This is a genomic window from Enterobacter sp. PL_is379 (genome assembly GCF_055817355.1).
The window spans coordinates 1-230,686 of sequence record NZ_JBVPGT010000025.1 but is presented as its reverse complement, the minus strand read 5'-3'; the positions used below and the strand labels follow the sequence as shown (position 1 = coordinate 230,686).

The 230,686-nt window shown below is 56.5% G+C and carries 207 protein-coding genes, 6 tRNA genes, 3 pseudogenes and 1 other annotated feature (1 of these 217 cut by a window edge); of the genes and pseudogenes, 118 read left to right on the top strand and 98 right to left on the bottom strand.

Going from position 1 to position 230,686, the window contains the following annotated elements:
• From AC0TOY_RS07795 to phoU, 8 genes are all read left to right on the top strand, one after another.
• On the top strand, positions 1-188 hold the 3' portion of the coding sequence (locus AC0TOY_RS07795; protein WP_003862360.1) for a F0F1 ATP synthase subunit epsilon. 232 nt of this gene lie to the left of the window's left edge; 188 of the gene's 420 nt are visible here — the last part of the coding sequence; the start codon falls outside the window, past its left edge; its stop codon occupies positions 186-188.
• Positions 189-326: 138 nt separating this feature from the next.
• Positions 327-1,697, top strand: coding sequence for a bifunctional UDP-N-acetylglucosamine diphosphorylase/glucosamine-1-phosphate N-acetyltransferase GlmU (gene glmU, locus AC0TOY_RS07790; RefSeq protein WP_473721683.1), 1,371 nt, complete (start codon positions 327-329; stop codon positions 1,695-1,697).
• Between the two features lie 224 nt (positions 1,698-1,921).
• A complete protein-coding gene (gene glmS / locus AC0TOY_RS07785; RefSeq protein ID WP_473721682.1) occupies positions 1,922-3,751 on the top strand; it encodes a glutamine--fructose-6-phosphate transaminase (isomerizing) in 1,830 nt (609 codons plus the stop codon).
• A gap of 321 nt (positions 3,752-4,072) precedes the next feature.
• Positions 4,073-5,113 carry a phosphate ABC transporter substrate-binding protein PstS gene (gene pstS / locus AC0TOY_RS07780; RefSeq protein WP_032675678.1) on the top strand — a complete coding sequence of 347 codons (1,041 nt, stop codon included), beginning with the start codon at positions 4,073-4,075 and terminating at the stop codon, positions 5,111-5,113.
• Positions 5,114-5,239: 126 nt separating this feature from the next.
• The gene (gene pstC / locus AC0TOY_RS07775) at positions 5,240-6,199 is read left to right on the top strand and encodes a phosphate ABC transporter permease PstC (RefSeq protein WP_233396164.1); all 960 of its coding nucleotides are present in this window, start codon (positions 5,240-5,242) and stop codon (positions 6,197-6,199) included.
• The gene (gene pstA / locus AC0TOY_RS07770) at positions 6,199-7,089 is read left to right on the top strand and encodes a phosphate ABC transporter permease PstA (protein WP_024907882.1); all 891 of its coding nucleotides are present in this window, start codon (positions 6,199-6,201) and stop codon (positions 7,087-7,089) included. Before pstC ends, pstA begins: the two co-directional genes overlap by 1 nt.
• A 47-nt stretch (positions 7,090-7,136) precedes the next feature.
• Complete coding sequence (gene pstB / locus AC0TOY_RS07765) at positions 7,137-7,910, top strand: phosphate ABC transporter ATP-binding protein PstB (protein ID WP_008500183.1); 774 nt, start codon at positions 7,137-7,139, stop codon at positions 7,908-7,910.
• Positions 7,911-7,936: 26 nt separating this feature from the next.
• Complete coding sequence (gene phoU, locus AC0TOY_RS07760; RefSeq protein ID WP_008500182.1) at positions 7,937-8,662, top strand: phosphate signaling complex protein PhoU; 726 nt, start codon at positions 7,937-7,939, stop codon at positions 8,660-8,662.
• An 85-nt stretch (positions 8,663-8,747) separates the two neighbouring features.
• On the opposite strand, the gene yieH is transcribed toward phoU, so the two are convergent.
• A complete protein-coding gene (gene yieH / locus AC0TOY_RS07755; RefSeq protein WP_267215342.1) occupies positions 8,748-9,413 on the bottom strand; it encodes a 6-phosphogluconate phosphatase in 666 nt (221 codons plus the stop codon).
• A gap of 165 nt (positions 9,414-9,578) precedes the next feature.
• Between yieH and adeP the strand changes: the two genes are divergently transcribed.
• Positions 9,579-10,916: an adenine permease AdeP gene (gene adeP / locus AC0TOY_RS07750; RefSeq protein WP_024907880.1), complete on the top strand. Its 1,338-nt coding sequence runs from the start codon at positions 9,579-9,581 to the stop codon at positions 10,914-10,916.
• A 92-nt stretch (positions 10,917-11,008) separates the two neighbouring features.
• Here the strand turns inward: adeP and AC0TOY_RS07745 are convergent, their stop codons facing one another.
• From AC0TOY_RS07745 to rpmH, 9 genes are all read right to left on the bottom strand, one after another.
• Complete coding sequence (locus tag AC0TOY_RS07745; protein WP_032648582.1) at positions 11,009-11,575, bottom strand: NADPH-dependent FMN reductase; 567 nt, start codon at positions 11,573-11,575, stop codon at positions 11,009-11,011.
• A gap of 36 nt (positions 11,576-11,611) precedes the next feature.
• Positions 11,612-12,358, bottom strand: a complete 747-nt coding sequence (locus tag AC0TOY_RS07740) for a 4'-phosphopantetheinyl transferase family protein (RefSeq protein ID WP_024907878.1) — start codon at positions 12,356-12,358, stop codon at positions 11,612-11,614.
• A gap of 122 nt (positions 12,359-12,480) precedes the next feature.
• The gene (gene yidZ, locus AC0TOY_RS07735; RefSeq protein WP_473721681.1) at positions 12,481-13,452 is read right to left on the bottom strand and encodes an HTH-type transcriptional regulator YidZ; all 972 of its coding nucleotides are present in this window, start codon (positions 13,450-13,452) and stop codon (positions 12,481-12,483) included.
• Positions 13,421-14,596, bottom strand: coding sequence for an MFS transporter (locus AC0TOY_RS07730; protein ID WP_032648577.1), 1,176 nt, complete (start codon positions 14,594-14,596; stop codon positions 13,421-13,423). The genes yidZ and AC0TOY_RS07730 overlap by 32 nt, the downstream gene beginning before the upstream one ends.
• Before the next feature lie 111 nt (positions 14,597-14,707).
• On the bottom strand, positions 14,708-16,072 hold the full coding sequence (mnmE, locus tag AC0TOY_RS07725; protein WP_021242672.1) for a tRNA uridine-5-carboxymethylaminomethyl(34) synthesis GTPase MnmE: 1,365 nt from the start codon (positions 16,070-16,072) through the stop codon (positions 14,708-14,710).
• Positions 16,073-16,144: 72 nt separating this feature from the next.
• Positions 16,145-17,788: a membrane protein insertase YidC gene (yidC, locus tag AC0TOY_RS07720; protein WP_473721680.1), complete on the bottom strand. Its 1,644-nt coding sequence runs from the start codon at positions 17,786-17,788 to the stop codon at positions 16,145-16,147.
• A 2-nt stretch (positions 17,789-17,790) separates the two neighbouring features.
• On the bottom strand, positions 17,791-18,048 hold the full coding sequence (yidD, locus tag AC0TOY_RS07715; protein WP_001307474.1) for a membrane protein insertion efficiency factor YidD: 258 nt from the start codon (positions 18,046-18,048) through the stop codon (positions 17,791-17,793).
• Positions 18,012-18,371: a ribonuclease P protein component gene (rnpA, locus tag AC0TOY_RS07710; RefSeq protein WP_032640303.1), complete on the bottom strand. Its 360-nt coding sequence runs from the start codon at positions 18,369-18,371 to the stop codon at positions 18,012-18,014. Before rnpA ends, yidD begins: the two co-directional genes overlap by 37 nt.
• Before the next feature lie 16 nt (positions 18,372-18,387).
• A complete protein-coding gene (gene rpmH, locus AC0TOY_RS07705) occupies positions 18,388-18,528 on the bottom strand; it encodes a 50S ribosomal protein L34 (RefSeq protein ID WP_000831330.1) in 141 nt (46 codons plus the stop codon).
• 599 nt (positions 18,529-19,127) lie between these two features.
• Here rpmH and dnaA point away from each other — a divergent pair.
• The 4 genes from dnaA to gyrB are packed head-to-tail and all read left to right on the top strand — an operon-like array spanning position 19,128 to position 25,140.
• Positions 19,128-20,522 carry a chromosomal replication initiator protein DnaA gene (gene dnaA, locus AC0TOY_RS07700; RefSeq protein ID WP_010426558.1) on the top strand — a complete coding sequence of 465 codons (1,395 nt, stop codon included), beginning with the start codon at positions 19,128-19,130 and terminating at the stop codon, positions 20,520-20,522.
• Between the two features lie 4 nt (positions 20,523-20,526).
• Positions 20,527-21,627, top strand: coding sequence for a DNA polymerase III subunit beta (gene dnaN, locus AC0TOY_RS07695; protein ID WP_008500170.1), 1,101 nt, complete (start codon positions 20,527-20,529; stop codon positions 21,625-21,627).
• Positions 21,627-22,700, top strand: coding sequence for a DNA replication/repair protein RecF (gene recF, locus AC0TOY_RS07690; RefSeq protein ID WP_032648574.1), 1,074 nt, complete (start codon positions 21,627-21,629; stop codon positions 22,698-22,700). The genes dnaN and recF overlap by 1 nt, the downstream gene beginning before the upstream one ends.
• 28 nt (positions 22,701-22,728) lie before the next feature.
• Complete coding sequence (gene gyrB / locus AC0TOY_RS07685) at positions 22,729-25,140, top strand: DNA topoisomerase (ATP-hydrolyzing) subunit B (RefSeq protein WP_208763370.1); 2,412 nt, start codon at positions 22,729-22,731, stop codon at positions 25,138-25,140.
• Positions 25,141-25,174: 34 nt separating this feature from the next.
• On the opposite strand, the gene AC0TOY_RS07680 is transcribed toward gyrB, so the two are convergent.
• Positions 25,175-26,110 carry a LysR family transcriptional regulator gene (locus AC0TOY_RS07680; RefSeq protein ID WP_290094215.1) on the bottom strand — a complete coding sequence of 312 codons (936 nt, stop codon included), beginning with the start codon at positions 26,108-26,110 and terminating at the stop codon, positions 25,175-25,177.
• Between the two features lie 110 nt (positions 26,111-26,220).
• Here AC0TOY_RS07680 and AC0TOY_RS07675 point away from each other — a divergent pair, with 110 nt between their 5' ends.
• The 8 genes from AC0TOY_RS07675 to AC0TOY_RS07640 all read left to right on the top strand — a co-directional run bounded on the left by AC0TOY_RS07675 (position 26,221) and on the right by AC0TOY_RS07640 (position 34,403).
• Entirely contained in the window at positions 26,221-27,246 is a 1,026-nt protein-coding gene (locus AC0TOY_RS07675; protein WP_473721678.1) for a zinc-dependent alcohol dehydrogenase family protein, read from the top strand.
• A gap of 114 nt (positions 27,247-27,360) precedes the next feature.
• A complete protein-coding gene (gene yidA / locus AC0TOY_RS07670; RefSeq protein ID WP_032648569.1) occupies positions 27,361-28,173 on the top strand; it encodes a sugar-phosphatase in 813 nt (270 codons plus the stop codon).
• A 226-nt stretch (positions 28,174-28,399) separates the two neighbouring features.
• Positions 28,400-29,089, top strand: a complete 690-nt coding sequence (gene dgoR / locus AC0TOY_RS07665; protein WP_003861109.1) for a D-galactonate utilization transcriptional regulator DgoR — start codon at positions 28,400-28,402, stop codon at positions 29,087-29,089.
• Positions 29,086-29,964, top strand: coding sequence for a 2-dehydro-3-deoxygalactonokinase (locus tag AC0TOY_RS07660; RefSeq protein WP_473721677.1), 879 nt, complete (start codon positions 29,086-29,088; stop codon positions 29,962-29,964). The genes dgoR and AC0TOY_RS07660 overlap by 4 nt, the downstream gene beginning before the upstream one ends.
• Positions 29,948-30,565, top strand: a complete 618-nt coding sequence (locus tag AC0TOY_RS07655; protein ID WP_032648565.1) for a 2-dehydro-3-deoxy-6-phosphogalactonate aldolase — start codon at positions 29,948-29,950, stop codon at positions 30,563-30,565. Before AC0TOY_RS07660 ends, AC0TOY_RS07655 begins: the two co-directional genes overlap by 17 nt.
• Positions 30,562-31,710 carry a galactonate dehydratase gene (gene dgoD, locus AC0TOY_RS07650; protein ID WP_473721676.1) on the top strand — a complete coding sequence of 383 codons (1,149 nt, stop codon included), beginning with the start codon at positions 30,562-30,564 and terminating at the stop codon, positions 31,708-31,710. The genes AC0TOY_RS07655 and dgoD overlap by 4 nt, the downstream gene beginning before the upstream one ends.
• A gap of 74 nt (positions 31,711-31,784) precedes the next feature.
• On the top strand, positions 31,785-33,122 hold the full coding sequence (locus tag AC0TOY_RS07645) for an MFS transporter (RefSeq protein ID WP_080350511.1): 1,338 nt from the start codon (positions 31,785-31,787) through the stop codon (positions 33,120-33,122).
• Between the two features lie 51 nt (positions 33,123-33,173).
• Complete coding sequence (locus AC0TOY_RS07640) at positions 33,174-34,403, top strand: DUF3748 domain-containing protein (protein WP_473721675.1); 1,230 nt, start codon at positions 33,174-33,176, stop codon at positions 34,401-34,403.
• On the opposite strand, the gene AC0TOY_RS07635 is transcribed toward AC0TOY_RS07640, so the two are convergent.
• A complete protein-coding gene (locus tag AC0TOY_RS07635; protein ID WP_024907391.1) occupies positions 34,400-34,732 on the bottom strand; it encodes a YceK/YidQ family lipoprotein in 333 nt (110 codons plus the stop codon). The two genes, AC0TOY_RS07640 and AC0TOY_RS07635, sit on opposite strands and share 4 nt — an antisense overlap.
• Before the next feature lie 249 nt (positions 34,733-34,981).
• Positions 34,982-35,053, top strand: a sequence feature (ROSE (Repression Of Heat Shock gene Expression) occurs in the 5'-region of heat shock genes and acts as an RNA thermometer to modulate expression.).
• Here AC0TOY_RS07635 and ibpA point away from each other — a divergent pair.
• The 3 genes from ibpA to AC0TOY_RS07620 all read left to right on the top strand — a co-directional run bounded on the left by ibpA (position 35,047) and on the right by AC0TOY_RS07620 (position 37,849).
• Positions 35,047-35,457: a small heat shock chaperone IbpA gene (ibpA, locus tag AC0TOY_RS07630; protein WP_008500162.1), complete on the top strand. Its 411-nt coding sequence runs from the start codon at positions 35,047-35,049 to the stop codon at positions 35,455-35,457. Its footprint overlaps the feature before it by 7 nt.
• Before the next feature lie 136 nt (positions 35,458-35,593).
• The gene (ibpB, locus tag AC0TOY_RS07625) at positions 35,594-36,022 is read left to right on the top strand and encodes a small heat shock chaperone IbpB (protein ID WP_024907389.1); all 429 of its coding nucleotides are present in this window, start codon (positions 35,594-35,596) and stop codon (positions 36,020-36,022) included.
• Between the two features lie 165 nt (positions 36,023-36,187).
• Positions 36,188-37,849, top strand: a complete 1,662-nt coding sequence (locus tag AC0TOY_RS07620) for a putative transporter (protein ID WP_024907388.1) — start codon at positions 36,188-36,190, stop codon at positions 37,847-37,849.
• On the opposite strand, the gene AC0TOY_RS07615 is transcribed toward AC0TOY_RS07620, so the two are convergent.
• On the bottom strand, positions 37,817-38,563 hold the full coding sequence (locus AC0TOY_RS07615) for a GntR family transcriptional regulator (RefSeq protein WP_024907387.1): 747 nt from the start codon (positions 38,561-38,563) through the stop codon (positions 37,817-37,819). The two genes, AC0TOY_RS07620 and AC0TOY_RS07615, sit on opposite strands and share 33 nt — an antisense overlap.
• A 221-nt stretch (positions 38,564-38,784) precedes the next feature.
• Between AC0TOY_RS07615 and AC0TOY_RS07610 the strand changes: the two genes are divergently transcribed.
• The 4 genes from AC0TOY_RS07610 to AC0TOY_RS07595 all read left to right on the top strand — a co-directional run bounded on the left by AC0TOY_RS07610 (position 38,785) and on the right by AC0TOY_RS07595 (position 42,503).
• Positions 38,785-40,407 carry an alpha-glucoside-specific PTS transporter subunit IIBC gene (locus AC0TOY_RS07610; RefSeq protein WP_473721674.1) on the top strand — a complete coding sequence of 541 codons (1,623 nt, stop codon included), beginning with the start codon at positions 38,785-38,787 and terminating at the stop codon, positions 40,405-40,407.
• The gene (locus AC0TOY_RS07605; RefSeq protein ID WP_473721673.1) at positions 40,404-41,726 is read left to right on the top strand and encodes a 6-phospho-alpha-glucosidase; all 1,323 of its coding nucleotides are present in this window, start codon (positions 40,404-40,406) and stop codon (positions 41,724-41,726) included. Before AC0TOY_RS07610 ends, AC0TOY_RS07605 begins: the two co-directional genes overlap by 4 nt.
• Positions 41,727-41,818: 92 nt before the next feature.
• Positions 41,819-42,166 (top strand): YidH family protein, encoded by a 348-nt coding sequence (locus tag AC0TOY_RS07600; RefSeq protein ID WP_024907384.1) that lies wholly within the window; start codon positions 41,819-41,821, stop codon positions 42,164-42,166.
• Positions 42,156-42,503, top strand: coding sequence for a DUF202 domain-containing protein (locus AC0TOY_RS07595; RefSeq protein WP_473721672.1), 348 nt, complete (start codon positions 42,156-42,158; stop codon positions 42,501-42,503). The genes AC0TOY_RS07600 and AC0TOY_RS07595 overlap by 11 nt, the downstream gene beginning before the upstream one ends.
• An 82-nt stretch (positions 42,504-42,585) precedes the next feature.
• Here the strand turns inward: AC0TOY_RS07595 and dsdA are convergent, their stop codons facing one another.
• Both dsdA and dsdX read right to left on the bottom strand, forming a co-directional pair.
• On the bottom strand, positions 42,586-43,872 hold the full coding sequence (gene dsdA, locus AC0TOY_RS07590) for a D-serine ammonia-lyase (protein ID WP_473721671.1): 1,287 nt from the start codon (positions 43,870-43,872) through the stop codon (positions 42,586-42,588).
• Between the two features lie 17 nt (positions 43,873-43,889).
• A complete protein-coding gene (gene dsdX / locus AC0TOY_RS07585) occupies positions 43,890-45,227 on the bottom strand; it encodes a D-serine transporter DsdX (RefSeq protein ID WP_148769886.1) in 1,338 nt (445 codons plus the stop codon).
• 204 nt (positions 45,228-45,431) lie between these two features.
• Between dsdX and dsdC the strand changes: the two genes are divergently transcribed.
• Positions 45,432-46,358: a DNA-binding transcriptional regulator DsdC gene (dsdC, locus tag AC0TOY_RS07580; RefSeq protein ID WP_024907380.1), complete on the top strand. Its 927-nt coding sequence runs from the start codon at positions 45,432-45,434 to the stop codon at positions 46,356-46,358.
• 84 nt (positions 46,359-46,442) lie between these two features.
• Positions 46,443-47,531, top strand: a complete 1,089-nt coding sequence (locus AC0TOY_RS07575) for a cellulase family glycosylhydrolase (RefSeq protein ID WP_024907379.1) — start codon at positions 46,443-46,445, stop codon at positions 47,529-47,531.
• Here the strand turns inward: AC0TOY_RS07575 and emrD are convergent.
• The 4 genes from emrD to tisB all read right to left on the bottom strand — a co-directional run bounded on the left by emrD (position 47,434) and on the right by tisB (position 50,290).
• A complete protein-coding gene (gene emrD, locus AC0TOY_RS07570; protein WP_061716278.1) occupies positions 47,434-48,618 on the bottom strand; it encodes a multidrug efflux MFS transporter EmrD in 1,185 nt (394 codons plus the stop codon). The genes AC0TOY_RS07575 and emrD overlap by 98 nt on opposite strands.
• 175 nt (positions 48,619-48,793) lie before the next feature.
• Positions 48,794-49,627, bottom strand: coding sequence for an EamA family transporter (locus AC0TOY_RS07565; protein ID WP_473721670.1), 834 nt, complete (start codon positions 49,625-49,627; stop codon positions 48,794-48,796).
• Between the two features lie 62 nt (positions 49,628-49,689).
• A complete protein-coding gene (locus AC0TOY_RS07560) occupies positions 49,690-50,136 on the bottom strand; it encodes a GNAT family N-acetyltransferase (RefSeq protein ID WP_473721669.1) in 447 nt (148 codons plus the stop codon).
• Positions 50,137-50,200: 64 nt separating this feature from the next.
• Positions 50,201-50,290 carry a type I toxin-antitoxin system toxin TisB gene (gene tisB, locus AC0TOY_RS07555; RefSeq protein ID WP_473721668.1) on the bottom strand — a complete coding sequence of 30 codons (90 nt, stop codon included), beginning with the start codon at positions 50,288-50,290 and terminating at the stop codon, positions 50,201-50,203.
• 488 nt (positions 50,291-50,778) lie between these two features.
• Here tisB and AC0TOY_RS07550 point away from each other — a divergent pair, with 488 nt between their 5' ends.
• The 9 genes from AC0TOY_RS07550 to uhpT all read left to right on the top strand — a co-directional run bounded on the left by AC0TOY_RS07550 (position 50,779) and on the right by uhpT (position 58,846).
• Complete coding sequence (locus AC0TOY_RS07550) at positions 50,779-51,093, top strand: type II toxin-antitoxin system HigB family toxin (RefSeq protein ID WP_024907375.1); 315 nt, start codon at positions 50,779-50,781, stop codon at positions 51,091-51,093.
• A complete protein-coding gene (locus AC0TOY_RS07545) occupies positions 51,090-51,509 on the top strand; it encodes a helix-turn-helix domain-containing protein (RefSeq protein ID WP_148769206.1) in 420 nt (139 codons plus the stop codon). Before AC0TOY_RS07550 ends, AC0TOY_RS07545 begins: the two co-directional genes overlap by 4 nt.
• A 147-nt stretch (positions 51,510-51,656) precedes the next feature.
• Positions 51,657-51,755 (top strand): ilvB operon leader peptide IvbL, encoded by a 99-nt coding sequence (gene ivbL / locus AC0TOY_RS07540; protein ID WP_057979964.1) that lies wholly within the window; start codon positions 51,657-51,659, stop codon positions 51,753-51,755.
• A 106-nt stretch (positions 51,756-51,861) separates the two neighbouring features.
• Positions 51,862-53,550 carry an acetolactate synthase large subunit gene (ilvB, locus tag AC0TOY_RS07535; protein WP_090420310.1) on the top strand — a complete coding sequence of 563 codons (1,689 nt, stop codon included), beginning with the start codon at positions 51,862-51,864 and terminating at the stop codon, positions 53,548-53,550.
• Positions 53,551-53,553: 3 nt separating this feature from the next.
• Positions 53,554-53,841: an acetolactate synthase small subunit gene (gene ilvN, locus AC0TOY_RS07530; RefSeq protein WP_008500144.1), complete on the top strand. Its 288-nt coding sequence runs from the start codon at positions 53,554-53,556 to the stop codon at positions 53,839-53,841.
• 82 nt (positions 53,842-53,923) lie between these two features.
• A complete protein-coding gene (gene uhpA, locus AC0TOY_RS07525; protein ID WP_024907372.1) occupies positions 53,924-54,517 on the top strand; it encodes a transcriptional regulator UhpA in 594 nt (197 codons plus the stop codon).
• Complete coding sequence (gene uhpB, locus AC0TOY_RS07520; RefSeq protein ID WP_061716250.1) at positions 54,514-56,019, top strand: signal transduction histidine-protein kinase/phosphatase UhpB; 1,506 nt, start codon at positions 54,514-54,516, stop codon at positions 56,017-56,019. The genes uhpA and uhpB overlap by 4 nt, the downstream gene beginning before the upstream one ends.
• Positions 56,012-57,322: an MFS transporter gene (gene uhpC / locus AC0TOY_RS07515; protein ID WP_248166099.1), complete on the top strand. Its 1,311-nt coding sequence runs from the start codon at positions 56,012-56,014 to the stop codon at positions 57,320-57,322. The genes uhpB and uhpC overlap by 8 nt, the downstream gene beginning before the upstream one ends.
• A gap of 132 nt (positions 57,323-57,454) precedes the next feature.
• Positions 57,455-58,846, top strand: coding sequence for a hexose-6-phosphate:phosphate antiporter (uhpT, locus tag AC0TOY_RS07510; protein ID WP_473721667.1), 1,392 nt, complete (start codon positions 57,455-57,457; stop codon positions 58,844-58,846).
• A 63-nt stretch (positions 58,847-58,909) separates the two neighbouring features.
• Here the strand turns inward: uhpT and AC0TOY_RS07505 are convergent, their stop codons facing one another.
• Positions 58,910-59,710: an MBL fold metallo-hydrolase gene (locus AC0TOY_RS07505; RefSeq protein WP_407820905.1), complete on the bottom strand. Its 801-nt coding sequence runs from the start codon at positions 59,708-59,710 to the stop codon at positions 58,910-58,912.
• Between the two features lie 197 nt (positions 59,711-59,907).
• Here AC0TOY_RS07505 and AC0TOY_RS07500 point away from each other — a divergent pair, with 197 nt between their 5' ends.
• A complete protein-coding gene (locus AC0TOY_RS07500; RefSeq protein WP_024907368.1) occupies positions 59,908-60,360 on the top strand; it encodes a DUF1198 domain-containing protein in 453 nt (150 codons plus the stop codon).
• Between the two features lie 102 nt (positions 60,361-60,462).
• The gene (nepI, locus tag AC0TOY_RS07495; RefSeq protein WP_048992754.1) at positions 60,463-61,653 is read left to right on the top strand and encodes a purine ribonucleoside efflux pump NepI; all 1,191 of its coding nucleotides are present in this window, start codon (positions 60,463-60,465) and stop codon (positions 61,651-61,653) included.
• A 111-nt stretch (positions 61,654-61,764) separates the two neighbouring features.
• On the opposite strand, the gene AC0TOY_RS07490 is transcribed toward nepI, so the two are convergent.
• From AC0TOY_RS07490 to AC0TOY_RS07465, 6 genes are all read right to left on the bottom strand, one after another.
• A complete protein-coding gene (locus AC0TOY_RS07490; RefSeq protein ID WP_473721666.1) occupies positions 61,765-62,670 on the bottom strand; it encodes a DMT family transporter in 906 nt (301 codons plus the stop codon).
• 134 nt (positions 62,671-62,804) lie between these two features.
• Positions 62,805-64,184 (bottom strand): carbohydrate porin, encoded by a 1,380-nt coding sequence (locus AC0TOY_RS07485; RefSeq protein WP_023326394.1) that lies wholly within the window; start codon positions 64,182-64,184, stop codon positions 62,805-62,807.
• Positions 64,185-64,322: 138 nt separating this feature from the next.
• On the bottom strand, positions 64,323-64,625 hold the full coding sequence (locus tag AC0TOY_RS07480; protein ID WP_008500136.1) for a PTS lactose/cellobiose transporter subunit IIA: 303 nt from the start codon (positions 64,623-64,625) through the stop codon (positions 64,323-64,325).
• 5 nt (positions 64,626-64,630) lie between these two features.
• Positions 64,631-66,007: a glycoside hydrolase family 1 protein gene (locus tag AC0TOY_RS07475; RefSeq protein ID WP_032654357.1), complete on the bottom strand. Its 1,377-nt coding sequence runs from the start codon at positions 66,005-66,007 to the stop codon at positions 64,631-64,633.
• Between the two features lie 17 nt (positions 66,008-66,024).
• Positions 66,025-67,353, bottom strand: a complete 1,329-nt coding sequence (locus AC0TOY_RS07470) for a PTS sugar transporter subunit IIC (RefSeq protein WP_031275290.1) — start codon at positions 67,351-67,353, stop codon at positions 66,025-66,027.
• An 11-nt stretch (positions 67,354-67,364) separates the two neighbouring features.
• A complete protein-coding gene (locus tag AC0TOY_RS07465; RefSeq protein ID WP_021242703.1) occupies positions 67,365-67,679 on the bottom strand; it encodes a PTS sugar transporter subunit IIB in 315 nt (104 codons plus the stop codon).
• A gap of 293 nt (positions 67,680-67,972) precedes the next feature.
• On the opposite strand from AC0TOY_RS07465, the gene AC0TOY_RS07460 reads away from it, so the two are divergent.
• Positions 67,973-68,923 (top strand): LacI family DNA-binding transcriptional regulator, encoded by a 951-nt coding sequence (locus AC0TOY_RS07460; RefSeq protein WP_023293714.1) that lies wholly within the window; start codon positions 67,973-67,975, stop codon positions 68,921-68,923.
• A 61-nt stretch (positions 68,924-68,984) separates the two neighbouring features.
• Here AC0TOY_RS07460 and AC0TOY_RS07455 read toward each other — a convergent pair whose 3' ends face one another.
• Entirely contained in the window at positions 68,985-69,281 is a 297-nt protein-coding gene (locus AC0TOY_RS07455) for a YicS family protein (RefSeq protein ID WP_061716244.1), read from the bottom strand.
• A gap of 140 nt (positions 69,282-69,421) precedes the next feature.
• Here AC0TOY_RS07455 and AC0TOY_RS07450 point away from each other — a divergent pair, with 140 nt between their 5' ends.
• The 11 genes from AC0TOY_RS07450 to AC0TOY_RS07400 all read left to right on the top strand — a co-directional run bounded on the left by AC0TOY_RS07450 (position 69,422) and on the right by AC0TOY_RS07400 (position 89,978).
• Positions 69,422-69,841, top strand: coding sequence for a GNAT family N-acetyltransferase (locus tag AC0TOY_RS07450; protein WP_473721665.1), 420 nt, complete (start codon positions 69,422-69,424; stop codon positions 69,839-69,841).
• Positions 69,842-69,988: 147 nt separating this feature from the next.
• Positions 69,989-70,789 (top strand): lipoprotein NlpA, encoded by an 801-nt coding sequence (nlpA, locus tag AC0TOY_RS07445; protein WP_370884579.1) that lies wholly within the window; start codon positions 69,989-69,991, stop codon positions 70,787-70,789.
• A gap of 122 nt (positions 70,790-70,911) precedes the next feature.
• A complete protein-coding gene (locus AC0TOY_RS07440; RefSeq protein ID WP_248166103.1) occupies positions 70,912-71,691 on the top strand; it encodes an MBL fold metallo-hydrolase in 780 nt (259 codons plus the stop codon).
• A gap of 26 nt (positions 71,692-71,717) precedes the next feature.
• Positions 71,718-72,671 (top strand): helix-turn-helix domain-containing protein, encoded by a 954-nt coding sequence (locus AC0TOY_RS07435; RefSeq protein WP_248166104.1) that lies wholly within the window; start codon positions 71,718-71,720, stop codon positions 72,669-72,671.
• Between the two features lie 182 nt (positions 72,672-72,853).
• Complete coding sequence (locus AC0TOY_RS07430) at positions 72,854-74,551, top strand: ShlB/FhaC/HecB family hemolysin secretion/activation protein (RefSeq protein ID WP_473721690.1); 1,698 nt, start codon at positions 72,854-72,856, stop codon at positions 74,549-74,551.
• A 14-nt stretch (positions 74,552-74,565) separates the two neighbouring features.
• The gene (locus AC0TOY_RS07425) at positions 74,566-86,721 is read left to right on the top strand and encodes a hemagglutinin repeat-containing protein (protein WP_473721664.1); all 12,156 of its coding nucleotides are present in this window, start codon (positions 74,566-74,568) and stop codon (positions 86,719-86,721) included.
• A complete protein-coding gene (locus AC0TOY_RS07420) occupies positions 86,714-87,091 on the top strand; it encodes a DUF6911 family protein (protein ID WP_021242388.1) in 378 nt (125 codons plus the stop codon). The genes AC0TOY_RS07425 and AC0TOY_RS07420 overlap by 8 nt, the downstream gene beginning before the upstream one ends.
• 197 nt (positions 87,092-87,288) lie before the next feature.
• Positions 87,289-87,972 (top strand): hypothetical protein, encoded by a 684-nt coding sequence (locus AC0TOY_RS07415; RefSeq protein WP_148770300.1) that lies wholly within the window; start codon positions 87,289-87,291, stop codon positions 87,970-87,972.
• Positions 87,969-88,202 carry a hypothetical protein gene (locus AC0TOY_RS07410; RefSeq protein ID WP_032654403.1) on the top strand — a complete coding sequence of 78 codons (234 nt, stop codon included), beginning with the start codon at positions 87,969-87,971 and terminating at the stop codon, positions 88,200-88,202. The genes AC0TOY_RS07415 and AC0TOY_RS07410 overlap by 4 nt, the downstream gene beginning before the upstream one ends.
• A gap of 346 nt (positions 88,203-88,548) precedes the next feature.
• On the top strand, positions 88,549-88,917 hold the full coding sequence (locus tag AC0TOY_RS07405) for a CDI toxin immunity protein (protein WP_148770302.1): 369 nt from the start codon (positions 88,549-88,551) through the stop codon (positions 88,915-88,917).
• Positions 88,918-89,522: 605 nt separating this feature from the next.
• Entirely contained in the window at positions 89,523-89,978 is a 456-nt protein-coding gene (locus tag AC0TOY_RS07400) for a hypothetical protein (protein ID WP_008500120.1), read from the top strand.
• Positions 89,979-90,016: 38 nt separating this feature from the next.
• On the opposite strand, the gene AC0TOY_RS07395 is transcribed toward AC0TOY_RS07400, so the two are convergent.
• From AC0TOY_RS07395 to AC0TOY_RS07380, 4 genes are all read right to left on the bottom strand, one after another.
• Positions 90,017-91,105, bottom strand: coding sequence for an AAA family ATPase (locus AC0TOY_RS07395; RefSeq protein WP_100122868.1), 1,089 nt, complete (start codon positions 91,103-91,105; stop codon positions 90,017-90,019).
• 145 nt (positions 91,106-91,250) lie between these two features.
• Positions 91,251-92,210, bottom strand: coding sequence for a YbgA family protein (locus AC0TOY_RS07390; protein ID WP_048030819.1), 960 nt, complete (start codon positions 92,208-92,210; stop codon positions 91,251-91,253).
• Between the two features lie 102 nt (positions 92,211-92,312).
• Complete coding sequence (gene uraH / locus AC0TOY_RS07385; RefSeq protein ID WP_024906656.1) at positions 92,313-92,723, bottom strand: hydroxyisourate hydrolase; 411 nt, start codon at positions 92,721-92,723, stop codon at positions 92,313-92,315.
• Between the two features lie 99 nt (positions 92,724-92,822).
• On the bottom strand, positions 92,823-93,548 hold the full coding sequence (locus AC0TOY_RS07380; RefSeq protein WP_024906655.1) for a MerR family transcriptional regulator: 726 nt from the start codon (positions 93,546-93,548) through the stop codon (positions 92,823-92,825).
• 117 nt (positions 93,549-93,665) lie between these two features.
• Between AC0TOY_RS07380 and AC0TOY_RS07375 the strand changes: the two genes are divergently transcribed.
• From AC0TOY_RS07375 to AC0TOY_RS07350, 6 genes and pseudogenes are all read left to right on the top strand, one after another.
• Entirely contained in the window at positions 93,666-94,190 is a 525-nt protein-coding gene (locus AC0TOY_RS07375; RefSeq protein WP_473721663.1) for a lipocalin family protein, read from the top strand.
• Positions 94,191-94,268: 78 nt separating this feature from the next.
• Positions 94,269-95,315 (top strand): class I SAM-dependent methyltransferase, encoded by a 1,047-nt coding sequence (locus AC0TOY_RS07370; protein ID WP_061716228.1) that lies wholly within the window; start codon positions 94,269-94,271, stop codon positions 95,313-95,315.
• Between the two features lie 66 nt (positions 95,316-95,381).
• Complete coding sequence (locus tag AC0TOY_RS07365) at positions 95,382-95,825, top strand: acetyltransferase (protein WP_024906652.1); 444 nt, start codon at positions 95,382-95,384, stop codon at positions 95,823-95,825.
• Positions 95,826-96,064: 239 nt separating this feature from the next.
• Positions 96,065-97,129 carry a hypothetical protein gene (locus tag AC0TOY_RS07360; RefSeq protein WP_208763382.1) on the top strand — a complete coding sequence of 355 codons (1,065 nt, stop codon included), beginning with the start codon at positions 96,065-96,067 and terminating at the stop codon, positions 97,127-97,129.
• Positions 97,126-97,413, top strand: coding sequence for a DUF6966 domain-containing protein (locus tag AC0TOY_RS07355; protein ID WP_248166109.1), 288 nt, complete (start codon positions 97,126-97,128; stop codon positions 97,411-97,413). Before AC0TOY_RS07360 ends, AC0TOY_RS07355 begins: the two co-directional genes overlap by 4 nt.
• A 91-nt stretch (positions 97,414-97,504) precedes the next feature.
• Positions 97,505-97,602: pseudogene (locus tag AC0TOY_RS07350) on the top strand (GNAT family N-acetyltransferase); the annotation flags it as partial.
• Here AC0TOY_RS07350 and rhuM read toward each other — a convergent pair.
• Positions 97,601-97,812 (bottom strand): annotated as a pseudogene (gene rhuM, locus AC0TOY_RS07345) (RhuM family protein); the annotation flags it as partial. The pseudogenes AC0TOY_RS07350 and rhuM sit on opposite strands and share 2 nt — an antisense overlap.
• A gap of 134 nt (positions 97,813-97,946) precedes the next feature.
• Between rhuM and AC0TOY_RS07340 the strand changes: the two are divergent.
• Entirely contained in the window at positions 97,947-98,366 is a 420-nt protein-coding gene (locus tag AC0TOY_RS07340; protein ID WP_473721662.1) for a toll/interleukin-1 receptor domain-containing protein, read from the top strand.
• A 3-nt stretch (positions 98,367-98,369) separates the two neighbouring features.
• Here AC0TOY_RS07340 and AC0TOY_RS07335 read toward each other — a convergent pair.
• A tRNA-Sec gene (locus tag AC0TOY_RS07335) sits at positions 98,370-98,464 on the bottom strand.
• A 289-nt stretch (positions 98,465-98,753) separates the two neighbouring features.
• Here AC0TOY_RS07335 and AC0TOY_RS07330 point away from each other — a divergent pair.
• Both AC0TOY_RS07330 and yicI read left to right on the top strand, forming a co-directional pair.
• The gene (locus AC0TOY_RS07330; protein WP_473721661.1) at positions 98,754-100,145 is read left to right on the top strand and encodes a glycoside-pentoside-hexuronide family transporter; all 1,392 of its coding nucleotides are present in this window, start codon (positions 98,754-98,756) and stop codon (positions 100,143-100,145) included.
• A 12-nt stretch (positions 100,146-100,157) separates the two neighbouring features.
• Complete coding sequence (gene yicI / locus AC0TOY_RS07325) at positions 100,158-102,476, top strand: alpha-xylosidase (RefSeq protein WP_473721660.1); 2,319 nt, start codon at positions 100,158-100,160, stop codon at positions 102,474-102,476.
• Between the two features lie 48 nt (positions 102,477-102,524).
• Here the strand turns inward: yicI and AC0TOY_RS07320 are convergent, their stop codons facing one another.
• A complete protein-coding gene (locus AC0TOY_RS07320) occupies positions 102,525-104,228 on the bottom strand; it encodes an AsmA family protein (protein WP_090420354.1) in 1,704 nt (567 codons plus the stop codon).
• A 119-nt stretch (positions 104,229-104,347) separates the two neighbouring features.
• Positions 104,348-105,739: a xanthine/proton symporter XanP gene (gene xanP / locus AC0TOY_RS07315; protein WP_014881972.1), complete on the bottom strand. Its 1,392-nt coding sequence runs from the start codon at positions 105,737-105,739 to the stop codon at positions 104,348-104,350.
• A 226-nt stretch (positions 105,740-105,965) separates the two neighbouring features.
• Here xanP and gltS point away from each other — a divergent pair, with 226 nt between their 5' ends.
• Positions 105,966-107,168, top strand: coding sequence for a sodium/glutamate symporter (gltS, locus tag AC0TOY_RS07310; protein ID WP_157188419.1), 1,203 nt, complete (start codon positions 105,966-105,968; stop codon positions 107,166-107,168).
• A gap of 1 nt (position 107,169) precedes the next feature.
• Here the strand turns inward: gltS and recG are convergent, their stop codons facing one another.
• From recG to gmk, 5 genes are read right to left on the bottom strand one after another with little or no spacing between them, the layout of a single operon-like run.
• The gene (gene recG / locus AC0TOY_RS07305) at positions 107,170-109,251 is read right to left on the bottom strand and encodes an ATP-dependent DNA helicase RecG (protein WP_252074037.1); all 2,082 of its coding nucleotides are present in this window, start codon (positions 109,249-109,251) and stop codon (positions 107,170-107,172) included.
• Between the two features lie 3 nt (positions 109,252-109,254).
• Entirely contained in the window at positions 109,255-109,944 is a 690-nt protein-coding gene (gene trmH / locus AC0TOY_RS07300; protein WP_473721659.1) for a tRNA (guanosine(18)-2'-O)-methyltransferase TrmH, read from the bottom strand.
• A 4-nt stretch (positions 109,945-109,948) separates the two neighbouring features.
• Positions 109,949-112,063: a bifunctional GTP diphosphokinase/guanosine-3',5'-bis pyrophosphate 3'-pyrophosphohydrolase gene (spoT, locus tag AC0TOY_RS07295; protein ID WP_024906643.1), complete on the bottom strand. Its 2,115-nt coding sequence runs from the start codon at positions 112,061-112,063 to the stop codon at positions 109,949-109,951.
• Positions 112,064-112,082: 19 nt separating this feature from the next.
• On the bottom strand, positions 112,083-112,358 hold the full coding sequence (gene rpoZ, locus AC0TOY_RS07290; protein ID WP_000135058.1) for a DNA-directed RNA polymerase subunit omega: 276 nt from the start codon (positions 112,356-112,358) through the stop codon (positions 112,083-112,085).
• A 54-nt stretch (positions 112,359-112,412) separates the two neighbouring features.
• On the bottom strand, positions 112,413-113,036 hold the full coding sequence (gene gmk / locus AC0TOY_RS07285) for a guanylate kinase (protein WP_420251565.1): 624 nt from the start codon (positions 113,034-113,036) through the stop codon (positions 112,413-112,415).
• Positions 113,037-113,287: 251 nt separating this feature from the next.
• On the opposite strand from gmk, the gene ligB reads away from it, so the two are divergent.
• Complete coding sequence (gene ligB, locus AC0TOY_RS07280) at positions 113,288-114,958, top strand: NAD-dependent DNA ligase LigB (protein WP_148770322.1); 1,671 nt, start codon at positions 113,288-113,290, stop codon at positions 114,956-114,958.
• A 2-nt stretch (positions 114,959-114,960) separates the two neighbouring features.
• Here ligB and AC0TOY_RS07275 read toward each other — a convergent pair whose 3' ends face one another.
• Together AC0TOY_RS07275 and AC0TOY_RS07270 are read right to left on the bottom strand one after the other, a co-directional pair.
• Positions 114,961-115,578, bottom strand: coding sequence for a trimeric intracellular cation channel family protein (locus AC0TOY_RS07275; protein WP_023334014.1), 618 nt, complete (start codon positions 115,576-115,578; stop codon positions 114,961-114,963).
• A 204-nt stretch (positions 115,579-115,782) separates the two neighbouring features.
• Positions 115,783-116,646 (bottom strand): YicC/YloC family endoribonuclease, encoded by an 864-nt coding sequence (locus tag AC0TOY_RS07270; protein ID WP_061716219.1) that lies wholly within the window; start codon positions 116,644-116,646, stop codon positions 115,783-115,785.
• Positions 116,647-116,771: 125 nt separating this feature from the next.
• Between AC0TOY_RS07270 and rph the strand changes: the two genes are divergently transcribed.
• Positions 116,772-117,488 carry a ribonuclease PH gene (gene rph / locus AC0TOY_RS07265; RefSeq protein WP_024906632.1) on the top strand — a complete coding sequence of 239 codons (717 nt, stop codon included), beginning with the start codon at positions 116,772-116,774 and terminating at the stop codon, positions 117,486-117,488.
• Positions 117,489-117,555: 67 nt separating this feature from the next.
• On the top strand, positions 117,556-118,197 hold the full coding sequence (gene pyrE / locus AC0TOY_RS07260) for an orotate phosphoribosyltransferase (protein WP_061716218.1): 642 nt from the start codon (positions 117,556-117,558) through the stop codon (positions 118,195-118,197).
• Between the two features lie 83 nt (positions 118,198-118,280).
• On the opposite strand, the gene slmA is transcribed toward pyrE, so the two are convergent.
• From slmA to coaBC, 3 genes are all read right to left on the bottom strand, one after another.
• Positions 118,281-118,877: a nucleoid occlusion factor SlmA gene (slmA, locus tag AC0TOY_RS07255; RefSeq protein WP_024906630.1), complete on the bottom strand. Its 597-nt coding sequence runs from the start codon at positions 118,875-118,877 to the stop codon at positions 118,281-118,283.
• A gap of 120 nt (positions 118,878-118,997) precedes the next feature.
• Positions 118,998-119,456, bottom strand: coding sequence for a dUTP diphosphatase (gene dut / locus AC0TOY_RS07250; protein ID WP_008502691.1), 459 nt, complete (start codon positions 119,454-119,456; stop codon positions 118,998-119,000).
• A complete protein-coding gene (gene coaBC / locus AC0TOY_RS07245) occupies positions 119,434-120,645 on the bottom strand; it encodes a bifunctional phosphopantothenoylcysteine decarboxylase/phosphopantothenate--cysteine ligase CoaBC (protein ID WP_024906629.1) in 1,212 nt (403 codons plus the stop codon). The genes dut and coaBC overlap by 23 nt, the downstream gene beginning before the upstream one ends.
• A gap of 172 nt (positions 120,646-120,817) precedes the next feature.
• On the opposite strand from coaBC, the gene radC reads away from it, so the two are divergent.
• The 4 genes from radC to mutM all read left to right on the top strand — a co-directional run bounded on the left by radC (position 120,818) and on the right by mutM (position 123,013).
• Entirely contained in the window at positions 120,818-121,486 is a 669-nt protein-coding gene (gene radC / locus AC0TOY_RS07240; protein ID WP_417927989.1) for a RadC family protein, read from the top strand.
• 218 nt (positions 121,487-121,704) lie between these two features.
• Positions 121,705-121,941 (top strand): 50S ribosomal protein L28, encoded by a 237-nt coding sequence (gene rpmB / locus AC0TOY_RS07235; protein ID WP_002436699.1) that lies wholly within the window; start codon positions 121,705-121,707, stop codon positions 121,939-121,941.
• 22 nt (positions 121,942-121,963) lie between these two features.
• On the top strand, positions 121,964-122,131 hold the full coding sequence (gene rpmG / locus AC0TOY_RS07230) for a 50S ribosomal protein L33 (RefSeq protein WP_003024094.1): 168 nt from the start codon (positions 121,964-121,966) through the stop codon (positions 122,129-122,131).
• A gap of 72 nt (positions 122,132-122,203) precedes the next feature.
• Positions 122,204-123,013 (top strand): bifunctional DNA-formamidopyrimidine glycosylase/DNA-(apurinic or apyrimidinic site) lyase, encoded by an 810-nt coding sequence (gene mutM, locus AC0TOY_RS07225; RefSeq protein WP_032643723.1) that lies wholly within the window; start codon positions 122,204-122,206, stop codon positions 123,011-123,013.
• A gap of 2 nt (positions 123,014-123,015) precedes the next feature.
• Here the strand turns inward: mutM and coaD are convergent, their stop codons facing one another.
• The 4 genes from coaD to AC0TOY_RS07205 all read right to left on the bottom strand — a co-directional run bounded on the left by coaD (position 123,016) and on the right by AC0TOY_RS07205 (position 126,593).
• Entirely contained in the window at positions 123,016-123,495 is a 480-nt protein-coding gene (gene coaD / locus AC0TOY_RS07220) for a pantetheine-phosphate adenylyltransferase (protein ID WP_008502695.1), read from the bottom strand.
• A gap of 3 nt (positions 123,496-123,498) precedes the next feature.
• Entirely contained in the window at positions 123,499-124,269 is a 771-nt protein-coding gene (locus AC0TOY_RS07215; protein ID WP_473721658.1) for a glycosyltransferase family 2 protein, read from the bottom strand.
• Positions 124,269-125,543 (bottom strand): lipid IV(A) 3-deoxy-D-manno-octulosonic acid transferase, encoded by a 1,275-nt coding sequence (gene waaA / locus AC0TOY_RS07210; RefSeq protein ID WP_473721657.1) that lies wholly within the window; start codon positions 125,541-125,543, stop codon positions 124,269-124,271. Before waaA ends, AC0TOY_RS07215 begins: the two co-directional genes overlap by 1 nt.
• Before the next feature lie 66 nt (positions 125,544-125,609).
• A complete protein-coding gene (locus AC0TOY_RS07205) occupies positions 125,610-126,593 on the bottom strand; it encodes a glycosyltransferase (RefSeq protein ID WP_024906624.1) in 984 nt (327 codons plus the stop codon).
• Positions 126,594-126,750: 157 nt separating this feature from the next.
• On the opposite strand from AC0TOY_RS07205, the gene AC0TOY_RS07200 reads away from it, so the two are divergent.
• Positions 126,751-127,854, top strand: a complete 1,104-nt coding sequence (locus AC0TOY_RS07200) for a glycosyltransferase family 4 protein (protein ID WP_024906623.1) — start codon at positions 126,751-126,753, stop codon at positions 127,852-127,854.
• Here AC0TOY_RS07200 and AC0TOY_RS07195 read toward each other — a convergent pair.
• Genes AC0TOY_RS07195 through rfaD form a run of 5 tightly spaced genes read right to left on the bottom strand, consistent with a single transcriptional unit; the run spans position 127,833 to position 133,006 of the window.
• Positions 127,833-128,942: a glycosyltransferase family 4 protein gene (locus AC0TOY_RS07195; protein WP_090420366.1), complete on the bottom strand. Its 1,110-nt coding sequence runs from the start codon at positions 128,940-128,942 to the stop codon at positions 127,833-127,835. The two genes, AC0TOY_RS07200 and AC0TOY_RS07195, sit on opposite strands and share 22 nt — an antisense overlap.
• A complete protein-coding gene (gene rfaQ / locus AC0TOY_RS07190; protein WP_473721656.1) occupies positions 128,939-130,042 on the bottom strand; it encodes a putative lipopolysaccharide heptosyltransferase III in 1,104 nt (367 codons plus the stop codon). Before rfaQ ends, AC0TOY_RS07195 begins: the two co-directional genes overlap by 4 nt.
• Positions 130,035-131,021 (bottom strand): lipopolysaccharide heptosyltransferase RfaC, encoded by a 987-nt coding sequence (rfaC, locus tag AC0TOY_RS07185; protein WP_024906620.1) that lies wholly within the window; start codon positions 131,019-131,021, stop codon positions 130,035-130,037. Before rfaC ends, rfaQ begins: the two co-directional genes overlap by 8 nt.
• Positions 131,022-131,024: 3 nt before the next feature.
• The gene (gene rfaF / locus AC0TOY_RS07180) at positions 131,025-132,071 is read right to left on the bottom strand and encodes an ADP-heptose--LPS heptosyltransferase RfaF (protein ID WP_473721655.1); all 1,047 of its coding nucleotides are present in this window, start codon (positions 132,069-132,071) and stop codon (positions 131,025-131,027) included.
• A gap of 2 nt (positions 132,072-132,073) precedes the next feature.
• Positions 132,074-133,006, bottom strand: coding sequence for an ADP-glyceromanno-heptose 6-epimerase (rfaD, locus tag AC0TOY_RS07175; protein ID WP_024906618.1), 933 nt, complete (start codon positions 133,004-133,006; stop codon positions 132,074-132,076).
• A gap of 215 nt (positions 133,007-133,221) precedes the next feature.
• Here rfaD and kbl point away from each other — a divergent pair, with 215 nt between their 5' ends.
• From kbl to AC0TOY_RS07145, 6 genes are all read left to right on the top strand, one after another.
• On the top strand, positions 133,222-134,418 hold the full coding sequence (kbl, locus tag AC0TOY_RS07170; protein ID WP_024906617.1) for a glycine C-acetyltransferase: 1,197 nt from the start codon (positions 133,222-133,224) through the stop codon (positions 134,416-134,418).
• Between the two features lie 9 nt (positions 134,419-134,427).
• The gene (tdh, locus tag AC0TOY_RS07165; protein WP_024906616.1) at positions 134,428-135,453 is read left to right on the top strand and encodes an L-threonine 3-dehydrogenase; all 1,026 of its coding nucleotides are present in this window, start codon (positions 134,428-134,430) and stop codon (positions 135,451-135,453) included.
• A 176-nt stretch (positions 135,454-135,629) separates the two neighbouring features.
• Positions 135,630-137,210 carry a phosphoethanolamine transferase family protein gene (locus tag AC0TOY_RS07160; RefSeq protein ID WP_024906615.1) on the top strand — a complete coding sequence of 527 codons (1,581 nt, stop codon included), beginning with the start codon at positions 135,630-135,632 and terminating at the stop codon, positions 137,208-137,210.
• Positions 137,211-137,279: 69 nt separating this feature from the next.
• Positions 137,280-138,536 (top strand): O-antigen ligase family protein, encoded by a 1,257-nt coding sequence (locus AC0TOY_RS07155; RefSeq protein ID WP_048992820.1) that lies wholly within the window; start codon positions 137,280-137,282, stop codon positions 138,534-138,536.
• A 71-nt stretch (positions 138,537-138,607) separates the two neighbouring features.
• Positions 138,608-139,456, top strand: coding sequence for a glycosyltransferase (locus AC0TOY_RS07150; RefSeq protein ID WP_473721654.1), 849 nt, complete (start codon positions 138,608-138,610; stop codon positions 139,454-139,456).
• Positions 139,457-139,474: 18 nt separating this feature from the next.
• On the top strand, positions 139,475-140,392 hold the full coding sequence (locus AC0TOY_RS07145) for a capsular polysaccharide synthesis protein (protein WP_473721653.1): 918 nt from the start codon (positions 139,475-139,477) through the stop codon (positions 140,390-140,392).
• Between the two features lie 34 nt (positions 140,393-140,426).
• On the opposite strand, the gene AC0TOY_RS07140 is transcribed toward AC0TOY_RS07145, so the two are convergent.
• Genes AC0TOY_RS07140 through gpmM form a run of 3 tightly spaced genes read right to left on the bottom strand, consistent with a single transcriptional unit; the run spans position 140,427 to position 144,200 of the window.
• Positions 140,427-141,359, bottom strand: coding sequence for a divergent polysaccharide deacetylase family protein (locus AC0TOY_RS07140; protein ID WP_473721652.1), 933 nt, complete (start codon positions 141,357-141,359; stop codon positions 140,427-140,429).
• Between the two features lie 3 nt (positions 141,360-141,362).
• Positions 141,363-142,622, bottom strand: coding sequence for a murein hydrolase activator EnvC (gene envC / locus AC0TOY_RS07135; protein ID WP_024906610.1), 1,260 nt, complete (start codon positions 142,620-142,622; stop codon positions 141,363-141,365).
• Between the two features lie 33 nt (positions 142,623-142,655).
• Complete coding sequence (gene gpmM, locus AC0TOY_RS07130) at positions 142,656-144,200, bottom strand: 2,3-bisphosphoglycerate-independent phosphoglycerate mutase (protein ID WP_090420381.1); 1,545 nt, start codon at positions 144,198-144,200, stop codon at positions 142,656-142,658.
• Positions 144,201-144,447: 247 nt separating this feature from the next.
• Between gpmM and AC0TOY_RS07125 the strand changes: the two genes are divergently transcribed.
• From AC0TOY_RS07125 to cysE, 5 genes are all read left to right on the top strand, one after another.
• Positions 144,448-144,879: a rhodanese-like domain-containing protein gene (locus AC0TOY_RS07125; protein WP_023309913.1), complete on the top strand. Its 432-nt coding sequence runs from the start codon at positions 144,448-144,450 to the stop codon at positions 144,877-144,879.
• A gap of 11 nt (positions 144,880-144,890) precedes the next feature.
• Positions 144,891-145,142, top strand: coding sequence for a glutaredoxin 3 (grxC, locus tag AC0TOY_RS07120; RefSeq protein ID WP_008502715.1), 252 nt, complete (start codon positions 144,891-144,893; stop codon positions 145,140-145,142).
• A 32-nt stretch (positions 145,143-145,174) separates the two neighbouring features.
• A complete protein-coding gene (gene secB, locus AC0TOY_RS07115; protein WP_003860835.1) occupies positions 145,175-145,642 on the top strand; it encodes a protein-export chaperone SecB in 468 nt (155 codons plus the stop codon).
• Positions 145,642-146,661 (top strand): NAD(P)H-dependent glycerol-3-phosphate dehydrogenase, encoded by a 1,020-nt coding sequence (gene gpsA / locus AC0TOY_RS07110; protein WP_032650747.1) that lies wholly within the window; start codon positions 145,642-145,644, stop codon positions 146,659-146,661. Before secB ends, gpsA begins: the two co-directional genes overlap by 1 nt.
• A gap of 74 nt (positions 146,662-146,735) precedes the next feature.
• Positions 146,736-147,557: a serine O-acetyltransferase gene (gene cysE, locus AC0TOY_RS07105; protein ID WP_008502718.1), complete on the top strand. Its 822-nt coding sequence runs from the start codon at positions 146,736-146,738 to the stop codon at positions 147,555-147,557.
• Here cysE and trmL read toward each other — a convergent pair.
• The 9 genes from trmL to AC0TOY_RS07060 all read right to left on the bottom strand — a co-directional run bounded on the left by trmL (position 147,554) and on the right by AC0TOY_RS07060 (position 157,647).
• On the bottom strand, positions 147,554-148,027 hold the full coding sequence (gene trmL / locus AC0TOY_RS07100) for a tRNA (uridine(34)/cytosine(34)/5-carboxymethylaminomethyluridine(34)-2'-O)-methyltransferase TrmL (RefSeq protein WP_109845874.1): 474 nt from the start codon (positions 148,025-148,027) through the stop codon (positions 147,554-147,556). The two genes, cysE and trmL, sit on opposite strands and share 4 nt — an antisense overlap.
• Before the next feature lie 45 nt (positions 148,028-148,072).
• Positions 148,073-149,413, bottom strand: a complete 1,341-nt coding sequence (locus tag AC0TOY_RS07095; RefSeq protein WP_473721651.1) for an MFS transporter — start codon at positions 149,411-149,413, stop codon at positions 148,073-148,075.
• A 182-nt stretch (positions 149,414-149,595) separates the two neighbouring features.
• Positions 149,596-150,783 carry a quinone-dependent L-lactate dehydrogenase gene (gene lldD, locus AC0TOY_RS07090; protein WP_473721650.1) on the bottom strand — a complete coding sequence of 396 codons (1,188 nt, stop codon included), beginning with the start codon at positions 150,781-150,783 and terminating at the stop codon, positions 149,596-149,598.
• Positions 150,780-151,553, bottom strand: a complete 774-nt coding sequence (gene lldR, locus AC0TOY_RS07085) for a transcriptional regulator LldR (protein ID WP_061716210.1) — start codon at positions 151,551-151,553, stop codon at positions 150,780-150,782. The genes lldD and lldR overlap by 4 nt, the downstream gene beginning before the upstream one ends.
• The gene (lldP, locus tag AC0TOY_RS07080) at positions 151,550-153,205 is read right to left on the bottom strand and encodes an L-lactate permease (protein WP_023309919.1); all 1,656 of its coding nucleotides are present in this window, start codon (positions 153,203-153,205) and stop codon (positions 151,550-151,552) included. Before lldP ends, lldR begins: the two co-directional genes overlap by 4 nt.
• 279 nt (positions 153,206-153,484) lie before the next feature.
• Complete coding sequence (locus AC0TOY_RS07075) at positions 153,485-153,847, bottom strand: YibL family ribosome-associated protein (protein ID WP_024906604.1); 363 nt, start codon at positions 153,845-153,847, stop codon at positions 153,485-153,487.
• 58 nt (positions 153,848-153,905) lie between these two features.
• A complete protein-coding gene (mtlR, locus tag AC0TOY_RS07070; RefSeq protein ID WP_032645094.1) occupies positions 153,906-154,496 on the bottom strand; it encodes a mannitol operon repressor MtlR in 591 nt (196 codons plus the stop codon).
• Complete coding sequence (gene mtlD, locus AC0TOY_RS07065; RefSeq protein WP_473721649.1) at positions 154,493-155,641, bottom strand: mannitol-1-phosphate 5-dehydrogenase; 1,149 nt, start codon at positions 155,639-155,641, stop codon at positions 154,493-154,495. The genes mtlR and mtlD overlap by 4 nt, the downstream gene beginning before the upstream one ends.
• Before the next feature lie 98 nt (positions 155,642-155,739).
• Positions 155,740-157,647 (bottom strand): PTS mannitol transporter subunit IICBA, encoded by a 1,908-nt coding sequence (locus tag AC0TOY_RS07060; RefSeq protein ID WP_473721648.1) that lies wholly within the window; start codon positions 157,645-157,647, stop codon positions 155,740-155,742.
• 657 nt (positions 157,648-158,304) lie between these two features.
• On the opposite strand from AC0TOY_RS07060, the gene AC0TOY_RS07055 reads away from it, so the two are divergent.
• The 6 genes from AC0TOY_RS07055 to aldB all read left to right on the top strand — a co-directional run bounded on the left by AC0TOY_RS07055 (position 158,305) and on the right by aldB (position 165,457).
• Complete coding sequence (locus AC0TOY_RS07055) at positions 158,305-158,661, top strand: DUF3302 domain-containing protein (protein ID WP_024906600.1); 357 nt, start codon at positions 158,305-158,307, stop codon at positions 158,659-158,661.
• 2 nt (positions 158,662-158,663) lie between these two features.
• Positions 158,664-159,800 (top strand): HlyD family secretion protein, encoded by a 1,137-nt coding sequence (locus AC0TOY_RS07050; RefSeq protein ID WP_024906599.1) that lies wholly within the window; start codon positions 158,664-158,666, stop codon positions 159,798-159,800.
• Between the two features lie 90 nt (positions 159,801-159,890).
• Entirely contained in the window at positions 159,891-160,499 is a 609-nt protein-coding gene (locus AC0TOY_RS07045) for a glutathione S-transferase (protein WP_157188431.1), read from the top strand.
• 103 nt (positions 160,500-160,602) lie between these two features.
• Positions 160,603-161,988 (top strand): L-seryl-tRNA(Sec) selenium transferase, encoded by a 1,386-nt coding sequence (gene selA, locus AC0TOY_RS07040; RefSeq protein ID WP_148770349.1) that lies wholly within the window; start codon positions 160,603-160,605, stop codon positions 161,986-161,988.
• Positions 161,985-163,832, top strand: coding sequence for a selenocysteine-specific translation elongation factor (selB, locus tag AC0TOY_RS07035; protein WP_048992840.1), 1,848 nt, complete (start codon positions 161,985-161,987; stop codon positions 163,830-163,832). The genes selA and selB overlap by 4 nt, the downstream gene beginning before the upstream one ends.
• Positions 163,833-163,918: 86 nt before the next feature.
• Complete coding sequence (gene aldB, locus AC0TOY_RS07030; protein WP_024906595.1) at positions 163,919-165,457, top strand: aldehyde dehydrogenase AldB; 1,539 nt, start codon at positions 163,919-163,921, stop codon at positions 165,455-165,457.
• Here the strand turns inward: aldB and AC0TOY_RS07025 are convergent.
• Positions 165,454-166,419 (bottom strand): LysR family transcriptional regulator, encoded by a 966-nt coding sequence (locus AC0TOY_RS07025; protein WP_061716202.1) that lies wholly within the window; start codon positions 166,417-166,419, stop codon positions 165,454-165,456. The two genes, aldB and AC0TOY_RS07025, sit on opposite strands and share 4 nt — an antisense overlap.
• A gap of 117 nt (positions 166,420-166,536) precedes the next feature.
• On the opposite strand from AC0TOY_RS07025, the gene AC0TOY_RS07020 reads away from it, so the two are divergent.
• On the top strand, positions 166,537-167,277 hold the full coding sequence (locus tag AC0TOY_RS07020) for a MipA/OmpV family protein (protein ID WP_024906593.1): 741 nt from the start codon (positions 166,537-166,539) through the stop codon (positions 167,275-167,277).
• A 69-nt stretch (positions 167,278-167,346) separates the two neighbouring features.
• On the opposite strand, the gene AC0TOY_RS07015 is transcribed toward AC0TOY_RS07020, so the two are convergent.
• Together AC0TOY_RS07015 and AC0TOY_RS07010 are read right to left on the bottom strand one after the other, a co-directional pair.
• Positions 167,347-169,296 (bottom strand): glycoside hydrolase family 127 protein, encoded by a 1,950-nt coding sequence (locus AC0TOY_RS07015; protein ID WP_473721647.1) that lies wholly within the window; start codon positions 169,294-169,296, stop codon positions 167,347-167,349.
• A 10-nt stretch (positions 169,297-169,306) separates the two neighbouring features.
• Positions 169,307-170,707 (bottom strand): MFS transporter, encoded by a 1,401-nt coding sequence (locus tag AC0TOY_RS07010; protein WP_473721646.1) that lies wholly within the window; start codon positions 170,705-170,707, stop codon positions 169,307-169,309.
• 225 nt (positions 170,708-170,932) lie between these two features.
• Between AC0TOY_RS07010 and AC0TOY_RS07005 the strand changes: the two genes are divergently transcribed.
• Positions 170,933-171,742, top strand: coding sequence for an AraC family transcriptional regulator (locus tag AC0TOY_RS07005; protein ID WP_267215383.1), 810 nt, complete (start codon positions 170,933-170,935; stop codon positions 171,740-171,742).
• Here AC0TOY_RS07005 and araD read toward each other — a convergent pair whose 3' ends face one another.
• The 8 genes from araD to yiaK all read right to left on the bottom strand — a co-directional run bounded on the left by araD (position 171,743) and on the right by yiaK (position 179,464).
• A complete protein-coding gene (araD, locus tag AC0TOY_RS07000; protein WP_090420411.1) occupies positions 171,743-172,438 on the bottom strand; it encodes an L-ribulose-5-phosphate 4-epimerase in 696 nt (231 codons plus the stop codon).
• Complete coding sequence (locus tag AC0TOY_RS06995; protein WP_473721645.1) at positions 172,432-173,292, bottom strand: L-ribulose-5-phosphate 3-epimerase; 861 nt, start codon at positions 173,290-173,292, stop codon at positions 172,432-172,434. The genes araD and AC0TOY_RS06995 overlap by 7 nt, the downstream gene beginning before the upstream one ends.
• A 2-nt stretch (positions 173,293-173,294) precedes the next feature.
• On the bottom strand, positions 173,295-173,948 hold the full coding sequence (gene ulaD / locus AC0TOY_RS06990; RefSeq protein WP_473721644.1) for a 3-keto-L-gulonate-6-phosphate decarboxylase UlaD: 654 nt from the start codon (positions 173,946-173,948) through the stop codon (positions 173,295-173,297).
• Complete coding sequence (locus AC0TOY_RS06985; protein WP_473721643.1) at positions 173,945-175,450, bottom strand: FGGY-family carbohydrate kinase; 1,506 nt, start codon at positions 175,448-175,450, stop codon at positions 173,945-173,947. The genes ulaD and AC0TOY_RS06985 overlap by 4 nt, the downstream gene beginning before the upstream one ends.
• 95 nt (positions 175,451-175,545) lie before the next feature.
• Positions 175,546-176,865: an MFS transporter gene (locus AC0TOY_RS06980; protein WP_473721642.1), complete on the bottom strand. Its 1,320-nt coding sequence runs from the start codon at positions 176,863-176,865 to the stop codon at positions 175,546-175,548.
• A 44-nt stretch (positions 176,866-176,909) separates the two neighbouring features.
• Positions 176,910-177,836 carry a DUF4862 family protein gene (locus tag AC0TOY_RS06975; RefSeq protein WP_473721641.1) on the bottom strand — a complete coding sequence of 309 codons (927 nt, stop codon included), beginning with the start codon at positions 177,834-177,836 and terminating at the stop codon, positions 176,910-176,912.
• A gap of 151 nt (positions 177,837-177,987) precedes the next feature.
• Positions 177,988-178,455: a YhcH/YjgK/YiaL family protein gene (locus tag AC0TOY_RS06970; RefSeq protein ID WP_024909054.1), complete on the bottom strand. Its 468-nt coding sequence runs from the start codon at positions 178,453-178,455 to the stop codon at positions 177,988-177,990.
• 10 nt (positions 178,456-178,465) lie between these two features.
• Positions 178,466-179,464, bottom strand: a complete 999-nt coding sequence (gene yiaK / locus AC0TOY_RS06965; RefSeq protein WP_061716193.1) for a 3-dehydro-L-gulonate 2-dehydrogenase — start codon at positions 179,462-179,464, stop codon at positions 178,466-178,468.
• Positions 179,465-179,688: 224 nt separating this feature from the next.
• On the opposite strand from yiaK, the gene yiaJ reads away from it, so the two are divergent.
• Both yiaJ and AC0TOY_RS06955 read left to right on the top strand, forming a co-directional pair.
• A complete protein-coding gene (gene yiaJ / locus AC0TOY_RS06960) occupies positions 179,689-180,507 on the top strand; it encodes an IclR family transcriptional regulator YiaJ (protein WP_021242452.1) in 819 nt (272 codons plus the stop codon).
• Positions 180,508-180,510: 3 nt separating this feature from the next.
• Entirely contained in the window at positions 180,511-180,966 is a 456-nt protein-coding gene (locus AC0TOY_RS06955) for a 4Fe-4S dicluster domain-containing protein (RefSeq protein WP_473721640.1), read from the top strand.
• On the opposite strand, the gene AC0TOY_RS06950 is transcribed toward AC0TOY_RS06955, so the two are convergent.
• The 4 genes from AC0TOY_RS06950 to AC0TOY_RS06935 form a co-directional block, all read right to left on the bottom strand.
• Positions 180,950-182,668, bottom strand: a complete 1,719-nt coding sequence (locus AC0TOY_RS06950; protein ID WP_473721639.1) for a ShlB/FhaC/HecB family hemolysin secretion/activation protein — start codon at positions 182,666-182,668, stop codon at positions 180,950-180,952. The two genes, AC0TOY_RS06955 and AC0TOY_RS06950, sit on opposite strands and share 17 nt — an antisense overlap.
• Before the next feature lie 108 nt (positions 182,669-182,776).
• Positions 182,777-183,895: a collagen-like triple helix repeat-containing protein gene (locus tag AC0TOY_RS06945; protein ID WP_473721638.1), complete on the bottom strand. Its 1,119-nt coding sequence runs from the start codon at positions 183,893-183,895 to the stop codon at positions 182,777-182,779.
• A gap of 305 nt (positions 183,896-184,200) precedes the next feature.
• Complete coding sequence (gene avtA, locus AC0TOY_RS06940) at positions 184,201-185,457, bottom strand: valine--pyruvate transaminase (RefSeq protein ID WP_048992863.1); 1,257 nt, start codon at positions 185,455-185,457, stop codon at positions 184,201-184,203.
• A gap of 242 nt (positions 185,458-185,699) precedes the next feature.
• Complete coding sequence (locus AC0TOY_RS06935; RefSeq protein ID WP_473721637.1) at positions 185,700-187,730, bottom strand: alpha-amylase; 2,031 nt, start codon at positions 187,728-187,730, stop codon at positions 185,700-185,702.
• A gap of 314 nt (positions 187,731-188,044) precedes the next feature.
• Here AC0TOY_RS06935 and AC0TOY_RS06930 point away from each other — a divergent pair, with 314 nt between their 5' ends.
• A complete protein-coding gene (locus AC0TOY_RS06930) occupies positions 188,045-188,869 on the top strand; it encodes a protein bax (protein ID WP_032645431.1) in 825 nt (274 codons plus the stop codon).
• A gap of 39 nt (positions 188,870-188,908) precedes the next feature.
• Here AC0TOY_RS06930 and xylR read toward each other — a convergent pair whose 3' ends face one another.
• The 4 genes from xylR to xylF form a co-directional block, all read right to left on the bottom strand.
• Positions 188,909-190,087 (bottom strand): D-xylose utilization transcriptional activator XylR, encoded by a 1,179-nt coding sequence (xylR, locus tag AC0TOY_RS06925; RefSeq protein WP_021242460.1) that lies wholly within the window; start codon positions 190,085-190,087, stop codon positions 188,909-188,911.
• Between the two features lie 33 nt (positions 190,088-190,120).
• Positions 190,121-191,302, bottom strand: a complete 1,182-nt coding sequence (xylH, locus tag AC0TOY_RS06920; protein ID WP_024909063.1) for a xylose ABC transporter permease XylH — start codon at positions 191,300-191,302, stop codon at positions 190,121-190,123.
• Positions 191,280-192,821 carry a xylose ABC transporter ATP-binding protein gene (locus AC0TOY_RS06915; protein ID WP_473721636.1) on the bottom strand — a complete coding sequence of 514 codons (1,542 nt, stop codon included), beginning with the start codon at positions 192,819-192,821 and terminating at the stop codon, positions 191,280-191,282. Before AC0TOY_RS06915 ends, xylH begins: the two co-directional genes overlap by 23 nt.
• Before the next feature lie 72 nt (positions 192,822-192,893).
• Positions 192,894-193,886: a D-xylose ABC transporter substrate-binding protein gene (xylF, locus tag AC0TOY_RS06910; protein ID WP_061716185.1), complete on the bottom strand. Its 993-nt coding sequence runs from the start codon at positions 193,884-193,886 to the stop codon at positions 192,894-192,896.
• Positions 193,887-194,257: 371 nt separating this feature from the next.
• On the opposite strand from xylF, the gene xylA reads away from it, so the two are divergent.
• The 4 genes from xylA (at position 194,258) to AC0TOY_RS06890 (ending at position 198,658) form a co-directional block, all read left to right on the top strand.
• Positions 194,258-195,580, top strand: coding sequence for a xylose isomerase (gene xylA, locus AC0TOY_RS06905; RefSeq protein WP_148243912.1), 1,323 nt, complete (start codon positions 194,258-194,260; stop codon positions 195,578-195,580).
• Between the two features lie 60 nt (positions 195,581-195,640).
• Positions 195,641-197,095, top strand: a complete 1,455-nt coding sequence (gene xylB / locus AC0TOY_RS06900) for a xylulokinase (RefSeq protein WP_473721635.1) — start codon at positions 195,641-195,643, stop codon at positions 197,093-197,095.
• A gap of 103 nt (positions 197,096-197,198) precedes the next feature.
• On the top strand, positions 197,199-197,738 hold the full coding sequence (locus AC0TOY_RS06895) for an isochorismatase family protein (protein WP_048992879.1): 540 nt from the start codon (positions 197,199-197,201) through the stop codon (positions 197,736-197,738).
• Positions 197,738-198,658: a GlxA family transcriptional regulator gene (locus tag AC0TOY_RS06890; protein ID WP_048992881.1), complete on the top strand. Its 921-nt coding sequence runs from the start codon at positions 197,738-197,740 to the stop codon at positions 198,656-198,658. The genes AC0TOY_RS06895 and AC0TOY_RS06890 overlap by 1 nt, the downstream gene beginning before the upstream one ends.
• Here AC0TOY_RS06890 and AC0TOY_RS06885 read toward each other — a convergent pair.
• The gene (locus AC0TOY_RS06885; RefSeq protein WP_248166148.1) at positions 198,651-199,646 is read right to left on the bottom strand and encodes an acyltransferase; all 996 of its coding nucleotides are present in this window, start codon (positions 199,644-199,646) and stop codon (positions 198,651-198,653) included. The genes AC0TOY_RS06890 and AC0TOY_RS06885 overlap by 8 nt on opposite strands.
• Before the next feature lie 183 nt (positions 199,647-199,829).
• Between AC0TOY_RS06885 and AC0TOY_RS06880 the strand changes: the two genes are divergently transcribed.
• From AC0TOY_RS06880 to glyS, 3 genes are all read left to right on the top strand, one after another.
• Positions 199,830-200,135: a YsaB family lipoprotein gene (locus AC0TOY_RS06880; protein WP_024909071.1), complete on the top strand. Its 306-nt coding sequence runs from the start codon at positions 199,830-199,832 to the stop codon at positions 200,133-200,135.
• Between the two features lie 160 nt (positions 200,136-200,295).
• Entirely contained in the window at positions 200,296-201,207 is a 912-nt protein-coding gene (gene glyQ / locus AC0TOY_RS06875; protein WP_003860141.1) for a glycine--tRNA ligase subunit alpha, read from the top strand.
• A gap of 9 nt (positions 201,208-201,216) precedes the next feature.
• Complete coding sequence (glyS, locus tag AC0TOY_RS06870) at positions 201,217-203,286, top strand: glycine--tRNA ligase subunit beta (RefSeq protein WP_473721634.1); 2,070 nt, start codon at positions 201,217-201,219, stop codon at positions 203,284-203,286.
• 93 nt (positions 203,287-203,379) lie between these two features.
• Here glyS and AC0TOY_RS06865 read toward each other — a convergent pair whose 3' ends face one another.
• Positions 203,380-203,757 carry a hypothetical protein gene (locus AC0TOY_RS06865; protein ID WP_338010673.1) on the bottom strand — a complete coding sequence of 126 codons (378 nt, stop codon included), beginning with the start codon at positions 203,755-203,757 and terminating at the stop codon, positions 203,380-203,382.
• Positions 203,718-203,897: pseudogene (locus AC0TOY_RS06860) on the bottom strand (hypothetical protein); the annotation flags it as partial. The gene AC0TOY_RS06865 and the pseudogene AC0TOY_RS06860, both read right to left, overlap by 40 nt.
• Before the next feature lie 841 nt (positions 203,898-204,738).
• Between AC0TOY_RS06860 and AC0TOY_RS06855 the strand changes: the two are divergent.
• Positions 204,739-206,358 (top strand): ABC-F family ATP-binding cassette domain-containing protein, encoded by a 1,620-nt coding sequence (locus AC0TOY_RS06855; protein WP_473721633.1) that lies wholly within the window; start codon positions 204,739-204,741, stop codon positions 206,356-206,358.
• A 39-nt stretch (positions 206,359-206,397) separates the two neighbouring features.
• On the opposite strand, the gene AC0TOY_RS06850 is transcribed toward AC0TOY_RS06855, so the two are convergent.
• Entirely contained in the window at positions 206,398-206,685 is a 288-nt protein-coding gene (locus AC0TOY_RS06850; protein WP_008502755.1) for an HTH-type transcriptional regulator, read from the bottom strand.
• A gap of 331 nt (positions 206,686-207,016) precedes the next feature.
• Here AC0TOY_RS06850 and AC0TOY_RS06845 point away from each other — a divergent pair, with 331 nt between their 5' ends.
• Both AC0TOY_RS06845 and cspE read left to right on the top strand, forming a co-directional pair.
• The gene (locus tag AC0TOY_RS06845; protein ID WP_024909075.1) at positions 207,017-207,727 is read left to right on the top strand and encodes a DUF3053 domain-containing protein; all 711 of its coding nucleotides are present in this window, start codon (positions 207,017-207,019) and stop codon (positions 207,725-207,727) included.
• Between the two features lie 245 nt (positions 207,728-207,972).
• Positions 207,973-208,185 carry a transcription antiterminator/RNA stability regulator CspE gene (cspE, locus tag AC0TOY_RS06840; protein ID WP_003860775.1) on the top strand — a complete coding sequence of 71 codons (213 nt, stop codon included), beginning with the start codon at positions 207,973-207,975 and terminating at the stop codon, positions 208,183-208,185.
• A gap of 58 nt (positions 208,186-208,243) precedes the next feature.
• On the opposite strand, the gene ghrB is transcribed toward cspE, so the two are convergent.
• From ghrB to AC0TOY_RS06810, 6 genes are all read right to left on the bottom strand, one after another.
• On the bottom strand, positions 208,244-209,218 hold the full coding sequence (ghrB, locus tag AC0TOY_RS06835) for a glyoxylate/hydroxypyruvate reductase GhrB (RefSeq protein ID WP_090420459.1): 975 nt from the start codon (positions 209,216-209,218) through the stop codon (positions 208,244-208,246).
• Positions 209,219-209,244: 26 nt separating this feature from the next.
• Positions 209,245-210,525 carry an MFS transporter gene (locus AC0TOY_RS06830; RefSeq protein WP_024909077.1) on the bottom strand — a complete coding sequence of 427 codons (1,281 nt, stop codon included), beginning with the start codon at positions 210,523-210,525 and terminating at the stop codon, positions 209,245-209,247.
• 117 nt (positions 210,526-210,642) lie between these two features.
• A complete protein-coding gene (locus tag AC0TOY_RS06825; RefSeq protein WP_032650801.1) occupies positions 210,643-211,581 on the bottom strand; it encodes a sugar kinase in 939 nt (312 codons plus the stop codon).
• A gap of 3 nt (positions 211,582-211,584) precedes the next feature.
• Positions 211,585-212,334, bottom strand: coding sequence for a sugar phosphate isomerase/epimerase family protein (locus AC0TOY_RS06820; RefSeq protein WP_248166154.1), 750 nt, complete (start codon positions 212,332-212,334; stop codon positions 211,585-211,587).
• A 103-nt stretch (positions 212,335-212,437) separates the two neighbouring features.
• The gene (locus AC0TOY_RS06815) at positions 212,438-213,454 is read right to left on the bottom strand and encodes a LacI family DNA-binding transcriptional regulator (protein WP_008502761.1); all 1,017 of its coding nucleotides are present in this window, start codon (positions 213,452-213,454) and stop codon (positions 212,438-212,440) included.
• Positions 213,455-213,599: 145 nt separating this feature from the next.
• Positions 213,600-214,262 (bottom strand): OmpA family lipoprotein, encoded by a 663-nt coding sequence (locus AC0TOY_RS06810; protein ID WP_024909080.1) that lies wholly within the window; start codon positions 214,260-214,262, stop codon positions 213,600-213,602.
• A 212-nt stretch (positions 214,263-214,474) separates the two neighbouring features.
• On the opposite strand from AC0TOY_RS06810, the gene AC0TOY_RS06805 reads away from it, so the two are divergent.
• Complete coding sequence (locus tag AC0TOY_RS06805) at positions 214,475-216,754, top strand: molybdopterin guanine dinucleotide-containing S/N-oxide reductase (protein ID WP_473721689.1); 2,280 nt, start codon at positions 214,475-214,477, stop codon at positions 216,752-216,754.
• Here AC0TOY_RS06805 and AC0TOY_RS06800 read toward each other — a convergent pair.
• Positions 216,717-217,163 (bottom strand): N-acetyltransferase, encoded by a 447-nt coding sequence (locus AC0TOY_RS06800; RefSeq protein WP_024909082.1) that lies wholly within the window; start codon positions 217,161-217,163, stop codon positions 216,717-216,719. The two genes, AC0TOY_RS06805 and AC0TOY_RS06800, sit on opposite strands and share 38 nt — an antisense overlap.
• Positions 217,141-217,722 (bottom strand): DNA-3-methyladenine glycosylase I, encoded by a 582-nt coding sequence (gene tag / locus AC0TOY_RS06795; RefSeq protein WP_473721632.1) that lies wholly within the window; start codon positions 217,720-217,722, stop codon positions 217,141-217,143. The genes AC0TOY_RS06800 and tag overlap by 23 nt, the downstream gene beginning before the upstream one ends.
• A 162-nt stretch (positions 217,723-217,884) precedes the next feature.
• On the opposite strand from tag, the gene AC0TOY_RS06790 reads away from it, so the two are divergent.
• The 9 genes from AC0TOY_RS06790 to dppF all read left to right on the top strand — a co-directional run bounded on the left by AC0TOY_RS06790 (position 217,885) and on the right by dppF (position 228,463).
• A complete protein-coding gene (locus AC0TOY_RS06790; RefSeq protein ID WP_473721631.1) occupies positions 217,885-218,583 on the top strand; it encodes an autotransporter domain-containing protein in 699 nt (232 codons plus the stop codon).
• 238 nt (positions 218,584-218,821) lie between these two features.
• The gene (locus tag AC0TOY_RS06785; protein ID WP_048991769.1) at positions 218,822-220,024 is read left to right on the top strand and encodes an L-lactate MFS transporter; all 1,203 of its coding nucleotides are present in this window, start codon (positions 218,822-218,824) and stop codon (positions 220,022-220,024) included.
• Positions 220,025-220,278: 254 nt separating this feature from the next.
• Entirely contained in the window at positions 220,279-221,970 is a 1,692-nt protein-coding gene (gene eptB, locus AC0TOY_RS06780; protein WP_024909086.1) for a kdo(2)-lipid A phosphoethanolamine 7''-transferase, read from the top strand.
• A 91-nt stretch (positions 221,971-222,061) separates the two neighbouring features.
• Positions 222,062-222,138 (top strand) — tRNA-Pro (locus tag AC0TOY_RS06775).
• Positions 222,139-222,758: 620 nt separating this feature from the next.
• Positions 222,759-224,366, top strand: a complete 1,608-nt coding sequence (gene dppA, locus AC0TOY_RS06770; protein ID WP_023334096.1) for a dipeptide ABC transporter periplasmic-binding protein DppA — start codon at positions 222,759-222,761, stop codon at positions 224,364-224,366.
• A 161-nt stretch (positions 224,367-224,527) separates the two neighbouring features.
• Complete coding sequence (dppB, locus tag AC0TOY_RS06765; RefSeq protein WP_008502770.1) at positions 224,528-225,547, top strand: dipeptide ABC transporter permease DppB; 1,020 nt, start codon at positions 224,528-224,530, stop codon at positions 225,545-225,547.
• Between the two features lie 9 nt (positions 225,548-225,556).
• Entirely contained in the window at positions 225,557-226,459 is a 903-nt protein-coding gene (gene dppC / locus AC0TOY_RS06760; protein WP_048028029.1) for a dipeptide ABC transporter permease DppC, read from the top strand.
• A 10-nt stretch (positions 226,460-226,469) separates the two neighbouring features.
• Positions 226,470-227,453, top strand: a complete 984-nt coding sequence (gene dppD, locus AC0TOY_RS06755; RefSeq protein WP_008502772.1) for a dipeptide ABC transporter ATP-binding protein — start codon at positions 226,470-226,472, stop codon at positions 227,451-227,453.
• Positions 227,450-228,463: a dipeptide ABC transporter ATP-binding subunit DppF gene (gene dppF, locus AC0TOY_RS06750; protein ID WP_032644494.1), complete on the top strand. Its 1,014-nt coding sequence runs from the start codon at positions 227,450-227,452 to the stop codon at positions 228,461-228,463. Before dppD ends, dppF begins: the two co-directional genes overlap by 4 nt.
• A 43-nt stretch (positions 228,464-228,506) precedes the next feature.
• Here dppF and coaA read toward each other — a convergent pair whose 3' ends face one another.
• Positions 228,507-229,457 (bottom strand): type I pantothenate kinase, encoded by a 951-nt coding sequence (gene coaA, locus AC0TOY_RS06745; protein ID WP_021242480.1) that lies wholly within the window; start codon positions 229,455-229,457, stop codon positions 228,507-228,509.
• A 317-nt stretch (positions 229,458-229,774) separates the two neighbouring features.
• Between coaA and AC0TOY_RS06740 the strand changes: the two genes are divergently transcribed.
• The 5 genes from AC0TOY_RS06740 to AC0TOY_RS06720 form a co-directional block, all read left to right on the top strand.
• Positions 229,775-229,850: transfer RNA gene (locus AC0TOY_RS06740), tRNA-Thr, on the top strand.
• 8 nt (positions 229,851-229,858) lie between these two features.
• Positions 229,859-229,943: transfer RNA gene (locus AC0TOY_RS06735), tRNA-Tyr, on the top strand.
• 117 nt (positions 229,944-230,060) lie between these two features.
• Positions 230,061-230,135: transfer RNA gene (locus tag AC0TOY_RS06730), tRNA-Gly, on the top strand.
• A 6-nt stretch (positions 230,136-230,141) separates the two neighbouring features.
• Positions 230,142-230,217: transfer RNA gene (locus tag AC0TOY_RS06725), tRNA-Thr, on the top strand.
• 118 nt (positions 230,218-230,335) lie between these two features.
• On the top strand, positions 230,336-230,686 hold a 351-nt coding region (locus tag AC0TOY_RS06720), incomplete at its 3' end, for a GTP-binding protein (RefSeq protein ID WP_171048787.1).

Sequence of the window (230,686 nt, the reverse complement as noted above, 5' to 3'; positions counted from 1 at the left end):
CCGTTCTGGCCGATACCGCTATTCGTGGCCAGGATCTCGACGAAGCGCGAGCCCTGGAGTCGAAGCGTAAGGCTGAAGAGCACATTAACAGCTCTCATGGTGACGTGGATTACGCTCAGGCGTCTGCGGAGCTGGCCAAAGCGATCGCGAAACTGCGCGTTATCGAGTTGACCAAAAAAGCGATGTAACACCGGCTTGAAAAGCACAAAAGCCAGTCTGGATACCAGGCTGGCTTTTTTTTTCGGCCTTAATTCATGCTGAAAAAGATGTAGAATTTTAAGCATCAAACGTTTTTACTTCTCACTCAAACTACCGTCAGGATGCGTATGTCAAACAGTGCGATGAGCGTGGTGATCCTTGCCGCAGGCAAAGGGACCCGCATGTATTCCGACCTGCCTAAAGTGCTTCACACGCTTGCAGGAAAGCCAATGGTGCAGCATGTCATTGATGCAGCGAATGAACTGGGTGCTAATCAGGTTCACCTGGTCTACGGCCACGGCGGCGATCTGCTTAAAAAGACGCTGAGCGACGACAAGCTCAACTGGGTGCTTCAGGCTGAACAGTTGGGTACAGGCCATGCCATGCAGCAGGCAGCGCCCTTCTTTGCGGATGACGAAGACATTTTGATGCTCTACGGCGATGTCCCGCTGATCTCTGTTGAAACACTGACTCGCCTGCGTGAAGCCAAACCGCAGGGCGGCCTCGGTTTATTAACCGTCGTGCTGGACGATCCAACCGGTTATGGTCGTATCACCCGTGAAAACGGCAACGTTACGGGTATTGTTGAGCATAAAGATGCCAGTGAGGCGCAGCGTCAGATTCAGGAGATCAACACCGGTATCCTGATTGCCAATGGCGCGGATATGAAGCGCTGGCTGTCGAAGCTCAACAACAACAATGCGCAGGGTGAATACTACATCACCGACATTATTGCGATGGCGTACCACGAAGGGCGCGAGATTGCGGCTGTCCATCCGGCACGCATCAGCGAAACCGAAGGGGTGAATAACCGTCTTCAACTTTCTCGCCTTGAGCGTGTTTATCAGTCCGAACAGGCTGAAAAACTGCTGCTGGCAGGCGTGATGCTGCGCGATCCGGCGCGTTTCGATCTGCGTGGCACGTTATCTCACGGGCGTGACGTTGAAATTGATACTAACGTTATCCTCGAGGGTAACGTGACGCTGGGCAACCGCGTCAAAATTGGCGCAGGCTGCGTGATCAAAAACAGCATCATCGGTGACGACTGCGAAATCAGCCCGTACAGCGTGGTGGAAGATGCCCGTCTGGACGTGGCCTGTACTATCGGCCCGTTTGCGCGCCTGCGCCCGGGTGCTGAGCTGCTGGAAGGCGCTCACGTGGGTAACTTCGTGGAGATGAAAAAAGCGCGTCTGGGTAAAGGCTCTAAAGCCGGTCATCTGACCTATCTGGGCGACGCGGAAATTGGCAATAACGTGAATATTGGTGCAGGGACGATTACCTGTAACTATGACGGCGCCAATAAGTTTAAAACGATCATTGGTGATGACGTGTTCGTTGGCTCCGATACGCAGTTGGTGGCACCGGTTACCGTGGGTAACGGGGTGACTATTGCCGCTGGAACAACCGTAACGCGCGATGTGGCCGAGAACGAGCTGGTATTAAGCCGCGTTCCGCAGGTCAGCAAGCAGGGCTGGAAACGCCCGGTGAAGAAAAAGTAACAACAAGGCGGGTGGCGCTACGCTTACCCGCCCTACGATTGAGTAGGCCTGATAAGGCGTAGCCGTCATCAGGCAAACCCGGGAGAGGAGATAAATATATATCTCCCCCCACAAGCAGTACCCATAAAAATAACCCCACTCTCTACAAGGCTCGGGGCGCCCGGAAAGGGCAAATACAGGTCAGCGACAACGCAGGCATAATGCCTAAATTCGGAATATAAATTATGTGTGGAATTGTTGGCGCAGTTGCGCAGCGTGATATTGCTGAAATCCTTCTCGAAGGTTTACGTCGTCTGGAATACCGTGGTTACGACTCTGCCGGTCTGGCTGTCGTCGATGCAGAAGGTCACATGACCCGTCTGCGTCGTCTCGGTAAAGTGCAGATGCTGGCCCAGGCCGCGGAAGAACATCCGCTGCACGGGGGAACCGGTATTGCGCATACCCGCTGGGCGACGCACGGCGAACCGTCTGAAGGCAACGCGCACCCGCATGTGTCTGAACACATCGTGGTTGTGCACAACGGCATTATCGAAAACCACGAACCACTGCGCGAAGCACTGAAAGCGCGCGGCTACACCTTCGTCTCTGAAACCGACACCGAAGTGATTGCTCACCTGGTGCACTGGGAGCTGGAGCAGGGCGGTACACTGCGTGATGCGGTGCTGCGTGCTATCCCTCAGCTGCGCGGTGCGTACGGTACGGTGATCATGGATTCCCGCGATCCGTCCACGCTGCTGGCCGCGCGTTCCGGTAGCCCAATGGTTATCGGTCTGGGCATGGGTGAAAACTTTATCGCCTCTGACCAGCTGGCGCTCCTGCCGGTCACCCGCCGCTTTATCTTCCTGGAAGAGGGGGATATCGCCGAAGTGACTCGCCGCAGCGTGACCGTGTTCGATACCAAAGGCGAGCAGGTGAAGCGCCAGGAGATCGAATCTAACCTGCAGTACGACGCGGGCGACAAAGGCGCTTACCGTCACTACATGCAGAAAGAGATTTACGAGCAGCCAAACGCCATCAAAAACACCCTGACCGGGCGCATCAGCCACGGTGAAGTGGATCTGAGCGAGCTGGGTGCAAACGCGAACGAACTGCTCGGCAAGGTTGAGCACATTCAGATCGTGGCCTGCGGCACCTCCTACAACTCCGGTATGGTCTCTCGCTACTGGTTTGAATCCCTGGCGGGCGTGCCGTGTGATGTGGAAATTGCCTCTGAATTCCGCTATCGCAAATCTGCGGTGCGTCGTAACAGCCTGATGATCACCCTTTCCCAGTCTGGTGAAACGGCGGATACCCTGGCTGCGCTGCGACTGTCTAAAGAGCTGGGTTACCTGGGCTCTCTGGCCATCTGTAACGTCCCGGGCTCTTCCCTGGTGCGTGAATCCGATCTGGCGCTAATGACCAAAGCGGGTACCGAAATCGGCGTGGCCTCCACTAAAGCGTTTACCACTCAGCTGACCGTTCTGCTGATGCTGGTGGCGAAGCTGGCGCGTCTGAAAGGCGAAGATGCTTCCGTTGAGCATGACATCGTTCATGGTCTGCAGGCGCTGCCGAGCCGTATTGAGCAGATGCTGTCTCAGGACAAACGCATTGAAGCCCTGGCGGAAGATTTCTCTGACAAGCATCACGCCCTGTTCCTGGGTCGTGGCGATCAGTATCCGATTGCGCTGGAAGGCGCGCTGAAGCTGAAAGAGATCTCCTATATTCACGCTGAAGCCTATGCGGCAGGCGAACTGAAACACGGCCCGCTGGCGCTGATTGACGCCGATATGCCGGTCATCGTTGTGGCACCCAACAACGAACTGCTGGAAAAACTGAAATCTAACATCGAAGAAGTGCGCGCCCGCGGCGGTGTCCTGTACGTCTTCGCCGACAAAGATGCCGGTTTCGCCAGCAGCGACAACATGCACATCATCGAGATGCCGCATGTGGAAGAGGTGATTGCACCGATCTTCTACACCGTTCCGCTGCAGCTGCTGGCTTACCACGTGGCGCTGATCAAAGGCACCGACGTCGACCAGCCGCGTAACCTGGCGAAATCGGTCACTGTAGAATAAACCCTTCAGGCTCCACCTTCGGGTGGAGCTTTTTTATCCTGCCTGGTTTGTTTTTCATCAATCCTTTCTCATTTTTAATAATGACAATTTGTCATCTTCAGCTACTTTTTTCAGTGTCACATAAAGAAAATATTTCTGAAAACAACCTGTCATAAAAGTGGCTAACTCGATGAAAATTAAGCTTTGTTTTGTTTAATTTTAAGTTAAATTTTCATTGTCATAAAACTGTCATAATTCGTACATTTATCTGTCACCTGTTTGTCCTATTTTGCTCATCGTAGCCACTAAACAACGATTTACGAAAATCTTGCAGGAGACATTATGAAAGTTATGCGTACCACTGTCGCAACTGTTGTCGCCGCGACCTTATCTCTGAGCGCGTTCTCTGTATTTGCAGAAGCAAGCCTGACTGGCGCTGGTGCAACCTTCCCTGCGCCGGTGTATGCCAAATGGGCGGATACCTACCAGAAAGAAACCGGTAACAAGGTTAACTATCAGGGTATCGGCTCCTCCGGTGGCGTGAAACAAATTACCGCGAACACGGTTGATTTCGGCGCGTCTGACGCTCCGCTGTCAGATGACAAACTGGCTCAGGAAGGCCTGTTCCAGTTCCCTACCGTGATCGGTGGCGTGGTTCTGGCCATCAACCTGCCGGGCGTGAAGTCGGGCGAGCTGGTGCTGGACGGCAAAACGCTGGGTGACATCTACCTGGGCAACATCAAAAAATGGGATGACGAAGCGATCGCTAAGCTCAACCCAGGCCTGAAGCTGCCTTCTCAGAACATCGCCGTGGTTCGCCGCGCGGATGGTTCCGGTACCTCTTTCGTGTTCACCAGCTACCTGGCGAAAGTGAACGAAGAGTGGAAATCTAAAGTCGGCTCCGGTTCTACCGTTAACTGGCCTACCGGTCTGGGCGGTAAAGGTAACGACGGTATCGCCGCGTTCGTACAGCGTCTGCCTGGCTCCATCGGCTACGTAGAGTATGCGTACGCGAAGCAGAACAACCTGTCTTACACCAAACTGGTTTCTGCCGACGGCAAGCCGGTTAGCCCGACCGAAGAGAACTTTGCTAACGCTGCCAAAGGCGCTGACTGGAGCAAATCCTTCGCGCAGGATCTGACTAACCAGAAGGGCGAAGGTGCATGGCCAATCACCTCTACCACCTTCATCCTGGTGCACAAAGAGCAGAAGAAACCTGAGCAGGGCGCTGAAGTGCTGAAGTTCTTCGACTGGGCATACAAAAACGGCGGCAAACAGGCTAACGCTCTGGATTACGCCACCCTGCCAGACAACGTGGTTGAGCAGATTCGCGCTGCATGGAAAACCAACGTAAAAGACAGCAGCGGTAAAGCATTGTATTAATTTAGCATTCTGACGAAAATGGCGGGTGGCGCTTGCGCTTACCCGCCCTACGGTTCCGACTGTAGGCCGGGTAAGCGCAAGCGCCACCCGGCGATTTCGTAAACGCGTTTAACAGAAGAGTAATTTATGGCTGCAACCAAGCCTGTATTTAACCCTCCGGGTAAAAAAGGTGACATGATTTTCAGCGCGCTGGTCAAACTGGCTGCGCTGATTGTGCTATTGCTGCTGGGCGGCATTATCGTGTCTCTGATTTTCTCCTCCTGGCCGAGCATCCAGAAATTCGGTTTCTCCTTCCTGTGGACCAAAGAGTGGGACGCGCCGAACGACATCTACGGTGCCCTGGTGCCAATTTACGGCACGCTGGTGACCTCGTTCATCGCCCTGCTGATTGCGGTTCCGGTAAGCTTTGGTATTGCCCTGTTCCTGACGGAGCTGGCGCCGGGCTGGCTGCGTCGTCCGCTGGGGATCGCCATCGAACTGCTGGCAGCTATTCCGAGTATCGTCTACGGCATGTGGGGCCTGTTCATCTTTGCGCCGCTGTTTGCCACGTACTTCCAGGAACCGGTGGGTAATGTCCTCTCTGCCATTCCGTTTGTGGGGGCCCTGTTCTCTGGCCCGGCTTTCGGTATCGGCATTCTGGCGGCTGGCGTGATCCTCGCCATCATGATTATTCCGTACATTGCGGCGGTTATGCGCGATGTCTTCGAACAAACGCCGGTGATGATGAAAGAGTCGGCCTACGGTATCGGCTGCACCACCTGGGAAGTGATCTGGCGCATCGTCCTTCCGTTCACCAAAAATGGGGTGATCGGGGGCGTGATGCTGGGCTTAGGTCGTGCGCTGGGTGAAACCATGGCGGTCACCTTTATCATCGGTAACACCTACCAGCTCGACAGCGCGTCGCTCTATATGCCGGGTAACAGTATTACCTCTGCGCTGGCGAATGAATTTGCGGAAGCGGAATCGGGTCTGCACGTCGCGGCGCTGATGGAGCTGGGTCTGATTCTGTTCGTTATTACCTTCATTGTTCTGGCGATTTCCAAGCTGATGATTATGCGTCTCGCTAAAAATGAGGGAGCACGCTAATGGCCACTCTCGAAATGCAAGCAACTGCTGAACTGGCGGAATCCCGCCGCAAAATGCAGGCCAGACGCCGCATGAAAAACCGCATTGCCCTGACGCTCTCTATGGCGACGATGGCATTCGGCCTGTTCTGGCTGGTCTGGATCCTCTTCTCGACGGTCGTTCGCGGGATTGACGGAATGTCACTGTCGCTGTTCACCGAAATGACGCCGCCGCCGAACACGGCGGGTGGTGGCCTGGCGAATGCCCTGGCGGGCAGCGGATTGCTGATCCTCTGGGCGACGGTCTTCGGCACGCCGCTGGGCATCATGGCGGGCATCTACCTGGCAGAATACGGCCGTAAATCCTGGCTAGCGGAAGTGATTCGCTTCATTAACGACATTTTGCTGTCAGCCCCGTCTATCGTCGTGGGTCTGTTCGTTTACACCGTGGTGGTGGCGCAGATGGAACACTTCTCCGGCTGGGCGGGCGTCATTGCGCTGGCGCTGCTGCAGGTGCCGATTGTGATTCGAACCACCGAGAACATGCTGAAACTGGTGCCGGACAGCCTGCGTGAAGCGGCTTACGCGCTGGGTACGCCGAAATGGAAGATGATCTCTGCGATTACGCTGAAGGCGTCGGTCTCCGGGATCATGACCGGTATCCTGCTGGCGGTGGCGCGTATCGCGGGTGAAACGGCACCGCTGCTGTTTACGTCCCTCTCCAACCAGTTCTGGAGCACGGACATGATGCAGCCGATCGCCAACCTGCCGGTGACGATCTTTAAATTTGCGATGAGCCCCTTCGCGGAATGGCAGCAGCTGGCCTGGGCCGGGGTGCTGATCATTACCCTTTGCGTACTGTTGCTGAACATTCTGGCGCGCGTCATTTTCGCGAAGAAGAAACACGGTTAATTTTTTACGGCGCGGCAGATCGCGGCGCCGAATGAGGAAATGAGTCAATGAGTATGGTTGATACTGCCCCGGGTAAGATTCAGGTTCGTGATTTGAACTTCTACTACGGCAAATTCCATGCCCTGAAGAACATCAACCTGGATATCGCAAAGAACCAGGTCACGGCATTTATCGGTCCGTCCGGCTGTGGGAAATCCACGCTGCTGCGTACCTTTAACAAAATGTATTCGCTCTATCCGGAGCAGCGCGCTGAAGGGGAAATCATCCTCGATGGTGAAAACATTCTGACCCAGGCTCAGGATATTGCCCTGCTGCGTGCGAAAGTGGGGATGGTGTTCCAGAAACCCACGCCGTTCCCGATGTCTATTTATGACAACATTGCGTTTGGTGTGCGTCTGTTTGAAAAGCTCTCCCGTGCCGATATGGACGAGCGCGTGCAGTGGGCTTTGACCAAGGCCGCATTATGGAACGAAACCAAAGATAAGTTGCACCAGAGCGGTTACTCTCTCTCCGGTGGTCAGCAGCAGCGTCTGTGCATTGCGCGCGGTATTGCGATTCGCCCTGAAGTGTTGCTGCTGGATGAGCCGTGTTCAGCGCTGGACCCGATCTCAACCGGCCGCATTGAAGAGCTGATCACCGAACTGAAGCAGGATTACACCGTGGTTATCGTGACCCATAACATGCAGCAGGCTGCACGTTGCTCCGATCACACGGCGTTTATGTACCTGGGTGAATTGATTGAGTTCAGCAACACGGACGATCTGTTCACTAAGCCCGCGAAGAAACAAACCGAAGATTATATTACTGGCCGCTACGGTTGATTTGCCTTAGTGCATGTGGAGAAACCATGGACAACCTCAATCTTAATAAACATATTTCAGGCCAGTTCAACGCAGAGCTGGAAAGCATCCGCACGCAGGTGATGACCATGGGTGGCATGGTTGAGCAGCAGCTTTCTGATGCAATTACGGCAATGCACAACCAGGACAGCGAGCTGGCGAAGCGCGTCATTGAAGGCGACAAAAACGTCAACATGATGGAAGTCGCTATCGACGAGGCCTGCGTGCGCATTATCGCGAAACGTCAGCCGACGGCGAGCGACCTGCGTCTGGTGATGGCGATCATCAAAACCATCGCCGAGCTGGAGCGTATTGGTGACGTGGCGGATAAAATCTGCCGCACCGCGCTGGAGAAGTTCTCTCAGCAGCACCAGCCGCTGCTGGTGAGCCTGGAGTCGCTGGGCCGCCACACCGTGCAGATGCTGCACGACGTGCTGGATGCCTTTGCGCGTATGGATCTGGACGAAGCGGTGCGTATCTACCGTGAAGACAAGAAGGTCGACCAGGAGTATGAAGGCATCGTGCGTCAGCTGATGACCTATATGATGGAAGATTCCCGTACGATCCCAAGCGTACTGACTGCCCTGTTCTGCGCGCGCTCCATCGAGCGTATCGGCGACCGCTGCCAGAACATTTGCGAATACATTTTCTACTTCGTGAAGGGTCAGGACTTCCGTCACGTGGGCGGCGACGAGCTGGATAAGCTGCTGGCGGGTAAAGATCCGAAAGAGTAATGTTTGTGGCGGGTGGCACTAGCGCTTACCCGCCCTACTAGCCCTGTAGGCCGGATAAGCGTTAGCGCCATCCGGCTTTGTTTTTTCAGCGAGTAATATCCCATCCGCGCGCCTTCCACAGCGCGGGCAACTGCGCCAGATCGGTGAAGGTCGTGACTTTTGGATGATCGATCGGCTTGTTGTGCGGGTCGGCGCAGAAGTAAAACACCTCCATTCCCGCATCAATCCCCGACTGCGCGCCAGCAGATGAGTCATCCACCAGAATGCAGTTCTCTACGTTGACGCCCATCGCTTTCGCCGCATGGAACATCAGTGCCGGGTCCGGCTTCCAGCGTTGGATATCGTAGCCACTGAACAGTTTTTCCGGGAAATGGTGCAGCATCTCAAGCTTGCCCAGCGAGTGCTGCATTTTGCTGACCGGGCCGTTGGAGACCACGCAGATCGGCACCGTCATGGCATCCAGCAGCGCGTTTGCGCCCGGAATCACCTCCAGCTCCGAATCGAACAGGCGTGCAACCTCGGCGCGGTACACCGGTTCCAGAGCCGCTTTCTCCAGAACGACGCCGTGTTCTTCGTTAATGATGTCGATGATCTCGTAGAGCTTCACGCCCTTAAAGCGTTTAAACACCTCTTCGAGTTCCAGCGTAATGCCAAATTCCTGGAACATGGCCACATACGCGCGGGAACAAATGACCTCACTGTCGACCAGCGTACCGTCGCAGTCGAAAAATACCGCTTCAATTCCGGACATGCCTTTCCCTTTTAGCCAGTTTAACGTTTACGTACGGCAGTTCGCCGAAACGCAATCGTTGCCGTATAAGCAAATTCAATGAAAAAAGTATCACGTAACCGCCACTATTGTCGCATTTTGGTATAGGATAGCGACGAATTTTCCCTCCTTGTTCGGAAATTGATGATGAGTCAACAACACACTACCCAGACGTCTGGTCAGGGTCTGCTTGAGCGCGTTTTCAAACTGCGCGAGCATGGCACAACGGCACGCACCGAAGTGATCGCGGGTTTCACCACCTTCCTGACGATGGTCTATATCGTTTTTGTGAACCCTCAAATTCTGGGCGTTGCTGGCATGGATACCAGCGCCGTCTTTGTAACCACCTGCCTGATCGCCGCCCTTGGCAGCATTCTGATGGGTGTGTTCGCTAACCTGCCGGTTGCGCTGGCACCGGCGATGGGCCTGAATGCGTTCTTCGCATTCGTGGTCGTGCAGGCGATGGGTCTGCCGTGGCAGGTTGGCATGGGCGCCATCTTCTGGGGTGCGGTTGGTCTGCTGCTGCTGACCATTTTCCGCGTGCGTTACTGGATGATTGCGAACATTCCTGTGAGCCTGCGCGTGGGCATCACCAGCGGTATCGGTCTGTTCATCGGTATGATGGGGCTGAAAAACGCCGGCGTTATCGTGGCGAACCCGGATACGCTGGTGAGCATCGGCCACCTGACCTCTCATAACGTGCTGCTGGGCGTACTGGGCTTCTTTATCATCGCGATCCTGGCTTCCCGCAATATTCACGCGGCGGTGCTGGTGTCTATCGTGGTCACCACCCTGCTGGGCTGGATGCTGGGCGACGTTCACTATAACGGCATCGTTTCCGCGCCACCGAGCATCTCTACCGTTGTTGGTCACGTCGATCTGGCTGGCTCCCTGAACCTGGGCCTGGCGGGCGTGATTTTCTCCTTCATGCTGGTGAACCTGTTCGACTCCTCCGGCACGCTGATTGGCGTGACCGATAAAGCGGGTCTGGCGGATGAAAAAGGGAAATTCCCGCGCATGAAGCAGGCGCTGTTTGTGGACAGCGTCTCCTCTGTGACCGGTGCGTTTATCGGAACCTCGTCTGTTACCGCGTACATTGAATCTTCTTCCGGCGTATCCGTGGGCGGCCGTACCGGCCTGACGGCGGTGGTCGTGGGTATTCTGTTCCTGCTGGTGATCTTCCTCTCTCCGCTGGCGGGCATGGTGCCTCCGTACGCGGCGGCGGGTGCGCTTATCTACGTGGGGGTGCTGATGACCTCCAGCCTGTCACGCGTGAAGTGGGATGATTTAACCGAAGCGGTGCCGGCGTTTATTACCGCCGTGATGATGCCGTTCAGCTTCTCGATTACCGAAGGTATCGCGCTGGGCTTTATCTCTTACTGCGTAATGAAGATCGGTACCGGCCGCTTCCGCGACCTCAGCCCGTGCGTCATCGTTGTGGCGCTGCTGTTTGTGCTGAAGATTGTGTTTATTGACGCCAAATAAACAGTAAGCCCTTTTCTTCGAAAAGGGCTTTAGTGTTTGTTCCCTCTCCCCGTGGGAGAGGGTCAGGGTGAGGGCATCAGGCCGCAATGATCTTACGCCTTCACTCGCTTAATATAATCCCCGAACGCCGTCAGCTGGCCAGAGAGATGGTCGCGCGTGCTCTGATCGACCACCTCACCCGTTTGCGGGTCGACCTTGTTCTGAATCACTCCGCCCATAAATTCCGGCTTGTTCATCACCATCGCATCGAGGAATACCAGGATCTGGCGCAGGTGATACTGGCAGCGCGCGCCGCCAATCGCGCCCATGGAGCTGGTCTGGATCAGCACCGGTTTGCCTGACAGCGGCTGCTCAGGTAAACGGGACAGCCAGTCGATGGCATTCTTCAGGCCACCCGGAACCGAGTAGTTATACTCTGGCGTGACGATGACCACGCCGTCGGCCTGGCGGATCTGCTCTGCCAGCACCTCAACGCTCTGCGGGAACCCTTCTTCCTGCTGGACATCCGCATCATACAGCGGAATATCGCCAATAGACGGCAGGGCGCTAATTTCCATACCTGCAGGCGCCAGCTGTGGCAGCGTGCGGGCTACCATCCCGTTAAATGAACCTTTGCGCAGGCTTCCCAGTAAAGTAACGACTTTCAACGTATCAGACATGATTACTCCTGTTTCATCATGATGACCCTGATTGGATCAGCTAAGGGTGAATGCTTTTTCTGCCGGTAAACTGGTTAAACGCATCAGGCGTGCGGCGGGCTCGTTGGCGCGCTCGGGCACATCAGGAAGGCTACGCCATCCCTGTTGGCTGTCAAATTCCCAGATTTTCATGCGTTCGATGGCGGGGGTAACCGCAATGGACCAAATAAGCACATCTTCTGCGTCACTGAGCGCCTCTACCAGCGTGGCCTGAGTGGCACGAAGACGTCCGGAGCCTGGCAGCAGCTGCAGCAGGCTGGCGTCGTCTGAGGCGCATCCACAGAGCTTGCGAATGCTCTGGCGTAAGGTAATGAGCTGGGCTCTGGCTTCGACAGGATCGTTCTGGTTGCGGACCCATAGCTTCTCATTGCTGGAGAGCGGATAGTCTTCATGCGCATTACCGCCATGGAAGCTGCGCGTCGCGCGCTGAAGTTCCATATCGAGCCCACAATCCCCTTCGGTGGTCAGTGCGACGCCAATGATATTGCCCGCGTAGGCAATCGAAAAACGAGGGAGATCCGGGTCGGCAAAGACCGGACGGCCTTCGGGTTGGGTAATGATATCCGGCAGCTCGCTGGTGCCGTACAGCATAAACAGCAGTTCTGCGAGAAGCGCTCTGGACGCTAAAAACCGCGTCCTGCGGTGTTCCGGGAGAGTGAGTGCTTCAGTGTGACAGGCTGAAGAAATTCTTGCCGATACGAGACGTCCTTCCGTAAGTATCCCTCTTGCAAAGTGCGTAGCCATTTTTCGCTCCTTGATAATGGTCGTAATCGGTTAAACGGTTACATGATTATCGCTTAACTTGACTCCTGTTTTAATCAGTAAATGGGAGTAAGAGAAGCCTTAGGACCGAACTTTACATTTTCTTAGGCAAAAATTGGATCGCTCGCACCGTACAGCGCCTTGATGGTCTCCCGCAGCCACAGGATTTTCGGATTATGACTGTTCCGTTTATGCCAGATCAGCGTGAAGGGAACGGTAAGCTTTTCAGCCTGCGCTTCATCAATGGGAATAGGAAGCGCGATCAGCTTCCGCTGGTGGAGTTCATTGTAGTGATGGCAGTAGTGCGGAGCCGTGGCGATATAGTTATGGTTGGGCTGCGCCGCCATAAACATCGCCTGTTCAAAGCCCGGCAGGCTCATGGCGATCGTGCGCTCGCGTCCCATCTCCTTTAGCACCTCATCAAGCGCCCAGGTGTCGCTGCGTTCCCAGAAGATGCTGATATGGGGATAGCGCAGGAAGGTCTCCAGATTCCACTCTTGCTGAAGCGCCGGATGATCCTCGCGCAGATAGACGCAGGGGTGATCGCTGAACAGAATTTCGTAGTCGATAAACCACGGCATCAGCTTAAGCAGTTCGCGGGATCGCGGATGCGTTTCACGCCCGGTGAAGCCCAAATCAACCTCGCCACGCGTAATCGCGTCCAGCGAGTCGTAATCCCACTGACGCATTTTCACCGTAGCCTGCGGATAGCGCTGGTTCACCTGCTCCAGCAGAGTATTGAAGCGGATCAGCATCAGCGGCGTTTCCGCGGCCAGCACGAACGTCAGCCCGCCCGGAGAGTCATGGTGGAATTTATCGAGGATTTGGTTGCCGATTTGCATCCAGTCAGCCAGATCCTGCTCAAGACTTACCGTCAGTGGTGTCGGCAGCAGCCCTAGCGGCGTTTTGACAAACAGCGGGTCGTCAAACCAGTCGCGCAGCTTGGCCAGCGATTTGCTCACCGCCGACGGCGTCACGTTCATCCGCTTCGCCGCTTTGGTGACGCTGCGCTCCTGCAGCAAAAGCTGCAGGCACAGCAACAGGTTAAGATCGAGACTGCTGATGGGCTTCTTCATAGTGCGCCGCGGGCCGGATGACCATAAGTAAGGTAATGCACAGTATGCTACAGCCAATCAGAACCCCGATCAGCATATTCAGCGCGTTGAGCCCGATGACCGCCGCCAGCCAAATCCACAGCGACGAGCCGCAGACCTGCGCGATCCCCAGCACCGAGCTTGCCACGCCTGCCCGCAGCGAGAAGGGGCCAAGCGCCTGGCTCATCGCCACGCCAAAGCCAACCGAGAACCCGGCGCAAATAAGGGTAATACCCACCAGCATCACCGCATGTGAGCTGGTGGTCGCCAGGATCGCGCCTGCCGTGAGGAATAAAACCTGTGAGGTCAGCATCAGCGTGCGCTGGCTGAAAACATTTAGCGCAAACGGGGTGGAGAACGAGACCGCCATACTGACCATGGCGGTTAATGCCATCACCGTTGAATACTCACCGCGATCGAAGCCCATGGTTTCCATCAGTAAAACCGGGGAAACGTTTACATAGGTCAGGATCACCGCCACGCTTAACGTGGTCACGGCCAGACGGCTGAGGAAAAAGCGGTTGAGAAGCTTCTCTGCCGGGTGAATGGTGGCGGTATGGCCGGTATTCTGCGAGCCCGGGTGGGTCTCTTTCAGCACGGCGATGGATAAGGTAAACACCAGCGCGCCCATGGCCGCCATGGTCCAGAACAGGCTCTGCCACGGGAATTTCAGCATGATCAGATATCCCACGACCGGGGCCAGCACCGGGATGATGCAGGTAATACCGTTCAGCATCGAGAGCACCTTAGCGCGACGCTGGGCGCTTAGGGTGTCGCGCAAAATGGCAAACGCCACCACGTAGCAACCGCCAGCGCCAATACCCTGGATAAACCGTCCGGTCAGGAACACGGTGCTGTTTTGCGCCTGTGAGCAGAGCAGAGAGGCCAGGGCAAAAATGATGGCACCGGTTATCGCGACTGGCTGACGGCCTGCCTTATCCGCGATCTTCCCGGCAAAGACCATCGACGACGCCATCCCCGCGAGGTAGGCCGAAAACGCGATGTGCAGCTGCGCTTCGCTGGCACCCAGATCGCGGGCGATGTGCGGTAATCCCACCAGATACATATCAATACCAGACGGATAAAGCAGAACTAATGCGAAACTACAAAACAGAAAACGCGCCATAAACCCCCCATAGATGCAGGCATGCAGGATAGGGGGTGAAAAGGGATTAGGCGAGTTGCCATTTGGACAATGGTGATTTCCCAGGAGGAAATCACCATTAATTAGCGGGCATTACTTACCAATACAGAAGCTCGAGAAGATCCTTCCCAGCAGATCGTCCGACGTAAACTCCCCGGTGATCTCGCTCAGATTCTGCTGCGCCAGGCGCAGCTCTTCCGCCAGCAGTTCACCCGCCCACGCGCCGATCAGCTGTGCTTTACCCTGAACAAGGTGATTTGCCGCCTCTTCCAGCGCCTGCAGGTGACGACGACGCGCCAGGAAGCCGCCTTCCATGCTGGTGTCAAAGCCCATGCTCTGCTTGAGATGGTTACGCAGGTCGTCCACGCCCTCACCGGTCCGCGCCGACAGGCGAATCAGTGAGTGACCGTTCACATCGCTGATACCCAGCGTTTCGCCGGTGACGTCCGCTTTGTTACGCACTACGGTGATTGGCAGTTTCGCCGGCAGACGGGCGATAAAGTCTGGCCAGATCTCAGCCGGGTCAACGGCGTCGGTGGTGGTGCCGTCCACCATAAACAGCACGCGGTCGGCCTGCTCGATCTCCTGCCAGGCGCGCTCGATACCGATGCGCTCCACTTCGTCGCTGGCATCGCGCAGACCGGCGGTATCAATGATGTGCAGCGGCATCCCGTCGATATGGATATGCTCGCGCAGCACGTCGCGGGTGGTCCCGGCAATGTCGGTTACGATCGCCGCTTCACGGCCCGCCAGGGCATTCAGCAGGCTCGATTTCCCGGCGTTAGGGCGTCCGGCAATCACCACCTTCATCCCTTCGCGCAGCAGGCTGCCCTGGCGCGCTTCGGCACGGACGGCGTCGAGATCGGCCATCACCTGGTTGAGCTGGGCTTCGATTTTGCCGTCAGAGAGGAAGTCGATCTCCTCATCCGGGAAGTCGATAGCCGCTTCCACGTAGATGCGCAGGTGAGTAAGTGCTTCCACAAGGTGATTCACACGCGCGGAGAATGCCCCCTGCAGCGAGTTCAGGGCGGAGCGGGCCGCCTGTTCGGAACTGGCATCGATCAGGTCTGCAATGGCCTCCGCTTGCGCCAGGTCGAGCTTGTCGTTGAGGAAGGCACGCTCGGAGAACTCGCCCGGCTTCGCAATGCGCAGGCCCGGCAGGGTCAGAATACGTTTTAACAGCAGGTCGAGGATAACCGGCCCGCCGTGGCCCTGAAGCTCCAGCACGTCTTCACCGGTAAAGGAGTTCGGGCCGGGGAACCACAGCGCAATGCCCTGGTCCAGCGGCGTGCCGTCGGTGTCCTTAAACGGCAGGTAATCAGCGTAGCGCGGCTTTGGCAGTTTACCCAGCACCGCTTCGGCCACCTCGCGCGCCTTCAGGCCGGAGATACGCAGAATGCCTACACCACCGCGTCCCGGTGGGGTTGCCTGGGCGACGATAGTGTCGTTATGGCTCATGGTTGCTCTCGTTCAATACAAATAAAAAAGGCGGTCAATCGACCGCCCTTATTTTAGCGTTAACTTACCGAATCAGGACTTTTTCTTTTCGCGGCTATGCAGGCCACGTTTTTCCAGACCACGGTAAATCAGCTGCTGCTGGATGATGGTCACCAGGTTGCTGACGATATAGTACAGCACCAGACCTGACGGGAACCACAGGAAGAACACGGTGAAGATGACCGGCATAAAGGTCATGATCTTCTGCTGCATCGGGTCGGTCACGGTGGTCGGCGACATCTTCTGGATGAAGAACATCGTCACGCCCATCAGGATCGGCAGGATGTAGTACGGGTCCTGTGCGGACAGGTCATGGATCCACAGGGCGAACGGCGCGTGACGCAGCTCAACGGAACCCATCAGCATGTAGTACAGCGCAAGGAAGATTGGCATCTGAATCAGCAGCGGGAAGCAACCACCCAGTGGGTTCACTTTCTCTGCTTTGTACAGGGCCATCATTTCCTGGCTCTGACGCTGTTTGTCATCGCCCAGACGCTCACGCATTGCCTGAATCTTCGGCTGCAGCATGCGCATCTTCGCCATGGAGGTGTACTGCGCTTTAGTCAGCGGGTACATGATGCCACGAACGATGAAGGTGATAACGATGATGGAGAAGCCCCAGTTACCCAGGAAGCTGTGGATGAACTTCAGCAGCTTAAACAGCGGCTGAGAGATGAACCACAACCAGCCGTAATCCACGGTCAGATCCAGGTGCGGCGCAACAGCGGCCATTTTGTCCTGAATTTCCGGGCCGACCCACAGGGTGCTTGCCAGCTTACCGGTTTGACCCGGCTGAACCAGAACCGGCTGAGATTTGTAGCCGATGGCTGCAAGACCGTTACCCAGGTTCGCGGTATAGAAGTTGTTGGTACCGTCGTTATTTGGCACCCACGCAGTAGCGAAATACTGCTGCAGCATTGCCACCCAACCGCCTTTAGCGCTGATGTTCAGGTTTTCATTATCGGCAATGGTGTCGAATTTGTATTTCTCATACTTCGCGTCTGGCGTGGAGTACGCCGCGCCACGGAAGGTATGCAGCGCAAAGTTGCTGCTTCCGGTGTCTCGGTGAGACGGCAGATTGATGGACTGCTTCAGCTGGCCAAAGGTCGACAGCTCCAGCGGTTTCGCACTGGCGTTCTGTACGCTGTAGCCTACGTTCACCGCATATTCACCGCGTTTCAGGGTGAAGGTTTTGGTGAAGGTGTTGCCTGCGGCGTCGGTGTACGTCATCGGGATCGCGAGTTCGTTCTGACCATCAGCCAGCACAAAGGTGTCGTTCTCGACGGTATACAGTGGACGCGCACCGTTAGCCGGGTTATCCGGGCCGTCACGACCGGTCAGGCCGCTCTGCGCCTGGTAGATAAACTCAGGCGTGGTTTCCAGTAACTGGAACGGTTCGTTAGACTTCAGCTCTTTCGGGTAGGTTAACAGCAGCGCCTGCTCAACATCACCACCACGGGTGTTGATAGTCAGCTCAAGCACATCGGTCTTAACCGTAATCTGTTTCCCCTGGCCACTGGCCGGTACGCCCTGGTCGGCGGCGCTACCCGCTGCGGTGGTCGTTGTCTGCGTGACCTGCTGTTGTGGTTGAGGATTTTTATCCTGCTCCCACGCCTGCCAGATCATGAAAGACACGAACAACAAAGCGATGATAAGAAGATTGCGTTGCGAATCCATCGTTAGTGTTCTCTGGTATCAAAGGGTCCTGGGGGGACGGGGTCGTCTCCACCTGGGTGTAAAGGGTGGCATTTTAATACGCGTTTCACCGTCAACCAACTGCCTTTTATCACTCCAAACCTGCGCAATGCCTCAATTCCGTAGCTTGAGCATGTTGGTGTGAAACGGCAGTGCGGCCCGAGTAGCGGACTAATCAGGCGTTGATAGACCCGAATGAGGGCTATCAGGACCCGTGAGCCAGGCGACAGTGGCGGCGCCATAATTTTTCCAACGCTTCCGAGAGAGCACGGTTATCGAGGTCGGCAACCCCTTTCTTCGCCACCACCACGAAATCCATTGAAGGCAGTTCGTGCTGACGTAAACGGAAGCTTTCACGCGTCAGACGTTTAATCCGATTGCGTTCATGCGCACGCTTAACATTTTTCTTGGCGACTGTGAGACCGATACGGGGATGCCCCAGCGAATTTTGGCGGCCGAGGATGGTGATTTGCGGCGTGCCAGCCCGTAGTGGCTGCTGGAAGACGAAAGTGAAATGAGCGGGAGTTAACAAACGTAACTCCCTGGGAAATGCTAGCTTAACCACTCAGGGGTTAGCTTTATTACTTGGAAACGGTCAGACGAGCGCGGCCTTTAGCACGACGACGTGCCAGAACCTGACGACCATTTTTAGTAGCCATACGAGCACGGAAGCCGTGAGAACGGTTGCGCTTCAGTACAGACGGTTGAAAAGTGCGTTTCATGGCGATTTCTACCTAAACTTGAATAAATTCACTGACTTTTGCGTATACCCGAACGAGTTTCGAACGACTAACGCCTCAGCGTGGGTGATTAAAGAGGCCGGATTGTAATAATTGTACACTCCGGAGTCAATTCTCTTTCCTTATTTCCCGCGTATTTCCGCACGTTTTCGCGTGGAAAATGAGCAACGGACGACGCAGGAAGATGAGCATCACGCGCCGGGTCGAGGATTATACGGGCTCAACGATAAAGCGCAAGGATCGTCCCGGATCTTCGTTAGATCATTTAAGCAAAAAATTGTCTGTGCTCATTAATTTTTCCAATATGCGGACTAAATCGTGGGGCACTCCCGTCAGGATCGTTTACACTTACCCGGTTTCGGATCTTCCTGTGGATAAATCGGGAAGAATCTGTGAGAAACAGAAGATCTCTGGCTCAGTTTAGGCTATGATCCGCGGTCCCGATCGGGATCCCAGGATCCTGGTCAGGATAAATTGCAGATAGCAATTCGCACGTCCCCCTTTACACAGGGTCATGCCGATGTGCGCCAACAATCATGAATATTCAATAGTTTTCTTTTATTGTTCGAGTGGAGTCCGCCGTGTCACTTTCGCTTTGGCAGCAGTGTCTTGCCCGATTGCAGGATGAGTTACCAGCCACAGAATTCAGTATGTGGATCCGCCCGTTGCAGGCGGAACTGAGCGATAACACGCTGGCTTTGTATGCGCCAAACCGTTTTGTGCTCGATTGGGTAAGGGACAAGTACCTTAATAACATCAATGGACTGCTGAACGATTTCTGCGGGTCAGATGCCCCACAGCTGCGCTTTGAAGTGGGTACAAAGCCGGTCACCCAAACCGTTCGTGAAACCGTGAACGTCGCAGCGCCTGCTCAGGCCGCTCCTGCTCCGGCCCCTCGCGTCGCCCCCGCTCGTCAGGGCTGGGATAATGTTCCCGCACCGGCTGAGCCAACCTACCGCTCTAACGTTAACGTGAAACACACGTTCGATAACTTCGTTGAAGGTAAGTCGAACCAGCTGGCGCGCGCGGCGGCTCGCCAGGTTGCTGATAACCCCGGTGGAGCCTACAACCCGCTGTTCCTGTATGGCGGCACGGGTCTGGGTAAAACGCACCTGCTGCATGCGGTGGGCAACGGCATTATGGCGCGCAAGCCCAATGCCAAAGTGGTTTATATGCACTCTGAGCGCTTCGTTCAGGACATGGTAAAAGCCCTGCAAAACAATGCGATCGAAGAGTTTAAACGCTACTATCGATCTGTTGACGCGCTGCTGATCGATGACATTCAGTTCTTTGCCAATAAAGAACGATCGCAGGAAGAATTTTTCCATACCTTCAATGCCCTGCTGGAAGGTAATCAGCAGATCATTTTGACCTCGGATCGCTATCCAAAAGAGATCAACGGCGTTGAAGATCGTCTGAAATCCCGCTTCGGCTGGGGCCTGACCGTGGCGATCGAGCCACCGGAGCTGGAAACCCGCGTCGCGATCCTGATGAAGAAAGCCGATGAAAACGACATTCGCCTGCCGGGCGAAGTGGCGTTCTTCATTGCCAAGCGTCTGCGCTCCAACGTGCGTGAGCTGGAGGGGGCACTGAACCGCGTTATCGCCAATGCCAACTTCACCGGTCGTGCGATCACCATCGATTTTGTGCGTGAAGCGCTGCGCGATTTGCTGGCATTGCAGGAAAAACTGGTCACTATCGACAATATTCAAAAGACGGTGGCTGAGTACTACAAGATCAAAGTGGCAGATTTACTGTCTAAACGTCGTTCCCGCTCGGTGGCGCGTCCGCGTCAGATGGCGATGGCGCTGGCAAAGGAGTTAACCAACCACAGTCTGCCGGAAATCGGGGATGCGTTTGGTGGCCGTGACCATACGACCGTGCTGCACGCTTGTCGCAAGATTGAGCAGTTACGCGAAGAAAGCCACGACATAAAAGAAGATTTTTCCAATCTAATCAGAACATTATCATCGTGACGCTATGAAATTTACCGTTGAACGTGAACATTTATTAAAACCGCTGCAACAGGTGAGTGGCCCATTAGGTGGCCGCCCAACGCTGCCTATTCTCGGAAACCTGCTGCTTCAGGTCGCGGACGGTACGCTGTCGCTGACCGGCACAGATCTGGAAATGGAAATGATCGCGCGCGTTACGCTGACGCAGCCGCACGACGCGGGCGCGACCACGGTTCCGGCACGTAAATTCTTTGATATCTGCCGCGGGCTGCCGGAAGGCGCTGAAATCGCCGTGCAGCTGGAAGGCGACCGTATGCTGGTGCGCTCTGGCCGCAGCCGTTTCTCGCTCTCCACGCTGCCTGCTGCGGACTTCCCGAACCTGGACGACTGGCAGAGCGAAGTTGAATTCACCCTGCCACAGGCGACGATGAAGCGTCTGATTGAAGCCACGCAGTTCTCCATGGCGCATCAGGACGTTCGTTACTACTTAAACGGCATGCTGTTCGAAACCGAAGGTGAAGAGCTGCGTACCGTGGCCACCGACGGCCACCGTCTGGCGGTCTGTTCTATGCCGATTGGCGACTCACTACCAAACCATTCGGTGATCGTGCCGCGTAAAGGGGTGATTGAGCTGATGCGTATGCTCGACGGTGGCGACACGCCGCTGCGCGTGCAGATCGGCAGCAATAACATCCGCGCCCACGTGGGCGATTTTGTCTTCACATCGAAGCTGGTTGACGGTCGTTTCCCGGATTATCGCCGCGTATTGCCGAAGAACCCGGACAAAACGCTGGAAGCAGGCTGCGACAGCCTCAAGCAGGCCTTTGCCCGTGCCGCGATCCTCTCTAACGAGAAATTCCGCGGCGTGCGACTGTACGTGAGTGAAAACCAGATCAAAATCACCGCTAACAACCCGGAGCAGGAAGAGGCAGAAGAGATTCTGGACGTCACCTACGCCGGGGCTGAGATGGAAATCGGCTTCAACGTCAGCTACGTGCTGGATGTGCTGAACGCGCTGAAATGCGAGAACGTGCGCATCCTGCTGACCGACTCCGTTTCGAGCGTACAGATTGAAGATGCCGCATCACAGTCGGCTGCCTATGTTGTCATGCCAATGAGACTGTAATGTCGCTCACCCGTCTGTTGATCCGCGACTTTCGCAATATCGAAAGCGCGGATCTCGCTTTATCCCCTGGCTTTAACTTCCTGGTTGGCGCTAACGGCAGCGGCAAAACCAGCGTGCTTGAGGCCATCTATACGCTCGGCCACGGCCGGGCGTTTCGCAGTTTGCAGATTGGTCGCGTCATCCGCCACGAACAGGAATCTTTTGTTCTGCACGGGCGTTTGCAGGGGGCAGAGCGGGAGACCGCCATCGGCCTGACCAAAGACAAGCAGGGCGACAGCAAGGTGCGCATCGACGGTACCGACGGCCACAAGGTGGCGGAGCTGGCGCTGCTGATGCCGATGCAGCTGATAACGCCGGAGGGGTTTACTTTACTCAACGGCGGCCCCAAATACAGAAGAGCGTTCCTCGACTGGGGATGCTTTCACAACGAAGCCGGATTTTTTAACGCCTGGAGCAACCTGAAGCGTCTGCTCAAGCAGCGTAACGCCGCGCTGCGCCAGGTGACGCGCTACGCTCAGCTGCGTCCGTGGGACATGGAGTTAATTCCTCTTGCGGAACAGATCAGCCGCTGGCGTGCCGAATACAGCGCAGGTATCGCCGAAGACATGGCCGACACCTGCAAACAGTTTTTACCCGAATTCTCTCTCACCTTCTCCTTCCAGCGCGGCTGGGAGAAAGAGACGGATTATGCCGAGGTGTTAGAGAGAAACTTCGAGCGCGACCGCATGTTGACCTACACCGCGCACGGCCCGCACAAGGCGGATTTCCGCATTCGTGCCGACGGCGCGCCGGTGGAAGACACGCTGTCGCGCGGGCAGCTCAAGCTCCTGATGTGTGCGCTACGTCTGGCACAGGGGGAGTTTCTCACCCGCGAGAGCGGGCGGCGTTGCCTGTACCTGATAGATGATTTTGCCTCGGAACTTGACGACGCGCGGCGCGGGCTGCTTGCCAGCCGCTTAAAAGCCACGCAGTCGCAGGTTTTCGTCAGCGCCATTAGCGCTGAACACGTTATAGACATGTCGGACGAAAATTCGAAGATGTTTACCGTGGAAAAGGGTAAAATAACGGATTAACCCAAGTTGAAATGAGCGAGAAACGTTGATGTCGAATTCTTATGACTCCTCCAGTATCAAAGTCCTGAAAGGGCTGGATGCGGTGCGTAAGCGCCCGGGTATGTATATCGGCGACACGGATGACGGCACCGGTCTGCACCACATGGTATTCGAGGTGGTAGATAACGCTATCGACGAAGCGCTCGCGGGTCACTGTAAAGACATCGTGGTCACCATCCATGCGGATAACTCCGTCTCCGTCACCGATGACGGTCGTGGCATCCCAACCGGTATTCACCCGGAAGAGGGCGTCTCTGCGGCGGAAGTGATCATGACCGTCCTGCACGCAGGCGGTAAGTTCGACGATAACTCCTATAAAGTTTCCGGCGGCCTGCACGGCGTAGGTGTTTCGGTAGTAAACGCCCTGTCGCAGAAGCTGGAGCTGGTTATCCAGCGCGAAGGCAAAATCCACCGTCAGCTCTATACGCACGGCGTGCCGCAGGCACCGCTGGCCGTTACAGGCGACACCGACAAAACCGGTACCATGGTGCGTTTCTGGCCGAGCCTCGAAACCTTCACCAACGTCACCGAGTTCGAGTACGACATCCTGGCGAAACGCCTGCGTGAACTGTCGTTCCTGAACTCCGGCGTCTCGATTCGCCTGCGCGACAAGCGTGACAACAAAGAAGACCACTTCCACTACGAAGGCGGTATCAAGGCGTTTGTTGAGTATCTGAACAAGAACAAAACGCCAATTCACCCGAATATCTTCTACTTCTCCACCGAAAAAGACGGTATCGGCGTGGAAGTGGCGCTGCAGTGGAACGACGGTTTCCAGGAAAACATCTACTGCTTCACCAACAACATTCCACAGCGTGACGGTGGTACTCACCTTGCAGGCTTCCGTGCGGCGATGACCCGTACCCTGAACGCTTACATGGACAAAGAAGGCTACAGCAAGAAAGCGAAAGTCAGCGCCACCGGTGACGATGCCCGTGAAGGCCTGATTGCCGTTGTCTCTGTGAAGGTGCCGGATCCGAAGTTCTCCTCACAGACCAAAGACAAGCTGGTCTCTTCTGAGGTGAAATCAGCGGTTGAGCAGCAGATGAATGAACTGCTGAGCGAATACCTGCTGGAAAACCCGTCCGACGCGAAAATCGTGGTGGGTAAAATTATCGATGCGGCGCGTGCCCGTGAAGCGGCGCGTAAAGCCCGTGAAATGACCCGTCGTAAAGGCGCGCTGGACTTAGCTGGCCTGCCGGGCAAGCTGGCTGACTGCCAGGAACGCGACCCGGCGCTGTCCGAACTGTACCTCGTGGAAGGGGACTCCGCGGGCGGCTCTGCGAAGCAGGGCCGTAACCGTAAGAACCAGGCTATCCTGCCGCTGAAGGGTAAAATCCTCAACGTTGAGAAAGCCCGCTTCGACAAGATGCTCTCTTCTCAGGAAGTGGCGACGCTCATCACCGCGCTGGGCTGCGGCATCGGCCGTGACGAGTACAACCCGGACAAACTGCGCTATCACAGCATCATCATCATGACCGATGCGGACGTCGACGGCTCGCACATTCGTACGCTGCTGTTGACCTTCTTCTATCGTCAGATGCCTGAAATCGTTGAACGTGGCCACGTCTATATTGCCCAGCCGCCGCTGTACAAAGTGAAGAAAGGCAAGCAGGAACAGTACATCAAAGATGACGAAGCGATGGATCAGTACCAAATCGCGATCGCACTTGATGGTGCAACCCTGCACGCGAACTCGCACGCTCCTGCACTGGCCGGTGAGCCGCTGGAGCGTCTGGTGTCCGAGTTCAACGCCACGCAGAAAATGATTACGCGTATGGAACGCCGTTATCCGAAAACGCTGCTGAAGGAGCTGGTTTATCAGCCAACCCTGACCGAAGCCGATCTGAGCGACGAGCAGACCGTCACCCGCTGGGTGAACGCCCTGGTGACCGATCTGAACGAGAAAGAGCAGCACGGCAGCCAGTGGAAATGCGATGTTCAGCAGAACGCCGATAAGCAGTTCGAGCCTATTATTCGCGTGCGCACCCACGGCGTTGATACCGACTACCCGCTGGAGCACGAGTTTGTCACCGGTCCGGAATACCGTCGTATCTGCACGCTCGGCGAGACGCTGCGCGGCCTGATCGAAGACGATGCGTTCATCGAACGTGGCGAACGTCGTCAGCCGGTAGCCAGCTTCGAGCAGGCGCTGGACTGGCTGGTGAAAGAGTCCCGTCGTGGCCTCGCGATCCAGCGCTATAAAGGTCTGGGCGAAATGAACCCGGAGCAGCTGTGGGAAACCACCATGGATCCGGAAAGCCGCCGCATGCTGCGCGTTACCGTTAAAGACGCGATTGCTGCAGACCAGCTGTTCACGACCCTGATGGGTGATGCGGTTGAACCACGTCGTGCCTTCATCGAAGAGAACGCCCTGAAAGCGGCAAATATCGATATTTAATCGGTTTGAAACCGCACGATAACTGGCCGCGCTTTTAGCGCGGCTTTTTTATGGGCGCAGGCATATCCAGCGACATTGCGGACGGTAAACGGCTCGCCAGCGTATCTATCGCAATTCTGACCCTCAGCGGCAGGTGCGGCGTCTGCTGCCACACCGCATGAACGTCGAAATGCACATCCGGTGCCTGCTTCAGGAGCGGGACGAGTTTACCCTTGTGAATATCTTTAACGACCATCCAGCAGGGCAGCCATGCAATGCCGTGTCCGGCCAGCGCAGCGTCGCAGATCGCCTGCAAATCATCCATATTAAGTGATGACCGGGGAGTAAAGGTGTGCGACGTTCCTTCGTTATCCATCAGCTGCCAGGACAGCACTCTGCCTGCGCGCAGATAGTTAATCGCCGTATGCTGGGGTAAATCAGCCACGCTTTGCGGTTGGCCTTTCTTCTGCAGATAATCCGGCGCGGCGCATAGCACCATGCGGTGTTCTCCCAGCCTTCTGGCGACCAGCACGCTGCTGTCCTGAAGCGTGCCGTTACGCACCGCCATATCAAACCCTTCCTCGACGAGATCCACCACCCGGTCACTGAATGACATTTCCAGTTCAAGCCCGGGGTGTTCCTGCGCCAGCGCTATCAGCAGCGGGGCGACGCACTGGCGACCAAACAGCACCGGCATGGCAACGCGCAGGCGGCCACTGACCTGCTGTTTCCCTGTTTCAAGCAGCGATTCCGCGCCCCGAATCTCCTCCAGCGCGCGCAGGCAGCGTTCATAAAAAAGAGCGCCGTTATCGGTCAGCCTCTGGCTACGGGTGGTGCGGTGAAAAAGACGTACCCCCAGCCGCTCTTCAAGGCGAGCGATGCTTTTCCCTACCGCCGAGCGTGACAAATGCAGGCGAATTGCGGCCTGAGCGAAACTTCCCGCCTCAACGGCGGCCACAAAAACAGGAATATCCTTCAGCGTATCGGTCATGGATTGTATCGATTATGGCGTCAATAAAGAGAAAACTTATCGCCACTGGTGACCTTAAGTCAACGGTAGACTGTCAGGACTAAAGCTCATCTGATGGCAGGAGAAATAAAATGACAGAGACAATGCAACGCTGGTCCATGGACGCCCTCGGGCGCGAGAACCTCAAGCTGACTCAGGCACCCGTTCCACAGCCCGGCCCGGGTGAAGTGCGCGTACGGGTGAAGGCCGTTGCGCTCAACTATCGCGATAAAATGGTTGTTGAAGGCACAATGCCAATCCCACTTTCCTTCCCGTTTACCCCGGCGTCTGACATGGCGGGCGTCGTAGACAGCGTGGGTGAAGGCGTCACGCGCTTCCAGCCCGGCGCTCGCGTTATCTCAACCTTCTTCCCGGAGTGGATCGACGGTAAACCGCAGGCGGACGCGCGCAATTTGCCCTATAAAACGTCCGGTGGATACTTCCAGGGGATGCTGGCCGAGTATGTGATTGTGAAGGAAGACGCGCTGGTGGCCTCCCCGGAGACCCTGGATGACGCCGAGGCCAGTACCTTACCCTGCGCAGGGCTTACCGCCTGGTTTGCGCTGGTGGAACGCGGACAGCTGCGCGCCGGGCAATCGGTGCTGGTGCAGGGCACGGGCGGGGTGGCGATTTTCGCCCTGCAAATTGCAAAAGCGCACGGTGCAGAGGTATTTGTCACGTCCGGGAGCGATGAAAAGCTGGCGCTGGCCAAAAAACTGGGGGCCAGCCAGGGCATCAACCGCCTGAAAGGCGACTGGGCTGAAAATACGCTGGCGCTCACGCAGGATCGCGGCATCGACCATATTATTGAAACCGTGGGGGGCGAGAACCTGAAGCACTCCCTGCGCGCCGTTGCCGTTCATGGACGTATCTCGGTCATTGGCGTGCTGGCCGGGTCTGACATTTCGCTCTCGGCTGGCGAACTGTTGCTGAAATCTCCCGTCATTCAGGGGATCGGCGTGGGGCACCGCCGGGCGCTGGAAGATTTCGTCCGCGCTGTTGATGTCACCGGCCTGAAACCCATGATTGAGCATCGCTACCGTTTTAACGAGCTTGAACAGGCTCTTGAGCATCTGGATCGCGGTGCGTTTGGTAAAATCGTTCTCACTCGCGAGTAGGTCTTTATTCCCCGGGAGAAGCGTAAAAGGGGGCTTTTGTTGCGCAATATAGCTCTATTTTTGTGTGCTTAATCGCGTTAGCATGAGGCAGCACTCATTTATCCCGGGGAACTCATGGCTATCAAACTTATTGCAATCGATATGGACGGCACGCTGTTGCTGCCAGACCACACTATTTCTCCAGCCGTTAAGAACGCGATCGCCGCGGCACGCGCAAAGGGCGTGAATGTGGTCCTGACCACGGGGCGTCCGTATGCGGGCGTGCACAGTTACCTGAAAGAGCTGCACATGAATCAGCCTGGCGACTACTGCATCACCTATAACGGCGCGCTGGTGCAGAAAGCCGCGGATGGCAGTACGGTTGCGCAAACCGCGCTGAGCTACGATGACTACCGGTTCCTGGAAAAACTGTCCCGGGAAGTGGGATCCCACTTCCACGCCCTCGATCGCAATACGCTTTACACCGCCAACCGTGATATCAGCTACTACACGGTGCATGAATCCTACGTTGCGACCATTCCGCTGGTGTTCTGTGAAGCGGAGAAAATGGACCCTGCCACCCAGTTCCTGAAAGTGATGATGATCGACGAGCCGGAGATCCTGGATAAAGCGATTGCACGCATTCCGGCCGAGGTGAAAGAGAAATACACCGTGCTGAAAAGTGCGCCGTACTTCCTCGAAATCCTTGATAAACGCGTCAATAAAGGCACCGGTGTGAAATCGCTCGCTGATGCGCTGGGGATTAAACAGGAAGAGATCATGGCGCTGGGCGACCAGGAAAACGACATCGCGATGATTGAATTCGCGGGCATGGGCGTGGCGATGGATAACGCCATTCCGTCGGTGAAAGAAGTGGCCAACTTCGTGACCAAATCCAACCTGGAAGACGGCGTTGCCTACGCGATCGAGAAGTTTGTGCTGCAGTAACGCTTATTTCTAATCATCGGCCTCGGTTATCAACCGGGGCTTTTTTTTGCGCTGAATTTATCGAATTGTTCTTTTTGTGATCTTGATTGTAGTACAACATTTATTGATTGTACTACATTGTCACCACAGCAAAGTCGAACGCCCTCACGTTTGTACTGCAAAAGTGAGGTGAAATTCAGCGGTCGCGGTAAAGTAGTGATGGACATACAGAGCACAAGGACTCTCCATGACTCTCAATAAAACCGATCGCATCGTCATTACGCTGGGCACCCAGATTGTGGGTGGCAAATACGTTCCCGGTTCGCCGCTGCCTGCAGAGGCCGAACTGTGTGAGGAGTTTGAAACCTCGCGCAACATCATCCGGGAAGTCTTCCGCTCGCTGATGGCGAAGCGGCTGATTGAAATGAAGCGCTATCGCGGCGCGTTTGTTGCCCCGCGCAACCAGTGGAACTACCTCGATACTGACGTACTGCAGTGGGTGCTGGAAAACGATTACGACCCGCGGCTTATCGGCGCGATGAGCGAAGTCCGAAACCTGGTGGAACCGGCTATCGCCCGCTGGGCGGCGGAGCGCGCAACCTCCGGCGATTTGGCGCAGATTGAGTCGGCTTTAAACGACATGATCGCCAATAACCAGAACCGGGAGGCGTTTAACGAGGCGGATATTCGCTACCACGAAGCGGTGCTGCAGTCGGTGCATAACCCGGTATTACAGCAGCTTAGCGTGGCGATCAGCTCGCTACAGCGAGCAGTATTTGAACGTACCTGGATGGGCGATGAGGCCAACATGCCGAAAACGCTCCAGGAACATAAAGCGCTGTTCGATGCGATACGGCATCAGGACGGCGATGCGGCAGAGCAGGCGGCGCTTACCATGATTGCCAGCTCGACACGAAGGCTGAAGGAAATCACATGACATCTCGCTACATCGCAATTGACTGGGGATCGACCAATCTGCGCGCCTGGCTGTACCAGGGCGAACAGTGCCTGGAGAGCAGGCAATCAGAAGCAGGCGTGACGCGCCTGAACGGTAAATCCCCCGAGGCGGTGTTAGCAGAGGTCACACAAAACTGGCGCGACAGCGCCACGCCGGTGGTCATGGCGGGAATGGTCGGCAGCAACGTTGGCTGGAAGATGGCGCCTTATCTACCGGTTCCTGCCCATTTCTCCGCGATTGGCGAGCAGTTAACGTCCGTTGGCGACAATATCTGGATAATTCCCGGTTTGTGCATCTCTCGCGGCGATAACCACAACGTGATGCGCGGCGAAGAGACGCAGCTGCTTGGCGCGCGCACGCTTTCTCCTTCTTCTGTCTACGTCATGCCCGGAACGCACTGCAAGTGGGTCCAGGCCGACGCTGAGCAAATCCACGATTTTCGCACCGTGATGACCGGCGAGCTGCACCATTTGCTGCTCAATCATTCACTGGTGGGAGCCGGTTTGCCGGAGCAGGAAGCCTCGTCAGAGGCGTTTGCTGCCGGGCTTGAACGTGGGATCGCTTCTCCTGATGTTTTGCCGCAGCTTTTTGAGGTTCGCGCCTCGCACGTGCTGGGAAATCTCCCGCGCGAGCTGGTCAGCGAATTTCTCTCCGGCCTGCTGATTGGCGCAGAGGTCGCCAGCATGCGTGATTTCGTCGCGCACGAGCAGGCCATCACCCTTGTCGCTGGCACATCGCTAACGTCGCGCTATGAGCAGGCGTTTCGCGCCGTTGGACGTAACGTTTCAACGGTATCCGGCGACACGGCATTTCAGGCAGGAATAAGGAGCATCGCTCATGCAGTGGCAAACTGATCTTCCCCTTATCGCGATTTTGCGCGGCATCACGCCCGACGAGGCGTTAGCCCACGTCGGCGCGGTTATCGACGCCGGGTTCGACGCGGTGGAAATCCCGCTTAACTCTCCGGAGTGGGAAAAAAGCATTCCGGCCGTGGTGGAGGCCTTCGGCGATAGGGCGCTGATTGGCGCAGGCACCGTGTTACGGCCTGAGCAGGTAGATCGGCTGGCAAAGATGGGCTGTAAGCTTATCGTCACGCCCAACATTCAGCCTGAGGTGATCCGCCGCGCGGTGGGTTACGGCATGACCGTCTGCCCTGGATGCGCCACCGCCACGGAAGCCTTTACTGCTCTGGACGCGGGCGCACAGTCGCTCAAAATTTTCCCGTCATCAGCTTTTGGACCGGACTACATCAAAGCGCTGAAAGCGGTATTACCTGCCAGCGTGCCGGTCTTTGCTGTGGGCGGCGTAACGCCAGAAAACCTGGGCCAGTGGATGAGCGCGGGCTGTGTGGGCGCGGGGCTGGGCAGCGATCTGTATCGCGCCGGTCAGTCCGTGGAACGTACCGCACAGCAGGCGGCAGCATTTGTGAAAGCGTATCGAGAGGCAGTGAAATGAAAATAACCAAACTCACCACGTACCGTTTACCCCCGCGCTGGATGTTCCTGAAAATCGAAACCGATGAAGGGGTCGTGGGCTGGGGCGAACCGGTAATTGAAGGACGTGCGCGCACCGTAGAAGCGGCGGTGCACGAGCTGGGGGAATACCTGATTGGCCAGGATCCGGCTCGCATCAACGACCTGTGGCAGGTGATGTACCGCGCGGGCTTCTACCGCGGGGGGCCGATCCTGATGAGCGCCATCGCCGGTATCGACCAGGCGCTGTGGGATATCAAAGGCAAAGTGCTGAACGCGCCGGTCTGGCAGCTGATGGGCGGCCTGGTGCGCGACAAAATTAAAGCCTACAGCTGGGTCGGCGGCGACCGTCCTGCGGAAGTGATCGATGGCATTACGCAGCTGCGCAACATCGGTTTTGACACCTTCAAACTCAACGGCTGCGAAGAGATGGGCGTTATCGACAACTCGCGCGCGGTGGATCGCGCGGTGAATACTGTCGCGCAAATCCGTGAAGCCTTCGGCAACGAGATCGAATTTGGCCTGGACTTTCATGGCCGCGTTAGCGCGCCGATGGCCAAAGTACTGATCAAAGAGCTGGAGCCGTATCGTCCGCTGTTTATCGAAGAGCCGGTACTGGCCGAACAGGCCGAGTACTATCCGAAACTGGCTGAACAGACGCACATTCCCATCGCGGCGGGTGAACGCATGTTCTCGCGCTTCGAGTTTAAACGCGTGCTGGAAGCGAGCGGCATTGCCATCCTGCAGCCGGACCTCTCTCACGCGGGCGGCATCACCGAATGCTACAAAATTGCCGGGATGGCCGAAGCCTACGATGTGGCGCTGGCGCCGCACTGCCCGCTCGGACCGATCGCGCTGGCGGCCTGTCTGCATGTCGACTTTGTCTCCCGCAACGCGGTGTTCCAGGAACAGAGCATGGGGATTCACTATAACAAGGGCGCGGAACTGCTCGATTTTGTGAAAAATAAAGAAGACTTCAGCATGGAAGGCGGTTTCTTTAAACCGTTAACGAAGCCGGGCCTTGGCGTAGAGATTGACGAAGCCAAAGTCATTGAGCTAAGTAAACAAGCGCCGGACTGGCGTAATCCACTGTGGCGTCATGAAGACGGTTCCGTAGCCGAGTGGTAAATCGCCGGTAAGCGCAGCGCCATCGGCCAAAAAAACGTACCTACAAAAATATAACCCTCTGTAAATTACAGGGCATGGTGAGCGGCTTCGCTATGCCCAAAATCTGGAGACAGATTGCGATGGATATTCCAGTTACCGCTACAAAAACCGGGCGTCGCCGCTACCTGACGCTGATTATGATCTTTATTACCGTGGTCATTTGCTATGTCGACCGCGCCAACCTTGCCGTGGCATCGGCCCATATTCAGGAAGAGTTTGGCATCACCAAAGCGGAAATGGGTTACGTCTTCTCGGCGTTTGCCTGGCTGTATACGCTCTGCCAGATCCCCGGCGGCTGGTTCCTTGACCGCGTGGGTTCACGTCTGACCTACTTTATCGCCATTTTCGGCTGGTCCGTGGCGACCCTTTTCCAGGGCTTCGCGACCGGGCTGATGTCGCTGATTGGCCTGCGTGCCATTACCGGAGTTTTCGAAGCGCCCGCGTTTCCGACCAATAACCGCATGGTGACCAGCTGGTTCCCGGAACATGAACGCGCTTCCGCCGTTGGCTTTTACACCTCCGGGCAGTTTGTCGGCCTGGCGTTCCTGACGCCGCTGCTGATTTGGATTCAGGAGCTGTTGAGCTGGCACTGGGTGTTCATCGTCACAGGGGGGATTGGCATTATCTGGTCGCTGATCTGGTTCAAGGTCTACCAGCCGCCGCGTCTGACCAAAAGCATCACCAAAGCCGAGCTGGACTACATCCGCGACGGCGGTGGCCTGGTGGACGGTGATGCGCCGGTGAAAAAAGAGGCGCGCCAGCCGCTGACCAAAGCGGACTGGAAGCTGGTCTTCCACCGTAAGCTGGTGGGCGTTTATCTGGGCCAGTTCGCGGTGACCTCCACGCTGTGGTTCTTCCTGACCTGGTTCCCGAACTATCTGACCCAGGAAAAGGGCATCACGGCACTAAAGGCGGGCTTTATGACCACCGTGCCGTTCCTCGCGGCGTTTTTCGGCGTACTGCTCTCCGGCTGGCTGGCCGATAAGCTGGTGAAAAAAGGCTATTCGCTGGGTGTGGCGCGTAAAACGCCGATTATCTGCGGCTTGCTGATCTCCACCTGCATCATGGGCGCCAACTACACCAACGATCCGGTGTGGATTATGGCCCTGATGGCGGTGGCGTTCTTCGGTAACGGTTTCGCCTCTATCACCTGGTCGCTGGTGTCGTCTCTCGCGCCGATGCGGCTGATTGGCCTGACCGGCGGCGTGTTCAACTTTGTCGGCGGGCTTGGCGGGATCACCGTACCGCTGGTCATCGGCTACCTGGCGCAGGACTACGGCTTCGGCCCGGCGCTGGTGTACATCTCCGCCGTGGCGCTGATCGGTGCGCTCTCCTACATCCTGCTGGTGGGTGATGTGAAACGAGTAGGCTAATCCCTGCGGATGTTTTACCCTGATGCACTCACCGTGCATCAGGGTATCCTCATGAAACAAATCACCTTCGCTTCCCGCAACCACCAGCTGACCAACATCAATACCTGGACGCCGGACAGCCAGTGGCTGGTCTATGACGTGCGCCCTTCCGGTGCATCGTTCACCGGTGAAACCATTGAGCGGGTCAATGTCGCTACGGGTGAGGTGGAGGTGATCTATCGTGCAACTGACGGCGCGCACGTCGGCGTGGTGACCGTTCATCCCGCGCAGGAGAAATACGTCTTTATCCACGGCCCGAGAAACCCGGATGCAGACTGGCACTACGATTTTCATCATCGTCAGGGGGTGATCGCGCAAAACGGTCAGGTGAGCAACCTGGACGCGATGGATATCACTTCGCCGTACACCCCGGGCGCGCTGCGCGGCGGCAGCCACGTCCATGTCTTCAGCCCGAACGGCCAGCTCGTCAGCTTTACCTATAACGACCACGTGCTGCACGTGCGCGATCCTAAACGTGATTTACGCAACGTCGGGGTGGCTGCGCCTTACGGCCCGGTGAACCCGCAGGGGAATCATCCCCGTGAATATTCGGGAACCTTCTGGAGCGTGCTGGTCAGCCGCACGACGCCCAACCCGCAGCCGGGCAGCGACGAGATTAACCGCGCCTATGAAGAGGGCTGGGTGGGCAACACCAGGCTGGCGTTTATCGGCGATACCCTCTCTGCGCAGGGCGAAAAAGTCCCGGAACTGTTTATCGTCGACCTGCCGGAAGACGAGCAGGGCTGGAAGCGTGCGGGCGATGCGCCGCTGCAGGGCACGGCAGAGACCCTGCCGGCCCCGCCTGCCGGGGTAATGCAGCGTCGTCTGACCTTTACGCATCAGAGGGCCTATCCGGGCCTGGTGAACGTGCCGCGCCACTGGGTTCGCAGCAACCCGCAGGGGACGCAGATCGCGTTTCTGATGCGCGACGATAACGGCATTGTGCAGCTGTGGCTGATCTCGCCTGAGGGCGGCGAGCCGCGCCAGCTGACGCGTAACGGGAGCGGTATTCAGTCTGCGTTTAACTGGCATCCGGCGGGTGACCGACTGGGGTTTGTGCTCGAAAACCGGATCGCCTGCTGCGACGCGCAGACCGGAGAGGTGACGTTTTTGACGTCCGATCACGGCAATCCGCCGTCTGCTGATGCCGTCGTGTTTTCCCCGGACGGGCGCTTTATTGCGTGGATGGAAGAGACAGGGGGTTTCCGTCAACTTTGGTTAACGGAAACCGCGCAGAACTAGCGTGGAGGCATCTCTGCGGGCGGGATAACGGCGTTTGTTGCCAGATTCTCCTGCTCGCTTTTTTCTACCCGTGAGCGCACGGAGTTGTCCTTACGAAACATATCCCACGGCAGCAAAAGCGTATCCGCCACAGCCGTAAACGGCATATCCAGGATAACCAGGGATTTGGTGCCCCAGTTTGTATCGTCATCGGAGATCATCGCCGCGCTGGCGCGCGTCCCCGGATATGTTCCTTCTTTACCGCCGGTGTGAGACATTACGCTCGAACACCCGCAAAGTAAAACTACCCCGCTGAACGTCGTCAGCTTTATCAGAACATTTTTCATCATCACTCAGTCATCGTTAATGGCACTGCATAGACCTGCAACTCAGGGTTATAACGAGCCTTAACCAAAATGGATAGCCCGATAACCCCGCACTGTGGCAGCCATCGCAATTTAACCCTTTGTGCTGTTGTCCCAGTCTAAGCGAGATGCAGGAAAGTGCAAAAAAAAGTGCAGTCGTCGCGCTTGAAAAGCCCGGTTGTAGACCCATTTTAAGAATACGACCCGATAACGAACTCGCCTGATGGGTGTTCGGGGGGCGCAAAGGCCTGTCCATGGTGGAAGGCTACATTTTCTCGCTGATTTCAGGAGTTTTATTTATGCGTAACTTCGATCTTTCTCCGCTATACCGTTCTGCAATTGGTTTTGACCGCCTGTTTAACCATTTAGAAAATAACCAAAGCCAGAGCAACGGCTACCCTCCATACAATGTTGAGCTGGTTGACGAAAACCACTACCGCATTGCCATTGCCGTCGCCGGTTTTGCAGAAAACGAACTGGAGATCACCGCGCAGGACAACCTGCTGGTGGTGAAAGGTTCCCATACGGCCGAGCAGAAAGAGCGTACTTACCTTTACCAGGGCATCGCCGAGCGCAACTTTGAACGCAAGTTCCAGTTAGCCGAGAACATTCACGTTAAAGGCGCGAACCTGGTCAACGGCCTGCTGTTTATTGAACTGGAACGTGTGATTCCGGAAGAGAAAAAACCGCGTCGTATCGAAATTAACTAATTATGCGGGTCGCGCGAGCGGCCCACCCAGAATTGCTTGCCGTAACGGGAGCATATGCGAATCCATCAGGATTTGCAGGAACAACTGCGCACAAAATTAAACTGTGCCGAACTCGCTTCTCAGAAGGAGATTTAGTATGCGTAACTACGATTTATCCCCCCTGCTGCGTCAGTGGATTGGTTTTGACAAACTGGCTAATGCCCTGCAAAACACCGCTGAGCAACAGACGTTTCCGCCGTACAACATCGAAAAAAGCGACGATAACCACTATCGCATCACCCTGGCGCTGGCCGGCTTCCGTCAGGAGGATCTGGATATCCAGCTTGAAGGCACGCGTCTGACCGTGAAAGGTACGCCGGAGAAACAAGAGACCGAGACCAAATGGTTGCATCAGGGGCTGGTTAATCAGCCGTTTAGCCTGAGCTTTACCCTGGCAGACCATATGGAGGTGTCCGGCGCCACGTTTACCAACGGGCTGCTGCATATTGACCTGACCCGCAACGTGCCGGAAACCATTCCGCCGCAGCGTATCGCCATTAGCGACCGGCCGGCGTTAAACAGTTAACAGTGTGCGGGCTGGTGCCCTCACCCCGGCCCTCTCCCACAGGGAGAGGGTGAAAAGATAAAGCCCTGCCCCGTCAGGGCTTTTTTGTGCGCCATCGCCCATACAACCGCCCACGGCTCTGAGAGAATCCTTAGCATAACTAAGGTTATGCCAAGGAAGTGGATCATGAGTGATATCGCGTTAACCGTCAGCGTGTTGGCCCTGGTCGCTGTTGTTGGCCTGTGGATAGGGAATATCAAAATCCGCGGCGTCGGGTTTGGGATAGGCGGGGTGCTGTTTGGCGGCATTTTTGTCGGCCACTTTGCAGACCAGCTCGGGCTGGTCCTCAGCGCCGAGATGCTCCACTTTACTCAGGAGTTCGGCCTGATCCTCTTCGTCTATACCATCGGGATTCAGGTGGGGCCGGGGTTTTTCGCCTCACTTCGGGTTTCCGGATTGCGGCTCAACCTGTTTGCCCTCGGCATTGTGGTGATGGGCGGGCTGGTCACCGCCATTCTGCATAAAATCTTTGCTATCCCGCTGCCCGTGGTGCTGGGCATTTTCTCCGGAGCGGTCACCAACACGCCCGCGCTCGGTGCCGGACAGCAAATCCTGCGCGATTTGGGCATCGAACCCGGCATCGTCGACCAGATGGGGATGAGCTACGCCATGGCCTATCCGTTTGGCATTTGCGGCATTCTGCTCTCCATGTGGCTGGTCCGCGTCCTGTTTCGCATTAACGTTGATAAAGAGGCGAAAGACCACGAAACCACGCTCACCAACGGCCATATGCCGATTAAAACCATCAACATTCGGGTTGATAACCCCAACCTGAACAATATGGCGATTCAGGACGTACCGATCCTGAACAGCGCCAATATCATCTGCTCGCGCCTTAAGCGCGACGATATGCTGATGGTGCCCGCGCCTGGCACCATCATTCAGCAGGGCGATCTGCTGCATCTGGTCGGCCAGCCCGGCGATTTAAACAACGCGCGGCTGGTGATTGGTCAGGAAGTGGATACCTCTCTCTCAACCCGTGGCACCGATATGCGCGTGGAACGCGTTGTGGTGACTAACGAGCATGTTCTTGGCAAAAAAATACGCGATCTGCAGGTAAAAGAACGCTATGACGTGGTGATCTCCCGCCTCAACCGTGCGGGCGTTGAACTGGTCGCCAGCCCGGAGGCCAGCCTGCAGTTCGGGGATATCCTCAACCTGGTTGGGCGACCGTCGTCCATCGACGCCGTGGCGGATATGGTGGGTAACGCCCAGCAAAAACTGCAGCAGGTGCAGATGCTGCCGGTGTTCATCGGTATCGGGCTTGGCGTACTCCTTGGCTCGATCCCGCTGTACGTGCCGGGCTTCCCGGTGGCGCTCAAGCTGGGCCTGGCGGGCGGGCCGCTGATTATGGCGCTGATCCTCGGGCGTATCGGCTGCATCGGTAAGCTCTACTGGTTTATGCCGCCGAGCGCCAACCTGGCGCTGCGCGAGCTGGGCATCGTGCTGTTCCTGGCGGTGGTCGGGCTGAAGTCCGGCGGGGATTTTGTCGATACGCTGATCAAGGGCGAAGGGATGAGCTGGGTCGGCTACGGCATCTTTATCACGGCTATTCCTCTGCTGACGGTGGGCATACTGGCGCGGATGTTCGCCAAAATGAACTACCTGACGCTGTGCGGCATGCTGGCGGGCTCCATGACCGATCCGCCCGCGCTGGCCTTTGCCAACAACCTGCACGCCACCAGCGGCGCGGCCGCGCTCTCCTATGCCACCGTCTACCCGCTGGTGATGTTCCTGCGCATCATTACGCCGCAGCTACTGGCGGTGCTGTTCTGGGGGATGGGCTAGCAGGTCGTCCGGGTGGATGCGCCGCAGATGGTAGTCCACCTGGTAATCGCTGGTATTTCGGAACATCACGGAATAATTGAGAAACTCGCCGCTGTCGCTGTAGGAAAGGGACGTAATGCGCAGCAGCGGCGTCTGTTCCGGGAGGTTCATATAGCCGGCCAGCGTTTTATCTGCCAGCACCGGCGTCAGGCTCTCGTAGTTCCCGCTGATGGTGATCCCGCACTCCTTCTCGATGTAATCAAACTTAGACCCCTCAAGATGCGCCAGCGACAGATTGCGGAACAGCTTCACCGGCATAAAGCTGTCCTCCAGCATCAGCGGCTTCCCGTCCACGTAGCGCACCCGTCGGGAAAAGTAGATCCGCTCATCCACCTGAATCCGCAGCTGGCTGGCGATGGCGGGTGGGGCGGGCATCACTTCGAACTGCAGCACCTTGCTCTGCACCTCTTTTCCCTGCTGGCGCAGCACCTCCACCAGCCCGGTCAGGTTGGTGGTTTCGTGGTGAACGTCTTTACGCGACACAAACGTGCCGCTGCCGTGCCGCCGCTCAACCAGCCCCCAGCTCACCAGCAGATCCAGCGCCTTGCGGATGGTCATTCGCGCCACACCGAACTCCTGCGCCAGCGCTTTTTCGCCGGGCAGCGGGCTGCCGATGTTGTAGTCCGACGAATTCAGCCGCAGCCGCAATCTGTCGGCAATAGATTTGTAGATCACCAGTAGACCTCTCTGCCCTTATCAGGGCGTGGATGGCGTCCTGACATGTCCATATTTACCGCAAAAAGTAGACCTGATTGGTCAAAATAAAACCATGAATGCGATCACGAATCGCAGCGGCACGCCATGTTCGCGCATCAGTAAGTTCTTATGCTCACCTCAGGCCAGCAAAAAATCATAAAGGCCTCTACCCCTACAGGTTGTTTCATGAGGATTTAAAAATGCTCAGTCAAATACAACGTTTTGGCGGTGCCATGTTTACCCCGGTGTTGCTGTTTCCGTTCGCCGGGATCGTGGTGGGAATCGCCATCATGCTTCGCAACCCGTTGTTTGTCGGCGAAGCCTTAACCGCCCCCGATCATCTTTTCGCGCAGATTGTTCACATCATTGAAGAGGGCGGCTGGGCGGTGTTTCGCAATATGCCGCTGATTTTTGCCGTCGGCCTGCCGATTGGCCTGGCGAAGCAGGCCCAGGGCCGCGCCTGTCTGGCGGTGCTGATTAGCTTCCTGACCTGGAACTACTTCATCAACGCGATGGGGATGACCTGGGGCCACTTCTTCGGCGTCGACTTCTCCGCCGAACCGACGGCGGGAAGCGGGCTGGCGATGATTGCCGGCATCAAAACGCTCGATACCAGCATCATCGGCGCTATCGTGATTTCAGGCATCGTCACCGCCATCCACAACCGCTATTTTGACAAGCCGCTGCCGGTATTTCTGGGGATTTTCCAGGGCAGCTCGTTTGTCGTTATCCTCGCATTCTTCGTCATGATCCCCTGCGCCTGGCTGACGCTGCTGGGCTGGCCGAAAGTGCAGATGGGCATTGAGTCCCTACAGGCGTTCCTGCGCTCTGCCGGGGCGCTGGGCGTGTGGGTCTATACCTTCCTGGAACGCATTCTGATCCCAACCGGATTGCACCACTTCGTCTACGGTCCGTTTATCTTCGGCCCGGCGGCGGTTGAGGGGGGGATTCAGGTCTACTGGGCGCAGCACCTGCAGGAATTCAGTCAGAGCACCCTGCCGCTGAAAACTCTCTTCCCGGAAGGCGGCTTCGCCCTGCACGGTAACTCAAAAGTGTTTGGTTCGGTCGGGATTGCGCTGGCGATCTGGTACACCGCGTCGCCGGAAAACCGCGTCAAGGTCGTGGGGCTGCTGGTCCCGGCCACGCTTACCGCGGTGCTGGTGGGCATTACCGAACCGCTCGAATTCACCTTCCTGTTTATCTCGCCGCTGCTGTTTGCCGTTCACGCCGTGCTGGCGGCGACCATGGCGACGGTGATGTACACCTTTGGCGTGGTCGGGAACATGGGGGGCGGCCTGCTGGACCAGTTTCTGCCGCAAAACTGGATCCCGATGTTCCATAACCACGCCGCGACGGTCTTCACCCAGATCGGCATTGGCGTCTGCTTCACCGGAATTTACTTCGTGGTCTTCAAAACGCTGATTGCACGTCTGAACCTGAAAACCCCGGGCCGGGAGGAGAGCGAAATCAAGCTCTACAGCAAGGCCGACTATAAGGCGGCGCGTGGGCAAACTACAGCTCCGGCTGCGGCCAGCCAGCAGGTCGGGCAGGCCGCCGGATTCCTGCAGGCGCTGGGCGGTGCGGCCAACATCGAAAGCATCAACAACTGCGCCACCCGCCTGCGCATCGCCCTGGTCGATATGGCGAAAACGCAAAGCGATGACGTCTTCAAAGCCCTCGGCGCCCACGGCGTGGTGCGACGCGGCAACGGCATTCAGGTGATTGTCGGCCTGCACGTTCCTCAGGTGCGCGACCAGCTGGAATCGCTGATGAAAACCCCCTTAACGAATGAACAAACCACCCTGACAGAGGCTATATCATGAAAAAATTCTCAGTTGTCATTGCAGGCGGCGGCAGCACCTTTACGCCTGGTATCGTCCTGATGCTGTTAGCCAACCGTGACCGTTTCCCGCTGCGCGCCCTGAAGTTCTATGACAACGACGGCGCGCGTCAGGAGACCATCGCTGAAGCGTGCAAAATTATCCTTAAGGAACAGGCTCCGGAGATTGAGTTCAGCTACACCACCGACCCGAAAGCAGCCTTTAGCGATGTCGATTTCGTGATGGCACATATCCGCGTGGGTAAATACCCGATGCGCGAAAAAGATGAAAAAATCCCGCTGCGCCACGGCGTGCTGGGTCAGGAAACCTGCGGCCCGGGTGGGATTTCCTACGGCATGCGCTCTATCGGCGGCGTGCTGGAGCTGGTGGATTATATGGAGCAGTACTCTCCGAACGCGTGGATGCTGAACTACTCCAACCCGGCGGCGATTGTCGCGGAAGCCACGCGGCGCCTGCGTCCGAACGCCAAAATCCTCAACATCTGCGATATGCCGATCGGGATCGAAGGGCGCATGGCGCAGATCGTCGGCCTGAAGGACCGCAAAGAGATGCGCGTGCGCTACTACGGCCTGAACCACTTCGGCTGGTGGACGTCGATTGAAGATCTGAACGGCAACGATTTGATGCCGAAACTGCGCGAATACGTGGCGAAAAAGGGCTATGTTCCGCCTTCAGAAGATGCGCATACCGAAGCGAGCTGGAACGATACGTTCGCTAAAGCAAAAGACGTGCAGGCGCTGGATCCGGACACCATGCCGAACACCTACCTGAAGTATTACCTGTTCCCGGACTACGTGGTCGCGCATTCCAACCCGGAACGCACCCGCGCCAATGAGGTCATGGATCACCGTGAGAAGCACGTGTTCAGTTCCTGCCGGGCGATTATCGAGGCGGGAAAATCCTCTGCCGGTGAATTGGAAATCGACGAACATGCGTCGTACATTGTCGATCTGGCGACCGCCATTGCCTTTAACACCCAGGAGCGGATGCTGCTGATTGTGCCAAACAACGGGGCCATCCATAACTTTGATGCCGACGCGATGGTGGAGATCCCGTGCCTGGTGGGCCATAACGGGCCGGAGCCGCTCACGGTGGGCGATATTCCGCACTTCCAGAAAGGGCTGATGAGCCAGCAGGTGGCGGTGGAAAAACTGGTGGTGGATGCCTGGGAGCAGCGCTCGTACCAGAAACTCTGGCAGGCGATCACCCTGTCGAAAACCGTGCCGAGCGCGTCCGTCGCGAAGGCGATTCTGGATGACCTGATCGAGGCCAACAAGGATTACTGGCCAGAGCTGCACTGATCGTCCTGACCGGCATCGCCCGATGCCGGTCTCCTTGTCCTTGTCGATTTACGCTATGCTGAAGCCTGCCCGTAGCACGACAAGGAACCTTCATGAAAATTTCCCGCCTCGGCGAAGCGCCGGACTACCGCTTCTCGCTGGCTAATGAACGCACGTTTTTAGCGTGGATCCGCACCGCGCTGGGATTCCTTGCCGCCGGGGTGGGGCTCGATCAGCTCGCGCCCGATTTCGCCACGCCGCTGATCCGCGAGGTGCTGGCGCTGCTGCTGTGCCTGTTCGCGGGCGTGCTGGCGATTTACGGCTACCTGCGCTGGCTGCGCAATGAGAAGGCGATGCGTCTGAAGCAGGATCTGCCCTATACCCGCGGGCTGCTTATCATCAGCGCGATTCTGCTGGCGGTGGCGGGCGTAGTGATGGTGCTGGTGTTCTATGGCGGATAGCCGCAAAGCGCGACGCGAAGCGGACCCCGGCCTGCAGCCGGAGCGGACGTCACTCGCCTGGCTGCGCACGCTTCTGGGGTATGGCGCGCTGATTGCCCTCGCGATTAAGCACAACTGGCACCGCACCGGGGTGCCGTTCTGGATCTCGCTTGTCGTGCTGGCGCTGGTGGCGATTATTTTATGGCGCTATACCCGCAGTCGAAACCTGATGGACGTGGCGCAGAACGATTTTGTGCAGCCGAAGGCGGTGAGGGATAAGTTCCTGATCGCCCTGGCCGTGCTGTCTCTGTCTTTACTCTTCGCAGTGACTCACATTCAGCAAATTGTGAGCTTATAAGCCCGGTGGCGGCTACGCCTTACCGGGCCTACAACTGCCGCGAACCGTAGGCCGGGTAAGGCGCAGCCGCCACCCGGCATAATTACTTCCCTTTCGCCAGATACTTCGCCATCTCGTCTTCCGGCACCATGCCGCCGCCGGTCGCCCACACCAGGTGGGTAACGCTGGCATCTGAAGGCACGCGCAGCGGTCCGGCCATGCCCGCCAGCGCGGACGGTTCCAGCCGAATGCCTTCCTCCTGCGCCAGCCAGCCGAGCATGTCGTACATGCTTTGATCGGAAAGCGTATAGAACCCGTCAAGCAGGCGCTCCATGGCGCGGCCCACGAAGCCAGACGCGCGTCCTACCGCCAGCCCGTCCGCTGCCGTTACGTTATCAATGCCCAGGTCCTGTACGGCAATCTCGTCGTGCAGGCCGGTGTAGACGCCCAGCAGCATGCACGGGGAGTGCGTGGGCTCCGCGAAGAAGCAGTGGACGTTGTCACCAAAGGCCAGCTTCAGGCCAAACGCCACGCCGCCAGGGCCGCCGCCGACGCCGCACGGCAGATAGACGAACAGCGGATGATCCGCATCCACCACGCGGCCCTGTGCGGCAAACTGCGCCTTTAGCCGCTCGCCTGCCACCGCGTAGCCCAGGAACAGGGTGCGGGAGTTTTCATCGTCAATGAAGAAACAGTTAGGATCGCTTTCTGCCGCCTTGCGTCCCTGCTCCACCGCCACGCCGTAATCCTGCTCATATTCCACGACGATCACGCCGTGGCTGCGTAGTTTGGCTTTCTTCCACTCGCGGGCGTCGGCAGACATATGCACCGTCACCTTAAAGCCGATGCGGGCGCTCATAATGCCGATGGACATCCCGAGGTTGCCGGTTGAGCCGACCGCAATGCTGTACTGGCTGAAGAAGTCCTTAAAGCGCGGCTCCAGCAGAACGCTGTAGTCGTCTTCAACGCTCAGCAATCCGGCCTCCAGCGCCAGTTTTTCCGCGTGGGTCAGCACCTCATAGATACCGCCGCGCGCTTTAATCGAGCCGGAAATCGGTAGATGGCTGTCTTTTTTTAGCAGCAGCGTGCCGGGAACGGATTTGCCAGACTCTTTCTCCAGCCGCGCCTGCATTGCCGGAATGGCGACCAGCTCGGATTCGATAATTCCGCCCGTTGCCGCCGTCTCCGGGAAGGCTTTCGCCAGATACGGCGCGAAGCGTTTCAGGCGAGCGTGCGCGTCGTCCACATCGGCTTTGGTCAGCCCGACATAGGGCAGCCCTTCCGCCAGCGTGGTGGTACGCGGGTTAAGCCAGGTGGTTTCTTTCAGGGCAATCAGATCCTCAACCAGAGGAAACTGTGCGGTTAAAGTAGTGATAGTTGCGTTTTCCATAATACGTCTCTTCGCGCTCAGATAATGAAGGAAAGCAGGAATGTGCCGCCAAGTGCAAGCACCGAGGCGATAAACGTCGCCGTCGTATAGTATTTGAAGGTCTCATTCAGGGTCGCGCCGCAGTACTGCTTCACCAGCCAGAAGAGGGAATCGGTCACGATCGTGCAGCCAATGGCGCCGGAACCGATGGCAATGGTGATGATCTCCGGGCTGACGTTCGGGTAGAGCGGCAGCATCGGCGCGACGATCGCCGTCGCCCCCATCATCGCCACCGTCGCGGAGCCAACGGCGGCATGCAGCACCAGCGCCACCAGCCAGGCGAGCAGGATAGGGTGCATGTGCAGGTTCGAGAGAATATGCGCCAGTGAGTCCGCCAGTCCGCTGGTTTTCAGGATGGCGTTGAACGCGCCGCCCGCGCCGATAATCAGCAAAATGTTGGCGATAGAGCCGAAGCCGTGCTCGGTGTGCGTCAGCATCGCGCCCATGCCCATGTGCTGGCGGATCCCCAGCAGGTAATAAGCGACAAACACGGCGATAAACATGGCGGTGATCGGGTTGCCGATAAACTCCAGCAGCGTATACAGCGTGCCTTCTTTTGCCATATTCAGTTCGGCGATGGTCTTCACCAGCATCAGGGCAATCGGCAGCAGCACCGTGAACAGCGTGGCGCCCAGCGACGGCAGGGTGTGCTCTTCCCGTACCTTCAGGTCTGAAAATTCTGCCGGAACCGGTTTAAACGGCAGACGATTGCCGAGCAGTTTCAGGAACAGCGGGCCGCCGACCAGCGAGGCCATCAGGCCTACCATCAAACCGTAGACAATGACCGTCCCGACGTCCGCACCTAATTTATTGGTCACAAACAGGGCAGCAGGATGCGGCGGCACCACGCAGTGCACCGCCATCAGCGCGGTACAGAGCGGAATAGCCAGCTTGAGCAGCGACGTGTGGGTCTTTTTGGCGATGGAAAACGCCAGCGGGATGAGCAGGACCACGCCCACTTCCACGAACAGCGTGATACCGCAGATCAGGCCCACCAGCACCATAATCACGTCTGCTGACAGCCAGCGGCAGCGCTGCAGTGCGATCCCGATGCGCTCGGCCGCGCCGGAGACTTCCATCATCTTGCCGAGAATGGTGCCCAGACCGATCACCGCCGCCAGGAAGCCCAGCGTGCCGCCAATCCCGCTCTCAATGGCGTTCACCATATCCAGCGGGCTCATCCCCATCATCGCGCCGACGAAAAAGCTCGCCAACAGCAGCGCGAGGAACGGGTGAAACTTCAGTTTTACGATGGTTAAAACAATCAACACAATGCTGACCAGCAGCGTTGCCACAACCCAGACCTGAGATCCCATATCTCACCTCACCCTTATGTCATCTGAGGGTATTGGACGAAAAATCGGCGTGGGCTGACAAACGATATAAATTGGCGTTCAGATGAGCCAGATTGGATCAACTGAGTGACTGCGCTCTAAAAAGCGCACTTAATTCGTATTAGGTTCACATAAATTCACCCTTAAACGGTATGCTGAGCGCAGAAACCACGCGTGAGAATTGTGATGACCGATGCAAATGAAGCCAGAAACCGGCTGTTAAACGGCTGGCAGCTGTCGAAAATGTACACTTTTGAAGTGGCCGCCCGGCATGAGTCCTTCGCTCTGGCGGCGGAGGAACTGTCGCTTAGCCCCAGCGCGGTGAGCCACCGCATCAACCTGCTGGAAGAAGAGTTGGGCATTCAGCTGTTCGTCCGCTCGCACCGTAAAGTTGAGCTGACGCAGGAGGGAAAGCGCGTCTACTGGACGCTAAAATCATCCCTCGACACCCTGAATCAGGAGATCCTGGATATCAAAAACCAGGCGCTCTCCGGCACGCTGACGGTCTACTCCCGGCCGTCGATCGCCCAGTGCTGGCTGGTACCCATGCTGGGTGATTTTACCCGCCGCTATCCATCGATTTCGCTCACCATCCTGACCGGCAATGATTACGTCAATATGCAGCGAACGGGTATCGATCTGGCGCTTTATTTCGACGATACGCCGCCTAACCACCTTTCTCATCACTTCCTGATGGACGAGGAAATTTTGCCCGTCTGTTCACCACAATATGCCCGTGAGCATGAACTGTTGAAAAACCCCGATAACCTCAGCCACTGCACGCTGCTGCATGACCGTCAGGCCTGGAGCAATGATTCCGGTACGGATGAGTGGCTGAGCTGGGCGCAGCACTTTGCGGTGAACATGCCGCCATCGTCTGGTATTGGTTTCGATCGTTCTGATTTGGCGATTATTGCGGCCATCAACCACGTCGGCGTCGCGATGGGGAGAAAGCGGCTTGTGCAGAAACGGCTGGAACGAGGCGAGCTGATCGCCCCGTTTGGCGAAAAGACCCTGAAATGCCATCAGCACTACTATATTTCGACGCTTTCTGGCCGTCAGTGGCCGAAAATTGACGCCTTTATCGGCTGGCTGAGAGAACTGGCAGGTTGAAGAATTATTACGCTTTCGCTCTACACCAAATATGAAAAAGCGTGCTAAATACAGGTAATGCTTTCGATTTATCCAGGGTAAACCGTGTTAAAGCCTTTTATTGTCTCTGCATTACTGATCTCTTCCGGCTGGGCGATTGCCGCTGAGCCGCCGCTGACGGCTGCCCATTATGCGCAGCAGCTTGGCGTCGGGATGGATGTGGACTGGGCGCGAACCGAGCGCGGCATACGCGAATTCGACCCGCTGGTGGTCCGCGATTTTCGTGCAAAAGGCATTACTCACGTGCGCATCCGCGTGGCCGATGAGCCGACGGAAGCGCGGCTGATTCACCTGCGCAAGCTGGTGGAAGCCTGCGAGCAGTATGGCGTGATCCCGATAATCGCTTATCAGGCTGATGAATATAAAAACGACCCAAAAGCCGATAACGAAATAGAGACGATCAACTGGTGGATTGCCGTTGCGCACTATTTCGGTCAGAGCTACCCGCTGCTGGGTTTTGATCTCATTTATGAGCCAGCCGACAAGCTTAACCACAACCTCGCGTCGCTAAACCGCGTGTATGAAAAAACCATTAAAGCGATCCACGACATGGACCCGCAGCGCATGATCTTTATTGCGCCGCGCCTGCGTGCCGCGCCGGAGGATTTATCCAGCCTGAAGCTGCCTGCGCACAGCCAGAACTACCTGCTGGCGGAGTGGCATATTTTCCCGTGGGGGCCGCTGAAAAATAGCGGTAAATACCCGTGGACGTCCGGCACGGCGGCGGAGAAAGCGGCTATCCATAACCGCATCAACGCCGCGCTGCACTGGCAGCAAAAAACCGGGCACGTTAGCTGGGTCGGGGGCTGGGGCGTGGGAGAATCAAGCCGCTTTACGCCAACCGCTTCGCAGCTGGCCTTCGCCACCTTTATGGCCTGCGAGCTGCAAAAGGCGAAAATCCCGTATGCGCTTAACGCGGATTTCCAGTTTTACGACGGAGAAGAGGGCGCCTGGCGGCCAGCGCCAGAGCCGTTATTGCAGGCGATGATCGCCCCTGTCTGTGAAAAGCCCGGCGAGAAGCCGGGCCATCATGCGGTTAAACCGGCTGCTCGTGATGCGGGACACGCGACGCCAGCGGCAGCCAGCACAGTAAAATCAGCAGCCCCATCAGCGTCATCAGCAGGCCCAAACTAGCCTGCCCGGTCTGCGGCATCATCGCCGAGAGCCAGGCCAGCGCGCCGGAGCCGATATTCTGCAAGCCGCCCACCAGTGCGCCAGCCGTACCTGCAAGGAATGGGAACGGCTCCATCGCGCCGCTGGTGGCGAGCGGGAACAGCATCCCCGCGCCGAAGAAGAACAGCGCTGCCGGGATGAGCAGCGTCCAGACCGACATCACGTCAAACAGCCCCGGGATCCACATCATCAGACCCGCCAGCAGACAGCTGATCACCGACTGCCACATCAGGGTGGAGAAGCGCTTGTTTGGTCGCCCGGCAAACCACGCGCCGAAGAACGCCGCCGGGATCGGCAGAATAAACAGAATACTCACCACCATGCTGCTCAGGCCCAGCCCCGCGCCCAGCAGCACGCCGGAGCAGGCTTCGAACACCGCAATGCCCGCCAGGCCGCCGATCAGCATCAGCAGATAGCAGGTAAACGCGCCGTTGCCGAACAGCGTTTTATAGCTGGTGATAAGCTTCGTGCGCGGCGCGTCCTGCGGGCGCGTTTCTGGCATCCAGCGCGCCATGCTGAAGGTGACAATCACGCAGAGCACCAGCAGGAAGGCGTAGCAGGCGCGCCAGGACCACACCGTGTCCAGCAGGCCGCCGATCAGCGGGGCCAGCAGCGGGCTGACCAGAATACCCATGTTCAACAGGCTGTTGGCATGACGAAGCTGGGTGCCCTGATACATATCGCGCGGTAAGGTACGCGCCATTACCCCGCCGACGCCGGTCCCGACGCCCTGCAGGGCGCTGGCGGCAATCAATACGGTCAGGCTGTGGGTGGTAATGGCAATTACCGTCGCCACCATGAAAATGCTCATGCCCACCAGGATCACCGGGCGACGCCCGACGCGGTCGGACAGCGGGCCATAGAAGAGCTGCGAAACGCCATAGGTCAGCAGGTAGGCTGCCATTACGCTCTGTACCGCGCCCTCGCGGACGTTTAATTCCTTTGCCATGTCGGCAATCGCCGGAATGTAGATGGTTTGCGCCATCTGACCGACGGCCACCAGTAACACCAGCATCAACAATAAGTTAACGTTCCGTTGCTTTTTCATGTCGCTGAATACTTTTGCCAAAAGAGAAAAATGAAGAATAAGTGACTGCGCATTCCCATAAATGCGCGAGGAATCTACCACAGAGAGATGACAATTTAAGCATTGTCTTGGTGAATGAAAAAACCGGCAAAGGCAGGATTTGTAAACAAGAACGGCAACTAATGTTGCCAGTGCTTTACGCCAGGCGCAGCAGAATGGCGCCGCCGGCAATGCCCAGCGCCGCCGCGATGCGCAGGCCCGCAACCTTCTCTTTTAAAAGCAAAAAAGCGATCAGCGCGCCAAAGAGTATGGAGGTTTCCCGCAGAGCCGCGACCACCGCCAGCGGTGCCTGCGTCATTGCCCACAGCGCCAGACCATATGAGCCCATCGTGCCAACGCCGCCGAGCAACCCCTTTTTCCAGTGCAGACGCAGGTAGCCGGACGCCTCGCGCCGACGCGCGACCATCGCCCAGCACAGCAGGCAGAAGCCGTTCATAAAGAAGGTCCATAGCGTATAGCCCAGCGCGGTGTCCGACAGCCGCACGCCGGTGCCGTCCACCAGCGTATATCCGGCAATAAAACAGGCGTTCAGCAGCGCCAGCCAGATCCCTTTGCGTGACTGCATGCGCCCGTTCATCGCCATCGCCAGAATCGACAGGCAAATTACTCCGATCCCGGACCAGGCGAGCCACGAAAGGCTATCGCCGAGCGCCAGCACGCTGATCAGCGCCACCAGCAGCGGGGCGGTGCCGCGCATCAGCGGGTAGGTCTGGCTCATGTCGGAGACCTGATAGGTTTTCGCTACCAGCACGGTGTACACCACCTGTAAGGCGCAGGAAACAATCAAAAACGGCCAGCTTGCGGCAGAGGGCTGCGGGGAAAACGGCAGTAAGACCAGAGCGATAACCGTGGCGGAGCCGCTGACGCTTATGGCGGAATAGAGCTTGTCCGTTCCGGCTTTGACGATGGCGTTCCAGCTGGCATGCAGCAGCGCGGCGAAGAGCAAAATGCAAAAAACGGTTATGGTCATGGCGTATCGGGTGATGAATTGTCACTCAACTGTAACATTCACATCCTGATGCTGCCAGCCGGTTACACCGCACAAAAAAGGCGATGCGTCACCCGCGGTTCGTCTGAGACCATCGTAAAACCCGCCCGATTATAAAACCCGCAGGCACTGTCCGGCGCGTGGGTATTCAGGAAATCAAACCAGATGCTGGCATCGGCCATGACCACGGTCAAAAGCTGTTTGCCAATGCCCAGCCCGCGGCACTTCTCGCTGACGTAAAGATGGCGAATACGTCCGGCGCGCGGCTGCTGGCTGAACGGATCGCGATTGAGACCACACACACCCACCAGCTTGCCGTTGAGAAACGCACCCAGCAGCTTTTCACCCGGTGCGTTAAAGCGGTTCTCACCGCGCTGCCAGTTCTCTTCCAGCCTGCGCAGCATGTTGAAATTCAATGCGAGACTTTCCGCCTTCAGGGCGATGTACCCCGGCTCATCCGGTGTGACAGGCTCAATTAACAGACGCGACATAGCATTCCCTCGTTATTAAAGAGGGGCGGTTGCCCGCCCCTCTCAGGTGCGACTTGAACCTGAATCAGCGAGTGAATTTCAGGACAGCATCAAGCAGTTGCAGTACAGCAACAATGAGTTTAAGGATAAGTATCACCATATCCACTACGCTCATACGCGTCTCCTTTTGGTTAAAAGGAGCACGATGCTGGCGTACCTTTCCGCCGCCTGTTGCCAGCACCTGGATTGACGTAACACAGTGTGCTCACTTCAGGGGTTAAGGCACTGACGGCACCACCCGTTTCAGCCAGGACTTCGTTGCGCCGGTAGAACTGCGGCCCCCTCGCTCACTGCGAACACCCTCAGTATAGATAAATACTGTATGTATGAACAGTGTTTTTTGGACAAAAATCGAAAGGCGATCCATACTCAAAAACGTCAAAATCCGTGCCGGAATTGCGCGTTCGTCTTCGATCGCGTATACTTTTTGCGTTGACGTAACACAGTGTGTTCTGCGGCAACCAACCGCAAAACCCTGATAAAAACCTCGCTCCGGCGGGGTTTTTTGTTTTCAGATGTTAGATGGCGCAACGATGTTTGTTGACACATTGGCAATGCATGGTATTGTTGCCATAATGGCAACGGACGCGGCAGGCATGCAGTATGCATTTAATCTCTATGAAGGCAATTTATGATGCGGTAACTCAGTTTCCGCAGCACAAGGAAGAGCTCCTGTTTTTAGGCCGCACCATCGAAAAGAGCCATTGCCCGACACCTGCTGCGCTGAAAAAACTGTTTCCGACGCTGGATAACTTTAAGTATCTGGATAAGCATTATGTTATTGATATTGCAAACAACAATCTCAGAGTAGTGGCTCTCATCTTCTTTGAAAGCCAAAAGTTTTATGTGCGCCATGTTTTTACTCATAAGGAATATGACCGTTTTACGGAGAAACATCGCACTAAGGGGAAGAAATGATGATCGTCGCTGATGCAATGAAAGCTACGCATGCCCTTGTTGCGGCTGTTCCTTTACTGGGTGAACAGCCGAGCGAGAAAGATTATAAAGATGCGCTTGAGCTGGTTGAGTATCTGCTCATGAACGAGCCCGATAGCCCCTTGCTGGATATTGTGTGCGCCAGGATTAGCCGTTACGAAGCCAACCGGCCAGAGATAGTCGCATTACGCAAGGAGATGGAGTCCGTTCCCGTCGGTGTTGCGGTTTTAAGAACCTTAATGGATCAGTACAACCTGACGATATCGGATTTTCAGGATGAAATTGGCAGTAAATCGATGGTTTCACGGGTTCTGAATGGTCAGAGACAGCTTACGCTGAACCATATTAAAAAGCTGGCGGCCAGATTTGGGGTATCACCTGCGCTGTTTATTGAGTGAGTCAAAGTCGACTTTTTGAGTGTCACCACCCAACAAACGAAACGTGATCCCTGACGCATTTTTGCGCAGATGAAAATTTTTCCATTGTCACGCCCGAAAACCTGTGTTTGTATAAATTCAATTAATGATTCCAAACACAGGTCCCCAATGACTTCATCCATCTTCACTTCGACTCTACTAAAAACTGCGCAACCAGCCGCAGTGGTCGTCGTGCGTGTGGTGGTCGTCGTCGGCAATGCGCCGTAGGGACTGGATCAACACACGAATCCAAAACCCCGCCGGCGCAAACCGGGCGGGGTTTTTCGTTTAAGAGCCTCCCCGGAAAGTCGGCCCAGAAGAAAAGGACTGGAGCATGGCAAGTTCGGGCACAACATCCAACAAGACGCGTTTTACTGGCGCGCAGCTGATCGTTCATCTGCTGGAGCGACAGGGCATCACCACGGTTGCGGGCATCCCCGGCGGCACGGTGCTGCCGCTGTACGATGCGTTAAGCCAAAGCACGCAGATCCGCCACGTCCTGGCACGCCACGAGCAGGGGGCAGGCTTTATCGCTCAGGGCATGGCGCGTACCCAGGGTAAACCGGCGGTCTGTATGGCCTGCAGCGGGCCGGGCGCAACCAACCTGGTGACCGCCATCGCCGACGCGCGCCTCGACTCCATTCCGCTGATCTGCATTACTGGCCAGGTGCCGTCCTCGATGATCGGCACCGATGCGTTCCAGGAAGTGGATACCTACGGCATCTCTATCCCCATCACCAAACATAACTATTTAGTTCGCGATATCAGCGAACTTCCTCAGGTTATCAGTGATGCGTTCCGCATTGCCCAGTCCGGCCGCCCGGGCCCGGTGTGGATAGACATTCCTAAGGATGTCCAGACCGCAGAGATCGAGATCGACGTGCTGCCGGAGCCGGGCGACCGTGCCCCCGCGCCAGCATTCAGCGCTGAGAGCGTGCGCGATGCCGCAGCCATGATCAACGCCGCCAAACGTCCGGTGCTCTATCTGGGCGGCGGGGCGATTAATGCTGCGGATGAAATCCGTGAGTTTGCGGAAAAAGCCAACCTGCCGACCACCATGACCCTGATGGCGCTGGGCATGCTGCCAAAAGCGCACCCGCTGTCCCTGGGGATGCTGGGCATGCACGGCGCGCGCAGCACCAACTACATCCTGCAAGAGGCTGATTTGCTGATTGTTATGGGCGCGCGTTTTGATGACCGGGCGATCGGCAAAACCGAGCAGTTCTGCCCGAACGCGAAGATCATTCACGTGGATATCGACCGCGCCGAGCTGGGTAAAATCAAGCAGCCGCACGTGGCGATTCAGGGCGATGTTGCCGAAGTGCTGGCGGAGCTGATCCCGCAGACGGACGCAACCGACCGCGCCGACTGGCGTAAGCTGGTGGCCGATCTGCAGCGCGAGTTCCCGGGCGCCATCCCAACCGAAGGCGACCCGCTGAGCCACTATGGTCTTATCAACGCCGTTGCTGCCTGCGTGGACGACAGCGCGATTATCACCACCGACGTGGGCCAGCATCAGATGTGGACCGCTCAGGCCTACCCGCTGAACCGTCCGCGCCAGTGGCTGACCTCCGGCGGTCTGGGCACTATGGGCTTTGGTCTGCCTGCAGCAGTTGGTGCAGCGCTCGCCAACCCGGACCGCAAGGTCATCTGCTTCTCCGGCGACGGCAGCCTGATGATGAACATTCAGGAGATGGCGACCGCGGCCGAAAACCAGTTAGACGTGAAAATCATCCTGATGAACAACGAGGCGCTGGGGCTGGTGCATCAGCAGCAGAGCCTGTTCTACAAGCAGGGCGTATTTGCGGCGACCTACCCGGGAATGATTAACTTTATGCAGATTGCCGCCGGTTTTGGCCTGCACACCTGCGATCTGAACGCCGAAGAAGACGCGCAGGCGGCGCTGCAGGCGGCGATTTCTCGTCCCGGCCCGGCGCTGATCCACGTGCGTATCGACCCTGAACAAAAAGTGTATCCGATGGTGCCGCCGGGTGCGGCAAATACTGAGATGGTGGGAGAATAAGCCATGCAGAAACAACATGATAACGTCATTCTGGAACTCACCGTCCGCAACCACCCTGGCGTCATGACCCACGTCTGCGGGCTGTTTGCCCGCCGGGCGTTTAACGTGGAAGGCATTCTCTGTCTGCCGATTCAGGGCAGCGAGCACAGCCGCATCTGGCTACTGGTCAACGATGACCAGCGTCTGGAGCAGATGATGGCGCAGATCGACAAGCTGGAAGATGTCACCAACGTGGCGCGTAACCAGTCCGATCCCACCATGTTTAACAAAATTGCGGTGTTTTTCGAATAGATCGCTTAAGGTAAGCGTCTTTCGCTCTTGTAGGCCGGATAAGCGCAGCGCCATCCGGCGTTTTCAGACCGCAGGAAGACACATGACCACCATCGCCCTTATCGACGACCACCTTATCGTCCGCTCTGGCTTTGCCCAGCTTCTCAACCTCGAACCAGATTTCCAGGTCGTGGCCGAGTTTGGCTCCGGTCGCGAGGCGCTGGCGGGCCTGCCGGGGCGCGGGGTGCAGGTCTGTATCTGCGACATTTCGATGCCGGATCTCTCCGGGCTGGAGCTGTTAAGCCAGCTGCCGAAAGGGATGTCGACGATTATGCTCTCGGTCCACGACAGCCCGGCGCTGGTCGAGCAGGCGCTCAACGCGGGGGCGCGCGGGTTTCTCTCCAAACGCTGTAGCCCGGACGAACTGATCGCCGCGGTGCGCACCGTCTCCACCGGCGGCTGCTATTTAACGCCGGATATCGCCATCAAGCTGGCGGCCGGACGTCAGGATCCGCTCACCAGACGCGAACGTCAGGTGGCTGAGAAGCTCGCGCAGGGGATGTCGGTAAAAGAGATTGCCGCCGAGCTGGAACTGTCCCCGAAAACCGTACACGTTCACCGCGCCAACCTGATGGAAAAACTTAACGTCAGCAACGACGTCGAGCTGGCGCGCCGCATGTTCGACAGCTGGCAATGAGTCCCGTCTTTTCGCGGCTGATCGCCGTCGTTGCCAGCTTCTTTATCTTCTCCGCCGCGTGGTTCTGCTTATGGAGCATCAGCCTGCACCTGGTGGAACGCCCCGAGCTGGCGGTGCTGCTGTTTCCCTTCGGCCTGCGACTGGGGCTCATGCTCCAGTGCCCGCGCGGATACTGGCCGGTTTTGCTGGGCGCAGAGTGGCTGCTGCTGGTCTGGCTGGCGCAGGAAGTCGCTCTGGTGCACCTGCCATTATTGATGACCGGAAGCCTGCTCACGCTGCTCCCTGTTGCCCTCATTTCCCGCTACCGTCACCAGCGCGACTGGCGCACGTTGCTGCGGCAGGGGGCGGCGCTGATTGCCGCCGCGCTGCTGCAGTCCCTGCCGTGGGCGGGTGATAAGGAGATGCTCAACGCGCTGCTGCTGACCCTCACCGGCGGCCTGACCCTCGCGCCGACCTGCCTCGTCATCTGGCATTACCTCACCAGTACCGTCTGGCAGCCGCTCGGCCCGGCGCTGGTTTCCCAACCGGTGAACTGGCGCGCCCGGCACCTCATCTGGTATCTGCTGCTGTTCGTGGTGAGCCTGTGGCTTCAGCTGGGTCTACCTGCCGAGCTTTCACGCTTTACCCCGTTTTGCCTTGCGCTGCCGATTATTGCCCTGGCCTGGCACTACGGTTGGCAGGGAGCGCTGATCGCCACCCTAATGAACGCCATCGCGCTGATCGCCAGCCAGACCTGGCACGACCATCCTGTGGACCTGCTGCTTTCCCTGCTGGCCCAGAGCCTGACCGGGCTGCTGCTCGGGGCGGGTATCCAGCGTCTGCGCGAGCTGAACCAGTCCCTGCAAACCGAGCTGGCGCGCAACCGGCGTCTGGCTGAACGCCTGCTGGAGACCGAAGAGAGCGTGCGGCAGGAGGTCGCCCGCGAGCTGCACGATGATATCGGCCAGACGATTACCGCCATCCGCACCCAGGCGGGCATTGTCCAGCGTCTGGCGGCGGAAAACGCGGGCGTGAAGCAGGGCGGAGCGCATATCGAGCAGCTTTCGCTGGGCGTGTATGACTCGGTGCGACGCCTCCTCGGCAGGCTGCGTCCGCGCCAGCTCGACGACCTGTCGCTGGAGCAGGCGGTGCGTTCCCTGATGCGCGAGATGGAGCTGGAAAGCCGCGGCATTGTCAGCCATCTCGACTGGCGAATTAACGAATCTGTCCTGAGCGAAGGCCAGCGCGTGACGCTGTTCCGCGTCTGTCAGGAGGGGCTGAACAATATCGTCAAACACGCCAGTGCCAGCGCGGTCACGATCCAGGGCTGGGAGCAGGACGAACGCCTGATGCTGGTAATTGAAGACGACGGCTGCGGCCTGCCGCCGGGCTCCGGCCAGCAGGGCTTTGGCCTGGCGGGCATGCGCGAGCGCGTGAAGGCGCTCGGCGGCACGCTGAACCTCTCCTGCACCCACGGGACGCGCGTCAGCGTCAGCCTGCCGCTAAGGAGCCACCATGTTTAAGACCCCCGCGAACGCCGCACCGATAGGTAACAAAGCGGAAATCGACGCCCGCTACCGCTACTGGCGTCGCCATATTCTGATCGCTATCTGGCTCGGCTACGCGCTTTTCTACTTTACCCGCAAAAGCTTCAACGCCGCCGCGCCGGAGATCCTCGCCAGCGGCGTGATGACGCGCACCGATATCGGCCTGCTGGCGACGCTGTTTTACATCACCTACGGCCTGTCGAAGTTCTTCTCCGGCATCGTCAGCGACCGCTCTAACGCGCGCTATTTTATGGGCGTTGGGCTGATCGCCACCGGCGTGGTCAACATTCTGTTTGGCTTCTCCACTTCGCTCTGGGCCTTCGCCCTGCTGTGGGCACTGAACGCCTTTTTCCAGGGCTGGGGCGCGCCGGTCTGCGCCCGCCTGCTCACCGCCTGGTATTCGCGCAACGAGCGCGGCGGCTGGTGGGCAATCTGGAACACCGCGCATAATGTCGGCGGGGCGCTGATCCCGATGGTGGTGGGTGCCGCAGCGCTGCACTACGGCTGGCGCGCGGGGATGATGATTGCCGGCGGCCTCGCGATTGTCGCCGGGCTGTTCCTCTGCTGGCGCCTGCGCGACAGGCCGCAAACCGTTGGCTTGCCCGCGGTGGGCGACTGGCGGCACGACGAGATGGAAATGGCGCAACAGCAGGAGGGGGCGGGGCTGACGCGCAAAGAGATCCTCACCAAATATGTGCTGAAAAACCCGTATATCTGGCTGCTGTCGCTCTGCTACGTACTGGTGTACGTGGTGCGTGCGGCCATCAACGACTGGGGCAATCTGTACATGTCCGAGACGCTCGGCGTGGACCTGGTGACCGCCAACTCGGCGGTGACGATGTTCGAACTGGGCGGGTTTATCGGCGCGCTGGTGGCGGGCTGGGGCTCGGACAAGCTGTTCAACGGCAACCGCGGCCCGATGAACCTGATATTCGCCGCCGGGATTTTGCTCTCCGTTGGCTCGCTGTGGCTGATGCCGTTTGCCAGCTACGTGATGCAGGCGGCGTGCTTCTTCACCACCGGCTTCTTCGTGTTCGGCCCGCAGATGCTGATCGGCATGGCGGCGGCAGAGTGCTCGCACAAAGAGGCGGCAGGCGCGGCGACGGGCTTTGTCGGGCTGTTTGCTTACCTTGGCGCATCGCTCTCCGGCTGGCCGCTGGCGCGGGTGATCGACATCTGGCACTGGAGCGGATTCTTCGCGGTGATCGCCATCGCGGCGGGGATCTCCGCCCTGCTGCTGCTGCCGTTTTTGAACGCGCAGGCGCCGCGCGAAGCGTGACGCGCCTCACCTTTTGCTGCCGAGTGGCGCAAAACTAAGAAATTTTCCCGGTTTCACCTGGACGCTGTCTCAGGCATCTCTCCCGGCTGGTTTTTACAATGCTGCAAAAATCAGCTCAGGAGTAACTCAGTCATGCTGGCCTTCTTAAATCAGGTGCGCAAGCCGACCCTGGATCTGCCGCTCGACGTGCGGCGCAAAATGTGGTTCAAACCGTTCATGCAGTCTTATCTGGTGGTCTTCATCGGCTACCTGACCATGTACCTGATCCGCAAAAACTTTAACATCGCGCAGAACGACATGATCTCCACCTACGGACTGAGCATGACGCAGCTGGGGATGATTGGCCTGGGCTTCTCCATCACCTACGGCGTGGGTAAAACCGTCGTGTCCTACTACGCGGATGGCAAAAACACCAAGCAGTTCCTGCCGTTTATGCTGATCCTCTCCGCCATCTGTATGCTTGGCTTCAGCGCCAGCATGGGCGCAGGGTCCGTTAGCCTGTTCCTGATGATCGCCTTCTACGCCCTGAGCGGTTTCTTCCAGAGTACCGGCGGGTCGTGCAGCTACTCCACCATCACCAAATGGACCCCGCGCCGCAAGCGTGGTTCGTACCTCGGCATGTGGAACATCTCCCACAACCTCGGCGGTGCCGGTGCGGCTGGCGTGGCGCTGTTTGGCGCGAACTACCTGTTCGACGGCCACGTGATCGGCATGTTTATCTTCCCGTCGATTATCGCCCTGATTGTCGGCTTTATCGGCCTGCGCTACGGTAGTGACTCCCCGGAATCGTACGGCCTCGGCAAAGCCGAAGAGCTGTTTGGCGAGGAGATCAGCGAAGAGGACAAAGAGACCGAAGAAAACGAGATGTCCAAATGGCAGATCTTTGTTGAGTATGTGCTGAAAAACAAAGTGATCTGGCTGCTGTGCTTCTCGAACATCTTCCTCTACGTGGTGCGCATCGGCATCGACCAGTGGTCCACCGTGTACGCCTTCCAGGAGCTGAAGCTCTCTAAAGAGGCGGCGATTCAGGGCTTCACCCTGTTCGAAGTGGGCGCGCTGGTTGGTACCCTGCTGTGGGGCTGGCTCTCCGACCTCGCCAACGGCCGTCGCGCGCTGGTGGCCTGCGTCGCGCTGGCACTGATTATCGCCACGCTCGGCGTCTACCAGCACGCCAGCAACCAGTACGTTTACCTGGCGTCACTGTTCGCGCTCGGCTTCCTGGTGTTTGGTCCGCAGCTGCTGATTGGCGTGGCAGCAGTGGGCTTCGTCCCGAAAAAAGCGATCGGCGCCGCCGATGGGATTAAGGGCACCTTCGCCTACCTGATCGGCGACAGCTTCGCCAAGCTGGGTCTGGGGATGATTGCTGACGGCACGCCGATTTTCGGCCTCACCGGCTGGGCGGGCACCTTCGCGGCGCTGGATGCAGCAGCGATTGGCTGTATCGTCCTGATGGCGATGGTCGCGGTGCTGGAAGAACGTAAAATTCGCCGTGAGAATCGTGCGCAGAAATTAAAAACAGCCTGAGTGTGCAGGTAACTTCTTTGCCCGGTGTGTGATGCCGGGCTTTTTTATTAGCTGAGTTAAGACCTACCCCAGAACAAAAATATCCCCTGTTGCCGGGGTAACCGCGTCCGGCAACCACAAATTGCCCCATTTACCCGTACAATGGCAGCCCATTATTTTGTCGGGTTGTAGGCCGTGCAGAAACTGCCTGAGTGCCCAGAGCTTACGCGGTGACGCACAGCGAAGATGGAAACCACCGAAAATTGCATGAATATGGTTGATGCCGGTTATTCTCTGACAGTGACGCACAATATCGATCAGACCTCGGTGCCCACAGCCGATAAAAATGACCAGGCCACGGTCAGATTTATAAATTAGAACCCCTTCATCTTTCACATAATCCACATCCGCATTTTTACTACCGATAACACCGTATGCGTGCGGTTTGGCGACAGGGATCTCCCCTGACCATATAAAGCGCTTCCCAATCTGGAGCGGGGTGCTGCTGTATTCCATGCGATAGTGTGAATAATCATTTTTCAGCGACAACTTTTTTAATCTGGCGGTATACCCTGAAAACTGTATTGCCGAGTAGCGCTCGCAGGCCACGTGGGGATGGCAGACGATCCGGCAATTATCCGGTAACCACGGAACGCCGCCGCAATGGTCATAGTGCCCGTGAGAAAGTACAGCTGCGGTCAGGCAGGTCAAATCGACTCCCATCAGAGCTGCGTTATGTATGAAGCTATCATCCGGACCGGTATCAAACAGAATGGAATCATTTTCATCCTGTATAAACAGGCTGAGTCCTGCTTTAGCTCGCAGTAAATTTTTAGCGCCGGGATTAGGTCTGTTCTCCAGCAGGACACTGATTGTTATGGACATGTTCGCTCTTTCCCTGAAGTGAAGATTCGTTACCGCCAGGCATTGACCATACACCGTGTATATATAATCGTCCCCATAAAAACTAAAACGACTTTCCTGCCGTTTTTCCAGCACTTTTCCATTCACTATTATGCTTCTACCCGCTGTCGACGCCGTGCGTTTCCCGCTATGATGAGCGGCTAGTCTAAGGAGAACGCATGGTCTGGATAATGCTGGCAACGCTTGCCGTGGTGTTTGTGGTGGGATTTCGCGTCCTGACCTCAGATTCCCGCCGCGCCATCAAACGTTTAAGCGAGCGTCTGGGCATCACCCCGATGCCGGTCGAGTCGATGATCGATCAGTTTGGTAAAACGTCGGGCAATGAGTTTATCCGCTACCTTGAGCGCCCGGACGAAGCGCATCTGCAAAACGCGGCGCAGGTGCTGCTCATCTGGCAGGTCTGCATTGTCGACGGTAGTGAAGAGAACCTGCACACGTGGCACCGCCTGCTGCGTAAAGCCCGCCTGGCTGCGCCTATCACCGATGCACAAATTCGTCTCGCGCTTGGCTTTATGCGCGAGATGGAACCCGATCCGCAGGAGCTGAACGCCTTCCAGCTGCGCTATAACCAGCTCTTCCTGCCGGAAGAGGGCGTGTTTTATCTGCACTGATCCCCTGTAAAAACGACAAAAGTTGTCTAAACGTTAAATTCGTCACACTTTTGATGATAAACTGCGCGACTTTTCCGCACGTTTTTATCTTCAGGTGATGCCATGACAGAACATATCCAGCCCACGACCAGACCGCAGACCAACGAGGTTTCACGCCCCAACTGGTCGGCCGTCTTCGCCGTGGCGTTCTGCGTCGCCTGCCTGATTACCGTTGAGTTTCTGCCGGTCAGCCTCCTGACGCCGATGGCGCAGGATCTGGGCATTTCCGAGGGCGTGGCGGGTCAGTCCGTTACCGTCACCGCCTTCGTGGCGATGTTCGCCAGCCTGTTTATCACCCAGGTGATTGGCACCATCGACCGCCGTAAAGTGGTCATCCTGTTCAGCGTGCTACTGACGCTCTCCTGCCTGCTGGTCTCCTTCGCGGAAAGCTTCACCCTGCTGCTGCTCGGGCGCGCCTGTCTGGGGCTGGGATTAGGCGGCTTCTGGGCGATGTCGGCCTCGCTCACCATGCGCCTGGTGCCCGCGCGTACGGTGCCAAAAGCGCTTTCCGTTATCTTCGGTGCGGTTTCTATCGCGCTGGTGATTGCCGCGCCGCTGGGCAGTTTCCTGGGCGGGATTATCGGCTGGCGTAACGTCTTCAACGCGGCGGCAGTGATGGGCCTGCTCTGCATTATCTGGGTGTGGAAGGCGCTGCCGTCCCTGCCGGGCGAAGCGGCGCATCATAAGCAGAACATGTTCAGCCTGCTGAAGCGCCCCGGCGTGCTGGCAGGGATGACCGCGATCTTTATGTCCTTTGCCGGGCAGTTTGCCTTCTTCACCTATATACGCCCGGTGTATATGACCATGGCGGGCTTTGACGTCGACGGCCTGACGCTGGTGCTCCTGAGCTTCGGTATCGCCAGCTTTGTCGGCACGTCGCTGTCGTCACAGTTCCTGAAGCGCTCACTGAAGGTGGCGCTGGCGGGTGCGCCGCTGGTGCTGGCAGTGAGCGCCACGGTGCTGGTGCTGTGGGGCAGCGATAAGTGGGTTGCGTCAGCCATTGCGATTATCTGGGGCTTTGCCTTTGCGCTGGTGCCGGTGGGATGGTCGACGTGGATCACCCGCTCGCTTGCCGATCAGGCGGAAAAAGCCGGGTCGATTCAGGTGGCGGTGATCCAGCTGGCGAACACCTGCGGCGCGGCCATTGGCGGCGTGGCGCTCGACCATCTGGGGCTGACGTCACCGCTGGTGATTTCCGGCACGCTGATGCTGCTGACGGCACTGCTGGTGGCGGGGAAGGTGAAGGCGAAGTAGTCAATTTTCCCCTCACCCTAACACTCTCCCCATAGGGGAGAGGGGACTACTCGGTGCGGTATTTTCACCCTCGCCCCTTTGGGGAGAGGGCCGGGGTGAGGGGACTTCAGGCTACGCCGATGTCCTCACCCGTCTTCTTGAATCCATCGAAATCAGCACCACCGACGACACAATCAGCAGCGTTCCCAGCCAGTCCGGCAGGGTGAACGCCACGCCCAGCAACATCACCGACAGCAACGCGCTGCTCAGCGGTTCGGCGCAGCTCAGAATGCTCGCCTTCGGCCCGCCGATCATCTGTGCGCCTTTCAGGTACAGACTGAACGTCAGCGCCGTGCCAATCACCACCAGGTAGAAAAACGCCAGCAGCAGGCTGCCGTCAATTACGAAGGTTGTCCCGCGTCCGGCGTAGAACGGCGTCAGCATTAACCCGGCAATTAACATACTCCAGCCGACAATCGGCAATGTGCCGTAGCGGGCAATCAGCGTTGACGGATAGGTGGTGTAAAACGCGGCGGCAAACGCCGAGGCGATGCCGAAGAACAGTGCGGCAGGCGAGATGGAGAGCGAGGTTGGGTCGCCGTGGGTCACCAACAGGAAGGTGCCAACAAGCGACGTCATGATGGCCGACAGCACAAACACGCCGGGACGCTTTTTCCGCGCCAGGGCAAACCACGCCACAATGATGGTCGGTGACAGAAACTGCAGCACGGTAGCGGTCGCTGCGTTGGATTTTTCAATCGTCAGCAGGAAGGTGAGCTGCACGGTGAGCGCGCCGACAAGTGAAAATATCAGCAGGCTGAGGGCGTCTTTGCGATGTTTGATGACCGAGAAAATCTTGTCGCCGTGAACGAAGGAGAGCGTCAGCAGGATCACGCCGGTAAACAGCAGGCGAACCATGGTCAGGTAAGGCGAAGAAATGTGGCTTTTCTCCATGATGTACTGCGCGCAAACGCCGGAACTGCCCCATAAAACGGCGGCGATCAGAACGTTCAGCATCCCTTTACGTGTGGAACCCATTTTCTCCCCTGTTATGTTGGTTTTTTTGTAGCATAACATGGGATCTTGCCGGGTGGCGCTACGCTTACCCGGCCTACAAAACCTTGTAGGCCCGTGCAAGCGCAGCGCCGCCGGGCGAAACAAACGGCGCTCTACTAGAACCACGCCTCCCACATCGCGCCGACGTTGAAGTCGTCGAGCGTCTCGTCTTTGGTGTTATTCACGCGCGCGGTGCGTGCGTTATCCACCTTGCCGCCGGTCACGTAGAAGCGCAGCATCGGACGGAACTCTGGCCCCATGGCGATAGACATGTTCTGCGACAGGGTCAGCTTCCAGCCCTTATTATCGCCGCCGTTGTCGTAATCCACGTGCTGCCAGCCCGCTTCCAGCCAGGTGGAGTGAACGTCGTTCCACCAGTGCATCGGACGCACGATGGCGTTGTAGTTCTTACGGTTGTCGGTCTTATCACGGCTGTTGTCGTAGTCGTGGAAGGCGAGGATGTACTCCACCTGCGTGGCCTGGGTGAATTTGTACAGCCCTTCGAAGCTGGCGTAGACCGTGGTCAGGTCTTCGGTTTTATTGAACACGCTGTTGTCCGAGTTATCGGAGTAGCGGGCAATCACCTTGTTCACGCCGCTGTCGTTGGTGTGGCTCAGCACCACGCCGCCCTGCCAGGCGTTCAGACGCTCATCGCTCTCCACCGCTTTTGAATCAAAGCCGTAGTTGGCGTACAGCTCCAGATCCAGCGGACCGAGCTTCATACCGTGGATTTTAGAGGTGGCCGCGTAGTTACCTTTGTCGCCCGTGCCGGACCCGCCGGTACAGGTGATGCGTGACGGGTTCGCTTCGTCTTCCATCACTTCCGGGCTACAGGATTCCACTGCCGCCACGGCAGCGACGTCAAACTGCACGCCGCCGATATCGAAGTTCTTCACCCCGGCGCCCTGGCCGTCGTGGTTCATCCAGAAGTAATCGTTGATGCCCTGCTGCGGACGCTGGTGGAAGTCGCGACCGGCCCAGAAATAGGCATTCGGGTTGGAGGCCATAATATTGGTCACCCCCGCGTAGGCCTTTTTCAGGTTAACTTCGTCGCCCCAGTGGTCGATCATCACGTTGATGTCCCAGATGGCGCCGTTTTCGCCCTTGAAGGCTTTAGAGAGCTGGAACTCGCCGCCGTTGCCTTCGTTACCCAGACGACCAATTGCGGACGCGCCGTTGTAGGAGCCATCGACCGCCACATATTTCTGATCGGCGGCCTGGAAGTGCGCGCCATAGCGGGCGTAGCCGGTAAATTTAATCCCGAACGGAATCGCCATGTCCGGGGATTGCGCCGCGCTCTGCGGCTCGGTCACCACGTCCGCTTTTTTCGCGACGGCGGCATCCATTTTGGCCTGACGTTCGGCCAGGGCTTTATCCACCGCTTTCGCCACAATGGCGTCGATTTGCTCCTGCGTGAATTCCTGGGCGAGCACGGAAATTGGGCAAAGCGCGGCGATAACCGCCATAGTTAATGGAAGTTTTTTAATCGTATTCATGGTTATCTCAATATAGTTTAATTTTATTCAGACAATAACCATCCCGCTCCGATCTGACAGAATATGTCGCTATCATCAGAACAAGTGGATTTCTAGTTTTAGGTACAGAGGTATTACAGTAATTTATTTCGCCATAGACTATCTCTGATATAAATGAATAATTTCTTCGGATAATTCACGCGCTAATAAGGAGTTCATTAAATGATCCTGCGCGTGCACCATAATTAAGGTCATCGGCTGGCGGGCTTCGCCCGCGTCCTGCTCAATCAGTTTGGTCTGCATCTTGTGCGCCTGACGCGCGTAGCCGTCGGCTTCGCGCAGCAGGCTTTTGGCTTCGTCAATGTTGCCCTGGCGCGCCGCGTGCAGCGCTTCAAAGCACAGGCTGCGGGACTGCCCGGCGTTGACGATAATTTCCATTACGGCTTCTTCTAGTGCGATCATCATCATTACTCTTTATCAAAGCTATTATTTAAGGCGGTGGCGGCAAACCACTCCCCGCTTTTCTTAATGGTGCGCTGCTGCGTCTCCAAATCGAGCTGGATAAATCCGTAGCGATTTTTATAGGCATTACACCACGACCAGTTATCAATAAATGTCCACATATGGTAGCCAAGACAATTACACTCTTCGCTTATGCCTTTATGCAGCCACGTTAAATGCTCAGATATAAAATCAATGCGGTATTGATCGTTAATCTGGCCATTTTCAATAAAACGTTGCTCGTTTTCGACGCCCATGCCGTTTTCAGAAATAAAGCAGCGGGGGTTGCCGTAATTGTCGCGCAGGTTAATCAGAATATCGTAAATACCCGGCGCGTAGATTTCCCAGCCGCGGTAGGGGTTCATCTTGCGGCCCGGCATCTCGTAGCTATCAAAGAACCATTCCGGCATAAACGGCGACTGCGGGTTCACCGCGCTGTCGCGACACTTCACGCGACGCGGCTGATAGTAGTTAATGCCGAGCAGGTCGATTTTCCCTTCCGCAATCAGGAAACCGTCTTCCGGCTTGCAGGCGGGCAGCTGGTCGTAAGATTTCAGCAGCGCCACCAGATCGGCCGGGTATTCGCCGCGCAGGACCGGATCCAGGAAGCTGCGGTTAAACATCAGATCCGCAACGTGCGCCGCCTTCACGTCTGCCGGGTTCTGCGAACGCGGATACGACGGCGTCAGGTTCAACACGATGCCGATCTCCCCCGCGTAGTGCCCGGCGCGGTAGGCCTGAACCGCCTTCGCATGGGCCAGCACCGTGTGATAAGCCACGGTGGCCGCCCGGCGGAAATCCACTACGTTGGGGTAGTGGAAGTCGTACAGATAACCGCCTTCCACCGGCACGATCGGCTCGTTGAAGGTAAACCAGTGCAGCACGCGGTCGCCGAACAGCTCGAAGCAAATCTGCGCATAGCGGGCGTACGCGTCCACTACGTCACGGTTTTCCCAGCCGCCAATTTCCTGCATCGCCATCGGCATGTCGAAATGGAACAGGGTGATAAACGGCGTGATGCCCTGTTCATTCAGCTCATCAATGACCTGATTATAAAAATCGACCGCGTCCGGGTTCACTTCACCGATACCGTCGGGGATCAGGCGCGCCCAGCTAATCGAGGTACGAAAGCTGTTGTGGTTCAGCTGTTTTAACAGCTGAATGTCCGTTTTCCAGTGCTGATAAAACGTGGAGGTGTGCTGCGGCCCCACGCCGTTGTGAAAACGGTTCGGCTCGCGGGCAAACCAGTAGTCCCACGTGGTTTCACCCTCTCGTGTCCCTTCCGTCTGGAGAGCGGAGCTTGCGCTGCCCCACCAGAAGTTATCGGGAAATGCGTATTTCATGACCCTTCCTCTTTGACTTAATTACTTGTGGCTTCAGCGGCACCCACGGCTGCAGCCTGGGCTTTCTGCTCTTCGTTTTTAATCAGCGTACGCTCATAGGCGCGCAGGAACGGCAGGTACATCAGCGCCGACATCACCATGCAGACGAGGCACATCACCACCGGGCTCAGCGCCCAGTTCGCCGCCCACGAGGCGCCAATCGGCGCGGGCGTAGTCCACGGGGTTAACGAGACCACCTGTGCCAGCCAGCCGAGCTTCGTGGCGCCGTACGCCAGGCAGGCGTTGACCAGCGGAACGAACACGAACGGGATAAACAGCATCGGGTTCATGATGATCGGCGCGCCGAACAGAATCGGCTCGTTGATGTTAAAGAAGCTTGGCACCACGCCCATTTTGCCGATGGTGCGCAGGTGGGTAACGCGGCTGCGCAGCAGCAGGAAGGCCAGCGGCAGGGTGGAACCGACGCCGCCAATCAGCAGGTAGTGATCCCAGAAACCTTGCAGATAAACGTGCGGCAGCGCCGCGCCTGCGGCCAGTGCCGCCTGGTTTGCCGAGAGGTTCGCCATCCAGAACGGGTTCATGATGCCGGTAACAATCAGCGAGCCGTGGATACCCGCGAACCAGAAGATCTGGCACAGCAGCACGGAGAGCAGAATGGCAGGCAGGGAGTCAGACGCGGACACCAGCGGCTCCAGCAGGTGCATGATCGCCTGCGGGATAATCATCCCGGTCTGCGCTTCAATGAACAGGTTCAGCGGGTGCAGCGTGCCGATCACCACCATCACCGGGATCAGGATCTCAAACGAACGCGCCACGCCGGTGGGCACTTCCTTTGGCAGGCGGATGGTGACGTTGTTCTGCTTCAGCCAGGCGTACACGCGGGTTGAGTAAATGGCGGCGATCAGCGCGGTGAAGATGCCCTGGCCGGAGAGGTACTGGGTTGAGATTTTGCCGTCGGCATACGGCGCGGCGACTAGCAGGAAGGCCATAAAGGCCAGCAGGCCGGACATCACCGGGTCGAGGTTAAACTGACGCCCCAGGCTCGCCCCAATCCCTACCGAGATGAAGAAGGTCATCACGCCCATGCTGAGGTTAAACGGCAGCATCAGCTGTTCGCGGTAGGTTTGGGAAAAATCCAGCCAGCCGCGGGCGAAGCTGTTAGTGGTATCCGCCGAGAACGGCGGGAAGATGAACACCAGCATAAACGAGCCGATGATCATAAACGGCAGCGCGGCGGTAAAGCCGTCGCGGATGGCAATCACGTACTTTTGCTGACCGAGCTTCGCGGCCAGCGGGGTAATTGACTGCTCAATCACCGCAACCATGGATTGATATAACGAACTCATGTGAACACCTTTTAGTGTGCCGCTTCGATGAGCGACAGAGCAAAGTCCAGTACTTTATCGCCACGCTGCATGCCGTAGTCCATCATGTCGATGGGCTGCACCGGAATGCCATGCGTCGCCGCCTTGTCTGAGAGTGTCTGTAACATGTATTTCACTTGCGGTCCGAGAAGTACCACCTGGTATTGCGGAAACTGCGTATCAAATTCGGAAACACCGTACGCATCAATCTTCACCGACAAACCACGTTCTTTCGCGACATCGACCATTTTGCTGACCAACAGGCTGGTGGACATCCCGGCAGAGCAGCACAGCATAATCTTGAACATCGACAACCATCCTCTAAATGTAAAAAGTTATTGCGAGGATGATTGGACATGATACGGAAACCGGTTTCCATTCATAAAAGACAGAACTGTGACAACCATCAAGATCCAATACTTATGAGGCTAATTAACCGGATGCAGGTCACATAATTTGGCTGTTTTGACATCATTTGGAGTGGAAACGGAAAATCGGTTTCCATAGAAAACGGAAACGGATATACTCCGCTCTGGCTATAATGTGAGCCGAAGCGGTCATGGAATTTGCAGGCGCGAGGTAAGCCTGCCAGGGGAAAGAGATGTCGACAATCAATGATGTATCACGTCTTGCCGGGGTGTCTAAAGCCACGGTATCGCGAGTGTTGAGTGGGTCGCGTGGCGTCAAGGAAGCCAGCCGTCAGGCCGTTCTGAAGGCAGTGGATGAGCTTAACTACCGGCCTAATGTGATTGCCCAGTCGCTGCTGAGCCAGTCTACGGGCTGTATCGGGGTGATTTGCGCCCAGGAAAACATTAACCAGACCACCGGTTATCTCTACGCGCTGGAAAAACAGCTCAGCCAGCATCAAAAACACCTGCTGCTGCGTTTCGCGCACAGCAAAGCGGAAGTGATGCACGCTCTTGAGGAACTCTCCTGCGGGCTTTGCGATGACATCCTGGTGATTGGCGCGCGTTTCCCGCTGGACGTCGACATGGACAACGTCATTCTGGTGGACTGCATGGAGTCTGATAATTCCAACAGCATCCAGTTCGATCACGCCTTTGCCGCCGAAACCGCCTGTAACTACCTGACCAGCCAGGGGCGACGCCAGATTGCCCTGATCCATCCGCACGGCAGCGGTTTTGCTGACCAGGTGCTGCTCGGCTACAAGCACGCGCTGGAGAAAAATTTCCTGCCCTTTAATCGCAACCTTGTGTTCATGGACGCGACCTCGTCGTCCGTTGCGCTACAGGAGCTGCTGAATAACGCCAGCACGCTGAACTTCAACGCTCTGCTGGTGGCGGACGAGCAGGAAGCCCAGCGGGTGATCCCGCAGCTGCAGGCGTTTAATAAATCCGTGCCGGACGACATTATGGTCTTTAGCCTGGCCGGATCGCTGCACCTGCCGGGTATTCCGGTGATCCCGGCGATTGAATATTCTATGGATGCCATGGCGGCGCGTATCGTGAGCTGGCTGACGGAGAAAACGCAGATGCTGGGTTCGTATGTGCTGCGCGGGGATTTGATCATTCCAGACGTGCGTAAGCGTTAAACATGTTGTGTAGGCCGGGAAAGGCGCAGCCGCCACCCGGCGAGAAGCACGTTTCCAGCCCTCAGTAATCTTCCATACAATCCACCTGACCAACCGCCGCCCAGTAGGCATCCAGGTTGTCGCGCTTCACGGCGGTAACGGCATTTTTGATCAGCAACTGATTGGCCTCGGAGGACAAAATCATCGCCTGCCAGGCCTTATCGCTCTGCTTTTTCTGTGGCGTACAGGTTTTCTTAATATCTTTCAGGACCTGTTGCTTAATCTGCGCCTCTTTCGCCGGATCGTCCTTTTCCTGAGCATGGACAAACGCGGCGAACAGCAGACAAACCAGCAGGCAGACCAGGTGCGCAGCTTTCATCAATAACCCCCTTTAGAAGTCACAGGCTTCCCATGAAATATATCGTTACATTCAGTGTAGCGACTCCAGTCGAAAGTATGAATTTTCTCCACGATGCGTGTGTGAGATAGTGAAACGGCACAGATAACAAGGAGAAAAATATGCACCTGAGTATTACTCATGCGGTTACGGCGCCCGAAAAAGAAGAGTTGCTCGTCGGCCTGAGAGCGTATAACGGACAGTTTCTCGATCTGACAAACTTTAGCGGCGACATTGGCGTTTACGTGCGCGACGATAAAGGCGTCATGCTTGGCGGGCTCATTGGGGTGCGCAAAGGCGACTGGCTGAATATCGACTTTCTCTGGGTGAGCGACACCGTACGGGGAACTGGCGTCGGCAGCCAGCTCATCAAAACGGCCGAAGAAGAAGCCAGGCGCAAAGGCTGCAAGCACGCGCTGGTCGATACCGCCAGCTTCCAGGCGCGTCCGTTCTATGAAAAGCAGGGGTATCAGCTGCAGATGTCTTTGCAGGATTATCCGTACCCGGGCATGCAGCGGCATTATCTGGCGAAAGCCCTTTAAGCCCTGAATCCGTAGGCCGGGTAAGCGCAGCGCCACCCGGCCATACCCGCATATAACCGATCCTTCTTATTGATTCTTTTTCGGTTTTTATTTCCCCGCCTCGTTGTCGATATAGTCACTAAAACATTCAGCAAAAGGAACTGTCTTGTGAAACGTCGATTGGGTGCTCTGGTACTGGCTGGCCTGCTGCTGGCAGGGTGCGATCAAAGTGGCAGCGATGCCAAACACATTAAAGTCGGCGTCATCAACGGCGCTGAACAGGACGTGGCGGAAGTCGCCAAAAAGGTGGCAAAAGAGAAATATGGCCTGGACGTGGAGCTGGTGGGCTTCAGCGGCTCGCTGTTGCCTAACGATGCCACCAACCAGGGGGAACTGGATGCCAACGTCTTCCAGCATCGCCCGTTCCTTGAAGAAGATAACAAGGCGCATGGCTATAAGCTGGTGGCCGTGGCGAACACCTTTGTTTTCCCGATGGCCGGCTATTCCCGCAAAATCAAATCCGTGTCTGACCTGAAGGACGGGGCAACCATTGCCATTCCAAACGACCCGACCAACCTTGGCCGTGCGCTGTTGCTGTTGCAAAAAGAGAAACTTATTACCCTGAAGCCGGACACCGGGCTGCTGCCCACGGCGCTGGATATTACCGCCAACCCTAAGCAGCTGAAAATCATGGAGCTGGAAGGGGCGCAGCTGCCGCGCGTGCTGGACGACCCGAAAGTGGATGTCGCCATCATCAGTACCACCTATATCCAGCAAACCGGGCTGTCACCGGTGCATGACAGCGTCTTTATTGAAGACAAAAACTCGCCGTACGTGAACATCGTGGTGACGCGCGAAGACAACAAGGACGCGGAGAATGTGAAGGCGTTTATCGAGTCGTATCAGTCACCTGAAGTGGCAAAAGCGGCTGAGACGATCTTTAACGGCGGGGCAGTGCCGGGCTGGTAAACGATGTGACAGAAAACAGGTTGCTTCTCTTGGCCCGATTCCATCGGTAATCGCCCTTTAGCCCACAGCGTCAATTGCGACGGCTGGCTATCCTCCTTATCACCCCAACAGGAGGATAGCCCATGAACATTACCCACATTCGCAACGCCACCCAGCTTATTTCCTACGCCGGAAAACGTCTTTTAATCGACCCGATGCTGGCCCAAAAGGGCGCTTATCCGGGCTTCCCCGGCACGGCGTATGCCGAACGCCGTAACCCGACGGTCGAACTCCCCGTTGACGTCAACACGCTGCTGGACGCCGACGCAGTGATCGTCACCCATACCCATGACGATCACTGGGATCGCGCCGCGGCGGAGCTGATCGCCAAAGACAAACCGATCTACGTGCAAAACGACCGTGACGCCGCGCTGCTACGCAGTCAGGGATTTAACAACCTGACGGTCATGACCGACGCGACCACCTTCGGCGATATTCAGATTACGAAAACCCGCGGCGGCCAGCACGGGACCGATCGCGCTTATGCCGTGCCGGAGCTGGCAGAACGGCTGGGCGAGGCCTGTGGCGTGGTGCTGCGTCATCCTGATGAGAAGACGCTCTATCTTGCAGGGGATACCGTCTGGCGTGACGAGGTAGCGGCCGATCTGCAAAAACACCAGCCGGACGTGGTGGTACTGAACGCCGGCTATGCCCACGTCATTGGTTTTGGGCCCATTATTATGGGGCAGGAGGACGTGCTCAACGTTCATTTCCTGCTGCCGCAGGCCAACATTGTGGCGAGCCATATGGAGGCCATTAACCACTGCCTGTTGACCCGCAGCGCGCTGCGTGAGTACGTTGAAGCTAATCAGGTGAGTGACGCAGTGAGCATTCCCCAGGATGGCGAAACCGTTATATTCTGAGTGCGTTAAAGGGAAAGGAGAGACAGATGTCGCTAATCAACGTCGCGATTGTCGCGGTAGACGGGTTCAGCCCGTTTCACTACTCCGTTCCCTGCATTCTGTTTGGCGATTCGGTCTCCGGCGAAAAGCGCTTTAACGTGACGATTTGCGCCGAAACGCCGGGGTTACTTACCTCAAAAGACGGATTTGCTCTCAACGCCACGCAGGATTTTACCGCCATTGGGCAGGCCGATATTGTTGTCGTTCCCTACTGGCAGCACGTTCTGGAACGCCCGCCGCAGGTGCTGCTCGACAGCCTGGTGCAGGCGAGAGACCACGGTGCAGAAATCGTCGGGCTGTGTCTGGGATCGTTTGTGCTGGCCTGGGCGGGGATCCTCGACGGCAAACGTGCGGCCACCCACTGGGAGTTCGAACGTCAGTTTCAGTCGCTCTTCCCGCACGTTCAGCTGGATATTAATGCCCTTTACGTGGATGACGGCAATATCATCACCTCCGCCGGTACTGCCGCTGCCCTCGACTGCTGCCTGTATATCATTCGCCAGCGCTTTGGCAGCGTGGTCGCCAACCAGATTGCCCGCCGGATGATTGTTCCGCCCCACCGCGAGGGCGGGCAGGCGCAGTTCATCGCCCAGCCGGTACCCAAAGATACCCGCGACGGACGCATTAACTGCCTGATTGACTACCTGCAGCAGCACATCACCGAACCGCATAGCCTGGACTCCCTGGCGGAGGTGGTTTCGATGAGCCGCCGCACCCTGACCCGTCATTTTATTAAAGCCACGGGATTGAGCGTCGCCGACTGGCTTACCGCCGAGCGCCTGCGGCGCAGCCAGATCCTGCTTGAAGCCGGAAATATGCCGATTGAACGCGTGGCTGAGCTGGTGGGATTTAATTCCGCCGTCACCTGGCGACAACAGTTTAAAGCACGTTTTGGGGTGAGCCCCGCAGAATGGCGAAAAACGTTTCGGCTTCATGCCTAGTGTATTACGACTAACTCAAGATTTAAGGGTGAGTTAAACAATTTCTTATTTTCTCTTAATATCCTTTTCACTTTTCTGAAAGAACTATTAATTTTAGGTGCCCTAATGCAAATTAGATATACTCGCCTTAAGAATGCTCTTATATTACAAAAATAATCATTGCGGACGTTTTTGTGGCATGGATGAATAGCTCCAAAATAAAAAATAGAATAATTTCATTAGTAAATTATGCTGCTGCTATCTTATTGGCTGTCTTTTTTTTAGCGCGCGCCAATGCTGCGCCGCTGTCGCCAGCCGATCGCGATTCCATTCAACAGCAACAGCAGCAGCTTTTATTACAGAACCAGCAACAGCGTGAAGAGCTGGAGCGGAGTATTCCTCGCCCTGCGCCCGCCAGACCGCTGCCTGTTACCGGCTCCGGGCCCTGTTTCACTATTCATACCATTACCCTTTCCGGTGCGACCTTAATCTCCCCGAAAAATCGGCAGGCCCTTGTCGCGCCGTGGCAGGGCCGCTGTCTGGATATGGCGAAAATAACGGAGCTTCTCGCCCATATTTCTGACTGGTATATCAGCCGGGGATATATCACCAGCCGCGCTTTTCTTACCGAGCAGGATCTCTCCGGCGGTCAGCTGAATATTGTTGTGCTGGAAGGCAGACTGGAAGCGATCCGTCTGGAAGGCGAAACGCCGCGTATGCTGAAAATGGCGTTTCCGGGACGGGTGGGCGGCATCCTTAATTTACGCGATATTGAACAGGGCATGGAGCAAATTAACCGTTTGCGTACCGACCCGGTTCAGATTGAAATTCTTCCGGGAACGCAGGCCGGATATTCCATCGTTAATCTCACGGCAAAACCGGAATTTCCCTTAAGTGTATCCGTAAGCCTGGATAATAGCGGGCAGAAGAGTACCGGCGAAGATCAGCTGAGTGGCGTGCTCACCGCCAATAATATGCTGGGGCTGGCGGATAAATGGTTTGTCAGCGGCGGGCGCAGCAGCGATTTTGCCAGCGCGTACGATGCGCAGAATTTCCAGGCGGGCGTCAGCGTGCCGTTTGGCTACGGATTACTGGACTACAGCTACGCCTGGAGTAACTACCGGACCACCATCAATAACCAGGGATTCAACTGGCTCTCCACGGGCGATACCAAAACCCACCGCGTTAACGCGTCCTGGGTGGTCTTCCGCAACGGGGAGGTGAAAACCGGCATTGCGGCTGGCGTGGTTCAGCGCTCCAGTCGCAACTGGCTCAACGACGCGCCGCTTCAGAGCAGCACGCGCAACCTCTCCAGCCTGATTCTGGGCATTACGCACACGCAAAAAATGCTGGGCGGCGTGGCGACCTTCAACCCGACCTGGAGCCACGGCATGCCTTGGTTCAATGCCGAAACCGACGAAGATAAGTCCGGGGATATGCCGCGCGCGGAATTCCGCAAATGGAGTCTGAACGCCAGCTTCCAGCGGCCGATTACCCGTAATGCCTGGTGGCTGACCAGCGCCTATGGCCAGTGGTCGCCCGATCGGCTGTACGGTTCCGAGCGCCTGACGCTCGGCGGCGAAAGCTCCGTGCGCGGTTTTAAAGAGCAGTACCTGTCCGGGGATAACGGCGGCTACTGGCGTAACGAGCTGGGGTACTCCCTCTTCACCCTTCCGGTGATTGGCGCGGTGAGCGCAACGGTCGCCGTTGACGGCGGCTGGCTGGAAAAAGACCGTCAGGACCGCTTTGCCTCCGGCACGTTATGGGGTGGCGCGGTGGGGCTGAGCAGCGCAGGGCGCTGGTACAGCAGCCAGATTTCGGTCGGTACGCCTTTGCACTACCCCGACTGGCTCGGCCCGGATCATGTGAGCGTTAACTGGCGCATTGCCTTCATGCTTTAAGAGACTCTACGACTATGGATACCCGTCACCCACCCGTTCGTTTCTCGCAGCGTCTGATCAGCTGGATTGTCTGCGGCTTAATGGTCTGGCAGCCGATGGCACCTGCCGTCGCGGCGGCGCTGACGCCGACCGGGCAGACCACGGTCGATCGGGCGGGGAACGGGGTGCCGGTCGTCAACATCGCCACGCCCAACGGGGCGGGTATCTCGCATAACCAGTTCGGTGAGTATAACGTCGGCAAAGAGGGGCTTATCCTCAATAACGGCACGGACCGTTTAACCCGGACCCAGCTGGGCGGGCTTATCCAGAACAACCCCAACCTGCAGGCCGGGCGGGAAGCGAAAGGCATTATCAACGAAGTCACGGGCGCCAACCGCTCGCAGCTGCAGGGCTACACGGAAGTCGCCGGTAAAGCAGCAAACGTTATGGTGGCCAACCCGTACGGCATTACCTGTAACGGGTGCGGATTTATCAACACCCCGAACGTCACCCTGACCACGGGGAAACCGCAGTTCGACGCCAGCGGTAACCTGCAGGCGCTGGAGGTGACGAAAGGCGCCATCACGGTTGAAGGCCAGGGGCTGGATGCCAGCAAGAGCGACGCGCTGTCGATCATTGCGCGCGCGACGGAAGTGAACGCCGCGATACATGCGAACGACCTGACGGTAACGGCAGGGGCGAACCGCGTGGGCGCAGACGGCAGCGTCAGGCCGATTGCCGGTGAGGGCGCCGCGCCCGTGGTGGCCGTGGATACCGGCGCGCTCGGCGGGATGTATGCCAACCGTATCCGCCTGGTCTCCAGCGAGACGGGCGTGGGGGTGAACCTCGGCAACCTCACCGCGCGCCAGGGCGATATTCAGCTGGATGCGGGCGGGAAACTGACGGTCACGAACAGCCTGGCCAGCGGCTCGATTACCGCGAATGGCGCGGGAGTGGTCCTCAACGGCAGCCATCAGGCCGGGGGCGCGCTGAATGTGACCAGCTCGCAGGATGTGGAACTCAATAACAGCACGCTCGCCAGCCAGGGCGATATGCGCCTTTCCGCTGCGGGGAAAGTGCAGACGACGGGTGGCGGGACAAACAGCGCGGGGGCGCTTGCGGTGAGCAGCGGGCAGGGGATGACGCTCAGCAATACCTCCCTGGTCTCCCGCGGCGCGGCGACGCTGGACAGTAAAGATACCCTGACCGTCAGCGGCGGCGGCGTGTCGGCACAGGGCGGGGCGCTGACCGTCACGAGCAGTCAGGGAATGGCGCTTGCGGATGCGACGCTGACGGGTCAGGCCGACACCACGCTGTCCACCGGTGGCAGCCTGACGCAGCGCGGCGGCAGCGTCACCAGCAAGGGCGCGCTCAGCGTGGCGGCCGGAAAAGATATCACGCTGACGAATACCCGCAGCGGTAGCGATGCCCGCGCGACCCTCAGCAGCGGCGGTACGCTGACATCCACGGGCAGTGCGGTCTCGGCAGGGGAGAGTCTGGCCCTGAGCGGCGGGCAGCTGGTGCTGGACGGCCAGAGCCGGGCCGATGCCACGGGCGATATCCGCCTGACGGGCAGCACCGTCAGTAACCAGGGCCAGGTGAATGCGGGGCGCGACGTTGCGCTCTCCGGCGACAGGGTGTCCAACGGTGGTCAGCTGGCGGCGAAAGGCCACCTTGACGTGAACGCAGGAGACCTGACGAACGGCGGCACGGCGCAGGGCAGCGACGTCACCCTCAGGGGGCAGACGGTGACCAATAACGGCACCCTGCAGAGCGCCGGTAACCTGGCGTTAAGCGCCGGTACCCTGGAGCAGCGGGGCACGCTGAGCGCGAAGGGCAATGCAAACGTCACGGCGCAGCAGACCCTGCGTAACGGCGGCAGCCTGCTGGCTGACGGCGCGATGAGCGTGACCGCAGGCTCGCTTGAGCAGAACGGCACCCTGTCCGGCGCGACGGCGCTGACGGCGCAGGCCGGCACCCTGACCAGCGGTCAGGCGTCCCGCACCACCAGCCAGGGCAATGTACAGCTTACCGCGACCCGCAGCGCCAGCCTGAACGGGCAGACGGACGCGGCGGGGGCCTTAACCGTCAGCACCGGCGACCTGACCACCGGCCAGGATGCGCATCTGCAGAGCGGGCAGGGGCTCTCTCTGCAGGCGCAGAATGCCGCGCTGAACGGCACGCAGGCGGCGAAGGGGGCCCTGTCGGTGACGGCGGGCACGATTGCGCACGCCGGGAAATCCACCGGTGACACGCTGAGTTTTAACGCGACCGGCGACCTGACCAGCGGCGGAGAGCTTACCGCCAGCGCCATCGCGCTCGGCGGACAGAACATCCTCCAGTCCGGCGTCGCAAAAGCGGACCGCATGACCCTGACGGCCCCCGGGCGCATCACCAGCAGCGGTACGCTGGTTGCCGGTACGCTGGCGCTGGACGCTGCCTCGGTGGAGAACAGCGGACTGCTGCAGGGGACCACCCTGCTCGGCCTGAAGACCGGGTCACTCACGAACCTCGCGGGCGGGTCGGTCTACAGCACGCAGGATTTAACGCTGAACGTTCCGGTACTGTCTAACAGCGGGCTTATCACCACCGACGGCACGCTGCGCATGAAAGGCGACACGCTGACAAACCTGGGCGAAATCAACGGCGTCAGCCTGAGCAGCGACTATCTCAGCCTGACCAACACCGATACCGGACGCCTGCTGGCGGACGACCGGCTCACCCTGAACGGCACTGCGTTTTCTAACGCGGGCAATATAGCGGCCAGCGACCTGCACATCACGGCGGACAGCCTGCAGAACCAGGGCACCGTTGAGGGGGACTCGGCGCTGACGCTCGGCGTGGCAGACCTCACTAACCGTGGCGCGCTGCGCAGCAGCGGAACGCTGACGCTTAACGGCGACACGCTGGCCAACAGCGGCGAGCTCAGCGCCACCGCGCTGCTGCTGAACCTGACCCGCCAGGCCAGCAACGATGCCGGCGGGCGGGTGATTGCCCGGAACGGCCTGACGCTGACCGCCGCCAGCCTGACGAACAGCGGGCTGATGGCCGGTACCGACGCGCAGTTTAACAGCGCGTCGGTGACCAACGGCGGCACGCTGCAGGGGACACATTCCCTCACGGCGACCGGGGCACAGCTCAGCAACCAGCAGGCGGGCATGCTGCTCTCCGGCGGCGCGCTCGACCTGCACCACACCACCCTGAACAACGCCGGGCTGCTGCAGGGCAACACCCTGAACCTGGCCACCGGCGAGTGGATCAACACCGGCAATGCGCTGGGTGAAGCGGGTATCACTGCGGCGGTGACGGGCGCGTTGACCAACAGCGGCAAGGTGCTCAGCCAGCAGGCGGCGGACGTCCAGGCCGGCAGGACCGATAACCGGGGCCAGCTGCTGGCAAAAGTGCTGACCCTGCGGGGTGACCTGCAGAACAGCGGCCTGCTTCAGGGGAGCAGCACGCTGGCCTGGTCCGGGAACACCTTCACGAACCAGCCTCAGGGCCAGGTGACGGGCGGCGAGACCCTGACCCTGAGCGGACAAACCCTCAGCAACGCGGGCAGCCTTCAGGGGCGCAGCGCGACGCTTGAGGCCGGGAGCCTGAATAACCAGGGCAGCGTTCAGGCGCTGGACGGCCTGACCCTTTCCACGACCGGCAGGCTGGATAACACGGGCGCCCTGCTCAGCCAGAACCTGTTCACGCTGACGGCGGCGCAGCTGTTCAACGACGGCCAGCTGGCCGGGAAAGCGCTCACGGTGAAGGCCGCGCAGCTGAACAACACCGGGATTCTTCAGGGCAACGACACGCTGGCGCTGACCACCCGCGCGCTGAGCAACGGCGCCACCGGGCAGCTGGTGAGCGGCAGTTCTCTGGACGTATCCCTCGACACGCTCGATAACGCCGGTCTGCTGCTGGTGAACGGCGGGTTCACCCTGCGGGGCAGCGACCTGACGAACCGGGGCGATATTCAGGCGCAGAGCCTGGATTTGGGCCTGAGCAATGCCCTGACCAGTACGGGGAACATCGTTGCCACCGGCGATGCCACGCTTAACGCGACGACGCTGACCAGCAGCGGCACGGTGGCGGGCAAAACGCTGACCGCAGGCGGTACTGAGCTGCGCAACAGCGGCCTGATGCAGGGCAGCAACGCGGTTAACGCCACCGCCGACCGCTTTATCAACGAGCTGAACGGTAAATGGCTCTCCGGCGGCGGCTTCACGCTGACGGGCGGACAGCTGACCAACGCCGGTACGCTGCAGGGCGCCATGCTGGGCATGACCGGCACCGCCCTCACCAACAGCGGCACGGTGAACGGGCAGACGGGACTCGGCGGCACGCTCAGCGGGACGTTAACGAATACCGGACTATTGCAGAGCGGCGGCGCGACCGCCTTCACCGCGGATACCCTGGAGAACCCGGGGCGCATCACGGGCGGTACGCTGTCCCTCACTGCCCGCGATATGAACAACGGCGGGCTGATGCAGGGAACGAACGGCCTGGCGCTCACCGGCACCACGCTGACCACGGGCGCGACCTCGCGCACCCTCTCCGGCGGCATGCTGACGCTGGATGCAGGCCAGCTGACCACGCAGGGCACGCTGCAGGGGAACGGCGCGGACATCCGCGCCAGCGACTGGACGCACGGCGGGTCTCTGCTCAGCCAGGGAACGCTGACGGCCACGACCGGCGGCACGCTGACCTCAACCGGCTCGCTGATGAGTCAGGGCCGGGCGGATATCACCGCACAGACGCTGGATAACCGCGGGCAGCTCCTCAGCGAGGGCGATGTGACGCTCGGCGGCAGCACGCTTAAAAACAGCGGCACCGTGCAGGGGAACACCCTCGCGCTGCATCAGAACAGCATTAACAACCAGGGCACCTTAACCGGTCTGCAGAGCCTGACCGTTCAGGGGCAGCAGCGGCTGATGGCGCGCATGGCGATGGCCGTGCCGCAGCAGGAGCTGATTAACGGCGCAGGCGGCAAGCTTCTCACCCAGGGCGCGCTGACGATAGCGTCCGGCGCGGTGACCAACGCCGGCAGCTGGCAGGCACAGAACATCCTGCTTAACGCCCGGTCGCTCACCAACAGCGGCGCGGTGCAGAGCGCCGGTGCGCTGCAGATGACGCTGGCCGACACGCTCACCGGGACTACGGGCAGTAAGATTACCGCGCTGGGTGCGGCAACGCTGCAGGCCGCCACGCTGACGAACCAGGGCCAGTGGGCGGCGAAAAACCTGACGCTGACCGGCGGCACGCTCAGCAACAGCGGCGCCATCAGCGGCGTGAATGGCCTGACCCTTAGCCAGACCGGCGCGGTCAGCCAGCAGTCTGGCGGCACCCTGCTGTCCGGCGGGGCGCTGAACATCACGGCGGCCTCCGTCACCAGCGACGGCAAAGTGCAGGGGGGCACGCTCGGCATCACCACCGGGGCGCTCACCAACAACGGACGTCTGCAGGGCGATAACGGCGCGACGCTGGCCCTCAGCGGGACGCTGACCAACAACAGCGGAGGCGAAATCGTCAGCCGCGATGCGCTGACGCTGACCACGCCCGCGCTGTTTAACTACGGCCTTATCCAGGGCGGCGGCGAGACGCGCGTGACCGCCTCCTCGCAGGCGCGTAACGACGGCAGGCTGCTTTCCGGCGCGCGCCTGACGCTCGGCACGCCGCAGTTCACGGGCACCGGCTGGCTGCAGGCCACCGACCTGATCCTGAATGCGGCAAACTCTACCAACGGCGGCACGTGGGTGGCCGATCGCGCCACCCTGACCGGCACCAATTTCGCCAGCCAGGGCACCACCCAGGCGGGACAGCTAACGGTTAACTACAGCCAGCTGAACAACAGCGGCACGCTGCTCGGCAACACGCAGCTGAATATTGGCGCGGACCAGGTAACCCAGAGCGCGGGCGGCAAGCTGCTGAGCGGCGGCAACCTGTGGCTGCAGAGCCGGGGGCTGGACCTTACCGGCCAGCTGGTGTCCCTGGGGGACTTAACGCTGCAGCTGACGAACGCGTTTACCAGCCGGACCGCCGTGGCGGCAGGCAGAACCCTGACCATCAACAGCGGCGGCGATATCGATAACCGCAGCGTGTTGCAGGGGCAGGCGGTCAACCTGAATGCGGGCGGGCAGCTCAGCAACAACGGACAAATCACCACTGGCGGCGGCGCGAGTACACTCTCCGGCAGCAGCGTGGCGCTGAACGCCGCGGGCTCGGTGCAGGGCGGAGGTGACATCACCGTGGCCAGCCGGAGCAATATTACCGTGGACGGCTTCACCGGCACGCGCGGCTCGCTGACCCTGAGCGCGCCGGGCGCCATCGTCAACACCGCGCTGCTGTACGCGGCGAATAATCTGGCGCTGTTTGCCGACAGCATCACCAACCAGCGCGGCGACATCATGGCGGGGAATAACCTGTGGATGCAGCGAGATGCGGCAGGGAATGCGAACAGCCAGGTGGTGAATACGTCTGGGAATATTGAGACGCAGAATGGCGATATTACAATTAAAACTAATCGTTTTTTTAATCATTACGAAGTTTTTGATGTAAAAACAGAAAGCAGTAGTCCGACTAATTCAGGGGACTTAAATAAACAATTACCTTCCAATGCCCATTTCGGGGAGGACAGTAAAGGTCCTTACATTGAAGTTAAGATGCATATTGATCTTATACCCGATGAAGTTGTACTCAGTAACGGACCGGAAGAAAATGTAACTATACACACGCAAGGTACCGCAGGGAGACTTTCTGCAGGAAAAGATTTGAATATTTCCAGCAATGAGCTTATTAATCAGGCCAGTAATATGCTAGCAACTGGCAATATCAATATTTCCGGAAATCAGTTAAATAATCAAAGTTACCAGTCTGGTAAAAGCTCCAGTGAAATTGTTTACCAATTATCCACTATGTCAGGCTCCGATGGTGATTTCCCTACGGTTGTTTACAGGCCTAAGAGTTCTTCAGGTTCTATTCCTGATGGCCCTGTTTACCGCGCTGTTATACAAGCCGGCGGTAACGTTAATGCAAACTTTACCAGCAATATCAGCAACACTAATACCACCGCCAATGCAGGTGGCGTCAGCAACGTTATCTCCACACCGTCGCTGAACACCCTCAGCAACCAGAGCGTCGGCAGCGGCGTACAAAAACAGGGGCTGAGCAATACCGGCACCGTGGCGGTGAACTCGCCGCAGTGGAACGATCAGCTCCAGGGTGCGCTGCAGCAGCTTAACGGCGGCGGCGCGCTGGAAAACGGCGGCGCGTCCGGCACGCCTCTCAGCAACATTGGCACCACGCAGAAAGGCAACGCGAACCTCGGCCAGCTGGGCGCACTGGCGAACGCCGGGGTCACCACCGCCGATCTCAGAACCGCTCAGGGCGGCGCCGTCGGGCATTATCAGGGCCAGCGCGTCGATACCAGCGCTTACCCGCTTCCCTCGGGCAACAACGGCTATTTCGTCTTCTCCGATAACCCGAAAAGCCCGTACCTGATCAGCATCAACCCGAAACTGAACGGTCTCGGACAGCTTGATCCCGCCCTGTTTGCCGACCTGAACGCAATGCTCGGGGTCAAACCGTCGTCCACGGTGCCACAGGAGACGCGGCTGGCGTTTACCGACGAGAAGCAGTTCCTCGGCTCGTCTTACATGCTCGGCCGTCTCAACCTGAACCCGGATTACGATTACCGCTTCCTCGGTGATGCGGCGTTCGATACTCGCTATGTCTCCAACGTGGTGCTCAACCAGACCGGTAACCGCTACCTGAACGGCATCGGTTCCGATCTGGATCAGATGCGCTATCTGATGGATAACGCGGCGGCGGCGCAGCAGTCGCTGGGCCTGCAGTTTGGCGTCTCGCTGACCGCCGATCAGATTGCCGCGCTCGACCACAGCCTGCTGTGGTGGGAGAAAGCCACCGTCAACGGCGAAACCGTGATGGTGCCGAAACTCTACCTGTCGCCGAAGGACGTTACCGTCAATAACGGCAGCGTAATCGCGGGCAACAACGTCACCCTGAAGGGCGGCGACATCACCAACAGCGGCAGCTCGCTGCTGGCGAAAAACAGCCTGACGCTCGACAGCCAGAACAGCATCAGCAACCTCAACAACGGCCTGATGAAAGCGGGCGGCGACCTGAACCTGAGCGCCATCGGCGATATCAATAACATCAGCTCCACCATCAGCGGCAAAACGGTCGCGCTGGAGAGCCTGGACGGCAGCATCAACAACCTGACCCAGGTTGAACAGATTGATATCAACGCCGGAGGGAAGTACGGCACGATCGGCCTGAAAGACACCCAGCTGGGCAACACGGCGTCCATTACCGCACAGGATAGCCTGTCGCTTGAGGCGTGGAAAAACATCACCGTTACCGGGGCAAACCTGACCTCCGGCGGCGATATGCTGCTGAACGCGGGCAACGATCTCAATATGAACGCGGTACAGATCAGCGAAAGCAGCCGTAAAGGGAAAAGCGAATCCCACAGCACCAGACTCGCTCGCACCACGATTTCCGCAGGCGATAACCTGGTGCTGAAGGCCGGGCAGGATATCAACGCGCAGGCCGCCGCGCTGGCGGCGGAGAAAAGCGTCGGGCTGCAGGCGGGTCGCGACGTGAATCTGGCTGCGGAAGAGACCACGCAGGGCGATAGCTATAAGTCAGGCAAGAAAACCGTCATCAACGAATCGGTACGCCAGCAGGGAACCGAGATCGCCAGCGGGGCGAATACCCAGATCCTCGCGGGGCGCGATGTCACCACCGAAGCCGCGCAGGTGACGGCGAAGGGCGATATCGGCGTGGCGGCGGGCCGCGACGTCACTCTCAATACCGCAACCGAAAGCGATTATCACTACAAAGAGCAGGCCAAAACCAAAAAAGGTTTCCTCAGCAAGAAAACCACCCACACCATCGAGGAGAACAGCGCGACGCGTGAATCCGGCTCATTGCTGAGCGGCGATAACGTGCAGGTCGTTGCGGGCAATAACCTGCTGGTGAACGGATCCGCCGTGGCGGGCGATGGCGACGTGAAGCTTAAGGCGGGCAACAACGTCGATATTGTGGCGGCCACGAACAGCGATACCTCCTGGCGCTTTAAGGAAGAGAAAAAATCCGGCCTGATGGGCTCGGGCGGGATTGGTTTCACCATCGGCAGCAGCAAAAGCACGCACGATCTCCGTGAGAAGGGCACCACCCAGAGTCAGAGCTTCAGTACGGTGGGCTCGACGGGGGGTAACGTCGCGATTTCTGCAGGAAACCAGGCCCACATCGGCGGCGCGGATCTTATCGCCGGGAAAGATTTAAGCCTCAGCGGCGACAGCGTCATCATCGAGCCGGGGCACGACAAGCGCACCCGGGATGAAACCTTCGAGCAGAAGAAAAGCGGACTCACCGTGGCGCTCTCCGGCACCGTCGGTAGCGCTATTAACAATGCCGTGAGCGCGGCGCAGGAGACCAAAGAGCAAAGTGATGGCCGTCTGAAAGCCCTTCAGGCCACCAAAACGGTGCTGTCCGGCGTGCAGGCCGGGCAGGCAGCGGATATGGCGGCAACCACCGGTGACCCGAACGCAATGGGTGTGAGCCTCTCGCTGACGACCCAGAAGTCGAAATCACAGCAGCATGCTGAGAGTGATGCGGTGGCAGGCAGCACGCTGAACGCAGGCAACAATCTTGCCATCACCGCGAACGGTAAAAACAAAGGCGCGAACAGCGGCGACATCGTGATTGCGGGCAGCCAGCTGAAAGCCGGGGGCGACACCACGCTGGATGCACAGAACGACATTCTGCTGTCCGGCGCGGCGAATACCCAAAAAACCAGCGGCAAGAACAGCAGCAGCGGTGGCGGCATTGGCGTGAGCATCGGTGCCGGCGGCAACGGTGCGGGTATCAGCGTGTTTGCCAACGTCAACGCCGCGCACGGCAAGGATAAAGGTAACGGTACCGACTGGACCGAAACCACCATCGACAGCGGCAAAAACGTCATCCTAAAAAGCGGGCACGACACCGTGCTTGATGGCGCTCAGGTTAACGGCAATAAAATCGTGGCAGATGTTGGTCACGACCTGCTGATGCGCAGCCAGCAGAACAACAGCGACTACGACAGCAAGCAGACCAGCGTTGCTGCGGGGGGCAGCTTCACCTTCGGCACCATGTCCGGTTCAGGCTATATCAACGCCAGCCAGGACAAGATGAAGAGCCGCTTTGATTCCGTGGCCGAACAAACCGGGCTGTATGCCGGGGACGGCGGCTTCGATATCACCGTGGGGCATCACACCCAGCTTGATGGCGCGGTTATCGCCTCTACCGCCACACCGGACAAAAACAGCGTCGATACCGGGACGCTGGGCTTCAGCGATATCCACAACGAAGCGGACTTTAAAACCTCGCACTCCGGTATCAGCCTGAGCGGCGGCGGCAGCTTCGGGGATAAATTCCAGGGCAACCTGCCGGGCGGCATGATCTCCGCTGCGGGTAATAAAGGCCATAAGGAGGGCACCACGCAGGCCGCTGTGGCGGAGGGCTCCCTCACCATCCGCGACAAGGCAAACCAGAAGCAGGACGTGGCCGATCTGAGCCGCGACACCGAACATGCCAACGACAGCATCAGCCCGATCTTCGACAAGGAGAAAGAGCAGAACCGCCTGAACGCAGTTGGAATGATCAGCGAAATTGGCAGCCAGGTGGCGGATATTGCCAGGACGCAGGGTGATCTTAACGGGCTGAAGGCGGCCCAGAAAGAAACCGGCGCAACACTCCCCGCAAATGCGACAGAAAAAGAGCGCCAGAACTATCTTGCGAAACTGCGTGATACCCAGGCATACAAAAACGTGATGGTGACCTACGGAACCGGCAGCGCCATGCAGCGCGGCATCCAGGCGGCCACAGCAGCGCTGCAGGGACTGGCGGGCGGCAATATTGCGGGTGCGCTGGCGGGGGCATCAGCGCCGGAGTTGGCGAACATCATCGGCCATCATGCAGGCATTGATGACGATACGGCGGCAAAAGCGATTGCCCATGCCATCCTCGGCGGCGTAACCGCAGCCCTTCAGGGCAACAGTGCCGCAGCGGGCGCTGTGGGAGCCGCATCCGGCGAACTGATTGCGACAGCTATCGCCAGACAGTTCTATCCGGACACAGACCCGTCGAAGCTGACGGAAGAGCAGAAGCAGACCGTGAGTACGCTGGCATCTGTTTCAGCGGGCATAGCTGGCGGGATTGCCGGGGGAAATACGGCTGGTGCGGCGACAGGGGCCAGTGCAGGGAAGAATGCGGTGGAGAATAACTATCTTAGCGTGTCTGAAAAGACAGAGCTTGAGATAGCAAAACAGACGCTTAAAAACAGTAAAGATCCGGCAGAGCGCGAAAAGGCGCAGCAGAAATATGATGCGTTGATTGAAAAAGATATTTCCAGCGATAAAGACGTTATTGATGCCTGCGGTAATGGTAATGCGGGTAGCTCAGCGTGTGCAGGTGCAAGACTAAAAGTCATTGCGACAAAAGAGGGATATGAAGATGGCCCTTATAACTCGAAATATAGCCAACAGTACGCTGATGCGTATGGGCAGATAGTCAATCTCCTTGATATCACTAGTGTTGATGCACAGAATCAGCAGCAGGTGAAAGATGCCATGATTAACTATTTCATGGTCACCAAAGGGGTTGATCGTCAGACCGCAGAAAGCTACACCGAAACGAAGCAGGGTCTGGAGATCATTGCGGCTTCGGTAACACCAATTTTGGGTTCTGCTGCGGCAAAACAATTAAGTAAAGTTGTTGATGCCAATCTAAAAGTCGTAGCCAGGGGAAATGTGGATGGAGTGAAGTTTTCTGACACCAACCAAGGTATAAGACCTTCACAGTTAGCTGATTTCAATAAACCGACGCTTATCAATGATGTTGTGCAGGCCAAGATAGACAAGCGGCCGGATAAAAACCTTCCCAATGGGAATATGGGAACAGCTCATGCAGAGGTAGGTGTAATTCAGCAAGCTTATGAAAAAGGAATGACTAACGGCAAAGATATGCTTATGTCGGTAAGTGGGGAGAAAGTTTGCTCATACTGTCTTAGCGATATAAAAATTATGGCTGAAAGATCAGGGCTTAAGTCGTTAACATTATTTGAAGAAACTACTGGTAGGACCTTATATTGGCAGTCAGGAACAAAGGGCTTCCGCGTAAAAGGAGCTAATGATGAATAGGTTGCTTGTTTCATGGTCGATATCACAAAAAGGTGGTACGAAGAAGCCTGATTGCTGGGAAGATATTGTTAACTTATTAGCCAAAGTTCGTTTATTTAGTGGTTGTGTAACCGTCGACAGATTAGACTGCGAAGGTTATTTAATCTCAGAAGTACAAGTAAGAATGGAAAAAGGTTTCTATCTGGTTACGTTTTTGAACGAAGATGATGAGGTTATGTCAATTACTGATTTAACACAACCAGATGAAAAAGTGTTAATTTTCGGAGATTACTGGCCAGCAAGTCAGCTTACAAAAAATTATGATCTTGTTGTCAGGATCTTTAGGGAGTTCTTCGATACTGGCAATGTATCAAAGGAACTTCTTAATTGAAATATAAATCCAAGATTTCGGCGTCCGTAGTGATGCTGTAGTTTGCTTATATGATGGTGGCGCGATAGACCTTGTGTCACGGCAGGGCGGTAGCGTCTGTGGCCCCAAAACGCTTAACAGCGCAAAAATCCTGGACATAAAATACAACAGGGAAAAGTAGTTGTAACCAACTGAAAGAAAAAGGAAAAGTGGTTGCGGTGGCTGAGTTCGCACCGGAAAGAGTTGTTGTTGAGAATAACAACCTTGCCAGCGTTCTGGCAGCTGCAAATGCTGTAAAACCGGGAACGAAAGAAAAATGGCAGGCAGAGCAGCAGGCCGCGATTAAAGAAGCCGGCAGCGGAGGCACACCGGTATCCTGCCAGATGGCGATAGCGGCTATGGGAACAGTGTTGTACGGAGGCATTCTTCCTGAAGCAATAGTGATTTCTGGTGTAATCAGCGCCGGAGCTGTGTGTGGTGTTGATTATGCAATGAATGGTTCCGTTGATCCTAAAAACGTTATTGCTGCCTACTGGAGCGGTGCTTTAACCCGTTATACTGGATTTGAATCAACAGTTCTTATCAATACTGGTAGCAGCGCCATCGTAAGCTACCTGGATGGAAAAAATCCATTCCTTTACGGAACTATCGGTGGTTTGGGTGGAGCAATTGGTTATGGAGTAGGTAATAAATTAATAGAACAGATATTGGGTGAGGTTGTTAACCCCATGTGGAAATCTTTACAGTGGGAGGATATGGGATATGGTATATCTCAGCCTTATCGATTGAGTCCAGTGCCTGGGATTGTTGGAGCTGCAGGCGGCGGCGTTGCAGATGAAGTATTTAATGTGGTGGTAGACCCATCTACTCCTGCTAATAACAAGAATGGAGCAGCAAAATGAACGAAAAAAGATGGCTAATATCTTTTATTTTGATTTTGCTGACGCTGATCTTAACAATGGATATTATTGCTTTGCTAACTTATTTTTTTGCAAAAGCCTATCTCTATTTCATTCGTAATATCCCTGTTGAGATAAGTCTTTTTGAGTTAGTGAGGATTATTAAGGGCGCATCGTTGGGTGGGGTTATTGTTGGTGTAGGTTGCTGGTATATTTCTTTTAAAAAATATTAGTTGTTGCTGAGAGTAAGTTTTTAAGCTGAAATGAGGAAAAAACTTTCGATAAAGAAATGGCAGTCTGTCTTGAATCTGGCGAGGGATAGTCGCGGTATCCAGTGCTTATAATCGGCTAAAATTACATATTAATGTTAGCGCGAATCTTCTGAAGAACTCTGTCCGAGAAATATAATTGGAATATTTTCGGTGGGCTCTGCGCGGCGAGTCGATTATGATCCTGTAAAAGGTATCCATATGAATGATAGAGATCCTACAAAGGGGCAGGAAATGGTGTTAAGCAAGTAATACTATTTGAGGTAATGGAAAAACCATTAAGGCTTAAATAAATGAACAGGTAGATCTCATGAGTTTATTCGAAGAGTGTAAAGAAGCTCTTAGTGCTGATTTCACTATCATTGATAAAGAAGAAGAGCGAGTAACTACTATTCTGGAAGGGTATCCCTTTGTTAGCGGAAACATATCTTGGTCTGAAATAAGCTTTAGAGACTTTGAAACAAGTGATGAGTTACTCTGTCAATCCTGGCTAAAAAATGAAAATGTTTATGTCATTGCAGATGATGCAAATATACCTATATTCAGAACAAATTTGAGATTAGTGCTTGAAAATATTTATGATGTCGCGGCATTGTCACCAAAAATATTCATTTTTAATGAAAGTATGATTTTGCAACCACTATTTCCAACCGATGCACTTCGGCTCGGGACTAGATAGCGGTGTGGTACCGTAAACCAATTACCAGTAATAGCAGGCGAAGATTTTGCCAGGGGAAAACTGAAATGAAAAAAATACTTTTTTCATTTCTTCTTTTTTTACTTATCGGCTTCATCACCCTTTTAGCCGGATGTGTTTTAGTTTGGGTGTTTAACAGATTCCCTGCTTTACTGATAGAAGGACATTGGCCTTCTTATTCGATTGCTAATTTCCTTGACGACTTTAACTTTAGCCTTTTCAATGGGGTTATTTTTGGTACGCTCATGTTTTTTGTGAATTTATTCTTAAAAATGAAAAAATACAAATCATAGGATTTGGTTGTTGTTGAGAATCAGTTTTTGGGTGATAAGTACATCACAACCTTCACTGCAAAATACGCAAGTGAGAAGGCTGAGGCCGAGATATATCAGCTTCTGTCTTAACTGAAAAATCTGGACGCAGATGAGCAAAAACAATCGTTTAGTGGATGTTGGTTAGTATAAAATCGCGCCCTAAGCAGGATTGAAGAAAGTTTTTTACAGTGTTTGCTGAGCCATTTCTCTCCAAACTTAACGGCTCTAACAGTCCCGACCTCATATCCTGGCCCTTCAAAAAGGACTAATCAAATGATTTATCTGCTGTTAGGAATTGCGCTGTTCGCATTTTTCATCGGAACTGTCGTGTTTGTCCGTTTTAGTAAAGTGACGGGAAGAAGCGTTCAGTCACCTCTTACCACGATGTTTTTCTTTGATGCGCTTTTTTTTGGTCTGGGTAGTAAGCGAGACATGAACATCGCAGCATCTTCATTTATCGTCTTTCTAGTCAGTATCTGGGGATTAACTTATTTAAAATTAAGCACTCATTTTTGGGGAAGTCGCGAAAGTTATTTTGGTTTTGCGATCGCCGGAATTTTATTTCTGATTATGCATTGCCGCTATTGTGCAAAAAATGTCGTTATCAAAAATGATGGCCTGGCCCCCATGAGAGAGTTGATTAATATCCGGCGCTCCGGCCTTACCAGCCCCTTTATATGGTTAAGCAGGGCCGGGTATCTGGGGTTCTTTATTGGCATGCTTCACTGAAGCGAGATGCGAAAAAACAGCCTCCGTGCCCATTGAGACTACCCCAGCCTCTCCACCCGCGTCTCCCCCTCAACCATCGACAGCTGATACAGCGAAAACGATCGCTGCTTCTCAATCAACGTCGCCAGCTCCGGCGAGTGGCTGGTGAGCCAGATCTGCGAGTAGCGGCTGGCCTCGGCGATTAAGCTCGCCAGCGCGGGCAGCATCTGCGGGTGCAGGCTGTTTTCCGGTTCGTTCAACGCGATAAACGCAGGCGGACGCGGGCTTAACAGCGCCACCGCCAGGCACAGAAAGCGCAGGGTGCCGTCGGAGAACTCTGCCGGTTCCAGCGGCCTGCTCAATCCCTCGCGCTGCATCATCATGCGAAAACGTCCGCCGGTGTTGTCGCTGTAAAACACGCAGCCGGGGAAGGCCTGGTCAAGGATGCGCATCAGCAGCAGCTCGTCGCCAATCTCGACAATGGTCTGAAACGCCGCCGCCAGGTTAGCGCCGTCGCTGGCCAGCACCGGGGAGCGGAAACCGACCTGCGGGGCGCGCATCGCCGAGCCGATTGATACAGAAAACTCATGATAAAAGCGCCAGTTACGCAGGGACTCGCGCATCTGCGACACTTCCGGGTAAAGGTGCGGTTCGCCGAGCTGGCCGAATACCGATTCGTTCTCGTACAGCGTGCCGCTGTGGGTCACCTTCTCGTGATGCACGTTGTTCAGAAACACCGCCTGGTTCTTACGCTTCATCAGCTGTGACGAAGGTCGACGGTGCTGGCCGCTCAGCCAGATGGACTCCTCTTTGATCACCGGGTCGAGCTGAAACTGCGAGGGATAGGGCAGCTTCTCCACAAACCCGACCTGCAGCTCGTATTCGTAGCTCTCTGTTTCCACCGCGAGGTTCATCCGCCGCAGCTGGTCGCTACGGGTTTTGCCTGCCCAGAACACCTTCAGAATGCCGCCCTCGTTCGCCAGCGCCTGGGAAAACTGCCCCTGCGCGGCGCTGTGCATCAGGTGTATCGCCTTGTAGATATTTGATTTTCCGGTCCCGTTCGGCCCGAAGACGATATTGAGCTGCTCCAGCTCCAGCGACATCTCGCGGATGGAGCGGTAGTTTTGAATGTGCAGGGTGTGGATCACAGGCAGGCCCCTTTCGCAGAATAAGCCTGTATATAATCACAGGCTTTTGGATGAAATGCAAAAAAGAGACGACAGTGAGGATGTCGTCTAAACGGGGTACTGCTTTGGGCCTCTACGGGTCAATGGGGCCTTCGCATTTTTATGATCACTTGACTGCCAGACGCAGACCCAAATCATCAGGATAGGGATCAAAGTAGTTTTGCGTCATCAGATACCGGTCGGGGTATTCGGCCAGGTAGTGCTTCAGCAGCGTGATCGGGGCGAGGATAGGCAACTGTCCGTTGCGATAGTGCAGGATCACGTCGCGCAGCTCGCCGCGCTGGCGGGTGTTCAGCTGGTTACGAAAATACCCCTGAATATGCATCAGCACGTTGGTGTGATTCTTCCGCGAAGCGGGTTTTTTCAGGATGGTCATCAGCTTTTCCCGGTACGCCACGAAGAAAGCGTCCAGATCTTCCCACTCGTGCAGCGAGGCAACGAACGGGCCGATTTCACGGTAACCCGCCTGATGGTGCGCCAGCAGCTGGAGTTTGTAACGGCTGTGGAAGTCCAGCAGCGCGCGGCGCGTGAGGCCATTTTTACGCAGCGTGTTGAGTTCGTGCAGGGCAAAAACACGTTCGACAAAGTTTTCCCGCAGCACCGGATCGTGCAGGCGTCCATCCTCTTCCACGGGCAGCCACGGCCAGGTTTCAAGGAGGGCGGCGGTGAACAGCCCGACCCCCTCCTTGCGGCCCCGGTTGCCGTTTTCATCATACAGCCGCACGCGTTCCATGCCGCAGCTTGGGGATTTAGCACAGACGATAAAACCAGCGAGATCGCCAATTTTCGGCAAAAAATCTGCCGTAAAGTCCGCCATTTTCTGCGTAACGTCTTCGTGAGGTGCATGGCTAAAACGCATCTGTGTTTCACCGTGTTCCGTCACGATCAGACGCAGCGCCGGGCGAGGGGTCGGCAGGCCGATGGCCATTTCCGGGCAGACGGGCCTGAAATTCACCCACTGGGCGAGCTCATCCATGACGAAGCCCATACGCTTGTGTCCGCCGTCAAAGCGAACGGCGGATCCGGTCAAACATCCGCTAATACCCAGCACTGGTTTTGTCGTCATGGTGTGGTCCTCCCGTTCATATAATTAAAACTTACACAACATGACTAATTTGTCCAAGTATTCGCGGAACTATTTTTTTTATTCCTTTAGAATCAATGCGTCTTAGCTGCCCTTGTAGGTCGAGTAACCGTACTGACTCAGCAGAAGCGGGATGTGCAGTTTCTCGTTTGTGCGGGTCACGGTAAACAGCACCGGGATCTCCGGGAAGAAGGAGTCGAGCTTTTTGCCGTGGAAGTAATCTGCGGTTTTGAAGGTCACTTTATACACGCCAGGCTGCATGTCCTGATCCTGCGGATAGAGCGATTTGATGCGTCCGTCGTGGTCGGTTTTGCCGCTGGCAATGGGGGTCCATTTGTCCTGCTGCTGCTTCTCCAGCGTGACGGTCACGTCTGACGGCGGCATCCCGGTTTGCTGGTCGAGAATGTGGACACTCAGCGTGCCGGCAGGGGCGCTAAAGGCAGCAGGGGCAAAGGCCATCGAGGCCAGGATCAGCAGAGGGGCAGTTTTTTTCATGGTGTTTTCCTGTGGGGTTATTCGTCACTGGAAAACGTTAGCATCTGCGGCGCGGGAAAATATTCAACTTTTCGTGAAGATTCCCGCAGGAGAAAATGATTAGAGGATAATCACTTCAAGCGATACCTGCTGCTGCCACTGCTCCAGCTGCTTTTTCCGCCCGGCGGTGAGTTTGCTGCTGGTGACCAGCAGCCATTTGCGCTCCGGGAAAATTTCCGGTGCCAGCGCGTCAGGCGGAACCGGCAGGATGTCGATCCGATGGCCCTGTCCGGTGCGCGTTAGGGCTTCGAGCCAGATCTCGCACGGGTCGTTGAGGTGCCAGCCGCTGAGCAGAATATTATCGCCCGGCGCTTTTTTATCGCCTTCGAGGCAAAACGAGGTGTAGGCGATGATGATGCCGTCGAGGATCGCGCGCAGGGTCATGGCGGCGGCGACGTTGGCCGAAACCTGGCTGCGCAGCGGGCGCAGCACGTTCGCGACCAGCTCCGGCCTTGGGTACTCGCGTCCGGCGTCGTAAATCATCTGGCGCAGGGATTCGACTTTGCCGTCCTGCAGGCGTTGCAGCATGTTCTGCTGCAGGGTTTGCCAGTTGTTGGTCCGTCCCGGCGTCGGGCGTTCCAGCAGCGGTTTGACCTGGCCAATCGGAACACCTTTTTTTACCCAGTCGAGGATTTTGAGCGCCTGCTGGACGTCCTCATCGCTGTACTGGCGATGGCCGCCTTCCGTGCGCTGTGGCTTGAGTAAACCATAGCGACGCTGCCACGCCCGCAGGGTGGTGGCGGTGATGCCGCTGAGTCGGGCGAATTCGCCGATGGAGTAAGCCATGTCCGTGTCCAGAGTGGAGGAATACTCTCAATATACTACGAATTTTCCCGAACGGGATGAAGCGCCGAAACGGTGCACTACACTTAACGTCCAACCGTGCAAATGAAAGGAATTCTCATGAAGCTATGGCCTGTTGTGACCGGTGTTGCCATTGCGCTGACGCTGGTCGCCTGTAAATCCCCCACGCCGCCGAAGGGCGTGCAGCCTATTTCCGGTTTTGACGCCAACCGCTATCTCGGAAAATGGTATGAGGTCGCCCGTCTGGAAAACCGCTTTGAACGCGGGCTGGAGCAGGTAACCGCCACCTACGGCAAGCGCAGCGACGGCGGCATCAGCGTGCTCAACCGGGGTTACGATCCGGTGAAGAACAAATGGAATGAGAGCGAGGGGAAAGCGTACTTTACCGGCGAACCGACCACGGCCGCGCTGAAGGTCTCCTTCTTCGGCCCATTCTACGGCGGCTATAACGTGATCAAGCTCGACGATAAGTACCAGTACGCGCTGGTCAGCGGCCCGAACCGCGATTACCTGTGGATCCTGTCGCGCACGCCAACGATCCCGGATGCGGTGAAGCAGGATTACCTGAACATCGCGCGCAGTCTGGGCTTCCGGGTTGACCAGCTGGTGTGGGTGAAGCAATAAAAATCGTGCTTTCTTCCTGGGGCATTACTGGCTCGCCTGGATAGACTTCCGTTAAAAGCCTAACGGAGGGAAGTCGACATGAACTGGCAGCCTTTTCGCGGCGATGCGCCGGAAAATATGACGATTTTCAGCGCGTCATTTCCCGACGTCAGCGACCAGTGGCCGATGAAAGACGATGCTGCCCGTGAGATCGCCTCCCTTGACCGCGCCCTGAAAGCCGAGCCAGCGCTCCGGCCGCCGAGGGTGGAATACGACGAGGGCGGGCAGGCCGTGCTTGTCCCGCAGAACCGCTATTCCGAACAGGCCTTCCGCAACCGCCCGGCGCTCACCGCGTGGCGCACCCGGCTGGTGCCCTCCGCGCTGGCGCTGTTTGTGGTGCAAAACCCGCTGGAAGATCGCCTGCCCGACGGCACTAAAATGGACAGCGACAGCCGCCAGTGGTTTATCCACGCTAACGATGCGGTTGGCGTGCGTTCCCGCGCCAGGGTGCTGGCCGCGCTGGTGGATAAGTACATTCACAATGAGAGCGAGAACAACTGGGTCAGCCTCGCGAGCGGTGCCGCCATTCCGGTGCTGGAGGCGCTGCGTGAAGCAAAGCTCGACGGCCAGCAGGTCTATCTCACGCTGGTGGACAAAGACCCGGTGGCGCTCAGCTGGGCCGAAACCATGGCGGCGCAGGAAGGCATTGTGGTGGGTGAACAGCTGACGCTGCTCAGGCGCAACCTGCTCCATACGCTGGTGCGTAACGAGGACCTGCTGCTGGAGCTGGGCGAGCATCAGGCCGAACTGGTCGACGCGCTGGGGATCTTCGAATACTTCAACGATACCGATGCGGTGACTTTCCTCCAGCGCGCGCTGCGGCTGGTCAAGCCCGGCGGGGCGGTGATTGTGTCGAACATGCTCACCAGTAGCCCGCACATTGACTTTGTGCTGCGGGGTATCGGCTGGGAGGATATTTATCCGAGATCGTTACAGCAGCTGCAGGATATCCACCTCGCGGCGGGTGTGCCGGTGGAAAACGTCACCGTCGTCGTGCCGAAGGATGGGGTGTACGCGGTGATGGAGATTAGGGTAGGGGATGAAAAATCGCACGGTCAGTTCCCTCTCCCTGAGGGAGAGGGTTAGGGTGAGGGGGGAACAGACCGCAAAGCGTGGCTTGAAATAATTCGGTTTTCCAAACATGATCCCCCCATGAAAATAGAAACCGCACTCCCCTCACACTTCGAACGTCTGGTCGCGATCTGGGAATCCTCCGTCCGCGCCACCCATCATTTTTTGCAGGAAAGCGATATTGCGGCGCTGCGCCCGTTATTGCTTAACGCCTATCTGCCTAACCTCAAGGTCGTGATGGCCCGCGATGATGCAGGCGTTATTCACGGCTTTTTAGGCGTGGATGAAAACCGTATTGAAATGCTGTTTGTTGATGACGCGAGCCGGGGGAAGGGCGTCGGGAAATTTCTGCTGCAACACGCCATCGCAGCGTTCGGCGCGAACGAAGTGGACGTGAATGAGCAGAACCCGCAGGGCGTGGGATTTTATCGCCATATGGGGTTTGAGCAGGTCGGACGCTCGGAACTGGACGGGCAGGGGAATCCGTTTCCGCTGTTGCATATGCGGTTGGGTGGACAGGCTTAACGCCCTTGACCTGCTCCCCATTGATTAATACACAGTAATGCTGGCAATTTCTTCATCGACTTTGAGAGTAACTGCGAACTTCAGTTCCTCGCTCGTAGCGGACGTTTTCTGGTCCATCTCCGGTCAGACATAACCCAGGCAGGGTATGTGGTCAATCAACCGCGGGGCATTAGGGGTCTTTGCCTGTTGCCTGGAATGCGCAATAATTGGGCGTATAACGGCAGCGTAAAAGGGACACTATGCTTCATCACAGTCAGGCAATGTCACTGGACGACATCTACCTTGAGGACATTCCTCACATTATCCATCCGGACACTGCGGCAGGAGATCTCGCAGAAACTGCACTGCCCAACCGCATAATTCAGGAGTGGAATTTACCACAGGGCTACACCCGGTTTGTCAGCCGTTATCAACCGTTTCACTGGCAGCATCCGTGGATGGCATACCGTGACACTCTTGCCGACATCAAATCTGGGAAGCTCGTTCTGCTGAGAAAAGACATAACCGGGCATGCTATTTCGGGAGTGCTGACGACATCCGGTGACCTTCGCAATGATCTGCCGCTGTTCCTTCATACCCGGCTCAGCCATCTCCTGTCCCGGCAACTGAAACGCCCGGGATATCACGTTCGCCCGGCGGCACCTGCGCAACATGCTCAGGCTGCAAAAATCATCAACAGCAAAACTGCTGGTCGCTTGTTGGCCGCGGGCGGGATCTATAATGGCAATATCGAGGGATTCCATCAGACCGCGCAGCAGCTCGGTGGCGATGCGCCAGCGGGTTACAATCAGGTTATGGACAATAAAGGGCTGGTTATTGCTGGCGCTTCTGTTGCTGCGGGTCTTGGCCTTGGCAGACTGGGGGCGGCGAGTGAGCTTAACAATCTCCATGTTCTGGGAAAAGTCGAGGGTGAATACTCGATGATAAAGCCCGGACCATTAAATGAGCGCTTTGCCGAAACATTCTCAGGCGGAGCTTACAAGGAAATAACATTGTCCCAGGACACCACATTTTTTAGAGGTGGTCAAAGCGGCACAGAGTTGGGTCGATTTTTCAGTTATGAACGACCTTTAGGAGTACTACAGACGCGTGTCGATAAGGCTGTGTTACCAAAATGGCCTGACGGTTCTGAATCTGTGATCGATAGTTTTTATGAGATAAAAATTCCTGCAGGATCGAAGGTATATGTCGGAGAGGTGGGCTACCAGTCTGATATTTTCCCTGGAGGTACTGAGCAAGTCGTAATCCCTGCACCTTGGAATATTCCAGGCGTAGAGACGGTTAATTTTGGGGGATTGAAATGAAATCAGAAATACATACGTTACTTAATCAAATCATTGAATTACTTGTCTCTTGTGATGAAGGTGTTTGGTCAAAAAGACTAATTTATTATCGTGAGCACCTGGATTCTGATTATGACCAGGTCGTGTTAGGTATTAGGTCTATTTTCAGAGGGGCTGGTTCCTTTAACGACTTAATATTGCAAAATAACGGCAAAATGCTGCAAGCTGAAAACAATACCCTTAATGAGTTATCAGATAAGCTATACAGCTTAATAAAAGCAGAGATCTCAGAGCGTAATATCTGAAAGATGTCGCTGAAAATAACTGTCACAGGGCTGAATATCAGCCCTGTCCTGCTGCCCACCGGCAGTTACACGGAGTTAATCGTCGCGCTCAGCCCTGGATGACGCAGGCGTTATTCACGGCTTTTTAGGCATGGATGAAACCGCATTGAAATGCTGTTTGTGGATGATGCGAGCCGGGGGACCGGGATTAGCGCTTAGCCTGCTTATCCCATTTTAATAAGCCGACGATATCTTTCTCACCCTCGGCTTCTTTCAGCAGGCGCTGCTTTTTTTCAAACTCAATGTATTCTGAGCACGCCTTTTCATCAGCCACTTTCTTGCTGATCTTGCCTGCCCCTTCTAAAACGTCCGGTCGTTAAATTGCAGGAACTGCTCGAGTTTGGTTTGCCTGTCTCGTAATAAATCGTAAAGCTGAACTCACTAAACTGTGCTCTCCATACAATAAAATATCATATAAGAAATTGTGCAGTTATTTTTCAGAATTACATTACATTGAAACTACTCTTCTGGACCAAATTGTGGAGCAGCGCTATATGAATAAACCTAACGGGGCAAAAATTTTCATCTCTCATTCATCATTAGATAAACCGTTTGCAAAAATGTTATGTATGGACCTTGAAGCAAATGGGTATGCTCCTTGGTTGGATGAATGGGACATAAAAGTGGGGGAAAGTATTACCGAGCTAATTTCAGACGGACTAGAAGAAGCTGATTTTGTAATTGTTATTCTTTCTGAAAATGTGGTTTCATCAAAATGGGTAGAAAGAGAATGGCAAACAAAATATTGGAATGTAATTCAACACAATTGTATTCATGTGCTTCCTTTACTTTTGAAAGATTGCAAAATACCTGAGTTGTTAAAAACAAAAAAATACGCAGATTTTAGAAATGATTTTAACAGTGGATTAAGGGACTTATTGGCAGCACTAGAAAGTTTGTATAAAAAGGAATGATTTTGGCGGAAGATCACAGGAGTCGAACCTGCCCGGGAACGCTGGCGTCCCCAACTGGATTTGAAGTCCAGCCACCTCACCGGAGATGACGATCTTCCGCGCCTCGATTGCTACATGGAGGCGGGGCGCATTATAGCTACTTTCAGGCATTTACCACATACCCCACACCACTTTTTTCACCTCTCTTTTGACCTGTACCCCCCTGTTTCAGGTAATTCCTAAGAAAATCCTCATGTTAGCCTTTCTGCTTCCCAACATTTACCGCGATCACAAAAAACAAGAAACGTAATCTGCTAACCAGAAATCGCAATACCCGCCTTTGAAACAATGGTTTAAAACCAATGTAACCGGTCTCAGCGCCCCCTACAGCGTGAAGGATAAAAAAAGATGAGCGAAGTTTTGTCAGTAAAAGAGAAGATTGGCTACGGCATGGGAGACGCCGCCAGCCACATCATTTTTGATAACGTCATGTTGTACATGATGTTTTTCTATACCGATATTTTCGGCATTCCCGCCGGATTTGTCGGCACCATGTTCCTGCTGGCGCGCGCGCTGGATGCGATCTCCGACCCGTGCATGGGGCTGATTGCCGACCGTACCCGCAGCCGTTGGGGCAAGTTCCGACCGTGGATTTTGTTTGGCGCCATCCCGTTCGGTATCGTCTGCGTGCTGGCCTATACCACGCCGGACCTCAGCCTCAACGGCAAAATGGTGTATGCCGCCATTACTTACACCCTGCTGACCCTGCTCTATACCGTGGTCAACATCCCCTACTGTGCGCTCGGCGGCGTAATCACTAACGACCCGACGCAGCGTATCTCCCTTCAGTCCTGGCGCTTTGTGCTGGCGACCGCGGGCGGCATGCTCTCCACGGTGCTGATGATGCCGCTGGTGAAGCTGATTGGCGGCGACGATAAGGCGTTCGGCTTCCAGGGCGGCATCGCCGTGCTGTCGGTGGTCGCGTTACTGATGCTGGCGTTCTGCTTCTTCACCACCAAAGAGCGTATCCAGGTGCCCCCGAGCACCACCTCCATGCGCGAAGACCTGCGCGATATCTGGCAAAACGACCAGTGGCGCATCGTGGGCGTGCTGACCATCCTCAACATCCTTGCCGTCTGCGTGCGCGGCGGCGCGATGATGTACTACTGCACCTGGATCATGGGCTCGCCGGAAGTGTTCGTCGCGTTCCTCACCACCTACTGCGTCGGCAACCTGATTGGCTCCGCGCTGGCGAAACCGCTCACCGACTGGAAGTGCAAGGTCAGCATCTTCTGGTGGACTAACGCCGCGCTGGCGGTGGTCAGCGTGGCGATGTTCTTCGTCCCGATGCATGCCACCGTGGTGATGTTCGCCTTTATCTTCGTCATTGGCGTGCTGCACCAGCTGGTGACGCCGATCCAGTGGGTAATGATGTCCGATACCGTCGACTACGGTGAATGGACCAACGGCAAGCGCCTGACCGGCATCAGCTTTGCGGGCACGCTGTTCGTGCTGAAGCTGGGTCTGGCGCTGGGTGGGGCGATGATCGGCTGGATGCTGGCAGGCGGAGGCTACGACGCGGCGGCCAAAACCCAGAACAGCGCGACCATCAGCATCATTATCGGTCTGTTTACCCTGGCCCCGGCGGTCTGCTACGTGCTGAGCGCCATTATCGCCAAACGCTACTACACGCTGAAAACGCCATTCCTGACCAAAATCCTGAGCGAGCTGGCGCAGGGCGCGCGCCGCAATCAGCAGGAATTTGAAAACCTGCCGGTCAGCAAAGAATTACAGAGCTAAGAGGACGAAAGTATGAAAATCAGTGATGGAAACTGGCTTATTCAACCGGGCCTGAACGTGACCTGTCCGGTTCAGGTGTTCGACGTGGAACAGCAGGATAATGACCTGGTGGTCTTTGTTGCCCCGCGTGACGTGCGTGAACGCACCTGGCAGCTCGACACGTTGATGTTCACGGTGCGCCTGTTTGCCCCGCAGGAAGGGATTGTCGGGGTGCGCATCGAGCATTTCCAGGGTGCGCTGAACAACGGCCCGCACTATCCGCTGAACGTTCTGAAAGACGTGAAGGTAGAGATTGAAAACAACGCCGAGTTTGCCGAGCTGAAAAGCGGCAGCGTCAGCGTGCGCGTCACCAAAGGCGAGTTCTGGGCGCTGGACTTCCTGCGCAACGGCCAGCGTATTACCGGCAGCCAGCTGAAAAATAACGGCTACGTGCAGGACAGCAATACCCACCGCAATTACGTTTTTGAGCGTCTGGATCTGGGCGTGGGGGAAACGGTCTACGGTCTGGGCGAGCGCTTTACCGCGCTGGTGCGCAACGGCCAGACGGTCGAAACCTGGAACCGCGACGGCGGCACCAGCACCGAGCAGTCCTACAAAAATATCCCGTTCTACCTGACCAACCGCGGCTACGGCGTGCTGGTGAATCATCCCGAGAACGTCTCGTTTGAAGTCGGCTCCGAGAAGGTCTCCAAAGTGCAGTTCAGCGTGGAAGGCGAATATCTCGAATACTTCGTGATCGACGGCCCGACGCCAAAAGAGGTATTAAACCGCTATACCCGTTTCACCGGGCGTCCGGCGCTGCCGCCTGCCTGGTCGTTCGGCCTGTGGCTCACCACCTCGTTCACCACCAACTACGACGAAGCGACGGTGAACAGCTTTATCGACGGCATGGCCGAGCGCGACCTGCCTCTGCACGTGTTCCACTTCGACTGCTTCTGGATGAAGGCCTTCCAGTGGTGCGACTTTGAGTGGGACCCGGTGACCTTCCCGGATCCGGAAGGCATGATCCGCCGCCTGAAAGAGAAGGGGCTGAAGGTCTGCGTGTGGATTAACCCGTACATCGGCCAGAAATCCCCGCTCTTCCGTGAGCTGAAAGCGAAGGGCTACCTGCTCAAGCGCCCGGACGGCTCCCTGTGGCAGTGGGACAAATGGCAGCCGGGGCTGGCGATTTATGACTTTACCAACCCGGACGCGTGCCGGTGGTATGCCGACAGGCTGAAAGGCCTGGTGGATATCGGCGTCGACTGCTTCAAGACCGATTTCGGCGAGCGTATCCCGACGGACGTGCAGTGGTTTGACGGGTCCGATCCGCAGAAGATGCACAACCACTACGCCTACATCTATAACGAGCTGGTGTGGAACGTGCTGAAAGAGACGGTGGGGAAAGAAGAGGCGGTGCTGTTTGCCCGCTCCGCGTCCGTGGGTGCGCAGCAGTTCCCGGTGCACTGGGGTGGTGACTGCTACGCCAACTATGAATCAATGGCGGAAAGCCTGCGCGGCGGGCTGTCGATTGGCCTGTCCGGCTTCGGTTTCTGGAGCCACGATATCGGCGGGTTCGAAAACACCGCCCCGGCGCACGTCTACAAACGCTGGTGCGCGTTCGGGCTGTTCTCTAGCCACAGCCGCCTGCACGGCAGTAAATCCTACCGCGTGCCGTGGGCCTACGATGACGAGTCCTGCGACGTGGTGCGCCACTTCACGCAGCTGAAGTGCCAACTAATGCCGTACCTGTACCGTCAGGCGGCGCTGGCCCGCGAGTTCGGCACGCCGATGCTGCGCGCGATGATGCTGGAGTTCCCGGACGATCCGGCGTGCGATTACCTCGATCGTCAGTACATGCTGGGGGATGCAATGATGGTGGCACCGGTGTTCTCCGAGGCGGGCGACGTGCAGTTCTACCTGCCGGAAGGCCGCTGGACGCACCTGTGGCACAACGACGAAATTCAGGGCAGCCGCTGGCATAAGCAGCAGCACGATTTCATGAGCCTGCCGGTCTACGTGCGCGACAATACGCTGCTGGCGCTGGGCAACAATAACCAGAAGCCGGACTACGCGTGGCACGAGGGGACAGCCTTCCAGCTGTTTAACCTGGACGATGGCGCAACGGCGGTGAGCGAAGTGCCTGCGGCGGACGGCGCGGTGGCGTTTACGCTGAAGGCATCGCGTCAGGGCGACACCGTGACCCTTACCGGCGCGGGAGACGCGCAAAACTGGTCGGTGTGCTTGCGCAACGTGCAGAAGGTGAATGGCGTGAAAGGCGGCTCACACGCGGGCAGCGAGTGGGGTGTGGTGGTGAAAGCGGAGGGGAATGAGGTGGTGGTTCACCTTTAATTCCCCTCTCCCCAGAGGGGCGAGGGAATGGTTTGCTCCCTCTCCCTTTCAGGGAGAGGGCTGGGGTGAGGGCGGTGTTGAAACTACACCGCCCGCCATCGTCTGCTGCACCTGCTGTTTATCCATATTCACTGCACTCAGCTTGCCGTTCACCGTTGGCTTCAGTGGCGCATTGGCCTGCACGCTGCCGCTGGCGGTGAGCTGAATATTGCCGTCGCCCGCAATCGGCAGCGCAGGCCAGCCCCACTGCTGCAGTACGTTGAGCGGCACGCCGCGCCCGTTCAGGCTCACCGTAGTCTGCCGCTGCGGAAGCTGAGAAACCGTCGCCGTTGCTTCCAGAATACCTTTCTCGGTAAACGCGCTCAGGTCGGTAATGTTCACCGTGGCGGCGTTGGCATTCAGCGCCAGCGACGGACGACGTACGTCGACGCGGTTAAAGGTCGCCGCCGCGCCGTTCAGGGTCGCGCTGCCGCCCCAGACGCCCCACTGGCGATCTTTCACCAGCTGCAGGTTTGCGCCATAACCGTCCAGAGAAGTGATCTGCCACGGGAAGGCAGGATCGATGTCGATCACCAGGTTGCGGCTTAGGCCGAATTTTTGCAGCGTGACGCTGTTCAGCCATTCCGGCAGAGGCGCCATCCACAGCGTTTTCCAGTTCTGCGGCAGGGTGTACTCCAGCCCGGCGATGGCGACATCGTCCAGCACCAGCGCTTTACCGTCGCGCAGCCAGTTGCCGGAGGTGCGCACCATGCCGCCTTCCCAGCGGGAGGTAAACTGACGCAGCGCCATTCCCTGCGGGGAAAACTCCGCATTCAGGATCGGGTCAAACAGATGCAGCGAGCCGTAGATAAACTCGCTGGCGTTCATCGACAGGCGGCCTTCCTGGCTCTGCCAGTCGCCTTTGCTGAGAGTCAGGTTGCGCAGGCTTAAATCGAGATCGGTCACCGCCCAGTCCGGGCCCTGAAGCCGGGCGTCGGTCACGTCCAGACGACCAATCTGCAGAGAGGGTATGGTGGCCAGCGGCGCGAAGAACGCGGTCAGCATTTTATCGCTCTGCAGGCGGATTTCGTTCAGGCGCATGGTGTCGATAATCCAGCTCCCGTCGGCGTTGCGCAGGGCGGAGCCGGTGAGTGAGCCGCGGGCCATATCGGCACCAATCGTGTTCAGCACCACCTCCTTGCCGTTAAGCTGGCCCTCGATCAGCACGTTGGTGGCCGGTACGCCGTTCAGAGTCAGCGAGCCTGCGCTCATCTGGATCTGCGCGTGATTACCCAGCACGTTGCCCGCTTCTGGCTGCCATGGGCTGACGCCGCCCGTCACCTTCTGCGCGCTCAGGTCCCATTCGGTATTCGGGCTGTTGAACGCCATGTTGTTCAACTGCAGACGATCGGCCTGGAAAGGCAGCGGCGCGGTCTGTGGGGAGAGATTAAGCGTGCCGTCGAACAGGGTGATGGTGTCCACGTGCAGCGGATCGGTTATCTGGCGGCTACTCAGGCCGATATCCACTTTTTTGGCAACCAGGGTGGCGGGTTTTCCGTCCCGACCGAAGGTGACGTTTTCCAGAATGAGGTGGGAAGGCGACGAAAAGCGGTGATTCATCTTGTCGAAACTGAGTTCGTAATCGGTATTCACCGTCACCCAGCTGCTGACCTGAGACGCGCCCCAGCGGGTCTGGAGCAGAATGTAGAGCGCCAGCATCACAATGAGCAGGGCTACCAGAAGATAGATGAGGAGCTTTCCAATAAATTTCATGGTCTTCCATCCCGCAAAACGCACATAAGGGAGTTATGCACGATTTATGCGCAATCCTCAAGGCGGGAATGGTGTAATTAGATGTCACGGCAGGCATTGACTGCCTGCCGTGAGAGAAATCAATTTTTCTCAGGCGGGAAAACGAGGTTCAACACGATAGCGGTGATACCGCCTGCGGCAATGCCGGAAGAGAGCAGGTTTTTTACCCAGTCAGGTGCAAACTGCAGGATCAGCGGCTGCTGGGAAACGCCCAGACCGACGGCCAGTGACAGGGCGATAATCATGATCGCGCGGCGGTTCAGTGGCTCGCGGGAGACGATACGCACGCCGGAGGCCGCGATCGTCCCGAACATCACCAGCGTTGCGCCGCCCAGCACCGGCTCAGGGATGTGCTGCACAAAGCCGCTCACCGCCGGGAACAGGCCGAGGACGATCAGCATCAGCGCCACCACGAAGCCAACGTAGCGGCTGGCCACGCCGGTCAGCTGGATCACGCCGTTGTTCTGACCGAAGCAGGAGTTCGGGAAGGTGTTGAATACCGCAGAGACAAACGAGTTCAGGCCATTCGCCAGCACGCCGCCTTTCAGGCGCTTCATGTACAGCGGGCCGGACACCGGCTGCTCGGAGACGTCGGAGGTGGCGGTGATATCACCGATGGTCTCCAGAGAGGTGATCATAAAGACCAGCATCAGCGGCAGGAGCAGACCCCAGTCAATGCCCAGACCGTAGTACAGCGGCGTAGGAACGGTGATCAGTGCGCTGTTGGTCGGCGCGGTGTTCTCCGGCAGCATGCCCAGCGCCCACGCCAGCAGGTAACCCGCCGCCATGGCGATCACCAGCGAGGCCACGCGCAGGTAAGGGTTACGCTGACGGTTAAGCAGAATAATGATCGCCAGCACGACGCCTGCCAGCAGCAGGTTTTTCGGCGCGCCGAAGGTGTGGTCGCTCATTGCGGCATAGCCGCCGCCGATGGAGGTAAGACCCACCTGAATCAGCGACAGGCCGATAATCATCACGACGACGCCGGAAACCAGCGGGGTGATAACGCGGCGAGCCAGATGCAGAACGCGGGAGATCACCATCTCCGTACAGCTGGCCAGCATCAGCGTGCCGAACAGCGCCGCCATCATGGTCGGGACATCTGCACCGCCGGTTTTCAGGGCCGTACCGCCCATGATCAGGGGCGCCACGAAGTTAAAGCTGGTGCCCTGAATCGATAATAATCCCGACCCCACCGGACCCCACGCTTTAATTTGAATAATCGAGGCCACGCCGGAGGCAAAAAGAGACATGCTGATAATGTGCTGCGTGTCCTGCGCCGGTAAACCGAGCGCCTGGCAAATCAGCAGCGCCGGGGTGATCACCGCAACAAACATCGCCAGAAGATGCTGGCAGGCGGCGAACAGCGTTTGCGGCAGCGGCGGGCGGTCTTCAAGGCGGTAAATCAGTTCGCTATTTTGCTTCTGCGCAATCGGTTGCGCATCAGGCGACTCTATGGTGTTAACGGACATCGGCGGCAATCCCACGGTGGAAAAGCGGGCATTTTATCTGACCACCTGGTAAAAGCAAACGATTGCCAGCAAAAAAAGGGAAGAAAATCTGCCGCTGTGAGCAGGTTTTCTACAACGTATCGGGAAAAAAAATTACACTTTTTCGCGCCGGGAGCTCATGAAGAGCGCAAACCGGCCCAGGATAACGCCGCGTGTGTATGGAACACGCGCAAAACAGGAGCCTTTTATGATTCATCTCGATACGTTGTCGACACTTGTTGCCGCAACGCTGGTCTTACTGCTTGGCCGTAAGCTGGTACATAGCGTTTCTCTTCTGAAGAAATACACCATTCCTGAACCTGTCGCCGGTGGTCTGCTGGTGGCGCTGGCCCTGCTGGTGCTGAAAAAAAGCATGGGCTGGGAAATCGATTTTGATATGTCCCTGAAGGACCCGCTGATGCTGGCCTTCTTTGCCACCATCGGCCTGAACGCCAATCTGGCGAGCCTGCGGGCGGGCGGTAAAGTGCTCGGCGTATTCCTGATTGTGGTGGTGGGGCTGCTGCTGATGCAAAACGCTATCGGCATCGGGATGGCGACGCTGCTGGGACTGGATCCGCTGATGGGGCTGCTGGCGGGGTCAATTACCCTTTCGGGCGGCCACGGTACCGGGGCCGCATGGAGCAAGCTGTTCATCGAGCGCTACGGGTTTGAAAACGCGACGGAGGTGGCGATGGCCTGCGCGACCTTTGGGCTGGTGCTGGGTGGCCTGATTGGCGGCCCGGTGGCGCGCTATCTGGTGAAGCACTCCACCACGCCGGACGGCAGGCCGGACGATGAGCTGGTGCCGACCGCATTTGAAAAGCCGGACGTCGGGCGCAGCATTACCTCGCTGGTGCTGATTGAAACCATCGCGACGATCGCCATCTGCCTGACCGTGGGCAAAGTGGTTGCGCAATGGCTGGCGGGCTCAGCGTTTGAACTGCCGACGTTTGTCTGCGTGCTGTTTATCGGGGTGATCCTGAGCAACGGTCTGGCGCTGATGGGCTTCTACCGGGTGTTTGAACGGGCGGTGTCGGTGCTCGGCAACGTCTGCCTGTCGCTGTTCCTGGCGATGGCGCTGATGAGCCTCAAGCTGTGGGAGCTGGCCTCGCTGGCGCTGCCGATGGTGGCGATTCTGGCGGTACAGGCGCTGTTTATGGCGCTGTATGCCATGTTCGTGACCTGGCGGATGATGGGCAAAAACTACGATGCGGCGGTGCTGGCGGCGGGTCACTGCGGGTTTGGTCTGGGGGCTACCCCAACGGCTATCGCCAACATGCAGGCGATCACCGAACGCTTCGGGCCTTCGCACATGGCGTTTCTGGTGGTCCCGATGGTCGGGGCGTTCTTCATTGATATCGTCAACGCGCTGGTGATTAAGCTGTACCTGATGCTGCCGATGTTTGCCTGAATCAGGCGTTTGAATAGCGTTCGGTTTCCGGCATCCAGCGCTCAATTAACGCTGCCGCCTGTTCGGGGTAGCGTTCATGAATGTGGCGGGCGAGGCGCTGAACCTCGGGGATCATGGCCTGATCGCGCAGCAAATCCGCCACTTTGAATTCCGCGTTCCCCGTCTGACGCGTGCCCAGCAGCTCGCCAGGGCCGCGGATCTCCAGGTCTTTTTGCGCAATCACAAAACCGTCGTTGCTGTCGCGCAGCACCTGCAGACGCATCTGGGCTGTTTTTGAGAGCGGGGCTTTGTAGAGCAGGACGCAGTGGGACGCTACCGCGCCACGGCCAACGCGCCCGCGCAGCTGGTGGAGTTGGGCAAGGCCCAGGCGCTCCGGGTTTTCGATAATCATCAGGCTGGAGTTCGGGACGTCCACACCCACTTCAATGACCGTCGTGGCGACCAGCAAATGCAGCTCGCCCTGCTTAAACGACTGCATCACCGCCTGTTTTTCGGCAGGCTTCATGCGTCCATGAACCAGGCCCACGTTCAGCTCCGGCAGTGCCAGCTTAAGCTCTTCCCACGTGGCTTCGGCAGCCTGCGCTTCCAGCAGTTCCGACTCTTCAATCAGCGTACAGACCCAGTAGGCCTGGCGCCCTTCGTGGGTGCAGGCGTTGCGCACGCGGTCAATGATATCGCTGCGGCGCGTGTCAGGAATGGCGACCGTTGTGACCGGCGTACGGCCCGGGGGCAGTTCGTCGATGGTGGAGGTATCCAGATCGGCGTAGGCCGTCATCGCCAGGGTGCGCGGGATCGGCGTAGCGGTCATGATCAGCTGATGCGGGTGGAAGCCCTGCTGCAGGCCTTTCTCCCATAATGCCAGACGCTGGTGCACGCCGAAGCGGTGCTGCTCGTCGATAATCACCAGCGCAAGGCCGTTAAACTGCACCTGCTCCTGGAAGATGGCGTGCGTGCCGACAATCATCTGCACCTGCCCGCTGGCAATAGCCTCCTGTTGCGCAAGGCGCGCTTTGCCTTTTTGCTTCCCGGCAAGCCAGCCCACTTCAATCCCCAGCGGCGCAAACCAGGCGCGGAAATTATTGGCGTGCTGCTCGGCCAGCAGCTCGGTCGGCGCCATGAGCGCCACCTGTTTACCGTGGGCGATCGCGCGCAGGGCCGCCAGGGCGGCGACCAGCGTTTTACCGGACCCCACGTCGCCCTGCACCAGGCGCATCATCGGCACGTCGAGCGCCATATCGCGTTCGATTTCGGCGGTGACGCGCGCCTGTGCGCCGGTGGGCTTAAACGGCAAGGAGGCCAGCAGCTTATCTTTGAGCTCATCACGCGGGCTTAATGGCTGGGCATGGAAACGCTGCGCGCCTGCGCGGAGCGCCAGCATGCTCAGGTTATGGGCCAGTAATTCCTCAAGGATAAGACGCTGTTGAGCGGGGTGTTTGCCGCTTTCTAAGTCGCTGAGCTGCAGCGTTGGCGGCGGGCGGTGCAGGGTGCGCAGCGCCTCGGGCAGGCTCATCATACCCTGCGCCAGCTCGGGCGGCAGCAGCTCGGTAATGGCGCAGGTATCCAGCAGCTCCAGCGCCTGATCGGTGAGCTTACGCAGCGTCGCCTGCTTGATGCCTTCCGTCGTCGGGTAAACCGGGGTGAGCGTCTCCTGCAGCTCCGGCGTGCTGAGATCGCCCTGCACGCGGTACTCCGGGTGGATCATCTCTGCGCCGTATTTCCCGCGTTTGGCTTCGCCATAGGCCAGCACCCTTCGGCCCGTCGCCAGGCTGTTTTTCATCGCCGCGCTGAAGTTGAAAAAACGCATGGTGAGAATGCCGGTGCCGTCGCTGATCTGGCAGGTCATCATCCGGCGTCCGCCGAAGGTGATGTTGCAGTTCAGGACTTCGCCTTCAACGGTGGCGTAAATGGCAGGAAGGAGATCGCCAATCTTGTATAGCTGGGTGCGGTCTTCGTAACGCAGGGGGAGGTGAAGCAGGAGATCCTGCACCGTGTGCAGGCCAATTTTTGCCAGCTTATTGCTTTGCGCCGCGCCCACGCCCGTCAGGCTGTTAAGCGGGATGGCATCCAGCAGGCGGCCTTTCATCGCTTACCCGGCGTACTGCATGGTGGCCCACCACTCGGCATCGGCTTCAATTTCGCCCTGCGCGTTGACGTGGGGGTAAGGCAATTTTTTCTGCTTCGCAACGCGAGCCAGCACCGGATAACCACCTTCAAACAGCAGTCGCTGCTGTTCCTCTTCCGGCAGCATGCTTTTGCTGCGCTCGTACATCCCGGCGTTCTGACGCTGGCGCTGCGCTTCATACAGAATGAGCGCGGACGCCACGGAGACGTTAAGAGACTGGACCATGCCGATCATCGGAATGATGATGTCCCGATCCGCCAGATCCAGCGCTTCCTGGGTGATCCCGGTTTTCTCCTGACCCATCAAAATGCAGGTCGGGCGGGTGTAGTCGATCTCGCGGAAATCTACGGCTTTAGCGGACAGGTTAGTGGCCAGGATCTGCATCCCGCGCCCTTTCAGGTGCGATACGGCTTCGCCAATGGTGTGATGATTTTTGACAGATACCCAGCTGTTGCTGCCTGCTGCCGCCGAGACCGTATTGCGCATACGGCCATCCGGCCAGACGGCGTGCACTTCATGCACACCGACGGCATCTGCGGTACGAACGATAGCAGAGACGTTATGAGGTTTATGCACCTGCTCCATGCAGACCGTCAGGTCAGGCTGACGCCTGGCGAGCATTTCGCAGATACGTGCATAACGTTGTGAATTCATAAACCTAGTTTCGGTTTCGGGTGACTTTAATCACGTCCGGCATGACGCGGATCTTGCGCATAATATTCGCCAGATGCACGCGGTCGCGAGCGGTCAGACGAATAAAGGCGCTATACACGCGGCCATCTTTCTCTTCTGTGTTCAGGCTTTGAATGTTGGAAGAGGCCGTGTTGATCGCTGCCGTCAGGTTCGCCAGGGCACCCTGATGGTTGAACATATCCACCTTAATTTCGGTGATAAATTCCTGCGCGGTCTCTTTATCCCACTCGACCGCCATAAACTTCTCGGCTTCTTTCTGATAGCCGCGAATGTTACGACAGGATTCGTGGTGGATAACCAGCCCTTTGCCCGGGCTGACGTGCGCAATAATCGGATCGCCAGGAATTGGACGACAGCATTTTGCGAAGGTGATCAGCACGCCGTCCGCGCCTTTAATCGGCAGGTGTCCGTGGCTTTGCGTGGTTGCCGGCACCGCTGTTGTGTCGCCTTGCTGCAGGTTCTTCGCCACCACCACGCTCATGGCGTTGCCGAGGCCAATCTCTGCCAGCAGGTCGTCAAGCGACGTAAGCTTCATGCGCTCCAGCTCACGCTGGACGTTCTCCTGCGGAATTTCAGCCAGCTTACGGCTTCCGCCCAACGCGTGGTTGAGAAGACGACGACCCAGGCTGACGGAATCATCACGCTTGAGGTTTTTCAGCAACTGGCGAATTTTGGCGCGTGCTTTGGAGCTCACGACAAAGTTCAGCCAGGCCGCGTTCGGACGTGCGCCCGGCGCGGTAATAATTTCTACCGTCTGGCCGCTGGAGAGCGGCTGAGACAGTGGATAAGGCTGTCTGTCGACGCGCGCGCCGACGCAGGCATGCCCGATATCGGTATGCACGGCGTAAGCGAAGTCGACCGGCGTTGCGCCCGCAGGCAGTTCGACAATGCGACCTTCTGGGGTGAAAACGTAAATCTCATCCGGGAAGAGATCGGATTTAACGCTCTCGATAAATTCAAACGAGCTGCCCGCACTCTGCTGAAGCTCCAGCAGGCTCTGCATCCAGCGCTGGGCGCGGATTTGTGCGGTCGTGCTGCTTTCGCCACCGTGCTCTTTATACGCCCAGTGTGCGGCAACCCCCATCTCTGCCATCTGGTCCATGTCTTCGGTGCGGATCTGCACCTCAACAGGCACGCCGTGCGGACCAATCATCGAGGTGTGCAAAGATTGATAGCCGTTCGCTTTTGGAATGGCGATGTAATCTTTCATGCGCCCCGGACGCGGTTTGTAGAGGCTGTGCATCTGCCCCAGCACGCGATAACAGGTGTCCGAGTCATGGACAATGACGCGGAAGGCGTAGATATCCATGATCGAGTGAAAACGCTGCTCTTTGAGCACCATTTTGCAGTAGATGGAGTACAGGTGTTTCTCGCGACCGCTGACGCGGCACGGGATCCCCGCTTCCTGTAAGCGCCCTTCGATTTCAGAGAGGATCTTTTGAATCATCTCTTTACGGTTGCCGCGTGCGGCTTTCACCACCTCTTTAATCACGCGATAGCGGTTCGGGTACAACGCTTCAAAACCCAGCTCTTCCAGCTCGGTTTTAATGTGGTGAATACCTAAACGGTGCGCCAGCGGACTGTAGATTTCGAGGGTTTCACGGGCAATGCGGCGACGTTTATCCGGGCGAAGTGAGCCCAGCGTGCGCATATTGTGGGTACGGTCAGCGAGTTTGATGAGAATGACGCGGATATCCTGCACCATCGCCATAATCATCTTGCGGAAGTTTTCGGCTTGCGCCTCTTTCTTGTCGCGGAAATTCAGCTTATCAAGCTTAGAGACCCCTTCCACCAGTTCGGCAACGCTTTTGCCAAACAGCTGTTCCATGTCCTGATAAGTGGCAGGGGTATCTTCGATCACGTCGTGCAGCAGAGCGGCCATCAGCGTTTCGTAGTCGAGTTTCATCTCGGCCAGAATACAGGCCACCGCTACCGGGTGCGTGATATAGGGTTCACCGCTTGAACGTGTCTGGCCCTCGTGAGCGTCACGTGCAACGAGATACGCCTGCTGAAGACGTTTAATCTGGTCTTCAGGCAGGTAGGTTTGAATCAGTTGATTCAGGCTTTCAAACAGATACAAGGGCGACCCGCAGGTTTAATTAACGACGACCTTCAGCAATAGCGGTTACGGCCTGCAGTTCTGCGGCTTCCTGCTCTTGCTGCTCCTGGCGCTCACGCACGTCGAGGATCTGGTTGTTGATCAGACCTTCTTCGATTTCGCGAAGTGCAATAACGGTGGTTTTATCGTTTTCTTCCGGTACCAGCGGATCTTTACCGCCTACCTGCATCTGACGAGCGCGACGCGCGGCGACCAGCACCAGGTCAAAACGGTTACCAATTTTCTCTACAGCGTCCTGAACAGTTACGCGTGCCATACTTAAAATGCTCCACAGGTGAAGAAATGACTGGGCATGATACTGAAAGTGGGTTCAGTCTGCCAACAGTTTGGTGATTAATGCGTCATGTCGCTGCTTCTGGCGGCTCATACGCAGACGTTCTGCACGAAGAATGGTTTTGAGATCGCTCAATGCGGCATCAAAATCATCATTCACAATAAGGTAATCATATTCCGCGTAATGGCTCATTTCTGCAACAGCCTGTTCCATACGCTTTGCGATCACATCTTCGCTGTCCTGACCGCGACCACGCAGACGGCGATCCAGCTCATCTTTCGATGGCGGTAAAATAAAGATACTGCGCGAGTCAGGCATTTTCTTGCGAATTTGCTGTGCGCCCTGCCAGTCGATATCCAGGAACACATTCACGCCCGTGGCCAGAACCTGCTCAATGGTTTCACGCGAAGTACCGTAGTAATTACCAAATACTTCAGCGTGTTCAAGAAACGCGTCTCTGCCGATCATCGCTCTGAATTCGTCGTGATCCACAAAGAAATAGTGTTCACCGTGCACTTCACCCGGACGCGGCTGGCGCGTGGTGTGAGAAACAGAAACCTGTGTGTCGTACAACGGTTGGGTTTTTAACAGTGCCTGAATAAGGCTGGATTTACCCGCGCCACTAGGGGCAGAAACAATATAAAGCGTGCCTTGAGCCATGAGAGTCTTTTGTATGTGTTAACGAAGAAGTCCTACATACGGGCTTATTATACACGTCACCGCCGTGTGACGTAGCCTTTGTCACACTTTTTCCCCTCGATTATTGAATTTTGCGTGCCGTTTTCAGGTTTTATCTGTGGTTTTCAGCAACCAAAAGAAATACTGGATAGCGTCTCGCAATGCGAAACGTTGCCGTTAGCGTTGTTTCAGGCATCCGGGTATACCTCCTGCAACGCAAAGGAGGGGTAGCGATGTGGCGATGGATAAGCGGGTTAATGCTGTTGTGGTGCGGTTATGGCGCGGCGATGTGTCCGGTGTGGTCGCAGGCAAAAGCAGAGAAAGAGATGGCGTCGTTAAGCGCGCAAATCAAACGCTGGGATGAGGCTTACTGGAAGCAGGGCGTGAGCGAGATCAACGACGAGGTTTACGACCAGCTTCACGGGCGTTTAACGCAGTGGCAGCGCTGTTTTGGCAGTGAGCCTTCAGAAGAGAAACTCCCCGCGCTGACGGGGAGCGTAAAACATCCTGTTGCCCACACGGGCGTGCATAAGGTGGCCAGCAAAGAGGAACTGAGACAGTGGATGCGTGCGCGGCAACATCTGTGGCTGCAGCCGAAAGTTGACGGTGTGGCGGTGACGCTGGTCTATCGTGACGGGAAGTTAACCCAGGCCATCAGTCGTGGTGATGGCCTGAAAGGGGAAGACTGGACCGGGAAGGTGCGTTTAGTCCCGTCTGTTCCGCAAAAGCTCACCGGCAAGCTGGCGAACAGCGTCTTACAGGGCGAACTCTTCTGGTTGCGCGACAACCACATTCAGCAGCAGATGGGCGGAATGAACGCTCGTGCAAAGGTGGCGGGGGCGATGATGCGGCAAAAGGATAACTCGCTATTGAGCAAGATCGGCGTATTCATCTGGGCCTGGCCGGACGGACCGAAAGATATGCAGACCTCTTTAGCTGAACTGTCTCAGGCTGGTTTTACGCTGTCGGCACGGTATACGCTTCCCGCCGAATCTGTTGATGGCGTCGAGAAACAGCGCGCGGCCTGGCACGTGACCGCATTACCCTTTGCCACGGATGGCATTGTGGTGCGTTCGGAGGATGAACCTGCTGGCGAAGATTGGTTACCGGGAGAAGGCAACTGGGTCGTTGCGTGGAAATATGCGCCTACAGCCCAGGTTGCTGAGGTGAGTAATATTCATTTTTCCGTGGGGCGAACGGGCAAAATTTCCGTTGTAGCCGCGCTGGAACCCGTGCAACTGGATGATAAACAGGTGCAGCGGGTGAGCCTGGGCTCGGTTGGGCGCTGGCAGATACTGGATATTGCCCCGGGGGATCAGATACAGATCAGCCTGGCCGGGCAGGGTATCCCCCGGTTTGATAAAGTGCTCTGGCGCGGGACGGACAGACATAAACCAGAGCCTCCGGCCTCGCGTTATCATTCGCTTAGCTGTTTCTACGCTTCCCCGGAGTGTATGGAGCAGTTCTTTGCCCGGCTGACCTGGCTCAGTTCAAAGCAGGTGCTTGATATTGAAGGATTAGGCGAGTCAGGCTGGCGTACCCTCTGGCAGGCGCATCATTTTGAACATCTCTTTTCATGGCTGTTATTAACTCAGGCGCAGCTGCAGTCTACACCGGGGTTTTCCTCAGCACGCGGGCTGGCGCTCTGGCACCGATTTAATCTGGTGCGCGAGAAGCCGTTTATCCGCTGGCTCATGGCGTTGGGTGTGCCAATGACGCAGGCTTCGCTGAAGGCGATGGGAGACATATCGTGGCAGAAGATGAGCGGGCGCAACGCAAAGGACTGGCAGGCCCTGCCGGGAACGGGAGAAGAAAAAGCGCGACAAATCGTTAACTGGATGCACGTGCCTCAGATTGATGTGCTGGCGAAATGGCTCGCTGAACAGCACATCAACGGGTTCTGAAACTAGTGTGCGCTGTGTTTGTAATGAAAAACGGGCAGCCCGAGCTTCAGACGCAGCGCCAGCATGCGGGCCGTAAAGCCAAACAGTAGCGTCGAGATGACCACCACATCATGGTTAGAAACGTAATGCTGCAGGGCGATATAAAGCACCGCTGCCGCAAAGGAGATGCCGGCATACAGTTCTTTTTGAAAGACCAGAGGAATGCGCTTGCAGAACATATCGCGCAGCACACCGCCGAATACGCCCGTGACCACGGCGGCAATGGTGGCGATAACCGGTCCTTCCCCCATATCGAGCGCGATTTGCGCACCGATGATCGAAAAGACGATCAGCCCCAGCGCATCAAGCACCAGGAACAGGCGGCGAAGATGGGGCATAACGGGCGCCACGATGGTGGTTAACACGGCAGCAGTCGCCACAATAATCACGTATTCAGGGTGTTTAACCCAGCCGAGCGGGTAATGGCCAAGCAGGATATCGCGCACGGAACCACCGCCAAGCGCGGTCGCGGTAGCAATAATGATTACGCCGAAGGTGTCCATACGGCGACGTCCGGCGGCAAGCGCGCCGGTCATGGCTTCTGCGGTGATGCCAATGAGATAAAGGATGTGAAGCAGCATAGACCCTCCAGTGTGAACGCGGGGAGGTTAGCGATTTGTGCGCAAGATCACGATTGAGATTTTCTAAGGCGAGTCAGGTTGCCCTATAAAATTTTATTAATTTATTTTGAGCAGGCTTGGTGATAGGCGGTAAAACGTAAAAACGGATGTTGATATGGATTAGAAATAATAATGGGTGGTGCCGTCGACACCACCCGAAAGGCATTACTCGATGTTCTGAATCTGCTCGCGCATCTGCTCAATCAGCACTTTCAACTCAATCGCTGAATTCGTCACGTCAGCATTGATCGATTTAGACGCCAGGGTGTTCGACTCACGGTTGAACTCCTGCATCATAAAGTCCAGACGGCGGCCCACCGCTTCCTTCTTCTTCAGAATGTTGTAGGTCTCTTTAACGTGCGCTTCCAGACGGTCCAGCTCTTCAGCGACATCGATACGCTGCGCCATCAGCACCAGCTCTTGTTCCAGACGGGTGTTTTCCAGCTGAACTTCCGCTTCTTCCAGTTTGGCGACAAGGCGTTCGCGCTGCCACTGCAGCACTTCCGGCATATGGGTGCGGACTTTCGCCACTTCGGTGCTCACGCCTTCAAGGCGCTGCTCAATCATCGCTTTCAGCGCCTGACCTTCGGTTTCGCGGGCAACGATAAAGTCGTCCAGCGTGCCGTCGAGGGCTGCCAGGATTTCAGCGGCAATGGCATCCAGATCCTGCTCTCCAGCTGCCATGACGCCAGGCCAGCGCAGAATATCAACCGGGTTGATTTCACCTTCATCGCTCTGCATTTTGACCCAGTTCGCCGCATTCACGAGCTGTTTCGCCAGTTTTTCGTTGAGGATCAGCTCGCCCTGTGCGCTGGCATCAGGCTCAAAGCGCAGGTTACATTCCACTTTACCGCGCGTCAGACGCGTACGAATACGCTCGCGTACAACAGGCTCAAGGCTGCGGAACTGCTCCGGCATACGGAAATACGTTTCCAGGTAACGCTGGTTTACCGAGCGCATTTCCCATGTGGCGCTACCCCAGCTACCCTTGATTTCACGCCGGGCGTAGGCGGTCATACTGCGGATCATAGACATTCCCGTTTTTAAAGGAGAGATGGGGGGATTATAGCTTTCGGGGGCTTCTCAGGATAGGAATAAGCGTCCTTTATCCGTATAATGCGCAGCCACATTCGTTTCAAGCCGGAGAATCCATCATGCGTCCATCAGGTCGTAGCGCCAACCAGGTGCGTCCCGTCATCCTGACCCGTAACTATACAAAACACGCTGAAGGCTCCGTGCTGGTTGAGTTTGGTGACACTAAAGTGCTGTGCACTGCCTCCATCGAAGAAGGTGTTCCGCGCTTCCTGAAAGGTCAGGGTCAGGGCTGGATCACCGCAGAATACGGCATGCTGCCGCGTGCGACCCATACCCGTAATGCCCGTGAAGCGGCAAAAGGGAAGCAGGGCGGTCGTACCATGGAGATTCAGCGTCTAATCGCGCGCGCGCTTCGCGCCGCCGTTGACCTGAAAATCCTCGGCGAATTCACCATCACTCTCGATTGCGACGTAATTCAGGCAGACGGCGGTACGCGTACCGCATCCATTACCGGTGCCTGCGTGGCGCTGGCGGACGCTCTGAACAAGCTGGTTGCGGCCGGTAAGCTGAAAACCAACCCAATGAAAGGCATGGTTGCGGCGGTTTCAGTCGGTATCGTTAACGGCGAAGCGCTTTGCGATCTGGAATACGTTGAAGATTCCGCAGCCGAAACCGACATGAACGTGGTGATGACCGAAGACGGTCGCATCATTGAAGTACAGGGTACGGCGGAAGGCGAGCCGTTCACCCACGAAGAGCTTCTCTCTCTCCTGGCGTTGGCCCGAGGGGGAATCGAGTCCATTGTAACGACGCAGAAAGCGGCGTTAGAAAATTGATTTTAAAGGCGACCAATGAGTCGCCTTTTTTTTGCCTGTAAGACAGAAAAACCAAAGGAGCAAATCCATGAAATCGTATCAGCGCCAGTTTATTGAGTTTGCGCTTAACAAGCAGGTACTTAAGTTTGGCGAATTTACGCTGAAATCCGGGCGTAAGAGCCCCTATTTCTTCAACGCCGGGCTGTTTAATACCGGGCGCGATCTGGCATTGTTAGGCCGTTTCTATGCCGAAGCGCTGGTGGATTCCGGGATTGATTTTGACCTGCTGTTTGGCCCGGCCTATAAAGGCATTCCGATTGCGACCACCACCGCGGTAGCGCTGGCGGAACACCATGACCGTGACGTGCCGTACTGCTTTAACCGCAAAGAGGCTAAAACCCACGGTGAAGGCGGGAATCTGGTTGGCAGCACGCTGCAGGGCCGCGTGATGCTGGTGGACGACGTGATCACCGCGGGTACGGCGATCCGCGAATCGATGGAGATCATTCAGGCCAACGGTGCGACGCTGGCTGGCGTGCTGATTTCTCTGGATCGTCAGGAACGTGGTCGCGGGGAAATTTCCGCTATTCAGGAAGTCGAGCGCGATTACAGCTGCAAAGTGACGTCGATTATCACTCTGAAAGACCTGATTGCGTATCTGGAAGAGAAGCCTGAGATGGCGGACCATCTGGCGGCGGTACGTGCGTACCGGGAAGCGTTCGGGGTGTAGTTAAATTGCCCGGTGGCGCTACGCTTATCGGGCCTGCGCATTTCGTAGGCCCGATAAGGCGAAGCCGCCACCCGGCAACGGTGTTACTGCAACTGAGCAGCCACTAACGGCCAGCGGGCGTCAAAATCGTCCGTTGGACAGTATTTGAACTCGCTGCGCACAAAGCGAGAGAGCATCCCTTCACAAAACGCCAGAATCTGGCTCGCCAGCAGCGTTTCATCAATGCTGTAACCTTCGCCTTCACGCATTTTCTTTTCGCGCAGTACCTGGCGCAACTGAGCTTCAATGCGTTCGAAAAGCTGGTTAATGCGGCCCTGCAGTCTGTCCTGCTCAAACATCAGCGCGTGGCCGGTGAGGATACGAGTTAAGCCCGGATTGCGTTCACCGAAGCCCAGGATTAACAGCACAATCAGACGCAGACGCGCGGTGGTGTCTTTTTCGTCTTTCAGAATCAGGTTGATGCGCGTGATCAGGCTGTCTTCAATAAACTCGATCAGGCTGTCGAACATCCGGGTCTTGCTCGGAAAATGACGGTACAGCGCCGCCTCAGACACGCCCACAGAGGCGGCCAGTTTAGCGGTGGTGATGCGTTGACTGCCATCGCTGGATTCAAGCATCAGAGCCAGAGATTGAAGTATTTCTTCGCGACGATTCCTTTTCGCGGTTTGTTTTTCTGCCATGTTACAAAATACCCCTGAAAATAAGCACTTGCCAGGCTGGCATCCACACAGCGACCGCAAACGGGCGTTTGCGGTTTGTTATTGCATTATGACGCTGTGAGATACGTGTCTGTCGGGCCGTTATTTGCGCCCGGAATGGCCGAAGCCGCCTTCGCCGCGGTCGGTGGCGTCAAAGTCTGCCACCAGGTTAAATTCTGCCTGTACCACCGGTACAAAGACCATCTGTGCGATACGCTCACCCGGTTCAATGGTGAAGCTGTCCTGACCACGGTTCCAGACGGAGACCATCAGCTGACCCTGGTAGTCGGAGTCGATCAGGCCGACCAGGTTCCCCAGCACAACGCCATGCTTATGGCCCAGGCCAGAACGCGGCAGGATCACCGCCGCCAGCGACGGGTCAGCAATGTGAATGGCCAGGCCAGTTGGAACCAGGGTAGTGGCACCCGGAGCCAGTTCTACGGCGTCATCGAGACAGGCGCGCAGGTCAAGACCGGCAGAGCCGGAGGTGGCATAGGTTGGCAGCGGGAATTGCTCGCCAACACGCGGGTCCAGAATCTTAACGTCGATTTTTTTCATCATAACGGGTAACGATCTCGTCGAGTAATTGTTGGCCCAGGAGTTCCTTGCGCTCAAGCGGTAAGACTTTATCTCCATCCTGCCAGAAAAGGTGCAGTGCGTTGCTGTCGCTGTTAAATCCTTGTGTGGCCAGCGATACGTCGTTCGCGCAAATCAAATCGAGGTTTTTGCGGGTACGTTTTTGCCGGGCATATTCTTCCACATTATTCGTTTCTGCGGCAAACCCAACAACGTATGGACGGTGGCTTTTTAGTGCGGCGACACCGGCAACAATGTCCGGGTTTTTTACCATTTTTAGTGTTAATTCATCGCCTTGCTTTTTTATTTTAGCCTCGGCGATCGTCTCGGCACGATAGTCTGCGACGGCAGCACAGCCGATAAAAATCTGCTGGCTTTGCGCATGAGCCTGTACGGCGGCTTCCATCTCCAGCGCGGTAGTAACGTCAATTCGCTTCACAAACGCAGGGGTAGGCAGCGAGACCGGGCCGCTCACCAGCGTGACGTTCGCGCCACGCTTCGCAGCGGCGGCGGCAATCGCAAAGCCCATTTTACCGGAGCTGTGGTTGGTGATGTAGCGCACCGGATCCAGCGGCTCGCGCGTGGGGCCCGCGGTAATCATGATGTTGAGATGTTGCAGATCGTTGACAGGCGAAAAATGGGCTGCGGCCATATCAACAATCGTCAGCGGGTCAAGCATGCGACCCGGGCCAACATCGCCGCAGGCCTGGCTGCCGCTGTCCGGACCCCAGATAAGCAGGCCGCGTGAGGCCAGCGTCTCCAGATTGTGCTGGGTGGCCGCGTTACGGTACATCTGCTGGTTCATGGCAGGAACGACGGCAACAGGGGCAGGCGTGGCCAGACAAATGGTAGAGACCAGATCGTTTGCCATACCGGCCGCCACCCGGGCGATTAAATCAGCCGTGGCGGGGGCAAGGATAACCAGGTCAGCCCATTTACCCAGCTCAATATGGCCCATCGCGGCTTCGGCGGCCGGATCGAGCAGGCTGTCAGATACCGGGTATCCTGAAACGGCCTGCAGGCTCAGAGGAGTGATAAAGGCTTTACCGCCTTCGGTTATCGCGACCCGCACATCTGCCCCGCGCTCGCGCAGACGACGCACCAGCTCTGGCGCTTTGTAGGCAGCAATGCCGCCGCTCACGCCAAGAACGATTTTTTTACCGGCCAGGCTCATCATGATTCTTTCCTGTTGGGTTTCACCAGAGAGCAGGCATTTTATCACAATCCCCAAAGCGGGGTGATTTTGTCCTTCGACCACTTTGCGAGGCGCTACGCAAGAACGCAACGTGGCCGTCGAGCGCCGGATTGGCGTGTGGCAGCATGCGGCTAAAAAAGGGAGAAAGAGCATGGAAGAAGAGGATGAGCTGTTGCTGCCGCGAGAAAAACTGCTGCGCTATGACGTCACCCTGTTAAAAGATGATGAACTGCTGGCGCTCTTTTTACGTACCGGAACGCCCGGAAAAACGGTATTTACGCTGGCAAAAGAGCTGATAGCACGTTTCGGTTCGCTGTACGGTTTACTGACCGCCGATCTGGCGCAGTTTACGCACGTTGAGGGGATCGGCGTGGCGAAATATGCCCAGCTGCGGGCCATTGCCGAACTTGCCCGTCGTTTTTACAATGTCCGCATGGAGAAGGACGATCCGATCCTGACGCCCGCGATGACGCGCGAATTCCTGCAAAGCCAGTTAACCGATATTGAACGCGAGATCTTTATGGTGATCTTTGTTGATAACAGAAATCGGGTGCTGAAACATAGCTGTCTCTTTGCGGGCACATTGAGCCACGTTGAGGTGCATCCGCGTGAAATTGTGCGGGAAGCGATAAAAGTGAATGCAGCGGGCGTGATCCTCGCGCATAATCACCCCTCTGGCTGTGCAGAACCGAGCAGAGCGGACAAAGAAATCACCGAACGCATTATCAAATGCTGTCAATTCATGGACATTCGTGTGCTGGACCATCTGATAATTGGCCGCGGTGAGTACATTTCTTTCGCAGAACATGGCTGGATTTAGGCTATTTCTCGCGATCCATCGGGATCTTTGTCTGTTCGGGACTTGAGCACACCGCCGAGTCAGCGTATACTACGCCACCTTTGAGAATCTCGGGTTTGGCATTTGGGCCTGGCAATCGAGAGTTCACTTAGAACTATGCGATGACCGGGCTGTAAAGCCTGACGAGGCGCCGATACCCCATACGAAGCTCGAGCTAATTTGATTTTTGGAGAATAGACATGTCCCGAGTCTGCCAAGTTACTGGCAAGCGTCCGGTGACCGGTAACAACCGTTCCCACGCACTGAACGCGACTAAACGCCGTTTCCTGCCGAACCTGCACTCTCACCGTTTCTGGGTTGAGAGCGAGAAGCGTTTTGTCACCCTGCGCGTATCTGCTAAAGGTATGCGTGTAATCGATAAGAAAGGCATCGATACAGTTCTGTCCGAACTGCGTGCCCGTGGCGAAAAGTACTAAGTACTTAAAGAGGAAATAAATCATGGCTAAAGGTATTCGCGAGAAAATCAAGCTGGTTTCTTCTGCTGGTACAGGTCACTTCTACACCACCACGAAGAACAAACGTACTAAGCCGGAAAAACTGGAACTGAAAAAGTTCGATCCAGTTGTACGCCAGCACGTACTGTACAAAGAAGCTAAAATCAAATAATTTTAGTCTCCTTGTATCGAAAAACCCCGCAACTGCGGGGTTTTTTGCATTCTGTATCTCAACGGAGGAACCATGCCTGAATTACCTGAGGTAGAAACCAGCCGTCGCGGCATTGAGCCCCATCTGGTCGGCGCGACGATTCTTCACGCGGTGGTCCGCAACGGACGTCTGCGCTGGCCGGTGTCCGATGAGATCCATGCCCTGAGCGATCAACCCGTCCTTAGCGTGCAGCGTCGCGCGAAATATCTGCTGCTGGAGCTGCCCGACGGCTGGATCATTATCCACCTGGGGATGTCCGGGAGCCTGCGCATCCTTACCGAAGAACTGCCTGCTGAAAAGCACGACCACGTCGATCTGGTGATGAGCAACGGCAAAGTGCTCCGTTACACCGACCCACGGCGCTTTGGCGCGTGGCTGTGGACGAAGGAGCTGGAAGGACATAACGTGCTGGCGCATCTGGGCCCGGAGCCGCTTTCAGACGCGTTTAACGCGGAATATCTCAAGGCGAAGTGCGCGAAGAAGAAAAGCCCGATTAAGCCCTGGCTAATGGATAACAAGCTGGTGGTCGGCGTTGGGAATATTTATGCCAGCGAATCGCTGTTTGCGGCCGGGATCCATCCCGATCGGCTGGCCTCTTCGCTGTCGGCGCAGGAGTGTGAGCTGCTGGTCCGGGTGATTAAAGCCGTATTACTTCGCTCGATTGAGCAGGGCGGGACAACGTTGAAGGACTTCCTGCAAAGTGACGGCAAGCCGGGCTATTTTGCCCAGGAGCTTCAGGTGTATGGCCGTAAGGGCGAACCGTGCAGAGTCTGCGGCACGCCAGTTATTGCCACGAAGCACGCCCAGCGCGCCACGTTCTACTGCCGTCAGTGCCAGAAATAGGGCTACTTTAGCTTTTCCATCAACGCCTGGTGGACGTTAACCGGCAGGAAATGGGTAACGTCCCCGTGATGACGCGCCACCTCTTTCACCAGCGTGGAAGAGATAAACGACCACTCTTTGGAGGGCATCAGGAACACGCTCTCCAGCTCCGGCATCAGGTGGCGGTTCATGTGCGCCAGCTGCATTTCATACTCGAAGTCTGCCACCGCGCGTAAGCCACGGATCAGAATATTCGCCTGCTGGGCGCGGGCGAAGTTTGCCATCAGGTCGCTAAACCCGACCACCTCAACGTTCGGCAGGTGCGAAATGGCATCGGTGGCAAGCTGCACGCGCTCGTGGAGGTCAAACATCGGTTTTTTGCTGGGGCTGGCGGCAATGGCCAGGATCACCTTGTCGAACATGCACGCCGCACGGGTAATGATATCGAGATGACCGTTGGTGATCGGATCGAAGGTACCCGGATAAATCGCTTTTGTGCTCATGGCTCACGTTTTCTCTGAGTAGCCGCGGCAGAGCGCCCACAGCTCGGTGTATTTGTTGAAAGTATACTGGGCATTCACTACCGCGAGTAACCAGCCCTGCTTACCGTCCAGTACGCCGCCGCGCAGCACCAGCGTTTTCAGGAACGCGCCCAGCGTGTGGGTAAAGATACCCGTCAGCGAGGCCTTCTTGCCGCGCTGGTGACGCTCCTGCGCCCATGCGGTGGCATAGTTGAGCTGTTTACGCTGGAAGCTGGCGAAATCGCGGCAGGTCAGGTGCAGCAAATCGCCCGTCAGGGGGATTATCCGGGCGTTGTCGCAGGCCAGTGATTCATGGACGAGATTGTCGTTGTACTGATAGCGCTCGCGCTCGTAGAGGCGCATCACGCGGTCAGGATACCAGCCGCTGTGGCGCATAAAACGGCCAAGGAAGTAGTTGCGGCGGGCAATGCTGTATACGGCGCCAGGCTGGGGCGAGGAAAGTACCGCCTGAATGGCCTGCTGAAGTTCTGGCGTAATGCGCTCGTCAGTATCGAGCATCAGGACATACTCACCGGTGGCATACCCCTGCGCGCGCTGGCGCTGGATGCCATAGCCTTGCCAGTCAGCGTCGACAAAGACTTTTGCACCCGCTGCCCGGGCAACGTCCACCGTGTTGTCCGTACTTCCGGAGTCAAGAATGACTATCTCGTCAGCCCAGGCAACGGAGGCCAGGCAGTCCGGAAGCAGGTCGGCGGCGTTTTTGGCGATCATCACGACCGACAGACGCGTTGACATTAGTGGCTCCGCTGGGGCAGGTAAGGTTGCAGAAGTTGCAGCAGACGGGTCAGGGCGCCCTGGTTCTGGTGCAGCACTTCGACCGCATGGCGCCCGTACCACAGGCGATAATCTTCGTCAGTCAGAAGGGTCGATACCTCTTTGACTACTGAATCTGCATCGGTCACGGTAATTAAACCATCGGCCTGCTGTAATTTCGCGCAGATATCTTTGAAGTTAAACGTGTGCGGCCCCATCAGCACCGGAATGGCGTGGGCTGCTGGCTCCAGCGGGTTATGTCCGCCACGCTCGGCCAGGCTGCCACCGACAAACGCGAGGTCAGCAATGCCGTACAGCAGCATCAGCTCGCCCATCGTATCGCCAATCACCACCTGGGTGCTGCCGGAAGGGATCTCACCGCTGCTGCGCAACGTGAAGCTGAAACCGCCTTTCTGCACCATTTCACGGGCATCTTTGAAACGCTCCGGATGGCGGGGCACGAGGATCAGCAGTAAATCAGGGAAGCTTTCCAGCAGCTTGCGGTGAGCCTGCAAGATGATCTCTTCTTCACCGTCATGGGTACTGGTCGCAATCCAGACCTGACGACGCGGAGCCCACTGGCGACGCAGCGTGATCGCACGGGCAGCGAGCTCAGGGGTAACCGAAATATCAAATTTCAGGCTGCCCGTCACCGCGAGCTGGTTGCGTTTGAGGCCCAGAGAGACAAAGCGTGCCGCATCTTCTTCATTCTGCGCGGCGATCAGCGTGATCTTGCTCAGCAGGCGGCGCATAAATTTACCCAGCTTGCCGTAACCTTTCGCCGAGCGCTCTGACAGGCGCGCGTTGGCAATCACCAGCGGAATTTTGCGGGCATGCAGGGCGGAAATCATGTTCGGCCACAGTTCGGTTTCCATCACAATCACCAGCTTCGGGCGCACGGTGTTGAGGAAACGATTCATGGCGCAGGGCAGATCGTAAGGGAGATAGACGTGATGGACGTCTTTGCCAAAAGCGGATAACGCGCGCTCCGAGCCGGTTGGCGTCATCGTCGTGACGGTAATTGGCAGCGACGGGTAGCGGTGACGCAGGGCGCGAACCAGCGGGATTGCCGCCAGCGTTTCACCGACAGAAACGGAATGCAGCAAAATACCGTCCGGAGCGACTTTATTGCGGCAGAAGCCATAGCGTTCAGCCCAGCGTTTACGATACGCAGGCGCTTTACGGCTACGAAGCAACAGCCTCAGCCACACCAGTGGCTGAATGATGTAGAGCAGAGCGGTATACAACAATTCCAAGCGATTATCCGTTTTTTTAGTTTCGGCGGGCAAATTCTAAGCATTTAAGCCAGGTAAAGCTATCTCTTATGCCAGATACCGTTTCAAACGGAAATAACGGCGACCCAGCCGCCAGTGCTGGCGCAGTCCACGGGCATTTTTCCAGATGAGTGCCCAGATACCGCGGTCGAACAGTTCACGGATGATTTCGCGTTTTTTGCTGAGATCGCCGATGTTGTTAATAGCGTGCAGAATGCCCAGCCCCTCTTTTGCAATTTGCCACCTGCAGGCCGGCACCCGGCGCACGGCCTCCGGGTAGCGCTGGTTGATAACATCCAGCATTTCCAGGATTTTCATGTAGTGACGGGCGTTACGCATACGCGTGTCATCCGTTCCTGGCGTGTGCGAGACGGAGGCGGAATGAATCAGGTAGTCGTAGAACGTTTCGTCAGTGTACTGCACGCGTTTTGCAGTAAGCAGCACTTCAGTGGTCCACGGGATATCCTGATGACGCAGACCATGCTCAAAGGTGAAACCCTGCTCTTTAATAAACGCGTGGCGATAAATATTCAGCCAGGTAACGTGCAGGAATTTACGCGACGCCAGCGCGCGCTGTAGCCACGTTGGGCCATCCAGCACGTCTGTAGATTGCAGTTTGTCGGACGGGAAGATTTTCTTCGACGGCCTGCCGTCATCGTAGATATACGTGCCGTTGCAGGTAGCCACATCGAGATTGTTATTTTTGGCCATTTCAAGCAGTCGCGGATACATGCCCGGATAAATGACATCGTCGATATCCGGGAACGCGACGTACTCGCCTGTCGCTTGCGCCAGACCCGTATTACGGGCCGCCGAGACGCCCTGGTTCGCCTGGTCAATGACCTTGTAGAACGGGAATTCTCCGGCGTACTGCGCAATGATGGCCGAGGAGTTGTCGCTTGACCCGTCGTTCACAACGACCAGTTCCAGACTGTCCAGATGTTGAGCTTTGATACTGTCGAAAAATGCGCTGAGGAATTTTTCACCGTTATAGACGGCGACTACAAGGCTCAATAAAGGTGTGTCGGACATGCTTTCTCCGTTGTGTTCAGGGCAGGCCACCCAATATGGTGATACCATTCGTGCTGTATTATATCTGGTGGATACTAAAAACATATGCCTGGAGGGACAAAGATCCTGCCAGGCGGCAAATTAGCGTCACGCGGACGAGATTCTTAACAGGAAATGTATGCATATTGTTCACACTGAAGCAGACGGTGGCAAAGGCGGACAGCCTCTGCGCATTATCAACGAATCGCTTGGGATGATTCAGCGTGGCCATCAGGTTACTCTCCTTTGTCCGGAAACCGCGCCGCTGCATGCGCTGGCGCGCAATGCCGGATTGACGGTTGTCACGATGCCGTTGAAGCGCAAGAACCTAAAAAATCTGCGGTTGCTGCGTCGCTGGCTGAAGGATAACCGTCAGTCGATTGACGTTATCAACAGTCACAACTCTGCCGATACATGGCTGGTGGCGCTGGCGAATCTGACGCTCGCCAACCCTGTGCCGCTGGTCCGCACCCGTCATGCGTCAGGCGTACCGCGCAACAACTGGACGACACGCTGGCTGTTCCGCACGGCCTGTGCGCATATCGTGACCACGGGGGAGGCGTTGCGTCATCAGGTGGCAAATATTGGCGTGCCGATGTCCCAGAGTACCTCGGTGCCAAGCGGTGTCGATACTCAGCGTTTTCACCCCGGAGATAAGCACGAAGCCCGCGCGCATTGTGGCCTGTCCGGAGACGATTTCTGGCTGGGCGTGGTGTCGCATTTGCGCCCGAACAAAGGCCATAGCGTACTGTTGCGCGCCCTGGCGAAAATCGACAATCCACACATCAAGCTGGCGATTGTCGGCGAAGGCCCGCACAAGGCGACGCTGGAACAGGAAATCGCCGCGCTGGGATTACAGCAGCGCGTGGTCATGGCGGGACATCAACCCGATCCGGAACGCTGGTTTCCGGCCTTTGATATTGCGCTGAGTCCTTCGCACGATATGGAAGGTGTTCCACAGGGCGTACTGCAATCATTAGCCACCCGTATTGCAACTATTGCGACGGACGCCGGTGGAACGGGAGATGCGGTGATTAACGGGCAGACGGGCATTTTAATCGCGCAGCGCGACGAAAACGCATTGCACGATGCCATAATGAAACTCTATGACGACTCAGCCCTTCGCGAGACGCTCGCGCAACAGGGGTATGACTATCTGAGTACACATTTTACCCGCGAATGTATGCTGGACGCGATGGAGAAGGTCTTCTCCGATGCGGCTCAGCGCAGCAGATCGCGATAAAGTGCCTGCAGCTCTTTCGCCATTCTGTCCAGGGTGAAGGGCTCTGCAGTTGCACGCGCAGCAGCGGAGTAATCGACACCCTGTTCACGGCCTTTCAGCCATTGAGATATGGCCTGCTGGTAGCCTTCGCTGTCCAGCGCATCACGCACCCAGCCGTTTTTACCCTCGTTTATCCACTCCGCCGCACCGCAGCCGTGGCTGGTAAGCAGCGGCAGACCGCAGGCCAGCGCTTCCACGCAGACGTTCGGGAAGGGATCGTAAAGCGTCGGCAGGATCAGAGCATCAGCCGTCCCATAGACTTCGCGCACGTTGGCAACGGGTCCCAGGAACTTCACGCGTGAGGAAACCCCCAGAGCCTGTGCCAGTTTTTCAAACTTCCGCGCATGTTTATCGCGTCCGGCAATTAGCAGCCAGACGTCAGAATGCGGCACAATGGCGCGTAGCGCGGTGGCAACACCTTTACGGCTGAAACCTGACCCAACATACGCCAGTACCGGTGCGTTACGGGGAATGCCCAGTGCATCACGCTGCGAAAGGGCGCGGACCTCAGGGCTAAACTGAACGGTGTCTACGCCGTTGTAGATCACCGTCAGCTTGTCTTCCGACAGCCCGAAGCGACGGGCAATATCATCGCGCACCATCTTCGAATTACAGATCACCTTGCGCAGCTGCGGATGGGTAAACATCTGCGTCTCAGCCTGCAGAATGTAGCGGTGATAGCGGCTCAGAGATTGCGCCCAGCGCGCCAGTGGCGAGAGGATGCGGCCATATTGCTCAAGCCAGGCGGCGTGAACCCCGTCCCCGGCCCGGAAAATGGTCGCTCCCGGTATGCGCTCGTGACTTTGCACAATATCAAACTGCGCAAAATGCGAAGCGGCTTCGGTGGCAAAGCCGGATTCACGGGCGATACGGTTACGGAACGGCGGATTGACCGTCAGCGTTTTCCAGCCGGTGGCGTCTTCCCACTGGCGGGCAATCAGCGTCACGTCCAGGGACGTGTCCTGCGACAGCACGTTAAGCGCGCGCGAGACGAAACGTTCTGCACCACCGTTGGGGTTGTAGGTTTGTCGGACTATCGCCAGCTTCATGCAGGATTTTCCAGGAGCATCGTGTCGATGGCGCTCAGCACCTGCTGTGGGGTGATGGCTGTGATGCAGTCTGAGACACCGCTGTCTCCGCAGCCCGCTTTACCGCACGGCTGGCAGGTAAACCCGGCAACGATTACGCGATAGTTCACCCCCCACGGTGCCCACTTGATGGCGCCGGTAGGGCCAAAGATGGCGACGGTCGGGGTACCGACGGCGCTTGCAAGGTGCATCGGCATGGAGTCCACACCGAAATAGACCCGCGCGTGCTTCATGAGCGCGCCCAGTTCTTTCAGGTTCAACTGACCGCTCAAATCAAAGACCGGCTGGGTGAGCGCAGCGCGCAGCTCGTCCATGTAGGCCTTCTCTTCTTTTGACGGTGCGGCGGAAAGGATAATTGGCAAGCCGCGCGCCGCCAGGTTATCAATGGTCGCTGCCAGCTTTTTGATATCCCAGGCCTTAAACATCCAGCGCGAGGTCGGGTGAACCAGAATGTAGGATTTACTCGTGAGCCCAAACCCGGCCAGTTTTTCGGCCACAGAGGCTTCTGCCGCGTCACCAGGCACAAAAAGCGTATGCTTGTCTTCGTCGGACTGGGGATGAATACCGATCCGGCGCAGGGCGTCAAGATTGACCTCCACCATATGGCGGCTGTTGTCCTGAATCGCCGGGTAGAGCGTGGTGAACGACTTCACCCAGCGACGACGCGCCAGGCCCCCGCGTTTATCCGGCTTAAAGCCGACGGAGACGCGCGGTTTCAGGCGACGCGCCAGGCGCGCGCCGTGCCAGTGTTCGGTCAGATTAATCAGCACGTCATACTGACGGCCTTTCAGGGTATTCAGCAGGGCGCGGTAAAGGCGGAATTGTTCGAACCACCCCTTTTTGCGCCAGTTGCGCCCAATAGTATGGACCTGGTCGATATGCGGGTGGCTGGTCAGCATCGCCTGCGTGTCGTCATAGACCAGCGCGTCGACCTCCACGTTGGGCCAGTTCTTTTTCAGCACGGTAAAAACCGGCGAGGTAAGCAGAACGTCACCGTGGTGACGCAGCTTAATAATCAGCACGCGCTTTGGCGGGCGCTCCGCTGAGAAAAAATCAGACATAGGCTCTCTCTGCTGCCAGCAAAGGCTCTAATTGCGCAAATACCGCAGCGGCGCTGAGATCGCTCAGCTGCGATGAGTGTTCCGGGCGGCAGATATACTGATTTTTTCCATAGCCGCCGATCAGGCCCGGGTCCGTTGGGCCGTAAAGCGTGATGTTAGGACGGTCCAGCGCCGCCGTCAGGTGGCTGAGGCCCGTATCCACGGAGACCACAGCCGTAGCGCCTGCCAGCGCCTGAGCGACGCCGTCAAGTTTCATGCGTGGCAGAACGTCCACGTAATCAAACCCTTCTGCCAGACGTTTGGCCCGTGCCTCTTCGTGCGGTGCGCCCCACGGGAGTTTAATACGCAGCCCCGCGCTTGCCAGCAGGCCGATCAGTTCGCGCCAGTACGCTTCCGGCCAGTGCTTGTCATCGCGGGTTGTCGCGTGAAGGAAAATCAAATAAGGGTCGCTTTTCTGCGATGAGGCGTGCAGGAAATGCCGGGAAATTGCATAGTCGCCCTGGGTTTCCGGTTTCGCATAGCCCAGGCTTTTGGCAAACAGCTCGCGGGTACGTTCCACCGCATGCTGTTGCTTTGCGATGTGATGACGACGGTTATAAAACAGGCTCGCCAGCGGTTCGCGGGCGCTGTGCCAGTCCATCCCGTGCTTTACGCCGTGTGCCAGACGCGTTACCAGCGCGGCGCTTTTCACCAGCCCCTGGGCGTCGATGATGGCGTCGTAACGCTGTGCCTGCACCGCCTCACGGAAGGCTTTGCGTTCGGCTTTAATCGGCGCGGAGAACCACGCTTTGCGCCAGCGGCGAATCGCCACCGGGATCACGCGGTCAACCGCTTCATGCCAGGTGGGGATCTGCGCGAAGCCTTCCTCCACCACCCAGTCAAAGCGAATGCCGGGAATGGCCCGCATGGCGTCCGTCAGTGACGGCAGCGTATGCAGAACATCGCCCATCGAAGAAGTTTTAACGATCAGTACCCGCATTCGTTATCCTTCTTCGCTCAACAGCAGCTCGTTAAGCTCTTCGAGAACGCGCGCTGGCGTAATGTCGATCAGGCTCTGATGGTAGCCTTCTGCGGCATCGCCTTTGCGCACTTTGTGGTAGCCGGTGATCAGGCGGATGACGCGCGCTTTATGAGAAAGCGGGGGCGTGAAGTCCGGGCTACTTGGGCCATACAGCGCCACCAGTGGGCGGTTGAGCGCAGCGGCGACGTGCATCAGGCCAGAGTCGTTAGTGACCACCGCTTTACAGGCGGCAATCAGGATAACAGCTTGTTCAAGCTGCGTTTCTCCTGCCAGATTGCGGCACCAGGCCTGCTGCTCGTTGCTCAGCGTCGCGAGAATTTCGTTGCCAGCCTCGTGATCTTTTGCCGAACCAAACAGGACAATCTGGTAGCCTTCGTCAATCAGCTGTTTCGCCAGCTCCGCATAGTGATAGTGCGGCCAGCGTTTTGCCGGGCCGAACTCGGCGCCTGGGCAGAAGCCAATCATCGGGCGTTCAGACGAAAGACCAAACGCGTTACAGGTCTGGGATTTTTCACCATCGTTAACCTGAAGCTGTGGCCAGAGCAGCGGCTGCGGCAGATCTTTCGCGCTGCGCATCACGCCTTTGTCATAGGCCAGCGCCACATAGCGCTCCACCATCAGCGGCCAGGCTTCTTTATCCAGCTCCCGCGCATCGTTCAGCAGACCGTAGCGCATTTCACCGCGCCAGCCGGTGCGATGTGGGATGCCCGCAAAGAAGGGCACCAGGGCGGATTTAAAGGAGTTTGGCAGGACATACGCGCGATCGTAGCGCTTCTCGCGCAGGCTATGACCGAGCTTGCGGCGTTCGCCGATTTCCAGCGCCCCGTGGCCGAGTGGCATCGGGATGGCTTCATTCACTTCCGGCATACGCGATAACAGCGGACGGCACCATGCGGGTGCCATCACGTCGATTATCGCCTGGGGATAACGCGCCTTGAGCGTGCGATAGAGACTTTGCGACATCATCATGTCGCCCACCCATGACGGGCCGATCACCAGAATTCTCATACTTACGCGTCGCGGTTCAGCCAGGCCATATATTCCGTTACGCCTTCGGCAACGGTCTTGAACGGCTTGTCGTAGCCTGCGGCGCGCAGGTTGGTCAGATCGGCCTGCGTGAACGCCTGATAACGGCCTTTCAGTTTTTCCGGGAACGGAATGTACTCGATGCTGCCTTTTTTGTGATACGCCAGCGTGGCGTCAGCCACTGCCTGGAAGGATTCCGCACGGCCGGTACCGAGGTTGAAGATACCGGACACGCCGTTTTCCCAGAACCACAGGTTTACGGCCGCCACGTCGCCCACGTAAACGAAGTCGCGCTTAAAACCGTCGCTGCCTTCGAACAGTTTCGGGCTTTCACCGTTATTCAGTTGGGTGTTCAGGTGGAACGCCACGCTCGCCATGCTGCCTTTGTGGCCTTCACGCGGTCCGTAGACGTTGAAGTAACGGAAACCGACGATCTGCGAGTTCGCTTCCGGCAGAACCTGACGTACGTACTCGTCGAACAGGAATTTAGAATAACCGTAGACGTTCAGCGGCTGCTCATATTCGCGGGATTCGATGAAGTCCGAGGTGCGGCCGCCGTAGGTTGCCGCGGAGGAGGCGTACAGGAACGGAATCTCACGCTCCAGGCAGTAGTGCAGGATCTCTTTAGAGTACTGATAGTTGTTGTCCATCATGTACTTACCATCCCACTCGGTGGTGGAAGAACACGCACCTTCGTGGAAGATGGCTTCGATCTCGCCGAACTCTTCGCCTGCCATAATCTGGATAAGGAAGTCTTCTTTATCCATGTAGTCAGCGATGTTCAGATCCACCAGGTTGACGAACTTAGTGCCATCTTTCAGGTTGTCAACCACCAGGATGTCGGTGATGCCTTTGTCATTGAGAGCCTTAACAATATTACTGCCGATAAAGCCTGCGCCGCCGGTAACGATGATCATAACTGTAACCTTTGAAGTGTGGAGCCCGGGGACAATCCCGGACGCTAATGTCTCTATCATATCATTAGTATGGCTGCCCTTCAGCCATTCACCTTCACAGCGCAGGGGTACGCGTGATTTATGCTGCAAAAACGATAAGAGATGACGTGTCATCTCGTCATGAACTATAGGTTTGGGTAATATGTCCCGAAATTTGCCGAGTCTGGAGAATTGCAATGCGTGGTGATTTTTACAAACAGTTAAACAGCGACCTCGACACCGCACGTGCGGAAGGGTTGTTCAAGGAAGAGCGTATTATCACGTCTGCCCAGCAGGCGGACATCACCGTTGCCGACGGCAGCCATGTGATTAACTTTTGTGCGAACAACTACTTAGGTCTTGCGAATCATCCTGAGCTGATTGCCGCTGCAAAAAACGGCATGGACACCCACGGTTTCGGCATGGCCTCCGTACGCTTTATCTGCGGTACCCAGGACAGCCACAAGCAGCTTGAGCAAAAGCTGGCGAGCTTCCTCGGAATGGAAGACGCGATTCTGTACTCCTCCTGCTTCGATGCCAACGGCGGTCTGTTTGAGACCCTGCTCGGCGCAGAAGATGCGATTATCTCCGACGCCCTGAACCACGCCTCCATCATCGACGGCGTACGCCTGTGTAAAGCGAAGCGTTTCCGCTACGCCAACAACGACATGGTTGAGCTGGAAGCACGCCTGAAAGAGGCTCGTGAAGCGGGTGCCCGCCACGTGCTGATCGCCACCGACGGCGTGTTCTCCATGGACGGTGTGATCGCTAACCTGAAGGGCGTGTGCGACCTGGCAGACAAATACGACGCGCTGGTGATGGTCGATGACTCTCACGCGGTCGGCTTTGTTGGCGAAAACGGCCGTGGTTCCCACGAGTACTGCGACGTGATGGGCCGCGTGGACATCATCACCGGTACGCTGGGCAAAGCGCTCGGCGGCGCGTCCGGCGGCTATACCGCCGCGCGTAAAGAGGTGGTTGAGTGGCTGCGCCAGCGCTCTCGCCCGTATCTGTTCTCCAACTCCCTGGCGCCGGCGATTGTTGCCGCCTCCATCAAAGTGCTGGAGATGGTGGAGTCTGGCGCTGAGCTGCGCGACCGTCTGTGGTCCAACGCCCGTCTGTTCCGTGAAAAAATGAGCGCCGCAGGTTTCACCCTGGCCGGTGCTGACCACGCGATCATTCCGGTGATGCTGGGTGATGCGGTCGTCGCGCAGCAATTTGCCCGCGAACTGCAGAAAGAAGGTATTTACGTCACCGGGTTCTTCTTCCCGGTGGTGCCAAAAGGTCAGGCGCGTATCCGCACCCAGATGTCTGCGGCGCATACGCCTGAACAAATTGAACGTGCGGTGGAAGCCTTTACCCGCATCGGCAAACAGCTGGGCGTCATTGCCTGAGGACGTGTGATGAAAGCGTTATCCAAACTGAAAGCGGAAGAAGGGATTTGGATGACCGACGTGCCGGAACCGGAAGTCGGTCATAACGATCTGCTGATCAAAATTCGTAAAACGGCTATCTGCGGTACTGACGTTCACATCTACAACTGGGACCAGTGGTCGCAGAAAACCATTCCGGTACCGATGGTTGTCGGTCACGAATATGTCGGCGAAGTGGTGGGCATCGGCCAGGAAGTAAAAGGTTTCAAAATTGGCGACCGCGTCTCCGGTGAAGGCCATATTACCTGTGGTCACTGCCGTAACTGCCGCGGCGGACGTACGCACCTGTGCCGTAATACCATCGGCGTGGGCGTGAACCGTCCGGGCTGCTTCGCGGAATACCTGGTGATCCCGGCCTTTAACGCCTTCAAAATCCCGGACAATATTTCTGACGATCTGGCCTCCATCTTCGATCCGTTCGGCAACGCGGTACACACCGCGCTCTCCTTCGACCTGGTCGGTGAAGACGTGCTGGTCTCCGGCGCGGGCCCAATCGGCATTATGGCGGCCGCCGTGGCGAAGCATGTGGGGGCGCGCAACGTTGTGATCACCGACGTGAACGAATACCGTCTGTCTCTGGCGCGCAAAATGGGGGTCACCCGCGCAGTGGATGTCTCGAAAGAGAGCCTGACCGACGTGATGGAAGAGCTGGGCATGACCGAAGGCTTTGACGTGGGCCTGGAGATGTCCGGTGCACCGCCGGCGTTCCGCACCATGCTCGACACCATGAACCACGGCGGTCGTATCGCGATGCTGGGCATACCGCCGTCAGATATGTCTATCGACTGGAATAAAGTGATCTTCAAGGGGCTGTTCATCAAGGGTATCTATGGCCGCGAGATGTTTGAGACCTGGTACAAGATGGCGGCATTAATTCAGTCCGGTCTGGATCTGTCCCCGATTATTACTCACCGTTTCTCCATCGATGAGTTCCAGCAGGGCTTTGACGCGATGCGTTCCGGCCAGTCAGGGAAGGTGATCCTGAGCTGGGAGTAACCTGTCTGCTGGCATCGCTTTTACGGGTGCCAGCGCTCTTTCTTAGCGGTTTGACTTTCCAGAAGTTACTTGTTAACTTCTGGCGAAATTTCATCCATTCTGTCTTCTCCGCACGTTCATTCTTGCAATCAAAATGATTTCGTCAGGAAAGATATTGCCAGGCTAATTAGGTCATTATGTCCACACTGTTTTCACAGAAGTTGGTTGAGACACCTTCGCGATTTACCGCTTTCTTTACTGTCGTTATTTCTCTGCTAATAGTCATTGGCGTTAATATTATACATGCTAAATATAATGCGGTGATTAACCGCACGTTGGTTTTCGCGCTGATATTGCTGACATTAAAATGTATAAACAATAAATTAATCAGGAATGTACTGGCGATTATTTTATTAATTCCGGTTGCAGCAGATATTACTTTACAGCTATACGCCTGGAGTAATTTCAATTCTGCGTTTAGTTATGGTTTTGCGCTGAGCGTACTCAATACGACACCGGGTGAAGCAAGTTCGATGCTCGGTTTGTACTGGCGCGATTGCCTGATCTTTATCGCCCTGTCCGCGTTGTTCATTTATACCGCGAATACCGGCAAATGGCCTGTCGCGCCGCGTTTTCGTCGCTGGCCCGCCGTTGCGCTTGCCGTCACGCTGCTGGCTTTTTATGGTCAGGCCTTGCAGCATCAACTCAGGAAAAGCAGCGTCGAAAGCCTGGCACAGCGCGTGGTTCAGGCGACGCCTGTTAGCACATCAAAAGTCTTTATGCAGGCCATTGAAGATAATGCCGTGGTGGCCAATATCGGCAAAAATATTCCTGATTATAAAATCACGTTATCCGATACCGGCATCGAAAACTATGTGCTGATCATTGGTGAGTCTGAGCGTACGGCAAATATGAGTATCTATGGTTATCAACGAGATACTACTCCAGAGCTGGAAAAGCAAAAATCGCAGCTCTTACTGTTCCGCAATGCCGTTACGCCTGCACCGGTCACGATTATGGCGGTACCGCTGGCGTTAACCGCGGATACTGTGAATGCACGCGATCCGCGTAAGTATGGCGATAACGTCATCAATATCGCTAATAAAGCGGGATATGATACGTACTGGTTTAGTCGTCAGGGTAAAGGAGGGGCGCATAATAACGTCATTACCGGCATTGCTCTGAACACGAAACAGCATGAATGGATTGACGGGGGCTACGACGAAGACCTTTTGCCGCTGTTGCAGAATGCGCTTAAAGCGCCGGGCAAGAAATTAATTGTTCTGCATTTGTACGGAAGTCACGAACCTTCCTGTCGACGCTTCCCTGCCAGCCAGGCGGTTTTGCACGGTGATAATGAAGCCGATGACTGTTATGACAACTCTGTGCGATATACGGATACGTTGATGGGCAAGGTCTTTAGCCTTCTGGAAAACTCGCGCTCATCCGTCATGTATTTCTCCGATCATGGCCTCATTCGCGATCCGAAACGTGCAGTCGCTTACTCCCACGGTAACGTTAATCCTCCGCGAGAGGCACTGCATATCCCGGTGTTTATCTGGTACGGACATCAGGTGGATTCTGGTAAGCAATATACCGGAGATTACAATACCGTATGGTCAGCTGATGATATTAATACGCTGGCAGAGCTGTGGCTTGGGATCCATCGCCAGGGGGAGCCTGTCCAGTCGGTACAGTCCTGGCTTACCGGTTACAATAAGAACGTTTCCGTGCTGGACACGACCGGGAAGTCCTATGACTGGCGTAATATTCGTTAACACTGGTGCGATAAACTTGCATTTAGCAGTGTGCTAGCCTGCTTTACCTTCTTAGTAAATGGAATAATGATGATTAATGTAGAACGAGATAAGGTCCAGTTTGCGTTGTTGCAATTACTCTTTGGACTGTGTGCTATCGCTTTTGGTTGCGTAGTTGTTTCACCCAATTTATCTGCCAAAATTTTGGGCCTGGCGGGTGTTACCGCATTCGTTATTTTCTTGTTGGATATTAAAAATTTCAGAAAGAATGATGCATTCTGGCTTTGTCTGGTCCTGTTGATCATCGGGATTTGCGATCTGGTCTGGTACCGAATGTATAAGGTTGATAGTGCGGCGATCAACTCATATCGCGCTTATCTTGAAGTCGGGAAAATCTGCCTGTTCGGAGCATTTTCCATCTTCGTGTTTGTGAACCGTAATCAGCTCAAAGTAGGTAGCAATAAGATTCATATGCTGCTGGCTATCGCATTGCAGGTGATGATTGTTGTCTACGCCGGGTACCAACACCTGTTTCTTGAAAACCAAAGGGTAACGCTCTCCCTTGCTGGTGGAGCTGATGCAACAGGAGCTGCCTATACCATTGCGTTTATCTCGTTCTATACGATTCTGGTGCTACAACACAGTTCAAGTCGATGGAAAGAGCTGTTTATACTCGCGCACTTCTTTATTACCTTCCTGGTACTGGTGGCGACAGAAACGCGGGCAGCTATTTTGACCTATCCGATTATTTTCTTCGGCTTGATGGTGTTTAAGCTGTACCGGGACAAGCATATTCCGTGGAAGGGGGTGTCTGTTTTTCTGATCGCTTTGCTGGCAGGCGCATTTATGATGAAAGACAGTCTGACACAGCGTTATAATGACTTTAATAATGACATCGCTTCCTATGATAAAGCGAACAGTGCCACTTCTGTTGGGGCTCGTTTTGCTATGTGGAAGGTGGGATTAGCTGCATCTAAAAATAGTTATTTATGGCAGTCTACTGATGAGCGAAACGCAAAGATAATTGATGAAGTTAATAAAGATCCAAGCCTGTCAGGTGCACTGGATCACATTCGTGGTCATCTTCATAATGAAATTGTTGAAACCCTTTCTGTAAAAGGTCCTTCAGGCGTTATTCTCTATATTCTGTTTGTTATATCGCTTGGCTGGTATGCATTACGTATCCGTAAAAGTATTATTCTTTTCGCTTTCCTGGTCTCGATTGTTATGTTCGGAGTAGGTGGCGTGATGTTCTATTCAAAAACAACCCCTGTAGCCTGGATGCTGACGTTGATAATGTCGATTGTTTTCCTTGAACAGAACAAACACCATAAGGTCATTAAGTAATCGTTTTGATTCTCCATCGGGAAAAAGGTATTCTCCCGATGGAGAAATACCTTTTACCAGACGAGCATGCCATGAACGAACTGATTTCAGTAATCATCACCACCTACAACAGAGAGGCGTTGCTGGAGCGCGCAATTCGTTCAGTTATTGCTCAGACATACCCTGCGGTAGAATTGGTTATTGTTGATGATTGTTCTAATGATCAAACCGCTCAACTTATAGAGCGTATGCGTGCGGAGTGTGAAGCGCGTTTTGTGCATTTCATCTACGAACGTAACGAAAAGAACAGCGGTTCTAACTTCAGCCGTAACCGGGGTTATGCGCTATCGCACGGCGTGTTTGTGACGGGGCTGGATGATGACGATTATTTCCTGCCAGAACGTCTGACGAAACTCGCTAAGCGGTATGATGATAAGTATGCCTTTGTGACGGATACCCCCGCCCGGCTGGATAAGACCCACCGCACTTATCCGGATACTGATGATAAAAGGATAATTGCGCTACAGGATATTTTGTGCGAAAACGTGGTGGGCAATCAGGTCTTGACCACTAAAGAAAAACTATTAGGGGTAGGCGGATTTTCTCCTGAAATTAAACAACAGCAAGATCGCGACGTCTGGATTAAATTAATTCTGAAATATGGTCCAGGTATCAAGTACAGTTTCAGTACGGCGATGGTAGATGCTGAACACGGGAGCGATCGGATTACGTCGCAAGTTAAAAAATACAATGCGTACCGTAAGCTCTATTTTAAATATCGACAGTACATGTCTGAAGTTACTCGCAGTAATAACTTGTTCCAGCTCATGTCTTTTCGTGGGTTTAAATCGACTCGTATGAATTGTTTATTACGAGGGCGTAAAAAAGACGCTAAGTTAAAAATGAAACTGCTTCGTCGTACGCTAAAAGAGCTATTCTGAATTTATTAAGGTGAAATGATGAATCTCAATGCAACGAATAAGCTCATCAAGAAAACCCGACGCTGGCACAAAAAAACGGGTTTTTCTCTTTTTCAGCGTGCGGCCAGCCATTTTGAGCGGAAGAAAAAAGAGACAATTTTTAGCATTATTGATGAACTGCATGTTCAGCCTGACGCTGCGCAACTAACTGAATCGGAACAATCACGCATCATCTGGATCTGCTGGTTCCAGGGGCTCGATAGCGCGCCTGAGTTGGTTAAACGCTGTATCGACTCTGTTTATAAACACTCAAATGGATATGAGATTATAATTATTACTGAAAATAATTTTTCGGATTTTCTCACACTACCTGGTGTGATTATTGAGAAATATAATTCAGGATTGATCGGTAAAGCTCACTTCTCTGATTTATTACGTTGCTGCTTATTGTATAAATATGGCGGTGTGTGGCTTGACTCTACCATATTTATGGCTCAGGATTTACCTTCCTACCTTGCCAGTTACTCATTTTGTTCTTTGCGTTTCACTCCAGCAGATTGCTCTGGGACTATTAGTAAAGGTTTCTGGACAACATATTTTCTGGTTTCCGAGAAAAATGGCTATTTAATCGGTAATGTAATGAATGTACTTTTAGAATACTGGCAAAAGCATGATAAAATCATAGATTATTTTTTAATGGATTATATCTTTTGTTATTATTTCGAAAACGATAGCCACTCAAGAAAGATTATTTTATCTCCGCCTGTGCTCGGTGAAAATCGTTTTTTACTAAAAAATAGCATGAATGAGCATTTCTCACTTGAACTACAACAGAAATTTATGGAAGACCCTATAGGCATCTATAAATTGTCTTATAAAGGGTCTTACCGTACTTCAAACAACGGCCAGCCGACAATATATAGCCAGATCCTTGATGGCACTTTCGAACTGAAGTGATAAAAAAGCCACCATGACGGTGGCTTTTTTATCGTCAGGCTTTCTTACCCCATCCCTGCCACTGCTGCTGGACGTATTTCATCAGCGTGCTGTTACTGATGCTGTCTCCGATAACGGAGAAGAAGCGGGTCGCGTAGACCGGTTCAGGCGGCTGCTTCGGTACACAGCGCTTCACGCCGCGGAACGGATTACGCGGTGTAGTCGGGACGGGCTGCGCAGAATTTGGCGTAGAGGTATCCACCTGCGGTTCGTTCAGCAGATCGCTCGGGCGTACCAGCGTGATATCGGCAGGTAAGGTCGGCAGCATTTGTTGCAGGACGCGGACGGTCGACGGGTGCGGGTGACCGATGGCAATGGCCGAGCCATAACGGCGGGCCAGCTGTACCGCGCGATTGAACTGCACGCGAATATCAGCTTCGTTCTGGGTATCGTCCAGGAACACCTTACGCTTAATCACCTTTACGCCCGTTCCCTGAGCGGCGCGCATCGCCTGGCTGTTGCCGATGGTCATGCTGTCGAGGAAGTAGAGGTTATAACGCTCCAGCGCCTGCATCACTTTGAGCATCCCGTACAGGCTGGAGGTCATCGCACTACCCATGTGATTGTTCAGACCAACGGCATACGGCACTTTGTTGTAGGCGTCGCGGATGATGCGCTCGATCTCCTCGCTGCTCATATCCGGGCGCAGGGTATCTTTTTCCAGCGGCTGCTTGCTGAGCGGTGCCATGGGCAGGTGGATGAGAACCTGATGACCGCTGCTGTGGGCTTTGGTCGCCATCTCACGCGCGTGAGGGGCATTCGGAAGGACGGCGACAGAGATGGCCGACGGCATCGCCAGCACCTGATTTTCATAGTGTGGACGATAACCGAAGTCATCAATCACGATAGCGAGTTTACCTGCGTATACCGGTGCAGCCAGCGCCAGCGCGCTGACGACGGAGAAAACGATTCGACGAAATTGAAGCAAAACTTATCTTCCCAACCACGGCTGTGGATTGACCGCCTGACCCTGACGACGAATTTCGAAATAGAGTGACGGGCGGCCCTGACCGCCACTGCTGCCCACAAGGGCGATGGGTTGGCCGGCGCGCACCTGTGTGCCGACGCTGACCAGCGCGCTCTGGTTGTAGCCGTAAAGACTCATATCACCTTTACCGTGTTCGACCACCACCACCAGTCCGTAACCCTGCAGCCAGTCGGCCAGAATCACGCGGCCATCGGCAATGGCTTTCACTTCGCTACCTTCAGACGCACCGATAACGATCCCTTTCCAACGTAGCTCACCCTGCAGCTGTTCGCCATAGCGATGCAGAATTGAACCGCGAACGGGCCAGAAAGCCTGACCGCGAGGCGAGCCTAAACCGCCGGTACGCGACATCAGGGAACGTTCGCTCTCGCTTGGCTTGTAGGTGGTCCCTTTGCGGGACGCTTCCTGCTGCTTATCGCGAACGGCCTGCGCCTCGCGAGCCTCTTTTTCGGCGCGCGCTTTCGCCGCCGCTTCTGCCCGGGCGATGCTGTTACGCAGTTTGGATTCGTTGGCGCGCATTTCGCTTAGCTGGCTTTGACCTTCCTGAATGGAGGATTCAAGGCCGGAAAGGGTTTTCTTACGTTCGTTGCGAGCCTGCTCAAGCTTCGCCTGCTGGGCCTGCTGATCGTAGAGCAGCGTCTGCTGCTGGCTCTGCTTCTCTTCCAGCTCGGCTTTTTGTGTGGAGACCTCTTCGCGCGTCTGCTTCAGCTGCGCGATCGTCTCCTGACGCGCCTGGTTGAGATAGCCAAAGTAGGCCTGCAGGCGCTGGCCGCGCTGGCTCTCTTCGCCGCTGAGGATCAGCTGGAGTCCGGTATGTTCACCCTGGCGGAATGCGGCATCAAGCTGTGCGGCAAGATTGCGCTCTTGCGCATCGCGCTGGCGCTCCAGTTTGGCAATTGACGCGTTCATCTCGTCGATCTGTTTATTCAACTGGGCGAGGGTGTTTTGCGTTTCACGGAGTTTACGCGTGGCGGCGGAGATCGCCTCTTCCTGCTGCTTGAGCTGGGCGAGCAGGGTGGAGCGCTGCTGCTGCTGCTGGCGCACCGCACGCTCTTTGGCGGCGATATCGGCCTGAATAGATTTCAGCTGGTCGCGGTCATCCGCATGGGCGGATGCGGCGCACAGCAATACGCCAGCGCTGAGTGCGCTGGCGTAAAACAGAGGTCTGACTGATAACCTAAGCGGCTTCACGACCCATGTGATTGAAAAAATCGCCTTTCCCCTCATGGGGAGCGATTATTCCACGATGAACAGCGGCTTACCAGTCATCTCTTCAGGGATCGGCATCCCCATCAGCGACAACATGGTTGGCGCGATGTCAGAAAGCTTGCCGCCTTCCACTGCTTTCAGTGATTTATCACCCACATAAATCAGCGGAACAGGCAGGTTGGTATGGGCCGTGTGCGCCTGGCCGGTCGCCGGGTCGCGCATCTGTTCAGCGTTTCCGTGATCCGCGGTGATCAGCAGCTGGCCGCCAACGGATTCAACCGCTTTCGCAACCTGCTCAACGCAGTGGTCCAGCGCTTCAACCGCTTTCACTGCCGCTTCCATCACCCCGGTATGACCGACCATGTCACCGTTCGGGTAGTTACAGATGATGGTGTCGTACTTACCGCTCTTGATGGCCGCAACCAGTTTTTCAGTCAATTCTGCAGAGCTCATCTCTGGCTGCAGATCGTAGGTGGCCACTTTCGGGGAGTTGATCAGAATGCGGTCTTCGCCTTTGAACGGCTCTTCAACGCCGCCGTTAAAGAAGAAGGTGACGTGCGCGTACTTCTCGGTTTCAGAGATACGCAGCTGCGTTTTGTCGTTCTTCGCCATCCACTCGCCGAAGGTATTGGCCAGCGAGGCGGGTGGATACGCGCATGGGGCTTTGATGTCTGCCGCGTATTCGGTCAACTGGATGAAGTCGAGTTTCACCACTTTCTTACGGGCAAAACCGTCGAAGTCGCTGTTGACGAACGCACGGGTGATTTCGCGCGCGCGGTCAGCGCGGAAGTTCATGAAGATCAGCGCATCGCCGTCTTCCATGGCGGCATCAGCCTGGCCTTCAGCACGGATTACGGACGCTTTCACGAATTCGTCATTTTCATCACGTGCATAAGCCGCTTCCAGGGCCTCAACGGCGGTCGCGAACTGGAATTCCCCTTTTGCCAGGGTCAGCAGGTCATAGGCCTGTTCAACGCGATCCCAGCGGTTGTCGCGGTCCATGGCGTAGTAACGACCAATGATGGAGGCAACGCGGCCTTTACCCAGCGCGGCGAATTTGTCTTCGAAGGCTTTCAGGGAGCCTTCTGCACTGCGTGGTGGCGTGTCGCGACCGTCCAGGAAGGCGTGCAGATAGATTTTTTCCGCACCGCGTTCAGCGGCCAGCTCAACCATCGCCATGATGTGATCTTCGTGGCTGTGAACGCCGCCTGCAGAGAGCAGGCCCATGATGTGAACGGCCTTGCCAGCGGCAACGGCTTTATCAACCGCGCCAGACAGCGTTGGGTTGGAGAAGAAGGTGCGTTCTTTGATTTCAACATCCAGACGCGTCAGATCCTGATACACAATACGCCCGGCGCCCAGGTTAACGTGACCGACTTCGGAGTTGCCCATCTGGCGGTCCGGCAGGCCCACTTCCAGGCCAGACGCGTCAATCAGCGTATGCGGACGTTTTGCCCACAGGGCATCCATGACCGGAGTTTTGGCGTTGAAAATAGCGTTATCCTGGCTGTCTTCACGGTAGCCATAGCCATCCAGAATCACCAGTACCATAGGTTTTTTAGAAACCGACATTGCGACAACCTCATGCTCAAGAGTCAAAATTTGCGTAATTTTACTACAGCTGAATCGATCAAATAGCCGCAGAAGATCAAAGAAAGCGCAGGGGCAAGGTGCTGACCAGACCATTTTGAGGCATTTTTTTAGGTGGCATGCCGCAGAAAATGGATTAGGTTAGGGTCGCTGGCTGTATTTGCCAGAACGCACAGGTATACTCCTGTCCTGGTTTTTTTTATCACTTAGTCGGGAGTAGTTACCCTCCATGCAAGAAATTATGCAATTCGTTAGCCGCCATCCGGTTCTGAGCATCGCGTGGATTGGCCTGCTGGCTGCTGTGCTGTTCACCACATTTAAGAGCCTGACGTCTAAGATTAAGGTTATCACCCGTGGTGAAGCGACGCGTCTGATTAACAAAGAAGATGCCGTCGTTGTCGATCTGCGTCAGCGTGACGATTTCCGCAAAGGTCACATTGCGGGCGCAATCAACCTGTTGCCAGCTGAAATCAAAGCGAACAACGTCGGTGAGCTTGAAAAACACAAAGCCCAGCCGATTATCGTTGTGGATGCGACCGGCATGCAGGCACAGGAATCTGCCAGCGCGCTTCATAAAGCAGGCTTCGAAAACGTAACGGTGCTGAAAGAAGGTATTTCCGGCTGGAGCGGGGAAAATCTTCCTTTGGTGCGCGGTAAATAAGGAGTTCAGTCATGGCCCATATTGAGATCTATACCAAAGCGACGTGCCCGTTCTGTCATCGTGCGAAAGCGCTGCTGAACAGCAAAGGCGTCACGTTCCAGGAACTGCCGATCGACGGTGACGCGATTAAACGCGAAGAGATGATCCAACGTAGTGGTCGTACGACGGTTCCACAGATTTTTATTGATGCGCAGCACATTGGCGGCTGTGATGACTTGTATGCGCTCGACGCCCGTGGTGGACTCGATCCGCTGCTGAGCTAAGAGACTTTAGGACAATTAAAAAGGGTATTTCCATGTCAGAACAAAACAACACCGAAATGACTTTCCAGATCCAGCGTATCTACACCAAGGATGTCTCTTTCGAAGCGCCAAATGCGCCACACGTTTTCCAGAAAGATTGGCAGCCAGAGGTTAAACTTGATCTGGATACTGCATCTACCCAACTGGCAGATGACGTGTATGAAGTCGTGCTGCGTGTGACCGTTACCGCGTCTCTGGGCGAAGAAACTGCATTCCTGTGTGAAGTACAGCAGGGCGGCATCTTCTCTATCGGCGGTATCGAAGGCAACCAGATGGCGCATTGCCTGGGTGCGTACTGCCCGAACATTCTGTTCCCGTATGCACGTGAATGCATCACCAGCCTGGTTTCTCGCGGTACATTCCCGCAACTGAACCTTGCGCCAGTTAACTTTGATGCGCTGTTCATGAACTATCTGCAGCAGCAGGCTGGCGAAGGTGCTGAACAACATCAGGATGCCTGATGAGCACTGTTAATGCGTCAATGACTGTGATCGGTGCCGGCTCATACGGCACCGCTCTTGCCATCACCCTGGCAAGAAATGGTCACGACGTGGTCCTGTGGGGCCACGACCCAAAACATATCGCTACGCTGCAGCGCGATCGTTGCAACGTCGCGTTTCTCCCGGACGTTCCGTTCCCTGACTCCCTGCACCTTGAAAGCGACCTTGCGACCGCGCTGGCGGCCAGCCGCAACATTCTGATTGTGGTTCCGAGCCATGTATTTGGCGACGTACTGCGTCAGATTAAGCCGCTGATGCGCCCGGATGCGCGCATTGTCTGGGCGACAAAAGGACTGGAAGCCGAAACCGGACGCCTGCTGCAGGACGTTGCCCGCGAAGCGCTGGGTGATGAGATCCCGCTGGCGGTCATCTCCGGCCCGACCTTTGCCAAAGAGCTTGCCGCTGGCCTGCCGACGGCGATTTCGCTGGCCTCAACCGACCAGGCCTTCTCCGACGATCTCCAGCAATTGCTGCACTGCGGCAAGAGCTTCCGCGTCTACAGCAACCCCGATTTTATCGGCGTGCAGCTGGGCGGGGCGGTGAAGAACGTGATTGCGATTGGCGCCGGGATGTCCGACGGCATAGGTTTTGGTGCCAATGCGCGTACGGCGCTGATCACCCGCGGGCTGACCGAAATGTCCCGCCTGGGCGAAGCGCTGGGTGCCGATCCGGCCACCTTTATGGGGATGGCAGGCCTGGGCGACCTGGTGCTGACCTGTACCGACAACCAGTCTCGTAACCGCCGCTTTGGCATGATGCTCGGACAGGGCAGCGATGTAAAAGGCGCGCAGGAGAAGATTGGTCAGGTGGTTGAAGGCTACCGCAATACCAAAGAAGTCCGCGAGTTGGCACACCGTTTCGGTGTCGAAATGCCAATAACCGAGGAAATTTATCAGGTATTGTATTGCGGAAAAAATGCGCGCGAGGCAGCATTGACCTTATTAGGTCGTGCGCGCAAGGACGAGCGTAGCAGTAACTAGTCGGAACCGTTGTCATCTGAATGACCCAGCCAGCGCAGAACTGGCTGGTCATTAACTATCGTCTGGAGTAAGCAATGCCGTGTGAAGAACTGGATATCGTCTGGAACAATATTAAAGCCGAAGCCCGGGCGCTGGCCGACTGTGAGCCTATGCTGGCCAGTTTCTACCACGCAACGCTACTCAAGCACGAAAATCTTGGCAGCGCGCTGAGCTATATGCTCGCCAACAAGCTGGCTTCCTCGATCATGCCAGCTATCGCCATTCGTGAAGTGGTGGAAGAGGCTTATGCCGCAGACCCGGAAATGATCGCCTCTGCCGCCTGCGATATTCAGGCCGTGCGCACGCGTGACCCGGCGGTCGATAAATATTCTACGCCGCTGCTGTACCTGAAAGGCTTCCACGCCCTGCAGGCTTACCGCATCGGCCACTGGTTGTGGAATGAAGGCCGCCGCGCGCTGGCGATCTTCCTGCAAAACCAGGTTTCCGTGACCTTCCAGGTCGATATTCACCCGGCGGCAAAGATTGGCCGCGGGATCATGCTCGACCACGCCACCGGGATTGTCGTCGGGGAAACGGCGGTGATTGAAGATGACGTCTCGATCCTGCAGTCGGTTACCCTGGGCGGTACCGGTAAAACCAGCGGCGATCGCCATCCGAAAATTCGTGAAGGGGTGATGATTGGCGCGGGTGCCAAAATCCTCGGCAATATTGAAGTCGGGCGCGGCGCGAAGATCGGCGCAGGCTCCGTGGTGCTCCAGCCTGTGCCACCGCATACCACCGCCGCTGGGGTACCGGCGCGCATCGTCGGTAAACCAGACAGCGATAAGCCGTCCATGGACATGGATCAGCACTTCAACGGTATTCACCATACGTTTGAGTATGGTGACGGCATTTAACTTCTGAGAATGGCGCCCGGGTAACCCAGCTGGCGCCATGCTTCATACACCACGACCGACACCGCGTTCGACAGGTTCATGCTGCGGCTGTCCGGCATCATCGGAATACGGATTTTCTGCTCGGCGGGCAGGGCATCCAGGATCGTGGCCGGCAGGCCGCGGGTTTCCGGGCCAAACATCAGATAGTCACCTGCCTGATAGCTTACGGCGCTATGTGCTGGCGTGCCTTTGGTAGTCAGGGCGAACATGCGCTGCGGCTGCTCGGCTTCCAGAAACGCGGCGTAATCGTGGTGGCGAACGACGGCGGTAAATTCATGATAATCCAGCCCTGCGCGACGCAGACGTTTGTCGTCCCACGTAAAGCCCATCGGCTCAATGATGTGCAGACGAAAACCGGTGTTGGCACACAGGCGGATGATATTGCCGGTATTTGGCGGAATTTCTGGTTCGAATAAAACGATGTTAAGCATGCTGCCCCCTTAATTGCGGGGGCAGAATAGCAGAAAAGAGAGGAACTACGCGACGCCGGGTTCCTGCGAGCGGCTGTACAGCATTTTGTAGACGGTTGCCGCAGCGGCCACCAGGGCGGGCACGCTGAGGATCATTAAAATACTGTCTGCCTGCCACTGCATCGAAAGAAGCTGCGCGCTGGTCATGGTTCCCGCCACGCCACCAAAGCGGCCGATCCCCTGCATCCAGGCGATACCCGTCGCGCGGCACTCGGTAGGGTAAAAGGTGGCGGCCAGGGTTTGCATGCCCGACTGCGCGCCGTTCATCGCGATCCCCATCAGGAAAATCAACCCGCCAAACAGGGCGATATGGTTATGCTCAATGCCGAGCAAAAGAATAAGGCCCATCGTTAGCACGAAACCACACGCAACCACCCTGTGCGCTTCCCAGCGGTCCATCATCCAACCTGCAAGCAGGATGCCGGCGGTGCCGCCGAAGGTGAACAGCGAGGTGAGCCAGGCGGATTCCGCCAGCGCATAACCCATCCCCTGCATCAGCGTCGGCATCCAGCTTAGCAGAACGTAGTAGATGACCAGCCCCATAAAGTAGGTCACCCACAGCATCAGGGTGCCGGGCAGCCAGGGCATGGAAAACAGCTGCGACACGCTCCCTTTTTTAGACGCGATTTTCTCCTCCGCCAGGAAAAAGCCCGTGACGCTCTCCAGCGTGCCGCGGGCAAACCGGCTGGCAATGCGGCGGACCTGCATGACGTCTCTCCCGCGCTGCACCAGAAACTTCACGGACTCCGGTAAAAACAGCGCCAGCAGCAGCGTTAAAATCAGCGGCGCAATCGCGCCGGTCAGCAGCACGCTTCGCCAGCCGTGGTGGGGGATAAGCCAGGACGAGATCGCGCCGCCGCCCGCCGCACCCAGAGGGAAGCCGCAGTACATGGTATTAATTGCCATGGCGCGGCAGCGCTGGGGGGCAAACTCGGAGATCAGCGTAATGGCGTTCGGCATGGCGGCGCCGAGCCCCAGGCCCGTCAGAAAGCGCCACAGCGTCAGGGTATTGAGGCTTTGCGCCCAGGCCGTGCCCAGGCTTGCCAGGCCGAAGAACAGACACGAAAAGACCAGCACCCGCTTGCGCCCCATCCGGTCCGATACCGGACCTGCGATCAGCGCGCCCAACGACAGCCCCAGCAGCGCTGCGCTCAGCACCGGCCCCAGATCCTGTTTGTGTATCCCCCATTCTGCCGACAGCGTAGGCGCGATGTAACCCATCGCTGCCGTATCAAAGCCATCGATCGCCAGAACCAGAAAGCCCAGCACAATGAGCAGCCAGTGAAACCCTGAAAAGCGACTGTCGTCGATCACCTGCTGAATATCCACCTTACCTGAATACGCCATACGCTCCACTCCGATCTTATGTTGTTTTTGTGTTCTTGTATTTGCTTGTCTATACAATTGCGTGCGACAGGTGGATGTCAAATTTTCTTATCCAATATGTTATCTGGATGTTATTTTTGGCATAAAAAAGCGCCCGAGGGGGACTTCGGGCGCATGAGAAAGGGGGGAGTAACCGGAGAAGGTCAGGCCGCGTTTCCCTGAGCAAGGGGAGCCAGCGCTGCCGGTAATTTGCTTAACTCCTGCACCAGGGAATCCTTACTGATTTCGCTAATCGTTTTCGCACCGGTCAGCGTCATCGCCACCTTCATCTCTTTTTCGATCAGGTTAAGCAGATTCGCCACGCCTGCCTGGCCGGCCGTCGCCAGGGCGTACAGATACGCGCGTCCCAGCAGCACGCTGTCGGCGCCCAGCGCAATCATGCGCACCACGTCCAGCCCGTTGCGGATGCCGCTGTCGGCCAGGATGGCGATATCGCCTTTCACCGCATCGGCAATGGCCGGCAGGGCGCGTGCGGAAGAGAGTACTCCGTCAAGCTGGCGTCCGCCGTGGTTAGAGACCACAATCCCGTCTGCCCCAAAGCATACCGCATCGCGGGCATCCTCCGGGTCGAGGATCCCCTTGATCACCATCGGGCCGTCCCAGAACTCGCGGATCCACTCCAGGTCTTTCCACGAGATCGACGGATCGAAGTTGTTCGCCAGCCAGCCGATGTAATCCTCCAGCCCGGTCGGTTTACCGAGGTAAGCCGAGATATTCCCGAGATCGTGAGGCCGACCGTTCAGGCCGACATCCCACGCCCACTGGGGGTGGGTCACGGCCTGCCAGTAACGACGGAGCGCAGCATTCGGGCCGCTCATGCCGGAGTGCGCATCGCGGTAGCGCGCGCCGGGGGTCGGCATATCGACGGTAAAGACCAGCGTGGAGCAGCCCGCCGCTTTCGCGCGCTCGAGCGCGTTACGCATAAAGCCGCGATCGCGCAGGACGTACAGCTGGAACCACATCGGCCGCTTGATGGTCGGGGCGACCTCTTCAATCGGGCAGACGGACACGGTGGAAAGGGTAAACGGAATGCCTTTGGCATCCGCCGCCGCGGCCGCCTGCACTTCGCCACGGCGGGCATACATCCCGCATAAGCCTACAGGCGCGAGCGCCACCGGCATGGAGAGCGTTTCGTTGAACAGTTTTGTCTCAAGGCTCAGGTCAGACATATTCTTCAGCACGCGCTGGCGCAGAGCCACCTCCGACAGATCTTCCACGTTGCGGCGCAGGGTGTATTCGGCATACGCCCCGCCGTCGATGTAGTGGAACAGGAACGGCGGCAAAATGCGCTGCGCCGCGGCGCGATAGTCACTGGCTGCTGAAATAATCATGCTTTGTTCTCCCTGGAAATATCACTGTCGCCAGGCAGACGGGTAATACGCGCCTGTCGGGCCTGGTCTTCATCGAATCGTTTGATGGTGGTGTGCACGAAGCCGAGATGCGCCATCATCGCTTTGCGTGCGGCCTCGGCATCACCGGCCAGAATGGCGTTGAGCACCGCCTCGTGCTGTTCGGTCAGCTGGGCAAACACCGGCGGAACCAGATACATGCGCTGGCGGCTCTGCTTCACGGAGGATTGCAGCAGGTCGAAGAACCCGCGCATGGTCTGGAGCAGCACCACGTTGTGCGACGCCTCGGCAATCGCCAGGTGAAAACGGACGTCCGCCTGGGAGGCGATATCCGGGTCGCTGCTTTGCGTGGCCTCAAAGCAGGCGATGAGTTTCTCTTTGTCGGCGTCGGTTGCCCGCATGGCCGCGTGCCAGGCGGTACTGGTTTCGATGGCGTGACGCGCTTCGAGGATGTCGAAGCTGTAGTCCGGATCGTTCTCCATCAGCCTCTTCAGCGGCTGAACGATGTTTTGCTCGGACCAGTCGTCATGCTGCCAGCGCACAAAGGTGCCGCCGCCGCGACGGCTCACCAGTACCCCTTCACTGACCAGCGTCGCCAGCGCCTCACGCAGTGAATTGCGCGACACGCCAAGCTGGGCGGCGAGCTGGCGTTCGGCGGGCAACTTCATGCCCGCTTCCAGCTGTTGTTCTTCAATCAGCGCCCGCACGCGAGAGGCAATCTCGTCGGACAGGCGTCTGGGCATCACTATCATGGGATCATCCAGGTTAAGACATAGGCCTGCAGGGTGGTGATCACCCCCACCATGCAGGTGAATATCAGGCTGTGTTTCACGGTAAAGCGGAACAGGTCCGACTCTTTACCGACCAGTCCCACCGCCGCACAGGCAATGGCGATGGATTGTGGCGAGATCATTTTCCCGGTCACGCCGCCGGTGGTATTCGCGGCCACCAGCAGGACGTCCGATACGCCAATCTGCTGGGCTGCCGTTGCCTGCAGTGCGGCAAACAGGGCGTTCGACGAGGTATCGGAACCGGTCAGGAACACCCCCAGCCAGCCGAGGAACGGCGAGAAGAAGGTGAAGGCGTGGCTGGTATGCGCCAGCGCCAGTGCCAGCGTCGATGACAGGCCGGAGTAGTTCGAGATAAACGCGAACGCCAGCACCATGCCGATGGAGTAGATCGGCAGCATCAGCTCTTTAACGGTCGCCGCAAAGGTCTGCACCGCGGCCGCAGGCTTCATGCGCAGCCATACCACGGAAAGGATAGCGGCAAACAGGATGGCGGTCCCGGTAGCGGAGAACCAGTCGAATTTATAGACCGCGGCATACGGCGTGGCGGCGTGCACCACCGGCGGCATACGGGCGACCATTTTGTCGAGGAACGGCACGGAAATATTAATCACCATGTCGTACAGCGCCCCGCCCGGCGCGAACAGGGCTTTAAACGGCGGGATGCTCCACAGGGTGACCGTTGCGGTCAGGAACAGGAACGGCGACCAGGCGCGGATCACCTGGCCCGCGGTATAGCCTGTGCGGGCCAGGGTTTGATCAACCTGCGAGGCGCCCATGTCGGCAAAGCGGAAAATACGTACCGGCTGCCAGCGTTTCAGGAACAGCGTCAGGCAGACCAGCGACACCAGCGAAGAGATGATGTCCGGCAGCTCCGGGCCGAGGAAGTTCGAACTGAGGTACTGAGCGATAGCGAACGAACCGCCCGCCACCATCACCGCAGGCCAGGTCTCCTTCACGCCGCGCCAGCCGTCCATAATCGCCATGATCCAGAACAGGACGATAATGGTCAGGAACGGCAGCTGGCGACCGACCATCTGGCCGATCTCGAAGCTGTCCAGCCCGGTGACCTGCCCGGCCACCAGAATCGGAATACCCATCGCACCAAACGCCACCGGCGCGGTGTTCACAATCAGGCACAGGCCCGCGGCATACAGCGGGTTAAAGCCCAGACCCACCAGCAGCGCGGCGGTGATCGCCACCGGTGCGCCAAAGCCTGCCGCACCTTCCAGAAACGCCCCGAAGGAGAAGCCGACAATCAGCATCTGCAGGCGCTGGTCCGGCGTAATGGAGAGAATCGACGAGCGGATAATGTCGAACTGTCCGGTTTTCACCGAGATTTTATAGACAAAGACTGCGGCGATGATGATCCACGCAATCGGCCACAGGCCGTAGAAGAAACCGTAGACGACGGAGGCCAGCGCGCGATCGACCGGCATTTTGTAGAAGAACAGCGCCACCATCAGGGCGATAGCAACGGTATACGTCGCGGCGAGGTAGCCCTTCAGCTTGAGCTTAATCAGCGCAAAGAAGAAGAACAGGATCGGAAGCGATGCGATCAGGCTCGACAGCCAGATATTGCCGGCCGGGTCGTAGTTTTGTTGCCAGAGGCTCATGCAGGTCTCCTGGGGACCAGACAGCCTGCGCTGCGGGTGAGTCTCCGCTCATCTCTGCATCACAGTCTGTGTAAAAGTGGTCCTGCCAATGTTGTGTTGTAAGGTTAATGACAATGAATGGTTAACTGGATGTTATGAGTTAGCAATGATTTTGTGAGCGGAAATAATGGAATTGTGAACCGGGGAAGAAAGAAAAGGGGGATTGGTTGGGCCAATTTGAAGCGGGGTGGGGCCTGATGCCCTCACCCCGGCCCTCTCCCACGGGGAGAGGGAGAATTATCAGAACGCGGTCTTACAAAAACCCGTCATCTCTTTCAGGCCCATTTCGCGGCCAAGCTCGGTCATCGGGTGTACCACCACCAGACCACGGACGCTTTTCTTCAGCTTGCCCATGTCGGCCTGTTCTTTTTTGGTGATCGCACGACGGTGCGGCATGTTCATCAGCTTCTGCGCTTCTTTGCTCAGCTTCTGGCCTTTCACTTCGCGCAGGCGCTCGATTTCTGTTTCCAGCGTGGCGACCTCTTTTTCCAGCTCGGCGTACTTCTCGGCGGAATCGACCAGTGACAGGCCCGCCATCTGGTGACGGATCAGATCCAGGCGGTCGCTCAGGCGTTTAATTTCGTTCTTTTCGACTTCTTTCATGACAAATAACTCTGAAAACGGGGAATTTACAGGGAAGGATACACCAATGTGAGCAGGCTTACTTCTGAAACGCTTTTTTTAAGCTGATTCGGGAAATCAGCTCAGTCAGGGAGAGAACCATCGTGGAACGGACAACCTGTTGATAACGCAGCTTTTGCATCGCGTAGAGCTCAGGGTCGCTGTTATCAAAATGGGGAGCAGGGGGCAGCGCGGTGACGCAGTGCAGCTCGCCGAAGGGCCCCAGGATCTCATCATCGGTAAAGGTGTACTCGTTACCGTCATGATTGAGTTCTTCGCGCAGCGCCATTAACAGCTCCGCATCTTCATACTCTTGTCGGTTCAGCACGCCAAGACCATAAATCAGCTTCAGACGCACGGATAAATCGCCCAGCGGTCCGTCTCCGTCCAGTAACGGTTCTACAGCATATTTTACCGCGTAGTCGTCTTTGCGAAACACCTGAAGCACCAGGATATTCACCGCCTCGGTTAACAGCTCGACGGCGGCAATCAGGAAACTTCGTACGGTTTTGCCAGCATTCAGACGCTCAAGCACACGATTTTCAAAGGCCTGGGTTTGTTCCATTATTGCCTGCATATCTGACAATCTGTTATCCGGGCGCAGGCTAACCTGCGCCTCACTGTGCATCATTTGGTTGCGTTGTATGCGTTAACCGCCTCCACAACCACGTCGCTGTTGGCGTCCAGACCGGAAATCTGCGCCAGCGCAGCCTGTGCGCCTTTGGTATCAATCAGCTGAGCCAGTTCCTGCGCCTGCGGGTCCTGTTCGCTGCGGTAGTGCATTGCGGCGGCAATCCCTTTCACCAGGTTGGCGTGCGGCAGGCCGTATTCCAGCGTGCCCAGCAGCGGCTTAATCAGGCGGTCGCCCGCGCTCAGTTTGCGCAGAGGCTGACGGCCCACGCGCTCAACGTCATCTTTCAGATACGGGTTTTCAAAGCGACCGAGGATTTTCTGGATGTATGCTGCGTGTTTCTCAGCATCAAAACCGTAGCGTTTGATCAACACCGCGCCGCTCTCTTCCATTGCCCCTTTTACCACCGCGCGGATCTTCTCATCGAGGATCGCGTCACGAATGGTCTGATGACCGGCCAATTTTCCGAGGTACGCGGTTATAGCATGCCCGGTGTTCAGCGTGAAGAGTTTGCGTTCGACAAATGCCATCAGGTTATCGGTTAATTCCATTCCCGGAATGGTCGGCAGGGCGCCTTTAAACTGGGTTTTATCAACGATCCACTCGCTGAAGGTTTCTACGGTCACTTCCAGCGGATCGTGGGTGGCGGATTCGGACGGCGGAACGATGCGATCCACAGCGGAATCCACAAAGCCGACGTGCGCTTCAACCCAGGCTTTATCTTCGTCTGCTACAGCGTTAAGAACGTGCCCTTTCAGCTGCGTGGTGCCGCGCACCATGTTTTCACAGGCGATGATATTCAGCGGGGTATTGATACCCTGCACTTTACGTTTTGCCAGGCCTTTCGCGACCGCAGGGGCGATGCGCTCAAGCACAACCGGACCCACGGCGGTGGTAACCAGATCGACGCTGGCGATAAGGTCAATAACGTCGTCGCCGATGCTGCTGACCGCGTTGACGCCAGATACCGTCTCAACCTGCTCGTTTTCACCGACCACATGGACCTGATAGCTATGACGGGCATTCAGGGCATCCAGGACAACCTGATTCACATCGGCGAATGTCAGGGTAATGCCCGCGTCTGCCAGCAGTTTACCGATAAAACCACGACCGATATTACCTGCGCCAAAATGTAATGCTTTCATAGTGTTAACCTTCATCAATGTTTTTACCCGAGAGGGCTGGGGTGAGGAACGTTTTCCCCTCACCCTAGCCCTCTCCCCGGGGGGAGAGGGAAGAGAACTTATTTGTTCAGCAGTGCCAGCACTTCTTCCACGCTGGTGGTATTCGCCAGACGCTCGATGACGGACTCATCATCCAGCGCGTTGGTCAGGCTGGTAATCACCTGAATGTGCTCGTTGTTGCGAGCGGCGATACCAATCACCAGACGGGCGATGTCGTCTTCTTCTTCACCGAAGCGCACGCCCTGCGGATACTGACAGAATACGACGCCGGTTTTCAGGACGCGATCTTTCGCTTCAACCGTACCGTGCGGCACCGCGATGGATTCGCCCAGGTAGGTTGGCGTCAGTTTTTCGCGTTCCAGCATCGCGTCAACATATTCAGGCTGAACGTAGCCGCCTTTCACCAGCTGCTCACCGGCAAAGCGAATCGCGTCTTCTTTGGTGGCCGCGGTACGACCGAGGAAGATGTTTTCCGCACCCAGCTTAAACAGGTGGGCGTTGCTCTCGTCAAAGCTGTCCTGCAGGCTGGAGCGCACTTTCACTTCGTTATCTTCGTGACGCTGCGCGGCAACCAGACGTTCGGTCAGGCTGGTGTACAGGCCGCTGTCGAGGAAGTTGGTCAACGAGATGTGCTGTGCCTGTGGTACCTGACGCATGGCGCGTTCGGTCAGATCGCGGTGCGTGATAACCAGGTCAACATCCGGCGGCAGGCTGTTAATAGCGCTGTTGGTCACGGAGATGTTGGTCAGGCCCGCATCCTGCACTTTCTTACGCAGCACGCCTGCACCCATTGCGCTGGAACCCATACCGGCATCACAGGCAACGATGATTTTACGCACGTGGCTCAGGTCGTTAGAGACATCACCTGCTGCCAGTGGCGTCGCGCCTTTGGATTCGGCTTTCATGTCGTGCATACGGCGGGTTGCCGCTTCAATGTCATCATCTTCTTTCACTTTGCTGGTTTTCAGCAGGATTGAAGAGACCACGAAGGAGACGGCCATTGCCGCAAAGATCGCCGCGATGTTTGCGAAGTAAGCCCCTTTTGGCGTCATCGCCAGTACCGCCAGGATAGACCCCGGAGAGGCTGGAGAAACCAGACCACCGCCCAGCACGCTCAGGGTGAACACACCGGTCATACCGCCGAGGATAACGGCCAGGATCAGACGTGGGTTCATCAGCACGTACGGGAAGTAAATTTCGTGGATACCGCCCAGGAAGTGGATGATCGCCGCGCCGCCAGCAGACTGTTTAGCGCTGCCACGGCCAAAGAAGATGTACGCCAGCAGAACGCCCATACCTGGGCCCGGGTTGGCCTCAATCAGGAAGAAGATAGACTTGCCGAGATCGTGAGACTGCTGGATACCCAGCGGCGAGAAGATGCCGTGGTTGATGGCGTTGTTAAGGAACAGGATTTTCGCCGGTTCAACGAAGATAGACGCCAGCGGCAGCATCTCGTGCGCCACCATGAAGTTAACGCCTGCCGCCAGAATTTTAGACAGCACTTCAACCGCAGGACCAATGCCGAGGAACGCCAGAATGGCGAGGATCATCCCGATGATGCCCGCAGAGAAGTTGTTCACCAGCATTTCGAAGCCGGATTTGATCTTACCATCAACCCAGACGTCGAATTTCTTAATCGCCCAGCCGCCCAGAGGACCGGCAATCATCGCACCGAGGAACATCGGCATATCCGCACCGACGATAACACCCATGGTTGTGATAGCACCCACGACGCCACCACGGTCACCGCCCACCAGACGACCCCCGGTGAAACCGATGAGCAGCGGCAGGAGATAGGTAATCATTGGGCCAACAAGTTTCGCCAGCGTTTCGTTAGGCAACCACCCTGTCGGAATGAACAATGCGGTGATGATACCCCACGCGATAAACGCGCCGATATTTGGCATCACCATGTTGCTGAGGAAACGACCAAAGCTTTGAACTTTGATCTTGAAATCGGATGACATAAAACACCCCTTCTTCTGTTTACGCTTAGGCTTGCGGCCCGAGGTTTATTGTTAATGAGGCGGCAGAGGTAGCCGGACCCTGTTCTGATGCTGTGAAATCTGGCACTGAATCGTTCAACTGTCCAGACAGCGAAAATTTGTGTGACGTATGTCACGTAAATGTAGGGGGTGTGGACATCAATGAGGTGATCTTAATCACAAAACAGGTGTGCAAAAAAAATACGATGGCGAGAAATACGGCAAAAACCACCCATTTTCGTGATGTTTGTCACGTTTTGATTTCATGTGTTTGTTTCTGGATTGTGACTTATTTCACAAAATATTTTTATGCGGATTTCTCCGGCTGTGATCGGCGGCAAACTCTGATTCGCGATTCAGCGCCAGGATGATATTGCACGACACGATAAGCTAAAAAACCACTTTTGATGTGTGGTATGGCGAAAAGTTAAAAGGTGGATTACGCTCATATTGTAAGGTTAAGTCTATTATTATTCAGGATATATTTTGACACGCTTATAAACTTGCATGGAGATATTATAAAAATACATACTTCCCGGCCCTGGGAATAATGAACACAACCCCGTGTTTATAAAAATTAATTAGGTTGCGTACCGTTTTATTAATTTAATGAGTTGACGTTGTTTAAGTGAGGAGAATATGTTTCTCAACTATTTTGCGCTGGGCGTACTGATTTTTGTATTTCTGGTTCTGTTTTACGGAATCATCGCCATTCATGACATCCCTTACAATATGGCCAAAAAGCGTAACCATCCGCATGCCGATGCAATTCACACGGCAGGGTGGATTAGCCTGTTTACGCTCCATGCCATCTGGCCGTTCCTGTGGATTTGGGCCACCCTGTACCGCGAAGATCGTGGCTGGGGTATGCAAAACCACATTACAAAGCCTGATGAGGTCCCGGGCATGGATGCGCTCGCCAAACGCGTGGCGGAACTCGAACAAAAGCTGGCCGCGGTAAAGCCTGCTGCTGATAAGAACACGCTGGAGCGCTAATCATGGATCTGTTGATTATTTTGACCTACGTGGCATTTGCCTGGGCCATCTTTAAAATATTCCGAATTCCGGTCAACCAGTGGACGCTTGCCACCGCAACATTAGGCGGCGTATTTATTGTTGCCGGACTTATTCTGTTAATGAACTATAACCACCCGTATACCTTTACGGCGCAAAAAGCGGTTATTTCTATTCCAATCACGCCGCAGGTGACCGGTGTGGTCAGCGAAGTGACCGATAAAAATAACCAGCTAATTAAAAAAGGCGAAGTGTTATTTAAACTGGATCCTGGCCGCTACCAGGCACGCGTCGACAGACTTCAGGCCGACCTGGTAACCGCGACACACAATATCGATAATCTGAAAGCGCAGCTGGCGGAAGCCGTTGCCAATACCACGCGCGTCTCCGCTGAACGCGATCGCCTCTATAAAGATTATCAGCGCTACCTGAAAGGCAGCCAGGCGAAGGTGAATCCGTTCTCTGAAAGCGATATCGACAACGCGCGGCAGAACTATCTGGCGCAGGATGCGCTGGTGAAAGGCTCCGTGGCTGAACAGGTGCAGATCCAAAGCCAGTTAGACAGCATGGTGAACGGTGAACAGTCGCAGATTGCCTCCTTACGCGCCCAGCTTGCCGAAGCCAAATACAATCTGGATCAGACCGTGGTGCGTGCACCAAGCAATGGTTACATCACCCAGGTGCTGATCCGTCCGGGAACCTATGCCGCCGCGCTGCCTCTGCGCCCGGTGATGGTCTTTATTCCTGAACAGAAGCGTCAGATTGTGGCCCAGTTCCGTCAGAACTCGCTGCTGCGTCTGAAGCCGGGTGATGAAGCGGAAGTGGTGTTTAACGCGCTGCCGGGCCAGGTGTTCTCCGGGAAGCTTACCGCGATTCTGCCGGTGGTGCCGGGGGGGACCTATCAGGCGCAGGGCGCGCTGCAGTCGCTGACGGTCACTCCGGGTAGTGATGGTGTGCAGGCCATCATTGAGCTGAACCCCAATGCGGAGGTCGATGCGCTGCCAGACGGTATTTTTGCCCAGGTGGCGGTCTATTCGGACCACTTCGCCCACGTCTCGGTCATGCGTAAAGTGCTGCTCCGTATGACCAGCTGGATGCACTACCTCTACCTCGATCACTAATCCTTCCAGGGCAGGAATGCGACACGCAGACCTGCCCTTTTTTCATCGCTTGATCCATACTGACTTTTTTGCAGCATCAAGGATCAGGCAATGAAACTCATCGGTAGCTACACCAGTCCCTTCGTGCGAAAGATCTCGATTCTCCTGCTGGAGAAGGGGATTGAATTTGAATTCATTAATGAACAGCCCTACAACGCGGAAAACGGCGTTGCGCAGTACAACCCGCTGGGGAAAGTCCCGGCGCTGGTGACGGACGAGGGCGAATACTGGTTCGATTCCCCGATAATTGCCGAGTATATCGAGCTGCTGGGCGTTGCCCCGGCAATGCTGCCGGCAGACCCAAAAGCGGCGCTGGCAGTGAAGCAAATCGAAGCCCTGGCCGATGGCATTATGGATGCGGCGTTAACCTCCGTACGTGAACAGGCCAGACCCGCCGCCCAGCAGTCGGAAACGGAACTGTTACGCCAGCGGGAAAAAATCAGCCGCAGCCTGGACAGGTGCGAGCAGCTTATCCGGGAGGGTAAGATTCACCCCGACAGCCTGAACCTGGGGACCATCGCCATCGCCTGCGCCATCGGCTATCTCAACTTCCGCCGCGTCTCCCCGGGCTGGTGCGTCGACCGTCCGCTGCTGGTGAAGCTTGCAGACACGCTGTTTAGCCGCGAGAGCTTTGCCCGTACAGAACCGCCAAAGGCTTGACGCGGGTTATAACACTTCGGCGTCGGAGGCGGTACAATCCCTCCACATGTTAACTCCCTCTCCCGTCGGGAGGGGGGAAGATATTTACTCGCCAGGCGCTTTCATGACTACTCATCATTCGCTGTACAGCCAGATCCCCGCTATCGACCGTCTCCTTCGCGAGCCCCGCATTCATGCTGTTGTTGAGCGCTTCGGCCATACCGCGACGGTGGAGATGTTACGCCTGCTTCAGGACGAAGCCCGATGCGCTATTCAGTCAGAAAACGTCTTGCCCGACTGGTGCACGGCGTGGGAGCAGGAAGTTGAACGCCGGCTGGATGAGAAAGCGCAAAGCGCGTTACGCCCGGTGATTAACCTGACCGGTACCGTACTGCATACCAACCTGGGCCGCGCGCAGCAGGCAGAAGAGGCTGTCGAGGCGGTTGTACAGGCCATGCGAGCGCCCGTGACGCTGGAGTACGATCTGGACGGCGCCGGACGCGGGCACCGCGACCGGGCGCTGGCGGAGCTGCTGTGCCAGCTGACCGGCGCGGAAGATGCCTGCATTGTGAATAACAACGCCGCCGCGGTGCTGCTGATGCTGGCGGCCACCGCCAGCGGCAAAGAGGTGGTGGTTTCCCGCGGCGAGCTGGTGGAGATTGGCGGAGCGTTTCGTATCCCGGACGTGATGCGCCAGGCAGGCTGCACGCTACATGAAGTGGGCACCACCAATCGCACCCATGCGAAAGATTATCGCGCGGCGGTGAATGAAAATACCGCCCTGCTGATGAAGGTCCATACCAGCAATTACCATATTGAAGGCTTCACCAAAACGGTTGAAGAGGCGGAGCTGGCGGAAATAGGGCGTGAGCTGGATATCCCGGTAATTGCCGATCTTGGCAGCGGCTCGCTGGTGGATCTGAGTCTTTACGGGCTGCCGAAAGAGCCGATGCCGCAGGAGATGATTGCGGCGGGCGTTAGCCTGGTCAGCTTTTCTGGTGACAAGCTGCTTGGCGGGCCGCAGGCCGGGATTATCGTCGGCAAGCGCGAGCTGATTGCACAGCTGCAGCAGCATCCGCTCAAGCGCGCCCTGCGCGCCGATAAAATGACGCTTGCCGCGCTGGAGGCGACGCTGCGGCTCTATCTCCATCCGGAAAAACTGGCCGACCGCCTGCCCACGCTGCGCCTGTTAAGCCGCGATGCCGCCTCGATTCGCGCCCAGGCCGAACTGCTGCTGCCGCGCATTGCCCCGCACTACCCCGATTTTGACGTTCGCATTGAGCCCTGCCAGTCGCAGATTGGCAGCGGTTCGCTGCCGGTGGACAGGCTGCCGAGTGAAGCACTCACGTTCACCCCGCGTGACGGGCGCGGCAGCCATCTTGACGCCCTGTCGTCGCGCTGGCGTGGCCTGCCTGCGCCGGTTATCGGGCGGATTTACGACGGCCGAATGTGGCTGGATCTGCGCTGCCTTGAAGATGAAGAGCGATTTCTGGAGATGTTGTTGAAATGATTATTGCCACCGCCGGTCATGTCGACCACGGAAAAACCACGTTGCTGCAGGCGATTACTGGCATTAACGCCGACCGCCTGCCGGAAGAGAAAAAGCGCGGCATGACCATCGATCTTGGTTATGCCTACTGGCCCCAGCCTGATGGCCGCGTGCTGGGCTTTATAGATGTTCCGGGGCATGAAAAGTTTCTGTCCAACATGCTGGCGGGAGTGGGAGGCATCGATCATGCCCTGCTGGTGGTGGCCTGCGATGATGGCGTCATGGCGCAAACCCGTGAGCACCTGGCGATCCTGCAACTGACCGGCAACCCGCAGCTGACCGTGGCGCTGACCAAAGCCGATCGCGTGGATGACGCACGCGTCAGCGAGGTACGCGAAACGGTACAGACGACCTTGCGGGAATATGGTTTTGCCGATGCTCCACTTTTTGTCACCGTGGCGACAGAAGGGCGGGGTATCGAGGAACTTCGCCACCACTTACAGCAGCTTTCGTCGCGCAATCACGCCAGCCAACACCGCTTCCGTCTGGCGATTGACCGGGCGTTTACCGTCAAAGGCGCGGGTCTGGTGGTTACCGGTACGGCGCTGAGTGGTGAAGTCAGCGTGGGAGATTCGCTCTGGCTGACGGGCGTGAACAAACCGATGCGCGTGCGCGGGCTGCACGCGCAAAACCAGCCCGCTGAACGTGCCCATGCCGGACAGCGTATCGCGCTGAACATTGCCGGGGATGCAGAAAAAGAGCAGCTTAACCGCGGCGACTGGCTGCTGGCCGATGCCCCACCGGAACCGTCTGAACGCGTCATTGTTTCCCTGCAGACACACATGCCGCTGACCCAATGGCAGCCGCTGCATATTCACCACGCGGCCAGCCATATCACCGGGCGCGTGTCGCTGCTGGAAAACGACCTTGCCGAACTGGTATTCGATTCCCCGCTCTGGCTTGCAGATAATGACCGTCTGGTACTGCGTGATATTTCCGCGCGGGAAACGCTGGCCGGGGCGCGGGTCGTCGCGCTGAATCCACCGCGACGCGGCAAGCGTAAACCTGAATATCTGCAGTGGCTGGCCGCGCTGGCAGAGGCCAGAGAGGATAACGCCGCGCTGCGGGTGCATCTCGATCGCGGTGCGGTAAGTCTGCGTGATTTTGCATGGGCACGCCAGCTGAGCGAGGAAGGCCTAATCCAGCTGACCCAGCAGCCGGGCTTTATTCAGGCTGGAAACAGTCTGCTTAATGCCCCGGTTGCGGCACACTGGCAGCGTAAGATACTGAATACGCTGACGACGTACCATGAACAGCATCAGGACGAGCCAGGCCCGGGCCGTGAGCGTCTGCGACGCATGGCGTTGCCGATGGAAGACGACGCGCTGGTGCTGCTGCTGATTGAAAACATGCGCGAAAGCGGGGTGATTAAAAGCCACCACGGCTGGCTGCATCTGCCGGATCACAAGGCCGGGTTCACCGCAGAGCAAGAGGCGATATGGCAAAAAGTCGCCACGCTGTTTGGTGATGAGCCGTGGTGGGTTCGCGATCTGGCTCGCGAAACCAACACCGATGAACAGGTGATGCGTCAGGTATTGCGCCATGCGGCGCAGCAGGGGCTGATAGTCGCGATCGTAAAAGATCGTTATTACCGTAACGATCGTATTGTGGCGTTTGCCAATCTGATCCGCGAGCTGGATCAGGCGCGGGGCTCCACCTGCGCGGCCGATTTCCGCGACCGGCTGAACGTGGGCCGCAAGCTGGCGATTCAGATCCTGGAGTATTTCAACCGCATCGGCTTTACCCGCCGTCGCGGTAACGATCATTTATTGCGAGATTCGTTGTTATTTCCTGAAACTCCGTGACCTCCGTCGTAAACACCGTTACCGGCTGGCGAGAAAATCGCCAGCCGGAACTACCCTTGTTGTACACCAACAGCAAGGAGACGGTCATGACAAACAATCCTCCCTCATCGCGTATCCAGCCCGGCGAGTATGGTTTTCCCCTCAAGCTGAAGCCCCGTTATGACAACTTTATTGGCGGCGACTGGGTCGCTCCCGTCGACGGCGAATACTATTCCAACCTGACCCCGGTTACCGGCCAGCCGCTGTGTGAGATTGCCAGCTCCGGCAAGCGCGATATCGACCTGGCGCTGGATGCGGCGCACAAAGCGAAAGAGAAATGGGCTCATACCTCCGTTCAGGACCGCGCGGCCATTTTGTTCAAAATCGCCGACCGGATGGAGCAAAATCTTGAGCTGCTGGCGACGGCGGAAACCTGGGATAACGGCAAGCCTATCCGGGAAACGATGGCGGCTGACGTGCCGCTGGCCATCGACCACTTCCGCTATTTTGCCTCCTGTATTCGCGCTCAGGAGGGTGGAATAAGCGAGGTAGACAGCGACACCGTGGCGTATCACTTCCACGAGCCGCTAGGCGTCGTCGGGCAAATTATTCCGTGGAACTTCCCGCTGCTGATGGCGAGCTGGAAAATGGCGCCCGCGCTGGCGGCCGGGAACTGTATTGTGCTGAAACCGGCGCGTCTGACGCCGCTCTCGGTGCTGCTGCTGATGGAAATTGTTGGCGATCTTCTGCCGCCGGGCGTGATTAACGTGGTCAACGGTGCTGGCGGTGAGATTGGGGAATATCTGGCGACCTCGAAACGGATCGCTAAAGTGGCGTTTACCGGGTCGACGGAAGTGGGCCAGCAGATCATGCAGTACGCTACGCAAAACATCATTCCGGTGACCCTGGAGCTGGGCGGGAAATCCCCGAACATCTTCTTCGCAGACGTGATGGAGGAAGAGGATGCCTTCTTCGATAAAGCCCTGGAAGGGTTTGCGCTGTTTGCGTTTAACCAGGGCGAAGTCTGCACCTGCCCAAGCCGCGCGCTGGTGCAGGAGTCCATCTATGAGCGCTTTATGGAGCGGGCCATTCGCCGCGTTGAGTCTATCCGCAGCGGTAATCCGCTCGATAACGTCACGCAGATGGGCGCGCAGGTCTCGCACGGACAGCTGGAGACTATCCTCAACTATATCGACATCGGCAAGAAAGAAGGGGCGGATATTCTGACCGGCGGACGCCGTAAAGTGCTGGGAGGAGATCTGCAGGAAGGGTATTACCTTGAGCCGACGATCCTCTTCGGTCAGAACAACATGCGCGTCTTCCAGGAGGAAATTTTCGGACCGGTGCTGGCCGTGACCACCTTTAAAACGATGGAGGAGGCGCTGGAGATTGCCAACGACACGCCATATGGCCTGGGGGCAGGCGTCTGGAGCCGCAACGGTAATCTGGCCTATAAAATGGGCCGCGGCATTCAGGCCGGGCGCGTCTGGACCAACTGCTACCACGCCTATCCGGCGCACGCGGCCTTTGGCGGTTATAAGCAGTCGGGCATCGGGCGTGAAACCCACAAGATGATGCTGGAGCATTACCAGCAGACGAAATGTTTGCTGGTCAGCTACTCCGATAAACCGCTGGGGCTGTTCTAATCGCCCAGCTCAGGCCGTCCATGGGCGGCCTGAGCAATTTGCTGGCGCAGGCAGTTCAGAACGCCGTCCAGGACGTATTGCACACGCCAGGGCTGGTATTCACGTTTGCGGAAGATGGCCGTCAGATCGAGCCACCACTCCTCCTGATGCGGGAAGCAGGGGACCAGCATCCCCTGCGTTAATTCTTTCTTCAGACTCTCTTTGGGTGCAAAAACAATCCCAAGATTATTTCTTGCCAGCTCCAGGGCCGTCTGCGTATTGTCGCAAATATAATTACCGGTCACCCGGTAGTCGTGCACGTTATCACTGCCGTGCACGCGGAAACGCCAGATGTTCGCATCATCGACCAGCATGGAATCAATAAGAATGCAGGAGTGATTAATTAAATCTTCAGGTCCCGTTAAGGGATGTTTATTTAAATACTCTACGGTTGCGAATGCCGTAACGGAATATTTTGTCAACACGCTGGCGACCAGGCTTTCGTCTTTCGGTTGCGCATAGGTAATTAAAATATCGCAGTCATCAGGAAAGGAAACGCCTTCTGAAAATTCATTGCGGTCCAGATTGTAGGTTTTCAGGGAGATGCGAATGTCACCGATGTCTTCTATCTGATGGATCACGTGGCGCGCGAGATAGGTCACGATACCTGTGGGGGCATAGATTGTGACCTTTCCGCGCTTTTCATGCTTATAATCAGCAATGAAATTAACGAGTTGACTGTTCTTATCCAGCGTGGCATTAACGTAAGGGAGTAACGCTTCACCAAACTGGGTCAGGGCCAGCTGGCGCGTGGTGCGCTCAAACACCTTCAGTCCAACCCGCGTTTCAAAATCAGACAGATATTTACTGACGTTGGCCTGCGCCATGCCCAGCAGGGCCGCGGCATCACCAATGCTGTGGGTGGCTGCGATGACGGATATAATTTTTAATTCGCGTGGCTTTAGCTGTAATTTATTCATCATGCGCACCCATCTATATGATTTTATATATAATATTATATAAACCGCAGCGTTGCATTGGCAAATTTGTAACCATTATTATGCGCCTCGCTTGTTTGGCATTTTAATGGATTACATGTAATGACTATTAAATACAATTTACTCATCGCTGCCACGTTATTTGCAACATCCTCAGCAATGGCCGGTGACTTTTCACTTGGAGCGGGGGCTGTATTTAATGAGTCTCCTTACAAAGGCTATAACGAAAATACTACCGCAGTACCGTTAATTAGCTATGAAGGCGATCGTTTCTATGTTCGTCAGACCACTGGCGGATGGATCCTGTGGAAAGATGCAAAAAATGAATTCAGTCTGACCGCGTCGTGGATGCCGCTGCATTTCGATCCTGATGACAACGACGACCATCAGATGAAGCAGCTGGATGAGCGTAAAGCGTCTGCCTTCCTCGGCGGCGCGTACTACCGTCATGAGAGCTGGGGTTCGCTCAAAGTGGCGGTCTCTGGTGATGCCATGGATGAAAGCGGTGGCGTGATCGGCGAGGTATCTTACTTCCGTCCAATCAGGATGGAGCGCCTGACCCTGACGCCTTCTGTTGGTGTGTTCTACAGCGACGAAAGCTATAACGACTACTATTATGGCGTATCCGGCAGCGAGTCTCGCCGCTCAGGACTGGATCAATACACCGCTGGTGACAGCTGGACGCCATACGTTGGCCTGGCGGCTAAATATCAGTTAACCCAGAAGCTGTACCTCAACGCCAGCGCGGTCTACACCGTGTTGCCTGACGACGTGAAGAACAGCCCGATGATCGACCGCGACGACAGCTTCGCGCTGATGACCGGCCTGACCTGGCGTTTCTGATGCGGTAAAGCCTGTTTACTCCCTCTCCCGTGGGAGAGGGTTGGGGTGAGGGCAACAGGCCGCAGAAATTCAACCTTCATCCACCCAGATCCGCATTTCTCCTTCTCCCCGGTTAGCCCAGCTAAACCAGGGAATAAAGGTCAGCGTGCGGGGCTGACGTTGTACCGGCGAGCGATCGTACTGCCACAGCGCATCCGTGTCCTCCACGTGACACCCAATCCCCTCTGCCTGTATTAGCATCTTGTGCGCGAAAATCCCTTTCCCTTCAAAGACCCTGAATTCGCTGTTTTCAGGCAGAGAAAGGTGATGCAGATTGGCGCCGTTATCGGCCTCTTCCAGGCAATAAACCAGAGGTCCGCGTTGTAGGGCGGCTTTCCCCGCCTGCTGGCGGACCTGTGGGTTGCCATACACACGGCGAACCGGCATAGGTAACGTTAGCGTAATGTCGTCACCCTCCTGCCAGCTGCGGGTGAGATAAAGGTATCCACGGGAGATCTCGCCCGTTACCGCTTCTCCATTTAATGAAACGTCAGGCGCGGCACACCAGTCTGGCAGCCTCAGGGCTAGCGTATGCGTGACGGGAACAGGCGAGGTAATGTCGATTTTTACCTGTTCATGCCACGGATAGTTACCGCTAATTCGCAGCGCCAGGGTTTCGTCTCCAACCGGTATGGCAACATCGTTGCCCACGTAAAGGTTAATAAAAAGCGCATCCTGGCGGACGGTATAAATGTAGTGCCCCAGTGACGTCAGCACGCGGGCGATATTCGGCGGGCAGCAGGCGCAGCCAAACCAGCGCTGGCGGACGGGCTTCACGTGATCGTAGATATGGTTGAACGCCAGGGTTTTCGGATGGACTTCCAGCGGGTTCACATAGAAGAAATGCTTACCATCCAGCGCCATTCCACCCAGTACCGTGTTGTATAGCGCGCGCTCCATTACGTCGGCGTAGTGGCCGTCGGCCTCCATCTCCAGCATCCGGCGGGCAAACATCATCAGGCCGATGGAGGCGCAGCTTTCGGCGTACACCGTATCGTTGGGCAGATCGTAATCGCTGCTGAACGCCTCGCCGCTGCTTTGTGAGCCGATTCCACCGGTAATATACAGCTGGCGCTGCGCCATGTTTTTCCACAGCCGCAGACAGTCCTGTCGTTTACCCTCGTCATGACTCAGGCGCGCCAGATGCGCCATGCCCGCCATCAGATAGACAAAACGCACCGCGTGTCCAGTGGCCGTTTGTTGTTCAGCAAGCGGCTGATGCGCCTGGCTGTAGGCTTTGTCTTTGACCATCCAGGCCGGGCCATAGGTGTTCCAGTACGACGTTCTGCCGCGCTTCTCGTATTCGAGATCGTAGAAGTGAGGCTGAACGCCGCGTTGCTCGATGAAATATTTCACCAGAGTGAGATAGCGGGGCTCCTGCGTGATGTCGTAAAGCCGCATCAGCGCCAGCTCGATTTCCGGATGGCCCGGATAACCGTGTAGCTGGTTCTCGCCGGGGCCAAACACGCCGTCGATATGGTCTGCCAGCCTGCACACCACCTCCAGCAGACGACGTTTTCCGGTGCCCTGAAAATACGCTACACCCGCTTCTATCATATGTCCGGCGCAGTACAGCTCGTGACACTCGGCCAGATTCGTCCAGCGTTCGCCCGGTGCCTTTAACGTGAAGTACGTATTGAGATAGCCATCTTCACACTGCGCCGCCGCGACCAGCTCAATCACCTCGTCGGCGGTTTTCTCCAGTTCAGCATCAGGCTTCTGGCACAGCGACCACGCCACGGCTTCCAGCCATTTCGCCACGTCGCTGTCCTGAAATACCATGCCGTAGAATTCACCCTGCTCCAGACCCGCCGCAATGCGGAAGTTGGTGATGGCGTGGCTGGGTTCGGCTTCCGTCACGCGGTCGTTTAGCGCATCCCACTGGTAGGGGATCACCACCTCACGTACCAGACGTTGATACTGCCCGAGAAACGGGTCGTTAATTTTCAGTTTATGCAGATCGGCTTCCATTATGGACATCGTGTTCTCCTCAGGAGGGTATGTGACGCTGGCGCAGGTCGGTAGCAATGCGCGACATCATAGGGTTGTTGAGTCTGCACCAGCGGATAGAGACGGCCAGCAGCAGATGGAAAAGGGCGGGGAGCAGCGTCTCCATGGCGGTGATGCCCTGCAGCGAAGCAGGCGTCTGGTTGCCCGAACCGGGCTGGTAGGCCACGGCGATAAACACCAGGCTAATGATCCCGGCGCTGGAGGCCCACGCGAGCTTGATGAAAAACAGGTTGAAGGCGAAGTTCATGCCCGACGAACGCACCCCGGTTTTCCACTCGCCATAGTCGTCGGCAAAGGCCATCAGCGAGAAGTGCAGCGGCAGGGTAAACCCGAGAATGACGCCGTTGCTCAAAATGACGATCAGCCACAGCGTCTGGTGCGCCGGGCCGCCAGGCAGGAACCACATTCCCACCGCGAGCGCGGCGAGCACCAGGTTGGTGTAGTAATAGAGTTTGACGGTATCAATACGGCGCGACAGCGGGCTGACGATGACCGCCCCCAGAATGGCGGCAAAAGTCACCATGGTGAAAAACAGCGAGGTATAGGCGGTACTGCCCTTCAGCACGTATGTGATGAAGTACATATACCCGCCGCCGCGAATGTTGAAGACGTTAATCAGCAGAAATGACATCACCAGCATCAGCAGCAGCTGATCGTTTTTACGCAGACCGGCCAGATGCTCGCGCAGGGTAAATTTCCCCATCAGCGCCAGCGGAACACGCTCGCGTACCCAGCAGAAGCAGCACAGGAACATCACCACGGCGATGGCACACAGGACGCCGACGCCAAGCTGATAACCTTTCGCGGCATCTCCCTGGCCCAACTCCGCGACCAGCCACGGCAGGCCCACGGAGACCAAAAAGCCCGCCACGCCGCACAGCACGAAGCGCCAGGACTGGCAGGAGATCACCTCGTTGTGGCGAGTGGTCATGGTGTTAATCAGCGCACAGTAGGGAACGTTGATGGCGGTATAGCCGACGGACAACAGCAGATAGGTCCCGAATGCCCAGGCGATTTTCACGCCCATGCTGGCTTCCGGAACGGTGAAGGTCAGCACACCGATAATGCCGATCGGGAAGGCGACCCACAGCTGCCACCGGCGAAAGCGACCCCATCGGCTTTGCGTGCGGTCGGCAATAATGCCCATTACCGGATCGGAAATGGCGTCAAATACACGTAGGGCAATAAACAGCGTGCCAACAAGCGCAGGGGTCAGGCCAAAGACATCAGTATAGAAAAAGGTCAGAAAATTCATGATCAGGCAGGTAATCACCGTCCCGCCCGCGTCGCCCAGGCCGTAGCCAATTTTTTCGCGCACGGACAAGCGGCCCTCTGTTGCCCCTTGTGTCACGTCTGATTCTGTAATCGGTGTGGAAGTCATGAAGTAACTCCTCGGTAATCGAATTTATTATCGTATTTGTGCAAGGTACGCATTTATTCTGCACCGAACGGAAAGGCCAACAAGGGAAGGGAAAAGTATAAAAAGATGACGATTCCGACCTGATGATAAAAATGTGATTCCGATCGGACAGTTATTCGAATATTGATTAATAATCAAAGCGTAAGTTGAATATCAACGGCAATAAAAGCGGAATGGTGAATATCCATGCTTGAATTATCCATAGCGCTTCCGATTAAGGTCCAAAATGGCGGGTTATTTATCTCCCGGGGCGTAGGCCGCCACCCTGCGCGAAAATTAACGTCGTGGGAGATTATTTTTGTCGAAAAAGGGACATTAACGATTCAGGAAGAAAGCACGTTATTTGAGGTAAAAGCAGGAGAGAGTTTGCTGCTTTGGCCAGACCGTCGCCATGTAGGCGTGGGCGACTTTCCGGCCGATCTTAAATTTTACTGGCTGCATTTTGAGGTTGAGCATCATCCGCACCGGTTGCCCAATCTGGCAATCGAACAACACTGCCGCGTGAGGGATGCACAGTATGTAATTTCTCTTTTTCGCCAGTTCCTGAGCGAGCAGGAGAAATTACAGCGAAGCGTGGCGCTGGAAATCATTTTATTACTGATTTTGCAGCAAATTTCTATTTCATCAGGCTATGAAGATAACGCAGATGAAGCCGGTGCGGCAATGGCGTGGAAGGCGAAACAGCTTATTCGCACGCAGTTTCATTTACCGCTTTCTACCTCGCAGCTGGCAAAAGCGTTGCACTGCAATGCCGATTATCTCGGACGTGTGTTTCGCCGGACGTTCCATTTAACCCTGACGGAGGCAATACATCGCCAGCGCGTCAGGGCGGCGGAAAAGCTGTTGCTGGATGGTTCTGCCTCGCTTACCGAAGTGGCAACCCGCTGCGGCTTTAATGACGTGGGCTATTTCCGGCAAATCTTTTCGAAGCATACCGGGCTAACACCCGCCGTCTGGAAACGGCGGTACTGTAAAGAGCATATCAATTCCGGCTGATCACTGGCCGTAATAGGCATTCACCCCGTGCTTGCGCAGATAATGCTTGTCGAGCAACTCCTGCTGCATAACCGGAAGCTGTGGCGCGAGCTGGCGAGAGAACAGGCCCATATAGGCGCACTCTTCCAGCACGACGGCATTGTGGACCGCATCGGCAGCGTCTTTACCCCAGGCAAACGGGCCGTGGGAGTGGACCAGCACCGCCGGGACCTGCATCGGGCTGAGATCGCGCTCCTCGAAGGTTTTAATGATCACTTCACCCGTCTGGTATTCGTATTCTCCGGCAATCTCTGCCGCGGTCATCAGGCGCGTGCAGGGGATCGCCCCGTAGAAATAGTCCGCGTGAGTTGTGCCCCAGGCGGGTAAATCCTGCCCCGCCTGGGACCAGATAGTGGCATGTCGCGAATGGGTATGCACGATGCCGCCAATCTCCGGATAACGACGGTACAGCGCAAGATGGGTGGGCGTGTCTGAAGAGGGTTTTTTATTTCCCTCGACCACTTCGCCGGTAGCGATATTCACCACCACCATATCCTCCGCCGTCATCACGTCGTACTCCACGCCGGAGGGCTTAATCACCATCATGCCGCTTTCACGGTCAACCGCGCTGACGTTGCCCCAGGTGAACGTCACCAGCTGGTGGGCGGGCAGCGCCAGGTTAGCCGCCAGTACCTCGGCTTTAAGTTCGTCTAGCATGTCATGCCTCCTTCCTGCATACGGGCTTCAATCCAGCGGCGCGCCTGGATAATCTCCAGCACCGGCTCTTTTGCTTTTTCAGTCCACATCTCAATCAGAAACGCGCCGCGATAGTTCAGTTGATTCAGCGTGTTAAACACGCCGACAAAATCGACGCAGCCCTCGCCAAACGGCACGTCGCGGAACTGCCCGGGGCTTTGTGCGGTGACGGGCTGGGTGTCTTTCAGGTGAATAGCCGCAATGCGGTCAATGCCCAGCGTCAGCTCGGCGGTGACGTCGTTGCCCCACGCGCTCAGGTTGCCAACGTCCGGATAAACGCTGAACCACGGTGAGGCAAGCATGTCGTCCCACTTTTTCCATTTGCTGATGGAGTTCATAAACGCGGTATCCATGATTTCCACCGCCAGCATCACCTGCGCGGCGGCGGCCTGCTCTACCGCCCACGCCAGCCCGTCGGCAAAGCGCTGCTGCGTGCCCTCGTCGTGCTCTTCGTAGTACACGTCATAACCCGCAAGCTGGATGGTGCGAATGCCTAAGTCACGCGCCAGCCTGATGGCTTTGGTCATGATTTCGCGGGCGCGTAGGCGCACGGTTTCATCGCGGCTGCCAAACGGGAAGCGACGGTGGGCAGACAAACACATGGACGGAATAGACACCCCGGTTTCCAGCATCGCTTCAACCAGAGAGGCGCGCTGCGCGGTGCGCCAGTCGAGGCGCGATAATCGCTCGTCGGTTTCATCGACCGACATCTCGACAAAATCGAACCCGCAGCTTTTCGCCAGTACCAGCTGCTCGGGCCAGGAGAGATCTTTTGGCAGCGCTTTTTCGTAAATCCCTAACGGATGCTGACGCATGGTTACGCTCCCCAGATGTCGCGAATGTGCGAATGGAATGCCTGTGCCACCTGCGGCGGATTGGCGGCGCCTGCCAGCGCGCGCCCGGCAATAAAGGCTTTAACGTTGATCTGCTTAAACAGCGGCAGGTCGGCGGGGGTGATGCCGCCGGTAATCGAAAGCTGTAAACCGATGTCGGAGAGCGCTTTCATTTTCGCGAGATCCGCTTCGCCCCACTGCTGACCGCTCGCCTGTGCGTCGCGCCCGCGGTGATAGATTGCCTGCTTCACGCCGACGCGATGCCACGCGCGCGCGTCGTCCAGCGTCCAGTTGCCAAAGAGCTCCATCTGGATTTCACCGCCGCGGCGCAGGGCCACCTCGTGGCCTCGTTCAACGGTTGCCAGCGGGGCGGCACAGATGATGGTCATCCAGTTCGCGCCCGCGCCAAACGCCTGCTCTGCCAGCGTTTCTCCGGCGTCGGCCACTTTCCAGTCCGCAGCGATGATTTTATCCGGGCACTGCTGACGCAGGGCGCGCACGGCGTTCAGTCCTTCGGTCAGGCACAAAATGGTGCCCGCTTCGACGATATCGACGTGATCGGCAAGCGTCGCGACGTCGCGCTGCGCGGCCTGAAGAGAGGTATGGTCGAGCGCCAGCTGCAGTAATGGTCGGCTCATAGGTTGTTCTCCTTAACTCGGGCGTGATAGCCCTGTAGTGCTGAAATCAGTAGCTGATAGCGGTGATACTTGCGCTGATAGGCCGCATGGGCGCGCATGTCGGGCTCGATGACCCGGATGTCATGTTTGAGCGCGCGCTGCGCTGAGTGGAAGTCGGTGAACACACCGGTACCCACCATCGCCGCCAGCGCCGCGCCGGAGCAGCCGGTCTCTTCCACCTGCGGCAGCTCAATCGCCAGCCCGCTGACGTCGGCGAGCATTTGCATCCACACGTCCGAATGGGTTGGGCCACCCGTCACGCGCAGGGCATGAACGTGGGTAAAGCGCTCAAGCATGCGGTTGAGATGGGTCATATGGCAGAACACCACGCCCTCATAAACCGCCTGCAGAAGATGTGCGCGGGTGTGCAGCGCCTGCATCCCGTAGAAGCCGCTGGTCATCTCCAGCCCGGCGTTGCTGCCGTAGAGGAACGGCAGGAAGTACACATCGCTTTCCGCTTTCGGCAGGCTGGCGACGGCGTGGTTGATCTCGCTGAACGACATGTCGCCCCACTGCGCGGTGAGCCACTCAAGGTTGCCGGACGAGGTGGGGCTGGCTTCGTGAACGATATACTGCTGCGGGTGCACGTAGCGTCCATAGACGTACGGGAAGGGTTCGTTGTCGCGAAGCGCACTGGCGATACCGCTGGTGACGGCCCAGGTGCCCAGCACGGCGTTCAGCGTGTGCTCGTCCTGCAGTCCGGCGCAGAGCGCGGTGGAATCCACATCAAACAGCCCCCCCACGACGGGCGTGCCCGCCGCGAGACCGGTAAGGGCGGCTGCCTGAGCGGTGATTTCCCCGCAGATTTCTGCTGAACCGACAATCGGCGGCAGGGCGCCGTCAATCTCGCTGATACCGAGCCAGCGCGTAAGCTGGGGGTCGTATTTCCCGGTATTCATGTTGTAGAGATTGGACTCGGAGATGTTGCTCTCTTCGCAGCCCTTCACGCCGGTCAGGCACCAGCGCAGATAGTCGTGCGCCATCATTACGCTACCAATCTGCTGATAGCGCTGCGGCTCATTCTCTTTGACCCAGCGCAGAAGCGAGGCCGGGTGCCCGGTCCACAGCGTCTGGCGCGTATGCGGGTAGAGTTTTTCGGGAATGCCATCCTGCTGCCAGCGCTGCACAATCTCCAGCGCACGGCGATCGGAGGAGAGTATGGCGTTACCCAGCGGTTGGTCCTGTTTATCGAGCAGAAACAGTCCCTTGCCTTGAGCAGAAATGCCGACGCCTTTAATCCGGTTGCCGTTTACGCCGGAATTTTTGAGCAACGCGGCGACGGTTGCATGGCAGTGCTGCCACAACTCATGCATATCCCGCTCGGCGTAGCCCGCTCGCGGGCTGAGCGTGGCAACGGAGCGACGTTCGATACAGACTTCCTTGCCCTGGCTGTTGTATAAACCGGCTTTCAGATAAGTACCGCCACAATCGATACCCAGCCAGAAGGGCTCTTTTTCACTCATCTTCATCTCACTTATTCGCCGGGTGGCGCTTCGCTTACCCGGCCTACGGTTCGGTTTTCTCCCTCTCCCCGTGGGAGAGGGCTGGGGTGAGGGCATCAGGCCGCACGTTTATGCGGAGTCACCGTGGGATTGGGCTCTGCGCCGGCATCGCATTTCGCCGGTAACAGCAGAGCCAACAGCGACGCCAGGGCGAGTGAAACGGCCAGGCAGTAAACGCCGGCATCTTTGCTGTACAGGGTGATAAGCACCCCAACCGCATACGGGCCACAGAAGCCACCGAGGTTGCCCAGGGCGTTGATCACGCCTCGCGCGCCGCCCGCCATCTCTGCGCTGAACAGTCGCGCCGGAATGGTCCAGAACACGCCCGCGGCGGATTGCAGGAAGAACCCGCAGCCCACCAGTGCGGCATAGGCCAGCCAGGTACTCTCTTTCAGCGCCACGGAGAGGAACATGCAGAGCGCGAAGCCAATCAACGGCAGGGAGACAAACAGCTTGCGCTTGCCGGTGCGGTCAGAGAGCGTGGAGAACAGGAACATGCCCGCAATGGCCCCGATGTAAGGCAGGATGGCGAGCATGCCCACCTGACCGATGCTGGTGTGCGTCAGCTCTTTCAGGATGGTCGGCAGCCAGAGCGTGTAGCCGTAAATCCCGGTCTGATAGAAGAAGTTCAGGGCGATCAGTTGCCACATGGTTTTGTCGGACAGCACTGCGCCGAGCGACGCGTTTTTCACCTCTTTGCCAGCGATGGCCTGCTGTTCAGCCGCCAGCGTTTGCACCAGATAGTTTTTCTCCGCCTCTGAAATCCAGCGCGCTTCCTGCGGCCGGTCGTACACGGTGAACGCCCACAGCACCAGCACAACGACGGACATTAAACCTTCAATGATGAACAGCCAGCGCCAGTCGAGCGCGGTGATGATCCAGCCCGACAGCGGGGCGGTGATGATCCCGGCGATGGGCACGAACATGATCACAATCGCGTTGGCGCGACCGCGCTCGGTGTCCGGGAACCAGTTGCTGATCATGGTGAGCACAACGGGCAGCATCCCGCCTTCCGCCACGCCGAGTAAGAAGCGCAGCACCAGCAGCTGATACTGATTCGTCACGAGACCCGTAAGCACAGAGATCACCGCCCAGGCAACCAGCGACCAGCCGATAAACTTCTTGCCGCTGCCGTGCACGGCAATCTTGCCGCCGGGAACCTGCAGGAACAGATAGCCGATAAAGAAGATCCCGCCCGCCAGGCCTGCCATTGTTGCGGTAATACCTAATTCTTCATCCATACCACCCGGCATCGCAAATGCGATATTCACGCGGTCCATATATGAAATAATGCAGGCGATAAGAATGGGAGGAATGATTCTTAGCCAGCGCTGGCGCGGAATGTCCGCATGTAGAGCATGAGTAGAAATATTCATAGTTAATCTCTCAGTAAGGTAACCGGAATAAACTTTTCTTATTGTTATTGCGTTGCTTTATTCATTGCGCTGATACCGTCGCGTAAAATGGCGATGCGATGGCTGACATTAGCATTAGCATTTATTTCCAGTAATTTAATACCGGAGAATTTCAACGTTGCGGCGCTCGCCGCAGTAAAGAGTGATTTTGCGTGTTCAGTTGTCATCAAACTGTCGGCGCAGAATGAGGAAAAAGGCGCGTGCAGATCCTGCCATTCTCCGTACTCCCCGTGGGTGGTCGTGCCCGAAAACATCAATGCACCCAGTTTCCCGGCATTGAGTGCGGCCTGAACATGGTCAAGCGGAAGGGTGGTGTTACGGCCTTCGATGGCCGAACGCGCCCAGTTGATGCAGACGCTGATATCCGTCTCTTTCACCACCTCCAGCACCTGCTCTAAGGGCAGGAAACCCTTGCGCGGTGCCGGGCCGTTCATGGCATCGCAGTGTTCCAGCACCAGATCGCAGCCCCAGTCCCAGCCTGTAATTTCACGGATGGAGCGGGAAAACGCCTCGGTGGCCTGTTCGACGGAAACATTGCCCGCCTGCGGGGCTGCCTGCATTTCCAGGGCTATCACTTTGCCCGGATAACGGGCGTTCACGGCGTTAACTTTCTGGTGCAGATGCCGGTAAAAGTCTATACATGCTTTACGCTGCGTTTCGTCAGCTGACGCCAGGCCAAATGCGCTGTTGATACCGCGGCGGCGCATGGTTTCCATCACTGCCGTGACCACAATTTGCCATTCACCCGGCGTATGGCGGAACAGCCATTCGTCGCCAAGAGGATGAAGATTTTCAAGGCACGGCTGTTCCAGCCCGCGAATATTCGGCGTGTCGGAAAGTTCCCGCCAGAAGGTTTGTTCTTCTTGTTCCCCTTTCTGGTGAAACGAGGGTGCGCAGGGGTACGCACCAATAATAAAACTGGTATTGGTCATTTCGCGTTCCTGTATTTATACCCGTCATACTTCAAGTTGCATGTGCGTTGGCTGCGCTCGTTCACCCCAGTCACTTACTTATGTAAGCTCCTGGAGATTCACTCTCTTGCCGCCTTCCTGCAACTCGAATTATTTAGGGTATATCAGAAAATTAATCTAATTCGCTGATTGCCACTTTCACCACAATTTTACGAATTGCAGTTTCCTTGTTTTTAATACAGGCAGGACGGTGTACATCCTGCGGGAAAAATAGGGCATAGCTGCCGGGTATCATTTCGATAAACGATTCATTTTCACTGTCGTGATAAAAAATAATATCGCGCTGTTCCAGCAGTGATTCGCTTATTTCGTTATTGCCGGTATCAATAGCGATACCGATTTTCTCTTCACCCCACGCCAAAAACTGAATATCCAGATAGCGGCGGTGTACTTCCGGGCGGTTCTCGTGCGGTTCCTTTGTCGTCAGGTCGAGAACCTGAGCAAAAATGTTGCGACCTTCAATTTCTACTACGCCTGGCGCCAGGGTGGTGAAATCCGTCGTGCGCAGAAAATTAAGCGCTTTTTCAATCCCCTGCGGCAGGCGACACGGATTTGGCTGGGAAATATGTCCGAATATCATGGCCCACTCCTTACAGAGACTGGATTTTCGCCCACACGCTGTCGTCAATGGTGATGCCGTCGCGGCGGTTCTCTTCCAGCAGGCGCGTGAATTCATGCCCCGGAAGGCGGACGGCAACGTTTTCATCTGACCGCTGCGCGGTGGTAACGAAGTCCATAATGCGCTGCAGTTTGGCATCGCGGGTTGGACCGTCGATCAGGCGATCCACCTCGATGGCGATAAAGATCTGCGACACGCCATACTCGTCGCTGTTGTCCTGGGTCACTTCCGCGACGGAAGATCCGTTGGAGAGCAGGGTGGCGATCATGTCGAGCACGATGGATAAGCCGGACCCTTTCCAGTAGCCCATGGGCAGAATGCGGCGGTTTTTCTCGATCACGCCCGGCTCTCGGGTGAGGTTACCTTCGTCGTCAAAGCCGCCGTCGACCGGCAGCTCGCGCCCGGCCAGGCGATTCACCTCCAGCATGCCGTAGGAGAACATTGACATCGACATGTCGACCATGGTGATCGGGTTAGAGGGAATAGCCACGATCAGCGGGTTGGTGCCGATACAGCACTCTTTTGATCCCCACGCGGGCATCACGGCAATCGAGTTGGTCCAGCAAATGCCGATATAGCCCTTCTCCGCCGCCTGCCAGCCGTAGCTGCCGCCGCGCATCCAGTGGTTCGCGTTACGCAGTGCCACCAGACCAATGCCGTGATCGGACGCCAGCTCGGTGGCGCGATCCATCATCTTTTTCGCCGTCAGGTTGCCAATGGAGCGCTGGGCATCCCACTGTTCGATGGCGCCTAATGTCATCACCCGTTTGGGCTGGGCGTCGGGAATGATATCGCCTGCATCAAGCTGCTGAATAAAGCGCGGGAAGCGGTTCACACCATGCGAATAGACGCCGGACTCCGTGGTGCGAGCGAACATGTCGGCGCAGGCGTCTGCGGTTTCCGCTTTCACGCCGCGATCGAGCAGAACCCGATTAAACGCCGCTTTCAACTCTTCGAAGGTCACTTTCATCCCTGTTCTCCTGTTCTTTTAAGGGCTATTGCGAGTGCTTTTTTATCGCTAAATTTCACTATGCGAAATCTAATTTCAAATATAGCGATCAAATTTTGTCAGATCAACGACATTCATGTTTTTCAAAATCGATTAAAATCAACTGGTTGTGTTTTTTCTGTTGAGATCGTGAACTGACCCACACTTTGCGCTACCATCAGGACGCGCTAAACAGGAGCCATGTAATGAGCATGAAAGAGAGCGAAATGACGCAAGAGAAAGAGAGGCCAGCAGGCAGCCAGAGCTTGTTTCGCGGCCTGATGCTGATTGAGATCCTCAGCAACTATCCGAACGGGTGTCCACTTGCGCATTTATCGGAACTGGCGGGGCTGAATAAGAGCACCGTGCACCGCTTGCTGCAGGGGCTACAGTCGTGCGGGTACGTGACCCCGGCACCCGCGGCGGGCAGCTATCGTCTGACTACCAAATTTATCGCCGTCGGGCAAAAGGCGCTGTCGTCGCTGAATATCATTCACGTGGCCGCTCCGCACCTTGAGGCGCTGAACATTGCGACCGGCGAGACGGTGAACTTTTCCAGCCGGGAAGACGACCACGCGATCCTGATTTACAAGCTCGAACCGACAACCGGTATGCTGCGCACGCGCGCCTATATCGGCCAGCATATGCCGCTCTACTGCTCCGCAATGGGCAAGATCTACATGGCGTTTGGTCATCAGGATTACGTGGCGAGCTACTGGGAGAGCCATCAGGAACAGATCCAACCTTTGACGCGCAACACCATCACTGAGCTGAGCGCGATGTATGATGAGCTGGCGGAAATTCGCGATCGCAGCATGGCGATGGACAAAGAAGAGAACGAGCTGGGCGTTTCCTGTATTGCCGTGCCGGTGTTTGATATCCACGGCCGCGTCCCGTATGCGATCTCTATCTCGCTGTCGACGTCGCGCATGAAGCAGGTGGGTGAGAAGAACTTGCTCAAGCCGCTGCGCGAAACGGCAGAGGCTATCTCAAAAGAGCTGGGTTTTAACGTGCGCGAGGCGTAACTGATGAACCGATTTATCATGGCGGATGCGGGAAAATGCATCGGATGCCGCACCTGCGAAGTGGCCTGCGCGGTTGCGCATCAGGACGACTTCACCGCACAGACTTTCACCTCCCGCCTTCGGGTGGTGAAGGGGGACGCCTACACTACGGCGGTAGGTTGCCATCAGTGTGAGGACGCGCCCTGTGCTAACGTCTGCCCAACCCATGCCATCAGCCGTACGGCGGGCACCTGGCTCGTTGAGCAGACGCGCTGCATTGGGTGCAAAAGCTGTGTGGTGCCCTGTCCGTTTGGGGCGATGCAGGTTCGTCTGGAGGGAAATAGAGCGCAGGCGCTGAAATGTGATTTATGTGCGCATCGCGAAGGCGGACCGGCCTGCGTGGAGGCCTGTCCAACCCACGCGCTGCGCTGCGTTGATCCTGCCAGTATTCGGGCTGAAAAGCTTACTGCATTTTATTGAAATTCCACGTGAACGTCAGACTGTAGCGCCAGTCTCTGCTGCGACTGTCTGTCGGAACATCCCCGACGGGTCTTGCCGCCTCCACCGTGACGCTATAGTGGCGCGAATCGCCTATCATCACCCCGGTCGCCACTGACCCGAGCCGTTGATGAGGCAAACCGGAGGTGTTAAACCAGGTTTGCGCGGTATCGGCCAGGATGTAGGGCTGGATTGTGGCAAGCCAGGTGCTCTCTTTTCGCATCTGGATATAGCGCAGTTCTACCTGCCCGCCATAGCCGTAATCACCGCTTGCTTCACTGTCCTGGTATCCACGGCCAAAGCGCTGGGCACCAAAGCTAACGCGTTCGGGCTCCGGCAACGTGTTATTTGACCAGTCTCCCTCCCAGGACGTTGATAGCCGCCATTTGTCGGCAAACAGCCAGGCAGCGTCCAGATAGCTTTTTGTGAGCGTAAAATTCATATCGGGTTTAGGGGCTGAGACGATATCCGCACCCATCGCATCAATACCCTGACGGACGTTGAGCCTGCCGCTGATGCTGGCGGTTGTGAATTGATGTGCACCATTAATGCCCACTTCCAGCGCGGGATAACGCGCGTGTTGGTTGACGGAGTTCAGACTATAGGTTTTGCCCTGCAGTCTGGCCTGCAGGGCATAATCATCCTGGCGGTCGGTGTAATCAAAACCGCCGGTCAGATTAATTTGTGATTTTTGCGTCAGCAACAGAGGATAGCCAAACGTCACGCCCCCGTTGTATTGCGTTGTTTTTTGCTTCGAATCGACTTTGATATTGTTCGGCAAAGAGAGCAGGAGAGAAAAATCTCGCTGATCTTCACGGTAATAGCTGCCTTTTAGCTGCATGGTCAGCCCTTCATCGTTTAAAAACTGCTGCCAGTTGAGACCGACATAGTTTTTTCGCGTGTTGCTATCTAACGGTACAAGCGTGGCCACGCCAAGCTGATCGCCATAGCTTGTCATGTTGCTGAGCGTGCCGTTCAGCATCATTAAATCTTGCCCTTTACGGGTATCGATGGTGGAAGCGATATTCCAGCTCCGCTCCTGATTACCGGTTATCTGCATCGCCGCCGCGCCATAGATATTGGTTGGCAGCTGCGCGTTGGCCGTGACCGGAACGTTAGGGGTACGGGTCATCAGCTGGCTATAGCGATCGAACGTATCCTGTGACAGCGGTTTTTCCGCCATGATTTTTTCTGACAATCGTTTAAGACGCTCGGCGATTTGAGGATTATTACTGGTGATGTCGCTGTGAGCGACATACCCTTCAACCAGAACAATTTTAATATTGCCCTGCTGGAAATTATCATCCGGCAGCCAGGCATAGGAGAGCGGAAAACCGTCGGCCTTATAGCGCGCCGTAATATCGTTTACCAGCCCGGTGAGCGTTTTTAGCGGCACGGTTTTTCCGGCGTAAGGCCTGAAGGGCTGAAGTAATTCCTGCAAGGGATAACGCGTGCCGCCAATAAACTGAATGTGATGAATGGTAATGGGCGTTTCAGGCGTCAGCGTTGACTGCGGTTTTTCTATTTTGACTTTCGGCTGTGGGACGGCCTCAGTTTGTTCTGGGGCAACGTTACGCGAAACTTGCGCCGGGTTATCAGGGTTAATAATAGAGGGCAGTGTATCGGCGCGGGCCATGCTCAGCACAACCAGCCCCGTCAGCGAAAAAAGGAAGTGGTGTTTCATCGCGCTATCCCTGTTCATCATTCCCGGTTAGGGGGAGTGTCGCCGTATAAAGCGCCCCTGAACCAGGGGCGCAGAATGACAATAAGCAGATTACTGTTTGACCGGTGGTTAATGTGTTGTTGCGGTGGCCGTAACGCCCGACGTCAGGGTACTGAGGGTCGTATTGACCGTTGCACCCAAACTGTTGTTCGTGGCCGCCACGTTTGCATTGGCTGTGAGAGATCCTGAACCTCCTCCCGTTGTCGAATAGGCGGGTTTAACCAGCGTGCCGCTATCCGTCACCGTCTGGCCGACGTTCTGGACGACCTGACCCGCGCCGTTAAGCCCGCTATTACTGTTGCTGACGTTGGTCCCCACGCCGCTCACGGTGTTACCCACCTGAGTCAGCAGACCGTTGACCGGTGTGCCGAGACCCGTCGTGGTGCCCACGCTTTGCGTCACGCCCTGTACTCCGCCCAGCGTCTTGTTAGCCACGGTCGTGGTATCTGTTGTTACCTGAGTGACCGCAGGGCTGCTTACCGTGTTGGTGAGACCCGTGCCGGTGTTACTGACCAGTTGCCCGGTACTGTTGACCACGCTGCCCGTCAGGCCGGTTACACCGCTGACCGGTGTTCCGGAAGTGGAGCTCGCCAGGCCCGTGCCTACCGTTGAGACGGTATTGCCAAGGGAGGTGACCGACGTGGTCACGCCTTTGACCGTTGTGCCCACACCGTTCGCGTTGTTTGGATCGCCAACGCCAGTCGTGACGCCTGTCCCCACGGTGGACACAGCACTGCCAACACCGCTGACGGTGGTTGAAACGGTTGACGTGACGGGATTATTTGTCGGCAGCTGGCTTCCAAGACCATCCACCGTAGAGCCGACGCTGGTTACTGTTTTACCGGCATCACCCAGTATGGTATTTGCGCCTGCGGTAGTGGTTCCGCCACCGCCCGTGTTGCCTGTTCCGGTTCCTCCGCTGCCATTGCCTCCAGAGCCCGATCCTGATCCAGAACCCGTTCCGCCACCCGCGCCTGTCCCGGTACCCGAGCCGTTGCTGCCCGAACCGCCATTGCTCGCGGTCGAGCCACTTCCATCACCTGAGCCGCTGCTGCTTCCCGTCGCAGGGTTATTTTTGGCCGTTGAGTGATGAGAGCCGCCACCGCTTCCACTACAGGCAGAAAGAGAGAACGCGAGCAGTACCGCAACAGCAATAGCGCTGATGCGACTAACATTATTAGGTAGCATATGAATACTCCACGCAAAAGAACGCCGAGCGGCGTATTAGTGAGTATATGCAGTATTTTTAAATATGCATGAAAGTGACTTGATAAGGTATTTTGCGGTGTTGCAGGTGGTTATTTCAGAATAACAATAAGTTAATATCTTTAATTGATGCTTAATTATTGACGGGAAAGTTAGTGAGCGTAAATTAAAGGAATATTCCTAAGGAAACTCAAGAGAGATGATAAATTAAACGCTACAGGATATATCCTTAATATAAGATTCAGATCACGGAAAAATAAGGCTCTTCATTTGAAGAGCCTTATTATTTAACAATTGCCTTCGCGCCAGGCTTTTTCGATCTCTTCGGCGAGAATTTTAACACCCGCTTCGATTTTTTCCGGATCGGGGACGTAGTTCATGCGCATGCACTGATGGGTATGCGGCCACGGCTTATCCAGACCCGGGAAGAAATAATCGCCCGGCACCATCAGTACGCCGCGCTTTTTCAGGCGCTGGTAAAGCAGTTCGGTGGTGATAGGTAAATCCTTAAACCACAGCCAGAGGAAAATCGCCCCTTCCGGTTTGTGGATTAGGCAGCGTTCTTCCGGCAAATAGCGGCGAATTGTCGCAATCGTCTCCTGAACGCGCTGGTAATAGAAAGGCTTGATCACGTCATTCGACAGACGCAGCAGGTCCTTGCGTTTGATCATTTCGCACATCATTGCCGGGCCAATGCCGCCCGGTGAAAGGCTGATAATGCCGTTCATATTGGTGATGGCGGTGATGATTTTTTCGTTAGCGATGATGATGCCGCAGCGGCTGCCCGGCAGACCGAGCTTAGAGAGGCTCATGCACAGGACGATGTTCGGGTTCCACAGCGGGCGTGCTTCACTGAAGATAATGCCCGGGAACGGTACGCCGTAGGCGTTATCGATCACCAGCGGGATGCCGTGCTGATTTGCCAGTACATCCAGCTTCATCAGTTCGTCGTCGGTGATCACGTTGCCCGTTGGGTTAGTCGGGCGCGATACACAGATCATGCCCGTCTCTTCGCCAATATGCAGGTGTTCAAAATCGACGTGATATTTGAACTGGCCTTCCGGCAGCAGCTCAATATTCGGGCGCGCGGAGACGAACAGATCCTCTTCCAGGCCTGAATCAGCGTAGCCGATATACTCCGGTGCCAGCGGGAACAGTACTTTTTTGGTGGTGCCGTCGGCGCGACGCCCTGCGAACAGGTTAAACAAGTAGAAAAACGCGCTCTGGCTGCCGTTTGTCAGTGCAATATTCTGGGGTTCGATATCCCAACCCAGCTCGTCACGCAGCATTTCGGCGAGGAGTGCCAGCAGCTCGGTTTTACCCTGCGGGCCGTCGTAATTGCAAAGCGCATCGGTTGCTTTGCCGCTTTCCAGCATCTGAGCGAGCAGCGTCTGGAAATAGGTCGTCATCTCCGGGATTTGAGCCGGGTTTCCGCCGCCGAGCATGATTGCGCCCGGTGTGCGCAGCCCGTCGTTGAGGTCCTCCATCAGGCGAGTAATGCCTGAATGGCGGGTAAATTTGTCGCCGAAAAGTGAAAACGTCATAGCAGGTGATCTGTCGAGCTTATTTTGAAAGTGGGTAACCATAACGCTAGCACCGTGCTGGTGCAAATCGGGTGATGTGGTCGGATTTGTTGTTTTATAGGGCGGGAGTGGATTTGGGTAGTGAATAGTTCTGGTGGGATTTCCCCTCACCCCGGCCCTCTCCCCAAAGGGGCGAGGGGGAAAAGACGGCGCCGTACGGTTCCCTCTCCCCTGCGGGGAGAGGGTTAGGGTGAGGGGGATAATTATTGATTACCTGCCCATATCACCATCACCTTATCGCCCTTGTGCTCGCGTACGAAGCCGTACCCCTCTTTCAGCGACAGCGTGGTTTGTTTGCCTTCACCGATCGCCGGATGGCGGGCGCGGAACTGCCCCAGCGTTTGCCAGTGGGCGACGGTTAGGGCCTGCTTGCCCGTGACGTCCTGCCAGTTCATATCTGACCGGGTACCCTGCAGCGGGTCGGAGCCTGTAGGCCCGAACGGACGCTCGGATTCATCCCCGTAATAGATTTGTACGCTGCCCGGCGCCAGCAGAAGCAATTCCGCTGCGCGCTGGCCCCCTTCGCGGAACAGGCGCGTATCGTGGGATGAGAGATAGCTCAGCACGTTGAAGCTTTGCAGCTTCTCCGCCATCTGCTGCCAGGTGAGATCCATATCGGCCAGGCAATCCACCGCTTTTGCCGCCTGCTCCTGATAATCAAAGTTGATCATCGCATCAAAACCGTGGCGGTAATAATCGCTTTGCATCACCCCGTGGCCCCAGGATTCCCCGGTCATCCAGAACGGTGCGTTGTCGAGCTTTTTATTCGGGTTCGCGCCTTTCCAGGCGGCCAGCGCCTGGCTTGCCTGGTCTTTCAGCTGTTGCCAGGCCGCAAGCTCAACGTGTTTAGCCGTATCCACCCGGAAACCGTCGATGCCGTAGTCACGGACCCACTGGCTGAGCCAGTGGGTCAGGTAGTCGCGCGGGGTATAGCCCGGAATCGCTTTCGCGTGGGTATCGGGCTTGTATTGATAGAAATTGGGTAATCCGGAAGGGACGGTGGATTCCGTTTTCAGGTCGGGCAGGAACGCCAGCGACATCGTTAAATCGTCGAAGCCGGGATTATCGTAATCACCGATGTCGGTACGGATCCATTTCTTGCCCCACCATTTTTCCCATGCGGCCTTGTCGCTGAAGTTGATGTAGTCGTTGAAGCTATGCCAGGTCTGGCCTGCGCCAGGCGTCCAGTCCGTCCAGCGTTCTCCCAGCGTCTTTTTCAGCTCGTCACCCTGCAGGTACAGGGCACCAAACTGATACTCCTGCATGTCTGCCAGCGTGGCATAACCAACGTGGTTCATGACGATATCGAAAAGAACGCGGATCCCGCGCTTGTGCGCTTCGTCGACAAGCTGGCGTAAATCATCTTCAGTTCCCATATTGGCGTCGAGCGTTGTCCAGTCCTGGGTGTAGTAGCCGTGATAGGCGTAATGCGGGAAATCACCTTTGGTGCCACCGCCTACCCAGCCGTGGATCTGCTCAAGCGGGGAGCTTATCCAGAGCGCATTCACCCCCAACTGCTGCAGGTAATCGAGCTTGCTGGTCAGCCCCTTTAGATCGCCACCGTGGAACGTGCCAATCTCCTGCATGCCGTCTTTATGGCGGCCATAGCTGTTGTCGTTGCTCGGGTCGCCATTTACAAAGCGGTCGGTCAGTACAAAATAGACAGTGGCGTTTTGCCAGCTAAACGGTGCCGGCTTGTCGGTTTCGGCGCGCTCAAGCAGCAGCAGGCCGTTACTGTTGGCGGCTGGCTGCAGGGTGATTTTCCCATCTTGTACGGTCGCCGTCTGTTTACTGTAGTAGTCGCGCACGACGGAGCCTTCCGGGAAGGTATGGCTGACGTCCAGCGTCAGCGGCTTACCGTCCCACTTCGGACACTGGCGGATGACGTTTGCAACCGGCTGTTCTGCGGCACTCTGAATCGTCAGCAGCAGGGTGGGCGTGCCGGAGCGGGTATCAATCCGCATCTGGTAGTCGCCGTCGCGGAAAAGTCGCCACTGCGGCGGTGTGCCGTCACAGGGCTTGAGCGACAGCATCTCATTGAGTTTTATCGCGCCTGTGGGCTGCCAGCACGTCTTGTCAAAACTCAGCGTAAGAGGACGCGTACCCTTCGCAAGCTTTGCCTGGCTGGTGAAGACTCCGGTGCCTTCGGCGCTAAATGCGCTAAACCCCGGCGATGACCAGTCGGCATATGCCAGTGCGGGTAACATCAGAAAGGCTAATGCGGTGCGTTTCATTCCTTTTTCCTGTCGCGGCATTTTTGACCAGTGTGCCAGCAGGCAGAGGGGAAAAACTCATCCCCTGTCGCTTTCTGCCGGGAGGATGCGTGAGGATGAGTGATCTTGCGCAAAATTAGGCAGTTATCTGCGAGAACGCACACATATTTTCAGAAATGATGTTTTTATGAGCAAGTTTCAGGTGACATAGTTTCGGAATTGGACTATTTCTATACGTGCTCTTGAAGTCTATTTTTGATATGATTTGAGATTCCGCTCTCAAATTTGTGAAAAAAATAAGGTGTTGGGATGATTACATCCGACCAGGAGACCTAATGATATCGACTCCCATTCGACGATATGGGGCTGCGATACTCATGTTACTCACCACGGCATTTTCGGGTGAGGTGCTTGCGAAGACGCACACGGATACAACGAGTAAGAAAGCCCACGTAATAAAGACGACAAGTAGTAAGGTTAGCAGTAAACAAGAGTATTCTCGCAATAGTGCAAAGAGTAGTTCACTTCCTGATTTGCGAAAATACCCTTCCGGAACACCAAGGAAAAAAGCGTTTCTCCGGACGGTAATGCCTTACATCACGAGTCAAAATGCCGCGATTACTGCGGATCGTAACTGGCTGATCTCCAAACAGTACGATAGCCGCTGGTCGCCGTCAGAGCGCGCGCGTCTGAAAGATATCACGCAGCGCTACAAGCTGAGCTGGAACGGTAACACCCGTCGTGTGCCGTGGAATGCTCTTCTTGAGCGTGTGGATATCATCCCGGGCAGCATGGTTGCGACCATGGCTGCTGCCGAAAGCGGCTGGGGGACTTCTAAGCTTGCGCGTAGCAACAACAACCTTTTCGGCATGAAGTGCGTGAAAGGTCGTTGTAACAATGCCCCTGGCAAGGTGAAAGGCTATTCGCAGTTTGAATCTGTGAAAGATTCCGTCAGCGCCTACGTAGTGAATCTGAATACGCACCCGGCCTACTCATCGTTCCGTAAATCACGCGCTCAGCTGCGTAAAGCGGACCAGGAAGTGACGGCCAGTACGATGATCCACAAGCTGAAAGGTTATTCGACGAAGGGACAGAGCTATAACAACTATCTGTTCGCCATGTACCAGGATAACCAGCGCTTAATCGCCGCCCATATGTAATCTCAAAAAAACGCCTTCCACTGGAAGGCGTTTTCTTTTCTAAATCAGCACCTCGCTGTGGCGATCCCGATACTCCTTCGGCGTGGTGTCATACTCTTTGCGGAACACCGAATAGAAATATTGCAGGGACGGGTAACCGCACATCTGCGAGATTTCGTTGATCGACAGTGACGTGGAGATGAGCAGGCTGCGTGCTTTCTCCAGCTTTTCAGCATGGATAACGGCATGAATGGTTTCGCCCACCTCTTCTTTGAACCGCTTCTCCAGATTCGAACGCGAAATGCCCACCGAATCCAGCACCTGATCGACTTTAATCCCTTTGCAGGCGTGGTTGCGAATATAGTGCATGGCCTGAATGACGGCCGGGTCGCTTAAGGAGCGATAATCGGTTGAGCGACGTTCTACGACGCGAACAGGAGGCACCAGCAGGCGCTGAAGCGGCAGAGATTCTTTATCCAGCAGGCGATGCAGCAGCTTTGCCGCCTGATAGCCCATCTGACGCGTGCCCTGGGCAACGGAGGAGAGCGCCACGCGGGAAAGGTAGCGGGTCAGTTCTTCGTTATCAATGCCAATCACGCACAGTTTTTCGGGCACCGGAATGTGTAAATGTTCGCAGACCTGCAGCACGTGGCGCGCGCGGGCGTCCGTTACGGCAATAATACCGGTTTGCGGCGGCAGCGTTTGCAGCCAGTCCGCCAGGCGGTTTTGCGCGTGCTGCCAGTTTTCCGGCGCGGTCTCCAGCCCCTGATACACCACGCCGCGATACTTCTCCTGCGCGACCAGCTGGCAAAACGCGTGCTCACGCTCAACAGCCCAGCGCTTGCCGCTGGTGGCGGGTAAACCATAAAACGCGAAGCGATGGACGCCTTTCTCTTTTAAATGGAGAAAGGCGGCCTCGACCAGGGCATGGTTATCGGTGGCAATATAGTGGACCGGCGGATAGTGTTCGGGCGAATGGTAGGAGCCGCCGACGCCCACTATCGGGACGTCGACGTCGGTCAGCAACTGCTCGATGACGGGATCGTCATAGTCCGCGATGACGCCATCGCCCAGCCAGTCTTTGATGTTCTCCAGACGGGTGCGAAAATCTTCTTCAATAAAAATATCCCATTCGGATTGCGACGCCTGCAAATATTCACCCACGCCTTCCACCACCTGACGGTCGTAGGCTTTGTTGGCATTGAATAACAACGTAATGCGGTGACGCTTTTCAAACATGGCTCACTTCCCAATTAAGTCACAATACGGTTATCAGGCCCGTCGCTTGGTGGCCGAGTCCATCCAGACTGCCAGTAAAAGAATGGCCCCCTTGACGATATACTGCCAAAACGTCGGGACGTCCATCATACTCATCCCGTTATCCAACGACGCCATGATAAATGCCCCCATGACCGCACCCGCCACGCTACCGATACCCCCTGCGAGGCTGGTGCCGCCAATAACGCAGGCGGCGATAGCATCCAGCTCGGCGATGTTACCGGCGGAGGGAGAGCCGGCTCCGAGACGCGAGCTGAGGATCAATCCGGCGATAGCGACCATCAGGCCGTTAATGGCGAAGACCGCCAGCTTGGTGCGCTCGACATTGATACCCGAGAGGCGGGCCGCTTCAAGGTTGCCGCCAATGGCATAAATACGGCGGCCAAACGCGGTGCGAGTGGCCATAAACATGCCGCCCAGCAGTAAAAGCGCCAGCAGCAGGACAGGGGTCGGGACACCGCGATAGTCGTTTAAAAGCCAGATGGCGCCCAGCACAATGACCGCCGTGAGCGCCTGACGTCCCACTACCGACGTGGATGCTGGCGACGCCAGCCCCAGCGCCTGACGGCGCATACGTCCACGCCACTGCCACGCAACAAAGGCCAGTAACCCAATCACACCGAGGGTAAAACCCACGCTATCTGAGAGATAACTCTGGCCAATCTGCGACATGGCTGCACTGGTCGGGGAGACGGTAGTGCCGTTGGTGATGCCGATTAAGATCCCGCGGAAGGCCAGCATCCCTGCCAGGGTGACGATGAACGACGGCACTTTACGGTAGGCTACCCACCAGCCGTTCCAGGCTCCCAGTACCAGCCCCAATACCAGCGTGACCGCCACGGTCAGCGGCAGCGGCCAGCCGAGCCAGACGTCAAAAATCGCCGCCACGCCGCCGAGGAGCCCCATCATCGAACCAACCGACAGGTCGATTTCCGCGGAGATAATCACGAACACCATGCCCACGGCGAGAATGCCGGTGATGGCGGTCTGGCGGAGCAGGTTGGAGACGTTACGCGCGCTTAAGTACGAGCCATCGGTCATCCAGGTAAAGAACAGCATGATGACGATAATCGCCGCGATCATCACGAAAACCTGCAGGTTCAGCGCTTTTAGCCCTGCGAACGCACCGGGCGTCGGAACGGCGACTTTGATATCAGACGGGTTGCTTTTCGACATGACGTTCGCTCCTTAAAGCGGCTTCCATCACCTGCTCCTGCGTCAGGTTCTGGTTAATCAGGTTGGCTTTCAGTTTTCCCTCGTGCATGACCAGCACACGGTCGCTCAGGCCGAGCACTTCGGGTAACTCAGACGAAATGACAATGACGGCAATCCCTTGCTGTACAAGCTGATTAATCAGTTTGTAGATTTCATATTTGGCACCGATATCAATTCCGCGCGTCGGCTCATCAAGGATTAATATGCGTGGATTGAGAAGCAGGCAGCGCGCCAGAATCGCCTTCTGCTGGTTGCCGCCGCTCAGGCGGCCAATGGCCAGTTCCGGTGAGGAGGTTTTGACCTTCAGCCGGGTGAGTGACTGAAGGATGCACTGCTGCTCGGCGGCATCGTCCAGGCTGCTCAGCGCGCCGGAGAAGCGATCGAGCGCCGCCAGCGTAATGTTTTTCCCCACCGCCATAACCGGCACGATGCCGTCTTTTTTGCGGTCTTCCGGCACCATGGCAATGCCGCGGGCAATCGCCTGCTGGCAGTTGTCGATTTTCACCGGCTGGCCGTCGATATAAATCGTGCCCTCCCAGCGTCCCGGCCACACGCCAAACAGACACTGTACGGCCTCCGTGCGCCCGGCGCCGACTAACCCGGCAATACCGAGAATTTCGCCGCTGTGCAGAGAAAACGAGACGTTATTCACACGCTTGATGTGGCGGTTAACGGGGTGCCACGCGGTCAGATTTTCCACGCGCAGCACTTCATCACCTTTGGTGTGAGGCTCATTCGGGTAGAGCGCCGTCAGCTCGCGTCCTACCATCATGGTGATGATGTCATCCTCACTCATGCCCGCGGCTTCACGCGTGCCGATGTGCTGCCCGTCGCGGATCACGCAGATGGTGTCCGAAATGGCTTTAACCTCGTTCAGCTTGTGCGAAATATAGATGCAGGCGATGCCGTGATTTTGCAGGTCGCGGATGATATTGAGCAGAACCGCAGTTTCCTGCTCGGTGAGCGAGGCCGTTGGCTCATCAAGGATCAGCAGTCTGACCTGTTTATTGAGCGCTTTCGCGATTTCGACCAGCTGCTGTTGCCCGAGGCCCAGATCCCCCACGCGGGTATCCGGTGAAATGTGGAGGCTCACCTGCGCCAGCAGCTTTTCGCAGCGGAGCGTCATGGTGTCGTAATCCAGCACGCCGTGGCGGGAAATTTCGGCCCCGAGGAAAATGTTCTCCAGCACGGTGAGATGCTTCACCAGCGCCAGCTCCTGGTGGATGATGGCGATGCCTTTGCGTTCGGTATCGCGGATGTGTGTCGCCTGGATAACTTCACCGGCAAAGACGATTTCGCCTTCGTAGCTGCCGTGTGGGTAGATCCCGCACAACACTTTCATCAGCGTCGACTTGCCCGAACCGTTCTCACCGCACAGCGAAATCACTTCGCCGGGGTTCAACCGGAGGCTGACGTTGTCGACGGCTTTCACCGTGCCGAAGCGTTTGGTGATGCTTTTCATTTCAAGTAAATAAGGCATAACTGCTCCACATAACCCGAGGGAAGAACAGTACAACGTGATGCGCCCCCGCAGAGCAGGGGCCGCGCCGGATTACAGTTCGCTCTTCTTGTGGAAACCGTCTTTAACCACGGTGGCGTCAATGTTCTCTTTGTTGACTTCAATCGGTGTGAGCAGGCGAGCCGGAACGTCTTTCAGCCCGTTATTCAGCGTTGCGTCTGCTTTAGGTTGCTTACCGTTGCCCAGCTCTACAGCGATTTCCGCCGCCGTATTGGCAAGCTCGGTAATCGGTTTGTAGACCGTCATGGTTTGGGTGCCTGCGATAATGCGTTTTACGCCAGCCAGATCGGCATCCTGTCCTGAAATAGCGACTTTACCGGCCAGCCCCTGTGCACTCAGGGCCTGGATAGCACCGCCTGCGGTGGCATCGTTGGAGGCCACAACCGCATCAATTTTGTTGTTGTTGGCCGTCAGCGCGTTTTCCATAATCTTCAGCGCGTTTTCTGGCAGCCAGCCGTCGGCCCACTGATCGCCGACCACTTTAATTTTCCCGTTGTCGATATACGGCTTAAGGACCTTCATTTGTCCTTCGCGGAACAGTTTGGCGTTGTTATCCACCGGAGAGCCGCCCATCAGGAAATAATTGCCCTGAGGCACTTTGTCGATCAGGCTTTGCGCCTGTAATTCCCCGACTTTTTCATTGTCGAACGAAATATAATAATCAATGTCCGCATTATTAATCATGCGGTCATAGGCCAGCACTTTTATGCCTTCCTGTTTGGCTTCTTTCACCACGTTACTTAATACCTGGCCGTTATAGGGGATAATGACCAGCACATCGACGCCACGGTTAATCATATTCTCGATCTGCGACATTTGTGTTTCTTCGTTGCCGTTAGCCGACTGAACAAACACGCTGGCGCCGAGGGATTCTGCTTTTTTAACAAAAATATCGCGATCTTTTTGCCAGCGCTCCAGACGCAGGTCGTCAATCGCCATGCCAATTTTGACCTCTTTGGCATGTCCTGCAAAGCTTGCAAGGAGGAGCGTAGTGCAGAGCGTTAGAGTCAGGTTCTTTATCTTCATAATTATTAGGCCTTTTTGTAGGGGTATGTGTTGCTGAGATAAAAGAAACATTCACTGCTGAGACGCAGCAAATTTTTAACGCGGAAAGACGGGCTGGCAATTACAGATTTTTATCTTCCCATTATGATATTTGGTTTATTTCTGAATTTATGACCGCGATCGGATTTTAAAATACGTAACGTCTTAATTACATTTGATTCTGGAATACGCGCCGAGAAATAGTTTGTCTGCGCATTATTTTGCGAGCCAGCGCACAGTTGTGCATTCTCTCAATAGCAGTGTGAAATAACGTAATTGAGCAACCCAAAATGTCTATTCACTATTACTCCTGTATCAACGACTCGCCGCATACCCTGATTATGGAGCTCAATATGCAAGCTTATTTCGACCAACTCGATCGTGTTCGTTACGAAGGCCCAAAAACGACCAATCCTTTAGCATTTCGTCACTACAACCCGGATGAGCTGGTGCTGGGTAAGCGCATGGAAGATCATCTGCGCTTTGCCGCCTGTTACTGGCATACCTTCTGCTGGAACGGCGCCGATATGTTCGGCGTGGGTTCCTTTGACCGCCCGTGGCAGCAGCCGGGTGAGGCCCTTGAACTGGCGAAACGCAAAGCCGATGTCGCGTTTGAGTTCTTCCACAAGCTGAACGTGCCGTACTACTGCTTCCATGACGTGGACGTGTCACCGGAAGGCGCATCGCTGAAAGAGTATCTGAACAATTTTGCGCAGATGGTGGATGTACTGGCGGCGAAACAGCAGCAAAGCGGCGTGAAGCTGCTGTGGGGCACGGCAAACTGCTTTACCAACCCTCGCTACGGCGCGGGCGCGGCAACCAACCCGGATCCGGACGTGTTTAGCTGGGCGGCCACGCAGGTGGTGACGGCAATGAACGCCACGCATCAGTTGGGCGGTGAAAACTATGTCCTGTGGGGCGGACGTGAAGGCTATGAAACCCTGCTCAACACCGATCTGCGTCAGGAGCGCGAGCAGATTGGCCGCTTTATGCAGATGGTTGTCGACCATAAGCACAAAATCGGCTTCCGCGGTACGCTGCTGATTGAGCCGAAGCCGCAGGAACCGACGAAGCACCAGTATGACTACGACGTGGCGACGGTGTATGGCTTCCTGAAGCAGTTCGGTCTGGAAAAAGAGATCAAAGTGAACATTGAAGCCAACCACGCCACGCTGGCGGGCCACTCTTTCCACCACGAGATCGCGTCTGCGATTGCGCTGGGCATCTTCGGCTCGGTCGATGCTAACCGCGGCGACGCGCAGCTGGGCTGGGACACCGACCAGTTCCCGAACAGCGTGGAAGAGAATGCGCTGGTAATGTACGAAATCATCAAAGCGGGCGGTTTCACTACCGGCGGCCTGAACTTTGATGCCAAAGTGCGTCGCCAGAGCACCGACAAATACGATCTGTTCTACGGCCACATTGGCGCGATGGACACCATGGCGCTGGCGCTGAAAGTGGCGGCACGTATGATTGAAGACGGCGAGCTCGATAAACGCGTGGCGAAGCGTTACAGCGGCTGGAACAGTGAGCTGGGCCAGCAAATTTTGAAAGGTCAGTTATCACTTGCGGAGATCGCGAAGTACGCTGAACAACATCAGCTGGCGCCGCAGCACCAGAGCGGGCATCAGGAACTGCTGGAAAATCTGGTCAATCACTACCTGTTCGATAAATAACAGCACCCAGGCCCGGTAAGCGCAGCGCCACCGGGCATTTCTGTTAAAGGAGTCACCGTAATGTATATCGGGATCGATCTTGGCACATCGGGTGTGAAAGCCATCCTGTTAAGCGAGCAGGGCGACGTGTTAGCAACGCAGACGGAAACGCTGCAGGTTTCACGTCCGCATCCGCTGTGGTCGGAACAGGATCCGGAGCAGTGGTGGCAGGCGACGGATCGCGCAATCAAAGCTTTAGGCGAGCAGCACAGCCTGCGCGACGTGAAAGCGCTGGGGATTGCCGGACAAATGCACGGCGCTACGCTGCTGGACAGCGAGCATCGCGTGTTGCGACCCGCCATTCTCTGGAACGATGGCCGCTGTGCGGAAGAGTGCGCGCTTCTTGAGGCGCGTGTACCCACGTCTCGTGAGATTACCGGCAACCTGATGATGCCCGGCTTTACCGCGCCCAAGCTGCTGTGGGTGCAGCGACACGAGCCGGAGATTTTCCGTCAGGTGGCGAAAGTCCTGCTGCCGAAAGACTATCTGCGCTTTCGTATGACGGGCGATTTTGCCTCCGACATGTCCGATGCCGCAGGCACAATGTGGCTCGACGTGGCGAAGCGCGACTGGAGCGAGGCGATGCTGGATGCCTGCCATCTGACCCGTGAACACATGCCCGCGCTGTTCGAAGGCTGCGAGGTGACGGGCGCACTGCTGCCAGACGTTGCAGAACGCTGGAATATGCCTGCCGTACCGGTGGTGGCTGGAGGTGGCGACAATGCCGCGGGTGCTGTCGGTGTCGGCATGGTTGAGGCGGGCCAGGCGATGCTGTCGCTGGGAACGTCTGGCGTCTATTTTGCCGTCAGCGACGGATATCGCAGTAATCCCGAAAGCGCTGTGCACAGTTTCTGTCATGCCCTTCCGGGTAAATGGCATTTGATGTCGGTGATGCTCAGCGCGGCGTCCTGCCTGGACTGGGCGGCAAAACTCACCGGCATGGCCGACGTTCCGGCGCTCATTTCTGCGGCGCAGCAGGCGGATGACGCTGCGGGTACCGTCTGGTTTTTACCGTATCTTTCCGGCGAACGTACGCCGCACAACAACCCGGAAGCGAAAGGGGTGTTCTTTGGCTTAACCCATCAGCATGGCCCGGCAGAACTGGCGCGTGCGGTTCTGGAAGGCGTGGGCTATGCCCTGGCCGACGGGATGGACGTGGTGCACGACTGCGGCCTGAAACCGACGAGCGTCACCCTGATTGGCGGCGGTGCGCGAAGCCCTTACTGGCGACAGATGCTCTCGGATATCAGCGGTTTGCAGCTGGATTTCCGCACAGGAGGGGATGTTGGCCCCGCGCTCGGCGCCGCGCGTCTGGCGCAAATAGCCATTCATCCGGAACAACCGCTTTCGCAACTGCTGCCGCAGCTTACCCTTGAACAGGCGCATGTACCTGATACGGTGCGCCATGCGCGGTACGCGGAAAGGCGCGACATGTTCCGCAAAATCTACCAGCAGCTGCTGCCGCTGATGTCATAAATACGCTTGTCCGGGAGAGGCACGAGGATGTCCTTTTTTGGTCTGTGCGTGCCTTTATTTCCTTGCCAGTATGGTGTTACACCCACTGGCAAGGAGATTCATCATGTCACGCATTGCATTAATCAATATCGATACGCAGCAGTCATTTCACCACCGCAATTACTGGCAGGAAAACGATATCCCTGCTTTTCAGCAGGCGATGCTGGGGCTGATTGAAGGCTGCCAGGCGCGCAATATTCCGGTTGTTGATATTTTTCATGTGGATGAAGACGGTCCCTTTACCCTGGAGAGCGGGTTTGTCAAACCGATGGCCTTTTTACGTCATCAGCCGGATGTGGTTTTCCAGAAACACGTCCATAATGCCTTCACGGATACCGGGCTTGACCGTTGGCTGCGCGAGCGTGATATCAACCAGCTGATTATCTGCGGCATTCGCACTGAGCAATGCTGCGAAACCACCGCCCGGGTGGCATCCGATCTGGGTTATGCTGTGACCTTTGTCAGTGAGGCAACACTGACGTTTCCGATGACGTACAGGGGCATTACCCTGAGCGCAGCGGACATTCGCCACCGTACCGAGACGGTACTTTCGGGGCGTTTTGCCGAGATTAAAACGGTAGCGGAGACGCTGGAGTCCCTGTAATGAGCATCGACGTTTGGTTCGTGATGTTGCCCGGTGTGCTGTCATTAGACATGACCGGCCCGGCAGAGACCTTTGTGCTGGCTGGCGACGCGTTTCGTCTGCATTACATCGGCCCGCAACCGGAGGTTCCGACGTCGATAGGCCTGACGATGAGCGGCATCCAGCCGTTACCGGAAAGGCTTCCTGAGGGGAGCCTGCTGGTATTGCCCGGCGTGAGCGACTCCCGAACTCAGTTTTCGACACCACAGGCGTTACAGATCCAGCACTGGCTGATGCGCCTGCAGCCGGTCATTCAGCGCCGGGATATCACGGTGATGTGCGTCTGTTCCGGAGCCTTACTGGCGGCGAAGTCGGGCCTGCTAAACAATCGGCAGTGCACCACCCACCATGACGTTATCAGCCGTTTACGCACCGCAGCTCCCACGGCGACGATTAAAGAAAACCGCATCTTTGTGCAGGACGAGAACATCTGGACCAGCGCGGGGATCACGTCGGGCATCGATCTGACGCTGCATATGATTAACCGCCTGTGCGGTCCCGAAAAGGCGCTGGCCGTGGCGCGCGAGATGGTGGTCTGGTTCCGCCGTTCCGGTGACGATCCCCAGCTATCTCCGTGGCTACGCTACCGCAATCATCTTCATCCGGCGATTCATCGGGCGCAGGATGCGCTCACCGCCGAGCCGCAAAAAACGTGGAGTTTGCCTGACATTGCCGCACTGGCGCACGTCAGCCCGCGTCATCTCACCCGGCTTTTCCAGTCACATTTAGGCATTAGCGTTCGCGATTATCTGGAGCAGCTGCGTCTGGCGGTGGCGGAGCAATGGCTATTGCAGGGGCGCGGCGTGGAGCAGGCTTCACTGGCGGCAGGGTTTTCCTCCCCGCGCCAGTACCATCGCGCCCGACAGCGAAGCATTAGCTGACGAAGCGGCGAGCGTCGATTTTTTGCAGCAGCATCGACAGCAGCAGGCTGATCGCCAGCGTGGCGGCAAAAATCCAGACGATATCCAGCGCCGGCCAGCTTTTTAGCTCAATACCTCTCGTGCGCAGCGCGTGGATCACCAGCGCGTGAAAACCGTAAATCCCGAGAGAGTGCCGCGAGATAAGACTCAGCACGGGCAGGGGACGCGCGTTCAGGGTGTTTTTGGCGAGCGTGAGCAGCGAGACGGCACAGATAAAGACCATCGGCCCGCAATACAGATACCAGGTATCGGCAAAATTGCCGCGCCACTGCAGCTCGTGCAGCGTCCCGCGTGAAATCACCGCCACCCCAGCGATAAACAGCGCCCCGCAGAGCCAGTTCAGACCGCGTTTTTGCGTATCCATCATCCCGATGGCACGCCCCAGCATGCCGTAAAGCACGTAGTAAAAAGTATCGCCGTTGATATAGAGATTGACCGGCAGCCACTCAAATCCGTCGATTTTCTGTGAGAGCGTATTCGGGTTGGCAATAATGCCAGCCACCACCATCAGGGCCAGCAGCATTTTACCGCTGACGTTTTTTACCTGGATGAGCGGGGAGACCAGATAGATAACGATAATGGCGAAGAAGAACCACAGGTGGTAGAACACCGGTTTTTGCAGCACGTATTTCAGCGATAGTCCGGCGTTTATTGAGGTGAACAGAGTGATATAGAGCAAGGCAACGGCACTGTAGAACCCCAGGCAGGCCGCGATGCGAATGAAGTGCCTCGGCTGCGCGCTGCGTTCGCCAAAAAAGAGAAAGCCGGAAATCATAAAGAACAGCGGCACGCTGACGCGTGACGCAGAGTTGAGAATATTGGCGATATCCCAGTTAACGGGGCTGATGCTGTGCGCATTCGTGACATACCAGGTCGTCGTGTGGATCATGACCACCATCAGACAGGCTATTCCTCGCAGGTTATCAATCCAGTTAATTTTTGACTGCATCAGTTCCTCGTATTCCCTGTAAATTGAGTGTGACTCCCATTGTCCAAATGTCTTCGTTTGGAAAATTCTGAGTTTTATTCCGCAGGCTTGTCGGGAGGCCACGAGATTCGCAGAATGCCGGACCATAATCTATAAAAGCGTTGATACTAAAAATAACAGCCACTGACCAGGGCGGTAATAAAAATGATGATGAAGCGTGTGGCGTCACTCTTTCTGCTGTTGATCCTGGCGGGATGCAGTGCGCCACAGGAAGCCCCTGTGCAAAAAGCGCAGCAGGGTAAAATGAGCCCGGAACGTTCACTGAATATGGAAGCGCTCTGTAAAGATCGGGCCGCTCGCCGCTATAACTCGGACGTGCAGAAAATTGACGTTACCGGCTTCGAACGTTTTCAGGGCAGCTATGAGCTGCGGGGCCATACGTCGCGCAAAGAGGGCTTTGTCTGCTCGTTTGATGCGGACGGTCAGTTTTTACACCTCTCCATGCGCTAGCCTGCTCGTATAATCAACAGCCAGACGTCGTCAGCGTTCTGGTCGGAAGGCTTATTTCCCAATTTTCCCTAAACAACCCCGTTTCGTACTGTATATCTTGCAGCCAGCGGGTATACTGGTCCCTTCCATTTAAAACCACACGTATCCAGCACGAAATACTATGCAAAAGTTTGATACCAAGACCTTCCAGGGCCTGATCCTGACCTTACAGGATTACTGGGCTCGTCAGGGCTGTACCATTGTTCAACCTTTGGACATGGAAGTCGGCGCCGGCACTTCACACCCGATGACCAGCTTACGCGCGTTGGGTCCAGAGCCAATGGCGACTGCTTATGTGCAGCCTTCCCGTCGTCCGACCGATGGTCGTTACGGTGAGAACCCGAACCGTCTGCAGCATTACTATCAGTTCCAGGTGGTGATTAAGCCATCACCCGACAACATTCAGGAACTGTACCTCGGGTCGCTGAAAGAGCTGGGTATGGATCCAACCATCCACGACATCCGTTTCGTGGAAGATAACTGGGAAAACCCAACGCTGGGTGCCTGGGGTCTGGGTTGGGAAGTGTGGCTGAACGGCATGGAAGTGACCCAGTTCACCTACTTCCAGCAGGTGGGTGGTCTGGAATGTAAGCCGATCACCGGTGAGATCACCTACGGTCTGGAACGTCTGGCGATGTACATTCAGGGCGTAGACAGCGTTTACGACCTGGTCTGGAGCGACGGCCCGCTGGGTAAAACCACCTACGGCGACGTGTTCCATCAGAACGAAGTGGAGCAATCCACCTATAACTTCGAATACGCGGACGTGGACTTCCTGTTCACCTGCTTCGAGCAGTATGAGAAAGAAGCGCAGCAGCTGCTGGCGCTGGAGACTCCGCTGCCGCTGCCTGCCTACGAGCGTATTCTGAAGGCCGCCCACAGCTTCAACCTGCTGGACGCCCGCAAAGCCATCTCCGTGACTGAACGTCAGCGCTACATCCTGCGTATTCGTACCCTGACCAAAGCCGTTGCAGAAGCTTACTACGCGTCCCGTGAAGCCCTTGGCTTCCCGATGTGCAACCGAAACAAATAAGAGGCGGCCATGTTTGAGAAAACTTTCCTGGTGGAAATCGGCACCGAAGAGCTGCCACCAAAAGCCCTGCGCAGCCTGGCTGAATCTTTCGCTGCGAACGTGACTGCCGAGCTGGATAACGCTGGCCTGGCACACGGTAACATTGAGTGGTTTGCTGCACCGCGCCGTCTGGCGCTGAAAGTGGCAAATCTGGCGGCGTCTCAGCCGGATCGCGAAGTCGAAAAACGTGGCCCGGCGATTGCCCAGGCTTTTGACGCGGAAGGCAAACCGAGCAAAGCGGCTGAAGGCTGGGCGCGCGGCTGCGGCATCACCGTTGATCAGGCCGAGCGTCTGACCACGGATAAAGGCGAGTGGCTGCTGTACCGTGCGCACGTGAAGGGCGAAAGCGCGGAAGCGCTGCTGCCGGACATGATTGCCATGTCTCTGGCGAAGCTGCCGATTCCTAAGCTGATGCGCTGGGGCGCGTCTGACGTGCACTTCGTGCGTCCGGTTCACACCGTGACCCTGCTGCTGGGCGACACCGTTATTCCGGCCACCATTCTGGGCGTGGCGTCCGATCGCGTGATCCGCGGCCACCGCTTTATGGGCGAGCCTGAGTTCACTATCGACAATGCCGACCAGTATCCGCAAATCCTGCTGGAGCGCGGTAAAGTTATTGCCGACTACGAACAGCGTAAAGCCAAAATCAAAGCGGACGCCGAAGAAGCGGCGCGCCAGATTGGCGGTAACGCCGACCTGAGCGAAAGCCTGCTGGAAGAAGTGACCTCTCTGGTTGAATGGCCGGTTGTGCTGACCGCGAAGTTTGAAGAGAAATTCCTGGCCGTACCGGCTGAAGCGCTGGTGTACACCATGAAGGGTGACCAGAAGTATTTCCCGGTCTACGCCAACGACGGCAAGCTGCTGCCGAACTTCATCTTCGTGGCGAACATCGAATCGAAAGATCCGATCCAGATTATCTCCGGTAACGAGAAGGTCGTGCGTCCACGTCTGGCGGATGCCGAGTTCTTCTTCAACACCGACCGTAAAAAGCGTCTGGAAGATAACCTGCCGCGCCTGCAGACCGTGCTGTTCCAGCAGCAGCTGGGGACGCTGCGCGACAAGACCGACCGCATTGCGGAGCTGTCCGGCTGGATTGCCCGTGAAATTGGTGCGGACGTTAACCACGCTACGCGTGCGGGTCTGCTGTCCAAGTGCGACCTGATGACCAACATGGTGTTCGAATTTACCGACACCCAGGGCGTCATGGGCATGCACTACGCGCGTCACGATGGCGAAGCGGAAGACGTGGCTGTGGCCCTGAACGAGCAGTATCAGCCGCGCTTTGCGGGTGACGAACTGCCGTCCAACCCGGTTGCCTGTGCTGTAGCGATTGCCGATAAGATGGACACCCTGGCGGGTATCTTTGGTATCGGTCAGCATCCGAAAGGCGACAAAGACCCGTTTGCGCTGCGTCGTGCTGCGCTGGGCGTGCTGCGTATTATCGTTGAGAAGAACCTGAACCTGGATCTGCAGACCCTGACCGAAGAAGCAGTGCGTCTGTACGGCGACAAGCTGACCAACGCGAACGTGGTGGATGACGTCATCGACTTCATGCTCGGTCGTTTCCGCGCCTGGTATCAGGACGAAGGTTACACTGTTGACACCATTCAGGCGGTGCTGGCGCGTCGTCCGACCCGTCCGGCTGATTTCGATGCGCGTATGAAGGCGGTTTCCCACTTCCGTACGCTGGAAGCGGCATCTGCCCTGGCCGCGGCCAACAAGCGTGTATCCAACATTCTGGCGAAATCCGACGAGACGCTGAACGAGCGCGTAAACGCCGCGACGCTGAAAGAGCCGGAAGAGATCGCCCTGGCGATGCAGGTTGTGGTGCTGCGCGACAAGCTCGAGCCTTACTTCGCGGAAGGTCGCTACCAGGAAGCGCTGGTGGAGCTGGCCGAGCTGCGTGACGTTATCGACGCCTTCTTCGAGAAAGTGATGGTGAACGTAGAAGATAAAGAGCTGCGTATTAACCGTCTCTCTATGCTCGAGAAACTGCGCGAGCTGTTCCTGCGCGTAGCGGATATTTCGCTGCTGCAGTAATGTATCCGCTGTTACACATGCTAAAAACCCGCTTCGGCGGGTTTTTTTATGGGTCTTTTGTAGGCCGGATAAGCGCAGCGCCATCCGGCAGGTTTAGCCGATCGCGATTGTGCCTTCGTCTGTCTGCAGCCAGCGCGGTGCCTTCAGCGTATCAGCAAAGTAGCTGACCAGCTCGCACAGCAAATCTTCCATCACGATTTCAGATTGTCGCGGCAGTGAGCCGTTCATCAGCATCTGCGTAAGCTCCTGACAGTAGCGCCCCAGCTGATCGCATTCGGGTTCGAAAGCCGGAACGCGTGACGGGAGTTCCTTCACGGTCAGGCTGGCTTTTAAAGCGTCCGGAATAGGTTCCAGAAGCGTGGGTTGCAGAAGATTCAGACAGGCATAAAGTCTGCCGTAAAGCGCCATTTTTGGGGCGGGTTCTTCGCAATCTACCAGTGCGTCGGTAAAACGTTCGCAGTTATCCGCCAGTTCGGTGAAGTCGGTGGCGTGGTTGAAGGGCAGGGTGAATAAAGAATGAGCTTGGGTTGGGGTAGTAGCCATATTGGCAGCCTCCGATAAGTGATAAAGCTTCCACCACCGGAAATGCTAACTTCGCTGGTGGTGGACTGAACAGAGTTAGCATTACCGGCCTTATCGGATACCGGCGCATCTTTCGATGCCCCTGCTCAGCCCACCATTGAGATGTAGCAAAGCATGCTGCACATAATGTGCCGCCGATAAGATAAGCCAGGATGCTAAACCCGGCACCTGATTTTGCAGGTGCAAAGAGAACTTACTGCTCATCAAGACAGGCGGCAATAGATTTGAGCTATGCCACTGAGGATATTACCATTTCTGGAAAGAGACTCGCAAAATTACCGCAATGAAAAGCATACTGCGGGCAGAGGTCTTACAGCGACGCTATGGTCCGGCTGTAAATCGCTGAGGCGTTTCCTGCAGGCCGGGGCGAGGCGCATGGATGCGCCGAGAGGGCGGGCTTTACAGGGATGTTACCTCCGCCCGTCCCCGATAAGCCGGAAGGAATAAGCCGAAGGTACCGCGTAGCGGCGATTTACCGCCGGGAGCCCGGGTAGCCAGGGTGGTGGCGACTGAGCCACCCTGGCACGTTCACGGGTATTGTCGTTACAGAGTAGCAAGGAACATAAAGTGAACGGAATGACCACCAGAGCCGTATGCTCCCCCTCACCCTAACCCTCTCCCCAAAGGGGCGAGGGGATTGTTCACTGCTCGCATTAATTTGTGGGGATCCCTCAGCCCAAAGGGAGAGGGAGTATAAGTCGCCCAAAATTTAACCTTGAAATGGTCAACCCATTACCGCTATCCTTATCCCGTTAACTTTCTCGCGCTGGAGCGCCCCCCAAAAATGAACAAACACGACTGATGAATTTCGATCCTTGCTAAACGCTACCGCGTCGGCAGGGGATGTTTTGATTTCATTCAGGAGTGCTTATGGCTCATTTTGCGCAGTCCCCTTCTTTTATTTTGCATCAGGTCACCTGTCAGTTTCCGACGGGCGATATTCTTTTTGGTCCTCTGAATCTCACGCTGGAGCCCTCCCTGTGCGCGCTGGTTGGCCGCAACGGCAGCGGGAAAACGCGTCTGCTGCGTCTGCTGGCGGGGATGGACGAACCGGCTACCGGTCATATTGAACGCTTTGGCTCGCATACCTGGGTGGCGCAGCAACACGCTATTTCGCCGCAGACGGCGCTGGCTGAACTGCTCGGGTATGACGCGATTTTTAAGGCGCGTAAGCGCATCGACAGCGGCGATTACCAGCCTGACGATCTGGCGTTGCTCGACGGCCGCTGGGATGTCGCTGAGCGCCTGGGCGAGGCGTTTATGAATGCGCAGCTCCCACCGTTTGATCCGGATAAGCTCGCCATTGAACTCAGCGGCGGCGAGCGCATTCGCGCCCTGCTGTGTGGGGCGTTTACGGCGAAAGCGGATTTCCTGCTGCTGGACGAACCCACTAACCATCTGGATCGACAAGGCCGGGCGTGGTTCTACGACCAGTTGAGTCGGTATCAGGGCGGAGTACTGGTGGCCTCCCATGACCGTGAGTTACTGGCTCAGGTACCCCGTATCCTTGAGCTGAGCGCCTCGGGTCTGCGCAGCTACGGCGGGAATTATGCGGATTATCAAACCCAGCGCGATGCCGAACAGCAGGCGGCCCGCTCGGCGCTGGAACATGCGGCAACCGAGCGCAAGCGTACACGGGCACGGATGCAAAAAGAGCATGACGACAGCCAGCGGCGTTCGGCAAAGACATTGCGCACCGTCGATACCCTGAATATCGCGTCGTTCGAGCGGGTCAAATATAAAGGCGCGGCAAAGGAGCGGGTCGGCTCCTGGAAAAAACAGCACAGCGAGCAAAATGAAGCGCTGAACGCCGCGGTTAACAAGGCGCGTGAACGCGTTGAAGACGATAACCCGGTGATGTTCACTCTGCCGGGGAGTCAGGTTCCGGAGGGGAAGCAGGTGCTGGTGCTGGAGGATCTGGTGCTGCCGCATGTGCCTGTTCCTCCGCTAAACTGGCGGATGGATGGACCGATGCGCGTGGCGTTAAAGGGGCCGAACGGCTGCGGAAAATCGACGCTGTTAAAAACCCTCCTCGGCGAGATTGTCCCCCATTCGGGTACCTGTAAGGTATCCGCCAGCTGCGCTTATCTCGACCAACATCTGTCCCGGCTCGATCTTTCGCAGTCGGTCATGACGCATCTCAACCTGAGTCATACGCCTCTGGAAGAGGGGGTATTGCGAACCCGTCTGGCGCAGCTTCAGCTGGGGGCTGACAAAGTGATGCTCCCGCTGGCGGAGCTCAGCGGCGGCGAGCGTCTTAAGGCCGCCCTGGCCTGCGTGCTGTGGCGCGCGGAGTCCACGCAGCTTCTGCTGCTGGATGAACCGACCAACCATCTGGATCTGGCCTCGGTCCAGGCCATTGAAGCCGCGCTGGCCGGTTTCCCCGGGGCTCTGCTGGTGGTATCACACGATGAGGCTTTTCTAAGAGGATTAACATTAACGCATGAGCTGGTGTGGGAAGAGGCGGGCTGGCGTTGTGATAGCCTTTAAAACACAAGCCCCCGCAAAGGCGGGGGCATTCAATCTTCACTACGCTATCTGTTTGCTGAGTGCAGGGTTGGCCTGAATCAGGCGCATCAGCCTTAACTCGGTTGGAGTGGGTTTCTCACGTTTTGACTCCCACTCCTGCACCATAGCCACGCTGACACCCATCGCTCTGGCGAATTCTTCCGTTTTCAGTCCTGTCCCTTTGCGCAATTGCTCATATTCTGTAAAGGGATTGGATTTTTGTTGCAGGGTAATCGTCTGCGGTACATCTTTAAAAATGATCTGTTCCAGACTGCTCAGCAGTTCAAACTCAGGATCTTTATATTCCATTGAGGACTCCTCTTAAATCTCACATCGTGATCAAGAACATCAGAGAGCCAATTAAGAATAGTCCCTAATACCAACCCAGGATCGTCACGGGTGTGATTAATCGTGCGGTAACGATCGCTGTATCCGATTCAGCAATATGGATAGTTATGCTAATTCCCTGATTAGTCATATGTCGGCTTCGCCAGGTATTTTTTTGTAAATGGTAAGAAATAAATCGGCAATAGCCGTTTTGCATGAAAAGAGTATCTTGCAAGGCTGACCTGGACTATCCTTGTCAGCGTCGGGCACGCGTGTGCCGGTGTGCGCTTTTTTGGGTGAAAGGAGTAATAAAATGGCGACAGGAAAGTCCTGCTCTCGCTGGTTTGCGCCTATTGCGGCGTTGTTGATGGTTGTTAGCCTGAGTGGGTGTTTTGATAAAGAAGGCGATCAGCGCAAAGCGTTTATCGATTTTCTGCAGAATACAGTGATGCGCAGCGGCGAACGGTTGCCGACGCTGACTGCGGATCAGAAAAAACAGTTTGGCCCCTTCGTGTCCGATTACGCCATTCTATATGGTTATTCACAGCAGGTGAGCCAGGCGATGGATTCCGGTATCCGTCCCGTGGTGGATAGCGTGAACGCCATTCGCGTTCCGCAGGATTACATGACGCAGCGTGAACCGCTTCGCCAGTCCAACGGTGCGCTTGGCGTGCTGAGCCAGCAGTTGCAGAATGCGAAAATGCAGGCTGACGCGTCACGTTCTGCGCTGAAGCAGGGCGACGATCTCAAACCGGTCTTCGACAAAGTGTATGAGAAAGTGGTGACCAAGCCGTCTGAAGCGCTGCAACCGCTGATCCCGGCCGCGCAAATTTTCACGCAGCAGCTGGTCCAGGTGGGTGACTTTATCGCCCAGCAGAATACGCAGGTGAGCTTTGTTGCCAACGGTATTCAGTTCCCGACCTCGCAGCAGGCAAGCCAGTACAATACGCTGATTGGGCCGCTGGCCTCCCAGCATCAGGCCTTTAGCCAGGCCTGGAGTGCCGCAGTCACTGCCACAGAATAAACCGAAAAACCCCGCTTCTGGCGGGGTTTTTTATGCATAGCGAAAATAACGCTTGTCATTCCTCTACCACATCGGTATAACTATCCCCGTCGGTTTGTTACACAGACCTAAAGCAGTTTAGTAAAGCAGTCCAGATTGTTATCCATAGATACCCTTCGTTGTGACCCTTCCTTCATCGCTTAAAAATCTGTAACGCAATCCATCAAGCCGGAAGGCACAATATATTTGTTAATAAGGTAATTTCTATGTCTGCTAAAATGACTGGTCTGGTTAAATGGTTCAACGCTGATAAAGGTTTCGGCTTCATCACTCCTGACGATGGCTCTAAAGACGTGTTCGTACACTTCTCTGCTATCCAGAACGATGGCTACAAATCTCTGGACGAAGGTCAGAAAGTGTCCTTCACCATCGAAAGCGGCGCTAAAGGCCCAGCAGCTGGTAACGTTGTAAGCCTGTAAGCTTCCAACCCAGTAGCACAAAATTCAAAAACCCGCCTTCTGGCGGGTTTTTTCGTTTCTATCGTTGCACCTGCGGGTTCACGCAGTTTATCTCCACCTTTCCGCTAAGGGCGGCGATGAGATTATCGACCGCAGTGGCCGCCATGTTGTAGCGCGTCTCATGGGTGGCTGAGCCGATGTGCGGCAACGCAACCACGTTAGGCAGCGAAAGCAGTGGCGAATCCACCGGCAGCGGCTCCTGCTCAAAGACGTCCAGACCTGCTGCATGGATCTCACCGTTCTGCAGGGCCTCAATCAGCGCCTTTTCATCTACCACCGGGCCACGACCCGCGTTGATGAAAATGGCTGACTGCTTCATTTTCTTAAACGCTTCTTTGCCAATCAGATGACGGGTTTCGTCCGTCAGCGGCAGGACAAGGCAGACAAAATCGGCCTCCTGCAGCAGGGTATCCAGCTCGCAGTAACGGGCGTTGAAGCGTTCTTCGGCTTCACTATGGTGGCGACGCGCGTTATACAGAATCGGCATGTTAAAACCAAAATGCGCGCGCTGCGCCAGTGCCAGCCCGATACGCCCCATACCGACAATGCCCAGCGTTTTACCGTGAACGTCCACGCCGAACCAGTCCGGACCAATGCTTTTTGTCCACTCGCCCGCTTTGACGCGCTCGGCGACTTCCACTACGCGACGGGCCGTGGTGAGCATCAGCGCCATCAGCGTGTCAGCCACGGTTTCCGTCAGGGCATGCGGCGTATGCATCAGCAGGATCTTGCGGACGTTAAGGGCGTCCACATCAAAGTTGTCGTAACCCACGGAAACAGTAGAGGTAGCACGAAGCTTCGGCATTTTCTCCAGCAGGGCGACATCCACTTTCTCGCTTGAACCCAGCAGGCCTTCGGCGCTGGCGAACGCGTCGGCGTGCTGTGCCACGGTTTCCGGGCGCAGGTTCTTCACCTGGGTGACGGTGAAGTGTTCTTCAAGACGTTTCTGCAGATCTTCCGGCAGTGCTTTATACAAAATGACGGACGGCTTCATGCTAATCTCCGTTGATTTTTAAGGATTCAGGCGTGTCGAGCGCCGACAGGGTGTTGTTGATTATTAGCAGGCTTAACAACCAGAGTAAGCCACACCGAGGCGAAAAGCGCCACCCCCATAAAGATGTACGATGCGGACGGACTGCCGGTAGCACCGTTCAGGTAACCGACGAACCAGGAGCCGCAGAACGAGCCCAGTGCACCCATGCTGTTAATCAATGCCATTGCACCACCCGCGACGTTACGCGGGAGCATTTCCGGGATGATGGCAAAGAACGGTCCGTACGGGGCGTACATGGCGGCACCGGCAATCACCAGCAGGGTATAAGAGGCCCAGAAATGATTTGCGCCCACGGCCCAGGAGCCAATAAAGGCGAAGGCAGCAATCAGCAGCAGCGGCCAGACAAACAGCTTGCGGTTCTGCAGCTTGTCCGACGCCCAGGAGACGATAATCATCGCGATGGTTGCCGCCAGATACGGTACGGATGACAGCCAGCCTACTTCGACCATGCCGAGGTTTTCACCGCCGCTGCGGATAATGGACGGCAGCCACAGCACAAAACCGTACACGCCAATGCTCCAGGTAAAGTACTGCGCGCAGAGCAGGATTACGTTACGCGAGCGGAAGGCTTCACCATAGTTACGTACCGCCTTCAGACCTTGCTGTTCTTTGTCCAGCTGCGCCTGCAGCGCCGCTTTTTCATCTTCGGAAAGCCATTTCGCCTGGGCAGGTTTATCTTTCACCAGCACCCACCAGCAGAAGGCCCAGATAATCGCCGGCACCCCTTCGATGATAAACATTTCGCGCCAGCCGAAGGACTGAATCAGGTAGCCGGACACCACCGACATCCACAGTACCGTGACCGGGTTACCGAGGATCAGGAAGGTATTCGCGCGCGAGCGTTCAGATTTGGTAAACCAGTTGCTGATGTAGATCAGCATCGCGGGCATAACCGCCGCCTCAACGACGCCGAGGATAAAGCGAATGGCGGCCAGGGCAGGAATATTGTTCACCATGCCGGTCAGTGACGCGCAGGCGCCCCACAGGATCAGACAGATGAAGATCAGCTTACGCACGCTGCGGCGTTCCGCATAAATCGCGCCGGGGATCTGGAAGAAGAAGTAGCCCAGGAAGAAAAGGGCACCCAGCAGGGAGGAGATACCTTTTGTGATGCCAAGGTCCTCTGTGATCCCCGCCGCGGACGCGAAGCTGAAGTTGGCACGGTCAAGGTACGCCAGGCTGTACGTGATAAACACGATTGGCATGATGTACCACCAGCGTTTTACTGCATTGGTCGAACTGTTCATAGGCTTGCCTCTGTTGTTGAGGTTGTTACCGCCGTTGTCTGTAGGGTACACGGTGGCTTAATTATCTGGTGCGGCTTGTTGCCCTCACCCTGGCCCTCTCCCACCGGGAGAGGGAATTCATACTCCGAGCTGTGCTCGGGTGGGTAATCCTTCGCTGTCGCCCTGCACCTGAATGGCCAGCGAGCCAATCTTGTTGCCCCGCGCGACGGCCTGCTGCAGCGTTTTGCCTTCCAGCAGGGCGCTAATTACGCCAACGGCAAAGCCGTCGCCCGCGCCGACCGTGTCGACCACGTTCTCAACCTTCACCGCCGCGACCGCGCCCTGTTCGCCGTTGGCCGTCTTAAACCATGCGCCATCGGCACCGGTTTTCAGCACCACCGCTTTTACCCCTTTATTCAGGTAGAAATCGGCAATGCCTTCCGGCGTATTTTCGCCGGTCAGGATCATCCCTTCTTTCAGGCCCGGCAGAACCCAGTCCGCTCTGAACGCCAGACGGTTGAGCTTCTCGACCATTTCCGCTTCGCTTTTCCACAGCACCGGGCGCAAATTCGGATCGAACGAGATCGTTTTGCCCTGGGCTTTCAGAGTGGCTGCCGCATGGTCCAGCAGCTCATACGAGCTGGCAGAGAGCGCTGCCGCCACGCCGCTCAGGTGCAGATGGCGCGCGGAGGCAAAGTAATCGGCGTGGTAATCCGCGACAGAGAGGTGGCTTGCGGCCGATCCTTTGCGGAAATACTCCACGATGGGATCGGTTCCATTTTCGACCTTAGATTTAAGCTGAAACCCGGTAGGGAAGCGTCCGTCGAGGGTCACGCCTGCGGCATCGATACCCTCTTTTTTCAGCGAATCGAGAACGAAATGGCCAAAGCTGTCATCCCCTACGCGGCTGACCCAGCCCACGTTCAGGCCGAGACGCGCCAGGCCGGTCGCGACGTTCAGTTCTGCGCCTGCGACACGCTTGATAAAGTGCTCTACCGCGCTCAGTTCGCCCGTTTCAGTGGCGACAAACATCGCCATGGCTTCGCCGATCGTGATGACATCCAGCGTCTTGTGCATGATTTACTCCTCGCGCAGCAGGTTGACGTAATGGCGGGTAACGGCGGTTAAATCCGTCCCTTCCAGCGGGAACTCGATCCCGCGTGGGGCATCGGCAGGCAGCTGCCCGAGCAGATCCAGCCAGCGCGCATCGGCGTGGTCCGGTGCCACGGCGCGGAAGTTATCTTTATGCGGCACGGCGGCTTTAACGTGGATATAGCTCACCGCAGGGGCCAGATGACGTGCGGCTTCTTCAGGCGAATCGCCAACCCACAGCCAGTTGCCCATGTCGAAGGTCAGCGTGACGGGGAGCGCCATTTCCCGGCAGGCGGCCTGGAAGCGCTGCATGGGGGCGAGCTGTCCGCAGTCGGTCTGATCGTTCTCTACGACCAGCGCCATGCCGCTTGCGTTCAACAGGCTACGCAGAGCGTCGAGAGGCTGCGCGTCGCGGAAATGGCCCAGGGAAACCTTTAGCCACAGGGCGTTCAGGGTGCTGGCCTCAGAGAGATAGCGGGTCAGGTCCGGGTTGAGGGTGCCGTCGGGCATAAACAGGGCGGCGGGGGCGGAGTAGCACGCCAGCAGGCCGAGCAGCTCAATGGATTCTCCCAGCGCCGGCAGCGCCAGCAGCTCGTCGCTGCTGAACAGTTCCCGGCGGATCTCCACGCCGTCTGCCCCTGCGCCTGCAATAACGGGCAGCATCGCCCGCTGACCGCCCGCCTGTCGCACCTGTTCCGCACCGTACGCGGCGGTGACCACCATAATTTTCCTGCCCATCTTCGGACTCCATCGCAACATATCAATACTATTACGCTAGATGGAACCGGTTCCAAAGAAAAGGTCAGGATGTTGAATTTATGATCGCTATCACAAGGGAAATTTAACGTGCGGTGGAGCCGCGAACGATCAGCTCGCCGGAGAAGACCTGCTCGCGAACGGCATCGCTGGTGCCTTCAATACGACGAACCACTTGTTCAACAGCAGCATAGCCAATCTGCCAGGTGGGTTGTTTGAGTGTCGTAATGCCGACGCCGGCCAGCTCCGCCCACTCCAGCTCATCAAACCCCAGCAGACCGATATCGCTGCCCCAGTGCAGGCCAATACGCTTGAGCGAGCGGGCGACCTGGAGCGTCAGCGCCCCGTTGGCGGAGATAACGGCTTTGCGCATCCCGCGATGGCGCGTATGGAACTGACGCAGGGTGTTGTCGAGCTGCCCCGCCTCGTGAAGCGGCGTTTCGGCATTTTCGGCGATCACGCCGGGATATCGCTCCAGCGTGGCACGAAATGCGCTCAGGCGCTCGCGACGGGTGTTGACCATCCCCAGCGGTTCACTCAGAAACAGAATGGCCTCGAAGCCCTGTTCGATCAGATGTTCGGTGGCGGTCGTGGCGGCCTGGGTGTTATCCAGCCCGACGACATCGCAGGCAAATTCCGGGATTTTACGGTCGATAAGGACCATCGGCAGGGAGGATTGCTGCAGGCGGTTTAACCCCTCTTCGCGCATGCCCACCGCGTTAACCACGATCCCTTCCACCTGATAGCTGCGCAGCAGGTCGAGGTAATGCAGCTCCTGATCGACTTCGTTGTTGGTATTACAGACCAGCGGCGTGAAACCCTTCTCGCGACAGGCGGCTTCAATACCGCTAAGCACGTTCACGGAATAGGGGTTGGTGATATCGGCGATGATAAGCCCGATAAGGCGGGTGCGACCGCGTTTAAGCCCGCGCGCCATGAGGCTGGGACGGTAGTCGAGATCGGCAATGGCTTGTTCAATACGCGCCAGCAGTGCGTCGGACAACAGGTGTTTCTCGCCATTGAGGTAGCGCGAAATGCTGGTTTTACCGGTTTTGGCGGCTTTCGCCACGTCGCTGATGGTGGCCCGGGCTGGTTTGCTCATCGCTGATTTCCCTGAATTTAGTGAGAATACCTTAGCGGGAAAATCGGACGAATCAAGTAATTTGCCCGGTGGCGCTGCGCTTACCTGGGGTGCGGTCTGGTGCCCACACCCCAACCCTCTCCCACGGGGAGAGGGGGAAATGCGATTACTGAATTGGGCTTAACGTAATCTCAACGCGGCGGTTCTGCGCTTTGCCTTCCGCCGTGCTGTTGCTGGCGATAGGGTTGGCAGGGCCCATGCCGCTGGTGCGGATGCGGTTCGCTTCAACGCCCTGGGTGATCAGCGAGCTGGCCACGGCATCGGCGCGCTGCTGGGACAGACGCATGTTCAGATCCTGGCTGCCGGTGCTGTCGGTGTAGCCCATCACGTTTACAGCGGTCTTGTTGTACTCTTTCAGCACCATCGCCACGCCGGTCAGGGTATTCGCACCCGCCGGTTTCAGCGTTGCGCTGCTGCTGTCGAAGGTCACGTTGTTCGGCATGTTCAGGATGATGTTATCGCCGCTGCGCGTCACGCTCACGCCGGTTCCCTTCATTTTGTCGCGCAGCTTCGCTTCCTGCACGTCCATGTAATAGCCTACGCCGCCGCCAAGCGCTGCGCCTGCCGCTGCGCCAATCAGCGCGCCTTTGCCGCGGTCTTTCTTGGAGGAGGAGAGCGCCCCAACGCCTGCGCCGACCAGCGAGCCGATACCCGCGCCAATGCCGGATTTACCCGCTTCGCGTTCACCGGTGTAAGGGTTGGTTGTGCAGCCAGAAACAGCCAGGGCACCGCTCACCAGAGCGGCAATAACGAGTACGCGTTTTTTCATCTTCTTTCCTTAATCCTTTTTATTCTTTGCCACGGCGAGCGTGGCAGTTGATTATGACGTCCAGATACGGAGAAAATTCCGGGTATAACTCTGAAATTTGTGACAAACCATAAACTGCCTCAGCAAGAAGGCCGTAAAACCTGCACGCAACCAGGAGCGCACGCTTGAGCACCTCAACGAAAACCATTCTGACCGCCGCCCACTGGGGACCGATGCTGGTCGAAACTGATGGCGAAAATGTTCTGTCGTCCCGCGGGGCACTGCCAACCCAACATCCCAACTCGTTACAGACCGTCGTTCGCGATCAGGTGCATAGCAAAACGCGCGTGCGCTGGCCGATGGTGCGTAAAGGTTTTCTGGCCTCGCCGGACAAGCCGCAGGGAGTTCGCGGTCAGGATGAGTTTGTTCGCGTGAGCTGGGATGACGCACTGGCGCTTATCCACGCCCAGCACAAGCGCATTCGCGACAGTTACGGTCCGTCGTCCATTTTCGCCGGGTCCTACGGCTGGCGTTCTAACGGGGTTCTGCATAAGGCTTCAACGCTGCTGCAGCGCTATATGAGCCTGGCAGGAGGCTATACCGGTCATCTGGGGGATTACTCCACCGGTGCGGCGCAGGCGATCATGCCGTACGTCGTGGGAGGGAACGAAGTATACCAGCAGCAGACCAGCTGGCCGCTGGTGCTGGAACATACCGATGTGGTCGTGCTCTGGAGCGCTAACCCCCTTAACACATTGAAAATTGCCTGGAATGCCAGCGACGAGCAGGGCATTGGATATTTCGACGCGCTGCGCAAAAGCGGCAAGCGCATCATCTGCGTTGACCCCATGCGCTCTGAAACCATGGATTTCTTCGGCGACAGCGCCGAGTGGATTGCCCCCCATATGGGCACCGACGTGGCAATGATGCTGGGTATCGCCCATACGCTGGTCGAAAACGGCTGGCACGATGTCGAATTCCTGACGCGCTGTACCACCGGCTTCGATAAGTTCGCCGACTACCTGACGGGCCAGTCCGATGGGGTGGCGAAAACGGCAGAGTGGGCAGCAGCGATTTGTGGCGTTACAGCGGAAAAACTCCGCGAACTGGCGGCGTTGTTCCATAAAAACACCACGATGTTAATGTCCGGCTGGGGGATGCAGCGCCAGCAGTTTGGCGAGCAAAAACACTGGATGCTGGTGACCCTTGCCGCGATGCTTGGGCAGATCGGTACGCCGGGCGGCGGTTTTGGTCTCTCCTATCATTTTGCCAATGGCGGTAACCCCACGCGTAAAGCGGCGGTGCTGGCGTCTCTGCAAGGCTCGGTGCAGGGCGGCGTGGATGCTGTGGATAAAATCCCGGTGGCGCGTATTGTTGAAGCCCTGGAGAATCCGGGCGGTTTTTATCAGCACAACGGTCTGGACCGCCACTTCCCGGATATTAAATTTGTCTGGTGGGCGGGCGGGTCGAACTTCACGCACCATCAGGATACCAACCGCCTGATCCGCGCCTGGCAAAAGCCGGAGCTGGTGGTGATTTCCGAGTGCTTCTGGACCGGCTCGGCCAAACACGCCGACATCGTGCTCCCGGCGACCACCTCGTTTGAGCGTAACGATCTCACCATGACCGGCGACTACAGCAACCAGCATATGGTCCCGATGAAGCGCGTAGTGGCCCCGCGAGATGAAGCACGTGATGATTTTGACGTGTTTGCTGAACTGAGCGAGCTGTGGGAAGCGGGCGGTCGCGCGCGTTTTACCGAAGGGAAAAGCGATCTGCAATGGCTGGAGACCTTCTACCAGATTGCCGGACAGCGCGGCGCGGCGCAGGGCGTGACGCTTCCGCCCTTTGCTGAGTTCTGGGAGGCGAACCAGATCGTCGAGATGCCGGAGAGTGAACAGAACGCGAAGTTTGTCCGTTTTGCCGATTTCCGCCGCGACCCCGAGAACCACCCGCTGAAAACCGAGAGCGGAAAGATTGTGATCCACAGCGAGCGCATCGCCAGCTTTGGTTATGCCGACTGCCCGCCACACCCTATGTGGCTTGAGCCGGACGAGTGGCACGGTAATGCCCGGCCGGAGCAGCTGCAGGTGTTGTCAGCGCATCCCGCGCACCGTCTGCACAGCCAGCTTAACTATACCTCCCTGCGCGAGCAGTATGCGGTCGCCGGGCGAGAGCCGATCACGCTGAATACCCTCGATGCGCAGGCCCGCGGGATTGCGGACGGCGACGTGGTGCGCGTCTGGAACTCGCGTGGGCAGGTGCTGGCAGGGGCGGTGGTGAGCGACGGGATTAAACAGGGCGTGATCTGCATTCATCAGGGCGCATGGCCTGACCTTGATCTCGCCGAAGGTGGTATCTGTAAAAACGGGGCGGTTAACGTGCTGACCAAAGATCTCCCCAGCTCGAAGCTGGGGAACGGTTGCGCAGGGAATACGACCCTGGCCTGGGTCGAGAAATATCAGGGGCCCGCGCTTACCTTAACGGCGTTTGATCCGCCTGCCAGCTCATGATCCACGTCGGGTGCTGGGTGTCATCCTGCCAGGCGCTGTCTTCAATGCGAAAGCCCTGCGCATGGTAGAAATTCACCGCCCGAACATTTTTCTGGTACACCTCCAGGCTTAAGTGCGGAAAGCGCTGTTGAACATAGTTCAGCAGCGCGCGCCCGATGCCTTTCCCGATGCATGACGGTGCGACAAACAGCGCGCCGACAAACTGAGACTGCATCACGCTGATAAATCCGCAAGGTTTGCCATCCTGTTCCCAGACCCAGGTTTCGGCTGACGGCAGGTAAACATCCCGCACCATGGCCTCGTTCTCTTTCCAGTAACCCGGCTCGATAAACGGATGTGCTTCCGTGGTGCTTTCAAGCCAGAGGCTCAGAAGCGGCGCGGTATTTTCACTTTGCCATTTGCGGATCATGATGGCCTCCCGGATGACAGAAGCAGCCGGTAACGTGGTCGTTGACCAGGCCACAGGCCTGCATAAAGGCGTAGCAGATGGTGGAGCCGACAAACTTAAAGCCGCGTTTTTTCAGGGCCTTCGAGAGCGCATCCGAGGCCGGAGTGGAGGCCGGGATGTCCGCGAGCGTGGTGGCCTGGGTAACCTGAGGATCGTTGTTCACAAACGTCCAGACAAAATCTGAAAATGATTCGCCGTTTTGCTCCATCGCCAGATAAGCGCGTGCGTTACCGATGATGGCCTGGATCTTACCGCGATGGCGGATGATGCCGGCATCCTGCACCAGTCGCTCGACGTCCTCATCGGTCATCGCAGCGACGGCGACAGGATCGAACTGGTGAAAGGCGTTGCGATAGTTTTCGCGTTTTTTCAATACCGTAATCCACGATAACCCCGCCTGCTGGCCCTCCAGGCAGATCATCTCAAAGAGCTTTTTGCCATCCGTTTCGGGCACGCCCCATTCCCGATCGTGATAGTCGATATAAAGCTGATCCTGGCTCACCCAACCGCAACGTTCCATCCGTCATCTCCCTTATTGATACTGATTTCGCAAAAATTTCGTTCTGACTGGCTTGACGTGTTTACTATAAAGACAATAGTTAATACAGGGCTATATGCTCTCTAAAGTCTTCCTGAATAACGACAAATATCGCCGAATTCGGCTCTCTCTGGGGTCGCGTTGATGATGATAAAAAAAATCAGTGGTCGCCATGCTGCTTCTGGCCTGGTGGGAATTTCAGCCTGCCTGTGTTTTTGTAATACGGCGTCTGCCTGGCAACAGGAATATATCGTTTCAGACGCCCAAAATAATACGGCGGAACGCTATACATGGGACGCGGATCACCAACCGCGTTATGAGGATATTCTTGCGGAGCGTATCCAGTCTTCGCAAAACGCGCCAGGTCTTGCCCTGAATATTCCGTCAGGCAGCACCACGGAGGGGGCGATGAGCGTGGGCTGGAATTTTCCGGTTTCAGCGCGTATCACCACCGGGCCGGTAGTGGCGTGGCGGTACGATGGCACGGCTCCGATGATGATCAACGAGTTTGGTGATAGCGCGTCGACGCAGGCGCTCACCGACCCGCTCTGGCATGCCAGCGTCAGCACGCTGGGGTGGCGTGTGAATACCCAGTACGGCGATCTCCGTCCCTGGGCGCAGATCAGCTATAACCAGCAGTTTGGTGAAAACCAGTGGAAATCGCAGTTTGGCATGCCGCAAACGCCAGCCCCTGCCCAAAACGGTAGCTGGATGGATGTCACCGTGGGAACGGATATTCCCTTTAATACGCACATGGCGGCGTATGCGTCGCTGGCTCAGGGGGAACACACCTCCACCGGTGAGGAGTTTTTATACACCCTTGGCGTCAGCGCAAATTTCTAGAGTTGTTACTTTTTTAAACGTTACGATAACATCTCGAATACAACAACCACGGGCTTTACAGCGATAGCAGATACTAACACGCTATCGCTTTATTCCCATGCCAGGCCATTCATTCCCGATTCCAGGCATTTCATTCCGTTCCGCCTGCATTTCATGCCGTTTTACCCCAGGCATATTAAGGTTTTGTTTATCGTTGTCCTCAGCGAACTTCCTTAATTTCTCTTGCAGGACAACTGCCATGAACACACCAACTTATAACCGCACGCGCTGGCTCACGCTCTTTGGCACCATCGTCACCCAGTTTGCGCTGGGCTCGGTCTATACCTGGAGCCTGTTTAACAGCGCGCTTTCCGACAAGCTCGGCGCGCCGGTCAGCCAGGTCGCGTTCTCCTTTGGTCTGCTGAGCCTGGGTCTGGCGATTTCGTCTTCCGTCGCGGGCAAGCTGCAGGAGCGTTTTGGCGTGAAGCGCGTGACCATGGCGTCCGGCATTCTGCTGGGGCTGGGCTTTTTCCTGACGGCGCATTCCAGCAACCTGATGATGCTGTGGCTGAGCGCCGGCGTGCTGGTGGGGCTGGCCGATGGCGCGGGGTACCTGCTTACGCTGTCAAACTGCGTGAAGTGGTTCCCGGAACGTAAAGGCTTAATCTCCGCGTTTGCCATTGGTTCTTACGGTTTGGGCAGCCTCGGGTTCAAATTTATCGACGCCCACCTGCTGGCGTCCGTTGGCCTCGAAAAAACCTTTATGATCTGGGGCGCAATTGTTCTGGTGATGATTCTGTTCGGCTCCACGCTGATGAAAGATGCGCCGCAGCAGGAGGTTAAATCCGTGAACGGCGTGGTGGAGAACGACTTTACCCTCGCGCAGTCCATGCGTAAGCCACAGTACTGGATGCTGGCGGTGATGTTCCTGACGGCCTGCATGAGCGGTCTGTATGTCATCGGCGTGGCGAAAGATATCGCGCAGGGGATGGTGAAACTGGATGCCGCCACGGCGGCTAACGCGGTGACCGTGATTTCTATTGCTAACCTCTCTGGTCGTCTGGTCCTCGGTATTCTGTCTGACAAAATTGCCCGCATCCGCGTGATTACGATTGGGCAGGTGGTCTCGCTGGTCGGTATGGCGGCGCTGCTGTTCGCTCCGCTGAATGAAGCCACCTTCTTCGCGGCGATTGCCTGCGTGGCCTTTAACTTCGGCGGCACCATCACCGTCTTCCCGTCACTGGTGAGCGAGTTCTTTGGCCTGAACAATCTGGCGAAAAACTACGGCGTTATCTATCTGGGCTTCGGGATCGGCAGTATCTGCGGCTCGCTGATTGCCTCCCTCTTCGGCGGGTTCTACGTGACCTTCTGCGTGATATTTGCCTTGCTGATTATCTCGCTGGCACTCTCGACCACGATTCGTCAGCCGCAGCGCGAAGTGTTCAAAGAGGTGCATGCTTAATGACGATGAAAAAGGCCGGTTATCCGGCCTTTTTCTTGTGTGAAAACTGATGATCTGGCTAAACCGTCTCGTTCTTAATTTTTTGTAAATATCTGTACCGATCACACACTCTGCTGCCACTTTTTCTTTTCCCTGTGGTCTACTTACCACGCGGGTAGACGTTTCCGATAACGACTTCTTAAGCGATTCTTTAACCTATTCATTTTTAAAACAAAAATGATCGGTGATTTCGTCCCTTTTTCCGGGTAGTTTGCATGAAATACATTAAATCGATGGCACAACAAAAGCTCTGCTTTTTGCTGGCGTTGTACATCGGCCTGTTTATGAATGGCGCAGTTTTCATCCGTCGGTTTGACGGTTACGCGCATGATTTTACCGTCTGGAAAGGAATTGCAGCGGTTGTCGAATTGGTCGCTGCTGTACTGGTCACCTTCTTTTTATTCCGTATTCTTACCCTGTTTGGCCGTCGCGTGTGGCGAGTGCTGGCTACGTTTATCGTGCTGTGCTCGGCGGGTGCCAGCTATTACATGACCTTTATGAACGTGGTGATTGGCTACGGCATTATTGCCTCAGTGATGACCACGGATATCGACCTCTCTAAAGAGGTTGTAGGGCTGCACTTTATTCTCTGGCTGGTAGCCGTCAGTGCCTTACCGCTGCTGCTCATCTGGAGCAACCGTTGCCGGTACACGCTAGTGCACCAGATTCGCACGCCAGGCAAACGTTTCAGAAGCGTCGCGATAGTCCTGCTGGCCGGTTTGATGGTCTGGGGACCAATTCGTCTGCTGGAAGTGAAGCAAAAGCATGATGAGCGTACCTCAGGCGTGGATATGCCAAGCTACGGCGGTGTAGTGGCGAACTCGTATTTACCGTCTAACTGGATTTCCGCGCTGGGGCTGTATGCGTGGGCGCAGGTGGATGAATCCTCTGGTAACAAATCGCTGATGAACCCGGTGAAGAAGTTTACCTACGTCGCACCAAAAGATATCGACGATACCTATGTCGTCTTTATTATCGGAGAAACCACGCGCTGGGATCATATGGGTATTCTTGGCTATAACCGTGATACCACGCCGAAACTGGCGCAGGAGAAAAACCTGATTGCCTACCGTGGCTATTCTTGTGATACCGCCACCAAGCTCTCACTGCGCTGTATGTTTGTGCGCGAGGGCGGGGCGAGCGACAACCCGCAGCGTACGCTGAAAGAGCAAAACGTCTTCTCGGTGCTGCATCAGCTTGGGTTCACGTCTGCCCTCTATGCGATGCAGAGCGAAATGTGGTTCTACAGCAATACCATGGCGCAGAACATTGCATACCGTGAGCAGATTGGCGCAGAGCCGCGTAACCGTGGCAAATCTGTCGATGACATGCTGCTGATTGATGAGATGAAACTGTCCCTGAGCGATAATCCTGATGGTAAGCATCTGATTATCCTTCATACCAAAGGGTCGCACTTTAACTACACCCAACGTTACCCGCGTAACTTTGCCAAATGGAAGCCTGAGTGCGTCGGGGTGGATAAAGACTGTACCAAAGCGCAGCTGATCAACTCCTACGACAACTCCGTACTGTATGTGGATCACTTTATTGATTCGGTGATTGACCAGGTACGCGATAAGAAAGCGATTGTGTTCTATGCGGCGGACCACGGTGAATCCATCAATGAGTATGAGCATCTGCACGGTACGCCGCGCAAGATGGCACCGCCGGAGCAGTTCCGTGTACCGATGATGGTGTGGATGTCTGACAAGTATCTGGAAGACCCGGAGAAAGCGAAGATGTTTGCTCAGCTGAAGAAAGAGGCGGAGATGAAGGTGCCGCGTCGTCACGTTGAGCTGTACGACACCATTATGGGTTGTCTCGGCTATACCTCACCGAATGGTGGGATTAACGAAAACAACAACTGGTGCAAACTCCCTGATAACACCGCAAAAGCCGCGCAGTAGCTGCTCTGGCGAGAATATCGCCAGTTGAATGGCTTTTTGAAAATAAGGGATTGACGGGGGCGCACCTCAGCAGTAAGATGCGCTCCGCATTCGGCGAGTAGCGCAGCTTGGTAGCGCAACTGGTTTGGGACCAGTGGGTCGGAGGTTCGAATCCTCTCTCGCCGACCACATTCTGAAAAGGGCTAACCGTAAGGTTAGCCCTTTTTGCATTATGACCTTATCTCGTCAGAGTATCCAAAACACCCCTTAGACCTGCTTCCACCTGCCTGTTAACGATTTTGTGACATAATCCATTGTATTTTTTTATATATAGATTGATCTTTTTTCGCGTTGCTTATGGATAACCTCAGCATTTTTCGCTGTGCGTTTTAACGTTCGCGGTATTTAGTGCTCAGATAATCACCATTCTGCAAGAAAATTTACCCATTCTGAATAAAAGTTAATCACTGATTGTGGCGAAATAGGGAGAGAGTTGTGCTGCAACATGGCGAGTAGCATAAATTTCCCTGCTGAAAACTGGCGTACATAGTTTTTTTAATCTTTGTTTGCGGTTTCTCACACTCAGCGTAAATCCCCGTCACCTGTATTGACGTTTTCACATTCTGTTGACAGATTGTAGGGCATGAGGGGCATTTCAGGGACGATCTGCGCTGCAACTCAAACGCTCTTCTGAAAGGATTCTCCATCCCTTTAAAGCCTTCGGGCATCACCGACCGGACCGGGTAAAAAATAAATAAAGGTCTGGCGGCGTAACACAACAAAGCAAAACATCACATTGGAGCAGAATAATGAGTATTTCCTTGAAGAAGTCAGGGATGCTGAAGCTTGGTCTGAGCCTGGTGGCTATGACCGTGGCAGCAAGCGTACAGGCAAAAACCCTGGTTTACTGTTCTGAAGGCTCGCCGGAAGGCTTTAACCCACAGCTCTTTACCTCTGGTACGACTTACGACGCAAGCTCTGTACCGATCTATAACCGTCTGGTTGAATTCAAAACCGGTACCACGGAAGTGATTCCGGGTCTGGCCGAGAAGTGGGACGTCAGCGAAGACGGTAAAACCTATACCTTCCACCTGCGCCAGGGCGTGAAGTGGCAGGACAGCAAAGAGTTCAAACCAACGCGTGACTTTAACGCCGACGACGTGGTGTTCTCCTTCGACCGTCAGAAAAACGCCCAGAACCCGTACCACAAAGTGTCTGGCGGCAGCTATGAATACTTCGAAGGGATGGGTCTGCCGGACCTGATCTCTGAAGTGAAAAAAGTGGACGATAATACCGTTCAGTTCGTGCTGACGCGTCCGGAAGCACCGTTCCTGGCTGACCTGGCCATGGACTTCGCCTCAATCCTCTCTAAAGAGTATGCGGACAACATGCTCAAAGCCGGTACGCCGGAGAAAGTCGACCTGAACCCAATCGGTACCGGTCCATTCCAGCTGCTGCAGTACCAGAAAGATTCCCGCATTCTGTATAAAGCGTTCGAAGGCTACTGGGGCACCAAGCCGAAGATCGACCGCCTGGTCTTCTCCATCACGCCTGATGCGTCAGTGCGTTACGCAAAACTGCAGAAAAATGAATGCCAGGTGATGCCGTACCCGAACCCGGCTGACATCGCCCGCATGAAGCAGGACAAGAACATCAACCTGCTGGAGCAGGCTGGCCTGAACGTGGGCTATCTCTCCTTCAACACCGAGAAGAAACCGTTTGATGACGTGAAAGTGCGTCAGGCGCTGACCTACGCGGTGAACAAAGAAGCGATCATCAAGGCGGTTTACCAGGGTGCAGGCGTTGCAGCCAAAAACCTGATCCCACCAACCATGTGGGGCTATAACGACGACGTTAAAGACTACAGCTACGATCCTGAGAAAGCGAAAGCGCTGCTGAAAGAAGCGGGCCAGGATAAAGGCTTTACCGTTGAGCTGTGGGCGATGCCGGTACAGCGTCCGTACAACCCGAACGCACGCCGTATGGCAGAAATGGTTCAGGCAGACTGGGCTAAGATTGGCGTTCAGGCCAAGATTGTGACCTACGAGTGGGGCGAGTACCTGAAGCGCGCCAAAGCGGGTGAGCACCAGGCAGTCATGATGGGCTGGACCGGTGATAACGGGGATCCGGACAACTTCTTCGCCACCCTGTTCAGCTGCGCGGCGGCAAAAGACGGTTCTAACTACTCTCGCTGGTGCTACAAGCCGTTTGAAGACCTGATCCAGCCGGCGCGTGCGACCGACGATCACAACAAACGTATTGAACTGTACAAGCAGGCTCAGGTTGTTATGCACGATCAGGCTCCGGCGCTGATTGTTGCTCACTCCACCGTGTACGAGCCAGTGCGTAAAGAAGTGAAGGGCTACGTGGTTGATCCACTGGGCAAACACCACTTCGAAAACGTATCTGTTGAATAATAAGTAGGGTGTTCTCCCTCTCCCTCTGGGAGAGGGCAGGGGTGAGGGGCGTGCATGCATCCCCTCACCCTAACCCTCTCCCGAAGGGAGAGGGAATTTACATTTGTGAGCAATACAGACGTCACGCCACTGGTCGTGCGTCATCAGAGAGAATCCGGGTTATGTTGCAGTTCATCCTCCGACGTCTGGGACTTGTTATCCCCACGTTTATCGGTATCACCCTTCTCACTTTTGCCTTCGTCCATATGATCCCCGGCGACCCGGTAATGATTATGGCGGGCGAGCGTGGTATTTCCCCTGAGCGCCATGCACAGCTGCTGGCTGAACTCGGCCTCGATAAGCCGATGTGGCAGCAGTACCTCCACTATATATGGGGCGTTCTGCACGGTGATTTAGGGATTTCGTTGAAAAGCCGTCTTCCGGTGTGGGACGAGTTCGTGCCGCGTTTTAAAGCGACACTGGAGCTTGGCGTCTGCGCCATGATTTTCGCCACCGCGGTGGGTATCCCTGTTGGGGTACTGGCTGCCGTCAAGCGTGGCTCTATTTTTGACCATACCGCCGTGGGTCTGGCGCTGACCGGCTACTCCATGCCTATCTTCTGGTGGGGCATGATGCTGATCATGCTGGTCTCGGTGCAGCTAAACCTGACACCAGTTTCCGGGCGCGTCAGCGATATGGTCTTCCTGGACGACTCCAACCCACTCACCGGCTTTATGCTGATTGATACGGCTATCTGGGGTGAAGAGGGCAACTTCATGGATGCCGTCGCGCATATGATCCTGCCTGCCATGGTGCTGGGCACTATTCCTCTGGCGGTGATCGTCCGTATGACCCGTTCATCAATGCTGGAAGTGCTGGGCGAGGATTACATCCGCACCGCCCGCGCCAAAGGCCTGACGCGTATGCGCGTCATCATCGTCCATGCGCTGCGTAACGCCATGCTGCCGGTAGTGACCGTTATCGGTCTCCAGGTGGGAACGTTGCTGGCGGGGGCGATCCTGACCGAAACCATCTTCTCCTGGCCGGGCCTGGGCCGCTGGCTGATTGACGCGCTGCAGCGCCGTGACTATCCGGTTGTGCAGGGCGGTGTATTGCTGGTCGCGACGATGATTATCCTCGTCAACCTGCTGGTCGATTTGCTGTACGGCGTGGTGAACCCGCGTATTCGTCATAAGAAGTAAGGGGCCATCATGTCACAGGTTTCTGAAAACAAAGTTGTTGCTGCACCGGTTCCGATGACGCCGATGCAGGAGTTCTGGCACTACTTCAAGCGCAACAAAGGCGCGGTGGTGGGGCTGGTGTATGTCGCTATCATGATCCTGATTGCGGTGTTTGCAAACGTGCTGGCGCCGTATAACCCGGCGGATCAGTTCCGCGATGCGCTGCTCTCCCCTCCTGCCTGGCAGGACGGCGGTAGCCTGGCGCACCTGTTGGGGACCGATGATGTGGGCCGCGATGTGCTGTCGCGTCTGATGTACGGTGCGCGCCTGTCGCTGCTGGTCGGCTGTCTGGTGGTGGTGTTATCCCTGATTATGGGGATCGTACTGGGTCTGGTTGCCGGTTACTTCGGCGGCATTGTTGATAACATCATCATGCGTATCGTCGACATCATGCTGGCGCTGCCAAGCCTGCTGCTGGCGCTGGTGCTGGTGGCGATCTTCGGTCCGTCGATCGGCAACGCCGCCCTGGCGCTGACGTTCGTGGCGCTTCCTCACTACGTGCGTTTAACCCGCGCGGCGGTGCTGGTGGAAGTGAACCGCGACTACGTCACGGCGTCTCGCGTAGCGGGGGCCGGTGCGATGCGCCAGATGTTTGTCAATATCTTCCCGAACTGCCTTGCGCCGCTGATTGTTCAGGCGTCGCTCGGTTTCTCTAACGCCATTCTTGATATGGCCGCTCTTGGCTTCCTGGGCATGGGTGCGCAGCCGCCAACACCGGAGTGGGGCACCATGCTCTCCGACGTGTTGCAGTTCGCACAAAGCGCCTGGTGGGTTGTCACCTTCCCGGGTCTGGCAATCCTGCTGACGGTGCTGGCATTTAACCTGATGGGTGATGGCCTGCGTGATGCACTTGATCCCAAACTGAAGCAGTAAGAGGCACGAGATGGCGTTATTAAATGTAGATAAATTATCGGTGCACTTCGGCGACGAAGGCACCCCGTTTCGCGCCGTAGACCGCATCAGCTACAGCGTCAATCAGGGCGAAGTGGTGGGTATCGTTGGGGAGTCCGGTTCCGGTAAGTCCGTCAGCTCGCTGGCGATCATGGGGCTGATTGATTACCCGGGCCGCGTGATGGCGGAAAACCTGCAGTTCAACGGTCAGGACCTGAAGCGCATTTCTGAAAAACAGCGCCGCCAGCTGGTGGGCGCGGAAGTGGCGATGATTTTCCAGGATCCGATGACCAGCCTGAACCCGTGTTACACCGTCGGTTTCCAGATTATGGAAGCGATTAAGGTGCACCAGGGCGGGAATAAGAAAACCCGTCGTCAGCGGGCGATCGATCTGCTGAATCAGGTGGGTATTCCTGACCCGGCTTCGCGTCTGGACGTTTACCCGCATCAGCTTTCCGGCGGGATGAGCCAGCGCGTGATGATCGCCATGGCGATTGCCTGTCGGCCAAAGCTGCTGATTGCGGATGAACCGACGACGGCGCTGGATGTGACCATTCAGGCACAGATCATCGAACTGCTGCTGGAGCTGCAGCAGAAAGAGAACATGGCGCTGGTGCTGATTACGCACGATCTGGCGCTGGTGGCCGAAGCCGCGCACAAAATCATCGTGATGTATGCCGGCCAGGTGGTCGAGACCGGAAATTCGCACGATATCTTCCGCGCGCCGCGTCACCCGTATACCCAGGCGCTTTTACGCGCGCTGCCGGAGTTTGCTCAGGATAAAGCGCGTCTGGCATCGCTGCCGGGTGTGGTGCCGGGTAAATATGACCGTCCGCAGGGCTGTCTGCTCAATCCGCGCTGTCCGTATGCGACGGACAAATGCCGGGCGGAAGAGCCAGAGCTGAACCAGCTGGCTGACGGTCGTCAGTCGAAATGCCACTACCCACTCGATGATGCCGGGAGGCCAACACTATGAGTACGCAACAGGCCACCACGCAACAGCCGCTGTTGCAGGCCATCGACCTGAAAAAATATTACCCGGTGAAGAAGGGACTGTTTGCCCCTGAACGCCTGGTGAAAGCGCTGGATGGCGTCTCCTTTAACCTCGAACGCGGTAAAACGCTGGCGGTGGTGGGAGAGTCAGGCTGCGGGAAATCGACGCTGGGCCGTCTGCTGACGATGATTGAAGTGCCGACCGGCGGTGAGCTCTATTATCAGGGCCAGGATCTGCTCAAGCACGATCCGCAGGCGCAGAAGCTGCGTCGCCAGAAAATCCAGATTGTGTTCCAGAACCCGTATGGTTCTTTGAACCCGCGTAAAAAAGTGGGGCAGATTCTGGAGGAACCGCTGCTGATTAACAGCAATCTGAGCAAAGAGCAGCGCCGTGAAAAAGCGCTGGCGATGATGGCGAAGGTCGGCCTCAAAACCGAGCATTACGACCGCTATCCGCACATGTTCTCCGGCGGCCAGCGTCAGCGTATCGCCATCGCGCGCGGTCTGATGCTTGACCCGGACGTGGTGATTGCCGACGAGCCGGTGTCGGCGCTCGACGTCTCCGTGCGTGCGCAGGTGCTGAACCTGATGATGGATCTGCAGCAGGAGCTGGGACTCTCTTACGTGTTCATCTCCCACGACCTGTCGGTGGTGGAGCATATTGCCGATGAAGTGATGGTGATGTACCTGGGGCGCTGCGTGGAGAAGGGGACCAAAGACCAGATCTTTAATAACCCTCGCCACCCGTACACCCAGGCGCTGCTGTCCGCGACGCCGCGTCTGAACCCGGACGATCGTCGTGAGCGTATTAAGCTGACGGGAGAGCTGCCAAGCCCGCTGAATCCGCCGCCGGGATGTGCATTCAACGCCCGCTGCAGCCGCCGCTTTGGCCCCTGCACCCAGCTACAGCCGCAGCTGAAGGATTATGGAGGCCAACTGGTGGCCTGCTTCGCGGTCGATCAGGATGAAAATGGCGAGAAGCCACACGCATAATGAAAAAAACCGGCGCTAAGCCGGTTTTTTTATGTCTGCTTTATTATTTCCGCAGGCGAATCTGGTCGACGGCGTGCTTCTCGCTCTTGGTGAGGATCAGGCTCGCACGCTCGCGCGTCGGCAGGATGTTCTCTTTGAGGTTCACGTAGTTGATCTCATTCCACAGCCCCGTCGCCACATTGATCGCTTCTTCTTCAGAAAGCTGAGCATAGTGGTGGAAATAGGAGTCCGGATCGGTGAACGCCCCTTCGCGGAACTTCAGGAAGCGGTTGATGTACCAGTTCTGCAGCAGGTCTTCCGGCGCATCGACGTAAATAGAGAAATCGACGAAATCCGAGACAAAGACGTGATGCGGGTCGTGAGGATAGTCCATGCCGCTTTGCAGCACGTTCAGACCTTCCAGAATGAGAATATCCGGCTGGACCACCGTTTTATCCCCACCCGGGATGCGATCGTAGATCAGGTGCGAATAGACCGGCGCTGTTACGTGAGGCACGCCGGATTTCAGGTCGGAGACAAATTTCACCAGACGGTGCATATCATAAGAGAGCGGGAAGCCTTTCTTCTTCATCAGCCCGCGTTCTTTTAAGACTTCGTTTGGATGCAGGAAGCCGTCGGTCGTGATCAGCTCCACGCTGCGGTGTTCCGGCCAGCGGCTCAACAGCGCCTGCAAAACGCGTGCGGTGGTACTTTTACCCACGGCCACGCTGCCTGCGATACTAATGATATAAGGAATGCGTTGACCGTTCGTCCCGAGAAACTGCTCCAGCACCGCCTGACGACGCAGGTTCGAGCTGATATAGAAGTTAAGCAAGCGAGAGAGGGGGAGATAAATTTCTGCCACCTCTTCAAGGGACAGATCTTCGTTTATCCCTTTTAACCGTGCGATTTCACCTTCCGTCAGCGTCATAGGGACGGAATCACGCAGGGCAGCCCACTGGCTGCGGTTAAAGTGAAGATAAGGCGTCATTAACGTTTGCTCTTTTTTGCTCATAAGCATGCTTCAGTGAGCCAGCGCTATACTGCCGGATCGTGGCTCATCACACAGTTAATTTTGGACAATGGGCAGGAGGTTAACACCAGATGGCAGGAATAATAAGAAAAAAGATGGATAGCGCTGCGTTACGCGGAAGCCGTCACGCTATGGTGTATACGGTGTAAATCACGCGTGCATGTTGATTATTTGACCCGCAATGACTACTTTTACAGCGCTTAGCGCTTCGTTCGCATAAAATGTGAGCGAAAGAACGTTTTATGCAAATTTTTAGTTGCATGACCGCGCAGGTATCCATAGAATGCGCGCTACTTGATGCCGACTTAGCTCAGTAGGTAGAGCAACTGACTTGTAATCAGTAGGTCACCAGTTCGATTCCGGTAGTCGGCACCATCAAGTCCGGTGGGGTTCCCGAGCGGCCAAAGGGAGCAGACTGTAAATCTGCCGTCACAGACTTCGAAGGTTCGAATCCTTCCCCCACCACCACTTTCTGGCAGCGTAAATGCCGCCGGAGCTGGTTGGAAAAATTAGCCAGCTCAAACTGAAAAAGAGAGAAATCTCTTTTTTTGTTACAGAAAGAACTGGGTAGCCGAGTTTCAGGATGCGGGCATCGTATAATGGCTATTACCTCAGCCTTCCAAGCTGATGATGCGGGTTCGATTCCCGCTGCCCGCTCCAATACGTGCTGATATGGCTCAGTTGGTAGAGCGCACCCTTGGTAAGGGTGAGGTCCCCAGTTCGACTCTGGGTATCAGCACCACTTCACTTCTCCTTCCCGTTTCTCTCTGTTTCAATTTTACTGTATTCAACAATTCAGGCATTTCGCCTGGTTGATGTGGTGATATCACCGATTTATCCGTGTCTTAGAGGGACAATCGATGTCTAAAGAAAAGTTTGAACGTACAAAACCGCACGTTAACGTCGGTACTATCGGCCACGTTGACCATGGTAAAACAACGCTGACCGCTGCAATCACTACCGTTCTGGCAAAAACCTACGGTGGTTCTGCTCGCGCATTCGACCAGATCGATAACGCACCAGAAGAAAAAGCTCGTGGTATCACCATCAACACCTCTCACGTTGAGTACGACACCCCGACTCGCCACTACGCACACGTAGACTGCCCAGGCCACGCCGACTATGTTAAAAACATGATCACCGGTGCTGCGCAGATGGACGGCGCGATCCTGGTTGTTGCTGCGACTGACGGCCCAATGCCTCAGACTCGT

Coding starts and splice junctions, on each gene's coding strand:
- glmU (WP_473721683.1), top strand. CDS start 327: ATGTCAAACAGTGCGATGAGCGTGGTGATCCTTGCCGCAGGCAAAGGG.
- glmS (WP_473721682.1), top strand. CDS start 1,922: ATGTGTGGAATTGTTGGCGCAGTTGCGCAGCGTGATATTGCTGAAATC.
- pstS (WP_032675678.1), top strand. CDS start 4,073: ATGAAAGTTATGCGTACCACTGTCGCAACTGTTGTCGCCGCGACCTTA.
- pstC (WP_233396164.1), top strand. CDS start 5,240: ATGGCTGCAACCAAGCCTGTATTTAACCCTCCGGGTAAAAAAGGTGAC.
- pstA (WP_024907882.1), top strand. CDS start 6,199: ATGGCCACTCTCGAAATGCAAGCAACTGCTGAACTGGCGGAATCCCGC.
- pstB (WP_008500183.1), top strand. CDS start 7,137: ATGAGTATGGTTGATACTGCCCCGGGTAAGATTCAGGTTCGTGATTTG.
- phoU (WP_008500182.1), top strand. CDS start 7,937: ATGGACAACCTCAATCTTAATAAACATATTTCAGGCCAGTTCAACGCA.
- yieH (WP_267215342.1), bottom strand. CDS start 9,413: ATGTCCGGAATTGAAGCGGTATTTTTCGACTGCGACGGTACGCTGGTC.
- adeP (WP_024907880.1), top strand. CDS start 9,579: ATGAGTCAACAACACACTACCCAGACGTCTGGTCAGGGTCTGCTTGAG.
- AC0TOY_RS07745 (WP_032648582.1), bottom strand. CDS start 11,575: ATGTCTGATACGTTGAAAGTCGTTACTTTACTGGGAAGCCTGCGCAAA.
- AC0TOY_RS07740 (WP_024907878.1), bottom strand. CDS start 12,358: ATGGCTACGCACTTTGCAAGAGGGATACTTACGGAAGGACGTCTCGTA.
- yidZ (WP_473721681.1), bottom strand. CDS start 13,452: ATGAAGAAGCCCATCAGCAGTCTCGATCTTAACCTGTTGCTGTGCCTG.
- AC0TOY_RS07730 (WP_032648577.1), bottom strand. CDS start 14,596: ATGGCGCGTTTTCTGTTTTGTAGTTTCGCATTAGTTCTGCTTTATCCG.
- mnmE (WP_021242672.1), bottom strand. CDS start 16,072: ATGAGCCATAACGACACTATCGTCGCCCAGGCAACCCCACCGGGACGC.
- yidC (WP_473721680.1), bottom strand. CDS start 17,788: ATGGATTCGCAACGCAATCTTCTTATCATCGCTTTGTTGTTCGTGTCT.
- yidD (WP_001307474.1), bottom strand. CDS start 18,048: ATGGCGCCGCCACTGTCGCCTGGCTCACGGGTCCTGATAGCCCTCATT.
- rpmH (WP_000831330.1), bottom strand. CDS start 18,528: ATGAAACGCACTTTTCAACCGTCTGTACTGAAGCGCAACCGTTCTCAC.
- dnaN (WP_008500170.1), top strand. CDS start 20,527: ATGAAATTTACCGTTGAACGTGAACATTTATTAAAACCGCTGCAACAG.
- recF (WP_032648574.1), top strand. CDS start 21,627: ATGTCGCTCACCCGTCTGTTGATCCGCGACTTTCGCAATATCGAAAGC.
- gyrB (WP_208763370.1), top strand. CDS start 22,729: ATGTCGAATTCTTATGACTCCTCCAGTATCAAAGTCCTGAAAGGGCTG.
- AC0TOY_RS07680 (WP_290094215.1), bottom strand. CDS start 26,110: ATGACCGATACGCTGAAGGATATTCCTGTTTTTGTGGCCGCCGTTGAG.
- AC0TOY_RS07675 (WP_473721678.1), top strand. CDS start 26,221: ATGACAGAGACAATGCAACGCTGGTCCATGGACGCCCTCGGGCGCGAG.
- yidA (WP_032648569.1), top strand. CDS start 27,361: ATGGCTATCAAACTTATTGCAATCGATATGGACGGCACGCTGTTGCTG.
- dgoR (WP_003861109.1), top strand. CDS start 28,400: ATGACTCTCAATAAAACCGATCGCATCGTCATTACGCTGGGCACCCAG.
- AC0TOY_RS07660 (WP_473721677.1), top strand. CDS start 29,086: ATGACATCTCGCTACATCGCAATTGACTGGGGATCGACCAATCTGCGC.
- AC0TOY_RS07655 (WP_032648565.1), top strand. CDS start 29,948: ATGCAGTGGCAAACTGATCTTCCCCTTATCGCGATTTTGCGCGGCATC.
- dgoD (WP_473721676.1), top strand. CDS start 30,562: ATGAAAATAACCAAACTCACCACGTACCGTTTACCCCCGCGCTGGATG.
- AC0TOY_RS07645 (WP_080350511.1), top strand. CDS start 31,785: ATGGTGAGCGGCTTCGCTATGCCCAAAATCTGGAGACAGATTGCGATG.
- AC0TOY_RS07640 (WP_473721675.1), top strand. CDS start 33,174: ATGAAACAAATCACCTTCGCTTCCCGCAACCACCAGCTGACCAACATC.
- AC0TOY_RS07635 (WP_024907391.1), bottom strand. CDS start 34,732: ATGATGAAAAATGTTCTGATAAAGCTGACGACGTTCAGCGGGGTAGTT.
- ibpA (WP_008500162.1), top strand. CDS start 35,047: ATGCGTAACTTCGATCTTTCTCCGCTATACCGTTCTGCAATTGGTTTT.
- ibpB (WP_024907389.1), top strand. CDS start 35,594: ATGCGTAACTACGATTTATCCCCCCTGCTGCGTCAGTGGATTGGTTTT.
- AC0TOY_RS07620 (WP_024907388.1), top strand. CDS start 36,188: ATGAGTGATATCGCGTTAACCGTCAGCGTGTTGGCCCTGGTCGCTGTT.
- AC0TOY_RS07610 (WP_473721674.1), top strand. CDS start 38,785: ATGCTCAGTCAAATACAACGTTTTGGCGGTGCCATGTTTACCCCGGTG.
- AC0TOY_RS07605 (WP_473721673.1), top strand. CDS start 40,404: ATGAAAAAATTCTCAGTTGTCATTGCAGGCGGCGGCAGCACCTTTACG.
- AC0TOY_RS07600 (WP_024907384.1), top strand. CDS start 41,819: ATGAAAATTTCCCGCCTCGGCGAAGCGCCGGACTACCGCTTCTCGCTG.
- AC0TOY_RS07595 (WP_473721672.1), top strand. CDS start 42,156: ATGGCGGATAGCCGCAAAGCGCGACGCGAAGCGGACCCCGGCCTGCAG.
- dsdA (WP_473721671.1), bottom strand. CDS start 43,872: ATGGAAAACGCAACTATCACTACTTTAACCGCACAGTTTCCTCTGGTT.
- dsdX (WP_148769886.1), bottom strand. CDS start 45,227: ATGGGATCTCAGGTCTGGGTTGTGGCAACGCTGCTGGTCAGCATTGTG.
- dsdC (WP_024907380.1), top strand. CDS start 45,432: ATGACCGATGCAAATGAAGCCAGAAACCGGCTGTTAAACGGCTGGCAG.
- emrD (WP_061716278.1), bottom strand. CDS start 48,618: ATGAAAAAGCAACGGAACGTTAACTTATTGTTGATGCTGGTGTTACTG.
- AC0TOY_RS07565 (WP_473721670.1), bottom strand. CDS start 49,627: ATGACCATAACCGTTTTTTGCATTTTGCTCTTCGCCGCGCTGCTGCAT.
- AC0TOY_RS07560 (WP_473721669.1), bottom strand. CDS start 50,136: ATGTCGCGTCTGTTAATTGAGCCTGTCACACCGGATGAGCCGGGGTAC.
- tisB (WP_473721668.1), bottom strand. CDS start 50,290: ATGAGCGTAGTGGATATGGTGATACTTATCCTTAAACTCATTGTTGCT.
- AC0TOY_RS07550 (WP_024907375.1), top strand. CDS start 50,779: ATGCATTTAATCTCTATGAAGGCAATTTATGATGCGGTAACTCAGTTT.
- AC0TOY_RS07545 (WP_148769206.1), top strand. CDS start 51,090: ATGATGATCGTCGCTGATGCAATGAAAGCTACGCATGCCCTTGTTGCG.
- ivbL (WP_057979964.1), top strand. CDS start 51,657: ATGACTTCATCCATCTTCACTTCGACTCTACTAAAAACTGCGCAACCA.
- ilvB (WP_090420310.1), top strand. CDS start 51,862: ATGGCAAGTTCGGGCACAACATCCAACAAGACGCGTTTTACTGGCGCG.
- ilvN (WP_008500144.1), top strand. CDS start 53,554: ATGCAGAAACAACATGATAACGTCATTCTGGAACTCACCGTCCGCAAC.
- uhpA (WP_024907372.1), top strand. CDS start 53,924: ATGACCACCATCGCCCTTATCGACGACCACCTTATCGTCCGCTCTGGC.
- uhpB (WP_061716250.1), top strand. CDS start 54,514: ATGAGTCCCGTCTTTTCGCGGCTGATCGCCGTCGTTGCCAGCTTCTTT.
- uhpC (WP_248166099.1), top strand. CDS start 56,012: ATGTTTAAGACCCCCGCGAACGCCGCACCGATAGGTAACAAAGCGGAA.
- uhpT (WP_473721667.1), top strand. CDS start 57,455: ATGCTGGCCTTCTTAAATCAGGTGCGCAAGCCGACCCTGGATCTGCCG.
- AC0TOY_RS07505 (WP_407820905.1), bottom strand. CDS start 59,710: ATGTCCATAACAATCAGTGTCCTGCTGGAGAACAGACCTAATCCCGGC.
- AC0TOY_RS07500 (WP_024907368.1), top strand. CDS start 59,908: ATGGTCTGGATAATGCTGGCAACGCTTGCCGTGGTGTTTGTGGTGGGA.
- nepI (WP_048992754.1), top strand. CDS start 60,463: ATGACAGAACATATCCAGCCCACGACCAGACCGCAGACCAACGAGGTT.
- AC0TOY_RS07490 (WP_473721666.1), bottom strand. CDS start 62,670: ATGGGTTCCACACGTAAAGGGATGCTGAACGTTCTGATCGCCGCCGTT.
- AC0TOY_RS07485 (WP_023326394.1), bottom strand. CDS start 64,184: ATGAATACGATTAAAAAACTTCCATTAACTATGGCGGTTATCGCCGCG.
- AC0TOY_RS07480 (WP_008500136.1), bottom strand. CDS start 64,625: ATGATCGCACTAGAAGAAGCCGTAATGGAAATTATCGTCAACGCCGGG.
- AC0TOY_RS07475 (WP_032654357.1), bottom strand. CDS start 66,007: ATGAAATACGCATTTCCCGATAACTTCTGGTGGGGCAGCGCAAGCTCC.
- AC0TOY_RS07470 (WP_031275290.1), bottom strand. CDS start 67,353: ATGAGTTCGTTATATCAATCCATGGTTGCGGTGATTGAGCAGTCAATT.
- AC0TOY_RS07465 (WP_021242703.1), bottom strand. CDS start 67,679: ATGTTCAAGATTATGCTGTGCTGCTCTGCCGGGATGTCCACCAGCCTG.
- AC0TOY_RS07460 (WP_023293714.1), top strand. CDS start 67,973: ATGTCGACAATCAATGATGTATCACGTCTTGCCGGGGTGTCTAAAGCC.
- AC0TOY_RS07455 (WP_061716244.1), bottom strand. CDS start 69,281: ATGAAAGCTGCGCACCTGGTCTGCCTGCTGGTTTGTCTGCTGTTCGCC.
- AC0TOY_RS07450 (WP_473721665.1), top strand. CDS start 69,422: ATGCACCTGAGTATTACTCATGCGGTTACGGCGCCCGAAAAAGAAGAG.
- AC0TOY_RS07440 (WP_248166103.1), top strand. CDS start 70,912: ATGAACATTACCCACATTCGCAACGCCACCCAGCTTATTTCCTACGCC.
- AC0TOY_RS07435 (WP_248166104.1), top strand. CDS start 71,718: ATGTCGCTAATCAACGTCGCGATTGTCGCGGTAGACGGGTTCAGCCCG.
- AC0TOY_RS07430 (WP_473721690.1), top strand. CDS start 72,854: ATGAATAGCTCCAAAATAAAAAATAGAATAATTTCATTAGTAAATTAT.
- AC0TOY_RS07425 (WP_473721664.1), top strand. CDS start 74,566: ATGGATACCCGTCACCCACCCGTTCGTTTCTCGCAGCGTCTGATCAGC.
- AC0TOY_RS07420 (WP_021242388.1), top strand. CDS start 86,714: ATGAATAGGTTGCTTGTTTCATGGTCGATATCACAAAAAGGTGGTACG.
- AC0TOY_RS07410 (WP_032654403.1), top strand. CDS start 87,969: ATGAACGAAAAAAGATGGCTAATATCTTTTATTTTGATTTTGCTGACG.
- AC0TOY_RS07405 (WP_148770302.1), top strand. CDS start 88,549: ATGAGTTTATTCGAAGAGTGTAAAGAAGCTCTTAGTGCTGATTTCACT.
- AC0TOY_RS07400 (WP_008500120.1), top strand. CDS start 89,523: ATGATTTATCTGCTGTTAGGAATTGCGCTGTTCGCATTTTTCATCGGA.
- AC0TOY_RS07390 (WP_048030819.1), bottom strand. CDS start 92,210: ATGACGACAAAACCAGTGCTGGGTATTAGCGGATGTTTGACCGGATCC.
- uraH (WP_024906656.1), bottom strand. CDS start 92,723: ATGAAAAAAACTGCCCCTCTGCTGATCCTGGCCTCGATGGCCTTTGCC.
- AC0TOY_RS07380 (WP_024906655.1), bottom strand. CDS start 93,548: ATGGCTTACTCCATCGGCGAATTCGCCCGACTCAGCGGCATCACCGCC.
- AC0TOY_RS07375 (WP_473721663.1), top strand. CDS start 93,666: ATGAAGCTATGGCCTGTTGTGACCGGTGTTGCCATTGCGCTGACGCTG.
- AC0TOY_RS07370 (WP_061716228.1), top strand. CDS start 94,269: ATGAACTGGCAGCCTTTTCGCGGCGATGCGCCGGAAAATATGACGATT.
- AC0TOY_RS07365 (WP_024906652.1), top strand. CDS start 95,382: ATGAAAATAGAAACCGCACTCCCCTCACACTTCGAACGTCTGGTCGCG.
- AC0TOY_RS07360 (WP_208763382.1), top strand. CDS start 96,065: ATGCTTCATCACAGTCAGGCAATGTCACTGGACGACATCTACCTTGAG.
- AC0TOY_RS07355 (WP_248166109.1), top strand. CDS start 97,126: ATGAAATCAGAAATACATACGTTACTTAATCAAATCATTGAATTACTT.
- AC0TOY_RS07340 (WP_473721662.1), top strand. CDS start 97,947: ATGAATAAACCTAACGGGGCAAAAATTTTCATCTCTCATTCATCATTA.
- AC0TOY_RS07330 (WP_473721661.1), top strand. CDS start 98,754: ATGAGCGAAGTTTTGTCAGTAAAAGAGAAGATTGGCTACGGCATGGGA.
- yicI (WP_473721660.1), top strand. CDS start 100,158: ATGAAAATCAGTGATGGAAACTGGCTTATTCAACCGGGCCTGAACGTG.
- AC0TOY_RS07320 (WP_090420354.1), bottom strand. CDS start 104,228: ATGAAATTTATTGGAAAGCTCCTCATCTATCTTCTGGTAGCCCTGCTC.
- xanP (WP_014881972.1), bottom strand. CDS start 105,739: ATGTCCGTTAACACCATAGAGTCGCCTGATGCGCAACCGATTGCGCAG.
- gltS (WP_157188419.1), top strand. CDS start 105,966: ATGATTCATCTCGATACGTTGTCGACACTTGTTGCCGCAACGCTGGTC.
- recG (WP_252074037.1), bottom strand. CDS start 109,251: ATGAAAGGCCGCCTGCTGGATGCCATCCCGCTTAACAGCCTGACGGGC.
- trmH (WP_473721659.1), bottom strand. CDS start 109,944: ATGAATTCACAACGTTATGCACGTATCTGCGAAATGCTCGCCAGGCGT.
- rpoZ (WP_000135058.1), bottom strand. CDS start 112,358: ATGGCACGCGTAACTGTTCAGGACGCTGTAGAGAAAATTGGTAACCGT.
- gmk (WP_420251565.1), bottom strand. CDS start 113,036: ATGGCTCAAGGCACGCTTTATATTGTTTCTGCCCCTAGTGGCGCGGGT.
- ligB (WP_148770322.1), top strand. CDS start 113,288: ATGTGGCGATGGATAAGCGGGTTAATGCTGTTGTGGTGCGGTTATGGC.
- AC0TOY_RS07275 (WP_023334014.1), bottom strand. CDS start 115,578: ATGCTGCTTCACATCCTTTATCTCATTGGCATCACCGCAGAAGCCATG.
- AC0TOY_RS07270 (WP_061716219.1), bottom strand. CDS start 116,646: ATGATCCGCAGTATGACCGCCTACGCCCGGCGTGAAATCAAGGGTAGC.
- rph (WP_024906632.1), top strand. CDS start 116,772: ATGCGTCCATCAGGTCGTAGCGCCAACCAGGTGCGTCCCGTCATCCTG.
- pyrE (WP_061716218.1), top strand. CDS start 117,556: ATGAAATCGTATCAGCGCCAGTTTATTGAGTTTGCGCTTAACAAGCAG.
- slmA (WP_024906630.1), bottom strand. CDS start 118,877: ATGGCAGAAAAACAAACCGCGAAAAGGAATCGTCGCGAAGAAATACTT.
- dut (WP_008502691.1), bottom strand. CDS start 119,456: ATGATGAAAAAAATCGACGTTAAGATTCTGGACCCGCGTGTTGGCGAG.
- coaBC (WP_024906629.1), bottom strand. CDS start 120,645: ATGAGCCTGGCCGGTAAAAAAATCGTTCTTGGCGTGAGCGGCGGCATT.
- radC (WP_417927989.1), top strand. CDS start 120,818: ATGGAAGAAGAGGATGAGCTGTTGCTGCCGCGAGAAAAACTGCTGCGC.
- rpmB (WP_002436699.1), top strand. CDS start 121,705: ATGTCCCGAGTCTGCCAAGTTACTGGCAAGCGTCCGGTGACCGGTAAC.
- rpmG (WP_003024094.1), top strand. CDS start 121,964: ATGGCTAAAGGTATTCGCGAGAAAATCAAGCTGGTTTCTTCTGCTGGT.
- mutM (WP_032643723.1), top strand. CDS start 122,204: ATGCCTGAATTACCTGAGGTAGAAACCAGCCGTCGCGGCATTGAGCCC.
- coaD (WP_008502695.1), bottom strand. CDS start 123,495: ATGAGCACAAAAGCGATTTATCCGGGTACCTTCGATCCGATCACCAAC.
- AC0TOY_RS07215 (WP_473721658.1), bottom strand. CDS start 124,269: ATGTCAACGCGTCTGTCGGTCGTGATGATCGCCAAAAACGCCGCCGAC.
- AC0TOY_RS07205 (WP_024906624.1), bottom strand. CDS start 126,593: ATGTCCGACACACCTTTATTGAGCCTTGTAGTCGCCGTCTATAACGGT.
- AC0TOY_RS07200 (WP_024906623.1), top strand. CDS start 126,751: ATGCATATTGTTCACACTGAAGCAGACGGTGGCAAAGGCGGACAGCCT.
- AC0TOY_RS07195 (WP_090420366.1), bottom strand. CDS start 128,942: ATGAAGCTGGCGATAGTCCGACAAACCTACAACCCCAACGGTGGTGCA.
- rfaQ (WP_473721656.1), bottom strand. CDS start 130,042: ATGTCTGATTTTTTCTCAGCGGAGCGCCCGCCAAAGCGCGTGCTGATT.
- rfaC (WP_024906620.1), bottom strand. CDS start 131,021: ATGCGGGTACTGATCGTTAAAACTTCTTCGATGGGCGATGTTCTGCAT.
- rfaF (WP_473721655.1), bottom strand. CDS start 132,071: ATGAGAATTCTGGTGATCGGCCCGTCATGGGTGGGCGACATGATGATG.
- rfaD (WP_024906618.1), bottom strand. CDS start 133,006: ATGATCATCGTTACCGGCGGCGCAGGCTTTATCGGCAGTAATATTGTT.
- kbl (WP_024906617.1), top strand. CDS start 133,222: ATGCGTGGTGATTTTTACAAACAGTTAAACAGCGACCTCGACACCGCA.
- tdh (WP_024906616.1), top strand. CDS start 134,428: ATGAAAGCGTTATCCAAACTGAAAGCGGAAGAAGGGATTTGGATGACC.
- AC0TOY_RS07160 (WP_024906615.1), top strand. CDS start 135,630: ATGTCCACACTGTTTTCACAGAAGTTGGTTGAGACACCTTCGCGATTT.
- AC0TOY_RS07155 (WP_048992820.1), top strand. CDS start 137,280: ATGATTAATGTAGAACGAGATAAGGTCCAGTTTGCGTTGTTGCAATTA.
- AC0TOY_RS07150 (WP_473721654.1), top strand. CDS start 138,608: ATGAACGAACTGATTTCAGTAATCATCACCACCTACAACAGAGAGGCG.
- AC0TOY_RS07145 (WP_473721653.1), top strand. CDS start 139,475: ATGAATCTCAATGCAACGAATAAGCTCATCAAGAAAACCCGACGCTGG.
- gpmM (WP_090420381.1), bottom strand. CDS start 144,200: ATGTCGGTTTCTAAAAAACCTATGGTACTGGTGATTCTGGATGGCTAT.
- AC0TOY_RS07125 (WP_023309913.1), top strand. CDS start 144,448: ATGCAAGAAATTATGCAATTCGTTAGCCGCCATCCGGTTCTGAGCATC.
- grxC (WP_008502715.1), top strand. CDS start 144,891: ATGGCCCATATTGAGATCTATACCAAAGCGACGTGCCCGTTCTGTCAT.
- secB (WP_003860835.1), top strand. CDS start 145,175: ATGTCAGAACAAAACAACACCGAAATGACTTTCCAGATCCAGCGTATC.
- gpsA (WP_032650747.1), top strand. CDS start 145,642: ATGAGCACTGTTAATGCGTCAATGACTGTGATCGGTGCCGGCTCATAC.
- cysE (WP_008502718.1), top strand. CDS start 146,736: ATGCCGTGTGAAGAACTGGATATCGTCTGGAACAATATTAAAGCCGAA.
- trmL (WP_109845874.1), bottom strand. CDS start 148,027: ATGCTTAACATCGTTTTATTCGAACCAGAAATTCCGCCAAATACCGGC.
- AC0TOY_RS07095 (WP_473721651.1), bottom strand. CDS start 149,413: ATGGCGTATTCAGGTAAGGTGGATATTCAGCAGGTGATCGACGACAGT.
- lldD (WP_473721650.1), bottom strand. CDS start 150,783: ATGATTATTTCAGCAGCCAGTGACTATCGCGCCGCGGCGCAGCGCATT.
- lldR (WP_061716210.1), bottom strand. CDS start 151,553: ATGATAGTGATGCCCAGACGCCTGTCCGACGAGATTGCCTCTCGCGTG.
- lldP (WP_023309919.1), bottom strand. CDS start 153,205: ATGAGCCTCTGGCAACAAAACTACGACCCGGCCGGCAATATCTGGCTG.
- AC0TOY_RS07075 (WP_024906604.1), bottom strand. CDS start 153,847: ATGAAAGAAGTCGAAAAGAACGAAATTAAACGCCTGAGCGACCGCCTG.
- mtlR (WP_032645094.1), bottom strand. CDS start 154,496: ATGATGCACAGTGAGGCGCAGGTTAGCCTGCGCCCGGATAACAGATTG.
- mtlD (WP_473721649.1), bottom strand. CDS start 155,641: ATGAAAGCATTACATTTTGGCGCAGGTAATATCGGTCGTGGTTTTATC.
- AC0TOY_RS07060 (WP_473721648.1), bottom strand. CDS start 157,647: ATGTCATCCGATTTCAAGATCAAAGTTCAAAGCTTTGGTCGTTTCCTC.
- AC0TOY_RS07055 (WP_024906600.1), top strand. CDS start 158,305: ATGTTTCTCAACTATTTTGCGCTGGGCGTACTGATTTTTGTATTTCTG.
- AC0TOY_RS07050 (WP_024906599.1), top strand. CDS start 158,664: ATGGATCTGTTGATTATTTTGACCTACGTGGCATTTGCCTGGGCCATC.
- AC0TOY_RS07045 (WP_157188431.1), top strand. CDS start 159,891: ATGAAACTCATCGGTAGCTACACCAGTCCCTTCGTGCGAAAGATCTCG.
- selA (WP_148770349.1), top strand. CDS start 160,603: ATGACTACTCATCATTCGCTGTACAGCCAGATCCCCGCTATCGACCGT.
- selB (WP_048992840.1), top strand. CDS start 161,985: ATGATTATTGCCACCGCCGGTCATGTCGACCACGGAAAAACCACGTTG.
- aldB (WP_024906595.1), top strand. CDS start 163,919: ATGACAAACAATCCTCCCTCATCGCGTATCCAGCCCGGCGAGTATGGT.
- AC0TOY_RS07025 (WP_061716202.1), bottom strand. CDS start 166,419: ATGATGAATAAATTACAGCTAAAGCCACGCGAATTAAAAATTATATCC.
- AC0TOY_RS07020 (WP_024906593.1), top strand. CDS start 166,537: ATGACTATTAAATACAATTTACTCATCGCTGCCACGTTATTTGCAACA.
- AC0TOY_RS07015 (WP_473721647.1), bottom strand. CDS start 169,296: ATGTCCATAATGGAAGCCGATCTGCATAAACTGAAAATTAACGACCCG.
- AC0TOY_RS07010 (WP_473721646.1), bottom strand. CDS start 170,707: ATGACTTCCACACCGATTACAGAATCAGACGTGACACAAGGGGCAACA.
- AC0TOY_RS07005 (WP_267215383.1), top strand. CDS start 170,933: ATGCTTGAATTATCCATAGCGCTTCCGATTAAGGTCCAAAATGGCGGG.
- araD (WP_090420411.1), bottom strand. CDS start 172,438: ATGCTAGACGAACTTAAAGCCGAGGTACTGGCGGCTAACCTGGCGCTG.
- AC0TOY_RS06995 (WP_473721645.1), bottom strand. CDS start 173,292: ATGCGTCAGCATCCGTTAGGGATTTACGAAAAAGCGCTGCCAAAAGAT.
- ulaD (WP_473721644.1), bottom strand. CDS start 173,948: ATGAGCCGACCATTACTGCAGCTGGCGCTCGACCATACCTCTCTTCAG.
- AC0TOY_RS06985 (WP_473721643.1), bottom strand. CDS start 175,450: ATGAGTGAAAAAGAGCCCTTCTGGCTGGGTATCGATTGTGGCGGTACT.
- AC0TOY_RS06980 (WP_473721642.1), bottom strand. CDS start 176,865: ATGAATATTTCTACTCATGCTCTACATGCGGACATTCCGCGCCAGCGC.
- AC0TOY_RS06975 (WP_473721641.1), bottom strand. CDS start 177,836: ATGACCAATACCAGTTTTATTATTGGTGCGTACCCCTGCGCACCCTCG.
- AC0TOY_RS06970 (WP_024909054.1), bottom strand. CDS start 178,455: ATGATATTCGGACATATTTCCCAGCCAAATCCGTGTCGCCTGCCGCAG.
- yiaK (WP_061716193.1), bottom strand. CDS start 179,464: ATGAAAGTGACCTTCGAAGAGTTGAAAGCGGCGTTTAATCGGGTTCTG.
- yiaJ (WP_021242452.1), top strand. CDS start 179,689: ATGAGCATGAAAGAGAGCGAAATGACGCAAGAGAAAGAGAGGCCAGCA.
- AC0TOY_RS06955 (WP_473721640.1), top strand. CDS start 180,511: ATGAACCGATTTATCATGGCGGATGCGGGAAAATGCATCGGATGCCGC.
- AC0TOY_RS06950 (WP_473721639.1), bottom strand. CDS start 182,668: ATGAAACACCACTTCCTTTTTTCGCTGACGGGGCTGGTTGTGCTGAGC.
- AC0TOY_RS06945 (WP_473721638.1), bottom strand. CDS start 183,895: ATGCTACCTAATAATGTTAGTCGCATCAGCGCTATTGCTGTTGCGGTA.
- avtA (WP_048992863.1), bottom strand. CDS start 185,457: ATGACGTTTTCACTTTTCGGCGACAAATTTACCCGCCATTCAGGCATT.
- AC0TOY_RS06935 (WP_473721637.1), bottom strand. CDS start 187,730: ATGAAACGCACCGCATTAGCCTTTCTGATGTTACCCGCACTGGCATAT.
- AC0TOY_RS06930 (WP_032645431.1), top strand. CDS start 188,045: ATGATATCGACTCCCATTCGACGATATGGGGCTGCGATACTCATGTTA.
- xylR (WP_021242460.1), bottom strand. CDS start 190,087: ATGTTTGAAAAGCGTCACCGCATTACGTTGTTATTCAATGCCAACAAA.
- xylH (WP_024909063.1), bottom strand. CDS start 191,302: ATGTCGAAAAGCAACCCGTCTGATATCAAAGTCGCCGTTCCGACGCCC.
- AC0TOY_RS06915 (WP_473721636.1), bottom strand. CDS start 192,821: ATGCCTTATTTACTTGAAATGAAAAGCATCACCAAACGCTTCGGCACG.
- xylF (WP_061716185.1), bottom strand. CDS start 193,886: ATGAAGATAAAGAACCTGACTCTAACGCTCTGCACTACGCTCCTCCTT.
- xylA (WP_148243912.1), top strand. CDS start 194,258: ATGCAAGCTTATTTCGACCAACTCGATCGTGTTCGTTACGAAGGCCCA.
- xylB (WP_473721635.1), top strand. CDS start 195,641: ATGTATATCGGGATCGATCTTGGCACATCGGGTGTGAAAGCCATCCTG.
- AC0TOY_RS06895 (WP_048992879.1), top strand. CDS start 197,199: ATGTCACGCATTGCATTAATCAATATCGATACGCAGCAGTCATTTCAC.
- AC0TOY_RS06890 (WP_048992881.1), top strand. CDS start 197,738: ATGAGCATCGACGTTTGGTTCGTGATGTTGCCCGGTGTGCTGTCATTA.
- AC0TOY_RS06885 (WP_248166148.1), bottom strand. CDS start 199,646: ATGCAGTCAAAAATTAACTGGATTGATAACCTGCGAGGAATAGCCTGT.
- AC0TOY_RS06880 (WP_024909071.1), top strand. CDS start 199,830: ATGATGATGAAGCGTGTGGCGTCACTCTTTCTGCTGTTGATCCTGGCG.
- glyQ (WP_003860141.1), top strand. CDS start 200,296: ATGCAAAAGTTTGATACCAAGACCTTCCAGGGCCTGATCCTGACCTTA.
- glyS (WP_473721634.1), top strand. CDS start 201,217: ATGTTTGAGAAAACTTTCCTGGTGGAAATCGGCACCGAAGAGCTGCCA.
- AC0TOY_RS06855 (WP_473721633.1), top strand. CDS start 204,739: ATGGCTCATTTTGCGCAGTCCCCTTCTTTTATTTTGCATCAGGTCACC.
- AC0TOY_RS06850 (WP_008502755.1), bottom strand. CDS start 206,685: ATGGAATATAAAGATCCTGAGTTTGAACTGCTGAGCAGTCTGGAACAG.
- AC0TOY_RS06845 (WP_024909075.1), top strand. CDS start 207,017: ATGGCGACAGGAAAGTCCTGCTCTCGCTGGTTTGCGCCTATTGCGGCG.
- cspE (WP_003860775.1), top strand. CDS start 207,973: ATGTCTGCTAAAATGACTGGTCTGGTTAAATGGTTCAACGCTGATAAA.
- ghrB (WP_090420459.1), bottom strand. CDS start 209,218: ATGAAGCCGTCCGTCATTTTGTATAAAGCACTGCCGGAAGATCTGCAG.
- AC0TOY_RS06830 (WP_024909077.1), bottom strand. CDS start 210,525: ATGAACAGTTCGACCAATGCAGTAAAACGCTGGTGGTACATCATGCCA.
- AC0TOY_RS06825 (WP_032650801.1), bottom strand. CDS start 211,581: ATGCACAAGACGCTGGATGTCATCACGATCGGCGAAGCCATGGCGATG.
- AC0TOY_RS06820 (WP_248166154.1), bottom strand. CDS start 212,334: ATGGGCAGGAAAATTATGGTGGTCACCGCCGCGTACGGTGCGGAACAG.
- AC0TOY_RS06815 (WP_008502761.1), bottom strand. CDS start 213,454: ATGAGCAAACCAGCCCGGGCCACCATCAGCGACGTGGCGAAAGCCGCC.
- AC0TOY_RS06810 (WP_024909080.1), bottom strand. CDS start 214,262: ATGAAAAAACGCGTACTCGTTATTGCCGCTCTGGTGAGCGGTGCCCTG.
- AC0TOY_RS06805 (WP_473721689.1), top strand. CDS start 214,475: ATGCTGGTCGAAACTGATGGCGAAAATGTTCTGTCGTCCCGCGGGGCA.
- AC0TOY_RS06800 (WP_024909082.1), bottom strand. CDS start 217,163: ATGATCCGCAAATGGCAAAGTGAAAATACCGCGCCGCTTCTGAGCCTC.
- tag (WP_473721632.1), bottom strand. CDS start 217,722: ATGGAACGTTGCGGTTGGGTGAGCCAGGATCAGCTTTATATCGACTAT.
- AC0TOY_RS06790 (WP_473721631.1), top strand. CDS start 217,885: ATGATGATAAAAAAAATCAGTGGTCGCCATGCTGCTTCTGGCCTGGTG.
- AC0TOY_RS06785 (WP_048991769.1), top strand. CDS start 218,822: ATGAACACACCAACTTATAACCGCACGCGCTGGCTCACGCTCTTTGGC.
- eptB (WP_024909086.1), top strand. CDS start 220,279: ATGAAATACATTAAATCGATGGCACAACAAAAGCTCTGCTTTTTGCTG.
- dppA (WP_023334096.1), top strand. CDS start 222,759: ATGAGTATTTCCTTGAAGAAGTCAGGGATGCTGAAGCTTGGTCTGAGC.
- dppB (WP_008502770.1), top strand. CDS start 224,528: ATGTTGCAGTTCATCCTCCGACGTCTGGGACTTGTTATCCCCACGTTT.
- dppC (WP_048028029.1), top strand. CDS start 225,557: ATGTCACAGGTTTCTGAAAACAAAGTTGTTGCTGCACCGGTTCCGATG.
- dppD (WP_008502772.1), top strand. CDS start 226,470: ATGGCGTTATTAAATGTAGATAAATTATCGGTGCACTTCGGCGACGAA.
- dppF (WP_032644494.1), top strand. CDS start 227,450: ATGAGTACGCAACAGGCCACCACGCAACAGCCGCTGTTGCAGGCCATC.
- coaA (WP_021242480.1), bottom strand. CDS start 229,457: ATGAGCAAAAAAGAGCAAACGTTAATGACGCCTTATCTTCACTTTAAC.